194 protein-coding genes, 6 tRNA genes, 1 other RNA gene and 5 pseudogenes (1 of these 206 running past the window's edge) are annotated in these 221,089 nt (G+C 35.0%); 103 read left to right on the top strand and 103 right to left on the bottom strand.

Annotated elements, in window-relative coordinates:
* Nucleotides 1-633: 633 nt before the first annotated feature.
* The 3 genes and pseudogenes from H3T54_RS09610 to H3T54_RS09600 all read left to right on the top strand — a co-directional run bounded on the left by H3T54_RS09610 (nucleotide 634) and on the right by H3T54_RS09600 (nucleotide 4,238).
* Nucleotides 634-1,211 (top strand): annotated as a pseudogene (locus tag H3T54_RS09610) (RNA 2'-phosphotransferase).
* Nucleotides 1,212-1,624: 413 nt separating this feature from the next.
* Complete coding sequence (locus tag H3T54_RS09605) at nucleotides 1,625-2,797, top strand: M20 aminoacylase family protein (RefSeq protein ID WP_198222276.1); 1,173 nt, start codon at nucleotides 1,625-1,627, stop codon at nucleotides 2,795-2,797.
* A gap of 16 nt (nucleotides 2,798-2,813) precedes the next feature.
* On the top strand, nucleotides 2,814-4,238 hold the full coding sequence (locus H3T54_RS09600) for an MFS transporter (RefSeq protein WP_232351551.1): 1,425 nt from the start codon (nucleotides 2,814-2,816) through the stop codon (nucleotides 4,236-4,238).
* Nucleotides 4,239-4,432: 194 nt separating this feature from the next.
* Here the strand turns inward: H3T54_RS09600 and mnmE are convergent, their stop codons facing one another.
* The 3 genes from mnmE to H3T54_RS09585 form a co-directional block, all read right to left on the bottom strand.
* Nucleotides 4,433-5,794 carry a tRNA uridine-5-carboxymethylaminomethyl(34) synthesis GTPase MnmE gene (gene mnmE / locus H3T54_RS09595; RefSeq protein WP_198222274.1) on the bottom strand — a complete coding sequence of 454 codons (1,362 nt, stop codon included), beginning with the start codon at nucleotides 5,792-5,794 and terminating at the stop codon, nucleotides 4,433-4,435.
* Between the two features lie 94 nt (nucleotides 5,795-5,888).
* Nucleotides 5,889-6,488: a YdcF family protein gene (locus H3T54_RS09590; RefSeq protein WP_198222272.1), complete on the bottom strand. Its 600-nt coding sequence runs from the start codon at nucleotides 6,486-6,488 to the stop codon at nucleotides 5,889-5,891.
* Between the two features lie 19 nt (nucleotides 6,489-6,507).
* Nucleotides 6,508-7,071 (bottom strand): DNA-3-methyladenine glycosylase I, encoded by a 564-nt coding sequence (locus H3T54_RS09585; RefSeq protein ID WP_086358677.1) that lies wholly within the window; start codon nucleotides 7,069-7,071, stop codon nucleotides 6,508-6,510.
* Between the two features lie 246 nt (nucleotides 7,072-7,317).
* On the opposite strand from H3T54_RS09585, the gene H3T54_RS09580 reads away from it, so the two are divergent.
* Entirely contained in the window at nucleotides 7,318-8,667 is a 1,350-nt protein-coding gene (locus tag H3T54_RS09580; RefSeq protein WP_110448402.1) for an MFS transporter, read from the top strand.
* A 65-nt stretch (nucleotides 8,668-8,732) separates the two neighbouring features.
* On the opposite strand, the gene gorA is transcribed toward H3T54_RS09580, so the two are convergent.
* The 12 genes and pseudogenes from gorA to ribE form a co-directional block, all read right to left on the bottom strand.
* On the bottom strand, nucleotides 8,733-10,085 hold the full coding sequence (gorA, locus tag H3T54_RS09575; protein WP_086362870.1) for a glutathione-disulfide reductase: 1,353 nt from the start codon (nucleotides 10,083-10,085) through the stop codon (nucleotides 8,733-8,735).
* A 161-nt stretch (nucleotides 10,086-10,246) separates the two neighbouring features.
* Nucleotides 10,247-10,726 carry a hypothetical protein gene (locus H3T54_RS09570; protein ID WP_198222271.1) on the bottom strand — a complete coding sequence of 160 codons (480 nt, stop codon included), beginning with the start codon at nucleotides 10,724-10,726 and terminating at the stop codon, nucleotides 10,247-10,249.
* Nucleotides 10,727-10,885: 159 nt separating this feature from the next.
* Nucleotides 10,886-12,313, bottom strand: coding sequence for a bifunctional D-glycero-beta-D-manno-heptose-7-phosphate kinase/D-glycero-beta-D-manno-heptose 1-phosphate adenylyltransferase HldE (hldE, locus tag H3T54_RS09565; protein WP_198201211.1), 1,428 nt, complete (start codon nucleotides 12,311-12,313; stop codon nucleotides 10,886-10,888).
* 53 nt (nucleotides 12,314-12,366) lie between these two features.
* Nucleotides 12,367-13,122, bottom strand: coding sequence for a twin-arginine translocase subunit TatC (gene tatC, locus H3T54_RS09560; protein WP_198222269.1), 756 nt, complete (start codon nucleotides 13,120-13,122; stop codon nucleotides 12,367-12,369).
* 14 nt (nucleotides 13,123-13,136) lie between these two features.
* Nucleotides 13,137-13,460, bottom strand: a pseudogene (gene tatB / locus H3T54_RS09555) (Sec-independent protein translocase protein TatB); the annotation flags it as partial.
* A 3-nt stretch (nucleotides 13,461-13,463) separates the two neighbouring features.
* The gene (gene tatA / locus H3T54_RS09550) at nucleotides 13,464-13,676 is read right to left on the bottom strand and encodes a twin-arginine translocase TatA/TatE family subunit (protein WP_198222267.1); all 213 of its coding nucleotides are present in this window, start codon (nucleotides 13,674-13,676) and stop codon (nucleotides 13,464-13,466) included.
* Between the two features lie 73 nt (nucleotides 13,677-13,749).
* Nucleotides 13,750-15,291, bottom strand: coding sequence for a ubiquinone biosynthesis regulatory protein kinase UbiB (gene ubiB / locus H3T54_RS09545; RefSeq protein ID WP_198222265.1), 1,542 nt, complete (start codon nucleotides 15,289-15,291; stop codon nucleotides 13,750-13,752).
* A gap of 14 nt (nucleotides 15,292-15,305) precedes the next feature.
* Nucleotides 15,306-16,082: a bifunctional demethylmenaquinone methyltransferase/2-methoxy-6-polyprenyl-1,4-benzoquinol methylase UbiE gene (ubiE, locus tag H3T54_RS09540; RefSeq protein WP_034901293.1), complete on the bottom strand. Its 777-nt coding sequence runs from the start codon at nucleotides 16,080-16,082 to the stop codon at nucleotides 15,306-15,308.
* A 62-nt stretch (nucleotides 16,083-16,144) separates the two neighbouring features.
* The gene (gene nadR / locus H3T54_RS09535; protein WP_198222263.1) at nucleotides 16,145-17,080 is read right to left on the bottom strand and encodes a multifunctional transcriptional regulator/nicotinamide-nucleotide adenylyltransferase/ribosylnicotinamide kinase NadR; all 936 of its coding nucleotides are present in this window, start codon (nucleotides 17,078-17,080) and stop codon (nucleotides 16,145-16,147) included.
* A gap of 145 nt (nucleotides 17,081-17,225) precedes the next feature.
* Nucleotides 17,226-18,269 carry a TrmH family RNA methyltransferase gene (locus tag H3T54_RS09530; protein WP_198222261.1) on the bottom strand — a complete coding sequence of 348 codons (1,044 nt, stop codon included), beginning with the start codon at nucleotides 18,267-18,269 and terminating at the stop codon, nucleotides 17,226-17,228.
* Between the two features lie 21 nt (nucleotides 18,270-18,290).
* On the bottom strand, nucleotides 18,291-18,710 hold the full coding sequence (gene nusB, locus H3T54_RS09525; RefSeq protein WP_065613984.1) for a transcription antitermination factor NusB: 420 nt from the start codon (nucleotides 18,708-18,710) through the stop codon (nucleotides 18,291-18,293).
* A 4-nt stretch (nucleotides 18,711-18,714) separates the two neighbouring features.
* Nucleotides 18,715-19,185: a 6,7-dimethyl-8-ribityllumazine synthase gene (gene ribE / locus H3T54_RS09520; RefSeq protein WP_198222259.1), complete on the bottom strand. Its 471-nt coding sequence runs from the start codon at nucleotides 19,183-19,185 to the stop codon at nucleotides 18,715-18,717.
* Nucleotides 19,186-19,543: 358 nt separating this feature from the next.
* Here ribE and lpcA point away from each other — a divergent pair, with 358 nt between their 5' ends.
* Together lpcA and H3T54_RS09510 are read left to right on the top strand one after the other, a co-directional pair.
* Complete coding sequence (gene lpcA / locus H3T54_RS09515; RefSeq protein WP_198222257.1) at nucleotides 19,544-20,119, top strand: D-sedoheptulose 7-phosphate isomerase; 576 nt, start codon at nucleotides 19,544-19,546, stop codon at nucleotides 20,117-20,119.
* Nucleotide 20,120: 1 nt separating this feature from the next.
* Entirely contained in the window at nucleotides 20,121-20,900 is a 780-nt protein-coding gene (locus H3T54_RS09510; RefSeq protein ID WP_198222256.1) for a class II glutamine amidotransferase, read from the top strand.
* On the opposite strand, the gene mdtH is transcribed toward H3T54_RS09510, so the two are convergent.
* The 6 genes from mdtH to pncB form a co-directional block, all read right to left on the bottom strand.
* Nucleotides 20,878-22,089, bottom strand: coding sequence for a multidrug efflux MFS transporter MdtH (gene mdtH, locus H3T54_RS09505; protein ID WP_198201222.1), 1,212 nt, complete (start codon nucleotides 22,087-22,089; stop codon nucleotides 20,878-20,880). The genes H3T54_RS09510 and mdtH overlap by 23 nt on opposite strands.
* Nucleotides 22,090-22,548, bottom strand: coding sequence for a methylglyoxal synthase (locus H3T54_RS09500; RefSeq protein WP_086358663.1), 459 nt, complete (start codon nucleotides 22,546-22,548; stop codon nucleotides 22,090-22,092).
* 140 nt (nucleotides 22,549-22,688) lie between these two features.
* Nucleotides 22,689-23,834: a porin gene (locus H3T54_RS09495; RefSeq protein WP_198222253.1), complete on the bottom strand. Its 1,146-nt coding sequence runs from the start codon at nucleotides 23,832-23,834 to the stop codon at nucleotides 22,689-22,691.
* Between the two features lie 311 nt (nucleotides 23,835-24,145).
* Nucleotides 24,146-25,345: a porin gene (locus tag H3T54_RS09490; protein WP_198222251.1), complete on the bottom strand. Its 1,200-nt coding sequence runs from the start codon at nucleotides 25,343-25,345 to the stop codon at nucleotides 24,146-24,148.
* Between the two features lie 303 nt (nucleotides 25,346-25,648).
* On the bottom strand, nucleotides 25,649-27,052 hold the full coding sequence (gene asnS / locus H3T54_RS09485) for an asparagine--tRNA ligase (RefSeq protein WP_086358660.1): 1,404 nt from the start codon (nucleotides 27,050-27,052) through the stop codon (nucleotides 25,649-25,651).
* A gap of 167 nt (nucleotides 27,053-27,219) precedes the next feature.
* Nucleotides 27,220-28,413, bottom strand: a complete 1,194-nt coding sequence (pncB, locus tag H3T54_RS09480) for a nicotinate phosphoribosyltransferase (protein WP_198222249.1) — start codon at nucleotides 28,411-28,413, stop codon at nucleotides 27,220-27,222.
* A gap of 273 nt (nucleotides 28,414-28,686) precedes the next feature.
* On the opposite strand from pncB, the gene pepN reads away from it, so the two are divergent.
* Complete coding sequence (pepN, locus tag H3T54_RS09475; RefSeq protein WP_198222247.1) at nucleotides 28,687-31,320, top strand: aminopeptidase N; 2,634 nt, start codon at nucleotides 28,687-28,689, stop codon at nucleotides 31,318-31,320.
* 151 nt (nucleotides 31,321-31,471) lie between these two features.
* A complete protein-coding gene (locus H3T54_RS09470; protein ID WP_081298763.1) occupies nucleotides 31,472-31,804 on the top strand; it encodes a rhodanese-like domain-containing protein in 333 nt (110 codons plus the stop codon).
* Nucleotides 31,805-31,832: 28 nt separating this feature from the next.
* On the opposite strand, the gene H3T54_RS09465 is transcribed toward H3T54_RS09470, so the two are convergent.
* Nucleotides 31,833-32,681: a MetQ/NlpA family ABC transporter substrate-binding protein gene (locus H3T54_RS09465; RefSeq protein ID WP_110448418.1), complete on the bottom strand. Its 849-nt coding sequence runs from the start codon at nucleotides 32,679-32,681 to the stop codon at nucleotides 31,833-31,835.
* 183 nt (nucleotides 32,682-32,864) lie between these two features.
* On the opposite strand from H3T54_RS09465, the gene H3T54_RS09460 reads away from it, so the two are divergent.
* From H3T54_RS09460 to citG, 16 genes are all read left to right on the top strand, one after another.
* Nucleotides 32,865-34,001, top strand: coding sequence for an amidohydrolase (locus H3T54_RS09460; protein ID WP_198222245.1), 1,137 nt, complete (start codon nucleotides 32,865-32,867; stop codon nucleotides 33,999-34,001).
* 13 nt (nucleotides 34,002-34,014) lie between these two features.
* Entirely contained in the window at nucleotides 34,015-35,058 is a 1,044-nt protein-coding gene (locus H3T54_RS09455) for a methionine ABC transporter ATP-binding protein (protein ID WP_198222243.1), read from the top strand.
* Between the two features lie 98 nt (nucleotides 35,059-35,156).
* The gene (locus H3T54_RS09450) at nucleotides 35,157-35,756 is read left to right on the top strand and encodes a methionine ABC transporter permease (RefSeq protein ID WP_363317459.1); all 600 of its coding nucleotides are present in this window, start codon (nucleotides 35,157-35,159) and stop codon (nucleotides 35,754-35,756) included.
* Nucleotides 35,757-36,013: 257 nt separating this feature from the next.
* Nucleotides 36,014-36,829 carry a phospholipid ABC transporter ATP-binding protein MlaF gene (mlaF, locus tag H3T54_RS09445; protein ID WP_086362849.1) on the top strand — a complete coding sequence of 272 codons (816 nt, stop codon included), beginning with the start codon at nucleotides 36,014-36,016 and terminating at the stop codon, nucleotides 36,827-36,829.
* Complete coding sequence (mlaE, locus tag H3T54_RS09440; RefSeq protein ID WP_086362848.1) at nucleotides 36,829-37,608, top strand: lipid asymmetry maintenance ABC transporter permease subunit MlaE; 780 nt, start codon at nucleotides 36,829-36,831, stop codon at nucleotides 37,606-37,608. The genes mlaF and mlaE overlap by 1 nt, the downstream gene beginning before the upstream one ends.
* Nucleotides 37,609-37,619: 11 nt before the next feature.
* Nucleotides 37,620-38,204, top strand: a complete 585-nt coding sequence (gene mlaD, locus H3T54_RS09435; RefSeq protein WP_198222241.1) for an outer membrane lipid asymmetry maintenance protein MlaD — start codon at nucleotides 37,620-37,622, stop codon at nucleotides 38,202-38,204.
* 2 nt (nucleotides 38,205-38,206) lie between these two features.
* On the top strand, nucleotides 38,207-38,851 hold the full coding sequence (gene mlaC / locus H3T54_RS09430) for a phospholipid-binding protein MlaC (RefSeq protein WP_110448422.1): 645 nt from the start codon (nucleotides 38,207-38,209) through the stop codon (nucleotides 38,849-38,851).
* A 6-nt stretch (nucleotides 38,852-38,857) separates the two neighbouring features.
* Nucleotides 38,858-39,130: an STAS domain-containing protein gene (locus H3T54_RS09425; protein WP_198222239.1), complete on the top strand. Its 273-nt coding sequence runs from the start codon at nucleotides 38,858-38,860 to the stop codon at nucleotides 39,128-39,130.
* A gap of 84 nt (nucleotides 39,131-39,214) precedes the next feature.
* The gene (locus H3T54_RS09420) at nucleotides 39,215-39,472 is read left to right on the top strand and encodes a BolA family protein (RefSeq protein ID WP_065613967.1); all 258 of its coding nucleotides are present in this window, start codon (nucleotides 39,215-39,217) and stop codon (nucleotides 39,470-39,472) included.
* A gap of 95 nt (nucleotides 39,473-39,567) precedes the next feature.
* The gene (gene prlC, locus H3T54_RS09415) at nucleotides 39,568-41,595 is read left to right on the top strand and encodes an oligopeptidase A (RefSeq protein WP_198222237.1); all 2,028 of its coding nucleotides are present in this window, start codon (nucleotides 39,568-39,570) and stop codon (nucleotides 41,593-41,595) included.
* The gene (locus H3T54_RS09410; protein ID WP_198222235.1) at nucleotides 41,582-42,319 is read left to right on the top strand and encodes a class I SAM-dependent methyltransferase; all 738 of its coding nucleotides are present in this window, start codon (nucleotides 41,582-41,584) and stop codon (nucleotides 42,317-42,319) included. Before prlC ends, H3T54_RS09410 begins: the two co-directional genes overlap by 14 nt.
* 15 nt (nucleotides 42,320-42,334) lie before the next feature.
* Nucleotides 42,335-43,024: a 16S rRNA pseudouridine(516) synthase RsuA gene (rsuA, locus tag H3T54_RS09405; protein ID WP_198222233.1), complete on the top strand. Its 690-nt coding sequence runs from the start codon at nucleotides 42,335-42,337 to the stop codon at nucleotides 43,022-43,024.
* 66 nt (nucleotides 43,025-43,090) lie between these two features.
* Entirely contained in the window at nucleotides 43,091-44,338 is a 1,248-nt protein-coding gene (locus tag H3T54_RS09400; RefSeq protein WP_198222231.1) for a Bcr/CflA family multidrug efflux MFS transporter, read from the top strand.
* Entirely contained in the window at nucleotides 44,335-44,865 is a 531-nt protein-coding gene (locus H3T54_RS09395; RefSeq protein ID WP_198222229.1) for a gamma carbonic anhydrase family protein, read from the top strand. The genes H3T54_RS09400 and H3T54_RS09395 overlap by 4 nt, the downstream gene beginning before the upstream one ends.
* 91 nt (nucleotides 44,866-44,956) lie before the next feature.
* Nucleotides 44,957-47,935, top strand: a complete 2,979-nt coding sequence (locus H3T54_RS12110) for a DNA translocase FtsK 4TM domain-containing protein (RefSeq protein WP_370527374.1) — start codon at nucleotides 44,957-44,959, stop codon at nucleotides 47,933-47,935.
* A 26-nt stretch (nucleotides 47,936-47,961) separates the two neighbouring features.
* On the top strand, nucleotides 47,962-48,861 hold the full coding sequence (gene citG, locus H3T54_RS09385) for a triphosphoribosyl-dephospho-CoA synthase CitG (protein WP_198222226.1): 900 nt from the start codon (nucleotides 47,962-47,964) through the stop codon (nucleotides 48,859-48,861).
* A gap of 38 nt (nucleotides 48,862-48,899) precedes the next feature.
* Here citG and H3T54_RS11995 read toward each other — a convergent pair whose 3' ends face one another.
* A complete protein-coding gene (locus H3T54_RS11995; RefSeq protein WP_255518885.1) occupies nucleotides 48,900-49,034 on the bottom strand; it encodes a hypothetical protein in 135 nt (44 codons plus the stop codon).
* Nucleotides 49,035-49,693: 659 nt separating this feature from the next.
* On the opposite strand from H3T54_RS11995, the gene H3T54_RS09380 reads away from it, so the two are divergent.
* Both H3T54_RS09380 and H3T54_RS09375 read left to right on the top strand, forming a co-directional pair.
* Nucleotides 49,694-51,553, top strand: a complete 1,860-nt coding sequence (locus H3T54_RS09380) for a beta-glucoside-specific PTS transporter subunit IIABC (RefSeq protein WP_198222224.1) — start codon at nucleotides 49,694-49,696, stop codon at nucleotides 51,551-51,553.
* Between the two features lie 10 nt (nucleotides 51,554-51,563).
* The gene (locus H3T54_RS09375) at nucleotides 51,564-52,964 is read left to right on the top strand and encodes a glycoside hydrolase family 1 protein (protein WP_198222223.1); all 1,401 of its coding nucleotides are present in this window, start codon (nucleotides 51,564-51,566) and stop codon (nucleotides 52,962-52,964) included.
* A gap of 59 nt (nucleotides 52,965-53,023) precedes the next feature.
* On the opposite strand, the gene H3T54_RS09370 is transcribed toward H3T54_RS09375, so the two are convergent.
* The gene (locus H3T54_RS09370; RefSeq protein ID WP_198222222.1) at nucleotides 53,024-54,163 is read right to left on the bottom strand and encodes an AAA family ATPase; all 1,140 of its coding nucleotides are present in this window, start codon (nucleotides 54,161-54,163) and stop codon (nucleotides 53,024-53,026) included.
* Nucleotides 54,160-55,023, bottom strand: coding sequence for an RNA ligase family protein (locus tag H3T54_RS09365; protein ID WP_173795297.1), 864 nt, complete (start codon nucleotides 55,021-55,023; stop codon nucleotides 54,160-54,162). Before H3T54_RS09365 ends, H3T54_RS09370 begins: the two co-directional genes overlap by 4 nt.
* 329 nt (nucleotides 55,024-55,352) lie before the next feature.
* On the opposite strand from H3T54_RS09365, the gene H3T54_RS09360 reads away from it, so the two are divergent.
* Nucleotides 55,353-55,574 carry a hypothetical protein gene (locus H3T54_RS09360; RefSeq protein WP_198222291.1) on the top strand — a complete coding sequence of 74 codons (222 nt, stop codon included), beginning with the start codon at nucleotides 55,353-55,355 and terminating at the stop codon, nucleotides 55,572-55,574.
* Nucleotides 55,526-55,792, top strand: a complete 267-nt coding sequence (locus H3T54_RS12105) for a GyrI-like domain-containing protein (RefSeq protein WP_198222220.1) — start codon at nucleotides 55,526-55,528, stop codon at nucleotides 55,790-55,792. The genes H3T54_RS09360 and H3T54_RS12105 overlap by 49 nt, the downstream gene beginning before the upstream one ends.
* A 6-nt stretch (nucleotides 55,793-55,798) precedes the next feature.
* Here the strand turns inward: H3T54_RS12105 and H3T54_RS09350 are convergent, their stop codons facing one another.
* The 7 genes from H3T54_RS09350 to H3T54_RS09320 all read right to left on the bottom strand — a co-directional run bounded on the left by H3T54_RS09350 (nucleotide 55,799) and on the right by H3T54_RS09320 (nucleotide 62,076).
* The gene (locus H3T54_RS09350) at nucleotides 55,799-56,620 is read right to left on the bottom strand and encodes a transporter substrate-binding domain-containing protein (protein ID WP_198201257.1); all 822 of its coding nucleotides are present in this window, start codon (nucleotides 56,618-56,620) and stop codon (nucleotides 55,799-55,801) included.
* 62 nt (nucleotides 56,621-56,682) lie between these two features.
* Complete coding sequence (locus H3T54_RS09345; protein WP_065613954.1) at nucleotides 56,683-57,108, bottom strand: GNAT family N-acetyltransferase; 426 nt, start codon at nucleotides 57,106-57,108, stop codon at nucleotides 56,683-56,685.
* Nucleotides 57,109-57,126: 18 nt separating this feature from the next.
* Nucleotides 57,127-57,885, bottom strand: a complete 759-nt coding sequence (locus tag H3T54_RS09340) for an amino acid ABC transporter ATP-binding protein (RefSeq protein ID WP_198201259.1) — start codon at nucleotides 57,883-57,885, stop codon at nucleotides 57,127-57,129.
* On the bottom strand, nucleotides 57,882-58,622 hold the full coding sequence (locus H3T54_RS09335) for an amino acid ABC transporter permease (RefSeq protein WP_065613951.1): 741 nt from the start codon (nucleotides 58,620-58,622) through the stop codon (nucleotides 57,882-57,884). Before H3T54_RS09335 ends, H3T54_RS09340 begins: the two co-directional genes overlap by 4 nt.
* A gap of 26 nt (nucleotides 58,623-58,648) precedes the next feature.
* Nucleotides 58,649-59,605 (bottom strand): glutathione S-transferase family protein, encoded by a 957-nt coding sequence (locus H3T54_RS09330; protein WP_198222219.1) that lies wholly within the window; start codon nucleotides 59,603-59,605, stop codon nucleotides 58,649-58,651.
* Between the two features lie 159 nt (nucleotides 59,606-59,764).
* Nucleotides 59,765-60,466 carry a response regulator gene (locus H3T54_RS09325; RefSeq protein WP_173795327.1) on the bottom strand — a complete coding sequence of 234 codons (702 nt, stop codon included), beginning with the start codon at nucleotides 60,464-60,466 and terminating at the stop codon, nucleotides 59,765-59,767.
* 20 nt (nucleotides 60,467-60,486) lie between these two features.
* Nucleotides 60,487-62,076, bottom strand: a complete 1,590-nt coding sequence (locus H3T54_RS09320) for a sensor histidine kinase (RefSeq protein ID WP_198222218.1) — start codon at nucleotides 62,074-62,076, stop codon at nucleotides 60,487-60,489.
* Nucleotides 62,077-62,357: 281 nt separating this feature from the next.
* Here H3T54_RS09320 and H3T54_RS09315 point away from each other — a divergent pair.
* The 7 genes and pseudogenes from H3T54_RS09315 to citX all read left to right on the top strand — a co-directional run.
* A pseudogene (locus H3T54_RS09315) lies at nucleotides 62,358-63,647 on the top strand (2-hydroxycarboxylate transporter family protein); the annotation flags it as partial.
* Nucleotides 63,648-63,730: 83 nt separating this feature from the next.
* On the top strand, nucleotides 63,731-64,576 hold the full coding sequence (locus tag H3T54_RS09310) for a fumarylacetoacetate hydrolase family protein (protein WP_198222217.1): 846 nt from the start codon (nucleotides 63,731-63,733) through the stop codon (nucleotides 64,574-64,576).
* A gap of 4 nt (nucleotides 64,577-64,580) precedes the next feature.
* Nucleotides 64,581-65,615 carry a [citrate (pro-3S)-lyase] ligase gene (citC, locus tag H3T54_RS09305; protein WP_198222216.1) on the top strand — a complete coding sequence of 345 codons (1,035 nt, stop codon included), beginning with the start codon at nucleotides 64,581-64,583 and terminating at the stop codon, nucleotides 65,613-65,615.
* A 21-nt stretch (nucleotides 65,616-65,636) separates the two neighbouring features.
* Nucleotides 65,637-65,927 carry a citrate lyase acyl carrier protein gene (gene citD, locus H3T54_RS09300; RefSeq protein ID WP_034902004.1) on the top strand — a complete coding sequence of 97 codons (291 nt, stop codon included), beginning with the start codon at nucleotides 65,637-65,639 and terminating at the stop codon, nucleotides 65,925-65,927.
* Nucleotides 65,924-66,811 (top strand): citrate (pro-3S)-lyase subunit beta, encoded by an 888-nt coding sequence (gene citE, locus H3T54_RS09295; RefSeq protein ID WP_065577565.1) that lies wholly within the window; start codon nucleotides 65,924-65,926, stop codon nucleotides 66,809-66,811. Before citD ends, citE begins: the two co-directional genes overlap by 4 nt.
* Nucleotides 66,812-66,823: 12 nt before the next feature.
* Nucleotides 66,824-68,353, top strand: coding sequence for a citrate lyase subunit alpha (gene citF / locus H3T54_RS09290; RefSeq protein WP_081298768.1), 1,530 nt, complete (start codon nucleotides 66,824-66,826; stop codon nucleotides 68,351-68,353).
* 40 nt (nucleotides 68,354-68,393) lie between these two features.
* Nucleotides 68,394-68,963 (top strand): citrate lyase holo-[acyl-carrier protein] synthase, encoded by a 570-nt coding sequence (citX, locus tag H3T54_RS09285; protein WP_110448441.1) that lies wholly within the window; start codon nucleotides 68,394-68,396, stop codon nucleotides 68,961-68,963.
* A gap of 82 nt (nucleotides 68,964-69,045) precedes the next feature.
* Here the strand turns inward: citX and metB are convergent, their stop codons facing one another.
* Entirely contained in the window at nucleotides 69,046-70,212 is a 1,167-nt protein-coding gene (gene metB, locus H3T54_RS09280) for a cystathionine gamma-synthase (RefSeq protein WP_198222215.1), read from the bottom strand.
* Nucleotides 70,213-70,392: 180 nt separating this feature from the next.
* On the opposite strand from metB, the gene metJ reads away from it, so the two are divergent.
* Nucleotides 70,393-70,710, top strand: coding sequence for a met regulon transcriptional regulator MetJ (metJ, locus tag H3T54_RS09275; protein ID WP_110448443.1), 318 nt, complete (start codon nucleotides 70,393-70,395; stop codon nucleotides 70,708-70,710).
* Nucleotides 70,711-70,773: 63 nt separating this feature from the next.
* Here the strand turns inward: metJ and rpmE are convergent, their stop codons facing one another.
* The 8 genes from rpmE to H3T54_RS09235 all read right to left on the bottom strand — a co-directional run bounded on the left by rpmE (nucleotide 70,774) and on the right by H3T54_RS09235 (nucleotide 79,127).
* A complete protein-coding gene (rpmE, locus tag H3T54_RS09270; protein ID WP_110448444.1) occupies nucleotides 70,774-70,989 on the bottom strand; it encodes a 50S ribosomal protein L31 in 216 nt (71 codons plus the stop codon).
* Nucleotides 70,990-71,130: 141 nt separating this feature from the next.
* Nucleotides 71,131-72,183 (bottom strand): outer membrane-stress sensor serine endopeptidase DegS, encoded by a 1,053-nt coding sequence (gene degS, locus H3T54_RS09265; RefSeq protein ID WP_110448445.1) that lies wholly within the window; start codon nucleotides 72,181-72,183, stop codon nucleotides 71,131-71,133.
* 109 nt (nucleotides 72,184-72,292) lie between these two features.
* Nucleotides 72,293-73,672: a Do family serine endopeptidase gene (locus H3T54_RS09260; protein ID WP_198201272.1), complete on the bottom strand. Its 1,380-nt coding sequence runs from the start codon at nucleotides 73,670-73,672 to the stop codon at nucleotides 72,293-72,295.
* 84 nt (nucleotides 73,673-73,756) lie between these two features.
* Nucleotides 73,757-74,161, bottom strand: coding sequence for a YhcB family protein (locus H3T54_RS09255; protein WP_198222213.1), 405 nt, complete (start codon nucleotides 74,159-74,161; stop codon nucleotides 73,757-73,759).
* Nucleotides 74,162-74,211: 50 nt separating this feature from the next.
* Entirely contained in the window at nucleotides 74,212-74,673 is a 462-nt protein-coding gene (locus H3T54_RS09250; protein ID WP_198222211.1) for a DUF721 domain-containing protein, read from the bottom strand.
* Between the two features lie 261 nt (nucleotides 74,674-74,934).
* Nucleotides 74,935-76,194 carry an MFS transporter gene (locus tag H3T54_RS09245; RefSeq protein ID WP_198222209.1) on the bottom strand — a complete coding sequence of 420 codons (1,260 nt, stop codon included), beginning with the start codon at nucleotides 76,192-76,194 and terminating at the stop codon, nucleotides 74,935-74,937.
* A gap of 41 nt (nucleotides 76,195-76,235) precedes the next feature.
* Nucleotides 76,236-77,642 (bottom strand): glucuronate isomerase, encoded by a 1,407-nt coding sequence (gene uxaC / locus H3T54_RS09240; protein WP_198222207.1) that lies wholly within the window; start codon nucleotides 77,640-77,642, stop codon nucleotides 76,236-76,238.
* Nucleotides 77,643-77,657: 15 nt separating this feature from the next.
* Nucleotides 77,658-79,127, bottom strand: a complete 1,470-nt coding sequence (locus tag H3T54_RS09235; protein WP_198222205.1) for a mannitol dehydrogenase family protein — start codon at nucleotides 79,125-79,127, stop codon at nucleotides 77,658-77,660.
* Between the two features lie 282 nt (nucleotides 79,128-79,409).
* Here H3T54_RS09235 and H3T54_RS09230 point away from each other — a divergent pair, with 282 nt between their 5' ends.
* From H3T54_RS09230 to H3T54_RS09220, 3 genes are all read left to right on the top strand, one after another.
* Complete coding sequence (locus H3T54_RS09230; RefSeq protein WP_110448452.1) at nucleotides 79,410-80,171, top strand: GntR family transcriptional regulator; 762 nt, start codon at nucleotides 79,410-79,412, stop codon at nucleotides 80,169-80,171.
* Between the two features lie 75 nt (nucleotides 80,172-80,246).
* A complete protein-coding gene (uxuA, locus tag H3T54_RS09225) occupies nucleotides 80,247-81,428 on the top strand; it encodes a mannonate dehydratase (protein WP_198222203.1) in 1,182 nt (393 codons plus the stop codon).
* A 598-nt stretch (nucleotides 81,429-82,026) separates the two neighbouring features.
* Entirely contained in the window at nucleotides 82,027-82,491 is a 465-nt protein-coding gene (locus H3T54_RS09220) for a DUF3597 domain-containing protein (RefSeq protein ID WP_086364764.1), read from the top strand.
* A gap of 89 nt (nucleotides 82,492-82,580) precedes the next feature.
* Here H3T54_RS09220 and pth read toward each other — a convergent pair whose 3' ends face one another.
* Both pth and H3T54_RS09210 read right to left on the bottom strand, forming a co-directional pair.
* Entirely contained in the window at nucleotides 82,581-83,165 is a 585-nt protein-coding gene (gene pth, locus H3T54_RS09215) for an aminoacyl-tRNA hydrolase (RefSeq protein WP_198222201.1), read from the bottom strand.
* Between the two features lie 77 nt (nucleotides 83,166-83,242).
* A complete protein-coding gene (locus tag H3T54_RS09210) occupies nucleotides 83,243-84,190 on the bottom strand; it encodes a ribose-phosphate pyrophosphokinase (RefSeq protein WP_086319756.1) in 948 nt (315 codons plus the stop codon).
* A 260-nt stretch (nucleotides 84,191-84,450) separates the two neighbouring features.
* On the opposite strand from H3T54_RS09210, the gene trmB reads away from it, so the two are divergent.
* The 8 genes from trmB to relA all read left to right on the top strand — a co-directional run bounded on the left by trmB (nucleotide 84,451) and on the right by relA (nucleotide 94,150).
* The gene (gene trmB / locus H3T54_RS09205) at nucleotides 84,451-85,155 is read left to right on the top strand and encodes a tRNA (guanosine(46)-N7)-methyltransferase TrmB (RefSeq protein WP_110448455.1); all 705 of its coding nucleotides are present in this window, start codon (nucleotides 84,451-84,453) and stop codon (nucleotides 85,153-85,155) included.
* A 15-nt stretch (nucleotides 85,156-85,170) separates the two neighbouring features.
* Entirely contained in the window at nucleotides 85,171-85,896 is a 726-nt protein-coding gene (gene nfsA, locus H3T54_RS09200) for an oxygen-insensitive NADPH nitroreductase (RefSeq protein WP_198222199.1), read from the top strand.
* Nucleotides 85,893-87,056 (top strand): bifunctional glucose-1-phosphatase/inositol phosphatase, encoded by a 1,164-nt coding sequence (agp, locus tag H3T54_RS09195; protein WP_110448457.1) that lies wholly within the window; start codon nucleotides 85,893-85,895, stop codon nucleotides 87,054-87,056. The genes nfsA and agp overlap by 4 nt, the downstream gene beginning before the upstream one ends.
* A 679-nt stretch (nucleotides 87,057-87,735) precedes the next feature.
* Nucleotides 87,736-88,752 (top strand): UDP-glucose 4-epimerase GalE, encoded by a 1,017-nt coding sequence (galE, locus tag H3T54_RS09190; RefSeq protein WP_198201297.1) that lies wholly within the window; start codon nucleotides 87,736-87,738, stop codon nucleotides 88,750-88,752.
* A 45-nt stretch (nucleotides 88,753-88,797) separates the two neighbouring features.
* Complete coding sequence (galT, locus tag H3T54_RS09185) at nucleotides 88,798-89,847, top strand: galactose-1-phosphate uridylyltransferase (protein ID WP_198222197.1); 1,050 nt, start codon at nucleotides 88,798-88,800, stop codon at nucleotides 89,845-89,847.
* A gap of 203 nt (nucleotides 89,848-90,050) precedes the next feature.
* Nucleotides 90,051-90,539 carry a pantetheine-phosphate adenylyltransferase gene (gene coaD / locus H3T54_RS09180; protein ID WP_065651485.1) on the top strand — a complete coding sequence of 163 codons (489 nt, stop codon included), beginning with the start codon at nucleotides 90,051-90,053 and terminating at the stop codon, nucleotides 90,537-90,539.
* Between the two features lie 15 nt (nucleotides 90,540-90,554).
* Entirely contained in the window at nucleotides 90,555-91,886 is a 1,332-nt protein-coding gene (gene rlmD / locus H3T54_RS09175) for a 23S rRNA (uracil(1939)-C(5))-methyltransferase RlmD (protein WP_198222195.1), read from the top strand.
* 5 nt (nucleotides 91,887-91,891) lie between these two features.
* Nucleotides 91,892-94,150, top strand: coding sequence for a GTP diphosphokinase (relA, locus tag H3T54_RS09170; protein ID WP_110448463.1), 2,259 nt, complete (start codon nucleotides 91,892-91,894; stop codon nucleotides 94,148-94,150).
* A 45-nt stretch (nucleotides 94,151-94,195) separates the two neighbouring features.
* Here relA and folA read toward each other — a convergent pair whose 3' ends face one another.
* Both folA and H3T54_RS09160 read right to left on the bottom strand, forming a co-directional pair.
* Complete coding sequence (gene folA / locus H3T54_RS09165; protein ID WP_110448464.1) at nucleotides 94,196-94,696, bottom strand: type 3 dihydrofolate reductase; 501 nt, start codon at nucleotides 94,694-94,696, stop codon at nucleotides 94,196-94,198.
* A 10-nt stretch (nucleotides 94,697-94,706) separates the two neighbouring features.
* The gene (locus H3T54_RS09160) at nucleotides 94,707-95,771 is read right to left on the bottom strand and encodes an MJ1255/VC2487 family glycosyltransferase (protein WP_198222193.1); all 1,065 of its coding nucleotides are present in this window, start codon (nucleotides 95,769-95,771) and stop codon (nucleotides 94,707-94,709) included.
* A 254-nt stretch (nucleotides 95,772-96,025) separates the two neighbouring features.
* Here H3T54_RS09160 and H3T54_RS09155 point away from each other — a divergent pair, with 254 nt between their 5' ends.
* The 6 genes from H3T54_RS09155 (at nucleotide 96,026) to H3T54_RS09130 (ending at nucleotide 102,340) form a co-directional block, all read left to right on the top strand.
* Nucleotides 96,026-96,394: a hypothetical protein gene (locus H3T54_RS09155; protein WP_110448466.1), complete on the top strand. Its 369-nt coding sequence runs from the start codon at nucleotides 96,026-96,028 to the stop codon at nucleotides 96,392-96,394.
* Between the two features lie 130 nt (nucleotides 96,395-96,524).
* Nucleotides 96,525-98,069 carry a multicopper oxidase family protein gene (locus H3T54_RS09150; protein ID WP_198222191.1) on the top strand — a complete coding sequence of 515 codons (1,545 nt, stop codon included), beginning with the start codon at nucleotides 96,525-96,527 and terminating at the stop codon, nucleotides 98,067-98,069.
* A 135-nt stretch (nucleotides 98,070-98,204) separates the two neighbouring features.
* Nucleotides 98,205-98,549, top strand: a complete 345-nt coding sequence (locus tag H3T54_RS09145) for a hypothetical protein (protein WP_110448468.1) — start codon at nucleotides 98,205-98,207, stop codon at nucleotides 98,547-98,549.
* Between the two features lie 88 nt (nucleotides 98,550-98,637).
* Entirely contained in the window at nucleotides 98,638-101,367 is a 2,730-nt protein-coding gene (gene secA, locus H3T54_RS09140) for a preprotein translocase subunit SecA (RefSeq protein ID WP_110448469.1), read from the top strand.
* 117 nt (nucleotides 101,368-101,484) lie between these two features.
* Complete coding sequence (gene mutT / locus H3T54_RS09135) at nucleotides 101,485-101,889, top strand: 8-oxo-dGTP diphosphatase MutT (RefSeq protein ID WP_065613906.1); 405 nt, start codon at nucleotides 101,485-101,487, stop codon at nucleotides 101,887-101,889.
* 235 nt (nucleotides 101,890-102,124) lie between these two features.
* Nucleotides 102,125-102,340 (top strand): DUF4177 domain-containing protein, encoded by a 216-nt coding sequence (locus tag H3T54_RS09130; RefSeq protein ID WP_110448470.1) that lies wholly within the window; start codon nucleotides 102,125-102,127, stop codon nucleotides 102,338-102,340.
* A 96-nt stretch (nucleotides 102,341-102,436) separates the two neighbouring features.
* On the opposite strand, the gene H3T54_RS09125 is transcribed toward H3T54_RS09130, so the two are convergent.
* From H3T54_RS09125 to H3T54_RS09105, 5 genes are read right to left on the bottom strand one after another with little or no spacing between them, the layout of a single operon-like run.
* The gene (locus H3T54_RS09125) at nucleotides 102,437-102,826 is read right to left on the bottom strand and encodes a multidrug efflux SMR transporter (RefSeq protein ID WP_110448471.1); all 390 of its coding nucleotides are present in this window, start codon (nucleotides 102,824-102,826) and stop codon (nucleotides 102,437-102,439) included.
* Nucleotides 102,826-103,179, bottom strand: a complete 354-nt coding sequence (locus H3T54_RS09120) for an EamA family transporter (protein ID WP_065577586.1) — start codon at nucleotides 103,177-103,179, stop codon at nucleotides 102,826-102,828. The genes H3T54_RS09125 and H3T54_RS09120 overlap by 1 nt, the downstream gene beginning before the upstream one ends.
* Nucleotides 103,167-103,601 carry a zinc uptake transcriptional repressor Zur gene (zur, locus tag H3T54_RS09115; RefSeq protein ID WP_198222189.1) on the bottom strand — a complete coding sequence of 145 codons (435 nt, stop codon included), beginning with the start codon at nucleotides 103,599-103,601 and terminating at the stop codon, nucleotides 103,167-103,169. Before zur ends, H3T54_RS09120 begins: the two co-directional genes overlap by 13 nt.
* 23 nt (nucleotides 103,602-103,624) lie before the next feature.
* Complete coding sequence (locus tag H3T54_RS09110) at nucleotides 103,625-103,900, bottom strand: RnfH family protein (protein WP_110448474.1); 276 nt, start codon at nucleotides 103,898-103,900, stop codon at nucleotides 103,625-103,627.
* A 1-nt stretch (nucleotide 103,901) separates the two neighbouring features.
* Nucleotides 103,902-104,363, bottom strand: a complete 462-nt coding sequence (locus H3T54_RS09105) for a type II toxin-antitoxin system RatA family toxin (RefSeq protein WP_198222187.1) — start codon at nucleotides 104,361-104,363, stop codon at nucleotides 103,902-103,904.
* A gap of 33 nt (nucleotides 104,364-104,396) precedes the next feature.
* Here H3T54_RS09105 and smpB point away from each other — a divergent pair, with 33 nt between their 5' ends.
* A complete protein-coding gene (gene smpB / locus H3T54_RS09100) occupies nucleotides 104,397-104,879 on the top strand; it encodes an SsrA-binding protein SmpB (protein WP_065577589.1) in 483 nt (160 codons plus the stop codon).
* 29 nt (nucleotides 104,880-104,908) lie between these two features.
* Here the strand turns inward: smpB and H3T54_RS09095 are convergent, their stop codons facing one another.
* The 8 genes from H3T54_RS09095 to uxaC (H3T54_RS09060) all read right to left on the bottom strand — a co-directional run bounded on the left by H3T54_RS09095 (nucleotide 104,909) and on the right by uxaC (H3T54_RS09060) (nucleotide 116,142).
* Complete coding sequence (locus tag H3T54_RS09095) at nucleotides 104,909-105,907, bottom strand: substrate-binding domain-containing protein (RefSeq protein WP_198222185.1); 999 nt, start codon at nucleotides 105,905-105,907, stop codon at nucleotides 104,909-104,911.
* A gap of 18 nt (nucleotides 105,908-105,925) precedes the next feature.
* Nucleotides 105,926-107,044 carry a glycoside hydrolase family 172 protein gene (locus tag H3T54_RS09090; RefSeq protein ID WP_198201333.1) on the bottom strand — a complete coding sequence of 373 codons (1,119 nt, stop codon included), beginning with the start codon at nucleotides 107,042-107,044 and terminating at the stop codon, nucleotides 105,926-105,928.
* Between the two features lie 56 nt (nucleotides 107,045-107,100).
* Nucleotides 107,101-108,354 carry an oligosaccharide MFS transporter gene (locus H3T54_RS09085; protein ID WP_198201334.1) on the bottom strand — a complete coding sequence of 418 codons (1,254 nt, stop codon included), beginning with the start codon at nucleotides 108,352-108,354 and terminating at the stop codon, nucleotides 107,101-107,103.
* A 317-nt stretch (nucleotides 108,355-108,671) separates the two neighbouring features.
* Nucleotides 108,672-109,994: a glycoside hydrolase family 28 protein gene (locus H3T54_RS09080; RefSeq protein WP_198222183.1), complete on the bottom strand. Its 1,323-nt coding sequence runs from the start codon at nucleotides 109,992-109,994 to the stop codon at nucleotides 108,672-108,674.
* Nucleotides 109,995-110,101: 107 nt separating this feature from the next.
* On the bottom strand, nucleotides 110,102-111,616 hold the full coding sequence (locus H3T54_RS09075) for an MFS transporter (protein ID WP_198222181.1): 1,515 nt from the start codon (nucleotides 111,614-111,616) through the stop codon (nucleotides 110,102-110,104).
* An 89-nt stretch (nucleotides 111,617-111,705) separates the two neighbouring features.
* A complete protein-coding gene (locus H3T54_RS09070) occupies nucleotides 111,706-113,205 on the bottom strand; it encodes a UxaA family hydrolase (protein ID WP_232351553.1) in 1,500 nt (499 codons plus the stop codon).
* 13 nt (nucleotides 113,206-113,218) lie between these two features.
* A complete protein-coding gene (locus tag H3T54_RS09065) occupies nucleotides 113,219-114,682 on the bottom strand; it encodes a tagaturonate reductase (protein ID WP_198222179.1) in 1,464 nt (487 codons plus the stop codon).
* Between the two features lie 47 nt (nucleotides 114,683-114,729).
* Nucleotides 114,730-116,142, bottom strand: a complete 1,413-nt coding sequence (uxaC, locus tag H3T54_RS09060; protein WP_198222177.1) for a glucuronate isomerase — start codon at nucleotides 116,140-116,142, stop codon at nucleotides 114,730-114,732.
* A 262-nt stretch (nucleotides 116,143-116,404) separates the two neighbouring features.
* Between uxaC (H3T54_RS09060) and exuR the strand changes: the two genes are divergently transcribed.
* Nucleotides 116,405-117,181, top strand: a complete 777-nt coding sequence (gene exuR, locus H3T54_RS09055; RefSeq protein WP_198201338.1) for a transcriptional regulator ExuR — start codon at nucleotides 116,405-116,407, stop codon at nucleotides 117,179-117,181.
* Between the two features lie 127 nt (nucleotides 117,182-117,308).
* On the opposite strand, the gene lolA is transcribed toward exuR, so the two are convergent.
* On the bottom strand, nucleotides 117,309-117,902 hold the full coding sequence (lolA, locus tag H3T54_RS09050; protein ID WP_110448482.1) for an outer membrane lipoprotein chaperone LolA: 594 nt from the start codon (nucleotides 117,900-117,902) through the stop codon (nucleotides 117,309-117,311).
* A 185-nt stretch (nucleotides 117,903-118,087) separates the two neighbouring features.
* On the opposite strand from lolA, the gene H3T54_RS09045 reads away from it, so the two are divergent.
* The 5 genes from H3T54_RS09045 to nrdB all read left to right on the top strand — a co-directional run bounded on the left by H3T54_RS09045 (nucleotide 118,088) and on the right by nrdB (nucleotide 126,984).
* On the top strand, nucleotides 118,088-119,422 hold the full coding sequence (locus tag H3T54_RS09045; RefSeq protein WP_198222175.1) for a replication-associated recombination protein A: 1,335 nt from the start codon (nucleotides 118,088-118,090) through the stop codon (nucleotides 119,420-119,422).
* A gap of 316 nt (nucleotides 119,423-119,738) precedes the next feature.
* On the top strand, nucleotides 119,739-121,127 hold the full coding sequence (locus tag H3T54_RS09040) for a hypothetical protein (RefSeq protein WP_198222173.1): 1,389 nt from the start codon (nucleotides 119,739-119,741) through the stop codon (nucleotides 121,125-121,127).
* A gap of 646 nt (nucleotides 121,128-121,773) precedes the next feature.
* Complete coding sequence (locus H3T54_RS09035; protein WP_198222171.1) at nucleotides 121,774-123,153, top strand: hypothetical protein; 1,380 nt, start codon at nucleotides 121,774-121,776, stop codon at nucleotides 123,151-123,153.
* Nucleotides 123,154-123,441: 288 nt separating this feature from the next.
* Complete coding sequence (gene nrdA, locus H3T54_RS09030; protein WP_086362928.1) at nucleotides 123,442-125,727, top strand: class 1a ribonucleoside-diphosphate reductase subunit alpha; 2,286 nt, start codon at nucleotides 123,442-123,444, stop codon at nucleotides 125,725-125,727.
* A 126-nt stretch (nucleotides 125,728-125,853) separates the two neighbouring features.
* Nucleotides 125,854-126,984, top strand: coding sequence for a class Ia ribonucleoside-diphosphate reductase subunit beta (gene nrdB, locus H3T54_RS09025; RefSeq protein ID WP_065577674.1), 1,131 nt, complete (start codon nucleotides 125,854-125,856; stop codon nucleotides 126,982-126,984).
* 390 nt (nucleotides 126,985-127,374) lie between these two features.
* Here the strand turns inward: nrdB and H3T54_RS09020 are convergent, their stop codons facing one another.
* Nucleotides 127,375-128,241, bottom strand: a complete 867-nt coding sequence (locus H3T54_RS09020) for an aspartyl protease family protein (RefSeq protein WP_198222169.1) — start codon at nucleotides 128,239-128,241, stop codon at nucleotides 127,375-127,377.
* A gap of 127 nt (nucleotides 128,242-128,368) precedes the next feature.
* Here H3T54_RS09020 and H3T54_RS09015 point away from each other — a divergent pair, with 127 nt between their 5' ends.
* The 3 genes from H3T54_RS09015 (at nucleotide 128,369) to H3T54_RS09005 (ending at nucleotide 132,381) form a co-directional block, all read left to right on the top strand.
* Nucleotides 128,369-128,533 carry a hypothetical protein gene (locus tag H3T54_RS09015; protein ID WP_198222167.1) on the top strand — a complete coding sequence of 55 codons (165 nt, stop codon included), beginning with the start codon at nucleotides 128,369-128,371 and terminating at the stop codon, nucleotides 128,531-128,533.
* A 242-nt stretch (nucleotides 128,534-128,775) separates the two neighbouring features.
* The gene (glnD, locus tag H3T54_RS09010; protein WP_198222165.1) at nucleotides 128,776-131,430 is read left to right on the top strand and encodes a bifunctional uridylyltransferase/uridylyl-removing protein GlnD; all 2,655 of its coding nucleotides are present in this window, start codon (nucleotides 128,776-128,778) and stop codon (nucleotides 131,428-131,430) included.
* 27 nt (nucleotides 131,431-131,457) lie between these two features.
* A complete protein-coding gene (locus tag H3T54_RS09005) occupies nucleotides 131,458-132,381 on the top strand; it encodes an AEC family transporter (protein ID WP_086362308.1) in 924 nt (307 codons plus the stop codon).
* Between the two features lie 79 nt (nucleotides 132,382-132,460).
* Here the strand turns inward: H3T54_RS09005 and H3T54_RS09000 are convergent, their stop codons facing one another.
* Entirely contained in the window at nucleotides 132,461-133,129 is a 669-nt protein-coding gene (locus tag H3T54_RS09000) for an HD domain-containing protein (RefSeq protein WP_198222163.1), read from the bottom strand.
* A 342-nt stretch (nucleotides 133,130-133,471) separates the two neighbouring features.
* Here H3T54_RS09000 and mprF point away from each other — a divergent pair, with 342 nt between their 5' ends.
* Both mprF and H3T54_RS08990 read left to right on the top strand, forming a co-directional pair.
* The gene (gene mprF / locus H3T54_RS08995; protein WP_198222161.1) at nucleotides 133,472-136,075 is read left to right on the top strand and encodes a bifunctional lysylphosphatidylglycerol flippase/synthetase MprF; all 2,604 of its coding nucleotides are present in this window, start codon (nucleotides 133,472-133,474) and stop codon (nucleotides 136,073-136,075) included.
* A gap of 4 nt (nucleotides 136,076-136,079) precedes the next feature.
* Entirely contained in the window at nucleotides 136,080-137,360 is a 1,281-nt protein-coding gene (locus H3T54_RS08990) for a virulence factor family protein (protein WP_198222159.1), read from the top strand.
* A 58-nt stretch (nucleotides 137,361-137,418) separates the two neighbouring features.
* On the opposite strand, the gene H3T54_RS08985 is transcribed toward H3T54_RS08990, so the two are convergent.
* Nucleotides 137,419-138,315, bottom strand: coding sequence for a DMT family transporter (locus H3T54_RS08985; protein ID WP_198222157.1), 897 nt, complete (start codon nucleotides 138,313-138,315; stop codon nucleotides 137,419-137,421).
* 569 nt (nucleotides 138,316-138,884) lie between these two features.
* Here H3T54_RS08985 and H3T54_RS08980 point away from each other — a divergent pair.
* The 4 genes from H3T54_RS08980 (at nucleotide 138,885) to H3T54_RS08965 (ending at nucleotide 142,527) form a co-directional block, all read left to right on the top strand.
* Nucleotides 138,885-139,865, top strand: coding sequence for a D-glycerate dehydrogenase (locus H3T54_RS08980; protein WP_198222155.1), 981 nt, complete (start codon nucleotides 138,885-138,887; stop codon nucleotides 139,863-139,865).
* Nucleotides 139,866-139,929: 64 nt separating this feature from the next.
* Nucleotides 139,930-140,294, top strand: a transfer-messenger RNA (tmRNA) gene (ssrA, locus tag H3T54_RS08975).
* Nucleotides 140,295-140,718: 424 nt separating this feature from the next.
* Nucleotides 140,719-141,189, top strand: a complete 471-nt coding sequence (locus tag H3T54_RS08970; RefSeq protein ID WP_198222153.1) for a pyridoxamine 5'-phosphate oxidase family protein — start codon at nucleotides 140,719-140,721, stop codon at nucleotides 141,187-141,189.
* A 393-nt stretch (nucleotides 141,190-141,582) separates the two neighbouring features.
* Nucleotides 141,583-142,527 carry a COG2958 family protein gene (locus H3T54_RS08965; RefSeq protein WP_110448494.1) on the top strand — a complete coding sequence of 315 codons (945 nt, stop codon included), beginning with the start codon at nucleotides 141,583-141,585 and terminating at the stop codon, nucleotides 142,525-142,527.
* A gap of 140 nt (nucleotides 142,528-142,667) precedes the next feature.
* Here the strand turns inward: H3T54_RS08965 and H3T54_RS08960 are convergent, their stop codons facing one another.
* Together H3T54_RS08960 and H3T54_RS08955 are read right to left on the bottom strand one after the other, a co-directional pair.
* The gene (locus H3T54_RS08960; RefSeq protein ID WP_198222151.1) at nucleotides 142,668-143,405 is read right to left on the bottom strand and encodes a carbonic anhydrase; all 738 of its coding nucleotides are present in this window, start codon (nucleotides 143,403-143,405) and stop codon (nucleotides 142,668-142,670) included.
* A gap of 228 nt (nucleotides 143,406-143,633) precedes the next feature.
* A tRNA-Asn gene (locus H3T54_RS08955) sits at nucleotides 143,634-143,709 on the bottom strand.
* Between the two features lie 148 nt (nucleotides 143,710-143,857).
* On the opposite strand from H3T54_RS08955, the gene H3T54_RS08950 reads away from it, so the two are divergent.
* Entirely contained in the window at nucleotides 143,858-144,430 is a 573-nt protein-coding gene (locus H3T54_RS08950; protein WP_198222149.1) for a TIGR00730 family Rossman fold protein, read from the top strand.
* Nucleotides 144,431-144,488: 58 nt separating this feature from the next.
* On the opposite strand, the gene fruA is transcribed toward H3T54_RS08950, so the two are convergent.
* The 12 genes from fruA to H3T54_RS08890 all read right to left on the bottom strand — a co-directional run bounded on the left by fruA (nucleotide 144,489) and on the right by H3T54_RS08890 (nucleotide 158,213).
* Nucleotides 144,489-146,189, bottom strand: a complete 1,701-nt coding sequence (gene fruA / locus H3T54_RS08945; RefSeq protein WP_198222147.1) for a PTS fructose transporter subunit IIBC — start codon at nucleotides 146,187-146,189, stop codon at nucleotides 144,489-144,491.
* An 8-nt stretch (nucleotides 146,190-146,197) separates the two neighbouring features.
* Nucleotides 146,198-147,133 (bottom strand): 1-phosphofructokinase, encoded by a 936-nt coding sequence (fruK, locus tag H3T54_RS08940; RefSeq protein ID WP_198222145.1) that lies wholly within the window; start codon nucleotides 147,131-147,133, stop codon nucleotides 146,198-146,200.
* A gap of 2 nt (nucleotides 147,134-147,135) precedes the next feature.
* The gene (gene fruB, locus H3T54_RS08935; protein ID WP_198222143.1) at nucleotides 147,136-148,338 is read right to left on the bottom strand and encodes a fused PTS fructose transporter subunit IIA/HPr protein; all 1,203 of its coding nucleotides are present in this window, start codon (nucleotides 148,336-148,338) and stop codon (nucleotides 147,136-147,138) included.
* Nucleotides 148,339-148,539: 201 nt separating this feature from the next.
* Complete coding sequence (cra, locus tag H3T54_RS08930) at nucleotides 148,540-149,568, bottom strand: catabolite repressor/activator (protein WP_198222141.1); 1,029 nt, start codon at nucleotides 149,566-149,568, stop codon at nucleotides 148,540-148,542.
* A gap of 160 nt (nucleotides 149,569-149,728) precedes the next feature.
* Nucleotides 149,729-150,484 carry an ABC transporter ATP-binding protein gene (locus H3T54_RS08925; RefSeq protein WP_110448501.1) on the bottom strand — a complete coding sequence of 252 codons (756 nt, stop codon included), beginning with the start codon at nucleotides 150,482-150,484 and terminating at the stop codon, nucleotides 149,729-149,731.
* Nucleotides 150,481-151,452: an iron chelate uptake ABC transporter family permease subunit gene (locus tag H3T54_RS08920; protein WP_110448502.1), complete on the bottom strand. Its 972-nt coding sequence runs from the start codon at nucleotides 151,450-151,452 to the stop codon at nucleotides 150,481-150,483. Before H3T54_RS08920 ends, H3T54_RS08925 begins: the two co-directional genes overlap by 4 nt.
* The gene (locus tag H3T54_RS08915; protein WP_110448503.1) at nucleotides 151,442-152,401 is read right to left on the bottom strand and encodes an ABC transporter permease; all 960 of its coding nucleotides are present in this window, start codon (nucleotides 152,399-152,401) and stop codon (nucleotides 151,442-151,444) included. Before H3T54_RS08915 ends, H3T54_RS08920 begins: the two co-directional genes overlap by 11 nt.
* Before the next feature lie 9 nt (nucleotides 152,402-152,410).
* Nucleotides 152,411-153,367, bottom strand: coding sequence for a siderophore ABC transporter substrate-binding protein (locus tag H3T54_RS08910; protein WP_110448504.1), 957 nt, complete (start codon nucleotides 153,365-153,367; stop codon nucleotides 152,411-152,413).
* Between the two features lie 207 nt (nucleotides 153,368-153,574).
* Nucleotides 153,575-155,020 (bottom strand): nitrogen regulation protein NR(I), encoded by a 1,446-nt coding sequence (gene glnG, locus H3T54_RS08905; RefSeq protein ID WP_110448505.1) that lies wholly within the window; start codon nucleotides 155,018-155,020, stop codon nucleotides 153,575-153,577.
* Between the two features lie 5 nt (nucleotides 155,021-155,025).
* The gene (gene glnL, locus H3T54_RS08900) at nucleotides 155,026-156,075 is read right to left on the bottom strand and encodes a nitrogen regulation protein NR(II) (RefSeq protein ID WP_110448506.1); all 1,050 of its coding nucleotides are present in this window, start codon (nucleotides 156,073-156,075) and stop codon (nucleotides 155,026-155,028) included.
* Between the two features lie 74 nt (nucleotides 156,076-156,149).
* Nucleotides 156,150-157,559 (bottom strand): glutamate--ammonia ligase, encoded by a 1,410-nt coding sequence (gene glnA / locus H3T54_RS08895; protein ID WP_198222139.1) that lies wholly within the window; start codon nucleotides 157,557-157,559, stop codon nucleotides 156,150-156,152.
* 465 nt (nucleotides 157,560-158,024) lie between these two features.
* Nucleotides 158,025-158,213 carry a hypothetical protein gene (locus H3T54_RS08890; protein ID WP_146208347.1) on the bottom strand — a complete coding sequence of 63 codons (189 nt, stop codon included), beginning with the start codon at nucleotides 158,211-158,213 and terminating at the stop codon, nucleotides 158,025-158,027.
* Between the two features lie 246 nt (nucleotides 158,214-158,459).
* Here H3T54_RS08890 and H3T54_RS08885 point away from each other — a divergent pair, with 246 nt between their 5' ends.
* Genes H3T54_RS08885 through gpsA form a run of 3 tightly spaced genes read left to right on the top strand, consistent with a single transcriptional unit; the run spans nucleotide 158,460 to nucleotide 160,464 of the window.
* A complete protein-coding gene (locus tag H3T54_RS08885; protein WP_110448508.1) occupies nucleotides 158,460-158,900 on the top strand; it encodes a rhodanese-like domain-containing protein in 441 nt (146 codons plus the stop codon).
* Nucleotides 158,901-158,925: 25 nt separating this feature from the next.
* Complete coding sequence (gene secB / locus H3T54_RS08880; protein WP_110448509.1) at nucleotides 158,926-159,408, top strand: protein-export chaperone SecB; 483 nt, start codon at nucleotides 158,926-158,928, stop codon at nucleotides 159,406-159,408.
* 42 nt (nucleotides 159,409-159,450) lie between these two features.
* Nucleotides 159,451-160,464, top strand: a complete 1,014-nt coding sequence (gene gpsA / locus H3T54_RS08875; RefSeq protein WP_198222137.1) for an NAD(P)H-dependent glycerol-3-phosphate dehydrogenase — start codon at nucleotides 159,451-159,453, stop codon at nucleotides 160,462-160,464.
* Between the two features lie 250 nt (nucleotides 160,465-160,714).
* Here gpsA and H3T54_RS08870 read toward each other — a convergent pair whose 3' ends face one another.
* Nucleotides 160,715-161,689: a hypothetical protein gene (locus H3T54_RS08870; RefSeq protein ID WP_198222135.1), complete on the bottom strand. Its 975-nt coding sequence runs from the start codon at nucleotides 161,687-161,689 to the stop codon at nucleotides 160,715-160,717.
* A gap of 200 nt (nucleotides 161,690-161,889) precedes the next feature.
* Here H3T54_RS08870 and aas point away from each other — a divergent pair, with 200 nt between their 5' ends.
* The 13 genes and pseudogenes from aas to H3T54_RS08810 all read left to right on the top strand — a co-directional run bounded on the left by aas (nucleotide 161,890) and on the right by H3T54_RS08810 (nucleotide 172,577).
* Nucleotides 161,890-164,037, top strand: a complete 2,148-nt coding sequence (aas, locus tag H3T54_RS08865) for a bifunctional acyl-ACP--phospholipid O-acyltransferase/long-chain-fatty-acid--ACP ligase (protein ID WP_198201394.1) — start codon at nucleotides 161,890-161,892, stop codon at nucleotides 164,035-164,037.
* 15 nt (nucleotides 164,038-164,052) lie between these two features.
* On the top strand, nucleotides 164,053-165,240 hold the full coding sequence (gene lplT / locus H3T54_RS08860) for a lysophospholipid transporter LplT (protein ID WP_198201395.1): 1,188 nt from the start codon (nucleotides 164,053-164,055) through the stop codon (nucleotides 165,238-165,240).
* Nucleotides 165,227-166,138, top strand: a complete 912-nt coding sequence (murQ, locus tag H3T54_RS08855) for an N-acetylmuramic acid 6-phosphate etherase (protein WP_232351554.1) — start codon at nucleotides 165,227-165,229, stop codon at nucleotides 166,136-166,138. The genes lplT and murQ overlap by 14 nt, the downstream gene beginning before the upstream one ends.
* A gap of 211 nt (nucleotides 166,139-166,349) precedes the next feature.
* Nucleotides 166,350-166,716, top strand: a pseudogene (locus H3T54_RS12100) (PTS sugar transporter subunit IIA); the annotation flags it as partial.
* Between the two features lie 65 nt (nucleotides 166,717-166,781).
* Nucleotides 166,782-167,321, top strand: a pseudogene (locus H3T54_RS12095) (PTS system mannose/fructose/N-acetylgalactosamine-transporter subunit IIB); the annotation flags it as partial.
* Between the two features lie 21 nt (nucleotides 167,322-167,342).
* Nucleotides 167,343-168,143, top strand: coding sequence for a PTS mannose/fructose/sorbose transporter subunit IIC (locus H3T54_RS08845; protein WP_110448515.1), 801 nt, complete (start codon nucleotides 167,343-167,345; stop codon nucleotides 168,141-168,143).
* 16 nt (nucleotides 168,144-168,159) lie between these two features.
* Nucleotides 168,160-169,071, top strand: a complete 912-nt coding sequence (locus H3T54_RS08840) for a PTS system mannose/fructose/sorbose family transporter subunit IID (RefSeq protein ID WP_110448516.1) — start codon at nucleotides 168,160-168,162, stop codon at nucleotides 169,069-169,071.
* A gap of 150 nt (nucleotides 169,072-169,221) precedes the next feature.
* A complete protein-coding gene (locus H3T54_RS08835; protein ID WP_110448517.1) occupies nucleotides 169,222-169,590 on the top strand; it encodes a DUF956 family protein in 369 nt (122 codons plus the stop codon).
* Between the two features lie 274 nt (nucleotides 169,591-169,864).
* Complete coding sequence (gene rpsP / locus H3T54_RS08830) at nucleotides 169,865-170,113, top strand: 30S ribosomal protein S16 (RefSeq protein WP_034900786.1); 249 nt, start codon at nucleotides 169,865-169,867, stop codon at nucleotides 170,111-170,113.
* A 19-nt stretch (nucleotides 170,114-170,132) separates the two neighbouring features.
* Nucleotides 170,133-170,663, top strand: a complete 531-nt coding sequence (gene rimM, locus H3T54_RS08825) for a ribosome maturation factor RimM (RefSeq protein WP_086320463.1) — start codon at nucleotides 170,133-170,135, stop codon at nucleotides 170,661-170,663.
* A 16-nt stretch (nucleotides 170,664-170,679) separates the two neighbouring features.
* Nucleotides 170,680-171,432 carry a tRNA (guanosine(37)-N1)-methyltransferase TrmD gene (gene trmD, locus H3T54_RS08820; protein ID WP_110448518.1) on the top strand — a complete coding sequence of 251 codons (753 nt, stop codon included), beginning with the start codon at nucleotides 170,680-170,682 and terminating at the stop codon, nucleotides 171,430-171,432.
* Between the two features lie 31 nt (nucleotides 171,433-171,463).
* Nucleotides 171,464-171,814 carry a 50S ribosomal protein L19 gene (rplS, locus tag H3T54_RS08815; protein WP_025314641.1) on the top strand — a complete coding sequence of 117 codons (351 nt, stop codon included), beginning with the start codon at nucleotides 171,464-171,466 and terminating at the stop codon, nucleotides 171,812-171,814.
* Nucleotides 171,815-171,971: 157 nt separating this feature from the next.
* Entirely contained in the window at nucleotides 171,972-172,577 is a 606-nt protein-coding gene (locus H3T54_RS08810; protein ID WP_065613828.1) for a MarC family protein, read from the top strand.
* Between the two features lie 116 nt (nucleotides 172,578-172,693).
* On the opposite strand, the gene H3T54_RS08805 is transcribed toward H3T54_RS08810, so the two are convergent.
* From H3T54_RS08805 to lysA, 4 genes are read right to left on the bottom strand one after another with little or no spacing between them, the layout of a single operon-like run.
* On the bottom strand, nucleotides 172,694-174,097 hold the full coding sequence (locus tag H3T54_RS08805; RefSeq protein ID WP_198222131.1) for an amino acid permease: 1,404 nt from the start codon (nucleotides 174,095-174,097) through the stop codon (nucleotides 172,694-172,696).
* Nucleotides 174,098-174,151: 54 nt separating this feature from the next.
* A complete protein-coding gene (locus tag H3T54_RS08800; protein ID WP_198222129.1) occupies nucleotides 174,152-175,258 on the bottom strand; it encodes an alanine/ornithine racemase family PLP-dependent enzyme in 1,107 nt (368 codons plus the stop codon).
* Between the two features lie 18 nt (nucleotides 175,259-175,276).
* The gene (locus tag H3T54_RS08795) at nucleotides 175,277-176,689 is read right to left on the bottom strand and encodes an APC family permease (RefSeq protein ID WP_086362971.1); all 1,413 of its coding nucleotides are present in this window, start codon (nucleotides 176,687-176,689) and stop codon (nucleotides 175,277-175,279) included.
* A 55-nt stretch (nucleotides 176,690-176,744) separates the two neighbouring features.
* Entirely contained in the window at nucleotides 176,745-178,142 is a 1,398-nt protein-coding gene (gene lysA, locus H3T54_RS08790) for a diaminopimelate decarboxylase (protein WP_086362972.1), read from the bottom strand.
* Between the two features lie 254 nt (nucleotides 178,143-178,396).
* Between lysA and H3T54_RS08785 the strand changes: the two genes are divergently transcribed.
* Nucleotides 178,397-179,833 (top strand): sigma 54-interacting transcriptional regulator, encoded by a 1,437-nt coding sequence (locus H3T54_RS08785; RefSeq protein ID WP_181414698.1) that lies wholly within the window; start codon nucleotides 178,397-178,399, stop codon nucleotides 179,831-179,833.
* On the opposite strand, the gene H3T54_RS08780 is transcribed toward H3T54_RS08785, so the two are convergent.
* The gene (locus H3T54_RS08780; RefSeq protein WP_198222127.1) at nucleotides 179,834-181,021 is read right to left on the bottom strand and encodes an NAD(P)/FAD-dependent oxidoreductase; all 1,188 of its coding nucleotides are present in this window, start codon (nucleotides 181,019-181,021) and stop codon (nucleotides 179,834-179,836) included.
* A gap of 395 nt (nucleotides 181,022-181,416) precedes the next feature.
* Between H3T54_RS08780 and gltB the strand changes: the two genes are divergently transcribed.
* Nucleotides 181,417-185,874 (top strand): glutamate synthase large subunit, encoded by a 4,458-nt coding sequence (gene gltB / locus H3T54_RS08775; RefSeq protein WP_198222125.1) that lies wholly within the window; start codon nucleotides 181,417-181,419, stop codon nucleotides 185,872-185,874.
* A gap of 14 nt (nucleotides 185,875-185,888) precedes the next feature.
* Complete coding sequence (locus H3T54_RS08770) at nucleotides 185,889-187,301, top strand: FAD-dependent oxidoreductase (RefSeq protein ID WP_198222123.1); 1,413 nt, start codon at nucleotides 185,889-185,891, stop codon at nucleotides 187,299-187,301.
* Between the two features lie 113 nt (nucleotides 187,302-187,414).
* Here the strand turns inward: H3T54_RS08770 and H3T54_RS08765 are convergent, their stop codons facing one another.
* The 4 genes from H3T54_RS08765 to mazG all read right to left on the bottom strand — a co-directional run bounded on the left by H3T54_RS08765 (nucleotide 187,415) and on the right by mazG (nucleotide 189,979).
* A complete protein-coding gene (locus H3T54_RS08765; protein ID WP_086359110.1) occupies nucleotides 187,415-187,945 on the bottom strand; it encodes a hypothetical protein in 531 nt (176 codons plus the stop codon).
* 21 nt (nucleotides 187,946-187,966) lie between these two features.
* The gene (locus H3T54_RS08760; RefSeq protein ID WP_198222121.1) at nucleotides 187,967-188,659 is read right to left on the bottom strand and encodes a glutathione S-transferase family protein; all 693 of its coding nucleotides are present in this window, start codon (nucleotides 188,657-188,659) and stop codon (nucleotides 187,967-187,969) included.
* A gap of 89 nt (nucleotides 188,660-188,748) precedes the next feature.
* Nucleotides 188,749-189,189, bottom strand: a complete 441-nt coding sequence (locus H3T54_RS08755; protein WP_086359108.1) for a hypothetical protein — start codon at nucleotides 189,187-189,189, stop codon at nucleotides 188,749-188,751.
* Nucleotides 189,182-189,979 carry a nucleoside triphosphate pyrophosphohydrolase gene (mazG, locus tag H3T54_RS08750; RefSeq protein WP_198201402.1) on the bottom strand — a complete coding sequence of 266 codons (798 nt, stop codon included), beginning with the start codon at nucleotides 189,977-189,979 and terminating at the stop codon, nucleotides 189,182-189,184. The genes H3T54_RS08755 and mazG overlap by 8 nt, the downstream gene beginning before the upstream one ends.
* 236 nt (nucleotides 189,980-190,215) lie before the next feature.
* Between mazG and H3T54_RS08745 the strand changes: the two genes are divergently transcribed.
* Nucleotides 190,216-192,219 carry an OPT family oligopeptide transporter gene (locus H3T54_RS08745; protein WP_198222119.1) on the top strand — a complete coding sequence of 668 codons (2,004 nt, stop codon included), beginning with the start codon at nucleotides 190,216-190,218 and terminating at the stop codon, nucleotides 192,217-192,219.
* Nucleotides 192,220-192,267: 48 nt separating this feature from the next.
* Here H3T54_RS08745 and H3T54_RS08740 read toward each other — a convergent pair whose 3' ends face one another.
* Nucleotides 192,268-192,468 (bottom strand): hypothetical protein, encoded by a 201-nt coding sequence (locus H3T54_RS08740; protein ID WP_198222117.1) that lies wholly within the window; start codon nucleotides 192,466-192,468, stop codon nucleotides 192,268-192,270.
* A 225-nt stretch (nucleotides 192,469-192,693) separates the two neighbouring features.
* Here H3T54_RS08740 and H3T54_RS08735 point away from each other — a divergent pair, with 225 nt between their 5' ends.
* Nucleotides 192,694-194,616: an ABC transporter ATP-binding protein gene (locus H3T54_RS08735; RefSeq protein WP_198222115.1), complete on the top strand. Its 1,923-nt coding sequence runs from the start codon at nucleotides 192,694-192,696 to the stop codon at nucleotides 194,614-194,616.
* 97 nt (nucleotides 194,617-194,713) lie between these two features.
* On the opposite strand, the gene nusG is transcribed toward H3T54_RS08735, so the two are convergent.
* The 11 genes from nusG to H3T54_RS08680 form a co-directional block, all read right to left on the bottom strand.
* A complete protein-coding gene (gene nusG / locus H3T54_RS08730) occupies nucleotides 194,714-195,259 on the bottom strand; it encodes a transcription termination/antitermination protein NusG (RefSeq protein ID WP_110448530.1) in 546 nt (181 codons plus the stop codon).
* Between the two features lies 1 nt (nucleotide 195,260).
* Nucleotides 195,261-195,662, bottom strand: coding sequence for a preprotein translocase subunit SecE (gene secE / locus H3T54_RS08725; RefSeq protein ID WP_110448531.1), 402 nt, complete (start codon nucleotides 195,660-195,662; stop codon nucleotides 195,261-195,263).
* Nucleotides 195,663-195,796: 134 nt separating this feature from the next.
* Nucleotides 195,797-196,981: an elongation factor Tu gene (tuf, locus tag H3T54_RS08720; RefSeq protein ID WP_034900851.1), complete on the bottom strand. Its 1,185-nt coding sequence runs from the start codon at nucleotides 196,979-196,981 to the stop codon at nucleotides 195,797-195,799.
* A gap of 183 nt (nucleotides 196,982-197,164) precedes the next feature.
* A tRNA-Thr gene (locus tag H3T54_RS08715) sits at nucleotides 197,165-197,240 on the bottom strand.
* Nucleotides 197,241-197,243: 3 nt separating this feature from the next.
* Nucleotides 197,244-197,318, bottom strand: a tRNA-Gly gene (locus H3T54_RS08710).
* 55 nt (nucleotides 197,319-197,373) lie between these two features.
* Nucleotides 197,374-197,458: transfer RNA gene (locus H3T54_RS08705), tRNA-Tyr, on the bottom strand.
* A 32-nt stretch (nucleotides 197,459-197,490) separates the two neighbouring features.
* Nucleotides 197,491-197,566, bottom strand: a tRNA-Thr gene (locus H3T54_RS08700).
* A gap of 580 nt (nucleotides 197,567-198,146) precedes the next feature.
* A complete protein-coding gene (gene adhE, locus H3T54_RS08695; protein ID WP_110448712.1) occupies nucleotides 198,147-200,849 on the bottom strand; it encodes a bifunctional acetaldehyde-CoA/alcohol dehydrogenase in 2,703 nt (900 codons plus the stop codon).
* Between the two features lie 295 nt (nucleotides 200,850-201,144).
* A complete protein-coding gene (gene tcdA, locus H3T54_RS08690; RefSeq protein WP_232351555.1) occupies nucleotides 201,145-201,939 on the bottom strand; it encodes a tRNA cyclic N6-threonylcarbamoyladenosine(37) synthase TcdA in 795 nt (264 codons plus the stop codon).
* A gap of 301 nt (nucleotides 201,940-202,240) precedes the next feature.
* The gene (locus H3T54_RS08685; RefSeq protein WP_065578304.1) at nucleotides 202,241-203,596 is read right to left on the bottom strand and encodes a PFL family protein; all 1,356 of its coding nucleotides are present in this window, start codon (nucleotides 203,594-203,596) and stop codon (nucleotides 202,241-202,243) included.
* Nucleotides 203,597-203,631: 35 nt separating this feature from the next.
* On the bottom strand, nucleotides 203,632-203,901 hold the full coding sequence (locus H3T54_RS08680) for an ACT domain-containing protein (protein ID WP_110448709.1): 270 nt from the start codon (nucleotides 203,899-203,901) through the stop codon (nucleotides 203,632-203,634).
* Nucleotides 203,902-204,044: 143 nt separating this feature from the next.
* On the opposite strand from H3T54_RS08680, the gene H3T54_RS08675 reads away from it, so the two are divergent.
* A complete protein-coding gene (locus H3T54_RS08675; RefSeq protein WP_110448708.1) occupies nucleotides 204,045-205,262 on the top strand; it encodes a pyridoxal phosphate-dependent aminotransferase in 1,218 nt (405 codons plus the stop codon).
* A gap of 208 nt (nucleotides 205,263-205,470) precedes the next feature.
* On the opposite strand, the gene H3T54_RS08670 is transcribed toward H3T54_RS08675, so the two are convergent.
* Nucleotides 205,471-206,229, bottom strand: coding sequence for a M48 family metallopeptidase (locus H3T54_RS08670; protein WP_198201408.1), 759 nt, complete (start codon nucleotides 206,227-206,229; stop codon nucleotides 205,471-205,473).
* A 156-nt stretch (nucleotides 206,230-206,385) separates the two neighbouring features.
* On the opposite strand from H3T54_RS08670, the gene queA reads away from it, so the two are divergent.
* Entirely contained in the window at nucleotides 206,386-207,417 is a 1,032-nt protein-coding gene (queA, locus tag H3T54_RS08665) for a tRNA preQ1(34) S-adenosylmethionine ribosyltransferase-isomerase QueA (protein ID WP_198222111.1), read from the top strand.
* 45 nt (nucleotides 207,418-207,462) lie between these two features.
* Here queA and H3T54_RS08660 read toward each other — a convergent pair whose 3' ends face one another.
* Nucleotides 207,463-208,143 (bottom strand): M48 family metalloprotease, encoded by a 681-nt coding sequence (locus H3T54_RS08660; protein ID WP_198222109.1) that lies wholly within the window; start codon nucleotides 208,141-208,143, stop codon nucleotides 207,463-207,465.
* Between the two features lie 139 nt (nucleotides 208,144-208,282).
* Between H3T54_RS08660 and tgt the strand changes: the two genes are divergently transcribed.
* Both tgt and H3T54_RS08650 read left to right on the top strand, forming a co-directional pair.
* Nucleotides 208,283-209,434 carry a tRNA guanosine(34) transglycosylase Tgt gene (gene tgt, locus H3T54_RS08655; RefSeq protein ID WP_198201411.1) on the top strand — a complete coding sequence of 384 codons (1,152 nt, stop codon included), beginning with the start codon at nucleotides 208,283-208,285 and terminating at the stop codon, nucleotides 209,432-209,434.
* Nucleotides 209,435-209,494: 60 nt separating this feature from the next.
* A tRNA-Pro gene (locus H3T54_RS08650) sits at nucleotides 209,495-209,571 on the top strand.
* A gap of 227 nt (nucleotides 209,572-209,798) precedes the next feature.
* Here the strand turns inward: H3T54_RS08650 and H3T54_RS08645 are convergent.
* Nucleotides 209,799-210,830 carry a LacI family DNA-binding transcriptional regulator gene (locus tag H3T54_RS08645; RefSeq protein ID WP_198222107.1) on the bottom strand — a complete coding sequence of 344 codons (1,032 nt, stop codon included), beginning with the start codon at nucleotides 210,828-210,830 and terminating at the stop codon, nucleotides 209,799-209,801.
* A 316-nt stretch (nucleotides 210,831-211,146) separates the two neighbouring features.
* On the opposite strand from H3T54_RS08645, the gene H3T54_RS08640 reads away from it, so the two are divergent.
* From H3T54_RS08640 to rimL, 4 genes are all read left to right on the top strand, one after another.
* On the top strand, nucleotides 211,147-211,590 hold the full coding sequence (locus tag H3T54_RS08640) for a PTS sugar transporter subunit IIA (protein WP_110448702.1): 444 nt from the start codon (nucleotides 211,147-211,149) through the stop codon (nucleotides 211,588-211,590).
* Between the two features lie 31 nt (nucleotides 211,591-211,621).
* Nucleotides 211,622-211,894: a PTS sugar transporter subunit IIB gene (locus tag H3T54_RS08635; RefSeq protein ID WP_034900870.1), complete on the top strand. Its 273-nt coding sequence runs from the start codon at nucleotides 211,622-211,624 to the stop codon at nucleotides 211,892-211,894.
* Nucleotides 211,895-211,909: 15 nt separating this feature from the next.
* Nucleotides 211,910-213,274, top strand: coding sequence for a PTS ascorbate transporter subunit IIC (locus H3T54_RS08630; RefSeq protein WP_198222106.1), 1,365 nt, complete (start codon nucleotides 211,910-211,912; stop codon nucleotides 213,272-213,274).
* Nucleotides 213,275-213,459: 185 nt separating this feature from the next.
* Nucleotides 213,460-214,005: a 50S ribosomal protein L7/L12-serine acetyltransferase gene (gene rimL, locus H3T54_RS08625; RefSeq protein WP_198222103.1), complete on the top strand. Its 546-nt coding sequence runs from the start codon at nucleotides 213,460-213,462 to the stop codon at nucleotides 214,003-214,005.
* Nucleotides 214,006-214,081: 76 nt separating this feature from the next.
* Here the strand turns inward: rimL and H3T54_RS08620 are convergent, their stop codons facing one another.
* Nucleotides 214,082-215,530: an APC family permease gene (locus H3T54_RS08620; RefSeq protein ID WP_110448699.1), complete on the bottom strand. Its 1,449-nt coding sequence runs from the start codon at nucleotides 215,528-215,530 to the stop codon at nucleotides 214,082-214,084.
* Nucleotides 215,531-215,703: 173 nt separating this feature from the next.
* Nucleotides 215,704-216,735: an alcohol dehydrogenase AdhP gene (adhP, locus tag H3T54_RS08615; RefSeq protein WP_198201427.1), complete on the bottom strand. Its 1,032-nt coding sequence runs from the start codon at nucleotides 216,733-216,735 to the stop codon at nucleotides 215,704-215,706.
* 347 nt (nucleotides 216,736-217,082) lie between these two features.
* Here adhP and H3T54_RS08610 point away from each other — a divergent pair, with 347 nt between their 5' ends.
* The 4 genes in view from H3T54_RS08610 to H3T54_RS08595 are tightly spaced (at most 14 nt apart) and all read left to right on the top strand, a layout consistent with a single transcriptional unit that may run on beyond the window.
* A complete protein-coding gene (locus tag H3T54_RS08610; RefSeq protein ID WP_198222101.1) occupies nucleotides 217,083-218,678 on the top strand; it encodes an ABC transporter substrate-binding protein in 1,596 nt (531 codons plus the stop codon).
* A gap of 14 nt (nucleotides 218,679-218,692) precedes the next feature.
* Complete coding sequence (locus H3T54_RS08605; protein ID WP_198222099.1) at nucleotides 218,693-219,670, top strand: ABC transporter permease; 978 nt, start codon at nucleotides 218,693-218,695, stop codon at nucleotides 219,668-219,670.
* Between the two features lie 2 nt (nucleotides 219,671-219,672).
* Complete coding sequence (locus H3T54_RS08600; RefSeq protein ID WP_086363462.1) at nucleotides 219,673-220,503, top strand: ABC transporter permease; 831 nt, start codon at nucleotides 219,673-219,675, stop codon at nucleotides 220,501-220,503.
* Nucleotides 220,500-221,089 carry the start of an ABC transporter ATP-binding protein gene (locus tag H3T54_RS08595; protein WP_198222097.1) on the top strand. 1,051 nt of this gene lie beyond the right edge of the window, so the window shows 590 of its 1,641 coding nt (coding positions 1-590); the start codon lies at nucleotides 220,500-220,502; its stop codon lies off the right edge, out of view. Before H3T54_RS08600 ends, H3T54_RS08595 begins: the two co-directional genes overlap by 4 nt.

Below are 221,089 nucleotides of genomic sequence, written 5' to 3'. Positions count from 1 at the left end.
AATATCTTTTAATGATATATTCAATATCATTCGTATTGTTTATTTCAATTACTTATTCGATTAACCGCTCCTTTTTTTATAAACATCAGTAATAAATGTTTTGGGGATTTTGTTTAAATTTTTTAAATACATTTATTCTATTAATCAATTGATTACTCTGATTTTATGTTTATATTTAGTACAGCGTGGTTAGATGAGTGACAACAAAATGACGAAGATATATTGATGATAAAGCTAGGATCTTTATCATTTAAAATGATCCTTTTTGCCTTTTGGAATTAAATAATAGTAATTATTATTTAATAAACCATTACGCTTAACTTCAATTTTATGAAAATAAGTTTACATTCTATTAAATATACTATGCCAATTTAACCATTGAAGAAATATCCGGAATTTTTTATAAGTAAGAATACTTAAAAAACTATCTTGTCAAAATTATCTGCAATGTATTATGTAGCATTATTAAACTAATCAAAAGCAACAAAACTGAAATTAGATTCATATTCAATTATGGAATCTACAGAGACCATTTCTTTATTATTATTTAACATTTTTTATAAATATACCTTGTATTCCTTTTAATAAAAGATAGCATCTAACTTATGATTTGATAGTAAAAATATTTAGCACATGAGCAAGAAGTCAAATATTAAGCGCACGACTAGAGATTTAGAGAACATTAGTAAGTTTTTAAGCTATGTTTTAAGGCATAAACCAGAATCTATAGGTATCACATTAGATAGTAATGGTTGGGTTGGGTTGGAATAGATGTTTTAATTCGGCAAGCGAATAAACATCGTCAACAACTGTCGCAAGATTTAATTAGCCAAGTCGTTATAACTAGTGATAAAAAACGCTTTACTCTGTCCGAAGATGGCTTGAAAATACGAGCAGCTCAAGGACATTCGACTAATCAAGTAAATATAGTACATGTAGAAAAAATCCCACCTGAATATTTATATCATGGTACAGCAACCCGTTTTCTAGATTCAATCATTCAACAAGGTTTGATTGCGGGCGAACGTCATTATGTTCATCTTTCAAATGATAAAAAAACAGCTATAGCCGTTGGTAAACGTCATGGAAAACCAGTTGTATTAAGAGTTAGTGCTTTAATTATGTATCAACAAGGTATTAAGTTTTATTTAGCCGATAATGGCGTTTGGTTAACGAAGAATGTACCAAGCCAATTTTTAGAAGTTATTTAAATTAAATCTGCATCATTGAAAAAATAATTTCTAGTCAATGTGCAAAAAGAATTGATTAGGGTATTACTGACATTCAGATTAATTAACTAAATTAATGAAAACATCGCTGTTAGTTAAAACTACTTTTAAAAATAGATAATAATATGATTAGTTTAAAGTATTTTTTGCTCATTCTTTCGATCAAATCATATCTCAATGCTAGTTCGACATAACAATTTTCAAATATTCCTTTATAGAAATCATCGACATTCATAAGAATAGCAGTTATTGTATATTTATTCATCTAAACTGTTTTACTGATTAAGTTGTTTGCAGGTTTTACATTTAATCATAGTTTTAATCATAGTTTAGATGTGTAGTTCCCTTCTTTTTATTTTTTTCATAACGATATTCAGGTTAATTAGGAGCCTAAAATGCAGCATATTATGGAAACGATTAGAAAAACAGAGCAAGAGTTTATTGATATTCGCCATCAAATTCACCAACATCCTGAATTAGGTTTTGAAGAACATAAAACCAGCGATTTAGTGGCAAGTAAATTGGCTGAATGGGGCTATGAAGTACATCGTGGTTTAGCAAAAACCGGTGTGGTTGGTGTTTTAAAAAATGGCTCTAGTGATAAAAAAATTGGTATTAGAGCCGACATGGATGCACTACCTATTATTGAAGCATCAGGAAAACCGTGGAGCAGTCAAACTCATGGTAAATTCCATGGTTGTGGCCATGATGGTCATACCACTATTTTGCTTTGTGCAGCCAAATATCTTGCCGAAACCCGTCACTTTGATGGCACTTTGCATGTTATTTTTCAACCAGCTGAAGAGTTGTTATATGGTGGAAAAGTAATGGTTGATGACGGTTTATTTAAACAATTTCCTTGCGATGTTATTTTCGGTATCCACAACATGCCAGGTTTTAAAGAAGGTCATTTTTATTTCAAAGCCGGCGCACTTATGGCTTCATCCGATACGATCCATATTCATATTAAAGGTAAAGGTGCCCATGGTGCAATGCCAGAAAGAGGGATTGATGCAACGCTTGTCGCTTGTTATATCGGCACAGCCTTACAAAGCATTGTTTCTCGTAATGTGTCACCATTTGAGCAAGCCGTTATCACGATTGGTTGTATTCAATCAGGTGAAGCGCCGAATGTTGTTAATAGCGATGCACTAATGAAGTTAACGGTTAGAGCACTGGATAACGATACTCGTGCTTTATTACTTAAACGGATTAGCGAAGTTGCAACTGCGCAAGCAGAAAGTTTTGGCGCCTCAGTACAAATTGAGCATGTGAATGGTAGTCCGGTATTAAATAATGGTGCAGATGCAACCAAATTTGCATTAGAAGTCGCACAAAAATTAGTCGGTGAAGATCGCGTGCATGATAATTGTCATCCTTTTATGGGCAGTGAAGATTTTGCTTTTATGTTAGAAAGTAATCCTAATGGCTGCTATATGATTATAGGTAATGGCGATGAACCCGGTTTTTGTAGTGTGCATAATCCTGGTTATGATTTTAATGATAAATGTATTGTTACCGCTGCATCATATTGGGTGGCATTAACTGAAAGCTATTTAAACATATAAGGATTAATGTGCAGCTATGTCAAAAATAAATATGTCAAATTCAAAAAATTCTCCAGCAAAGCAGTTTAAAGGTTATCACCGATTAACTTTAGGTATTGTATTAGGGGTGATTACTTTTTGGCTTTTTGCTCAGTCTATCGTCAATGTTGGGCCGGCTGTTCAACATAGTATCGGTATTACTCCTGCATCGTTCAATTTAGCCGTCAGTTTAACCGCGCTGTTTTCAGGTTGTTTTATTGTCGTTGCTGGCGGACTCGCTGATCGCTTTGGCCGAGTTCGTTTTACCTATTTAGGTTTTATTTTAAGTATTATTGGTTGTCTTTGTTTGATCTTAGCCCGAGGTGAAGTACTTTTTACCATTGGTCGGATTATTCAAGGCTTATCTGCTGCTTGTATTATGCCATCGACGTTGGCATTAGTGAAAACCTATTATGAAGGTAAAGATCGTCAACGAGCATTGAGTTTTTGGTCAATTGGCTCTTGGGGTGGTTCAGGAACTTGTGTACTTGCCGGTGGAGCAATAGCCACTTATTTGGGGTGGCAATGGATTTTTATTATCTCAATCATCTGTGCTGTGTTAGGTATGCTGTTATTGAAAGGGACACCAGAAACTAAAATTGACGATCCATCAAGTTTGCCCAAATTTGATTATGTTGGGCTATTCGTTTTTGTGATCACTTTAGTTACGTTAAACCTTGTCATCACCAAAGGATCTACTTTTGGTTGGACTAGTGTAATGACATTATCACTCGCTACGATATGTTTGTTTTTTCTGATTTTATTTTTTGTTATAGAAAATCGTAAAGCTAATGGCGCATTTATAGATTTTTCACTGTTTAAGAACGTCCCTTATCGTGGAGCTACCTTATCTAACTTTCTACTTAATTCTGTTGCTGGTACATTAATTGTAGCCAGTACTTATACCCAACAAGGAAGAGGCTTTACCCCTTTCGAAAATGGATTATTGACCATAGGTTATTTAGTTTCGGTTTTATGTATGATTCGAGTTGGTGAAAAGATCTTACAAAAAGTCGGGGCGAAAAAACCAATGTTACTCGGGCCGTTAATTACCGGTTCGGGTATTGCTTTGATGACGCTGACTTTCTTACCCGATATGTTTTATATTATTTCGGTGTTCGCTGGCTATATTTTATTGGGTCTTGGCTTAGGCTTTTATGCTACACCATCAATTGATACCGCAATAACTAGTGCTCCAGAAGATAAAGTTGGTGTTGCATCAGGAATATATAAAATGGCAAGTTCATTAGGTGGTGCATTTGGTGTCGCTATTTCAGCCTCAACCTATGCTGCAGTTATTGCCAGCGGTCAAAGTATCGCCACAGCAGCAGCAATTGGATTGTGGATTAATGTTGGCTTTTGTCTGTTATGTTTTATTTCGATTTTAATTTTAGTACCCAATAATGCCGGCAAAAATAAATAAGTCAGCATAACTTTTTTATCATTTTGAATTTTAACAGGGATAAATTTTTTCGCATCTATCCCTGTTTTTTAATTAAAACTTTTATAAAACAATTTTTACAAACACTGAAAAATAAACCCATATAACTTAAAAAATTATATAGGTTTTGAAATTGAAAGATCTGTTTAAAATATTTAGTTATCTGTAGATAAAACTTATTTGCCAATACAGAATGAACTGAATATTCGTCCTAATAAATCATCAGACGTAAATTCACCAGTAATTTCACTTAGCGCTTCTTGAGCCAATCTAAGTTCTTCCGCCAATAGTTCGCCAGCATGGAATGTGGTAAGTTGATATTGACCATTATTTAAATGCTCTGCTGCTTTCTCAAGTGCTTGTAGATGTCGACGTCGAGCCAGAAAACCACCTTCGGTGCTACTAGTAAAGCCCATAACCTGTTTGAGATGATCACGTAATAATGTAATACCTTCACCAGTTCTTGCTGATAATTGAATAAGACAATAGCCATTTTGTTCGCTATAACCTAATGGTTCACCAGTTAAATCAGCTTTGTTGCGAATAACTGTGACAGGCATGTTTTTCGGTAAACGTTCAATAAATTCTGGCCAGAGTTTTTCAGGATTTGTCTCATTAGTTGTTGTACTGTCGACCATAAATAAAACGCGATCGGCTTGATCAATTTCTTGCCATGCTCGCTCAATACCAATACGTTCAACTTCATCACTAGCTTCGCGTAAGCCGGCAGTATCGATTATATGTAAAGGCATTCCATCAATATGGATATGTTCACGTAAAACATCGCGCGTTGTTCCAGCTATATCCGTTACGATAGCGGCATCTCGTCCTGCTAATGCATTAAGTAAACTTGATTTACCAGCATTAGGTCTACCCGCTATGACGACTTTCATGCCTTCACGCAATAATGAACCTTGTTTAGCTTCTTGACGGACTTCATTTAATCGTTGTATGACTTGCTCAAGTTCTGCCGCTATTTTCCCATCAGATAAAAAGTCTATCTCTTCCTCTGGAAAATCAATAGCAGCTTCAGTAAAAATACGTAGGTGAATTAATGATTCAACCAGTGTATTAATTTTTTTAGAAAATACCCCTTGTAAAGATGATAAGGCTGATTTTGCTGCTTGCTCTGAGCTGGCATCTATTAAGTCTGCGATAGCTTCGGCTTGTGCTAAATCCAATTTATCATTTAAGAAAGCTCGCTCTGAAAATTCACCCGGCCTTGCAATCCGCACACCAGGAATATCTAAAATACGTTTTAATAGTAAATCTAAAATAACTGGACCACCATGCCCTTGTAGTTCAAGCACATCTTCACCAGTAAATGAGTGTGGATTGGGAAAAAATAAAGCAATCCCTTCATCTAAGGTTGTACCATCCGATGCTAAAAAAGGTAAATAATGAGCATAACGCGGCTTAGGTAAAATACCTAAAACGGCTTTAGCAATATCTTGCGCTTTAGGGCCCGAAACACGCAATATTCCGACACCACCACGACCGGGAGGTGTCGCTTGTGCAACAATTGTATCTGTATTCATATTTATCAATTTTAATTTAAATAGCAATGGTTAATCATACCACGACAACCATTAAAAATCTGTAAAGTGAAATAGTCTGAAGCAATAAGACCAATTAATTATCAAGTTTAGTTTCAACATAATCTAAGGGATGATCAAATAACCATGAGTTAAGTAAAGCTAATGGTTCTCTTATCATGGCAATATATTTATCAAAATTACTATAACTTAATGGTGCTGACAAACCTGAAATATCACCAATATTGGATCGTTTAGCTAACATGATTGAACGTAAAATATGGAAATCATTAGTTACCACAACGGTCTTTCCTAATGGCAAAACTTGATTAGCATACACAAATTGTTGTGCTGTTCGCCTTGATCTATCTTCTAAATAGACCCTTGAAGGTTCAATACCTTTTTGGATTAAATAATCAGCCATCACGCTCGCTTCAGTCGCCGATTCATCACTACCCTGCCCCCCACATACAATCACTTTTGTATTGGGATTAGCTTGTAAATAATTGATCGCAGTATTCAAGCGAATTTGTAACGTTAAAGGAGCTTGTGCTGGAGTGCCCACGACTTGTGAACCTAATACCACCAGAGTATCAGCATTCGCTGCTGGTTTTTGGTAAGCAAAAATAAAAATAATAATATTACAAAGAATAAAATAAAATAGTATTAATATCAGTAACCATCTAATTAATTTCATGATTATCATCTAATACCTCTCATTTTTTAAAACAAGTTTCAAAATGGTCATCAACTAATCCCATCGATTGCATAAATGCATAACAGATCGTTGATCCAACAAAAGAAAATCCTCTCTTTTTTAATGCTTTTGACATTCTATCTGATATTTCGGTGCTAACTGGAACTTCACTTATGTCATTAAAGTGGTTAATTATAGGTTTACCATTAACAAAGGACCAAATAAATTGAGAAAAATCCTCATTATTGTTCTGCATTGCTAAGTAAGCATGAGCATTTTTTACAATGCTGTTAAGTTTTAGACGATTACGAATTAAGCCTTCATTTTCAAGTAATGATTCTATATCAGTCGCCGTTAATTGGATAATTTTTTGTGGTTCAAAATTGAAAAAGCATCGACGATATTCATCTCGTTTTTTTAGAACAGTAATCCACGATAACCCTGCTTGTTGACCTTCAAGACAGATTTTTTCAAATAGTTTTAAACTATCATATTGTGGATGCCCCCATTCATTATCGTGGTAATCAATATATAACGGGTCATTGCTAACCCAACTACAACGTTTTGGTTGGTTATTTTTCATAGTTATTCTAACTTAATATTTTGAGATTATTATACTTGATAAATAAATTGAGTGTTTATTTAAATCATCCATAAATTTAGATTATAAATCTAACCAGCAGATAATTACTGTTGATTAAATTTTTTTATGATTAAAAAAATATCTATTTTTTATGGCAGAATGACCATTCACTATTAAGATTTAGTCAATATATAATTATTTTTTTAATTGACTATATCAGTTTAACTATAACAATAAGGTTTTTTCATGAGTCAGTCCGAGATTAATGCTGAATGGCAACCAGTGGCACGTCCATTGAACAGCAAAGATTTAAAAACATTGATATTATCCTCTTTAGGAGGAACATTAGAATTTTATGATTTTGTTATCTATGCACTCTACATTGATACCATTGTCAAACCGTTATTTTTACCCCATACATTATCGCCGTTAACGTTAGATTTATTTGCTTGGGGAATTTTTGCAGCCGGCTACTTGGTTCGCCCTGTTGGTGGCATTATTATGGCGCACTTTGGTGATAAAGTTGGTCGTAAAAGAATGTTTACCTTAAGTGTGGCGATGATGGCTTTACCTACTTTTATCATTGGTATTTTGCCTACTTATGAAACAATTGGTATTGTAGCACCATTATTATTGTTATTGATGCGGATGCTACAAGGCGCGGCTATCGGTGGTGAAATGCCTGGCGCATGGGTATTTATCGCAGAACATACCCCAAAACAACGTTATGGTTTAGGTGTCGGTACTTTAACCTCAGGCATTACTGGTGGTATCTTACTTGGCTTTTTCGTCACAATTATTATTGATCTCTATTTTACTAACCAAAATATTTTGGATTATGCATGGCGTATTCCTTTTATTATTGGCGGTATTTTTGGGGTTATTTCAGTATATTTACGCAAATTTTTATCTGAAACGCCAATTTTTAAAGAGTTAGCTGCACGTAAAGCTTTAGAAAAAAGTATACCTGTGGTTACCGTATTAAAAAAACACAAAACGGCATGTTTGATTGTCGCATTATTAACTTGGTCTTTATCCACCGCTATTATGGTCGGTATTTTAATTACTCCTGGACGCATTGTTGGTGGTATGTACCATTTTGCAAATCTTGATTGGCGTATCGGTGGTTGTATTGCTGCTTTAACCTTATCTATTGGTTGTGTTATTGCTGGTTGGTTAGATGATAAATTAGGTACAGCAAAAACCGTTATCATCACATGGGGTGGTTTAGCAGTAGTCAGTATCTATTTTTATAGTTCTTTAACTGCAGATATATCATTAACTAAACTTTATTCTATTTGGGCTGTATTTGGTTTGTTTATTGGCTCGATAGCCATGACACCAATTATCGGCACTAGAACGTTTCCACCAGCAATTCGTTATTCTGGATTATCGTTCTCTTATAATTTGGCCTACGCACTATTTAGTGCAATTACCCCAACGTTAACTATTTATTTGTTAAGCCCAGATCACTTATTAGGCGAATTTAGTTATCTTGGCGCAGGTATTTATATTTCAGCTGTCGCTTTACTAGCTGTTGTAGTTGGCTTTACTTCATTAGCCCAAAATGGCTGGCAAAATAAATCAGATCATTAAAGACTATTAATAAAAAACAGGGCAATCGCCCTGTTTTCGGTAAAAAGTAAGATAAATGATAAATATTAACGCATTGTAACAAATTCTTCCGCTGCTGTTGGATGAATAGCAATAGTATTATCAAAGTCTTTTTTGGTTGCTCCCATTTTCAATGCTACAGCAAACCCTTGTAATATTTCGTCCATACCATAACCAATGCCATGAATACCAACAATTTTTTCTTGCTCACCAACACAGACTAATTTCATTCGGCAAGGTTGTCGATGCGATGTGACCGCGGTATACATAGCAGTAAAAGTAGATTTATAAACTTTGACGTTTTCTGGGCCATATTGCAATATAGCTTGCGGTTCACTTAAACCAACCGTACCAATCGGTGGGTGAGTAAACACCACTGTTGGAATATTAGAATAATCTAGATGCTCATTTGGTTTATTGTTAAATAGTCGTTCCGATAATCGACGACCGGCAGCCACCGCTACAGGGGTTAATGCTGCGGCGCCTGTATCATCCCCTACCGAATAAATGCCTGCAACACTAGTATTTTGAAACTCATCCACAATAATAAATCCATTGTTATCAACTTTAATACCTGCAGCAGATAAATTCATTTCTTTTGTTGCTGGTTCACGACCGATTGCCCATATTAAGCAATCAACAGTATAACTCTCACCATTTTCTAATGTTAACGTCAATGATTCATCATCATTTTTAGTAACAGAAGAAGGGATTGCAAAAGTGTGCAAATGCTGACCTTCATTAGTTATTACTTCCATTAATGTTTCCACAATAAGTGGATCGAAAGCACGTAAAGGTGTACCTTGGCGAACAAATTGATGTGTTTCTGCGCCAAGTGAATGTAACACGCTGGCTATTTCACAAGCTATATAACCAGCTCCAACTACTGCTACTCGTTTAGGAAGTGCTTTTAACTCAAAAAATCCATCAGAAGTGATACCATATTGCGCTCCAGGTATATTTGGAATCGTTGGCTTTCCACCTACAGCAATAAGTATATGATCGGCACTATAATGTTCGCCATTAACTTCAATCGTTTTTGCATCAACAAATTTGCCATAACCATGGATCACATCGACATTATTATTGTTTAAAACACGATCATAAGATTGATGGACACGCTCAATATAAGCAGTTCGACTTGCAATAAGTTTGTCCCAATCAAAATGGTTAATAGTGGTATCAAAACCATAATCAGGGCCATAATGGTTAATTGCTTCAGCAATTTGTGCACCATACCACATAATTTTTTTCGGTACACAGCCAACATTTACGCAAGTTCCACCAAGTAACTTAGCTTCAATAATTGCACATTTTTTACCATATGATGCAGCACGATTAATAGAGGCGATACCACCACTACCACCACCGATAGCAATATAGTCATAATGTTTAGTCATAAAAAATCCTTTAAATAAATTAGCAAATAATGATTAATAGCTTTGCACAAAGCGGACAATAAAAAAAGTATTAAATATGAAATTTAATGATAGTTATTAACTATTGATTGGTCTTATTCATTAATATAATCATATTAATGATTTTTTTAATAGTTTCTGACTTACTCAAAACATCTATTTAAAGCCTGAGAATTAACCGGTTTAGAATTCAATTTTTCGCTAATCTCAAGATAACATTTATTATTTTCAAGTTTGTAAAGAATACTATATATTTTCCCCAATTCTGGAGTGAACTGCTGATATTTTGTTGTACAGACGAATTTATCATCTCTTGATTTGCCAATAACAGTAACGATTTGATTACTAGGAGTTTTCACTTCTACCGAAGGAACATATTTAGGATAAATATTAAATGGTACAATTTTATGGCGAAAAACATAGCCAAGACTCTGATAATTAGAACATGTGTTACTTTTACCATCATAAATATTTAATGAAAAATAGGTTGGGTAATCAGTTTCTGTAGTGAAAACAAGTTGAGGATCATTGATATTTGCTTCATAACGATATTTGTGTTGCGGTACTCGGTGACAAGCGTCAATCAGAAAGCCCATTAACAATAAAGTCACTTTTGTTTTCATTATCCTATTCCTTATTAATTATTTAAGATTTTATTTTTCAAAACTCAAATAACTATTTATTTGAGTGAATTAAATATCAAATAATGAAAAATTTGAACACCAATTATTGTATATTTGAGTAATTGGCTACCCAATTAAATAGCCAATTACCGAAATACATTATTCTTGTTGTTTAATCCTATCAATGATATTCGTGGTTGAACAACCATCTTCAAAATTCAGTACTTTAACCTCACCACCAGCTTCAATAACCTCTTTGCCACCAGCGATATCTTCTGGTTTATAATCGCCACCTTTAACTAGTACATCTGGTAATATGCTAGCAATTAATCGTTGCGGTGTCTCTTCCTCAAAAGGAACAACCCAATCAACAGAATCAAGCGCACCTAAAACAATCATTCTTTGCATTAATGGATTGATTGGACGTGATGGTCCTTTAAGCTGTTTTACCGAAGCATCGCTATTTACCGCCACAATCAAACGATCGCCAAGTTTACGAGCATTGGCAAGATAAGAGACATGCCCAGCATGTAAAATATCAAAACAACCATTAGTCATGACAATTTTTTCACCACGAAGACGCGCTTTGCGAATTTCTTCTTTTAGTGTGTCTTCTGTCATCACACCGAAACCATCATCAGCACGAGCACGGATAGCGTTACTTAATTCAACTTGAGATACCGTAGATGTCCCTAACTTGCCAACCACAACACCTGCCGCTGCATTAGCTAAAAAACAGCTTTCTTCAAGAGATTGTCCTGCGGCTAATGAAGCCGCTAAAGTCGCTATTACTGTATCACCAGCACCAGTAACATCAAATACCTCTTTGGCTTGCGTAGGTAGATGATAAACAGGTTTATCTAACTGTATTAACGTCATCCCTTTTTCACTACGAGTGACAAGCAGTGCTTTGAAATCGTATTGTTTAATCAGTTGATAGCCCTTTTCGATAATTTCTTGCTCTGTTTTGCAAACACCAACAACTGCTTCAAATTCAGACATATTTGGCGTTAATAATGTTACCCCACGGTAACGCTCAAAATCAGTACCTTTCGGATCAACCAATATTGGGACATTTGCTTTTTGAGCTTGTTTAACCATTGCTTGTACAGCAGTTAAAGCACCTTTGGCATAGTCAGATAGTACTAATACTTTAGAGGTTGAAAGTGCACTTTCAATACGTTCTAAAATAGGTGTATGATCAACATTATTAAAACCTTCTTCAAAATCAATTCTAATGAGTTGTTGATTTCTAGATAAAACTCTTAATTTGGTAATTGTTGGATGAGTTGAGACTGATACAAAATCACAATGGACATTACGTTTAGTCAGTTGTTCATCAAGTACTTTGGCTGGTTCATCAATACCGGTAAAACCAATTAATCTTGCGCCCCCCCCTAAAGAGGTTATATTCATAGCGACATTGGCTGCACCACCAGCGCGTTCTTCTAGAGCATCAACTTTAACAATTGGCACTGGTGCTTCTGGTGATATACGGTTAGTACCACCATACCAATAGCGATCTAACATAATATCGCCAACTACCAGAACTTTTGCTTGATTAAACTCAGGAAGTGAAGTTTTCATTATGGTTATATATCCTTTACTTGTTATTCAGTAAATCACTTATCGATTTATTATTAATCCCCAACAGATTCATCGTCTGGTTGAATTTTTTTTCTGGGTTGATAAAAACGGGCAAAAAATGTCCCTATTTCAAATAATAAACAGATAGGTACAGCTAATAAAATTTGAGAAAATACATCCGGTGGGGTTACAAACATCGCTACAGCAAACACACCGACAATAATATAAGGTCTTTTTTTACGTAAGTTTTTAGGAGTAGTAACGCCAGTCCAACAAAGCAAAATAATCGCCACAGGCACTTCGAATGCAAAACCAAATACAATAAATAGTGTCATGACAAAATCAAGATATTTTGTAATATCAGTACTTATCGCAACATCAACTGGTGCTGTATGAATAAAGAAATAAAATGCCAAAGGAAACACGGCAAAATATGCAAACGCAATACCGATATAAAAAAGTACCGTACTAGAAATAATTAATGGCATAATCAGCCGTTTTTCATGTTGATATAGAGCCGGAGCAATAAATCCCCAAACTTGATATAAAAGATAAGGAATAGAAATAAATATTGCAACAACGGCCGTCAGTTTAATTGGTGTAAAAAAAGGGGCGGCAATATCGGTGGCAATCATACTGCTACCTTTAGGTAATTGACTGATAAGCGGATTAGCAACAATATGATAGATATCATTTGAGAAATAAAGCAAACATGCTAATACAAGTAATATACAAATGATACAGCGTAAAAGTCTTGTTCTAAGTTCGACCAGATGTCCAATAAGTGGTTGGGTTGCGTCGTCTGTCATAATTTATCTTTATCTGAATGAATTGTTGTATCAATTTGACTAACTGAATTAATCTCATTTTGCAGTGATTCGGTTACCCGTTTTAATTCATCAATTGATGCTTGCAGTTCTGGGGTAAGAGAATTCAAACCACTTTGTTCGGCTTTTTTTAAGCTATCTTGTAATTCTTGCAGTTTGAGTTCTTTATTCAATTCTAACTGGACAGTTGCTGACATACGACGGAGTACTTTAATCCATCCGGCAACAGTTTTAATCGCAATAGGCAAACGTTCCGGTCCTAATACAACCAGTCCAATAATTAATACTAATAGTAGCTGACCAAAGCTAATATCGAACACGGGTTACTCTTTATCGGCGTGGTTATTAGCTGATGAGTCAAGATGTTCAACTTTTTGTGAATCATCAGCCTCTTTTTTGTCATCATCGTCATTCATGGCTTTTTTAAAACCTTTAATTGAAGCCCCAAGATCAGAGCCCAATGAACGCAATTTTTTAGTTCCGAATAATAGTACGATAACAGCAACAAATATCAGTAGTTTGGGCAAACTAGGCATATGATAACTATCTCCAATAGCGTTAGGTAGTTAAATTATACACTTAAATGATGATATTCCCAAAAATAACTATTTAATGTACAACCAGCGTTACAATTGATAAAACACAAACTAGACTAAGAATGGCCAACGACCAACGATAGCGTTTTTGGCTTCGTTGTAATTCTTGATTAATCTGTTTTAATTGGTTATGCATCTGTTTAGTCATACGAGCCTGGTCACCTAATCTTACTGGCAGGTCAACTAGGATGTTCTTCCACTCTGGTAACGAGGTCCATACTTGCTGGAATAACGTTTTAGCGCTGTACTTATCTTCATACCATTTTTCAAGAAATGGCTTAGCCGTTTGCCATAAGTCGAGTTCTGGATATAGCTGACGTCCTAATCCTTCTATATAAAATAAGGTTTTTTCAAGTAATGTTAATTGCGGCTGAATATCCATTTCAAATTGACGGGCAACTTGAAATAAAGCTAATAAAATTTGAGAAAATGAAATTTCACCTAATGGTTTGGCAAATGCAGGTTCACACACACTACGCATAGCCATTTCTAATGCCGTTGCATCCGTTGTTTCTGGCACCCAACCAGAAGCAATATAAATTTGTGCAATTCGTCGATAATCTTGATTGAAAAAGGCGAGAAAATTTTCAGCTAAATAACGCTGATCATCTTCAGTTAGTACACCAACAATTGCACAGTCTATGCCAATATAACGGGGATTTTGCGGTTCAGAAATATCAACAAAGATATTACCTGGATGCATATCAGCATGGAAAAAATTATCTCGAAACACCTGTGTAAAGAAAGCTTGAACACCACGTTCGGCGAGCAATTTCATATTGACACTATTTCGTTTAAGTTCATCAATATTAGCTATTGGTGTACCATAAATTCGTTCTTCTACTAAAATATTTGTTCGACAAAGATCTTGATAAACATAAGGAATATACAAAATCTCACTATTTATGAAATTATCCCGTAAACGAGCAGTATTATAAGCTTCTTTTTGTAGATCAAGCTCTTTCAAAAGTGTATTTTCATAATCACTAACAATTTCAACCGCACGTAACTTTTCACCAAATTTAATCCGTTTAGTAAATTGATTAGCAGCCCAATACATCAAGCGAATATCGGATTTAATTATAGGTAAAATATTCGGGCGTAAGACTTTAATCACAACTTGGGCGTGGCTGCTTTTTAAAGTTGCAGTATGCACCTGAGCAATAGAAGCAGAAGCTAATGGTTTTTCCTCAAAATCGGTAAAATAATCATCTATAGAACAACCAAGAGCTGATTCAATAATTTGTCTGGCAATTTGTCCATCAAAAGAAGCTACTTGATCTTGCAGTTTGGCTAATGCATCAGCGAGATGTTTCGGTAATACATCTCGCCTTGTTGAAACCATTTGTCCAAACTTTATCCAAACCGGACCTAACTCTTGTAAGGCTAGACGCAATCTTTCACCAATATCTTGTTGTTTTGCTTTAGATCTAACCCAAAATAGACTAATCAACAACAATTTAAACCATGTTGAGGTTCGATGTTTTGGTAATAGTTCATCTAATCGATAAGCTCGAAATACCGTTAATATTTTATAAATTCGAAGAAATGTCATTCTTTTTTATCACATTAAAATTTAAAACCAGTATGTAAAGCCACAATGCCACCTGTCATATTGTGATATTTCACATCGACAAATCCAGCATCCTCCATCATTTTTTTCAATGTTTTTTGATCTGGGTGCATTCTGATAGATTCAGCTAAATATCGGTAACTATCAGCATCATTAGCGACAATTTTGCCCATCAACGGTAACATAGTAAATGAGTATAAGTCATAAGCTTTATTTAAAATCTGGTATTGCGGTTTAGAAAACTCAAGTATTAATAAACGACCACCAGGTTTTAACACTCTCCACATAGATTGCAATGCTTTTTGCTTATCAGTGACATTGCGTAAACCAAATGAGATAGTAATACAATCGAAATAGTTATCAGCAAATGGCAGTTCTTCTGCATTAGCTTGTACATATTCAATATTATTAAATAGACCTTTGTCTCGAAGCTTATCTCTACCAACTTTTAGCATAGATTCATTGATATCAGCTAATACAACTAAACCATCATCACCGACAATTTGCGAGAATTTAGCCGTCAAATCGCCAGTACCGCCGGCAAGATCCAAAACTTTTTGACCCTTACGAACACTACTATACTCAATAGTGATTTTTTTCCAGATACGATGAATACCAAATGACATAAGGTCATTCATAACATCATATTTATCAGCAACAGAATGAAAAACTTCTGCTACCCGTTTTACTTTATCTTGCTTTAAAACTTGAGTGTAACCAAAATCAATTTTATCTTGATTTTCATCATTTTGCTGTGAAGATGATTGAGACATAAAAATTTACCTATCATAAATAGTTAGCTTATTTTAGCATAAGCTAACCTAAATGTGATGGACTAAATTAATAACGATTCAACCATTTGAGAAACAATTTCGAAATGTTGTAATGGTGTGGAGTTTGCTGGCAAGTCTTTTTCGTGAATGACCAAATCAAACTGATAACTATTTTTTAAACCATTTAATACTTCATTAGATTTAGTAAAAATTTGATTATAGTAATTAGCCAATGTATCAAAATCAATCGATGTAAAGATTAATTTATTAGCATCTTCAACAGCTTTGGACATACGTTCTACTTGCAACATGGCTATCCTAAGATAATCATTTTCACTCAAATAACGTTTATTTTCTGTTGTTGATATTTCTCGTTTAATGTAGTTAATATAACCATTTGAAACATATTGTGTGTTATAAATATTAGCTAATTGTACCGGCAATTCATTAAATTTATCATGTCCTATAATCGCTACTTTTTTAACAAAAAAAGGTTTCGCTGCCTTAGCAATATAAGACCAGTTTTGATAAGGTTTTTCTCGAATTTGTGTCGCACTTATATTAACAAAATCACGATCAGCATCAACAATAACCACAGGGCAACCAAAATAGCGTTCATGCTGTTTTACATCTTGTGATTCGCTAGTAAATACCACAGTAGGTTCGATTTTATGTTCCAATAAAATACGTTTTATACTATCACTCCAATCTTGCCAACCATTGGGATAATAGTTAATACCAGCTTCATCAGAGATATGGATGTGAATATTATGTCTATCTTTAAAGGTTTCTTTTAACCATGAGAAGCGATCACTTACTTGAGGCTGTCTAGGCAGGCGACTTTTTTCAAACAGTCGTTTATCACGTATTGATTCACAACCCAACATGACATGCAGTTCATCAACTTGGGTCAATGCTTTTTCAATAAGATAAATATGACCACTATGTAAGGGATAGAACTTACCAAAAATTAAACCAACTCGATGTTTAGATGACATAATCATTACCAATCAATTTCAAAACTGGATACTAATGTACAGAAAAAACAACCATTTTCTAACCAATTGATGCTATTTAATATAATAAAATTACAAAAGTGTTAACTTCATCAATTAAATTCATCAATTGTTAGAATCATACCAATTAAGATTGATATTTTATAGCTGATAACACAATCCCTGTTGCTACAGAAATATTTAAAGCCGACATATTATCATTGCCTTGCAAATGGACAATGTTATCAGCACAGTTAATTAATTTGTTATTAATTTGTTGAAATATAACTAAGGCAATTTTCTTGGTAAATTTGAGTTGTGATAACTCAGTCGATGAAATCGATTTTAATTGACATGGTAATAGCGCAATAACTTGATAACCATGTTGTTTTAACAGATCAATAGATGCTATAAAATCATCACTTTTAATAGATTCAATTGCTTCAATGCCACCTTCAGCAACACGCATTGCGGCGCCACTATCGAGTAAGTTTGTTTGCCGTAAAATTACGCCATTAACGCCAAAAAAAGCTGCACTACGCATTAACCCACCTAAGTTATGCGGATTATTCACATCATCAACAGCAATAATGCAATCCTGAACCTGATCATCATATTCATCTAAATAATCAAGCAAAGTGAGTGGAATGCGTTTTTTAACAATTAAACAAACACCACCATGATGTGGAGTTTGTGTGATTTTAGTAATTTGCTCTGTTGAAACAACATCATAACCAAGACGTTGTTTGACTAACCAATTAATTAATTCTTTAAATTGATAAGTCATTTCTTGGGTAATAAATAATTTAACAATAGCCAAACGTCGGTGCTTAAATACCGCTTTACAACTGTTTTCGCTGTAAACTAATGTCTCTTCCTTTTTTTGACGATAGCCATCATAACCGAATGTAGGTACTTGTTCATTATCTCGAACTTTTTTTTGCCATGGGGAATCATGCTCATCAGCTAAATCAAACTGTGCTTTAGCTGATTTTACCGTTTTATTAAATTTTTTTGGTTTAAAGGTTTCGATCCGGTCATGTTTTGCTTTTGAATTAGACTGAAAACCATCATTATTACGTTTATTTTTATAATCACCACCACGTTCTTTGGCTGAACGGTTTTTCACTCTTGCTTCGCTATTTTTAGCATAAAAAATAGTGGGCTTACTTTTTTCACTAGTATCGTTCATATTATTCCCAATTAAAGACAGTTATCGTGTACGAATGGTTGGTGCAACTTTATCTAATACACCATTAACAAATTTATGGCTATCTTCTGCGCCAAAGGTTTTAGTAAGATCGATAGCTTCATTGATAACAACTTTATAAGGGACATCATGTCGTTTCATTAATTCATATAGAGCAATTCTTAATACAGCTAATTCAACTTGACCTAGTTCATCAACAGTTCTTTCTGTTAAATAAGGAGTCATTTTCTCATCTAATTCTGCAGTATTTTTAGCAACACCATGCAGTAATTCTCTAAAATATTTGGTGTCGACACCTTTCATATCTTGTTCAGCCATGAAGCTGCTCTCAACATCAGCAAGATCATTTCTAGAAATTTGCCAAGAGTAAATAGCTTGAACTGCACACTCTCTTGCTCGACGACGAGGATTAACTAACGCCACTAAATTACTCCTTAATTGTTTTAATCACATTTAACATTTCAAGTGCGGTTAGTGCCGCTTCAGCACCTTTATTGCCCGCTTTAGTTCCAGCTCGCTCAATGGCCTGTTCGATACTTTCAGTAGTTAAAATACCAAAACCAACTGGTATCGAAAAGTCTAAACTCGCAGTTAATAGTCCTGAACTTGATTCACCAGCGACAAAATCAAAATGAGCGGTACTACCACGGATAACCGTGCCCAATGCAACAATTGCATCATATTTTTTTGACTGTGCAGCAACTTTAGCTGCTAAAGGAATTTCATAAGCGCCCGGTACCCAAATAACGGTAATATTGTTATCGTCTACTTCACCGATACGAGTGAGTGCATCTACGGCACCATTAACTAAACTTTCATTAATAAATTGGTTAAAACGCGCCACGATAATCGCTACTTTGGCTTCAGGTGCAGCAACTTTACCTTTAATTGTTTGCATATTCATTCCTTACCGATTGATTCTAGATGCAATTTTATAATCTCTTTCAGAGATTAAATTATCAGGCAATTATACCACAAATTAAAGGCTTATCCTATTAGCAAAAGAGGATTTAATCTTTTTAATACTAGCTTTAATTAAAATAGTTATTAACTTGTTATTGTATGAAAATAGTTAATTTATCAAAGGTTATTTTTGCATTTATCCATAATTATTTTTTAGATAACTATCCTATTATTTGTTTGTAGAAAATTGAAATATTTTACATATTATAAAAAATTTATTGTTATTGCTTGCAAGCTGTTATTAACGAATTACAATGGTTATGGAAAAGCTTTTTATTAAAGAGGTATTATTAATGTACATTAACACCATTCGTGATGAATTAAATCAGGCAATTGACGTATTGGGCAATTTCGTTGCAAACGATGAAAATTTAAAAAAAATCCAGCAAGCAGCCGTTTTAATTGCAGACTCATTTAAACAAGGTGGAAAAGTACTTTCATGCGGTAATGGTGGATCGCATTGTGATGCGATGCATTTTGCTGAAGAATTAACCGGACGTTTCCGAGATAATCGTCCTTCATATCCAGCCATTGCCATATCTGATGTTAGTCACATCTCGTGCGTGGGCAATGATTATGGTTTCGATTACATATTTTCTCGTTACGTTGAAGGCGTTGGACAAAAAGGTGATGTTTTATTAGGCATTTCAACTTCAGGGAATTCAGCTAATGTACTTAAAGCAATTGAAGCAGCTAAACAAAAAGGTATGAAAATTATCACACTGACAGGTAAAGATGGTGGGAAAATGAATGGATTAGCTGATGTTGATATTCGTGTACCACATTTTGGCTATGCAGATCGTGTACAAGAAATCCATATCAAAGTAATTCATATTTTAATTCTACTTATTGAAAAAGAGATGGCTTAATATGTGCGAATTATTGGGTATGAGTGCCAATGTACCGACCGATATTTGTTTTAGTTTTACCAGCTTAATCAAACGTGGGGGCGATAAAGGTCCTCATAAAGATGGCTGGGGCATAACCTTCTATGAAGGTAAAGGATGTCGAACGTTTAAAGATCCGCAACCATGTAGTTTTTCACCCATTGCTAAATTGGTTCAACAATACCCAATAAAATCAACTGCTGTTATTGCTCATATTCGCCAAGCTAATCGCGGTGGTGTTGCACTTGAAAACACTCATCCTTTTACTCGAGAACTATGGGGTAAAAATTGGACTTTTGCACACAATGGACAATTAACTGATTATGAAAAATTAGATACAGGAATATTTCAACCGGTTGGATTAACTGATAGTGAATATGCGTTTTGCTATTTAATAAATGAATTACATAAAAAATACCCACAGCAACCAACCAATAATATTGAACTTTTTGAATATATTAGAGAGTGTGCTATTAAATTAACCCAATTAGGTATTTTTAATATGCTACTGTCAGATGGTGAATATGTCTTTGCTTACTGTTCAACCAATCTACACTGGATCACCCGAAAAGCACCATTTGGAAAGGCCAAGTTAATTGACGAAGATGTTGAGATAGATTTTCAAAAACATACGACACAAAATGATGTTGTAACAATAATTTCAACCATGCCGTTAACTTCGAACGAAATATGGACTAAATTAGCTAGTGGTGAAGCAATTTTATTTAAAAATGGCGAAATTAGCCAATCTTTCTCATCTTGACTTTAGTCATAGGTGGCTCGTTTTTGAATAAATATTCTAAATATCCTAAAGTTAATAGACCGACTAAAGTTAAGATTACCCATGGTAAATGCGGTAAACCGATTTGGATGGCCACATCATAAAGCCAGCCAGCACCGGTATAACCAATAAAACCACCCAATGCCAATCCCAACCGACTAAACCCCATATAGCTACCTTTAGCTTTAGGGTTTGTTAAAACAGTTGCTAATGTTTCTCTAGCTGGTTCAGCAATAATAGCCCCAAAATAAAACAACGCTATAAGAGAAAGTAAAATCGATAATTGTGATGTAAAGCCAATAATAATAAAAGCAAAAGACATCAACAATAATCCAAATTTAAGGCGTTGATCTAATCTAAAATATTTTTCACTTATTCGAGCAAGAGGATAAAGCAAACATAGCGATATTGTTGCTTGGATAGCATACATCCATTTTACATAGCTTGGACTACCTGACACATTGGTAATGGTTAAAGGTAACATCAACATGATTTGCACCCACAGCACATAATAACCGGTTAAAGTAAGTACATAATGAGTAAATTTTCTATCTTTAAGAACCATTTTCATGCCGTTAATAATCGGAGCTTTACCAATTGCGATATGATAGGCCGGTAAGTACATCAGATTAAAAATACCACATAAGAAAAAGATAAAAGCACCACACCAACACACTAATTGAAAATCGTAATCGATTAGAATGCCACCGATAAGAGCGCCAATAACTGCGCCTGCATTATCTTGTATCATTAGTAGCGAAATAAACTTGCCTCGTTCATGAGGACGAGTAAATTTGATAGTTAATCCCATTCTAGGGGGATCAAATAACAAACCGCCCAATGCCGAAAGTAAACAAGATATTAATAATAACCAATGTTCTGTTGCTAGTGCCATTGAGATAAATCCAATTGATCGCAAAAACATACCAGTTATTATCATTGGTTTAGCACCAAAGCGATCTGCGATTGCCCCACCAATCAAACCAAATCCTTGCTGAACAAATTGACGAAAACCTAAAGCAAAACCAACAAATAACGCACTCCACCCAACTTGACTAACAAAGTGGGTAGAGACCAATGGAAATACTACATAAAATCCCAACACAATAAACAAATTATCTAACAATAATATGTATCGACCTGTTTTGCGAACTTGTGAAGGAATTGGCATTTATTTTACTCTTTCGTTTAAATAACCTTGATAATCAGGAATTTCAATTTCCACTTCTTGAGTAAATATTGAGGATTGTATTAAAGCGTTAGCGGTAGCTTGATTAGTGGCTACTGGAATATTCCAAACTGTTGATAAGCGTAATAGAGCTTTTACATCTGGATCATGTGGTACAGCATTAAGTGGATCCCAGAAAAAGATCAGAATATCAATTTTACCTTCAGCAATTAAAGCTCCGATTTGTTGATCCCCACCCATTGGACCACTGAGCATAGGCGTTATAGTTAATCCCGTTTCTTTCTTAATTAATGTTCCGGTTGTTCCTGTACCACACAGGTTGTGATGCGAAAGTTCTTGTCGATTTTTTTTGCACCAATTTAATAATGCTTCTTTTAAGTGATCATGTGCCACTAAAGCAATATTTTTTTTTGCAGGTAATTTTCGAGTAATGTACTGCATCAATATAGTCCTAATTGATTATTATTTCATTATTTTTATCAGACTATTTATTAAAGCGCAAGCGGTATTTATTGAAAAATAGATAACAAAAAAGGCACCTAAGTGCCTTTTATTTAATCTAAATATAAAGATAAAGATAATTAGAATTGATAAATTAATCCTAATGCTACAGTATCTTTAGCTGTTGCTTTAATTTGTGATTTAGTGAATGTACCATCTTCGTATAAAGCTCGACGTGCACCAATATCATCTTTATCTAACAAGTTAATTTTATAATCAACAATTGCTGATAAATTTTTATTAAAGTCATAGGTTAAACCAACATCGACATATTTAGCTAAATCATTACCTTTAAGACCCGCATCACCACTTCTTGAGAAGTTTGATGCATCTTGTACTTTATGTTGAATATAAGCAACAGAAGGAGTTAAACGCCCCACTTCAAAGTCAATACCGTATTGAGCAACTAATTCAAAACCTTTAGTTTTCAAATCAGAGGTATTATCTGTAGTTGATGCTTTTTCCCAACCGTATTTTTGTTTACCTTGAATATAAAGCGCAGCTAAATATAGATTATCATTATCATATTTAACACCAGCTGACCATGCTTTAGCATCTTTATGACCACCTGTTTGTGCATAGCCGGCACCAATTGATAAACCTGTATCAAGCACGTCCCAATCAATTACTGAACCCCAAGCTTCAGCACTATCATGGCCAGTACGGTCGTGATTATTTAGGTATTGAGTTGAACTATTATCACCATTATCGGCATATTGCACAGCAAAACGTAACCCGTTAACTAAACCAAAGAAATCTGAGTTACGATAAGTAGCCACTGCTTTGGTTCTTGCTGTTAATGCATAGATATCATTATTTGATGCATCACCACCAAACTCAGGTAAAACGTCAGTATATGAAGTTAAAGTTTTTAATATACCATCGTTACGACCATAATCAAATGAACCAAAATCGCCAAAGTTTAGACCTGCATAAGCATAACGAGTTTCGTTATCAGCATCAGAGCCTGTTTTAGCTTCATATTCCCAGCGACCATAACCACTCAAGCCATCAGTGATTTGTGTTTGTCCTGACATCCCTAAACGAGCAGTGGTTTTGTCACCTTCGCCAGTTTGATTATCACGATCAGTAATATAGTTCAAGGCATAAACTCGACCATAAAAGTCAACTTTATTACCATCTTTGTTCCACACTTCAATTGAAGCGCTTGCTGTACCTACAACTAATAGAGCAGGAATAGCGATTGCTAATAGATTACGTTTCATTTAGTTACCCTCTTAGGTATTTTATTATTAAAGATACAAAATATTTTGTTCTTGATTTAATAAATAGCTGCTGTTAATTAGCAACTAAGTTATTACTGGGATATCTATTATTATTGTTAAATACTAGATTTTTATTGTAAACATTATGGATTAATAACATTTGTAAGATATTATTCTGCGAATTAAGACTATTTTATGACTTAAAATAATATTTTTTTAAGCATAAAATGTTTTTTTAGATAACATGATGTTCAAGAGATGAAAAAAAAGGCACCTAAGTGCCTTTTATTGATATTTAAGATATCAAGCGATTAGAATTGGTAAATTAAACCAACACCTAACACATCTTTAGTACCTGGTTTGAATGGGTGACGCCCATTGCTTTCATGAGATGTATTTAACTCAGCACCGATATCTTGTTTCTTAAGAAGATTGAATTTATATTCAACGATAGCACTGAAGTTTTTATTAAGATCATATGTCGCACCAAGTGAAACATATTTAGCTAAATTACGACCTTCTTTATGTTCATCATCATACCAGTAGTCATCAGAGCTGATGTTACTGAATTTATGTTGAACATAAGCTAAAGATGGTGTTAAACGACCAACAGGTAAATCAATACCATATTGAGCAACTAACTCAACACCTTTGATTTTAGGATTATCATAACGCTCACCATCAACACCTTTTTCATTCCAAGTATTGAATTTAGTTTGGAAATAAGTAGCAGCTAAATATAGATTATAGTTATCATATTTGATACCAGTAGTCCATGTTTTAGCTTTTTTAACTTCGCCGCCTTCAACATATTTAGATTTACCAGCTGTTTGTGCATAACCTGCACCAACAGTTAAGCCAGTATCAAAAATATTCCATTGAACATTAGCACCATATGCTTCACGGCTATCACCTTTGTATCCAGATAAGTCACCATCTTCATCGAATAATGGGCTTGAACGTTTACCATCAACAGTGTATGAATTATCACCGTTATCAGCATATTGTAATGCAAAGCTTAAATCATCAGTTAAACCGAAGAAGTTGTTGTTACGGTAAGTAGCAACAGCTTTAGTACGAGCTGAAAGCACGTTCCAAGTATTGTTTGCTGCTTCACCACCAAATTCTGGTAATACGTCAGTATAAGCAGTAATAGCTTTTAACACACCGTCGTTACGACCATAGTCGAATGAACCAGCATCACCAAAGTTTAAACCAGCAAATGCATAACGAACTTCGTTATTTGAGTTTTTACCAGCTTTCGCTTCATATTCCCAACGACCATAACCAGTAATACCGTCAGTAATTTGAGTTTGACCAGACATACCTAAACGAGCTGAAGTATCGTCACCTTCACCATCTTGTCCACGATCAGTGATATGGTTAGCTGCTTTTACTCGGCCATAAAAATCAACTTTATTACCGTCTTTGTTCCATACTTCGATAGAAGCATTTGCACCAGCTGCTACTAAAAGAGCAGGGATAGCGATTGCTAATAGATTACGTTTCATTTCTTACCCTCATGGTTATTTCTATAAAAAGACACGCCTTTTGGTTGTGTCAATTTTTACAATGATTATTCATCCAAAAATAATGTTTATAACTAACGTTTTTAACTATTATTTTCATCTTACTTTTTACAGTACTGTAAATTATGTATAAAAATTTATTAAAATCAAGTGAACTTTTCGTTAAACGTGATGTCTAAGCTTAAAATAACGTCCGTTTGATTGTTTTTTAATCATTTGTAAAGTTTTGTTAATATTGAATTTGCTATCAACTGACTAAAAGTCAGTTGATAATATGCACAAATTTTAGAAATTTGCGTTACGTGGAGTTCTAGGGAAAGGAATCACATCACGAACATTCTGAACGCCAGTGACGTAAACAATTAGACGTTCAAAACCTAATCCAAAACCTGAGTGAGGTACAGTACCATAACGACGTAAATCACGGTACCACCAATAATCCTCTTTTTTAAGGCCTAATTCATCCATACGTTTATCTAACATATCCAAACGTTCTTCACGTTGTGAACCACCTATGATTTCACCAATACCTGGGGCTAATACATCCATTGCCGCAACAGTTTTACCATCATCATTCATACGCATATAAAACGCTTTTATATCTTTAGGATAATTTTTAACAACAACTGGCGCTTTAAAATGTTGTTCAGCTAAATAACGTTCATGTTCAGATGCCAAATCAATACCCCAACTTACTGGATTTTCAAATTTAGCATCACAGTTTTGTAAGATAGTAATAGCATCAGTGTAGTCCACTTGGGCAAAATCAGCATTAATAAAGCTTTCAAGACGATTAATGGCATCTTTATCAATGTGCTGTGCGAAAAACTGCATATCATCAGCTCGTTTTTCAAGTACTGTTTTAAAGACATATTTCAACATATCTTCAGCAAGTTTGGCATTATCATTAAGATCAGCAAACGCCACTTCTGGCTCCATCATCCAAAATTCAGCTAAATGGCGTGTAGTATTTGAGTTTTCAGCTCTAAAAGTGGGACCAAAGGTATAGACTTTTGAAAGTGCACATGCATAAGTTTCTGCATTAAGTTGCCCAGAAACAGTTAAAAAAGCTTCTTTACCAAAAAAGTCTTTATCAAAATCAACCTTACCATTATCTGTTTTAGGTAGATTTAACATATCCAGTGTTGAAACCCGGAACATTTCACCAGCACCTTCAGTATCAGAGGCAGTAATAATTGGTGTTGAAAGCCAGAAAAAACCTCGTTCATCAAAAAACTGGTGAATAGCTTGTGCTAAAGTGTGTCGTACACGAGTAATCGCACCAACAATATTGGTTCTTGCGCGTAAATGAGCAACTTCGCGAAGATATTCTATTGAGTGACGTTTAGCGGCCATTGGATAAGTTTCAGGATCATCAACAAAACCATAAACTTCAACTTGCGTTGCTTGTAATTCATATTTTTGCCCTTGACCTGGAGATTCAACAACTTTACCCGTCACTTTTACTGAACAGCCCGCAGTTAAACGCAAAATATCTTGTTCATAATTTGGTAAGTCTTTTTCAATTACCGCTTGAATTGGATCAAAACAAGAACCATCATACACAGCCAAAAATGAGATACCGGCTTTAGAATCACGGCGAGTTCTTACCCAACCTTGAACTGAAATGGTGCTACCAACAGCAATTTTACCTTGTAGCACGTCAACAATAGGAGCAACAGAATTCATTTTAATTATCCATCTCTATTTATTATTTATATAGTAAGTAATCTTAAAAGTAATATATAAGCTGAGTTTTAATATTCATTTAAGTATTATCAAAAATTGATAGTACAGATTATTTATAAGACTATATCACTTTGTTTAATTATTAATATTAATCATCAATATGATTATTAATGATTGACTTTAAATGTTCTTTTTAATTCGTCAATAAAAGCCAAATCTTGTGAAATTGTTTTACCAGGACTATCAGATAATTTAGCTACAGCTTGATTATTGCATTCCGTTAGTTTTAATACAATGTTTAAAGATTTGGTATTTACTTCTGAAGACGGAATATCACAAGCAAGAAAACCACCGATACCAAAGGATAATTTCACTCGATGATTAAAGTGCCGATAAATTTTCAGCGCTTTATCAAAGTTTAGACTATCAGAGAACACAAGTAATTTTGTTTCAGGATCAATTCCTAATTGCTGATAATGGCTAATCGCTTTTTCACCCCATTCAATCGGATCGCCCGAATCATGGCGTAGTCCTTGATAATGAGATGCAAAATAGTAGTCAAAATCACGTAAAAAAGCATCCATAGTAATACAATCTGTCAACGCAACACCCAGATCATCAGGATATTCATCTAACCAAACTTGCAAGGCCGTTTTTTGGCAATCATACAAATTAGGGCTTAATCGTTGATGGGCTTGGAACCATTCATGGGCTTGCGTGCCAACTGGAGTTAACCCTAGACGATATGCCAATAAATAATTACTAGTACTATGAAAATTGCGGAAATGGTTTTGCAAATAACTTACAACAGCCTCTTGGACAGCAAAAGAGTAACGTCTTCGTGTACCAAAATCCAGCAAATTAAAACCAGACATATCAAGATCATTAGTTTGCTCATCAAATCTGGCTAATTTATCTTTAAGTCTTGCTAATGCTTGTTCAACACCAATATTTGGCGAACGATCTTTATGAACAATTTCGCTAATAACCGCTAGCAATGGCACTTCCCACAAAATAACATCAACCCATTTGCCTTCAATTTGAATCACCAGCAAACCATCTTCGTTTTTAATCGTTAATAACTGACTATTAAAACGCCATTTTTTTAGCCAGTTTAAATAATCAGATTTAAAAAAGGTAATACCAGATAAATAGGCGAACTCATCATCGGTAAGTGTTAAAGACTCCATTAATTTAACTTGATGAGAAATTTGATCGGCATATTGACCAAGTAGATCATCACTACGACAGCGAAACTGAGCAACGACAGTCGCGTCAGGATAATGATGAAAAACGGCCTGCTGCATATGCAACTTATAAGCATCAGTATCTAATATTGATGTAATTATTGCGGGTAACATGTCTATCTATTATCAGTTCTTTAAAGAAAATTCTGATGATTATAGCAGAATAATAATTAAGATATAAATTAATTATCTAATAAGATTATTTTTAATAGGCTATAATAGTTCATATAGACATTTTGGTAAAATTAATCGAAATTCATTCCAAAATGATAAATAAATATAATTCATTCTATTTTAGAAAAATAATCATAGATACTGATGGGTATTAACCCCGTTTTGATTAATTAGAATACATAATTAGCACACCACTTACAAAGGTATATAAACATGAGTACAACGACAACTGATATACAACCGACTGCTAAATATCGTCATGACTATAAAACTCCAGACTTTACTATTACTGACATCGATCTTGATTTCGATTTAGCGGCAGAAACAACGACAGTTATCGCCCGTAGTCATATCATCAAAAAAAATTCTCAAGTTAACGATTTAGTATTAGATGGCGAAGAACTTAAATTAGTTTCAGTAAATATTGATGAACAACCATGGTCTGATTATCAAATCACAAAAACGGGATTAACGATTAATAATGTTCCTTCTGAATTTACCTTAACTATTGTTAATCAAATTAAGCCTATCGATAATACAGCACTTGAAGGATTATATGTTTCTGGTGATGCACTATGCACGCAATGTGAAGCTGAAGGTTTCCGCCACATCACTTACTACCTCGATAGACCAGATGTTCTAGCACGATTTTCAACTAGAATTACCGCTAACAAACAACAATATCCTTACTTATTATCTAATGGTAATCGCATTGCACAAGGGGAACTTTCCGACGGTAGACACTGGGTGCAATGGCAAGATCCATTTCCTAAACCAGCTTATTTATTCGCATTAGTAGCTGGTGATTTTGATATTTTAAAAGATCGCTTTATCACTCGTTCTAATCGAAAAATTGATCTGGAAATTTATGTCGATAAAGGTAATTTAGATCGCTCACAATGGGCAATGACCAGTTTAAAAAATGCCATGCGCTGGGATGAAAGCCGTTTTGATTTAGAATATGATTTAGATATCTTTATGATTGTAGCCGTTGATTTTTTCAACATGGGAGCAATGGAAAATAAAGGCCTTAACATTTTCAATTCTAAATATGTCCTTGCTAAACCACAAACTGCCACTGATGATGATTATATCGGTATTGAATCAGTAATTGGTCACGAATATTTTCATAATTGGACCGGTAACCGAGTCACTTGTCGTGATTGGTTCCAACTTAGCCTAAAAGAAGGATTAACAGTATTTAGAGATCAAGAATTCACTTCTGATCAAGGACTCAGATCGGTCAAACGGATTGCTGATGTCAAACTGTTACGCACAGTACAATTTGCTGAAGATGCAAGCCCAATGTCTCATCCGATTCGTCCTGAACAAGTAATTGAAATGAATAATTTCTACACAGTTACCGTATACGAAAAAGGTGCAGAAGTGATTCGTATGATGCATACATTATTAGGTGAAGCTAACTTTCAGGCTGGTATGAAACTTTATTTTGAACGCCATGATGGTAGTGCAGCAACTTGTGATGATTTTGTTGCAGCTATGCAAGATGCATCGGGAATTGATTTAACTCAGTTTAAATTATGGTATAGTCAGTCAGGCACACCAGTGTTAACAGTAACGGACAGCTATAATCCACAAAATCAACAATATACATTAACAGTTGAGCAACATACGCCAGCAACGCAAGATCAAAGTCAAAAACAGGCACTACATATTCCATTAGATATCGAACTTTATCAGCAAAATGGTGATGTAATTGCATTGCAATATCAAAATAAACCTATTCATCACGTACTAAATGTAACCCAATCCAGACAAGAATTTGTTTTTGATCATGTTTCAGAAAAACCAATTGTTTCACTATTAAGAGATTTTTCAGCTCCAGTAAAACTCAATTACAATTATCAAGATCACGATCTTATATTCTTAATGCAACATGCCAGCAATGCTTTTAGTCGTTACGATGTAGCGCAAATGTTATTAGCAAAATATGTGCGTATGAATGTAAATAATTATCATCAGAATTTATCAATGACAATTCCTGAGCCAGTATTAGATGCTTTTAGAGGAATATTACTATCAGATACCGCTGAACCAGCACTTATCGCACAAATACTGACTTTACCTTCGGAAAATGAATTGGCAAATCTATTTGATATCGTTGATCCGATGGCTATTTATCAAGTTCGCCAATTCTTATTAAATGTCTTTGCTAATGAACTCTATGATGAACTAACTGCGGTTTATCATCATAATCAAACAGCACAATATCAGATTGAACATGCTGACATTGGTAAACGCATGTTGAAAAACTGCTGTTTATCATTATTAGCTTATGCTGACGATAAATCGCTAGCGAATACTTTAGTTGAACAACAATATCAACAAGCCAATAATATGACAGATTCATTAGCGGCGCTTACCACAGCAGTAAAAGCGCAATTAACATGTCGACATACATTACTCTCCGATTTCGATGATAAATGGTATCAAGATGGTTTAGTAATGGATAAGTGGTTGGCTTTAAATGCGACAAGTCCAGAGCAAAATGTATTATCAACAGTGAAAAAATTGCTTAATCATCGCTCTTTTTCACTCAATAATCCAAATCGAATAAGAAGTCTAATTGGTGCTTTTGTTAACAATAACCCTGTTGCTTTTCATGCTGAAGATGGCAGTGGCTACCATTTCTTAGTTGAAATATTAATGGAACTAAACCAGAAAAACCCACAAGTGGCATCAAGACTTATTGATCCACTTATTCGATTAAAACGTTATGACGAAAATCGTCAGAAAAAAATGACAGCTGCTTTAGAAAGCTTATTAAAACTAGATAACTTATCTAAAGATCTGTATGAAAAAATCACTAAAGCGTTAGCTGCATAATAAATTAACAGCATTATAAGGAGCAAAATCCCACCTTGTTATTGATCAATAAGATTTAGTTAAGGTGGGATTTTTAATTAAACAACAGCAAATTTGCTACCAAAAACCCCGTTCCTCAAAATTTTTGCCGAAATTAAAATGAGTTTGAAAAATGACAATGATAAAAGAAATTAGCCCATTACAACTAAAACAAAAAATTGAGAGTAAAGCACCACTCTATTTACTTGATGTCCGAGAAGCTAATGAAGTCGCCATTTGTATGCTTGACGGCGCCAATCATATTCCAATGAATTTAATACCACTTTATTTAGATAAAATTCCTGACGAAGTAGATATTGTGATTTATTGCCATCATGGCGTAAGAAGCCTCAATGTAGCTAACTATTTGGTCGAAAATGGTTTTGATAGTGATTTTCTATATAATTTAACTGGTGGCATTGACGCATGGGCACAACTCATTGATACCAGTATGCCTAAATATTAAATAGCCCGTATTTAAACGGGCAAACTTATTATTCTTGTGGCATGACCCAATAACCATTTTGGTTGTGTTCTTTCATATATTCTTTAAATTGCTGCGACTGATAAATACGTTTTATATCTTTTGCCCACTGGCTATTTTCATTACCACCATTAACCACCACCATAATTTCTAAATCAGGGATAATTGTTTCTGATAACAGCGCTTTTTTCGAATCTATATTGGCAGAATAAACAATACTTCCAGGAATAACGGCAAAGTCTAACTCATTTAAGACTCTAGGAATATTGGCAGAATCCATTTCAATAATATCTACACCAGCAATATTTTCGGCAATATCATTTTTGCTAACAATAATTGGATTAGTATTTGGTTTTAACTTAATCCAACCGGCTTTTTCCAATAAATTATATGAGCGAGCCGCATTTGAGGCATCTTGAGGAATACCAATTTTAGCACCAGAAAAGACATTTTTGATTGAAGTATATTTATTCGAAAATATTGCTGCAGGTACTGAAGGTACATGCACTACCGGTTTTAAATTAGCTTTACGTTGACTATTAAAGACATCCATATAAGCAGTATGTTGAGCAACAGTTAAATCAATACTTCCTTCGCTTAATGCTACATCAGATTCTAATAAATGCGGAAAATTAACTAATTTAACTTTATAACCTTCAGCTTCAAGTATTGGTTTAACAGCATCTTTGAACAGATCATTATATGGCCCTGGTGATACGCCCATACTGATTTCTTTTTTAGTTTGATTATCAACCTTAGATGATGAGTTATCACATGCGCTAATTAAAAAAATAGAACTAAATAATGCCAATAGTGCAACATTGTTAACAAATTTTTGTTTGATAAAACTTATTTTCATTTGAACTATCCTCAGTGAAATGTAAATTTAACAAACACTCTAACATACAAATAACAATTCATTTATTCCATGTACTTCTATCTTATAACTTTTTGGAATAAGTTATAAAAAACGATTATTAGAGCAAAAAAGTCAGCTGTGCTACCGTAAAAGTATCAAAAATTGATATCTATTGGATATGCCATGACTGACACGATTGCCCCTATTGTTGAGCAACTTTTTCTTGATTTACATAAAAATCCAGAACTTTCCAATCAAGAATTTGAAACAACAAAAAAGTTAAGAACTTGCCTAGAACAAGCTAACATTCGTATTTTAGAACTGGGGGCAAAAACTGGTGTTATCGCCGAAATTGGCTCAGGAAGCCCAGTTGTTGCCTTACGAGCAGATATTGACGCCCTACCCATAGATGAACAATCTGACTGTCAATACCGTTCAACCAAACAAGGCATTATGCATGCTTGTGGTCATGACTTGCATACATCTGTGTTAATGGGAGCTGCTTATTTATTAAAAGCTAATGAACAGCAACTAAAAGGAACAGTTCGGTTTCTTTTTCAGCCAGCCGAAGAAAATTTTAGTGGCGCGTTACATTTTATCGAAATTGGTGCACTCAATGGGGTTGATGCTATTTTTGGTATGCATAATAATCCTAACTTAACCATTAACCAAATGGCTTCACGAGCAGGCCCATTTTCGGCTAATGTAGATCGTATTGAAATTACGGTAAAGGGAATTGGAGCACACGCTGCAAGACCTGAATCAGGTATTGATCCAATTGTCATTGGTGCACAGATTGTTAATGCGATACAAACAATTTCCAGTCGTACAATAAGTGGACTCGACCCAGTAGTGGTTAGCATTACCAAATTCTTAGGTGGAAACACTTGGAATGTGATCCCTGAAATAGTTGAAATGGAAGGTACCGTAAGGACACTTACCCCCGATATAAGGCTAAAGGTCAAGCAACAACTAACCAACATTGTCGAAAATATTGCCTTTAGTATGGGTGCTGAAGCCGAGTTAAGATGGTTTGATGGACCACCATCAATCATAAACGTGGCTAAATGGGTCGATTTTTGCCAAAACATTGCAAAACAGGAAGGTTATGAGGTTGTTGACTTTCAACCACAACTCGGCGGTGAAGATTTTGCTCACTACTTACATCATGTTCCCGGTGCATTTATCAATCTTGGCTCGCAAAGCCCCTATGCACTACACCATCCTAAATTTTTAGTTAATCGCAATATGATAATGCCAGTAGCTAATTATCTCGCAAATCTTGCGCAACTCGGATTGATTGAATTAGCCAAACATTGATAGGTATAACATAATGATAAAATTTGAAAATGTATCGAAACAATATGAACGCAATGGAATTACGACTCAAGCATTACAAAACATCAATTTAACCATCCAAAAAGGCGATATTTACGGCATTATTGGCTATAGTGGTGCAGGAAAAAGTACACTTGTACGTCTTATAAATTTTCTGGAAAAACCGACACAAGGCAATGTTATTATTCAAAACCAATTATTAAATCAATTATCAAATCCACAACTACGGCAAGTACGCCGTAAAATTGGCATGATTTTTCAGCATTTCAATCTACTTGAATCGAAAACTGTATATGAAAACATTGCTATTCCTTTAGTATTAATCAAAAAAGACAAACAAGCGATTAAACAAAAAGTCTATGAACTGCTTGAGTTTGTTGGCTTAAGTGATAAAGCTCATAGCTACCCTAAAGAGCTATCAGGAGGCCAAAAACAACGTATTGGCATCGCTAGGGCTTTGGCCAATGATCCCGATATTTTACTTTGTGATGAAGCTACATCAGCACTCGATCCGCAAACCACGCAATCAATTTTGGAATTAATCAAAAAAATTAATGATCAATATAAAATTACAGTGGTGTTAATTACCCATGAAATGCATGTTATAGAACAGGTTTGTCATAAAGTCGCGGTGATGGAAAAAGGTAAAATTATTGAACATGGCAACGTACTTGATGTGTTTGGTCATCCCAAACATAAAACCACACAAAATTTTGTTAGCTCAGTAATTAATGATCAAATCCCAGCGGGAGTGGTTGAAAATCTCTTAGAGATAGAAGGAGATAAAAACAATATAAAATTGTTTAAGCTTGAATTTCTGGGTCGTTCAGCCTCTGAACCTGTTATGAATTCGTTAATATTACAACAAAAAGTTGTCGTCAATATTTTGTTTGCTCATATGTCAGAAATTGAAAAAACTGTATTGGGCAGCATGTTTGTTCAACTAAAAGGTAGTGATAGTAATATCGAACAATCGGTACATTTTCTTCGTGAGCATGGGGTAAACGTTACAGAAATCCAACATTGGGAGAACAACTAATGGAAATAGTAAATGATATTATAAATTATTTAAGCACAACTTTTGCAACCAACGTAACTAGTGCACAATTTGCTCAGGCATCTTATGAAACTTTGTATATGGTAGTTTTTGCTTTAACATTAGGATCATTAATTGGCGTTCCATTAGGTATTTGTTTAGTCACTACTCGACCGTCTGGATTGCTTGAAAATAAAAAGATTTATCAGATAATTAATCCAATTATCAATCTCGTTCGCTCATTACCTTTTATTATCTTACTAGTAGCAATTCTACCATTAACCAAATTAATAGTTGGTAGTTCAATAGGCACAACAGCAGCAATTGTGCCATTAACCTTCTATGTAGCACCATATATTTCTCGATTAGTCGAAAACTCATTACTCGATGTAAATAGTGGTATTATTGAAGCTGCTGAATCGATGGGCGCAACGCCAATACAAATTATTTGGCATTTTATGCTTCCAGAAGCTTTTAGCTCTTTAATTTTAACCCTAACTACTGCGACAATTGGTTTAATTGGTGCAACTGCGATGGCAGGAGCCATCGGTGCTGGTGGTATTGGTGATCTAGCCGTTTCATACGGTTATCAACGTTTTGATACAACGGTCACCTACATTTGTGTCGTGATTTTAGTTATAGCAATTCAGTTTGTACAAAGCACTGGTAATTATTTAGCTCGTAAAGCTCGACATGAGTAACAGCAATAACCTATATTAAATTAATATATAGTGGTACTCGATTAACAGTACCACTATGAAATTTCAATAAAGCTCCAATTACGTAAACTAACATTAAGTTTTTAAGATAAAGTATTAGCATAAAAAGATGAACAATAAAATTCCTTATGTTTTATACTTATTATTGCTAAAATTACCAATTCATTTAACGCATTTGTTTATTTACAATAATCAAGTAGAATACTCAAAATTCAATTATAGTAGTGTAGGAACTCATTGTGACTGACACATTACAGCAAAATTTGGTCGAAATTCACGATATGTCTTTTTATCGTGGTACTCGGCCTATTTACAAAAATATGAACCTAACGGTACCCAAAGGCAAAGTCACCGCTATCATGGGGCCATCAGGCATAGGTAAAACTACGCTATTAAGACTTATTGGTGGGCAATTAAAACCACAAGCTGGTCAAATTTTATTTGATGGTGAAGATGTGCCTAGTATGACACGCTCACGGCTATATGAAGTCCGTAAACGCATGAGCATGCTATTTCAATCAGGTGCATTATTCACTGACTTATCGGTATTTGATAATGTTGCTTATCCATTACGTGAGCATCTAAATTTACCTGAGCCAGTTTTACATAATTTAGTCTTGATGAAACTACAATCAGTAGGCCTTCGTGGCGCTGCCAATATGATGCCTTCCGAATTATCTGGAGGTATGGCTCGGCGTGCCGCGTTAGCCAGAGCTATCGCTCTCGATCCGGATCTCATTATGTTTGATGAACCATTCGCTGGACAGGATCCGATATCAATGGGAGTGATCGTTAAGCTTATTGCTGAACTCAATCAATCGCTTGGCTTAACCTGTATTGTAGTTAGCCATGATGTTAATGAAGTGTTAAGTATTGCTGACTATGCATACATTGTTGCTGAACAACATATTATTGCTGGTGGAACATCTCAAGAATTGCGTAATAATGATGATCTACGCGTTAAGCAATTCCTTGAAGGTTTAGCCGATGGTCCAGTACCCTTTCATTATCCGGCTGTTGATTACAAATTAGACCTAAGTAGAGGTGCAAACTAATGTTGAACTTAATTGCAAAACTTGGTCAATCAATAATTAATATTATTGCTATGTTAGGCCGCTCAGGAGTTATGCTATTTGGTGCACTTATCGGTAAACCTCAATTTAGCAAACAATTTCCATTACTTGTTAAACAATTTTATTTTGTCGGTGTACAATCGCTTTCCATTATTATCGTATCTGGTCTTTTTATAGGTATGGTATTGGCGTTACAAGGTTATTTTATTTTAACTACCTTTGGTGCCGAAGCAAGTTTAGGGATGCTAGTTGCCCTTGCTTTATTACGAGAGCTTGGTCCTGTGGTTGCGGGATTACTTTTTGCCGGCCGAGCTGGTTCAGCCCTAACTGCCGAAATAGGATTAATGAAGGCCACTGAACAATTGTCAAGTATGGAGATGATGGCGATCGATCCATTAAGAAGAATTATTGCACCACGGTTTTGGGCGGGATTTTTCTGTATGCCATTTTTAACCGCAATTTTTGTCGCTGTTGGTATTTTAGGCGGAGTATTAGTCGGTGTTGATTGGAAAGGTATTGATGCTGGATTTTTTTGGTCTTCTATTCAAAGTAATGTCGATTGGTGGCACGATTTAGGCAATTGTTTTATAAAAAGCTTTGCTTTTGCAATCGCTAGTACATGGATTGCATTATTTAATGGTTATGATTGCGTACCAACATCAGAAGGAATCAGTCGGGCAACAACCAACACTGTTGTCTATTCATCATTAGTTATTTTGGGGTTAGATTTTATTTTAACCGCATTAATGTTTAGTAATTGAGGTCATTAAACATGAGTCGTAAAGTTGAAATTACAGTAGGATTATTTATGGTACTGGTGATCTGCTCAGTACTCTTTTTATGCTTTAGAGTTACTGACCCAACATCTTTTGCTAGTCATAATTCTTACCGTGTTTATGCTGTATTTGATAATATTGGTGGATTAAAGGTAAGATCACCAATTAAAATTGGTGGGGTAGTAATTGGTCGTGTCAGTAATATTAGTTTAAAATCAGATAATGGTGATGTTTATAAACCTTATGTTACTATGGATCTAGATGCCCAATACGATAAAATTCCGAGTTCTAGTTCACTTTCTATCAAAACTTCAGGCCTATTAGGTGAACAATTCATTGATATTAATTTTGGGTTAGATCAAAACATTGAACAGGAATTAGATGCTTTAGATGCAGATGATGCCTCTGCACCAACCAATAATAATGTCAACAAGAAGCCTGTTTATCTTATAGACGGTTATGTGATTAACAATACTAAACCAGCAATGGTTATTGAAGATTTAATTGGACAGTTTTTATATAGTGCTGGTGGATCGTCAGATAAAGACAAAAAACAAAATACTAACGAAAGTAAGGAGTAATTATGTTAACCAGATTGAAACAAAGTTTATTTTTAATACTTGCATTAATGATAAGTACAGCAGCGTTTGCAGAAAATGACCCATATAAAGATATGCAAGTTGCAGCAGACAAAATTTTTAGCACTATGAAAGCGCAATCAGCGACGCTTAAATCAAATCCAAATAAACTTAAAGATATTGTCAGAGCTGACTTACTACCTTATGTACAAGTTAAATATGCTGGTGCACTCATTTTAGGTAATGCGTATAAAACGGCAACTGACACACAACGTACGGCTTATTTCAAAGCTTTCGAAAACTATCTAGTTCAAGCCTTTGCCCAGGCACTTTCAATGTATAACGGTCAATCTTATCAAGTTGAAACCTCAAAAGATTTAACCGGTAAATCGTTAATTTCTATCCGCGTATTACTAAATCAACCAGATAAAAATCAACAACCGTTACGAATTGATTTCCAATGGCGAAAAAATACCGTAACTGGTGAATGGAAAGCTTATGATTTAATAGCTGAAGGCGTAAGTATGATTACAACCAAACAAAATGAATGGTCAACAATTTTACGCCAAGATGGAATTGATGCATTAACTAAACAGTTAAATGATCTATCTAATCGCAATATTGATCCAAACGCTAAACAAAAAGGTTAGTTCATCATGTCGCGAATCCAAGCAGAAAAACAACAAAATATACTTAATTTAATCGGTGAGCTTGATGCTCACTCATTAAATGATTTATGGTCAACACAAAATACACTTTTAAATGGTGTAACGGATATTAATGTAACTCAAGTTACCCGCGTTGACTCTTCTGGGCTCGCGACACTGGTCTATTTTTGTAACCAATATAATATCAAATTAACCGGGATCAGCCCCCAGTTACAAACATTAATTGAACTTTATGATTTGCAAACGGTTATTAATCAGTAACTGTTTATGCAAATTCATAATAAAAACCCCCCTTTCCTCAAAATTTTTTTAATAAACAAAATATAGATAATAAGAGTTTAAATAATGGATAAGCAAGAAATTATAGCTAAATTAAAAAGTTCACTCGACCTCGATGATGTTCATGTAATGACAGATGATGGCAGCCACTTTCAAGTTATTGCAGTTAGTGAAATCTTTGCCGAATTAAGTCGAGTAAAAAAACAACAAGCTATATATGCACCTTTAGCCGAATTTATTAATGATAATCGGATCCATGCATTATCAATCAAAACATATACACCGACTGAATGGCAACGTGAGCGTAAATTAATGGGTTTATAATTAAACCCAATCAGCATTTTGACTTGAATTAAGGTTTTTAGCCACAACATAATGTTTTATTAAGAACCATAATCATTCGCATAAGGTATCGCAGTATGACTAACCCACTATTAAGCAATTCATCATTACCCCAATTTTCAAAAATTAAACCTGAGCATGTTCTGCCTGCTATTCAAGAGACATTAAACAACTGTCGTAAAACAATCGAATCAGTATTGGAACAAAATAGTGAATACACTTGGGATAACCTAATACAACCCATTGATGAAATGGATGAAAAATTTAGCCGAGCGTGGTCACCAGTTAGTCATCTTAATTCAGTGAAAAATAGTCCTGAATTACGTGAAGCTTATGAAGCTTGTTTACCATTACTCTCGGAATACAGCACTTGGGTTGGACAACATAAACAATTATATCAAGCTTACAAACAACTTAAAGATAGCAAGCATTATGAAAATTTAAGTAAGGCACAGAAAAAAGTAATCGACAATGCCTTACGTGATTTTGAATTATCTGGAATCGGTTTATCAGATGATAAACAAAAACGTTATGGTGAAATTGTTGCTAAACTTTCAGAATTATCATCGCAATATAGTAACAATGTATTAGATGCAACAATGGGATGGTCCAAACTAATTATTAATGTTGATGACTTGTCTGGATTACCTGAAAGTGCCTTAGCAGCAGCAAAAGAACAGGCAAAAGCTAAAAATCAAAAAGGTTGGTTACTGACTTTAGATATGCCAAGTTATTTACCGATTATGACTTACTGTGATAATCGAGACTTACGCTTTGAACTTTATCAAGCATATAATACTCGCGCATCCGATCAAGGGCCTAATGCAGGTAAATGGGATAATACCGATATTATTAAACAAATTTTATCACTCCGTGATGAACTCGCTAAATTACTCGGTTTTGAAACTTATGCTGACAAATCATTAGCAACCAAAATGGCTGAAACAACCTCGCAAGTTACTGCCTTTTTAACTGATTTAGCTAGCAAGGCCAAACCGCAAGGTGAAAAAGAGTTAGCCGATTTAAAAAGATATGCTTATGAGTTCTTTGGAGCTAGTGATATTAAACCTTGGGATATCGCTTATTACAGCGAAAAACAAAAACAACATCTATATACTATCAATGATGAAGAGCTTCGTCCCTATTTCCCTGAACAACGTGTCGTTAGTGGATTATTTGAAGTCGTGCGTCGTATTTTCGGTATTACCGCTAAACAACGCAATGACGTAGAAGTTTGGGCGCCAGAGGTAAAATTTTATGATCTTTATGCTGCCAATGGAGAATTAAAAGGTAGTTTTTATCTCGACTTATATGCTCGTGAGCATAAACGTGGTGGAGCTTGGATGGATGATTGTATTGGCCAAATGCGTTTTGCCGATGGTCACTTGCAAAAACCTGTAGCTTATTTAACCTGTAACTTTAATCGCCCAATTGGTGACAAACCAGCATTATTCACCCACAATGAAGTCACCACGTTGTTCCATGAATTTGGTCATGGATTACATCATATGTTGACTGAAATTGAGGTGTCATCGGTAGCAGGTATTAATGGAGTTCCATGGGATGCCGTTGAATTACCAAGTCAATTTTTAGAGAATTGGTGCTGGCAACCTGAGGCTTTAGAATTTATCTCCGGTCATTATCAAACTGGAGAACCTTTACCTAAAGAGATGTTAGATAAAATGCTAGATGCCAAAAACTTCCAAGCAGCATTATTTATTTTACGTCAATTAGAATTTGGTTTATTTGATTTTAAATTACATAGTAACAAAACACCGGATATTTTAGAGACATTAAAACAGGTCAGACAACAAGTTGCAGTGGTACCTACTGTTGATTGGGGACGCTTCCCACATGCGTTTAGCCATATTTTTGCCGGTGGTTATGCCGCAGGTTATTATAGTTATCTTTGGGCGGAAGTTTTATCAGCAGATGCATTTTCTCGTTTTGAAGAAGAAGGGATTTTTAATGAATCAACCGGTAATGCATTTCTTGATCATATTTTGTCTCAGGGTGGCAGTGATGAACCTATGACATTGTTTAAAAATTTCCGTGGTCGTGAGCCACAACTTGAGGCATTACTTCGTCACTATGGAATCCACTAATGTCAATACTGCTCAGCTGAAACAATTAGCTGAGCAGTGGTTATCTGATCATATCGAACTTCCATTTGTTTTAGTTAGTCAAGCTCATCAACTTGAGTTACAAAAAACCGATGAGCCAAAATTAGGTGCAGTCGCAGTTAATTTTGTGTCAGGCACAATGGCACATCGTCGTCAATTTGGTGGTGGTCGTGGTGAAGCAATCGCTAAAGCCGTTGGCGTAAAAGGTAATTACTTACCAACCGTTATAGATGCCACTGCAGGATTAGGACGAGATGCCTTCGTATTAGCTTCTATTGGCTGTCAGGTTACAATGTTTGAGCGTCATCCGGTAGTCGCAGCGTTACTCGCTGATGGACTTGATCGTGCTTATCAAGATCCGACTATTGGTCAACTATTACAAAAACAGTTATGTTTAATTTATAATTCAAGTTTACATGGACTCAGCTTATATCACAATCAACCTGATGTTGTGTATCTTGATCCGATGTTTCCACATCGACAAAAAAGTGCATTAGTCAAAAAAGAGATGCGTATTTTTCAACAATTAGTCGGTAGTGATCTTGATGCCGAAAGTTTGCTCGAACCGGCAAGGCGATTAGCCAAAAAACGAGTTGTTGTCAAACGGCCTGATTATGCACCATTTTTAGCCAATCAAAAACCAACGGCTGAAATTAAAACTAAAAATCATCGTTTTGATATTTATACACCATTAGATTGTATATAGGAACAGTATTTAAATATGCGACTGGATAAATTTCTTGCTCACCATTTAGGTGTGAGTCGAACAATAGTCAGTAAAGAACTTAAAGCCCAAAAAGTTACCGTTAATGGTAATATTGTCAAATCAGGTGCTTATCATATCTCACCAGATCAAATTGTAGAATATGATGGTTTCGAAATCGTACCTATTACCGAAAATCGCTACTTTATGCTCAATAAACCACAAGGTTATGTCTGCTCTACTGATGATCCAGATCATCCAACTATCCTCTATTTTATTGATGAACCTATGGCAGAAAAACTGCATTCAGCAGGCAGACTGGATCTTGATACCACTGGTTTGGTTTTATTAACCGATGATGGTAAGTGGTCACATCGTATAACATCACCTAAACATCATTGTGAAAAAGTTTATCAAGTGACGGTTGAACAACCACTTACCGCTAATCTTATTGATATCTTTAAACAAGGCATTCAGTTAAAAAGTGAAAAAACTCTGACCGAACCAGCTAAATTGATTATCATTGACGATTATCATGCAGAACTCACTATAAGCGAAGGGCGATATCACCAAGTAAAACGAATGTTCGCAGCGGTAAATAACCATGTCACCCAATTACATCGCAAACAGATCGGCAATATTGTTCTTGATATACCTGAAGGTGAATATCGGCCACTTACTCAGGACGAGATCAATTCGTTTAATTAGTATTTTTGATTAGATTGAATAAATAATGATTTTTTTGCTAAATTTTAGCTCCAAAGGAATGACGACGTGCAAACACAAGATCCGCAAATAGAAATCAAAGTTTCTAAACAAGCACTCATTTTTATTCTTGGTTTAATATCAATGTTGATGCCATTATCCATTGATATGTATTTACCAAGTATGCCAACTATTGCCGAAAAATTTAATGTTGCTGACTCCACTGTACAATTAACGATAAGTTGTTATTTATTAGGATTTTCACTAGGCCAACTTTTATTTGGGCCCCTAACCGATAGCTATGGACGACGAAAAGTTTTAACTTTTGGGCTAATTATCTTCATCATTGCTGCATTATGTTGTGGTCTAGCTGCTAATATAAATCAATTAATTACTGCCCGCTTTTTTCATGGCATAGCGGCATCAGCAACTACAATTGTCATTAATGCATTAATGAAAGATATTTATCGTGATCGTGATGAGTTTTCAAAAATGATGTCTTTTGTCATGCTCATCTCCAATATTGCCCCACTACTTGCACCAATTATTGGCGGTTTTATTCTATTTTGGTTTGACTGGCAAGCAAACTTTTATGTTCTTAGTTTAATGGCTATCATCTGCCTAGGCTTGGTAACAATCAATATCCCAGAAACCTTAGCCAAATCGAAACGTGATAAATTTAGCATAATTAGAATTTTAAGCAATTTCATTGCGTTATTTAGACATAGGCAAGTATTTACTTATATGATGATTGGCGCATTTTCTGGAGCAGGACTATTCTCATTTCTCAGTCTGGGGCCATTTGTTTATATTAATTTACATGGTGTTGCTTCAATCAATTTTGGTTATTACTTTGCTATAAATATTTTAGTTATGATATTTATGAACACCCTAAATAGCCGCCTGGTACGACGAGTTGGCTCGATAAAAATGATACAATTAGGATTATTAATTCAGTTTGTAATGACAATTGGTATGGCAATTACCAGTATATTTTACTTAGGATTTTTCTTTTTAGTCATATTTATTGCTGGTTATATCGGTTGTATTTCAACCATAGGAGGGAATTGCATGGCGGTAATTCTTGATTGTTATTCTCATATCGCCGGAACCGCATCCTCACTTGCAGGCACAATTCGCTTTGCTGTTGCCGGCGCTATTGGTGTTTTACTTTCTACACTCGTTTCAACACAGACTACAACCTCAGTTACGAATAATTTAACTGAATGGTTAATGGTTGGTTCAATGGTGATCTGTAACTTCTTAGCCGTCGGTTTATTTTTGAGTGTTAGAAATATAACAAGGAAAAAAACATGATTTATCAATTAGACAACTTAAAACCACAAATTAATCCAACTTGCTTTATTGCCAAATCTGCCGATATTATTGGTGATGTGGTTTTAGATGAAAATGTATCTATTTGGTTTAATGCAGTTTTACGTGGTGATATCGCCAAGATACATATTGGTAAAAACAGTAATGTTCAAGATAACACTACTATTCATATTGAAACTGATGTCCCATGTATTATTGGTGAAAACGTGACAATTGGCCATAACGTCATTTTACATAGCTGCACGGTAGAAGATAATGTTTTAATTGGTATGGGTAGCACAATTTTAAATAATGCTAAAATTGCCAAAAATTGCTTAGTAGGCGCTAACTCGCTGGTCACTCACAGCTTACCATATGAAGAAGGTTGCCTAATTATGGGATCTCCAGCTAAAATTATTCGTAAATTGACTGAGAAAGAAATTCTAGCCAACATTACAAATGCTCAACACTATGTATTAAATGCGCAAAGATTTAATCAAACCTTGATCGAATTGAATTCATATCAATAAATTATTTTTTATCTCTCATTCACGCTATAAGTGGGTTTAATTTATGATAAAATAGCTAAAATTTTAATTAAAATAGCTTTTAGGTACGTGTTTGAAAAAATTTAAAATTACTAGAAGACAGATTGTTATTCAATTAATTCTATTAACATTAATAGGATTGTCTGTTTGTTTATTTTTATCACTTTTTACTTACAACCCATCGGATCCGGGGTGGTCACGTACGGCTTGGCATAATCCTATTAGCAATTTTGGTGGTTATATTGGTGCATATGCTGCTGATATCGTATTTCAATTTTTTGGACTGATTGCTTTTAGTTTACCTATTATTATCATTTTCTTTTGTTTACAGTTAATGGGCTATTTTTATCGTCATAGTAATGAGCCAATTAACTATTTCAGTGTTTCATTTCGAATTATTGGTATATTAGCTTTTGTACTTAGTTGTTGTGGTTTTTTTACCTTAAATATTCGTGACCCAGAACAATTCCAAGCCGGTGGTTATCTAGGCTCAATAGTTATTGAAAGTTTGTTACCCGTTATGAGCAGCTTAGTAACCTCTTTAGCTTTACTAGCAACAACCTTAGCTTGTGTTACATTATTGACTGGCTTTTCTTGGCTTTATCTATTTGAAAAAATCGGGGCGTTAGTTATGTTAATACTATCGCCAATAAAATGGTTATTTACGCCAGATAAAGTGACACAATCAGTTGAGCAAAATCAAAATGATGAAGCATCTATAGAAGAAAAAGAACCACAGATTGATTTACATCTTAATATGGATGGTAGTAGCCAAGATAGTCTTGAACTAACCAACTTGGCTACGAATACTGCAGAAATAGCCGCTAAAATAGATACAGAAAAAGCCGAATCAACAATAGATCCAGATCCGATTTCATTACAAAATGATGAAAAATTCATAAAAACGGCAGCTCAATTATTACAAACGATCGAAGCTAACAATGCTACTACAGACGAAACTCATGATGTAACTGAAAAGGTAGCCAAAAAAGACCTTGATCCTGATGCAATATTAGCGCGAATGGAAACCATTTTAAAAAATATGAATGAAGGTGGTACAACTAATTCTACTAATTTGGCGGAATCTAATGAGCAAAAGGATAGTCAAGATATCATTCAACCATTCGAAGAAGATAAATACACGATTGCCGATGCGCCAAGTAAACCGTTATTTACTATGGAACATCATGAACCTGAAATAAATATAAATCATCCTACTTTTAATAACGAGAGTGTGATAGAACCAACTGTAATACAACCAGTTGAGGATGAAATATCACTAAGCATTATTACCCCAGAATATAATCATTATCAAACCAATGATATTCCAGACAACTTTGAGATACCTGAAGATGTTGATATCTCACTTCTTAAACAAGAAAATCCTACTATAGACGATATTTATTTAAATGATGTTGCTATCGAAGAAACGACACAACCACTAATCTCTTTAACTCAAACGGCACCGATTATCGATGAAAATAGCGAAGAAGATAATGAAGATGAGGGAGAAAGCTTAATTCATCCGTTATTACAACGTAATGATAAACCTTTACCCAAGCCAACTACCCCATTACCGTCGTTAAGTTTATTAACGCCACCACCAACGACACGAATTGAAGTTGATCATGTTGCCTTAAATGCAATGTCACAGCAAATTGAAAAAAGTTTATCTGATTATCGAGTAAAAGCACGCGTTGTTGATTATTTACCAGGACCAGTGATTACGAGGTTTGAAATTGAACTAGCTCCGGGTATCAAAGCTGCCAGAATATCAACACTGGATCGAGATTTAGCTCGTTCCTTATCTATGCCATCAGTGAGGGTTGTAGAAGTAATACCTGGTAAACCTTATGTCGGTATTGAATTACCTAATCAAAATCGACAAACCGTTTATTTCAGAGAAGTATTAGATAGTCCACAATTCAAAAACGCTCAATCTCCACTTACTGTCGTTTTAGGAAAAGACATTGCTGGACAATCGGTAGTTGCTGATTTAGCAAAAATGCCTCACTTATTAGTCGCAGGGACAACAGGTTCAGGAAAATCGGTTGGTGTTAATGCCATGATATTAAGCATTTTATACAAATCACAACCGGAAGATGTTAGGTTCATCATGATTGATCCTAAAATGTTAGAGCTCTCTATCTATGAAGGAATACCACACCTATTAACTCAAGTCGTCACCGATATGAAAGATGCGGCAAATGCTCTTAACTGGTGTGTGAATGAAATGGAAAAACGCTATCGATTAATGTCAGCGTTAGGGGTGCGTAACATTGCTGGTTTTAATGAGAAAATCAAGCTCGCTGAAGAGATGGGGCGACCAATTCCTGATCCACTTTGGAAACCAACCGATAGTATGGATCTAGAAATGCCGACGCTTGAAAAACTTCCATATATTGTGGTTATGGTTGATGAATTTGCCGATTTAATTATGGCTGTTGGTAAAAAAGTTGAAGAGTTAATTGCTCGACTAGCACAAAAAGCCCGAGCTGCAGGTATTCATTTGGTACTAGCAACTCAAAGACCTTCTGTTGATGTTATTACCGGTTTAATTAAAGCTAACATACCAACCCGTATTGCATTTACAGTTTCAAGTAAAATTGACTCACGAACCATTTTAGATCAAATGGGTGCGGAATCTCTGCTTGGTATGGGGGATATGCTCTATTTAGCACCTAATAGCTCTATTCCTGTTCGTGTTCATGGCGCTTTTGTCCGTGATGAAGAAGTTCATGCCGTCGTACAAGATTGGAAAGCCCGTGGTAAACCTAAATATATTGAAAATGTAACAGTCTCAACTGATGATAGTGAAAGTGGTAGCTTTGATACTATTGATGAAGAACTCGATCCACTATTTGATCAAGTGGTTTCTTTCGTCATTGAAACACGTAGAGCATCAATATCCAGTGTCCAACGTAAATTTAGAATTGGTTATAACCGAGCCGCACGAATTGTGGAACAAATGGAAATGGAAGGCATTATAAGTGCACCTGCCCATAATGGTAATCGAGAAGTACTTGCTCAAGCATCTCATAATGATTATTAAGCTTAATTGTAAAGGCAGCCTATTCCATGAGTAATTATTTATCGCAAGTAATTAGCTTAGAATCGAAATTAATAAGTGAAAATTTTCTGAGCTCACCGACAATATTAGCGGTACAAGCATTAATTAGAGAGATCTGCTTATCACCCAAACCTGGATTGGTAGATATGAACAATAATGGCGCACATCACGATATGAGTTTTCAAACATTCATAACAAGTATTAATGCCATTTCAAATTGGTTTGAACGTTTTTATAATTATGGAAAACATAATGCCAACGTTGCAGCACCTGATTTTTTAGCAAATATTCGACCAATTGGCCTTGAATGTGAAACAGCAATGTTTAGTGCAACTAAACAGATTAATACGCATAAAGGTGGAATATTTGCCTTTGGTCTATTACTAAGTGCCATAGGTAAATTAGAGCAACTTAAATTACAGACAACTATTCCGATGATCTGTAATGAGGTAGCTAACATTTGCCACGGTATGGTTAATAACGAATTATCACAAAATAACCGCAGCCACTCAGTAGGAGAACGGCTTTTTAAACAACATAATCTTACTGGTGCAAGAGGCGAGGCTGAATCAGGATATACAACCGCACGTGAGATATCATTACCAATTTATCAAAAAATGTTGAATAGTGGCTATGATGAAGAATCAGCCCTATTACAAGCAATGCTATACTTATTAGCTTACAATCAAGACACAAACCTAGTTTCTAGAGGAGGACTAGCCGGATTAGAATTCGTGCAAAATGAAGCAAGATATTTAATCCAGCAAGGTGGCGTTTTGCATCCAAATGGACTAGAAATGATTGCTAAGTTAGATGACGAACTGATAAAACGCCACCTAAGTCCTGGTGGCTCAGCGGATCTTATCGCAGTTACATGGTTTTTATCTCATTATGCAGCTCAAAATTAACTCATTTAACTTATAAATGTTCTAATAAAAATTGATGGTTAAGCGGTAACCAATAAATTATTGATAAAAGCACCGTAACGATTGTCACGCCAGCTAAAGTAAAATAAACGGCCGTTATTAAGCATCATTTCAGGTTCATTCACTAACCCAAAATTAATAATGTAGTCATTCATTGTGTAAATATCCTAAGATAATCTAAATTAAAGCACTTCATACTTCAGTCTATCTCACACTTTATTTAATTACTAACTACGACGACAACATTTTAATAACAGAAAAAATAAAAAATTAAATAATTATAACTAGAGTACTCATTATTGGATCGATAAAAGTATTGTAGTTGATAGCTATATTTCTGATCGAATTAAGCTAGGAAACAAAAGGTGATAATTAAAAACCAGCCAACATAATCTTAATAATGATTAAAAAAAGTAAGCGCTAACCAATATATAAGTAATAATTATCAATAAATTTATTACTATAAAATAAAGTATTTAATAAAGAATAATAGATATATTGCGCAGACACAGAAAAAGAAAAAAGTTATTAAAATTTCCCTTAGCTTATTTGATTTGTGCACTTTTTTATACCAACAATTATCCTATTTACCAACATTTCTCATTAAATTATTTGGCAATAGTTAAGACAAACTTGTCTAAACTTATAAACTATGCTAGCTTGCAACACTCAATAAAATTGACAAAAATTAAGTTTAATTGAAAAAAATTAATATTATCAATTAGTTTTATTTTTAATTGATATTAAGGTGATAATTTTTAGTGTGTTTAGTTTTTTTCAACGTATAACCATTCTTTAAGTAATGGAGAAAATAATGGACTATCCCAAAATAGCCCAACAAATTTTACAATTGGTGGGCGGTAAAGAAAATATTATTAATTTTACCCACTGCTTTACTCGATTACGCTTCCAATTACACGATAACCAAACCGCTAATCGTGAAAAATTATTACAAACAGAAGGTGTAATTTCTGTTGTTGAAGGAAGTGGACAATACCAAGTGGTTTTAGGTAATAAAGTCACTAAAGTTTATGAACAATTAGTCTCATTAGTCGGTGATGTAATACGAAATAATCAAACGGAACCTAAATTATCTTTAGCTGTAAAAATACTTAATGCTTTTGCCGCTATTTTCACACCAATTATTCCGGCTATCGCAGCATCAGGAATGCTAAAAGGAATTCTAGCTATTGCCGTTATGATTGGTAACTATTACTATCAGACTGATATTAAAAGCTATAACACCTACACTATTTTACATTCGGCATCAGATGCAGTTTTCTATTTTATGCCAATTATATTAGGTTACACTGCGGCTAAAGTCTTCAAAGCTCATGAATTTATTTCTATGATTATTGGTGCGACTTTATGTTATCCATCAATCGTCAATTTAATGGCCAGTAAAACTGAAGTCACGCTGTTTGCAATCGAACTCACCAAAGCTAGTTACACATCAAGTGTTATACCTATTATATTAGCGGTGTTCATTTTAAGTTATGTACAAAGATTTCTAGATTATATTATTCCAGAAGTGTTAAAAATCATCATGGTGCCTACATTTTCATTGCTCGTCATGATTCCAGCTACATTACTTATTTTCGGCCCAATTGGTATCTATATCGGCGAATTTATAAACTGGGTCTATTACTACATTATGGGAGTTAGTCCTATCTTATTAGGTGCATTTATTGGTGGTGTATGGTGTATTTTAGTTATTTTTGGTGCCCACCGCGCTATCGTACCAATCGGCATTAATGATGTAGCCCAAACAGGACATCAAAGTTTACTTGCTTTTGCTGGTGCAGCTAATTTTTCACAAGCCGGCGCTGCTTTAGGTGTATTTTTTAAAACTAAAAATAAGAATCTAAAAACAGTTGCTGCTTCAGCGACAATAACCGCCTTATTCGGTATTTCCGAACCGGCTATTTATGGAGCAAATCTTAGATTGAAAAGACCAATGGTTTGTGCAGTTATATGTGGTGCACTCGCTGGTGGTTTAATGGGCTGGGGAGGTTCTTATGGAACCGCTTTTGCCAATCAAGGCGTACTGACAATCCCGGTTTATGCTGAAGCCGGAACCAAAGCTTTCTTATGTTACTTAATTGGTATAGGTTTCGCTTTTTTTGGCTCATGCATTATGACGATGCTTGTTGGCTTTAACGATATCGCAAATGAAGAAGAGTCAAAAACAATTCAAACCTCATCTAGCCAACCATTAACAAATGATGCAACCATTCTGTCGCCAGTTGTCGGCGAGGTTATTGCGTTAAATAAAGTTAAAGATGAAGTATTTGCTTCAGGATCGATGGGCAAAGGAATAGCAATTTACCCTAAAGCTGGTGAAATAATTGCCCCAGCAGATTGTACCATTACCGTACTCTACCCGACTTTACATGCAATTGGCCTAAAATTAGATAACGGTATTGAGTTACTGATTCATATTGGTATTGATACAGTTAACTTACAAGGTAAATATTTCCAGTCTTATGTAGAAACTGGTCAACATATTACTAAAGGAAACAAAATTGTTTCCTTTAATATCGAAAAAATCGAACAGCAATTTGATTTAACAACTTCGATTATTGTGGTTAATTCAGATCAATATAAACATATAGATTATTGTCAACTAACTCATGTTAGTAATAAAGACGATTTATTATTCATTCAAGTTTAGAGGTTTAGTTATGAAAGCTTTTGCTAAGGATTTTTGGTGGGGAGCATCATCTTCTGCATTTCAAATTGAAGGTGGGTGGGATGCGGATGGGAAAGGAATGACCGTTGCCGATTACAATTCATTTCAACGCTCTGCAATACAAGCCGATAGTAAAGTAGCCAGTGATTTCTATCATCATGTTGAAAGTGACATTGCTTTATTTAAAGAGTTAGGACTAAAAACTTATCGTTTTTCTATATCATGGGCGCGTATTATTCCCGATGGTGATGGTGAAATAAATCAAGCAGGCATTAATTTCTACAACAAAGTCATCAATGAATTAATCAAGAACGATATCATTCCGTTTATTACTCTTTATCATTTTGATTTACCATTCGCCTTAGTTGATAAATATAATGGTTGGCAAGATCGTCGTTGTGTTGATGCATTTAGACGTTATGCGCAAATATGTTATCAAGCATTCGGCGATCGAGTAAAACATTGGCAGATTAATAACGAACAAAATCTGATGATCCGTGTTAACGAAAGAATGAACATGTATAAAGTTGCGGCTCATGAGGTTGAAAAAGTGAGAGCTCAAATGGATTATCATATGTTTGTTGCTCATGCGATGGCAACCAATGACTGTCATGAACTAATTTCTGGTAGTAAAGTGGGACCGGCGGTATCATCAACCATGACCTACCCTGCAAGTAACAAACCCATGGATGTTTGGGCCGCCAAAATGAATGACAATTTCAAAACCAACTATGCACTTGAAATGTACTGCTTTGGTGACTATCCAGGGTATTATAAAAATTACTTAAATCGTTGTGGTATCTATCCTATTACTCAACCAGAAGATGCGCAAATTTTAAAACAAGCTAAGCCAGATTTTATTGCCGTAAATTATTATCGGACGTTAGTGGCTAGTTACCTACCAGAAGATGATAGCCATCCGTTTGGTAGCAAAGAAAAAGATATCGATTTTGATCTTTATGGTTATTTCAAGATCGAGAAAAATCCAAATTTGGTCGCCTCAACTTATGGTGCACAAATTGACCCTATGGGTCTAAGACTGGTATTAAATGAATATTATCGCCAATATCGTTTACCACTGATCATTACAGAAAATGGCTTAGGTACACCAGATATTTTAACTGCTGACAATAAAGTACATGATGATTATCGCATTGATTATATAAAATCGCATATCTTAGCTTGTCATGATGCGATTGAAGATGGTGTTGAGTTATTTGGATATTGTCCATGGTCAGTTATCGATTTACTAAGTTCACATCAAGGTTTCAAAAAACGTTATGGCTTTGTCTATGTCGATCGAGATGATCATGATTTAAAAACGCTTAATCGAATTAAAAAAGATAGTTTTTATTGGTATCAGCAAGTCATCAAAGATAACGGTATTAAATAATAATGCAAAACTAAACATGATGGGCGCTGAAAGGCCCATCATAATTTATTTAAATACTGCTAATTAACTAGATAAGTTACCTTATGTGCCTCTGTCGGTAATGGTACTTGCCATTTAGAAAGCATTTGAGTAATTTTCTTGTTTGGCAAGCTAGTATCTCGACTTGAATTACGTTGATATAATGTTTTTTCTGACTGCTCAAGATAAACAATTTCAACTTCGGCATGATAAGCATAAAGTAAATCCAATGCTTTTTCTCGCATATCTCGTGATAAGTGAGTAGCATTCCAAATAAATGACTGATTCTCTCTTAAGTATTGTTTTACCTTTGCTAATACAAATTGAATCACTAAACCTTCATTTTGACCATGCTTCAATTTAAGTTGATTACGAGCATCATCATATGATGCAACCGGTAAATTTGGATAGTATTTACTTATCCAGCTATTTTTACCTGATGCAGGCAACCCCGATAGTAAGATGACTTTAGGTCCTTTTTGAGGATATAACGCATAATCAGGTAACACATTGCTACCTCGAAAATATTGTATTCGCGTATAATCATCAATAAATTGCCGTGGTTGATATAAACACTGTTCTTCTAAAGCTAATTGTTTGAAGAGTTCAACTTCATCAACCATTCGAGCTTTATCAGCACTAATACGACCCAGTATATCTGCTTTAGCTTGCATACATAACATCCAAACAGGAAGTTGCCATGAAAGCCGATGAATTAACCATTGCGGTGATTTATAGTTATTATCATCACTTAAAGCATAAAATGGTATTTGATGCACTCGGATAATTCGACAAATTTTTTCCCGTAATTCAAAAGGAACGCCATTTCGCCATAATAATATTCGACTACTTATCTCGCCTTTTTGCGAATGTCGTGGTTGTGAAATTCGACCACTTATTTCATCAATAATTGTCGTTTCTGGTTTGGCAATATCATGTAATAAAGCAGTCATAAACAGTACAAACTTATCTTCATCAGAAGATGCTGCAAAATCATCTTGAGCAATTAAAGCCCTTAATACCATTTGAGTATGAATCCAAACATTTCCTTCACCATGATAAATCGGATCTTGTGGTGTAATAGTCAATTTATTCAACTCAGGAATACAGTCTAACCACTGGTCAAAGTTATCTTGGCTGATACTGTAGGCGATCTCTTGTTGTAACTGTGAATAACTCATAAATCACCTCCAAATACTAAGCCACTATTCCAATTTATTGTTAGTTGTGGCGAATAAAGCTCAACATTGTTAGCTAATTGATTAGGAATAAATGGTTGTTGTAAATGATGTTGCCCAGCATCTAATATAGCTTGCACAAAATCCTGCCTAACCCACTTCAAACGACCAGTTGTAGTATTTGCTGATTCGATTTTTAAATATAATCCTTCCATCAAATCAGAGTTATCACACTGTTGCCAAGCTTTGATTAAATCAAGCTTTTCTTGTGTGACAATTTTTTCAAAACAACTTCGCCAGTCAATTGTTTTAGCTAAAGAATTTTTCACGAGTGCTAATAAATCACTTAATTTTTCTGGTGCAATTCCCATAAACAATACAGGAACAGATAAAATAGGACCATCGGCCAATAATTCATGACGCTTTCGAGTCGATAAGAAACAATTATTATGCCTATCCCAAACATCAAATTCACAAAAATAATGTGGTAATGCATCATAAAAAATAGCGTGTTTTTTATGTAGCCACTCACCATACATAATATAGCGATCTTCTAAACGTTCAATTAACCAGCCTTCATGGACCGTTGCCCAATGTTTAAATAGATTAAATTGACGTTCGCGACTCCCTCCTATTAAGTAATGGCCACGTGATTGTAGTAATAGTTCACCACTTTCTGAAAAACTGATTGCACAGTTGGCCCCATCAAGTTTTTCTTCAACCACAATATATTGCCCTGCTAACTGATCGTAAGGTAGCTGTCCATGCTCACTATCGCCAAATTGTAAACGTGAACTTTGCAAATGTGGAGTTCGTGGGTATTTAATTAATTCTAAATTTTGAATATAAGTTTCCATTGTCATTTTGTTTTCTCCAAAAAATTAGGGAAAACCGACAAGGCGAAGATCTATAGATTGAACTGCAACGTAGACGCTTTAGAAAAAGCTAAAAGACAATAAAATAGAAGATACCATGTCGGCATTAAGATAAAGTGTTAAATACAGGCATTTTGCCACCTCACAAAAAATATAAATATTAGATTAAAAAAACGGCGCCATTATCTTTTTCAGCAGATCTATTGTCAAGTGAAATTGGATTTTTTTATATATTTAATCAGTGTTAAGATTCGACAAGATCATTATCATTGATAAATTTTGAGGTTTATATGGATGTCTAAATCGTATTATTCCCGATGACACAGTTAGCCGTTATTGAGCATTATGGCACGCCTGAGTTAAAACATGAATCAGTGAACAAACTCATAAAATGGCGACAAGAAAATCAGCTTTTAGATAATAAATATAGAAACTACGGCATTCATTATACCAATCCAAATCAACGCTGCCGGAACTACATCATGTCGATTTGGGTATCGCTATTGATGAACCTATTACTACTAACATTTATGGAGTAATAAATAAAACGATTCCCCAACTCCGCTGTGCAAAAACCAGAGATATTGGTTCGAGATATCATAATCAAGCTATTATTTATTTACTCAAACAATGGTTACCAAATAGCGGAGAAAAACTGGGAGATTTCCCCCCAATTTTTCATTATGTCAATGTTGGTCCGACCATTAAACTAGAACAGATGATAACGGATGTTTATTTACCGCTGTTAGACCATTGATATTCATTATTTAGGTGAATAATCAGCAGCAAAATAACGCTGACTAATTTGTGCTAGTTCACCACTACTAATAATTTTTTTGATACCTTCATTGATATCTTTGGTTAATTGTTCCCCTCTACTACTTTTACTAATTAAAAGATAACTAAATGGTGATGCAATACGATCTTCATCTTCCTTACTCAATTCAATTATTTTTAAATTGAGATGATGTTCACTAATATATTGCGATAACATTACTTTATCAATTAACTGAAAATCATATTGACCGTTTTCAACATGTTGCAAAACAGGTAATAGATCAGCTTCACTATAAACAATTTTGACAGGATTATTAGGGTTTTGCTGATTATAGGTTTCTAAAGCTGTAGCATAGTTTAGTCCCGGTGATACTTCTGTCGATTTTCCATTAAGATCACTAAAACGATTGATATTATTATTATTTTTAGCCACAGCGATAACATATTGATTTTTAAAGATTGGATCGGAATAAAAATACTTTTCCTTACGTTTTTCATTCATTGCATAATTATTAGCACCAACTTGATACCTTTGAGAATCAAGTCCTGCAAGTACCGATGGAAATTCTGTAATTTCAAAATTAATTTCATATTGTGGTTGTTTGGCAAATATGGCTTTAACCACATCGATATCATAGCCAGTCAGCTCTCCTTTATCATTGACTGTCGTAAAAGGACTTGGTGCGCCTGATGTTGCAATAACGATTTTTTCTACTTTAGTACTTTGGGTGTTTTTATTTTGATTATCACATCCAATCAGTGATAAAACAGCCAAGATCAAAAAGCTATACCATTTTTTTAGATTCATAACGCCGATCCTCTGTAGTTAAAATTAGTTAATATTATTAAAATGCTAGTCAATTAGGCTATCTAAATGAATCCCATTTCTTTCATTTGCTGCCGATGATCTGTTTGATATATGGCCATACCAGTTTTCATTAAATCAAAACCTAAGTTCTTATAAAATTCAACCGTTTGAGGATGTGTATAAAGAATAATATTACAATCCTTTACTTGTTCAATAAGCTTATCGACAATTAGCCTACCATATTGCTGACCATGTAAGTGTTTAGCCAAAGCAATGTTATAAATCGCTGCCTGACAAATTCCATCTGATAGTGCTCTACCCACCCCCACCACATGATTATTCTCCAATAAAAAAACTACCGCATAGCTTCTTTTAAAGACTTGTTCTTGAGTTATCGCATCGAACGAACTTAGGCCATAAAATGCCAGTAAATCAGCAACTTCTTGCCAATTAATATCATCACAGTGTTGTTGAATAATAATCCCCATTAGTACCTCATTTACTGATTAAATCTCATAATCCATTTGCATTGCTGAATAATATCTAGATAAAAAATCTTTTGTTCTTTGATGAACAGGATTTAAAAAAACTTGTTTAGGCGATCCATCTTCAATAATTTGCCCTTTATCTAAGAACAAAACTCGGCTGGCTATATCATGCACAAAACTCATTTCATGAGAAACTAATATCATCGTAATACCCGATTTTGCCGCCATTTTTATCGTTGCCAATACTTCGCCGACTAACTCAGGATCTAATGCAGAGGTAGGTTCATCAAGTAATAAAACCTTAGGATTCATGGCTAACGCTCTCGCAATAGCAACCCTTTGTTGTTGACCACCTGATAGTTGTTTTGGATAGTGGTTTACTCTATCAGCAAGACCAACTTCAACGAGTTTGTCGTAAGCAATTTTTTCAGCTTTCTCTCGAGAGTATTTTTTTACAATCAGTAACCCTTCCATAACATTTTCTAAAGCATTCTTTTGTGGAAAAAGATTAAACTGTTGAAAAACCATCGCTGTTTGTTGACGAAATTTAACAATTTGATCTCGTTTAGATTTACTGACATCAAACGACATGTTATCAATAGTGATATTACCAGCTTGAGGTTTTTCCAATAAATTTAAACAACGTAAAAGGGTCGATTTTCCTGCTCCCGATGCGCCAATAATTGCAACGATTTCATGTGGTTTAATAGCAAAATTAATTTGATTTAAAATGCAATTACCATGAAAAGATAAAGTGAGATTATTAACATGAATCATAGCCATTTCCCTCTTCGGTAACTTGGAGTATTTTTATCTTCACTAATCGTTAATCGGTTCTCTAAATATTTGACTAATAATTCAATTAATATGGTTAATGCCCAATAAATTAGAGCCAGTGAAATATAAACTTCAAAATAACGATAGCTATGACCAGCTAAAGTTTTACCTCTACCAGTCATTTCAGTTACCGAACAAACAAATGCCAGTGAAGTTCCTTTTAGTAATCCGATTAAAGTATTACCTAAGTTAGGCAGTGCAACTATAAATGCTTCAGGAATAACAATACGACGTAAAACTTGACTATATGTCATACCTAACGATTGTGCAGCTTCGATTTGCCCCTTATTTACAGATTGTAATGCGGCACGAATTGTTTCAGAGTTATAAGCTGCTTCATTAAAAGAAAAGGCTATCAATACAAACAATATTGCCGGAAGCCCATTAATATTAAAATCTGTATCAAAAAAGTAATTAACATAACGTAATAAAATTGGTAGGCCATAAAAACTTAAATAAAGTTGTACCAATAATGGGGTTCCTCTTATAAATGAAACAAATACCGCTGCTATTTGCGTTAATACCGGTATTTTATTCATTTTAATTATTGCAATAACTAGACCTAATATTACGCCAAGTAACATCGAAAAGATGGTGATAAAGAGTGTTACTGGCAAATAAGCCAGTAACGTCGGTATTTGGGTGAAAATCAATCCAAAATCAATAATATTTGGCATCTGCATTATCCCAATATTAAAATTAATTAACTAAATTGTTTATCTCTATTATGTGGTGTTTTCCAATTACTAACATCAGGCCCTAACGGCAAAATATCATAAGGATTATGGGCGTTATTACTCAAAAAATAACCTTTTTTAATCGCCTCAAAATCAGTCGTATTGCCAAAAGCGGGAATTTGATAGAGATCTCGGGCATAACCCCATAAATTAGGATAATCGATAATTCGATTTCGATTAGTGTTGAATGCAGCGTAATAGGCAACATCAAACCTAGCCAAAGTGACATATAAACGGATATCTGAATCAGTGATGTTATCACCAAAAAGATAACGAGATTTGCTTAATCGTTGTTCTAATTTATCTAACTGGTTAAAAACGAGATGGTAAGCATGCTCATAAGCTGGTTGTGATCGAGCAAAGCCTGCTTTATAAACGCCATTGTTAACTTCATGAAATATCACATCATTCAATTTATCAATTTCAGTACGCAAATGTTCTGGATAGAGATCTGGTGCACCAGCTTTATGAAACGGCTTAAAAACAGTTTCCCAATAGTTAGTTAATCTAAAATAATCGTTGTTAACAACTTTGCCAGTTTTTACGTCTACTACGGTAGGAACTGTTGCTCGCCCATTATATTCTGGATCGGTTTTAGCATAAAGTTCCGGTAAATAACGAATCCCTAACACCGGATCAACGCCATTGGGATCAAGTGAAAACTCCCAACCATGTGGTGTTCTTATAGGAGAAACCTTACCTACACTAATAACATCCTCTAAACCCAATAACTTGATGGCTATCATTTGGCGATGAGCCCAAGGGCAAATTGCAGCCCAAATCAGTCGATAACGACCTGCTTCAACAGGTAACAAGCCAGGTTCATTACCAAAGGGAGTGTCAAATCGGTTAGTTTGACGGACAAAAGCACCATCTTTACTGATTTCATTATTTTCAGTCGTTACTACTTTTCCTATAGACATACGCTTACTCCTATTCTTTGATACTGCAATTTAAATCATCCAACAATTGGATTAATTCAATCTAGCATCAAATATTTAGGCAATAAAATAATCAATAAGCATATTTATATAATCATAAATTATATAACGTAGGATTAATAACCAACTTTGCGAAAAAAATTACTTTCCTAATCTTTTATAAAGCCTTTCAGGACGACCTATTTTGCCATGGTTAAGCTCAACCGTTAATAATTTAGTTTGCACACAATATTCTAAATATCGTCTAGCGGTGGTTTTACTAATATTGGCTTTTTCGACAATTTGATCTACTGTTTGCGGTTCATTTGTTTGCATAAATAGATCTTTAACTTTTTGTAAGGTAATTTCTTCAATACCTTTGGAGTGGCGATTAATATCAACAAAGTCTTTAGTTTGTAGATTAAAAAGTTCATCAATACGTCTTTGATTCACATGTTTTTGCAAACTTTGACGATATAAAAACAGTTCAAAACGTTCAAGTGAATGTTTTAAGCGCTGATAAGATACCGGTTTGATTAAATAATCAAAAGCGCCAAAACGTATCGCTTTACTACAGGTATCCATATCACTCGCAGCAGTAATAAAAATAACATAACAATCTAAATTATTATTAATAATATATTCAAATAATTCAATTCCTTTTCCATCAGGTAGGTAATTATCTAATAAAATTAATGTTGGTTTTAATTTTTCAACCATCACTTTCGCTTCTTCCAAAGTTGCAGCGATTCCAATAACTTCTACTTTGGTGTCTCGTTGAATAAATTCGGCATTTAATTCAGCTAAAATGGGCTCATCTTCAACAATAAGAACTTTAATTGTATCTTCTTTTATTTCATACATACTTTATTCACCTCTGTTAACTACTTTGGTATAAAAACAGAAAAAATCGTTCCATAAGGTTCATTATCTTCAAATGTGATATATCCGTTAGCTTTTTTCACATATGTAGAAACTAAATGTAAACCTATACCATGTTCGTTCGAATTTTGTGAGGTTACCCCCGGTTGGAAAATTGAATTGCGGATTTTATCGTCTATACCACAACCCTGATCACTGACTTCTAAAACAATTTCATCGGTTCTATCACTTAAAAATAGATGGATAGATTTATCACCTTGATTATTTTTTAAACACGCATTAAAGGCATTGTCCAATAAATTACCTAATATCGACATAAATTCGGCTTCAGTTATCTTGGAAGGCAATGCTTCTAAATAGCAGGCGGGATCAAAAAACAATTTTAAGCCAATTTCATGCGACTTAGAATATTTACCAATTAATAAACCACAAATAGCCGGAACCTGAAAATGGCTGGTAATGAAATCTAGATTTTGTTGATTATCAGCAGAATGTAGCGCAATAAATGATTCCGCTTCTTCATATCGTTTCATATAAATTAAACCTGATAACGTTGCCATCCAGTTAAGGTGTTCATGTCTTAAGGCGCGCAAATTATCCACATACTGCGTAACTTGAGTTAATTGCATACTTAATAAATTAATATCATCATAATTTCGGAAGGTGATCACCCATCCTTGAATTTCATCATCAACAATTACGCGAATACGATTAGCAATAACGATAATATTATTGAAATAGCAAATATGGTCATGAACATCTTTAGTCTGATTGGTACTACCATAAAGAAAATCCGTTGATTTAATAAAATTAGATAAATCATGATTAAGCAGACTATTATCATCGATATCAATATTTAACATACGCCTTGCTGATTGGTTGATATTGATAATCTTATAATCAAGATCAATGGCAATAATACCTTCAAATATTGATTCCATTATTGATTTCTGACTCTTTACCAATAGTGCAATTGCTTGAGGTTCTAAATTAAACATCTGTTTTTTGATAGCTCTAGCAAAGCATAAAGAAAATATAAACAGAGCAAAGAATAAAAATGAACAAAAAATAATGAATGGAATAAATTGTTTTATATGTGACGCATAAATATCATCTACCATATAACCAACCGAAACAATACCAATTACTTTTCCATTGCTAATAATCGGCGCTTTACCTCTTAGGGCTAAACCTAAAGATCCTTGACTTATTGTGGTGCTACTAATACCACTTAACACCTCCTGATTGTCATCACCAACCATGGGTAAATATATTGAATTATTAGCCGTATGAAATAACCGATAAGCTTTAGCATCACCTATAACAATATAACTCGCATCACTTTGTTCAAAAATATCTGAAACAAGTTTAGCGATTTGTTCAGTATCTTTATCTTCTACATATTTTATTAAGCTAGGAATCACAGCTAACTCTTTCGCCTGAATTTGAGCTTTTTCGCCTAAACTACGATATAAGGCATTTTCTGTCACATTCCATATGTAGCTTTGCAGCAATGCTAAAACCACCAATGAAAAGAGTAAAAGAGATAAAAATAATTTTGTCGTAAATGACAGATGTATTCGTTTTCGCATTTTTATACTTAATAAATAATTGCTGTATCTGCTGAGGAGTGTAACACAGCATAAAAAAACTTAGAGCCTTTAAAACCATAAAAACCACACTTAATTTATGATTTATATCACAAAATTGATATTAATATTTTGTCACTATATGCGCCATTAAAACAAAGCAAATTTATTTTGGAGATAAAAAAAATATGGTGGATTTCAATTCAGTTGAAAAAACGCACAACAACAATGAAAAACATGAGATAAAACACGAAGATCAAACGAAAAAGTTTTGGCCATACGGATGGTGGAAACTTATGGATGATTATAAAATCGGTGTAATTCCTTTACCATTATTTATTATCGCGGGTATTCTTATCTTTGCTGAAGTATTAGTAACAGGTAAATTACCAAGTGAAATAGTTGTTATGGTAGTCACTTGTGCTTTCTTTGGTTTTCTTTGTGGTGAAATAGGTAAACGTTTACCAATTGTTGGAAAAATGGGGGCAGCAGCAATTTGTGCAACCTTTATTCCATCAGCTCTAGTCTATTATGGCATTCTGCCTACTCCGGTGGTACAAGCAACAACCAAATTCTATAAAGATACTCACATTTTATATCTTTATATCTGCTGTATCATCGTTGGTAGTATTATGAACATGGATAAGAAAACGCTTATTCAAGGTTTCTTAAAAATCTTCGGACCAATGGTATGTGGTGAAATTGTTGGTATGCTAGTTGGTGTTGGTGTGGGTTATTTATTAGGCTTATCACCATTTGAAACATTCTTCTTCTTAGTATTACCGATCATGGCTGGTGGTGTTGGTGAAGGCGCAATTCCATTATCAATCGGATACGCATCTATTTTAGGTATGGAACAAGGTGAAGCACTAGGTCGAGTATTACCAATTGTTATGTTAGGTGGTTTAACCGGTATTATTTGTGGTGGTATCCTTAACCGTATTGGTAAAGCTTATCCTCATTTAACTGGTAATGGTCGCTTGTTACCAGCATCAGAAGATGACCAAATTATCAACAAAACGGCTAAAACAGAGTCGGTTATTGATGTGACAACTTTTGCATCTGGTGTATTATTAGCCGCTATCCTTTATATGGTCGGTATGATTGGCCACAAAGTAACCGGTATTCCAGCACCTGTAGGGATGCTATTTGCCGCAGTATTTGTTAAACTAGTATCAGGTGTTTCACCAAAAGTACTAAGTGGTTCGCAAGTAGTTTACAAGTTCTTCCAAACATCTGTAACCTATCCTATTTTATTCGCTGTGGGCGTGGCAATCACACCGTGGGATAAAATCGTTGCAGCTTTCACCGTAATCAACCTAATAGTTATTGTTTGTACAGTAGTGAGTTTAGTCACAACTGGTTTCTTTGTTGCTAAAAAACTAGGTATGTATCCAGTTGATGCGGCAGTTATCTCTTGCTGTCAAAGTGGTCAAGGTGGAACTGGTGACGTTGCAATCCTGACTGCAGCAGAACGTATGGAGTTGATGCCATTTGCCCAAATTGCTACTCGTATTGGTGGTGCAATTAACGTATCAGTATCCTTACTCATTCTAGGCAATTTCTTAGTATAGTTTTTTCAAGAGCAACCTTAGTTATTACTAGGGTTGTTCTATTTTCTTATGTAGTTTCAATAAACAGCTTTTAAGGAGTATTCATGAAGCTTGTCAGTTACCTTGTTTCTGGTCGACCAAGTTTTGGTTTATATACTGATCATGGCATCGTAGATTTAGGCCAAAAACTAGGCGATAAATATCAAGATCTAAAATCCCTTCTTTCTGATAAAGATGGATTAGTTAACGCAAAAAACTTTTTAGACGCACCTAGTGATATCGATGAACAAGCAATAACTTATTTACCGGTAATTCCAAATCCAAATAAAATTTTGTGTGTAGGAATGAATTATGCGGAAAAACGAGCAGAATTTAATGAAACTAGTTCTGCCCCAACTTTATTTGTTCGTTTTCCTGATTCTCAAACAGGACATAAGACAAATATCATTAAACCAACTATCAGCGATGAACTGGATTATGAAGGCGAATTAGCAATTGTTATTGGTAAAGAGGCTTTCCGCATAAAATCAGAAGAAGCCTTATCTTATGTCGCAGGCTATAGCTGTTATATGGATGGTTCGATTCGTGACTGGCAATATACTTGGTACACAGCTGGTAAAAATTGGCCAAATACAGGGGCTTTTGGGCCATGTTTAACAACTACAGATGAAATACCCGATCCTAAAGCGCTATCAATAGCAACTTATCTGAATGGAAAAGAGATGCAACATGATAGTATCAAGAATTTAGTACATACTGTACCTGATTTAATCTCGTATATTAGTACATTTACTAAATTATCACCGGGTGACGTTATTCTTACTGGCTCACCAGGCGGTGTTGGAAAAAAACGAAATCCACCAATATTTATGCACGATGGTGATACCATTGAAGTTGAAATTACCAATATTGGTCGTCTAACTAACTTTATCGTTGAAGAAAAAAGGTAGTTATATGTACGATTTAGTTGATTACAGTGTTGTTGATATATCTAAATCTGAACAAGATTATCAAGCAATTAAGCAATTACTATTGCAATCTGACCTCGATTTAGATCCACAAGTCACAACTTTCATTGTTGCAAAACTGAATAATAATTGTATAGCTTGTGCCGGTCTTGATCACAATATTATCAAGTGTGTAGCCATTGATCCTGATTATCGCGGCAACCAACTAAATCTAACTTTAATCGACTATACGATGAAATATGCCAATGACAACGGCTATTTTCATCTATTTTTATATACTAAACCTGAAAATACCGCTTTTTTCAAAGCATGCGGTTTTTATCCTATTGTTGAAATTTCTGATTTAGTCGTATTGATGGAAAACACACCGGTTGGGATTAAACAATATTGTAAACAATTATCGCAATACCAAAAAGCTGGTAACAAAATTGGCAGTATTGTGATGAATGCCAATCCTTTTACAAAAGGTCACCAATATCTTATCGAATTTGCAGCCAATCAATGTGATTGGGTACATGTATTTGTGGTTAATGAAGATGTATCACTGTTTCCGTTTCAGGTACGTTTACAGTTAGTAAAAGATGGCACAAAAGATATTAAAAATGTTACGGTTCATGCCAGTTCGTCATACATTATTTCTAAAGCAACCTTCCCTACTTATTTTTTAAAAGATAAAAGCAAAATTGACTATGCTTATATGGGAATCGATCTGTTAATCTTCCGGAACTATATTGCTCCAGCATTAAATATCACTCACCGTTTTGTTGGTACTGAGCCACATAGTGAAGTAACTAATGCTTATAACAAAGCGATGAAATATTGGTTAGAAGATGACAAAGTTAGTTCGTCATCCAAGATTACTGTCATTGAGGTTGCTCGAAAACTCGAAGAATCAAACATTATATCAGCATCATTAGTGCGAAATTCACTGGCATTAAAAAATTATGAGCAGGTTAAGAAATTAGTTCCTTCAACAACTTGGAATTATATTTCAGCTAATTTGGATAAATTAAATATTTAATTCTTTTCAAAAGGTAAAAACATGAAAATACAAAAAGAAGCCATGGCAGGAACTCTCGAATCCAGCGATTTGTTAGTTAAAGTCATGCCAAATACTGGCATCGAAATTGTTATTAATAGTGATGTAAATAAACAATTTGGCGATCAAATTCGCGCTGTGGTTAATAACACATTAAATGAACTTAACTTAACTGATGGTTTAATCATTATTGACGATAAAGGTGCTTTAGATTGTGCAATAAAAGCACGGGTACAATGTGCTGTGTTACGCGGTGCAGAAGAAACTGAATTAGATTGGAGTAAATTACTATGAAAAAATTACGTCGCAGTATGCTGTTTCTTCCAGGTGCAAATGCAGCAATGTTATCTACATCTTTTGTCTATAAACCAGACTCAATTATGTTTGATCTTGAAGATGCTGTGTCTATCAAAGAAAAAGATTCAGCACGTCTACTCGTCGCGCAAACATTAAAATTACCTGTTTATAAAGAACATGGCATTGAAACTGTAGTTAGAATTAATGCATTAAATACACCATTTGGTCTTAAAGACTTAGAAGCCGTTGTGCGAGCTGGTGTTGATGTTGTTCGCTTACCAATGACCAATAGTGCTGAAGATATTCATGAACTTGAAGCGCATGTTGAACGAATTGAAAAAGAGTGTGGCCGAGAAGTGGGTAGCACTAAATTAATGGCTGCTATTGAATCAGCTCAAGCAGTAGTTAATGCAGTATCCATTGCCAAATCATCGCCACGTTTAATTGGTATCGCTCTTGCAGCATTTGATTATCTAGTAGATATGCAAACAGAACGCGGGGATGGTACTGAACTATTTTATGCACGCTGTGCTGTTTTACATGCTGCTCGTGTAGCCGGTATTGATGCTTTTGATGTTGTTTATTCAAATGTTAATGATGATGAAGGCTTTTTAAAAGAAGTCAGCCTAATTAAAAAATTAGGATACAACGGTAAATCATTGATTAATCCACGACAAATTGAGCTATTACATAATGCTTATGCACCTACTGCTAGTGAAGTAGAAAATGCTAAAAAAGTCGTTGAAGCCGCTGAAGAAGGTGAAAGAAAAGGGCTTGGAGTTGTTTCTTTAAATGGCAAAATGATTGATGCACCAATTATTGCTCGTGCGCAAAAAATCATTGAACTAGCTAAATACTCCGGTGTACGTAAAGAAATTTGATAGGATTGAAACATGACAACTTCTATAAACCAAAAAATTGCTGATTTATTAAAACAGCATCCTGATCTTAAAAATATCACACCATTTATTGATGCTAATGCAACCACACCTTATCTAAAAGATGAGTCTAAATATACCCGTAAATTGTGTGAGTCAATTGAGCAAGCAATAGAAAAGTGTGAACTTCGTGATGGAATGACTATCTCTTTTCACCACGCATTTCGTGAAGGCGATAAAGTTATCAACAAAGTTGTTGAAACCATTAGTAAATTAGGTATTAAGAACCTTACATTAGCTTCAAGCTCATTATTAAGCTGTAACGCAGCATTGATTCCTCACATTGAGTCTGGTGTAATTACTAAAATCTATACCTCAGGATTACGAGGAAAATTAGCTGATGCGATTTCACACGGCCTGATGGAAAATCCGGTACATATCCATTCTCACGGTGGTCGAGTCAAATTAATCCAAAGCGGAGAAATTAATATTGATATCGCATTCTTAGCTGTATCAACTGCTGACGAACAAGGTAATGCTAATGGCGTATCAGGTAAATCACAATGTGGCGCCCTTGGTTATGCTATGGTTGATGCTCAATTTGCTAAGAAAGTGGTTTTACTTACTGAAGATATTGTTGGTTATCCTAACCATCCAGCAAGTATCCGCCAAGATCAAGTTGACTATATTGTTAAAGTTGACGAAGTTGGTGATCCAACTAAAATTAGCGTTGGTGCAGCACGTATTACCAGTAACCCTAGAGAATTAATGATTGCACGCTATGCCGCTGATGTTATCGAAAATTCAGGTTATTTTAAAGATGGATTCTCAATTCAGACTGGTTCTGGCGCATCATCAACTGCAGCGACACGCTTTCTAGAAAATCGGATGCGAGCGAAAAATATCACAGCATCATTTGCTCTAGGTGGTATCACAGCCAGTATCGTCGATCTTCATGAAAAAGGCTTAGTAAAACGTTTACTTGATACACAAAGTTTTGATGGAGCTGCAGGACAATCTTTAGGTAAGAATAAAGATCATATTGAAGTTTCAACCAACGTTTACGCTAATCCAGCCTCAAAAGGAGCAAGTGTTGATGAATTAGATATTGTCATTCTTAGCGCACTCGAAGTAGATTTAGATTTCAACGTTAATGTACTAACAGGATCTGATGGTGTTATGCGTGGTGCATCCGGTGGTCACTGTGATACAGCCGCTGGAGCAAATCTAACTATTATCGTTGCGCCACTAATTCGTAGCCGAATTCCAACGGTAATAAGAAAAGTAACGACAATTGTCACACCAGGAGAAAGTGTAGATGTGTTAGTCACTGACCATGGTATAGCGGTAAATCCTGCTCGTCCTGAAATCGCAGAACGATTAAAAGCGGCTAATTTACCCGTAATGACTATTGAAGAACTTTATCAACGTGCTATTGCATTAACAGGTGAACCAAAACCAATTGAATTTAACGATAAAATTGTTGGGATTGTTCACTTCCGTGATGGCTCAATTATTGATGTTGTTCGTCAAGTCAAAGACTAATTAACTTTGTAATAGTAATAGCATAACAAAATTCTTAGTTATGCTATTACTCAACATCATTATGAATAATCCAACATTAAGATTCGACGATGGTATTAACATAACGCTTGAGCAAATGTTAATAGCCAAAGAAAACCGTGTAAACAATCAGCAACAAGTTTTTGAGCAATACCCTTATCCGCTAATATCATTAAGTTTAGTAATACCTGGACCAATCAAGAAAAGTAGTGGCACTGTATTCTTATTTAATGAAGCTGTACAAGCTATCCATCAGATGTTAAACCAACATAATATTTCTATTATCCATGAAAAATTTTATGAAAGCATAACTGGTGATGAAGCATTATTATCAATTGATTATAACGTTGATATACTTAAACAACTGTGTATAAAAATTGAGGAGAGGCATTTTTTAGGACGATTATGGGATATTGATGTCATTGACCCTATTACACAAAAAAGTATTTCTCGGTCTAAATTCGAGCATCATTCTCGACAATGTTTAGTTTGCCATGATAATGCTAAAATTTGCGGTCGTAGTAAAAGGCATTCCATTAAAGAAATCCTCAGTGCCATTGCCAATAAAGTCAATGATTATCGAAATAATTAAACGAGCTTAAATATATAGCTATCTATATTAATAGAGTCGAAAAATAAACTATTTTCCAACTCTATTGATAAATTGATGACGGTTAAATATTTGCTAACGCTTGCTCTAAATCACCAATCAGATCATCGATATCCTCGAGACCCACAGAAATACGTAATAATTGATCGGATATACCCGCTGTTTTACGTGCTTCAGCACTAATTCCTGAATGGGTCATTGTAGCTGGATGACATATTAAACTTTCTACGCCACCAAGTGATTGCGCTAAGGTAAAAATATTCAGCGCATCTAGGAATTTAGGCATATCATCGGCAGCACAAGCTAATTCAAAACTCAACAGTGAACCAAAGCCTTTTTGTTGTTTTTTGGCAATGTCATGACCTAAATTTGTTGGTAACGAAGGATGAAAAACTTTAGCAATTTTAGGATGATTAACTAAAAAATCGACGACTTTTTCTGCATTTTCTTGTTGTAATCTAACTCTTGCAGTAAGAGTTCTTAAACCACGCAATAATAAATAACTATCAAATGATGAAGTTGATGTTCCGATATTATTTGCCCACCACAATACATCTGTAGCTAATTGTTGATCTTTAAATACTAATATTCCGGCTAATAGATCTGAGTGGCCATTTAAAAATTTAGTACAAGAGTGACTAACAATATCAGCCCCTAATTCCAGTGGTTTTTGTAAAATTGGCGTCATAAAGGTATTATCAACCAGAACTAACGCACCAATCTCATGCGCCTGACGTGCAATATCAGCAATATCAACGACTCTTAATAATGGATTACTTGGCGATTCAATCAATACTAATTTAGGTTTTAAATTCAGCACTTCTTTTAAAGCGATAGGATCGGATTGGTCTACAAATTTGGTTTTAAAATAACCTTTTTGACTCAAGCTGTTAAATAATCGATAACTACCGCCATAACAATCATGAGGAGCAACAACGGTATCATCTGGACTTAGTAACGCAACACTAATCAAATGAATAGCTGACATACCACAATTGGTTAAAATGGCATCTGCACCACCTTCTAATTTCGCTACCGTTTCCTCAACTAATCGTCTACTTGGATTAGATTTGCGACCATAATCAAATTTCCTTGGTGTTGCAAATGATTGATAGCGATAACACGTTGAAGGCGTAATAACAGGAACTACGCTACCAAATTGGTCATCTGTATTTAATCCACCACGAACAGCAATAGTATCTTGGCTAAGATTTTTAGATTTATGAGCCATAATAACCTTCCTACAAACCATTTTATTTATTTTTAGATTTTAGTTGTATAAGAATAACACAATAAAAAAAGACGTCAACATGTCTAGACGTCTAACTATCTTGGTGTATAGATTGCAGCTAAGCAAAAAAAACGCTAAAATTATCCACATTATTTGTGATGTAATTGATTTGGTGAATAAATGATGGAATGGAACGGCGATTATATTAGCCCTTATGCTGAGCATGGTAAAAAAAGCGAACAAGTAAAAAAAATTACAGTCTCAATTCCGTTAAAAGTATTAAAAATATTAACTGATGAGCGAACTAGACGACAAGTCAATAATTTACGTCATGCAACGAATAGTGAACTTTTATGTGAAGCTTTTCTACACGCTTATACTGGTCAACCATTGCCTTGTGATGAAGATTTACAGAAAGATCATGAAGATGGCATTCCGTTACAAGCGCAGAAAATGATGCGAGCTTTAGGTATAGATCCTGATTTAATTGATGAATGATTGAATCATAGATACAAAAAAGGCGCCTAAAGCGCCTTTTTTACAACGTAAAAATTAGTAAAACTATTTTTTACCACCAACCATTGCAAAACGTTGTTTAAATTTATCAACACGTCCGCCAGTTGCTACATCACGTTGTTTACCTGTATAGAACGGGTGACATTCACCACATACGTCAAGATGAATATCATGACCAACAGTTGAATGAGTTTCAATTTTGTTACCACAAGAACAAGTTGCTGTAATTGCAGTGTATTCTGGATGGATACCTTCTTTCATAATAAACCTCTAAAGTTTGTTCGTATCGCTATATAAATGGCTTAATCGCAAAATCTATACACCATACGAGTGTTAAATAACATGATAAGGGTGCGAATTATACGTCCTATATCAAAGATAATCAAGTAATAAAAGGCCAATCTAAACCGGCAATTGACCAATAGTGATTTGCAACTGAATCTTTTCACCATTGCGTAAGACAATTATGGGGACGATTGTTCCCGGTTTCAACTCAGCAATTTGATCCATGGTTTCAACAATCGATTTTACTGGCTTATTATCAACCATTATTAAAATATCATTAGCTTGTACACCAGCCTGCAAAGAAGGCCCTTCAGCATTAGTGACTAAAATACCTAACACTTTCGGCAGATCACTTGTATTTTGTGTTGGTGCAAATTCTAAACCATCAATGCCAATATAGCCTCGAATCACTTTGCCATCTTGAATTAATTTATTCATTATTTTAACAGCTAATGCAGTTGGAATGGCAAAACCAATACCTTCCGGCACATCATTACCTAGATTTTTGGCAAATGTCAGAGTGTTAATACCCATCAATTCACCTTTAGTGTTAACTAAAGCACCTCCAGAATTACCATGATTGATGGAAGCATCAGTTTGGATAAAATTTTGTCGACGATATGGACTGAGTCCATCACGACCAGTAGCACTAATGATACCTTGAGTAATAGTTTGCCCTATGTTATAAGGGTTGCCAATGGCTAAGACGACATCACCAATTTTCGGATCGCGGGAAGAATTAATCGGTATTCTTGGAAGATTAGATGCTTCGATTTTTAATACAGCAATATCGACTAATTTATCGGAACCAACAGGTAATGCAGCAAAAATCCGCCCATCTTGCAAAGCAACAATAATTTGTTCTGCTCCATCAACAACATGATAATTGGTAACGATATAACCAAGCTCACTCATAATAACACCAGAACCCAACGGTGTTATTGGACTATCTTGTGATTGTTTAGGTACAGAATTAATTGAGCGACTATAAATATTTACCACGGCTGGTGCGGCTATCTTTACTGCATTTGAATAACTCATAGGTTCATCATTAAAAATAGATCTTGAAAAATCAGATTGCGTTCCATTTCTTAAAGAAGGAAAAATAATGAGTAACACTATCGCTAAAACAGCACCAATTAATATTGGCCATAGAATTTTTTTAAGCATAATGGTCACTAGTAGGATGAGAATGATTAATAGGATTCTATCATATATAACGAAGGGTTAAAAAGGCGTTTTCGTCGATGCTAAGCACCGACGATATCTAGCTAAATAATTAACGTAAAATGAGATAAAGACGACTATCGCCTCTAACAATATTTAAAGCAATAGCAGAAGGATTGCTATCAATAATTGTACGTAAATCAGAAATACTATTCACTCTAGCTTTATTTACACCAGTGATTAAATCACCTTCTTGTAAACTTAATCGAGATGCAGGTGAATTTTTAGCAATACTTTCAATCAGCACACCTTTTTGGCCTTTTACCTCACCATTAGCTAAAGTTGCACCATCTAGAGCTGGATGAAGAGATTTTGCTTGAGTAGTTGATTCATCACTGTTTTTTAATTTCACCTCAACAGAAATTTCTTTTCCATCTCGAATAATACCCAACTTAACAGTACGGCCAGCGCCCGTTGTGGCAATTTTAGCGCGTAACTCAGCAAAGCTCTCAACGGGTTTGCCATCCATTGAGATGATTATATCACCTGATTTTATACCAGCTTCTTGGGCTGCTGAATCAGCAATAACTTCACTAACAAAGGCACCTTTCTGCACTTCAAGATCAAAAGCTTTCGCGATATCGGAAGTTAATTCGTTACCTTTGATACCTAAAACCCCTCGTTTGACTTCACCATATTCAATAAGTTGAGAAGTTAAACTTTTAACCATATTGCTCGGTATCGCAAAACCAATACCTACATTACCACCACTTGGCGCAATAATAGCAGTGTTAATGCCAACGAGTTCACCATTCAAATTAACTAAAGCGCCACCAGAATTACCTTGGTTAATGGAAGCATCAGTTTGGATAAAGTTCTCAAATCCATTCATGTTTAGCCCACTACGAGCTAGTGCTGAAATAATACCTGATGTTACTGTTTGACCAATTCCAAATGGATTACCAATCGCAACAACATAATCACCTACTCTAGTTTTATCTGAATCAGCAATTTTAATTGCAGTTAATCTGCTAGCATCATCAACTTTTAACAATGCAATATCACTTTGTGGATCCCTACCGATTAATTTAGCTTGATATTCATGACCGTCATTTAACGAAACAGTAATTTTATCTGCATTATCAATAACATGATTATTAGTAACAATATACCCTTTTTCGGCATCAATAATTACACCAGAGCCTAATCCCGAAAATGATCTAGACTGACTATCAGGATAACCAAAAAAGCGTCTAAACTCTTCTGGCATATTACTTTGCATTTTTGCTGTGCCTTCAACTTTTATACTTACAACCGAAGGTAATACTGTTTCTAACATTGGTGCCAATGTAGGCTGTTGCGGTTGTGAATTATTATCTGTAGGAATAAATGGAAAAGCAGCATAAGCATTCGGTAATGTAGCTAAACTTAAACCTAAACTTAAGGCAATAATACTTAATAAATTTTTTGGTTTACATAAAGAATGACTCATTATAAAACTCTCTTATTTAACGGATTTAATATTTACAATATAAATCTGATTAATATTATCTTATCAAAAAGTATTTAAAATTAATCATGGTTTAATATCTTCACTTTTGAATAATCCAGATGGGTTATCTGAATAATCTTTGGGCTGTTTTTCAAGCGTTAATTCTTGTTTAACGCTGATGTCATTATTTGACTCTAAATCAATAATAGGCATATTCTCGTTATTTACAAATTGACCTGAACTTTCAGCAATGTGTTGATATAATCGACGAAATTCTTTAGCCATATTATCTAAAATCTCAGCACTATGTGAAAAATGCTTAACCATCATTTGTTTCTGTGAAGCTAACTCTTCTTGAGCTTGCTCTAATTCGCGTTGAGCTTTGATATATTTACGCCCTTTTGGCGAAATAAAATTCATGAAAATCATGCCTAAAATAAATCCAATTACTAGGCCAATGACGATATAAGTCATCATGTTATTATCCATATTTCACTCCTTATAGCTTTTAATTATATAACTTAAACATATTATTTGGTTTATTTTGCATGGTTCGCAAGTTTAATCAATTGTTTTTTCAATTTATCTGGTGCTTGTTCTGCCACTGCATTTAAATATATTGCTGTTTGCTTACTAATCACATTACTAATTTTAACATTCTTGGCTGACAAAATTACTGATTGCGAATAATTAGTTGCTATAGTCGGATTAATTTTATATTGAATAGAAGATAAAGATGGTAAAATTTTTTGGCGTATCCCTGATAATAAGTTACCTTGTTCGTACTTCAGTCTTGTTAACCAACTGGCCGAACTCACTTCAAGAATGAGCACACCTTGACGATAATTAGCAACCCGATATTGCTGATTTAATGGCGTTGGAAGTAATTCATCAATAACTTTGGTCAATTGACTTAAAGCGACAGCTCTTTCCTTTATCTTTGATAATAATACCCCTTGTGACAACAAAGAGGTCAACACTTTTGGTTCATTATCACGCATGATTCAGGCTATCCTTACTTCTTGCTAAAATTAATAGCAACTAACTCAACCATAAACATTCTTATGCCGAATAATTTACCTTATCTAATTAAAAATGTCCTGTAAAAAAATAATATTTACAGTTTATTTGTATTATCACAAAACATTAGAAAGACTAAACCAAATAATTGAACTCGCTCGAATAATAAATAGGTAGAATCAAAAATTTTGATTCTACCTATTCTAGTTTTACTGATTATTGATTAATTATCTAATTAATACTTAATTATAAACTTTATTTTCTCGAATAAATGTCCAAAGCACAATTGCTCCAATTACATCAAAGAAAGCTAACGCAATAAAGAATGGACCAAAACCAATTATGCCTACAAATGCACCGATGAAAAGGTTAAATATTAACTGTCCTGTCCAAGCACAAGCGCCAGCCATTCCAACTGCTGTAGCAACTTGATTTTTCTTAAATAAATCACCACCTAAAGTTGATGCAACAGTAGATAATAATTGATGAGAGAAACCACCAAGACTAATTAAGAATACAGCTAAGTATGGATTTTCAACAATACTAACAAAACCGATTGTCATCATTAATACTGCACCGATCGTAAAGGTAATCAATCTCGAATTGATTAATGATATTCCACGGTCATTAAAGAACTTCGCTACAAAACCACTAGCTAAACAGCCGAGATCAGCCATCAAAAATGGTAACCAAACAAACATGGCAATTTCTTTTAAACTAAAATGCAATGTTTCAACAAAGAAGATTGGTACCCAAAAATTGATTGTTCCCCACGCTGGATCAGCAAGAAAACGAGCAATACCAATACCCCAAAAATTACGCTGAGTAAGGATTGTTTTAAGGGATGCTTTTTCCTGTTTGTTATCGCTGTCTAAATATTTCTCTTGTCCAGCTTCAATATACTCTCTTTCTTCTGCAGATAGTCTTTTTGAATCTTTAGGATCACGATAAAAAATAAACCATGCTAGAGCAGCAATTAATGCTAATGATCCTGAAACAACAAAAGCAAATTCCCAACCTTGGAATAAAATACACCAAGCAATCAATGGTGGAGCAAGCATCGCACCAAATGAGGTCCCCATATTAAACACACCTGACGCGATTCCTCTTTCTTTTGCTGGAAACCATATAGATGCGGTTTTTATTCCTGCAGGAATAGCTGATGCTTCACTAAAGCCCATTACTCCGCGCATGAAAGCTAAACCTTGCCATGTACCAGTTAATGCATGGCCCATAGTTGCTAGTCCCCAAATTACTGCGCAGATAGCAAATCCAAGTCTTAGACCAATTGTATCAATAAAAAAGCCCATAATAGGTTGACCAATAGTATAGGCCAACTGGAATGCACTCACTATCCAAGAATATTGCTCTTTAGTAATACCTGTGGTTTCTAAAATTGTCGGTGCAGCAACACCTAATGCTGTTCGATCTAGATAATTGATAATAGTAATAGCACAAACAAGTAAAATCATGCACCATCTAAATTTTGGTATTTTTCTCATTTTATTTCCTTCATCCTATTTAATGTTAATTTGAATTATTGCTATTTAGAAAAATAATGACTTGTATTGTTAAAACATATATTTCTAATCATATTGCCAACTAAATCAAAATCAGCAGGAATTTCGCCATTTTCCATCCAATGTCCCACCATATTGCAAAGAATTCGCCTAAAATACTCATGTCTGGTAAAGGATAAGAAACTACGAGAATCAGTTAACATACCAACAAATTGACTTAATAATCCCATTTGAGAAAGTTGCATAATTTGGCGTTCCATGCCATCTTTCTGGTCATTGAACCACCAACCAGATCCAAATTGAATTTTTCCTGCAATGCCTGAACCTTGAAAGTTACCAGCCATAGTAGCTAACACTTCATTGTCACGAGGGTTTAGGCAATATAAAATAGTTTTCGGTAATTCGTCAGTTAAGTCTAAAATACCTAATAATGAAGAGAGTGGTTCGGCAATTGGTCTATCGCCAATCGAATCAAATCCAGCATCAGGGCCAAGTAATTTAAACATTCTTTGATTATTATTACGTAGCGCACCTAAGTGTAATTGCATTACCCAATTGCGTTTATGATATTGCTTACCTAACCAAACCAATACCGCGGTACTAAATTGAGCAATTTCTAATTCAGAAAGGGATTGATTAGCAAGGCGTTTTGTTATTATTTGATCAAGCTGTTTTCCGGTAGGAATGTCGGCATAACGTAAAATTTCTATACCGTGATCTGATGCTTCACAGCCATGCTGTTCAAAATGATCTAGGCGTTTGGTTAATGCACAAAGTAGTTTGTCAAAATTATCAATTTCAATATCCGTAACTTTGCCTAATTCAGTAATGTACTCAACAAAACCAGCCAATTCTATTTTGAAGACTTTATCTGGCCTCCAGCTAGGCCTTACTTTAGTCTGAAATGAGGTATCTAATGCAATTTGTTTATGATATTCAAGTGAATCGATGGGATCATCAGTTGTACCAACGGCTTTAACATTCATTTGAGTTAAAATCCCGCGAGTAGAAAACTCAGCTGTTGCTAATTTAGCATTAGCTTCAGCCCATATTTGATCAGCTGTTTTTTCATTAAGAATAATATTTTTTATACAAAATGGTCTCTTTAACTCTAAATGGGTCCAATGATAAATAGGGTTTCCTAGTGTTAAAGGAACAACTTTTGCCCATGTAAGATATTTTTCATAATCAGATGCGGTACCAGTTATAAATTTTTCATCGACACCAGCAGTTCGCAATACTCGCCATTTATAATGGTCACCAGCTAACCAAATTTCAGTTAAATTACCGAAATTTTTATTCTCAGCGATATCTTTTGGTGGTAAATGACAATGATAATCATATATAGGTTGATCTTTAGCATAATCAAAATAAAGCTTTTGTGCTGCATCAGTTTGTAACAAAAAGTTATCATCTAAAAATTTTTTCATACTCTAAAGCCCAATTTAAAAAAATAAATCCTGAATAGTTTGTTTTGCACCATTCTCCATTAAACAAAGATAATGTTGAGTTACTTTATCTTTAAATAATGAATTATTTGGTAGATCAGATCCAAAAACAGCGTCTAAAGTTAATAAAGCATTGACTCGCCCAATACCATCATCACTGGCGGTTACTAGTTTTTTTAACTCATCCACCATTGGGTCACGAAGATCGATTATTTGTTTATGATCATCAATACCACCAACATAACGCATCCAGCCAGCCACACCTAAAGCAAGTAAAGAAAAATCAGAATTATGTTTGATATGCCAACGAATTGAATCAAGTAAACGTTGTGGTAGTTTTTGCGTTCCATCCATGGCTATTTGCCATGTTCGATGTTTTAGTGATGGATTACTAAATCTTTCAATCAATTTTTCAGCATATTGCTGTAAATTAACCTGTGGTGGAACATTTAAAGTTGGAGCTTGTTGTTGTAGCATTAATGATAAAGTTGCCTGTTTATAAGCCTCATCATTCATACAATCATTAATATTCTCATAACCAGCTAAATAACCTAAATATGCTAAGAATGAATGGCTACCATTTAACATTCGAAGTTTCATTGCTTCATATGGGACAACATTATCAACAAATTCAGCGCCAACTTCATTCCAATTAGGTCGAGTAGTAACAAAATTATCTTCAATAACCCATTGAATAAATGGTTCACAAGCTATACCACAAGGATCAAACATACCGCCTAGTACATCTTGAATTTCTGTTAATGTTTCGGCTGTCGCAGCTGGTACAATACGATCAACCATGGTACAAGGGAAAGTGGTGTTGGTTTCAATCCATTGGGCTAACTCTGGATCACGTGCATTTGCTAAGTCTAGAATCGCTTTTTTTAATACCAAACCATTTTCAGGCATATTATCACATGATAAAGCAGTAAATGATTTTAAACCTCGTTGCATCCGTCTATATAAGGCCTCAACAATCACGCCAGGAGCTGACATAGGTTTAGTTGGCGAACTCAGATCAGATTTAATTAATTGATTATTTAAATCCAAGCCAGCACCACCTGGTAACATACAATAACCTTTTTCGGTTACCGTCAATGAAACAATCTCGATTACCGGATCAGCCATTTTTTCTAAAATAGCTTCAATACCATCTATTGGCGCTAATAATGATTCTTTCACACTGCCAATAATATAGGCTTGTTTAGACGTTGCACCTTTTTCTAAAACCGTATAGAGATGATCTTGTTTTCGAATATCATTAATAAGCTCTTCACCGCCAACAATATTCACCTCACAAATGGCCCAATCACTGTTACCTTTATTTAACAGACGATCAGTAAATAATGCCTGATGAGCTCGATGAAAAGCCCCAAAACCTATATGTACAATCCGCGCTACCATTTTTTCTCGATCATATAAAGGTTTGTGTTCGATTGATTGGGGAGTATTTGATAAATTTAACATGTAACACACCATTATTAACTAGTTGACAGTATTTATTGGTTAGACATATTTTCATTTGTTGATAAAATTTTCACCTTTATTTTTTTATTTTTGTGACGAACATCACATTTTTTGGTTTATATTATGAGTTATTTTGCAAAAAAACACTATAATACCGAAAAATATTGGTAAACCAATATAAAAACTGAAACGACTTTCTGTTATTATAGGCTTAGAGGAGTTGTAATAATTAGCGTATAATTATCTACATTAAACTTTAAAGTATTCTAAGGACTATAGATTATGCCAAGGGTCAATCGACTTTATCAAGAAATTGGTAATGAGTTGAAATCATTATTAAAAAGTGGAACTTTTAAAATTGGTGATCGGCTCCCACCAGAAAGAGACATTGCTGAAACTTTTAATGTCAGTAGAACAGTAGTTCGTGAAGCGTTGATTATGCTAGAGCTTGAAAATTTAGTTGCAGTAAAAAAAGGCTCCGGTGTTTATGTAATTGGTTTACCTGATGAAGTCTTATCTGAAAAAGATAGAAAAATTGAAGAAGAAGATTTAGGTCCATTTGAATTATTACAAGCTAGACAATTAATTGAAAGCAATATTGCCGCTTTTGCAGCTTCACAGATTGTCAAAGCAGATATTGTTGAATTAAGAGCAATATTGGAACAAGAACGGAAAATATTAGAACAAGAAGTTCTTGATGACTATAGTGCTGATGAAATGTTTCATATTGCTATAGCACGAGCTACCAAAAATTCTGTACTTGAACGTTTATTGACAGATCTATGGGCTAAACGATCTACAAGTAAAATGTGGGACCAGCTACAAAGTAGAATTACCGATCATAGTTACCGTAAAAAGTGGCTATATGATCATGAAAAAATTCTACAAGCTTTACAGTTAAAAGATGCTATGGCTGCACGCCATGCTATGTGGCAACACTTAGAAAATGTTAAACAAACATTAATGACTGTTTCTGACAGTGAAGATCCAAATTTTGATGGTTATTTATTTGACTCTATTCCGGTCACTATTGTTAACCAATAGCTGAAAATATGCATTGTTAATGGATCTTCATTTAAGAATGACTTATTAAATAAAGAATCATTGAGGAGATTTTAGATGGAACAAACAATGCGTTGGTTTGGACCTAGCGACCCAGTATCATTGGATGATATTAGACAATCCGGAGCAACCGGAATTGTTACAGCATTGCACCATATACCTAATGGTGAAGTATGGACTATTGATGAAATTCAAAAGCGAAAAAAAATAATCGAAGATAAAGGCCTCACTTGGTCAGTTGTCGAAAGTATTCCAGTTCATGAAGAGATAAAAACCCATTCAGGTAACGTTGAACAACATATTGCTAATTATCAACAATCTATTCGTAATTTAGCCGCTTGTGGTATTGATACTGTTTGTTACAATTTTATGCCGGTATTAGACTGGACTCGCACCGATCTTGGTTATCAATTACCAGATGGTTCAAGAGCTCTTCGCTTTGATCAAATTGCCTTTGCAGCATTTGATATCCATATTTTACAACGACCTAATGCCGAAAAAGATTATAGTCAAGAAGATATCCTTTCAGCAAAAACTTACTTTGAACAAATGACACAAGCCGATAAAGATAAACTGGTCGCAAACATTATTGCTGGTTTACCTGGCGCTGAAGAAGGTTATTCACTTGATCAGTTTCGAGCTCATCTTGCAACTTATGATGGTATTGATAAAGCTAAATTACGCGAAAACTATGCTTATTTCTTAAAAGCTATTGTACCTGTTGCAGAAGAAGTTGGCGTTGTATTAACTGTTCATCCAGATGATCCTCCTAGACCGATTTTAGGTCTACCTCGCATTGTTTCAACGATTGAAGATATGCAATGGATAAAAGAGACTGTTGATAGTATCCATAATGGTTTTTGCTTTTGTACTGGCTCTTATGGTGTTCGTAGTGATAATGATTTAGTTACTATGGCTGAAAAATTTGCCGATCGAGTTTATTTTATTCATCTACGTGCAACAGTACGTGAAGATAATCCATTATCTTTCCACGAAGGCGATCACCTAGCTGGAGACGTTGATATGTATGGCGTAATAAAAGTACTTATTGCGGAAGAAGAACGTCGCAAAAAGGCTGGCATAAACCGTTTAATACCCGTTCGTCCTGATCATGGTCACCAGATGCTTGATGATCTTAAAAAGAAAACTAATCCAGGTTATTCGGCAATAGGACGCTTAAGAGGTTTAGCTGAAATCCGGGGGGTTGAATACGCAATTAAACGTGCATTTTTCGAATAAAAAATAATTTTTCTGTATTGAAAGCCCTGATTATGGGCTTTTTTTATTTTCCATAATTTACATATAAAAATAGCGTGATATACACGCTATTTTCCTTATATAGTTAGGATGTTTTTACTATAAATAATTATTTTTCAGAATTATCATTGATATCTACTAATTGAAACATTTTTAATCAAATTAAAGAATTAAATTTGCAAGCCAATTTCTTAGTCTATAGCTGTTTTCTATTGTTTAAAGTGAATTAATAAAATCCATATTACAATTGGTAAACCAAATATGCTAGTATTTTTAACCAATATATTAAAAATATTTAAAAAATCGCGATACATATCACACATATTTATATAATTGGTATAATAAATTTATAGAGCCAAAAGATAAACCTGTTTAAATTAATAGTTAAATAGCCTAAACAAGAATACCTAATAAAAGCAGTCAATATTTTTGCGTTTATAAGCAATATTACAAAAAATGCTATTAAAGGATTGTGGTTTTGACATAATTTATACTTAACCGCTATACTTAAAGGGATATTTTCTACATCTATATCGTTAAGCAGTTTTTTAATAAGCAGTTTAAACATAAGGGGTGTAATATGGGTATCTTAAATAATATTTTTTCAAAAATATTTCCAAGCGCACAAGCCGCTGTAGGTCATGCTAAAGATGCAGTGAAAGAGCAAGTTGATAAAATCACTGACACAGTAAAAGACAAAACTTCAGATAATACTTCAAGTAATAACACAAATAATAGTAATTCCGATCAAAATCAACAAAACACATCGGACAACAAAGCGCCGATATCTGAGATCGATGTCATGTCAATTTTGGATAATTTGGCTAAAAAATTTCCAGAAAAACTTAATTGGAAAACATCTATTGTTGATTTATTGAAATTATTAGGTATCGATAGTAGTTTAGATGCACGTAAAAAACTCGCCACCGAACTTAATTATACCGGCAGTACTGACGATACCGCATCGATGAATACATGGTTAATAAAAGAAGTAATGAAGAAAATAGCTGAAAAAGGTGGTAATGTTTCTCATTTATTTTCTTAATCAGAATTGATACGTGATTTGTTATCCACCTGTTTATCAGGTGGATTTTTTTATAGTCAATTAATTAAAACACGCTATTGTTAACAACTTTAAGCTTTAAATGCATGCAAACGATTCATCGCACTTTCAATTCCATCAATTAATAAAATATTAGTACAATAGACTGATTCATCAATAGCTTTATCAATTAATTCTTGCTCTGGTTTAGAGGGTTTATTTAAGACATAACCAACTACTTTATTTTTATCGCCTGGATGGCCAATGCCAATTCTTAATCGATAGAAATTCAGATTATTGCCAAGTTTACTGGCAATGTCTTTTAAGCCATTATGGCCACCATGACTACCGCCAAATTTTAATTTGGCAATCCCTGGATTAAGATCTAACTCATCATGAGCAATTAATATCTCATCAGGCTTAATTTGATAAAAAGAAGCCATTGCTTGCACTGCTTTACCACTTAAATTCATAAAGGTAGTTGGTACTAACAAACGAACATCATGCCCATTGATGTTAATTCGAGAACTATATCCAAAAAATTTAGGATCATTTTTTAATGGTTGATTATAACGTTCAGCAAGTAAATCAACATACCAAGCTCCCGCATTATGGCGAGTTGCGGCATATTCATTACCCGGATTGGCTAACCCTACAATTAGTTTGATTGTTGACATAATAGTTTAATCGTTAATTATCCTGTTATTACAAAAAAGCCCCTAATAGGGGCATTTATCTAATTCAGAAGAAAAGATTATTGATGGAACATTGCTGAAATCGATTCTTCGTTACTAATACGTCGAATTGCTTCAGCAAGCATACCTGATAATGTAAGTTGACGCACATTTTTCAATGCTTTAACTTCCGCTGTTAATGGAATTGTGTCACAAACTACAATTTCATCAATAGCAGAGTCTTTAATGTTACTTACAGCTTTTCCTGAGAAAATTGGGTGAGTTGCATAAGCAAAGACACGTTTTGCGCCACGAGCTTTTAATGCATCAGCCGCTTTACAAAGTGTTCCTGCCGTATCGATCATGTCATCAACTAAAATACAATCTCTATCAGCAACATCACCGATAATATTCATCACTTCTGCTTCGTTAGCTCGTTGACGACGTTTATCGATAATAGCCATATCAGTGTCATTTAAAAGTTTAGCAATAGCACGAGCACGAACCACACCACCAATATCTGGAGATACCACGATTGGGCGTTCAAAATCACGTTGCAACATATCTTCTAAAATAACAGGGCTACCAAACACATTATCAACGGGTACATCAAAGAAACCTTGAATCTGTTCAGCATGAAGATCAACGGTTAAAACCCTATCAACACCTACAGTCGATAAAAAGTCAGCAACAACTTTGGCTGTAATAGGCACACGGGCTGAACGTACGCGACGATCTTGTCTTGCATAACCAAAATAAGGAATAACAGCAGTAATACGACCAGCAGATGCTCGACGCATCGCATCAATCATCACTAATAATTCCATTAAATTGTCATTGGTAGGCGCACAAGTTGATTGGATAATAAAAACATCTTCACCACGGACATTTTCATTAATTTGGACATTTACTTCACCGTCACTAAAACGGCTAACAATAATATCACCAAGAGAAGTATAAAGACGATTAGCTATACGTTTTGCTAGTTCGGGTGTGGCGTTACCAGCAAAAAGCTTCATATCAGGCACGAGAAATCCTCAAGCATGTAATCATGATTACATAAAACGTAATCGGTTAAATCGGGATCACAATTATATAATCATTTACAGATTATGCTCAACCACATTATAAAAATTTATTAAAAATATTTTACATTCATCACATTAATATATAAAAAACTAAGTTAATAAGATGTTTTTTTGAAGTAAATAAAAAATCAGGTAAACTACTATATAGCTAAGATGCTCAATTATCCTAATAACCTATTTAACCTAACAGCAGATACGCAATGAGTGAACAATTAGACACAAATAACCAAGTAATAGAATCTAAACGAACAATACGAAGTTTTGTATTAAGACAAGGCCGTTTAACTAAAGGACAACAACAGGCTTTAACGCATTTATGGCCTATCTATGGTGTTGAGTACAATGCTATCTCACCAATTGTTTTTGAAGATAATAAACCAGTGGTGTTTGAAATCGGTTTTGGTATGGGCGCTTCATTAATTGAAATGGCAAAAAATGCCCCATCCAAGAACTTTTTAGGTATTGAAGTCCATAAACCGGGCGTTGGAGCTTGTTTAATGGCAATTGAGGAAAATCAATTATCTAATTTAAAAGTTATGTGCCATGATGCCGTTGAAGTGTTAGAAAACATGATACCTGATAACTCATTAGATAAGGTGCAAATTTTCTTCCCCGATCCATGGCATAAAGCAAGACACAATAAACGTCGAATCATTCAACCTAATTTTGTTGCTTTAATTCATAGAAAATTAAAGACTGATGGTATTTTACATTTAGCTACCGATTGGCAACACTATGCAGAGCATATGCTTGAAGTATTAAATCAAGCGGAGGGATTTAAAAATTTATCTGCCACTAATGACTATATTCCAAGACCTGAAGATCGCCCTATTACCAAATTCGAAAAACGCGGTCAAAATCTGGGGCATGGTGTTTGGGATTTGCAATTTATAAAAAAACAGTGATATTAAGGAGCCGTTATGACAAATAAGACAATTGATTTAATTTGCCAGCGTCGTTCAATTCGATCTTATAAATCAACACCATTAACAAGTGAACAGATTAATGAAATTATTCAAGCAGCACAATCGGCTCCAAGTTCAAACTTTTTACAATGCGCAACCATCATTAGAATCACTGATAGTGAGAAAAGATCAGAATTAGCTCATTATTCAGGCGATCAGAGTTATATAGTTCAAGCGCCAGAGTTTTGGGTGTTTTGTGCCGATTTTAACCGTCATTTTCAAATTGATGCTACCATTCCACTTGAAAAAGCCGAGCAACTTCTAGTGGGTTGTATTGATACCACACTTATGGCTCAAAATGCGGTGATTGCAGCGCAGTCATTAGGTTTAGGTACGGTATACATCGGCGGTTTACGCAATAATATTGCTAAAGTGACCGAATTACTTGCGCTACCTAAATATGTTCTTCCTTTATTTGGACTTTGTATTGGTTATCCTGACCAAAATCCTGATATTAAACCACGATTACCAAAACAATTAGTTTTTTTTGAAAATCATTATCAATCGATTAATCATCAATTATTAGCACAATATGATAGCCAAATGCGTGACTATTATGGTCACAGAGATATTAATCAAAAAACAAATGGTTGGAGTGATAAAATTGCCGAAACAATTAACAAAGGGCAACGAGATTTCGTTTTAAATTATTTGCATAAACAAGGATGGATAACTAAATGAAAAAAGATCAATACCAATTAGATAAAGTTGTAATACTAAGTCGTCATGGAATACGCACTCCATTAGCAAACACCATAGAGTTTTTAGAAAAAGCTAGCCCATTGAAATGGCCAAGTTGGGATCATGCTTATGGTTATTTAACTACCAGAGGAGGGGTTTTAGAATCTTATTTTGGACATTATCTATCGCAATGGCTTGAACAACAAAACATTCGCCTTACACCGGAAAATCCTGATATATATGTTTATGCTAATAGTCTTCAAAGAACAGTTGCCACCGCTCAATTCTTAGTTACAGGGGCTTTTGCGGGTTATGATATCCCGGTTAACCACAAATATACCATTGAAAAAATGGACCCTATATTTGATCCAAGTGTACAAGATGATTCACCAGAATCTAAACAAGCATTATTAAAAGATATTGATGATGCAGATAAAGCTGAATCAATTTTCAAAAATTTAGCGCCAGCTTATGCGATGCTATCGGATATTTTGGACTATAAAAATTCACAATTATATGCTGAATATCAATGTGATTTTGCTGATATTCCTTATGATCTTCATTTTGTAAAAGATGAAGAGCCAGAATTATTAGGGCCTCTAGCAATTGGCATTTGTGCTGTTGATGCTTTCTTATTACAGTATTATTCAGCTTTTCCTAAAGAACAAATTGCATGGGGAAAAATAACCAGCCAAGAACAATGGCAACAACTTATACAAATTCGTAACCACTATATTAATTTAGTTTTTCATTCCAGATCTATAGCTAGAAAAAATAGTGCATTATTAATTAATATGATAGATGATCTGTTACACCAAAAGAATAACAAGATAAATTTACTCGTTGGCCATGATAGTACCATTGCTGCACTACTTGGTGCCTTGGATTTCGCCGAATACCAACTTCCTAATCAATGTGAAAATACACCAATTGGTGGTATGGTTATATTACAACGTTATCGTAATAAAGCATCGGGGGAATACTTGTTTAAAGCTGAATACGTTTATCAAAGTTTTGAACAACTTTACACCGCGCAACCACTTGATATCAATCATCCACCACAACATTACCAACTTCAGCTAAAAAATGCCGTAGCAAATAGTGACGGTTTTTATCAGTGGCAAGACTTTGAAACTCGCCTAAAAGAATTTAAAAAATAAATAAATTAGATTGTCTATAAATGTTTAAAGTTTAAACGATTAGACAATCTAAATATCTCCTCTATATTACTAATACATTTTAATTAATTTCATAAAGTAAATTTGGATATCATTCACTTTTATTTGATTATTTCATCTATTTTATCTATCAGCTTGTTATTAAAACTAAATATCACTCTTAATATTGCTATTAGTTTTTTCTTCAGTTAGTTTTATGTTAATTGATAGCAAATATGCTTATCACTTGCTAAAGCTATTAGCTTCATCAAAATAACATGCCTCCTTTGTCAAGTTCGCCATAGAAGCCATTATAGTAAAAAATACCTATGGTGAAAAAATTATGATTATTTATTATTACGTTTCTGGACATCAAAATACATAATTACTCATTTATCTTTTCTCTTTCCACTTATCAATAACTGTATATTTGATAAAATTTTTATTGCAAAACAAATGACTATGATGTTTAATTCGACTAATTTTAGTATTTTGTTAATATTGGTCTAGAAGGAGCTTATTTAGTACTAGGCTAAATCAAATTCAGTTTTGCATTGAAATCATCCTTAATAATATGGTTAAGGTCATTAAGTGCTTTTTAAACTGAATATAATATAATTTAATAAATTCGATAATTAATCTAAATTCAATAAACGTAATTAGCATAAATTAAGGTATCAAGATGAAAATATTAGTCACTGGTGGTTGTGGATACATTGGTAGTCATACTTGTGTCCAATTAATTCTTTCTGGTTATACTCCGATTGTGATTGATAATTTATTCAATAGTAAAGCTTCGGTTTTAGAAAGAATACGCACCATTACTGGACAATCAGTTGAGTTTTATCATGGTGATATTTGTGATGCTGAGTTACTAACAAAGATTTTTAATGAACATGACATTAAAGCTGTTATTCATTTTGCTGGCTTAAAAGCCGTAGGCGAATCCGTATATAAACCACTTGAATACTATGAAAATAATGTCTATGGCACTATTGTTTTAATGAAAGCGATGCGTGAAGCTGGAGTTAAACAATTAGTGTTTAGCTCATCAGCTACCGTTTATGGTGAATTAGCTCCCGTCCCTTATGTCGAAACATTACCACAAGGATTACCGACTAGCCCATATGGTAAAAGTAAGCTGATGGTCGAACAATGTATAATGGATTTAGCGGTTGCTGAACCTGATTGGTCTCTTACCTTATTGCGTTATTTTAATCCTGTTGGTGCTCACCCTAGTGGTTTAATGGGGGAAGATCCACTCGGTATCCCTAATAATTTAATGCCATATATTACCCAAGTTGCGATTGGAAAACGAGACTCTTTATCTGTTTTTGGTAATGATTATCCAACAGCTGATGGAACCTGTGTTCGTGACTTTATTCATGTCGTCGATTTGGCTGATGGTCATATTGCAGCACTCAAAGCCGATCAAAATAAAGCTGGAGTACATATCTATAATTTAGGTTCAGGAATTGGTTTTAGTGTCCTACAAGTAATAAAAGCCTTTGAAAAAGCTTCAGGAAAACCACTTAATTGGCATTTTGCACCAAGACGTGCTGGTGATTTAGCTGCGTTTTGGGCAGATACAAAGAAAGCAGAACAACAATTGGGCTGGAAAACTAAATTAACCCTTGATGATATGGTCAAAGATTCATGGAATTGGCAATCTAGCAATCCTCAAGGCTATCCTGATTAATTAATGTTTGGCAAATAATAGGAAAATAACCAATAAGAGACATAAATGGATATTTTTAACCCAGTAGACCATCCACATCGTCGATATAACCCATTAACCGAGCAATGGGTATTAGTTTCGCCGCATAGGGCAAAACGCCCTTGGCAAGGTCAACAAGAGACAATAAATGAGGAACAAAAACCTTATTATGATGCAGATTGTTTTTTATGTCCGGGAAATAAACGTGTAACCGGTGATATCAATCCTAATTATACGGGAACATTTGTCTTTACTAATGATTTTGCCGCGTTAATGCAAGATATACCTGACTCACCTATTAGTCATGACCCGTTATTCCAAATGCAAAGTGCCAAAGGTACAAGCCGAGTAATCTGTTTTTCTCCCGACCATAGTAAAACGTTACCCGAACTAAATTTATCTGCCATTGAAGAAGTGATAAAAACTTGGATCACCTTACAACAAGAATTAGGAAAAAATTATCCATGGGTACAAATTTTTGAAAATAAAGGGGCGGCTATGGGCTGTTCCAATCCGCATCCTCACGGGCAAATTTGGGCAAATAGTTTTATCCCGAATGAGATTGCTCGAGAAGATTTTAATATGTGTAACTATTTTCAAAAGTATGGGCGAAATTTGTTAGTTGATTATGTACAAAAAGAGTTAATCAATCAACAGCGTATTATTGTTGAAACTGAACATTGGTTAGCTGTAGTTCCATTTTGGGCTGTCTGGCCGTTTGAAACACTATTGTTACCGAAAAAACATATTCCTAGATTGACTGATTTAACTCAATCAGAACAAAAAGATTTAGCTATAGCCTTAAAAAAATTAACTTGTCGCTACGATAATTTGTTTAATTGCTCTTTTCCTTATTCTATGGGGTGGCATAGTGCACCATTTATTAATGGTAATGCAGATTATTGGCAAGTACATGCTCATTTTTATCCTCCATTATTACGTTCAGCCAGTATTAAAAAATTTATGGTCGGTTATGAAATGCTTGCAGAAGCGCAACGAGATCTAACGCCAGAACAAGCTGCAGAAAGATTGCGCGACCTTAGTGATGTACACTATAAAGATAAACCTAACGAATAACGAATAACGAATATTTTATAGTTAAAAATTGGACATAAAACAGCTAACATTTACGTTATCCTCAATATTTTTTATCACTACAAAAAATTTGAGGAAAGGGATTTTTTTAGGATAAAAAATCGAAGATTTTACATAGTTAACCTAACAATCTAGGTTAAAATTAGGTATGATATTCCCCTATTCACTAATGGATATTAAGATAAATGAAAAGCAAAGCGCTCACAGCGATTTTCCCAGGAACATTTGATCCAATCACCAATGGTCATATCGACCTAATTACCCGCGCATCGCAATTGTTTCCCCGTTTAATTATAGCTATAGCGCAAAATCCAAATAAAAAAACGCTGTTTACTTTAGAAGAACGAGTAAACTTAGCCTCAACATCGGTTGAACACTTATTGAATGTGGAAGTGATTGGCTTTGATAATCTTATGGCTGACTTCGCCCAAAAACATGCGGCGACAGTGATAGTCAGAGGAGTGAGAACAACTCACGATTTTGAATACGAAAGACAATTAGCTGAAATGAACCGAGCATTAAACCCTGATTTAGATACTATCTTTTTAATGCCATCGATTGCGATGGGATTTATTTCATCAACCATTGTTAAAGATGTTGCTTTGCATGGTGGAGACATCTCTAATTTAGTACCTTTACATGTCAAAACAGAGTTACTAAAACGGTTAACATAACTTCAATTTATTAATATGGTTAATTTTTACACCCCTACAAAAAAGAAGCTTACTGCACAAAAATTGACAGTTACTATCACTAATTTAGATGCCTTTGGTCAAGGCGTGGCAAATCATAAAGGTAAAACAATTTTTGTAAAATCAGCTTTACCTAATGAAACAGTTGATATCCAATTAACTGATGATAAAAAAAATTATGCTAAAGCAAAAGTTATAAAATACCACAATCATAGCCAACAGCGGGTCACACCAAAATGTAAATACTATACAAAATGTGGCGGCTGTGAATTACAACATATTTCATCAAATTTACAGCAACAAGCTAAATATGAAGCCTTGATCAAACTTTTACAGAAAGAAGCTGGGGCGGAGTTGAACTATAAAGACAACTCACCTAATATCATTGCCGACCAACCATATCATTATCGTAGGAGAGCTAGATTAGCAATCAATTTAGTTAAAGGTGAATTATTAATCGGCTTTAGGCAGGCAGAATCAAACCAAATTATAAATATAGAACACTGTCCAGTATTAGTTGAACAATTAGATAAATTATTAATGCCATTACAATCTTGTTTAAGACAAATTAAACAAAAAAAATCGCTTGGCCATATTGAATTGATTGCGGTTGATAGTGGCATTATCCTTGTGTTAAGACACACCATGCCACTCACAGAGCAAGATAGCATTTTATTAAAACAATTCGCTGAAACTCACAATATTTCACTCTATTTTCATGGTCATGACCTGATTCATATTAGTGGCAGCACTGAACATTATTATCTGATTAATCATCTAAAATTAACTTTCAGTCCACTCGATTTTATACAAGTTAATAGTCAAATTAATCAAAAGATGATTGATAAAGCCTTAGAATGGTTAGATATAACTTCAGATGATAAAATACTCGACCTATTTTGTGGTATGGGTAATTTCTCATTACCTATGGCAATAAAAAGCCAATCAGTTACAGGTATTGAAGGTGTTGAGGCTCTGGTTGAAAAAGCCAAGATCAATGCTAAACTAAATAAAGCTAAAATTGGTGCTAAAACTCAGTTTTTCACCTGTAATTTAGAAGATAAACAGCAATTTTCAATATGGAATCAGTCAAAATTTGACAAAGTATTATTAGATCCAGCTAGAGCCGGTGCTTATAATGCTACAGCAGAAATTGTTAAGATATCACCGACAAAAATAGTTTATATTTCATGCAATCCTGCTACATTGGCTAGGGACTGCAAGCTATTTATTGAGGAAGGATACAACATTGTAAAAGTAGCTATTTTGGATATGTTTCCACAAACTAAGCACATTGAATCAATGTTGATGTTAACTAAATCAGGATAATAATTATGGTATCAATTAGAGGCGCCCATCAACAAAATGACGAACATTACACGCTCGCACAATTTGATGTTGAACGATGGGCAAAACAAGAACTGTTATTAACCAATATTGAATCTTATCAAAAATTTAAAGATATTTGGGATTTTTGTTTTGAGCATAGTGCTGGTGAACCAGAGCAAATCTATTGCTTCGAAAATGCCATTGAAATGGTTGAAATTTTATCAACCTTAAATATGGATATTAATAGTTTAGCAACCGCTCTTTTACTACCTTTCTTTGATACTAAAATTATCTGCCGTGAAGATCTACCAGAAAATTTTGACCGAGAAATAATTCATATTCTTTCTAGTGTTGTCAAAATGAAGGACATTAGGCAACTACGTGCTATCCGTAATGGTCATGCAACAAACGAACAAATTGATAGTATTCGTCGTATGTTACTTGCGATGGTTAATGATTTCCGTAGTGTAGTCATTAAACTAGCTGAGCGTATTACTTATTTACGAAATTTGATGCATGCGCCAAAAGAAGATCAAGTGCTAGCTGCTAAGGAGTGCTTTAATATTTATGCCCCCTTAGCTAATCGACTCGGTATTGGTCAATTAAAATGGGAGCTTGAAGATTTTTGTTTCCGTTATTTACATCCTGACCAATATCGTTTTATTGCCCATAAATTACATGAGAAACGTCTAGATCGCGAATCATATATCAATCAATTTGTTAAAAATTTACAGGATATGATGAATAAAGATCATATTCGTGCCGAAGTTTACGGTCGCCCTAAACATATCTATAGCATATGGCGAAAAATGGAACGTAAACATCTACAATTTGAAGATTTATATGATATTCGAGCGGTACGCATCATCTGTGATCGAATCGAAGACTGCTATAATGCCTTAGGTATCGTACATAGCCATTATAAACATATTGCAAAAGAATTTGATGACTATGTCGCCAATCCAAAACCCAATGGATATCAATCAATTCATACTGTGGTTTATGGCCCAAATAATAAAACTATTGAAATTCAAATACGTACCGAACAAATGCACAATGATGCTGAATTAGGTGTAGCAGCACATTGGAAATACAAAGAAGGCAGTACAGATAAAATGACTGCCTACGATCAGCGCATTTCTTGGCTACGTAAATTATTAACTTGGCAACAAGAGATGTCAGAAAGTGGTGAAATTCAGGAAACTGTCCGTAGTCAAATTTTTGATGATCGCGTTTATGTATTTACACCAAAAGGGGATGTTGTTGACTTGCCTGCCGGTTCAACCCCATTAGATTTTGCTTATCATATTCATAGTGATGTTGGTCACCGTTGTATCGGTGCTAAAGTTGCGGGGCGCATAGTACCGTTTACCTATATATTAAAAACGGGTGATCAAGTTGAAATTATTACCCAAAAACAACCTAATCCAAGTCGCGATTGGCTAAATCCAAATACTGGATTTGTAAATAGCAGCCGAGCACGAGCAAAAATACAAGCTTGGTTTAAAAAACAAGATCGAGATAAAAATATAGCTGCTGGTCAACAAATTTTAGACAATGAATTAGAACCGTTAAATATTAGTCTAAAAAGTGTCGAAAAGATTCTGATTAGTAAATATAACGCTCATTCGTTTGACGAAGTATTAGCTGGGATAGGTAGTGGGGATGTTAGAATTAACCAACTAGTTAATTTTATTAATGCCCAATTTAATAAACCAACTGCTGAAGAGGAAGATGAAGCTGTTCTTAAACAGATCACCCAAAAATCAACCTCTCAAGCCAAAAATACCAATAAAACATCATCGATAAAAGGTGGTGAAATTATTATTGAAGGAGTAGATAATTTACTCTATACCATTGCTAATTGTTGTCGCCCTATCCCCGGTGATCCAATTGTCGGTTTTGTTACCCAAGGACGTGGTATTTCAATCCATCGCTCAGACTGTGAACAGCTGCAAGAGCTAAAAAATCACGCACCAGAACGAATCACCAGTGCAGTGTGGAGTGGTAATCATAACGCAAGTTATACCATGGTCATTCGCATCATAGCTAGTGATAGAAGTGGATTATTGCGTGACATAACAACAATTTTAGCTAATGAGAAAGTAAACGTCTTAGGAGTTTCGAGTCGCATAGATATGAAACAACAAATTGCAACGATTGATATGGATATGCAAATTTTTGATCAGGACTCTCTTGAACGAGTTATGAATAAAATAAAACAACTTTCTGACGTGCTGGAAGCAAAACGCTTACAAGGATAATAATTCGGTTGCCACTAGTATGTGAGTGGCAACCTTATCTATTGATTAACTTCGCTGTAAAATCTCAAATTGGTAATCATAACAATTTTTATCATCCGCTTTATGATTTTCTAAATAAATTTGTTGCCATGATGTTTGCAAATAATCAGGAAAATAAGTATCGCCAGTCAATTTGGCATCAATATGAGTTAAATAAAGTCGATTAACTAAAGGTAATACCTGTTGATAAATATTACCACCGCCTATAATAAAGGCTTCTTCTACTTGTTGCTGATTAATAATTGATATTGCCTCATCAATCGATTTAACCCAACTAACATTAGGATTAATTGACGTATTACTTTCAGCCTGTCGACTGATGACAATATTGTGGCGATTAGGCAATGGTCTACCAATAGATTCAAACGTTTTACGCCCCATAATCACAGGTTTATTTAATGTATTTTTTTTAAACCACGCTAAATCTGCAGGCATGTGCCATGGCATTTGATTGTTCATACCAATTACACGATTATCCGCCATTGCAACAATTATACTTAATATCATTGTAGTTCCTTTATACATAACCTAAAGATTTGATGCGCTCACTTACATTACTCGGAAATTTAGTCTGCGACCACAGTCTTTGGCTTAAAGAAAGTAATGTCTCTTTTTGACCTGAAACTATCCAATTCGCTAATTCAGTCGCCACATCAGGATAAATAGTAGGTTTAGGTGACGGTAGACCTAACCAATATTTCAACTTCATACTATTTAAATGTTCCATAACGGTTGCCATATCCAAAGACTGCAAACATTGGGCATTGTAAACTTGTTCAAATTGACCCGCGACTGGTTTAGTTAAAATCTTTTTACCCAAAGATAACGCTTCTGAAATTAAAGCAAATCCGGTATTTGAAATAATACCAGAACAACTTAGTAGAGCTTGAGTAAAATTATCTCGACTTAGCGGTTGTAATAAAATATTACCGCGTGCAGAAGATTGTTTTATTTCAGGGTGAAAACAACTAAATTGATATTGCGGAAATTGGCTTAATAATTCGGTAATTTCAGTTAAATCTTCAAAAGGCAAATAAACGATAATTTTACCATCTTCAGTTGGTGGTGTAGCAAATGAATCAATCATTGGCGGAATCAGTTTATGACCAAAATGGAACCAATGTAAACCAATAGGTTGTGTAACTGGAGCATAGTATTTCATAATCACATTTGCTATCGTGCCATATTCTTTAGGCTTGAGATATTGGCAAACAGACTGATTACTGATACCTAAACATTCGCGATTCTGATGATGTGCAGCCCAAGCACTAACTGGTTCAAAATCACTAATAATACAGTCATATGCAGATAAATCTAAATCGCGAACATCTTTAATTAATCTAAAAGCCCGAATTCTTTGGATGGTTTTACGAAAATTGATTTTGCCATTAAGCGTAGCAAATGAAAGGCCACCAAACGTTCGGTAGTTGCCAAAAGCTTGCATGTCAAAATAATCTATAGGATCACGACCACTTAAAATATAGTCAACATCCGCTCCAACCTTTTTTAAAGATTTGGCTAATGTTCGACAACGACTGATATGGCCATTTCCTGTTCCTTGTACTCCAAAAAGAATTTTCATATCGTTATTATTCATAATGTTTTTTATGTGAATATGATACCAGAACCAATTATATTTGGCTTATATATTTTTATGATTATCTTGTACTAGGTAACCATTAATAGACCAATTAATTTTGATGTTACAGATTGAAAAATTAGTGATTATTAGCAATTGAAATTGAATAAAACTTCCATCTGTTAAAGTGGTATAAATTTAATGTTTTCTCTAGTAAAATAACTACAAGGTTTGTTAGATTAATTGCGTGATAAACAATGTCATTAGCCATAAACAAAAAGCGAGTGAATATTTTAATTATATCAACAATCTTTTTGTTTTTTTCTTCTATTTGGCATGTTCCACTCATTATTTCCAAACCTTGTACTGTTCATCATTCACCTAGCTTACAATCTTTAAGGGTGAACGCAAATCATCACTCTCCAGTAATTGATTTGTCGACTTCTAAATCAACAAAACCTTTTATTAGTGAATCAGTTAATCATTGTTTTGCTTGTGGCATGGCTATTGCTAATTATAGCGTTAATATTGATTATCCGATTTACCGTGAACAATATCTACCAACAAATTTTATTCCTGAATATAAAGAATTTATTCCTGAGTTAAAACCACCAAAAATTAGCTAATTTACGCTCTGTTAAATATTAGTAATAAATACTGGAAATCAATAACACATTAGCTTGCTAAACGACTAGATGAGTTTGGAAAGCAAACTGCTGGTTATTATTTAACTAAATAAATGATTATAGGAATACTATGAAACGCCGAAATTTTATAATGAATATTACTGCTGCCGTTGGTGGTTTAATTGCAACAAAAGCCATTGCCAAATTAGATCATTCATCAATGTCTGACATGGTTTGTGATGTTAAATCTGATAATTGTGATAAGGGGGACAACATGCACGATCATATGAATATGAATATGAACAACAAACAACCACAAAAACTATTATCTACTTCAGCATTACCAAAAGGTCATGATTTACCCAAATTCCAACTGTTAAAAAATAGTAGTCATCAATCAGGTATATTTGAAGCTACTATTGAAGCCAAACCAGTAAAAATTGCATTAACGCCTGATATCACTACCGAATTTTGGGCTTACAATAATTCAATACCTGGGCCGCTTATTGAAGTTTATGAAGGTGATAAAGTCAAATTGACAGTAAAAAATAGACTGTCACAATCAACAACGGTGCACTGGCATGGTTTACTTGTGCCATCAAATCAAGATGGCAATCCACAAGATGAAATACCGGCTGGCAGTGAACGTATTTACGAATTTACCATCCCTGAAGGGAGTGCTGGTACCTATTGGTATCATCCTCATGGTCACAACACCGTTGCCGAACAAATAGCGAGAGGATTAGCGGGGGTATTTATTGTTCGTAGCAAAAAAGACCCTTTAGAATCTTTACCAGAACTAAATTGGTTTTTCTCAGATCTAAAACTGACAGACAAAGGAGAAATTGCCGATAACTCAATGACTGATTGGATGAATGGTCGAGAAGGACAATTTGTATTAATTAATGGTGGTTATCGTCCAAAAATGAAAGTTAATACTGCAACACGTGTTCGAGTTTGGAATGCCTGTTCTGGACGTTATCTTAACCTTTCAATTCCAGGTTGTGATGTCTTTTTAGTGGGTAGTGATGGTGGATTGATGCCTGAACCAATTTCCCTTGAAAAGCCACTATTATTATCACCTGCCGAACGCGCAGAATTGGTAATTTTACCCAAACAAACCGGTACGGTTTACTTACAATCAATTGGTTATGATCGCGGTAAGATGGGAAATGTACCACCAGAACAAGATATAATACTTGCTGAATTAGAGCTACAACAAGCGAATTCAATTGTTTTACCTTCGCCATTACGAACTCTACCTAAAATTGGTGAAGCAAAAGCGCATAAAACGCTTGAATATACAGAGGTCATGGACAAGAACGAGCCAAGAGGTGGCATGCTGTTTTTAATTAATGGTAAACGGCATGATATGAAACGAATTGATCTAGAAAGCAAAATCCATGATGTTGAAGAGTGGACAATATTTAATAATTCACATATGGATCATAATTTCCATATTCATGGTACACAATTCACGATTGTATCGCATGAATTTGATGGTAAAAAATATCCACCAGAATATGTGGCATTAAAAGATACCATCAATTTACGTCCTCACGAAAAAATCACCATAAAAATTCAACAAAATATGCCAGGATTGCGCATGTATCATTGCCATATCGTTGAACATGAAACACTCGGTATGATGGGACAATTAATGGTTAAGGATTAGATAACTATATACCCACTATAAAAAATGGTGGGTATTTTTAATTACTATTATCATAAAAATTCGAATATTCAGACAGTTTATTAATCAATAATAATAGTTTTTCATTTTGGCAAAAAATGCTAAGATACTGCGGTTATGACTACGATTAATTACTGGCAACATATAAGTAAACGCCTTATTATTAAAACTGCATTATCGCACTTATTATTAGGTGTAATTGCTACTGGGTTCGGTTTTTACCAACAAAATGCGTTACCAGTTCAATCATTTACAAGTCAAGTTGGTATTATTGCGATTACTGAAATAGTTCAAGATCAGCAAATTCCAACTAAAAAAACCTCGCAAATCTTATCTTTGTCACCAAAGCAGCATTACGATAAGCAAATTATCGCGCGAAATTATGACGAAGTTAATCCAAATACTGTTATTCGATTATCTCCCTATAATGGAATAAGAGCCGGTCCAAACGCTACCGCCTAATAGATTTTACATAATCAAATTAATTAATTTATTTAATAAGGTTTAATCCTTATATCTCCCATTATAAAAAAACAATAAGAGAAAAGTTATGTTATTAAAATTATTAACTAAAGTATTCGGTAGCCGTAATGAACGCGTATTAAAATCTATGCGTAAGCGTGTTGAAACGATCAATGCACTTGAGCCAGCAATGGAAGCATTAAGCGATGAAGAACTTAAGGCAAAAACTAACGAATTTAAACAAAAAATTGCCGACGGTACAAAATTAGACGATATATTAGAAGAAGCTTTTGCCGTAGTCCGTGAAGCAAGTAAGCGTGTATTTGGTATGCGTCATTTTGATGTGCAATTAATTGGTGGTATGGTTCTAAATGAACGTTGCATAGCTGAAATGCGTACCGGTGAAGGTAAAACATTAACCGCAACGTTGCCTGCTTATTTAAATGCGTTAACCGGTAAAGGGGTACATGTTGTCACCGTTAATGATTATTTAGCGCAACGTGATGCTGAAAATAATCGTCCTTTATTTGAATTTTTAGGCTTAACAGTGGGCATTAACTTACCTAATATGCCACCGCATTTAAAACGTGATGCTTACAATGCTGATATCACTTATGGTACTAACAACGAATATGGGTTTGACTATTTGCGTGACAATATGGTCTTTAGTAAAGAGGCCCGAGTGCAACGCCCACTTCATTATGCTTTAGTGGATGAGGTCGATTCAATTTTAATTGATGAAGCAAGAACACCACTAATTATTTCTGGTCAAGCAGAAGACAGCTCAGATAGATATGTTAGTATCGATAAAATCATTCCACACTTAACCCGTCAGGAAAAAGAAGATTCGGATCAGTTCCAAGGTGATGGTGACTTTTCGATTGATGAAAAATCACGTCAAGTTAACTTAACCGAACGAGGTTTAATTAAGGTTGAAGAACTACTAATAAAACAAGGCATTATGAAAGGTGATGAATCCCTTTATGCACCTAGTAATATTGTACTAATGCACCATGTTAATGCTGCACTTCGTGCTCATCACTTATTCCATCGTGACGTTGATTATATTGTTAGAGACAATGAAATCGTTATTGTTGATGAACATACAGGCCGTACGATGGATGGTCGTCGTTGGTCTGACGGTTTACACCAAGCGGTGGAAGCTAAAGAACATGTTAAAATTCAAAATGAGAATCAAACATTAGCCTCTATTACTTTCCAAAACTATTTCCGTCTCTATGAAAAATTAGCCGGTATGACAGGTACTGCTGATACCGAAGCTTTCGAATTTAACCAAATTTATGGTTTGGATACCATTGTTATTCCAACCAACCGACCGATGGTAAGAAAAGATCAGCCTGATCTTGTCTATATGACTGAAAAAGAAAAAATTGATGCTATCGTGGCTGATGTACAAGCTTGTGTTAAACGAGGACAACCGGTATTAGTCGGTACTGCATCTATCGAGAAATCAGAGCTTGTCTCACATGCCTTTAAAAAAGCAGGTATCAAACATAATGTTCTTAACGCCAAATTCCATGCGCAAGAAGCCGAAATTATCGCTGATGCGGGTAGTAAAGGAGCCGTGACAATCGCAACTAATATGGCTGGTCGTGGTACAGATATTATGCTTGGTGGTAACTGGCAAAGTGAAGTTGCAAAATTAGAAAATCCAACTGAAGCAGATATCGAAAAAGCGAAACAAGCATGGCAAGCTAAACATGAAGAAGTGATTGCACTTGGTGGATTATATATTCTTGGTACTGAACGTCATGAATCACGTCGAATTGATAATCAATTACGTGGTCGTGCTGGTCGTCAGGGGGATCCTGGTGCTTCTCGCTTTTATCTATCATTAGAAGATCCATTAATGCGTATTTTCGCATCAGATCGTGTCGGTAATATGATGCGTAAATTTGGTATGAAAGAAGGTGAAGCAATTGAACACCCATGGATTACTAAAGCTATCGCTAATGCTCAGAAAAAAGTTGAAAGTCGCAATTTTGATATTCGTAAACAATTACTCGAATATGATGATGTCGCCAATGATCAACGTAAAGCTATTTATAGCCAACGTAATGATTTATTAGATAACGTAGATATCAAAGAGACAATTGATTCAATACGTGGGGATGTATTTACAACGGTTATTGATCAATATATTCCACCACAATCGATTGAAGAAATGTGGGATGTTGCTGGATTAGAAGCCGCCTTAAAAAATGATTTTGATTTAGATTTACCTATCGCTAAATGGCTTGATGAAGAGCAAAATCTTCATGAAGAAAATTTACGTGAACGTATCTTACAACTTGCTCAAGATAAATATCTTGAAAAAGAAAATGCAGCTGGTGCTGATGCCTTTAGACAATTCGAAAAAAGCGTTATGTTACAAACGCTTGATACATTATGGAAAGAGCATTTAGCCGCCATGGATTATTTACGTCAAGGCATTCATTTACGAGGATATGCACAAAAAGATCCTAAACAAGAATACAAACGTGAATCATTCAATATGTTTGCCAATATGTTAGAATCATTAAAATATGATGTAATTGGTATTTTAAGCCGCGTGCAAATTCGTTCACAAGAAGAAGTTGATGAAGCTGAACGCCAACGTCAAGCTGAAATCGAAAGATTAATGGCAAAACAACAAGCTAACCACGAGTCAATGACGACTATTGATGGTGAAAATGATGGGCAATCATCAAATTCACCACAACCGATTGTCCGCACGCAAGCAAAAGTAGGACGTAATGATCCTTGTCCATGTGGATCTGGCAAAAAATATAAACATTGTCATGGAGCTGTTAATTAAGCCAAAAATTTAGTATGATTAAACAATATTGATGTTTAAATCAACGAATTTTGTTACTTAAAAATCAAAAGGGAAAGCATAGGCTTTCCCTAACTTTAATCATAAACAGACAGGATCATGAAAAAACATACTGAAATTGCTGTAGGTATAATTCGTTCACAAGATTGTCAAATTTTTATCACCCAACGCGGTGAAGATTCTCATCTTGCTGGTTTTTGGGAGTTCCCTGGTGGGAAAATCGAAACTGGTGAAACACCTTATCAAACATTAGAACGCGAAATAGCCGAAGAAGTCGATATTCACATTCATCAGGCTCAATTTTTAAAAACCTTTGAACACAGTTATGAAGATCGCGATATCACCATTCATGCCTACTTAGTAGAAGAATGGGATGGCGTACCTTTTGCGAAAGAAGGACAACCAAGCCGTTGGATTGATCAAGAAGATCTGAATGCAGATGAATTTCCTGATGCTAATAGACTAATTATTGAAATGCTTAAAAATTTAGATAAGCAAATTTAATTTATCACTAATATTAGTTAAGAATTTGGCTTATCAGCTATTCTTAACTAAAGCTTTTCTAAAAATTTTGTTGTGATGTTATCTACTATCCCTCACCCATGCTGTTTAAAATTTAACCTCTCGCTTTATTGCCACTAGAATAAAATCGCCAATATGCGTATTATTAACACGATTTTCTCTTAATTTTGACAATTATTAGAGATTATCGTGTTTATTTTAAGAAGGTATAGAAACAATGAAAGAATATAAAGTAGTAATTTATCAAGAAGGCGCTTTGTCTTCAATGCTCTTAGGCGCAGCTAATTCAAATCCTGAAAAATTTGGTGCTTTTTTAAATGATAATGCACAACAAGGTTGGCGCGTTATAACAATGCAAAAAGATATGCGCCGTTTATTTTTATTCTGGCGACGAGAAGCTTACTTAGTTGTAATGGAACGAGATCGTAGCTAATTAAAATAGAATAAAATCTTTTCTATTTTACTATTAGGAATCAATGTAAATTAATTATATTGGTTCCTATTAAAAAGGTGATTATCTCAATACTGTTTATTTTACTGATTTACGATGTAACCTCTGCTCAGCCAAGGCGAGAAAAACAATCCCAACAATAATAGACAATGCCCCTAGTAGGCGCGTAAGTGTAATTTGCTCATTAAATGCAACAACAGACACTAACATCACAGTAACAAGTTGCAAATGCGATGCAGCAAAAGCTGGGCCAACTGGCGCTTTTTTTAATAATACCATCCAAGTGATAAATGCTCCAGCATATCCAACCATAACTAAATATGCCCACCCATGACTAAAAATCCTTAACAACCAACTTATATTTGCTTCAAATGGCAAGGCCGAAATAGCCGTGAGTTTAAAAAAAGTTTGCCCAAAAGTATCAAAAAAGAGTAACAAGACAAAACCGATGATATAAAACTTTTTCATTAAGTTAATCCTACTAATATCACGCCGGTAGTTATAAAAAATATCCCTAGTAATCGAAAGGGGGTTAGATGTTCTTTAAATAAGATGCGCCCAGCAAGCATCACGGTGATCATATTAAAAGAGCCTAATAAGATCCCTTGTGATAGTGGAACTTCACTTAAAAATGCTAACCAAAACACAAAACCAATGAAATAAGAACCGAATCCTAACCACAGCCATATATTACCAAATAATTTCTGCCAATAACGGCCGTCTTTATCATTAGAGGTCACTGCGGCATATTTAAAAGCAATTTGCCCTACTGTGTCACAAACAATATTAACTAACCATAATAAAATAATTAAGGTTGACATATATGACAAATTCCATGAATTTCAAGCACACTATGTTTGATTAAAAATTCACTTTGTGTTGCTAATAACTTCAGTTGACTTTCAATATTTTCAGAGTGCTTTTCAATAATCTGATGACAATTATCACAAATAAATAAAATTGATATATGTTGCGGTTCATGAAAATGCGGACAAATAATATAACAGTTGGTTGACTCCACCTTATGAATAAAACCTTGCTCAAGTAAAAATTCCAGAGCACGATAAATCGTTGGTGGTTTAGCTTGTGGTTCACTGACTTTTAAAAGATCTAAAAGATCATATGCGCTCATTGCTCTATTGGCTTTAAGCATAATATTTAAAACGGTTTTACGCTGATTGGTCAGCTTAATACCACGTTTTTTGCATAAAGTTTCAACTTTTTCAATCAGCAAGTTATGCATTCAGTTCCCTTCAATCTATCTATTTATTTCTTTTTCAATGCCGCTTTCTTTCGTCGTATCTCTTTCGGATCATTGATTAAAGCTCGATATATTTCAATACGATCACCATCTTTTACTTGTTCATTAAGCTCACAACGTTTGCCATAAATACCAACAAAATGACCATCTAATTGAATATTGCATAATGATAAGATATTGGATTTTGCAATTGCTTGCAAGACATTCGTTTGTTCATCAACCGCACAATCAATAATAGTCGGCTGATTAGGTAGCGCATATACAACTTGAATATTTATCATCTTAATATATCTGCCTTGCTCTTTGCGAAAATGCTCTAACCATATTGGTCATCACTTCTTTAAAAATAGGAGAAAAAACAGCGCCCATTAATTTATTATTAAATTCAAAATCTAAACTAAAACTAATTTTACTGTTTTGGTTATCCAGTTGAGTAAATTGCCATCGTCCTTTTAGATGTTTAAATGGACCATCTAACAATGCCATATCAATTGAATTAGGTTCATTAATCTTATTTATGGTAGTAAATGATTTTTTAAAGCCTAATTTCTCAACTTCAATAAAAGCAGTTAAAATGTTATCTTGCTTGCTAATAATCCCAGTTGCGATACAATCAGGGACAAATTCGGGGTATCTCGCTATATCGTTAACCAATGCAAACATTTGCTCGGTTGAATAAGGCTCGATCACCTCATGAAAAACATGTGCCATAATAATAAAATTAAAAGTTAAAATTAGTGGCATATAGTATCATGTAACTCTATAATAACGCACATTATGACTAAGAAAAAATCACATAAGCCGGGTTCGGCGACTATTGCATTAAATAAACGTGCACGCCATGAGTACTTTATTGAAGAGGAAATTGAAGCAGGGTTATCCCTACAAGGTTGGGAAGTAAAATCTCTGCGAGCAGGTAAAGCGAATATTAGTGACAGTTATGTGTTACTAAAAAATGGTGAAGCATGGCTATTTGGTGCAACAATAACCCCATTAAACGTTGCGTCGACACATGTCGTATGCGAGCCTATGCGTACTCGAAAATTATTGCTTAATGAACGGGAATTGAACTCGTTATTTGGCCAAATTAACCGCCAAGGTTATACCGTTGTGGCATTATCCTTGTATTGGAAAAATGCTTGGGCTAAAGTCAAAATTGGTGTCGCAAAAGGTAAAAAAGAGTACGACAAACGCACCGATATAAAAGAAAGACAGTGGCAAGTTGACAAAGCTCGCATAATGAAAAATGCTAACCGCTAATCTTACTTACAACAGTAGCAAATCTTAAATTAACGATGGCGTATAATTTTTGGCTGAATAAAAAATGCCTGATGTTTTAATTCTTTAAAACTTAATAAATCATCAATGACATTCACACAAGTCAGCGCCATCTTCTCAAAATCCTGCTCGATTGCATCTATTGGATAGTAACAATAATCAAGATAACTATTGTAATCATAAGAACATAAATAGATCTGCTTTGGATCAATTTTAGCTTCGACCAAATAACTCAGTACCTCTTGCAGTAAGTTACCAGATGGCGTAAAAATAGCTTTTGGTACCCTACCCAATTTTTGATGAACATTTTTCAACAATTGGTAACCTTTATTTGGACAATAATCATCACTCACCAGCCAATCACTATCAACTTTTAATCCAACACTTTCTAAACCTTGCTTAAATCCCTTAAGTCTAGCTTGAATTGACGTTAACTGAATATCACAGCCAATAAAATAAAATTCATCTAACTTTTCGGCATAAGGTTTGATTAAATCAGCGACAGATTGCAATGCTTCACTAGTAATAAAAGGTAATGTCGTATCTTTTAGATAACGGTCAAAAAGCAATACGGGTGTATTTTGATTAATATCGACATAAAATTGGTCACTATCTAATGACGTTACCACTATCATTGCATCAACTTTACGTTCAACTAAATTTTGCGCAACTTTAAGTTCAACTTCTTTATTATAATGACTACAAGTGATCAATAATTGAATATTCTTTTGCCGAAAGCAACCTTCTAAATGATGTAAAAACATTGAAAAAAATGAATTTGACATATCCGGAACAATAACACCAATAGTATTGGTACTGTTAGCTTTAACTAAATATTGATGAATATGCGATTGATCCCGGTATTTTTCCGCAATAGATAAAACTCTTTGTCGAGTTTGCGGAGAAATGCGATATTTTTTATCTCGTTTATTAAATATATGACTGACGGTCGTTGCCGACACGCCAGCCAAACGAGCAATATCATTAATTTTCAGTTTATTACTCGCCATATACTAATCACCTTAATATTAACGTGGGGTGCGTTGTTGTTTATTTGGGAATACTGGGTTGTTATTCACCGATGGACTTTGATACCAATAAGCAACACTGGCGATATCATCACAACGTTCATACAATCTTATATCATCATTACCTATTTGTTGAAACGCCAGTTTGATATTTTTGTGAAATGCAATTGGATCTGGAAGATGCCAACGGTATAAACCATGCATTGGTAAACCATCGTCACCAAAGCCATGTACAGGATTGGAATCACCTGTTTGGAAAAAGTCACGCGTCGCATCACGGTTTGTTTGATAAGGGTAACCCATAAACATCGTTTGGAAACATTTTGCTTTTGGACGTCCTTGGCTGTCTCGATTATGAAATGCCCATGCACCACCAAAGTAATCTTCTGAACCGGTTGAATGTTGGGTTGGATATTCACTGTCATCATCAAGATAGAATTTAAATTCACCTTCACCCCACCAATAACGCTCTAATGCGGTCAGTGCTAAGTAGGTACCGACATAATAACCGTAACCTTGAACATTATCTAATATAACATAATCTTGTGCATAATTAGTTACACGTTGACGACGCCATTGTGCATGGAAATAAAGTGGATTTTCAAACGGTTTTGGCATTAACGCATAGTTAATGGTAAAGAAGAAATGCTGTAAATCAGCTTCATGTTCATTATGAATTTCAATTCGCGCTTTTTTATTAAATGGCATTCTAAAGTAACTATTAAAACCACCGGTTGGATTAACCACAATTGGCATTGAATTTATATCACATCTAGCACCAAAACCATTACAGAAAAAGTCACCAATTGGACTTTCTACTGAAGGAACTGTTTCATCATCCCAATAAATACGGATAACCACATCACGCAATACAAAACTACCTCGATGCGTTCTATCGGTTAAAGTAAACCACATATGACGAATCTCAGCAGGACCAGTAATTTCAGCAATAGTTACTCTTTCACCCGCTGCAATTGAAATACAGCCTTGTCCTTTTCGACCTGGCCCTAAAGCACTAGCTTTCATACACGATTTACCCTTTTCACCAGTCATATTTTCTGGAGAAATTGTTCTGGTTTGTTCAAAGTTAAACTGTGTTACTGAATTAAATATATTCATTTTGTATCCTCAATATTTTTTATCAAATACTATTTATTAAATTACTAAAACCTGTTTTATGATTTAATGTTGTCTTCAAGCTTAGGACTATCTGACTTTTTATCACGGCTTAAGAAGAACACTGCAAAAATCATAAAGGCTAAAACCACCAAACCTAAGTTATTAAAGGTGGTTGCTGAACCATGAGTATCATAGAAATTACCAACGAAGGTAGAGAACAAAATCACGCCGACAGAACCAGCAACTTGATAACCTATTAAAAATACGGTAGCAGAGAGACGAGCGTTAAAATTATTATCAATATATTTAAACACTGACACTAAAATGGTTGAGATTTCTAAGCAGTGCATCAATTTTATTACTGAAATAATAGCAATACTTTCGACATGCCCAGTTAAGAAGATTCGCGTAGCGGAAATAAAAGCAGCAAAGATTAACGCATTTTTTGCCCCTACTTTATTAACCACAAATGGCACACAAAACATAACCGCAGCTTCTAAAAAGACCTGAAATGAATTTAAAATACCGTATAAGCGATAACCATCATTCACATCTTCAAATTGCTGAGTAAAATAGACTGGGAATAACTGTTGATCGTAAATGTTGTACAAGCTATAAGTTCCGAGAACATAAACAACAAATATCCAAAACTTTTTCAATGCAAATACTGAAACAATTTCGTTAAAACTTAACTTTTCTTTCTTTTGAAATACTAGCGAAGATGATTTGCTTAAATCAGGTTTGAAATTAAGATTGAGTATCATAAAACAGATACCTACAACTGAGGCGGCCCAAAAATTAAGATGAGGATTAATACTAATTAAAATACCAGCGACAAACGTACCAGCTGCATAAGCAATACATCCCCATGTACGACATTGACCAAATTCAAAATCAAATGCTCGGCTTATTTTTTCACAGTATGAGTCGATTAACCCCATACCAGCAATCCAACCAAAGCCAAGAAAGAAACTACCAAAAATAACACCAGCATAAAAATTATGTCGCAATAGTGGTTCATAAACATAAATTAGCGCAGGTGCAGCACAAGTTATAATGATACTTTGAAACCAAATAAGGTGTTTCTTAAGCACAAGTTTGTCTTGATAAACACCATAAATGATCATGATGATCAATGAAATAAAATAGTTAAATGAATAGATGATACCGGTTTGCTTTGCAGTTAAACCAATCTCTTTACTAAGCCATATTGCATAAAAAGAAAAAACAAAACTACCAGCTGCGTAATACATAATGCTATAAAACGAAGCAAACCAATAAGTTGGTTTTTTATAAAATGCACTTGTCATAATTTATCCTATAAAGAGTTAAGCACTAATTTGAGTATGAATAGCTAAAAATTTAGCTTTAACGGCTTTATTGGATAAATGTGATCAACTTCAAAGTAATTTTATTTTTAGTAAACGGTTTAATTGGCAATAAGTAGAAATAACATTAATAAACAGTATGTTATTTAAATTACTGAGAGGTGAATAAAAATTACAATTTAATTAAAAGAGTCAAACATCTCGATTTAAGACTTAAAAAAATAGCTAAAAATGCAATTAGCCAATAAATAAAAAAATAACCGCTAATAATAAACTAGCGGTTATTTCAAATATCATGGTTAAGCATTTAAGCTAATTAATTTACCATCTTGCTTAACAAAAGATTGATTAACATGAACATCTTGACTATTTTTAATACATAGTGGCTCACTGACGATATTATCGATAATAACATTATTAAATAACACGCTCTGGGCGTTCTCAATAAAGAATCCTTTGCCCGCTTCTGGTTTTACATCTTTAAACATATCGACTTCACCAGCTTGTGCATTTAATTGCATTGAAACCCGAATATTATCAAAAGAGATATTAGAAATTGGCGATTCAGGGATGCCATATAAAAAACCGGCGTAGGCACGAACATTTTTAGCAATAATGTTTGAGAAACTAATATTGTGACATGCCGGCGTTGATACATCGACAGGTAGAGCTTGTTTATTCCAGACAATTGGGTCATTCCCTTTAGGGCCACAATAATAGTAATAGTTCATCACAAACGCAGAGAGAACTTCGTCCATGACGATATTACTAAATGTGATGTCAGAAATAGTTCCACCTCGACCTCGTCGAGTTTTAAACCTTACTCCACGATCTGTTTTTTGGAATACACAATTGGTAATCGTAACATTACGAATACAACCACTCATTTCACTGCCAAGAACCACCGCACCATGACCATGAATCATATTACAATTAGTAATTAAAATATTTTCACATGGACTTTTTTCTGCTGTTTCTTCGGTACCAGCCTTTATCGCAATACAATCATCGCCAACATCAATATAACAATTAGAAATTCTCACATTACGACAAGATTCAGGATTAATTCCATCGGTATTAGGTGAATCAGCAGGGTTAAGAATCGAAATATTATCGACAACAACATTATTCGATTCCATCGGATGAACGGTCCAACTAGGTGATTGAGTCAGAAATACTTTCTCAATAGTCACTCGTTCACAAAAATCAAAACCAATTAAATAAGGTCGTGGATATTTGAGATTGCTTCGTTCATGACGGAATGTATGCCACCATTTTTGTCCATTACCATCGATCTTACCATTTCCGGTGATAACCACATTTTTGATATTGTGTCCGTAAATACAAGGCATATACACATCTTGCTTAACCCCTTCCCAACGAGAATTAACCACCGGATAATCTTTTTCATCATCAGAAAATAATAAAGTTGCCCCTTGTTCAACAACTAAGGTTAAGTTGCTACAAAGTCTGATTGCACCAGTAAAATAGATACCAACTGGAATAACTAATGTTCCACCGCCTAATTGGTCAATATGTTGAATTGCTTTTTCAAACGCTAAGGTATTTATTGATTTTCCATCACCAATAGCACCAAAATCTGTTATAGAGAGAATCGTCATAAGTTTGTCCTAGATATTTTGGCAAATATACCCCATTTAATGTGGCTTAAATATTTGCTTTGTTACTTTAAACTTTAGGATCAGCACAGCTGATCCTGATTAAGAATTTATTCCGTTTTAGTCGTTTTTTGTTTGAAACCAATATTATTATTACCAAAACATTTTTCATAATTGATGCCAGATAATTCCTCAACCACTTTGCGAGTTTCAGGGCTAACATCTTCCATTTTGCCTCCTTGTCGGATACGGGCAACTTCATTAATAATGATAGAATGAGTAGCATGATCAAGTTTCATTCGCCATGCAAAGAATGCACCAATTAAAGCCATGCCAATAACACCATACAAAATAATGCCATTAATTGCATCAATCGCACTTTGTGGCTGAATATGAGATTTCGATTCAAACCCATATGCACTTAATATCATGCCAAGAACAAACACAATTGAAGCTCTAACTAATTTACCCGCCATGGTCATCGCTCCAGCATAAACCCCTTCTCGACGTCTATTGGTTACAACCTCATCTACATCCGCCAAAAATACATATACACTCCAAGGAATATAGTAAACACCGCCGGTTCCTAAACCAAACCAAATGGTAATACCCACTACAAGCCAAGTAATATGTGGTAGATTAAAGTAATAGATACCGACATAACCTATCATTGATGAGACAACAATTAATAGAGCGATAATAAAAGGTTTTTTAAAGCCTTTTTTGGCACAATACATCATAAAAAAGGCAGTGGAAACTAACTGGCAAATACTACTTAATGAATTCATTGAAGCAACAAATGAACGTGGTTCACCGAGACTAAAAACAATGAAATAGGTAAATACCGCTGTAAATAACCATTCAGCACCAAAACCAAATAAATACATGCCTAAATGCGTTCTAAATGTTTTAATACGGAAGGTGGATAGAATATCAATAAACAGCTTTTTGATAGCCTCAAAAAAACTATGAACTGACTCATCTTTTACTTCATCTTTAGGTTTTTCCCAGCTATTACAATACAGCAAAATTAACGCTAACATCATAATAGTTGCATAGGTGATTCCGGTTAATAAAAATGGGGTTGCCGATTCTTTACTATAAAAATAAAAAAATACACCGGGAATTGCCGCCCCCAAGAAGTTCGCTACTTTACCAAACATCGCTTTCGAACCAGTTAAATAAGTGCGCTCCGAAAAGTTAGAGGTCATTTCTACCGGTAATGTATTAAATGGAATCATAATACTGGTATAAATAATCTCAAATAAAATATATGTTATGAGGTAATAGCAAAATCCCATACCATCGATCCATAGCATAGGATAAATAACCATTAGAGGGATGCCAATTAAAATAAAGAATCGACGTCGTCCAAATCGTTGACCTATTTTAGTTTGATAAAAATTATCAGTAATAAAGCCCATCAATGGATTGAGTATGACATCAAGATAAGTGGCAATTGAAAAGATTAGTGCAGCTTGTACCACACTTAATCCACAAAAAGTGGTATAAAAATAGAGTAACCAAGCACCGCTAATCGCTAATGCTCCACTGCCTATTAAATTACCACTACCATATGAGAATCTTACTAACCATGTAATTTTATTCTCTTTTTTTTTGTTCATAAAAGATACCTATATTATTTTAAAAAAAGGGTCCCCGCATTAAGTCCCGAAGGACTTAATGTCATAGGTATTAACTATTGAATTTATGCCTAGAGAGTTACGCCGCTTTTTAAGATGGCTAAATTCCTGAAATTATTGATTTCGTTTCGAGTTTTTTCGCCACTAGCGATCAGAGCAATATGCTCAATAAACTCTAGCAACAAAGATTGCATGGACACACCTTGTATAAGCTTACCGGCATTAAAATCGATCCAATTGTCTTTCTTGTCGGCCAATTGCGTATTAGTTGCAATTTTCACTGTTGGCACAATTCCACCATAAGGCGTACCTCTTCCCGTAGTGAAAAGAACCATGTGACATCCAGCAGCCGATAAAGCCCCAGTAGCTACAGCGTCATTACCTGGTGCACTTAGTAAATTCAGTCCATGTTTAGTTAACATTTGACCATATTTAAGGACATCTATAACTTCACTGCCGCCCGCTTTTTGGGTACATCCCAGAGACTTTTCTTCTAAGGTTGTAATCCCACCAGCCTTGTTACCAGGCGAAGGATTTTCATAGATAGGTTGATTATTTGAAATAAAATACTGTTTAAAGTCATTTATCATATCGACGGTTTTATCGAAAGTAGATTCATCAACACAATGTGACATCAAGATATTTTCAGCACCAAACATTTCTGGCACTTCCGTTAGTACACTAGTACCACCATGAGCAACAATATAGTCAGAAAAAAGACCGAGCATTGGATTGGCTGTAATGCCAGAAAAACCATCTGAACCACCGCACTCCAAACCAAATTTCAATTCACTTAAGCGCCCTATTTGGCGTTTATCTTGTTTCATAATCGCATAAAGATCTCTTAAGTGAACCAATGCAGCTTCCACTTCATCGGTTTCTTGCTGAGCAATTAAAAATCTAACTCGAGATTGATCATACTCACCTAAATCTGCCTTAAACTCAGAAACTTGGTTATTTTCACAACCAAGCCCTATTACCAATACAGCGCCCGCATTAGGATGTTTAACTAAATTTTGTAATATAGTTTTAGTATTTTGATGATCTTGTCCTAATTGAGAGCAACCATAAGGATGTTCAAGTACTGTAATACCGTCGATATCTAATTGATTATTTAACTCATCACAAAATTGTTTAACAATTTGTTCGGCGATACCATTAATACAAGTGACAGTTGGAATAATCCAAAGTTCATTACGGATACCTACTTCACCATTGTTACGTCGATAGATCTGTACTTCTTTATCAGCTATCTCATGTAACAGATCGTTTTTAGATAAACGAGGTTGATATTGATAATCATTAATATCACTTAAATTGGTTTTCAAATTATGTGAATGAATATGCTCACCAGCCTTAATAAAGCGAGTAGCGTGACCAATTGGTAAGCCATATTTAATAATATTTTCATTTTGCTCAATATCGTTAAGGGCAAATTTATGCCCTTGTTTAACTGGTTCTTTTAGGTCAATGACCAAACCATCTACGACAATATTTTCTTCATGTGCTTCTAAATCAGATAATGCTACCCCAACATTATCTTTATTATTAATTTTTATAAATTTAATCATTGAATCACTCATACTATTTGCTGCCAGCAATACATTTTTCAATTGCTTGACGCATACCATCGTCAATTATGATCGTTAAATACTGTGTTAATGTTTGTGCTAATTGTGGGATACTTAGTAGATCGTGCTGCCAATGGGCTATATCACCTAATACAACATGAACTAAATCTTCTAATGAACTTTTACCCTCAGCAATCGATGTCCAACTACTATTAAAGCGTTGTAACCAAATTGCATCATCTTGTAATGGGTAACTTTGCTCATTACGCACTCCACGATAAAAAGCAATTAATGCCGCAAAAGAGAATACTAAATGTTTAGGTAATACCCCGTTCGATTTTTGATAATTGATTAATTGAGGAAGAATACGGGTTTTAAACTTTGTCATACTATTTAAGGCAATCGACATCAGTTGATGTTCAATAAATGGATTTTTAAAACGGCTAATCACTGAGTCAGCAAAATCAACCAACTCTTGATGAGGTAGATCCAAAACAGGGATAATTTCATCGAAGATAGTCTCTTTTATATAAGATAAGATCTGTGCATCATTCATTGATTCACCAACAGTATCAATACCAGCTAAATAAGCAACTGGCACCAGAGCGGTATGTGCTCCATTTAAAATCGCCACTTTACGCTCTTTATATGGTTTAATATCATCAACAATTTTGATATTCATATCGCATTTATCAAGGCATAGCTTTTCTGCTAACCATTGTGGTCCTTGAATAACAAACAGATAAAAATATTCAGCTGAATCAATAAAGTTATCTTTATAACCTAATTCTGTTTCAAGTTCGGCAATTTGTGCTTTCGGGTAACCAGGAACAATTCTATCGACTAGAGTTGAACAAAATAAATTATCATTCTCCAGCCAATCAACAAATTTGTCAGACAAGTTCCATTGATTAGCATACTTAAGTACTAATTCTTTGAGTGCATCACCGTTATAATCAATTAATTCACAAGGAATAATAATTAAACCACTCTCTTTACTACCAGCAAAATGAACAAATCTTTCATATAAAAAAGCGGTTAATTTAGCTGGATAGCTAGTTGCAGGTTTATCGGTTAATTTGTCACTTTCAACATAACTAATTCCTGCTTCAGTCGTATTTGAAAAGATAAATTGAATATTTGGATCTTTTGCTAACTCAAGATACTCATCATATTGAGTATATACATTGATTTCATTATTCACTGAACGAATCAGTCTAAACTCTTTTACGGCTTCATTTTGTTCATTTAACCCACGAACTAATGTGGTATATAAACCATCTTGAATACTCAATGATGGTGGGAAATCGGTATTTAATGGACGCACCACAACCACACCGGCATCAAGATCAGTCTTCTCGTTAAGAATATCTAATTGCCAATCTAAAAATGCACGTAAAAAATTACCTTCACCAAACTGAACAACACGCGTTGTATATTTTGCTCCCGGAAAATCATTTCTATTTAATGTTTTCATTACTCTAACTCTTATTTAATTACTCTAATTACAACGACTTAATAATCTTAACTTAATTCAATGCCAAAATAGTTTTTAGCATTATCAAAACTAATATTTTTAACCATTTGTCCCAATAATTGGATATCACGAGGTGCTTCACCATCTTCAACCCAACGCCCAATCATGCGACATAAAATACGTCTAAAATATTCATGACGAGTATAAGATAAAAAGCTACGGCTATCAGTTAACATGCCAACAAAACGACTTAATAAGCCAAGTTGGGCAAGCTGTGTCATTTGACGAATCATGCCGTCTTTTTGATCGTTAAACCACCAACCTGAACCAAATTGCATTTTTCCTTGAATACCTGCACCTTGGAAGTTACCAATCATTGTGCCTAGAATTTCATTATCAGAAGGATTTAAACAGTATAAAATCGTTTTAGGTAGCGCATCTTGTTTAGCTTGTGCATCTAATAAACGAGATAGAGGCTGGGCAATCGGTGAATCATTAATAGAATCGAATCCAACATCAGGCCCCATTAAATTAAACATTCTGGAATTATTATTACGTAATGCGCCAATATGGTATTGTTGGACCCATTGACGTTTGTTGTATTCAACACCTAAAAAGATAAGTACCGCAGTTTTAAATTGAGCAATTTCTTTAGCGGTCAAGGCTTGACCAGATAATCGTTTACTGAAAATAGTATCTAATTCTTTTTCTGTTGCTTCTTCATAAACCACTGTATCTAATGCATGATCGGAAATCTTACAGCCATGAGCAGCAAAATGGTCCATACGTTTTGATAAAGCTTGACAAAGAGTTTGAAAATTAGAAATTTCAAGATCGGCAACCATAGCTAGCTTTTGCATATAATCAGCAAAAAATTCAGAATCAATATTGAATGCTTTATCTGGTCGCCAGCTTGGTAAAACTTTAACGTCAAATGAACTGTCTTGAGCAATAATTTTATGATGAGTTAAATCATCGATTGGATCATCTGTCGTTCCTACCATTTTAACTTTCATTTTTTTCATAATACTGCGAGCTGAAAATTCCGGTGTGGCTAACATCTCATTACAACTATTCCAAATTTTCTCGGCAGTTGATGGTGATAATAAAATATTATCAATTCCGAAAGGACGACGAAGTTCTAAATGAGTCCAATGATATAAAGGGTTACCAATAGTATGAGGTACAGTTTCAGCCCAAGCTTGGAATTTTTCAAAATCATTAACATCAGTACCAGTACAAAATTTTTCAGCAACACCATTGGTACGCATTGCCCGCCATTTATAATGATCCCCTTTTAGCCATATGTCATACAAATTTTTAAATTGATAATCGTTGGCAATTTGTTCTGGCGGTAAATGGCAGTGATAATCAAAAATTGGCTGTTCAGCAGCATAGTCATGATAAAGTTGACGAGAAAATTCAGTATCAAGCAAAAAGTTTTCAGTTAAAAAACTCATTTTATTCTCCAAAAAGCAGTGATTAACTAGTAGGTTTAGATGTCAATATTTTGTCTTATATTAACATATAAGACAACTTAAAAAGTTGACATACATCACAGAATTGGTTCATACCCATAATATATAAAGGGATATTTTTCATTAAAAGTTAGCTGACAAGTATGTTTATTTGAAAAAATTACAGCAATATTATTTAACTTAAAGCAATTAGATGTTATTTTAAAAGTCTGAGAAAACTTAAAGGATTTATGCCAACTTCACCATGACCCAAGAACAGAACGAATATCAACGACTTTATCAAGTTATCGCAACTGAACTTAAAAATCGAATTATTAATGGTATTTATCCAGTTGGCAGTAAATTACCTTCCGAAAGATTAATTTGTGAAGAGTTAAAAGTTAGCCGATCAGTAGTCAGAGAAGCCATTATCATGCTTGAAGTTGAAGGTTATGTTGATGCACGTAAAGGGTCTGGCATCCATGTAATTGCTAATAGTTTGCAAAATAATATTATTACTACCTCACAAGGTTTAAATTTTTCGACTACAGGCCCTTTTGAGTTACTACAAGCTCGGCAACTTATTGAAAGTAATATCGCTGAATTTGCCGCCACTCAAATTACTAAAGATGATATTGTTAAACTTTTAGAAATTCAGCATAACGCCAAAAAAGAAGATCATTATCGAGATTCTGATTGGGATTTAAAATTCCATACTCAAATTGCAATGATTACCCGCAATACTGCTTTGATCACCATTGTTCAAGAAGCGTGGCAGCAACGGACATTAAATCCTTTATGGAAAAAACTTCATGAACATGTACAACAACAAGATATTGAAAGTTGGTGGGATGAACATGATAAAATTTTAGAAGCGTTAATTAATCGAGATCCTAAAGCGGCTAAATTAGCCATGTGGCAACATTTAGAAAATACAAAAAAAATGTTATTTGATGCAGCTAGCGAAGATTTCGAAACCAAACGCGATCACTACCTCTTTTCTGATAACCCAGTTATCAGTATTAATGAAATGGAGCATTGAGAGAGAGTAAATAGCCAATTTAACAGCAAAACTCAAAAATAGCTTAAAAGCAAATTAAAACACTTTGCATTAGTAGGCAAAGTGTATCAATTCGTGAATCGAAAAAAATTAGATATTGCTAAAATAATTAGCGTTGATCGTCAATTGTCACCCCAGCAGGTGGTGTAAACTTGAACTTATCCATCGCAACTTTGCCTAAAGTTTGACGAGATAAATCATAAAAGCTGCGCTGACCATCTTCTTCAATAATCGTAAAATTCGAAATCATGCCGGTTGGTAAAACCGAAATAACAAAATCTTGATTAGAGCCATCAGTCGGTTTTAAGGTAAAAGAATCTTGTTTACGTGTAACATTATAGGCATTCCAAATTGGATTATGGCTATCAGTAATTAGCAACATTAAACGATTATCTACCGCTTTTTTCAAACTCATTACACTCACTTGTTCAACGGCTGGAGTGTAGACCCACATATTAGTGCCATCAGAAATAATCGAAGTTTCATCAGGTTCTGTCATTGTCCAATTAAAATAATAGGGTCTTGTCACCCATAAATCACCTTTTCCTTGTTGAACTGGTTGCTTATCAGCTGTTTTGACATCTTGTGAAAATCGTGCATAAAATCCATCAATTTTAGCTAATCGTTCTTGTAACACCTCTTTATCGCCTGCCCATGCAGAAAGACTTGTAAGTAACCCAATTAACATTAAAAACTTCTTCATTACCAATCCTTATGTATTTTGTATAATAAAATATATTCAATAATCATTTATTTTAATAACTAATTTAGTTCAAAATATTACCGTTTTTCTGTTTGCTGTGGAAGATATTTTCTTTTCTTTTTCACTATTATTAATGAAGCGGTATATAATAACCATATTTTGTAATTACAGGTATATAGTACACCATGCCTAGTCTCTCTTTTGAATTTGGTTCAGATGAATTTAAACCTTTAGCTGCAAGGATGCGTCCACGCAATTTATCGGAATACATTGGTCAAAGCCAGCTACTGGGTAAAGATAAACCGCTACCCAAGGCTATTGAGGCGGGTCATCTGCACTCAATGATTCTGTGGGGACCGCCTGGTACAGGTAAAACCACTTTAGCAGAAATTATTGCCCATCATGCCAACGCTAAAGTTGAACGTATTTCAGCGGTTACTTCTGGCATAAAAGATATTCGAGAAGCAATAGAACGGGCCAAAATTAACCAGCAATCTGGTGTTAGAACCATCTTATTTGTTGATGAAGTCCATCGTTTTAATAAAAGTCAACAAGATGCATTTCTTCCTTATGTCGAAAATGGTACGGTAACCTTTATCGGCGCGACGACTGAAAACCCATCATTCGAATTAAATTCGGCACTCTTATCTCGTGCAAGAGTATATCTACTTAAATCATTGACTAATAATGATATTGAGCAAATTTTACAACAAGCAATGGATGATACTGATCGGGGTTATGGTAACTTACAAATTACCCTTCCTGAGCAAACTAAACAACAAATTGCTGAGTTTGTTGGCGGTGATGCAAGGCGAGCACTAAATACACTTGAATTATTGGTTGATATGTCCGATGGCCAAGCCCTTACACCAGAATTACTAAAAGAAGTCATTGGCGAGCGTAGTGCAAGATTTGATAATCAAGGCGATCGTTTTTATGATCTGATCTCGGCCGTGCATAAATCAATTAGAGGATCTGCAGCTGATGCAGCGCTTTATTGGTATGCCAGAATCATTTCGGCTGGTGGTGATCCACTCTATGTTGCCCGTCGATTATTAGCAATAGCTTCAGAAGATGTTGGTAATGCCGATCCAAGAGCAATGCAAGTAGCACTAGCTGCTTGGGACTGTTTTACCCGAGTGGGGCCAGCTGAAGGCGAACGCGCTATCGCCCAAGCAATCGTTTATCTTGCTTGTGCACCAAAAAGTAATGCTGTTTATCTTGCATTTAACCAAGCAATGAAAGATGCAGCATCTCAGCCAGATTATGATGTACCAGAACATCTACGCAACGCACCAACCCAATTAATGAAGAATTTAGGTTATGGAGCTCAATATCGTTATGCCCATGAAGAACCTAATGCCTTTGCTGCTGGTGAAAACTATTTTCCTCCAGAAATGGCGACAACTAAATACTATTATCCCAGCCAACGAGGAGCTGAAAAAAGTTACGCTGAAAAATTAGCGTGGTTAGAAGATCAAAATAAAGCGAGTAGCATTCAACGCTATAAATCGAAATAAAATTAACATGTAATTTAATATCTTTTACCAAATAAAATTGCATTGATTATTCGTCAAAACCTAAGTTACTAATAATCTAAGCGTACTTATCCGCTAAAAAACAATAATTAAAGCTGAATTGATATAAATAAAAAAACATTATTTAACAAAATGTTAATGAAATAAAATTAATATTAATTTTAAAAATTAACAATCATTTATAATAAATCATTCGCTATAAACTATCATATATACTATAATCAAGAGCGAAATCATATATACAAAAAAAGCCTTTCTAAGAAATAATTAAAGAAAAATGAAATATAGGAAATATACCGTGAGTTACTTAACGAGCAGTAGATATTTAGCACTATGGTTTTATTTAGTATTGTTATTCCAATCAATCCAGTCCTCAGAAGCTAGCCTTTCGCAAACGACGGTTAAAACGATAGTAGGATCACCACCACATTTATCACTACCGTTAGAAATGAATATGGACGATTTAGACTTATTTGGTTTAAAAGTCTACAATCAAAATTATTATGGTGAGGAGGTCGATCATTTACCACTCACGAGTAACTATCCTTTCAAAGATAAAGTTGCAATTGCCCCAATGAAACACCCGAATGAAAATGAGTTCCATGATGCTGATGGTGATGAATTAATTGGATTTGAAGCAAACGGCAATATTGAAATGGAATGGTTTTATACCAATTCAAAAAATAAATTAGTTTCGTTTGTTCCAAAAGATAATGACACATTTTGTTCTTTAGCCAAAAAAAATATAAATGCTCCGTTCAAAGTAAAATTGACAGCTGATTCTTTATTATTAGTAACCACGCATGGGCATCCTGACTACTTTGTCTATCCTAATGACGATGTAACAACACCGCCGTCAAAAACTTATACCATCATGGATGATGTTGGAATTTGTTATGCTAAACCAGAAATAAAACCAAAAGAATCCAAAGGTTATGGACTATCGCAATGGGATCGAGATAATGGCTTTTTACCACAATCGAGAAATGATCCTAGCAAAAACTTTCCTACAACCGGTTTTTATGGTGCGCGATTTCAGTTAATTTTGACTAATGCACAATTGGCTAAAGATTATGAGTGGTCAGTTAAACAAGGTGGTGAATTGGTACAAGTTAACAAAGACGACAAAACTCAAGATGTTACAGTATCATTTGATATGCCAGACGCTAAAGATCCAGCAAAAGCTTGGCAATATATAATGGGATCTGATGATGGATATACGGTTATTGTAGAAGGAAAAAATCCCCAAAAAAATACCACTATTCAATATTCATTTACCCTCGTTAGATGGTTTACTGGTTGGGATGAAAACAAAATTGGTGAACCCGGAGCCTCTGTTACAACGGGCCCCAAAGTGGATGAAAGCTGTAACGCCTTAGCTGGCGGTGGAAAGTATCGCATAAGTTATACTAACGAAGTGGTTAATTCCAGCTTACAGGCGGCTAAAGCTAAATATACTCGAGAGATAGGCACGCTTTTCAGTGAGTGGGGAGATCCTAGTCAAAAAGCATATCCAAACTCTTGGGCGGCTAATGATAAACAAGATGTTAGATACAAAAGAATTTGGTTATATGATCCGGACCAAAAAAAATACTGTGATTTACATACTTATCAAGCCGTTTATCACTGTGTTGCTGAAAGTGGTTTAAAAAATGGCTTATGCACAGCTGTAGCTGAAAATAACTAGCAATTTTTATGGACAGTGAAACATTAAAGGATAGTTAATTCAGATAGCTAACTTAACTTTCCTGTCCTTAAATCAACAAGTATAAAATGCTAATCGATTGGAGTATCACAATTATCAATAGCGTTTGCGAAGTGAATCACAACATACACATGGTTTATTTATATCATTCACTATTGATTAAAGTAGTTTCACTTACTCTCAGGTTAAGTTGTAGCTACAAATAGCTGTATCATTTTTTCATTCGCAATTTTTGATACGATTGATTAATAACTATTAACCAACTATCCAGTAATAGTTTTTTATGATTTTGGATAATTAGTACTAACAAATAACTTATTAGTTTGCAATCTATTGGTGAAAATAACCTCAATAAGATGAAGGTTATTTATTATCATTAAATTGTATAAATTATCATATATTGAAAGACAAAATCTGAAATATTGTTATTTATCAAATATATTTTAAAAACATGAATATTTATTTATAAGTAAAATAATGATTAGTTGTCTTTGAGATCGACTAAAGAGATTGTTTGCTTTATAATCAGCGCCACAAAAAAACAAAAACAAATAAAAATATCATTTTATCAAAGACTTATAAATTACTAAATTAGAATGATAAAGCATGAATAAAAAGGAATTTAACAGTGAACCAAATTATAGGAAAGTCTGTAAAGATAATATCGTCAATGCTACTTTTATTACTAGTATCTTTCTTTAGCTATGGTTCGCTCGATTCAAAAACTGTTGAAGCTATACATGGTAATAAACCATTGTTATCAGCAAAATTAGAAAATAATATGAAAGACTTTGATCTTTTTGGCCTAAATACCGATGGTAATAACTATTACGGTGATGAAGTCAAAAAAATGCCATATTCAACAAGTTATCCATTTAAAAATAACATCAAAGTCGCTCCTATAAAACTTCCTGATAATAGCCAATTTGTTGATGAGGATGGCGATCAACTATCTGCAATCAATACCAGTAGTGCAATTACCATGAAATGGTATTATACCAATGCTAAAAATCAACTTATTGAATTTGAACCAGAAGATAGTGATACATTTTGCTCATTATCAGAAAAAGGGTGGTATGCGCCTTATAAGATCAAACTAGAAGCAGATGGTTTACTATTATATACTCAATATGGACTTCCCAATTCAAATCAATACCCTAATGAAAACATTATTGATAGCCCATCGAAAATGTATACCTTATTGGAAGATAATGGATTTTGTTATGCACGACCTTCGTTACAACCAAATGAAGCCCAAAGTGGCAAAAAAAATCAATGGAATAAAAATTATGGTTTCTTAATTCAATCAAATACAGAATCAAGCAATTTTCCAACTACTGCTTTTTATGGTGCGCAATTTGACCTAACGCTTGCTCAAAAAGGCATGGCCGACCAATATGATTGGCAACTGTTAAAAGGGAAAGAACTTGTCAGTGAACCAATAATCAGTGCGAGCAACGACTTTGTCACACTAAGATTTGGTACTGATAATGCAAAAAATACCTTGATAGCTTGGAATTACATCATGGGTAACAATACCGGTTATGAAGTCATTTTAGAAGGCACGCATAAAACTAATGGTTACAAAATCCGTTATGGATTCACTATAACACAATGGTATTCTGGATGGGATCTAGCTACCATAGGAACGGGTGTTAGTTCAATAGGAAAAGCATTACAAATTGCCGAAGCATGTGAGCAGTTACCAGGTAATTATCGTATTGCTAATGCAGATGAACTGAGTAACGCAGATTTCAATGCAGGAAAAGAAGCAATATTTACTCGTGAAATAGGTTCATTAATGAGTGAATGGGGTTATCCAACACAAGAATCCTACCCAGACTCATGGGCTCCTGCATTAAAAGAAAATAATAAACGAAAAAGAATTTGGGTCTATGATCCGACAATGAACAAATATTGTGACTTACATCCATATGATGGTAAATATCACTGCAAAAAAGAGAGCCAAGATAAAAATGGCTTATGTATAGCGGTCGATACTAATTAAATTTGTCATTTTATATTTAGAGTTCTATCTATTCATAGGTAGAGCTTATCATTGGCAATTTTTATTTTTCTTTGATAGTACCTATCATTATCGTTTTTACTATTAAAAACCAATTCAAAAAATATTATCCGTAATCATTGATTTTCGTTAATAAATTACCGATCACTGTTTATTAAGCATACTACATATAGTAATAAAATGATTAATAGGTACTATATATTGTATATTTTGACAATTATCAATTATCATACGCTCCATTAAAACATAAAAATGGATGATAAATGAATAATGAACAAATCAATGCTAGTAACTAAACGTGATGGAAAAAAAGAACCTATCGATCTTGATAAAATCCACAAAGTAATCACTTGGGCAGCGGAAGGATTAGATAATGTATCTGTTTCTCAAGTTGAATTACGTTCACATATTCAATTTTATGATGGTATTCGTACTTCGGACATTCATGAAACTATTATCCGTGCAGCAGCTGATCTTATCTCTCAAGATGCGCCTGATTATCAATATTTAGCAGCCCGTTTAGCTATCTTTCATTTACGTAAAAAAGCCTACAATCAATTTACACCTCCGTCACTTTATGAACATGTAAAAAAACTTGTTGCCAGCGAACGCTATGACAAACACCTTCTTGAAGATTATACTCAAGAAGAATTTGAACAAATGGATAAAATGATCGACCACTGGCGCGATATGAATTTTTCCTATGCAGCCGTCAAACAACTTGAAGGTAAATATTTGGTTCAAAATCGCGTAACCGGTGAAATTTATGAAAGTGCTCAATTCTTATATATCTTAGTTGCCGCGTGTTTATTTGCTAACTATCCAAAAGAGAGTCGTTTAGATTATATCAAACGTTTCTATGATGCCGTTTCGACATTTAAAATTTCATTGCCGACACCAATAATGGCTGGGGTTCGTACACCAACTCGCCAGTTTAGCTCGTGTGTATTAATTGAATGTGATGACAGCTTAGATTCTATCAATGCCACAGCTGGTGCGATTGTAAAATATGTTTCACAACGAGCTGGAATTGGCGTTAATGCGGGTCGTATACGAGCATTAGGTAGCTCAATTCGTGGTGGTGAAGCCTTCCATACTGGTTGTATCCCATTTTATAAATATTTCCAAACTGCAGTTAAATCATGTTCACAAGGTGGTGTTCGTGGTGGCGCAGCTACAGTATTTTATCCACTCTGGCATTTAGAAGTTGAAAGTTTATTAGTACTACGTAATAACCGTGGTGTTGAAGAAAACCGAGTACGACATTTAGATTATGGTGTACAAATCAATAAATTAATGTACCAACGTCTAATTAAAAATGAAAACATCTCTTTATTCAGTCCATCTGATGTGCCGGGTCTTTACGATGCTTTCTTTGCCGACCAAAACAAATTTGAAGCACTTTATCATCAATATGAACAAGATGTTAATATTCGTAAACGCGTAGTTAAAGCTGTTGAATTGTTTTCATTATTAATGCAAGAACGAGCATCAACTGGCCGAATTTATATTCAAAATGTTGATCATTGTAATACTCATAGTCCATTTAATGCTCAACTAGCGCCAGTACATCAATCCAATTTATGTATGGAAATTGCCCTACCAACTAAACCACTTAATAATGTTAATGATGATAAAGGTGAAATTGCACTTTGTACGTTATCTGCTTTTAATTTAGGTAAAATTGAATCTCTTGACGATTTTGAAGAGCTAGCTGATTTAACCGTTCGTGCCTTAGACGCTTTGCTTGATTATCAAGATTATCCGGTTCCGGCAGCTAAAACGTCATCAATAAACCGCCGCACATTAGGTATTGGTGTAATTAATTATGCCTATTATTTAGCTAAACATGGAGTTAAATATTCTGATGGTAGTGCCAATAACTTAACCCATCGCACATTTGAAGCAATGCAATATTATTTATTAAAAGCATCAAATAATTTAGCTAAAGAAAAAGGTGCCTGCCCACTATTTAGTGAAACAACCTATGCTCAAGGTATCTTACCTATCGATACTTATAAACAAGATATCGATACACTTACTAAAGAACCATTACATTATGATTGGGAATCTTTACGTCAATCAATCAAAACTTATGGTTTACGTAATTCTACTTTATCAGCATTGATGCCATCTGAAACTTCCTCACAAATATCAAATGCCACTAATGGTATTGAGCCACCACGAGGATATGTCAGCATAAAGGCGTCAAAAGATGGTATTTTAAAACAAGTGGTACCTGAATATAAAAAATTAAAAGATTTATATGAGTTACTTTGGCAAATCCCAAATAATACAGGTTATTTGCATCTAGTCGGTATTATGCAGAAGTTTATTGATCAATCAATTTCAGCCAATACTAATTATGATCCAACTAAATTCCCTAATGATAAAGTACCAATGAAACAGCTATTAGCTGATTTATTAACAGCTTATAAATATGGTGTAAAAACCCTTTATTATCATAATACTCGAGATGGTGCTGAAGATATTCAAGGTGATATTGAAGTCCCATCAAGTGATGATGGTTGTGAAGGCGGAGCATGCAAAATTTAATTGTTCTGCTTAGCCCTAAAAATAAAAGTAGCGGATAACAACTGAGTTATCCCTACTATTCCGACTTTTTACTTATCTGCACAGTAAAAAGCTTAACAAATTTCTGTTAGGAGTTCGATTATGAGCATGAATTACAGCACCTTCTCACACGTCCATAATGATCAACTTAAAGAGCCAATGTTTCTTGGTCAACCGGTAAATGTTGCTCGTTACGATCAACAAAAATATGAAATGTTTGAAAAGTTAATTGAAAAACAACTTTCTTTCTTTTGGCGTCCTGAAGAGGTCGACGTATCGCAAGATCGTATTGACTATGCAGCGCTCCCAGAACATGAAAAACATATATTTATTAGTAATTTAAAATATCAAACTCTGCTCGATTCCATTCAAGGTCGAAGTCCAAATGTGGCCTTATTACCATTAATTTCTATTCCTGAACTTGAAACATGGGTAGAAACTTGGTCATTTTCAGAAACGATTCATTCACGCTCATACACCCACATTATTCGTAATATCGTTAATGATCCTTCGGTTGTATTTGACGATATTGTGACTAATAAAGAAATTCAAAAACGGGCTGGTGATATTGCTGGTTACTACGATGAATTAATTAGTTATGCTAGTTATTATAATTTGTTGGGTGAAGGTAAACACACTGTCAATAATCGAACTATCACTATTGATCTACGAGAGTTAAAAAGACGACTTTACTTATGCCTAATGAGCGTTAATGCGCTTGAAGCGATTCGTTTTTATGTGAGTTTTGCTTGCTCATTTGCCTTTGCAGAACGTGAATTAATGGAAGGTAATGCCAAAATAATCAAACTGATTGCTCGTGATGAAGCATTACATCTAACCGGCACACAGTTCATGATTAATACCCTAAGAAGCGGTGAAGATGATCCAGAAATGGCCGAAATCGCTAAAGAGTGTGAACAAGATTGTTACGACCTCTTCTTACAAGCTGCTAATCAAGAAAAAGAATGGGCTGAATATCTATTTGAAGGTGGTTCAATGATTGGTTTAAACAAAGATATTCTATGCCAATACGTTGAGTATATTACCAATATTCGTATGCAAGCAGTCGGCCTCAAATTACCATTTGAAGTAAAATCGAATCCAATTCCATGGATCAATAACTGGCTTGTTTCTGATAACGTACAGGTTGCGCCACAAGAAGCAGAAATGAGCTCATATTTAGTTGGACAAATCGATTCAGAAATTAGTGAAGATGATTTAAGTGATTTTACCTTGTAATTATTAATCGCAAAAACCCCTTTCCTCAAATTTTTTATTAAAGGAACCTTGTCGGTTCCTTTGATATTATTAATCCATTATGCATAGCAATTATTGCTTCTGCATTAAACTATCAAGCATAATTTAACAAGATTTAAAGCCAATGACGTCAATTCTTCTGCCATGATTTTAAGCCACTTTGATAGTAAACACGCGCGTCAAAGCATGTCGTCAATGTATCATTTGGTAGCCAAACTATTACAACACTTGTTACTCAAGATGATATTATTGCTTGAACTGAACATGTGATTTAATTGAAAAATAACTCATAAAACCTCCTAAAGCAAAGACCTACTAATGTAGGTCTTTTTTGTAATGATTTTATTAGTTCTACTAAGTAATAAGTTAAAATCATTTTTTCGCAACCGGTTGGATCCACATTTGCTTATTTTTAAAATCAATTTTAACTCTGTTTTTACTTAAAAAGTCAGCGCCTAATAATCCGTCAGATTGAAATTCATTAGGAAATGAATCAATTATTATTGGCAGAACGCTATCATTCGCGACATTATTTACATCAAGTGATATAGATTTAAAATTATCTTCAGGATCGCTTATTTTAATTGATTCCGATGACAGGGATTGTTCTTTGATGAGTGATACTGTCGCCCCTGTATCTAAAACCATTTTATAATTCTTTATACCATCGGACAGATTAACAACCAAACCTTCACCATTTAAATCGAAGGGGATAGCAACCCAGTTTGGATTTAAGTCGGTTGAAGTATCATCGGATATTGTTAAATTACTTTCAGGATAATTGATAGTTAATACATAATTATCAAACAATTTAAGGCCAATAACAGCTTTAAATGCATTGCTATCCTCACTATTATCATTATCCATCGGATCACTCGAAATAAATAATCCCCAATCCTTATATTCAACCACTTGCACCTTGTTAAAGGTAAAAGAATTTAATTCTAACTTGTTGACAATAAATGATTTAAGTTCTGTGACACCCCCAGAAAGATCAATCGATCTGATTTTTTCAGAGTTTTCCGTTTTATTAGGAATCTTATTAATTAAATCCATGGGTAGATGTAAAGCTATTTTCGAACCCGTATCCAATGTCATGGCAATTTTTTCACCTTGAAAATCCATCATGATTAAAGGTAAATTATATTTGTCATCAAAATTTAGATCCCAAGTGACTTCAGCACTTTGTGCAAAGTGACTGATAAACAACATAATTAAAAATAGTATTTTTTTATTCACTTAACTTACCTCATTGTATTCCCATTCCTAATGTCTCTTTTCAATTGGAAATTACTAAAAATGTTTATCATTTATCCTTTGTTTTTTTAGCCATTTTAATCGTTTATAATTGATATACAACAATATAATGTCTATATCGTGTTTTTTTCGTACTACTGATTATGGAATGTTCTTTACTGCCCGATCACCCAATACTTGGATGTTATTATTGCCAGAACTGAAAATGTTATTTAAACGCCAAATAATCGACCTTTATCTACTAACTAAACCACTCAGTAAGTTAATTGAATAAAAAATCAAACTTAACCGATTTAATACTCTTATTTACCCGCAATAAATCATATTTGATGGTATAGACTCCTCAATTATTTTTACAAAAAATATTCACTCATCAATTTTAAAATTACTAATGGATTGAATAAAACGTTATTGCTTAATGTTATTGTATAAAAACTGTTGTCATTCCAACTTGACACTGCTTTAAAATCGGTGGACGATATAACAATTCCATTTTGCTAATTTGATATGATGACTATGACTGATGCGCATTTGTTTTATTCTATCTCTCCGCTGGATTTTAGTGATGAGCAAATAACTGTCCCCTATCTAAAACAGCAACTAAATGCGTTTCAACAATGGTCAGTGACTCAGTTTAAAAATAACGCCGATATTGATGACTTAGTTCATCTGCGCAGTCAGTTTATTGATCAGCTACTTCAACGATTATGGCATTATTATCAAATTCCCGAACAAGTTTCATCGCTGTTTAAACAAAATCGCATTGCTCTGATTGCAGTTGGTGGTTATGGTCGAACCGAACTTCATCCATTATCCGATATTGATATTTTGATACTAAGTGATAACTCACTAACCAAAGAACTGGAAAAACAAATTGGTGATTTAGTCCGTCTACTTTGGGATCTGCATTTTGATATTGGCCACAGCGTTAGAACGTTAAAAACCTGCTTGCAAGAAGCTAAAAATGATATCACTATCATGACAAACTTAATTGAATCAAGATTAATTGCCGGAAGTGAGTCATTACTTAATAAGCTCCGTAGTGAAATTTTTAGCGATAAAATCTGGCCTTCTCCAGCTTTTTATCAAGCCAAAATGCACGAACAACAAGAAAGACACCAACAATATCACAGCACTACCTATAATTTAGAGCCTGATCTAAAAAATAGTCCGGGTGGTTTACGTGATATGCAAATCATCCAATGGGTTGCAATTCGACATTTTGGCGAAGAGTTTTTGCAAAAAATTGCCCAGTTTGACTATTTAACGCCAGAAGAAGTGGCCGAATTTAAGACTTGCCGCAAATTTTTATGGCGCATGCGCTTTGCGCTTCACTGCGTGATCAACCGCTATGACAATCGTTTGTTATTCGATCGTCAACTAAGTATCGCTAAAATGTTAGGCTATAGTGGTGAAGGCAATACACCGGTTGAAAATATGATGCATGATTATTATCGTGTTGCACATAATATTACCGAACTCAACCAAATGCTTTTACAACTATTTGATGAGTCATTATTAAAACGTTATTCATCACAAAAGACCTATGATATTGATCAACATTTTCAAGTCAGAGGCAACCTAATTGATGTTAAACATAACAGCGTGTTTACTGATAATCCGCTGATGATCCTTAATCTGTTTTATACAATTTTGCTTAACCCGCAAGTTACAGGATTATGTTCAAATACGATTAGGCAACTTCGTTCTGCAAGGCGAAAACTCAATTATTTACTTAGTGAAACGCCAGAAGCAAGAACATTGTTTATGAAAATCATCAAACATCCAGATGCAATTAAAAAAGCCATTTTGCCAATGCATCAATATGGTATTTTGGCGGTGTATATACCTGGTTGGCAACAAATCTCAGGCATGATGCAATTTGATCTGTTTCATGCTTATACGGTCGACGAACATACTATCCGCTTATTGCTAGAACTCGATCGTTTAAAAACCGAAGTGGGTAAAGAAAAACATCCTAATAGTTCAACAGTATTTGCCAAACTATCTAAACCTGAATTACTGGTAATAACGGGATTATTCCATGATATTGGCAAAGGTCGACATGGTGATCACTCGGAAATAGGCGCTAAATTAGTCGAATCTTTTTGTCAATTACATGAACTCGATGCGAAAGATACCGATTTGATTGTTTGGTTAGTTCGTTATCATTTATTGATGTCGGTAACTGCGCAAAGTCGAGATCTCCAAGATCCCGATGTTATTCGCGAATTTATTCAATTAGTAAAAAGCAAACGCCGTTTACATTATTTACTCTGTTTAACGGTTGCCGATGTTTGTGCCACTAATGAAACCTTATGGAATAGTTGGAAGCAGAGCTTAATGCGTGAGCTCTACTTAACCGCTAAACGATCATTTGATTCGGGCATTCATCAAATACCAGAACAACGAAGTGTTGCTCGTCAACATAAACAACAAGCACTAACTGAATTGCTGGCACAAAATTACGACGAGCAAATGATAAAAAACCTTTGGCAAGATTATCGTGTCGATTACTTTTTGCGCTATAGCGCTGAACAGATCGTTTGGCACGCTCAACTATTATTAAATCATGATTTGAATCAAACATTAGTTTCGATTAATCCCAATCCATATCATGGTGGCAGCGAAATCATCATCTACTCATCTGATAGACCTTTTTTATTTGCCGCAGCATGTAATGCGTTAAGTATGTTAAATTTGAGTATTCATGATGCATTGATTATTACTAATAAAAATGGATTTGCATTAGATACCTTTATTGTGCTTGAACCTAATGGGCAAATTGTGCCAGAAAATCGACATCAAGATATTATCCAAGCGCTACATAAAGTACTACATCAATCAGTCTACAAAGGCGTGACAATAAAACCGGCTAAACAGCGACTACGTTCGTTTTCTGTACCAACACAAGTCAACTTTATTTCGTCATTTAACGAAAACCAAACTTATATGGAACTCATTGCGCTTGATAAACCGGGTTTACTTGCTTGTGTTGGTGAAGTGTTTGCAAAATTAGACTTATCGCTAAGCAGTGCTAAAATAGCCACAATTGGCGAACATATTGAAGATCTGTTTATTCTAACCGATAAACACAATAAAGCCCTTGATGATAACACCTGTCAAAAACTAACCGAATCGATAGTTGAAACTATTGATTCAATAAATTAATTAACCAAAAAGTTTAAAGTTAAAATTATGCAATTTTTCCTTATTTTGTTTCCTATTTTTTGTATTTTTATTGTTGGATTTATTGGTCAAAAGATTCTTAATTTTGATGTTGCTAATCTCTCAAAAATGTCGCTATATGTGTTATCACCCTTTTTGGCATTTAAAACATTTTATACACATACCTTAACCAGCGATTATTTAATCTATATTGCTTATCTCATTGGACTCTGTTTTTCCTTGGTTCTTATTGTCAGCATCTGGTCAATGATAATGAAGTATTCGGTCAAACAACGCTGTGCAATGATTTTGAGTTCGTGTTTTATGAACAATGGTAATTATGGTACACCAGTACTACTGGTTTTTTTTGGCACGATCGGTTTTGATCTAGGTGTCATAATGATGGTGTTACAACAATTTGTTATGAGCACTGTTGGCATCTATTATGCAGCCAAGGGCAGCACACATAGTGATATTGTCAGTCAAAAGGATGTCATTAACAAAGTAATTAGGATGCCGGTTGCTTATGGTGCCTTTGCGGGTATTCTTTTTCAACTGTGTCAAATACCATTATCAAAATCGATTATGACTTCGATTAGTATGATCGGTGATTCTTCCATTGTGATAATTATGATTATTTTGGGCATGCAATTGGCCAAAATCAAAATTAAACAACTTGATTATCCAAAACTTTCTTTTGCTTTAGTAACGAGGATGGTGATATCACCGCTGGTCGCTTTTGCGATGGTCTATTTTATGCCTATTACCCCAATGGCAAAACAAATCCTTATTGTTCTAGCGGCAATGCCAAGTGCTGCCAATACCACATTAATGTCAGTTCAATTTGATACTAACCCAGCACTGGTATCAAGTGCTACTTTAGTCAGTACTTTATTGAGTTTAATTACATTACCAATCGTACTCTCTTTAGTTGGTGCACCAATTCCTTTTTAAATAGAAGCGATGCCTTAAAGAGTTTGAAAATCAGCTAGCTAAATCCTGATTAATCGTCAGGATTTAGTTTTGATAAAATTTAATCGTTACTCAGCCACTCTTGCTCAAATTGATTAACAAATTCAACTAAAATTTTATAGCGTCGCTCGGCGATCTGTTTAGCTATGTCAGTATTCATCATATCTTTGAGTAAAAATAACTTTTCATAAAAGTGATTGATTACTGTATTGGGCTGTTTGTAATTGTCTTCATTAAGTTTCGTTCGTGGTGGAATGTTTGGATCGTGCATAATATTATGTTTATTACCACCATAATAAAAAGTACGGCCAATACCTATTGCGCCAATAGCATCAAGACGGTCAGCATCTTGAACTATTTGTCCTTCCAACGATAACTCGGTTTTTTGCGAAAGATTTTTCCGATAAGACATATTTTCGATAATAGCAAAAATAGCGTTAATCTCGTTAGTGGTTATCTTTAATAATTGCAGATAATCACGCAATTCAATTATTGCTTTATCAACATCCTCAACCACTTTCTCATCAATGACATCATGCAAGTAAGCACTCATCAATACAATAAATGCATCTGCTTGTGGCTGATCATTAAGGATTTTTTCGGCTAATTTTACAACTCGTTCAATATGCGCCATATCATGACCCGAAAAATCATGCGAAAGCTTTTGTTGAACAAATAGTTTAATCGAATTAAGAATTAGTTGTTGTTGGGCAGTTATTCGGTTGGTCATTTTATTAGCTTAATTAAAAATAGTAATGATAGATTATATTTGATCGAGATATTATGTATATTACCGCAGTTAAAATCTAATCGCTATTGATGGTTTTAGTTAATACTTTATCAATCAGTCATTTATTCTTGCATAAAACCAAAAAAATCAATTTAAAATGAGTTAAAAATTATATTTAATATCATTATTGATGATTATTTAGACTGATTTACCAAAAAATTCCTTGCATTTAATGTTTTTTTTATATTTTTTTTAATTTCTTTCGATTGTTTTCACTAATTACGAAAGGTAGAATGCTCCAATCACAATTTATTATCAATGCAAATAACTGGAGTTGATTAAGTGAAAATATCAGCACGCAAAGTTTTGCCTTGGCAACTTATAGAATGTTTCACTCGATATCGTCAATTTATCGCTCTACTATTTGGACTCACTATTTTTTGTATCGCACTGGTTGTGTGTTGGCATTTATTACAATCAATTAACCTTATCGATTTACAATCAGCTCTGCATAAACTGCCTTACCATGCAATTTTACTGGCATGTTTATCGGCGATAGCGAGTTATATTATGTTGATGGGTTATGAATGGTCAGCTGCACGATATGCAGGCGTTGATTTAAAGCCATCGACAATAGCTACTGGTGCAATTTGTGCCTCCGCCATTGGTAATGCAGTCGGGGTATCCGCCCTATCCGGCGGTGCAATTCGTTGTCGGCTCTATTTTAAATATGGATTAACCACCATAGATGTTGCTCGCATGTCGATTTTTGTTAGCCTTTCGTTAGGCCTTACATTACCCTTAATTGCCACAATTGCTGCATTAATACATATACAAAATACCATGCTAGCGCTACATATCTCGGTAATCACTATTGAATTAATCGCTAGTGCAGTATTGATCATTTATGCTGGTGTATTGTTATTTTTACATGCGCACCGATTAGCAGAAAAACCCAATAAAGATACTTGGCTATATCAAATTTTCCATTGGCAGATCCGTTTACCTAACTGGCAATTAGCCGGTGGACAATTTTTAATTACCTTAATCGATGCCATTTTAGCCGGTGCTATTCTCTATTTTTTACTCCCGAATCAACCAAACTTTATTACCTTTATTATGATTTATATCTTGGCATTAGTTGCTGGGGTACTTAGTCATGTTCCTGGTGGAGTTGGCATATTTGAAGCTGTTATATTAGCGGCATTTTCATCAGAAATTGATACTGCATCATTAACGGTTGCTTTGGTCATTTACCGTCTAATTTATATCATATTACCATTGATTCCTGCAGGAATTTTACTGCTAATTAACGAAGGAAAACACTTGTTAACCGCGCCTCAAGTTAAGGAAACCGATACCGGTATTGCGGCAACGATTATGGCCACCACGGTAATTTTTGCCGGAGCAGTAATGATGTTTTCAAGTGTTACACCTGGCTTTAATCATGATTTTGTCAGCACTTTTTTTCCGAAAAAAATTGTCAATTTTGCTCATTTAACCGCAAGTTTAATCGGAGTTTTATGCCTACTAATGGCGGTAGGATTACGTCGCAGACTTTATTCGGCATGGGGAGTATCGGTTATATTGTTGATATTAGGCAGTATCTGCTCATTGCTAAGAGGTTTACACTGGATCGAAGCAGTGACATTATTAATAATAGCCATACTATTAATCAATTTTAGGCATGCTTTTTATCGTAAAAGCCGATTAAGTATTTTACCTTTTTCATTAAAATTCTTTGCTATCAGTTTTGGTTTAATTGCCTTATTTGTTTGGCTAATCTTATTTATTTATCAAGATATTCCTTATAGCCATGATTTATGGTGGCAATTTGAGTTAGATAGCCGAGTTCCCCGAGCATTACGTGCAGCATTAGGTAGTTTTATCTTATTGAGTGGCGTAATGTTATTTTGGTCATTTAAACCGACATTACCTATCTTAACGATTCCGACTGAAGAGGAGTTAAGTGAAGCCTATCAAATCATGCTCAACTCAAAACAACCTGAAGGCGGATTAGCGATGAGTGGTGATAAGTCATTGCTCTTCAATCAATCACATACTGCGTTCATTATGTATGCAAGGCGAGGAAGAAGCATGGTTGCGCTATATGATCCTATTGGCAATGATAGCGCTGCTCGGGCTGATTTAATCTGGGCATTTAGAGATCTTTGTGATCAACACCATTTACGTCCGGTTTTCTACCAAGTTAAAGCAAACAATTTACCATTTTATATGGATATTGGTCTTCGAATTGTCAAACTTGGTGAAGAAGCCTTAGTTAATTTAAAAGAGTTTAATTTAACCTCTAAGGGATATAAAGATCTTCGATATACTTGGAACCGTGGGCAACGCGATGGGCTTAGTTTAAGATTTTATCCACCGGGTACTGCACCAATTGATGAATTGAAAGCCGTCTCCGATTCATGGTTAAAAAATAAACATACCAAAGAGAAAAAATTCTCATTAGGGGCTTTTTCTAAATCCTATTTAGATAATTTCACGGTTGCCGCAATTGAATATCAAGGGCAAATTATTGCTTTTGTGAATTTATTAGAAACCAAACAAAACTATAGTGCTAGTATTGATCTAATGCGAGTTTCACAAGATATTCCAAAATCGACCATGGAGTTTTTAATGGTTGGTTTAATTTTACATTATCAAGAAAAAGGTTATCACTATTTTAGTTTGGGAATGGTACCACTTGCCGGCATGCAAAGAAGACGTGGTGCACCAATGATCCAACGCTTAGGTGCATTAGTCTTTCGCCGAGGTGGCCGATTTTATAACTTCCAAGGCCTACGTCGGTTTAAAGAAAAATTTGCAACGCATTGGCAACCCCGTTATATGGCGGTTCCTGCCGGACTCGACCCCTTAGTTGCTTTAATTGATACTACCATGTTAATTTCAGGTGGCAAAACAACATTAACTAACCAGAAGAACTAATCAAATGAAAAAAATCATACTTTATGTTTTATTATTCATTATTTTAGTATTCATTACATTTTGTATTGCTAAAGGTTGGTACAGTTATAAAAACCAACGAACTGCTTCGGTTAATACTTTTACAATTAATCAAAACTTTACTATCTTATCTGCTAGCCCTAGACAGTCAGCAGAAGCTTCAGCAATAATTGTTGCGACACAAGATAATCACTTTACCGCTAATCAATTATTAACCTTATCTGAATCAATGGGTGCTAAATTGGTGCAATTTGAATTACAACCACAAGGAAGTTGTGCCGAACAACAAACACGCTTTGAACAAGCGAAGAAGATCTTAAATGAGGATAAATTTACTGTTGCCGGCATGCAAGAAGGTGCAGCTTTCGCTTATCGTTGGTTAAGCAAACAACAAGATGATGATGCTAAAGCTTTATCCATTGAGTTTACTTTAGATCATAAAGATTGCGACGCACCTTTACCTGCACAGGCCAGCCATGGAACATGGCAGGTTATTTGGAACAATCCACCTGATGAACAAGTGGCTATTTTTCCTCGCCAACAAAAACAGATTAAAGTAACCACGTCAATTGGTGAGTATCAAGCGTCACCAAGCGAACTGTTAAGTTTACATTTATCCTCGATTTTATTTGGTAAACATGAACCATTACCTGTCATTGAATTACCAGCTAAAGCTAATCCACAACATCCGAATAGTGCTACCTTTTATTATTCAGGTGATGGTGGTTGGCGAGATTTAGATAAAGTTTCAGCAGAATATATGGCTTCACATGGTTATTCGGTGGTTGGGGTCGATGCGTTAAAACTTTTTTGGCAACATCGCTCGGTTGAACGTAGTGCTAAAGATCTGACCTATTTAATGCAAGAATACCGTGATAAATGGGGTGTGAATAAATTTGTACTAGCGGGTTATTCTTTTGGTGGTGACATTTTACCAGCACTATATAATCGCTTATCCAAAGCAGATCAACAAAGCGTTCAAGCATTGATCATGATTGCTTTTTCTAAAGATGCTAATTTTGAAATAGAAGTCAGTGGTTGGCTGGGGCAATCTGGCGATGAAATGAAAACAGCACCTGAGGTTGCGCAGATTCCGGAAAAGAAATTATTCTGTATCTATGGCGCAGAAGAGAAAGATGATAGCGGTTGCCTACAACCGGAGATGAAAGGCGAAGCATTTCAACTACCGGGTGGCCATCATTTTGATGAAAATTATCAGCACTTAGGGCAAATTATTATGCAAGCTATCGACAAACGTATGCAATAAATGTTGCGATTTAAGTATTATTTTTAAATAAAAGCATTAATAAAAAATTATAAAAATATTAATGCTTTTTAAGTTTGATTTTACCTTCTGATAAGAATACGCCACCAAGTGTAAATAAGGTACCTATTGCCGCAATCCATGTAAAAGGTTCATCTAAAATTAATACTGCATTAATAATTGTCAAAATTGGTACTAAATAGATATAGATGCTAATTTTGACCGCACCCACTAATTTTACCGCATAGTTCCAAGAGGCAAAGCAGATAGCTGAAGCACCGACGCCTAAAAATAAGATATTCATTAAGTTTATTGGTTGCTCAAATCGAGAAAAATTCCATTCAAAATTAAACAAATACAGTGCGGGTAACATAAACATTAGACCGTAAAAAAAGAATCTTCGCGTCAATAAAATAATATTGTAACCATAGCTACTACTTTTTTTAGTTAAAATTGAATAACACGCCCAAAATAGGCAAGCAAACACCGCCAGTAAATCACCAAGCGGATTAACCGATAATACAAACTGACCATTGAAGCTAATTAAGGCTATACCTATCATGCCGAATAGACAGCCGATATAAAATACTTTCGCTGGTTTTTCAGCCTTAAGGAAGAAAATGGCCAATATAGCAGTAAAGACTGGAGCTAGTGTGGTGATCACACCAACATTTGATGCGGTAGTATAGGTTAAAGCAATATTTTCACAAAGAAAATAACAAGTGACACCACAAAATCCAGCGCCAAGGAACATCAACTCTTGTTTAATCCCTTTCCAAGTGAAAAAGCGAGGTGCTAACAACCAAAGCGTGATATAGCCTAAGGTAAATCGGAAAAAGAGAATTTCAATCGGTTTAAAATCTGTCAGTAAAACTTTGGTGGCAATATAAGTGATTCCCCAAATAAACACTGTCATCAGTGCGATTAGGTGGCCTTTTGTCCTTGATGAAAATAACATAGAAATTCTCTCTGCTCACTTATTAGTATTTAAGTACCATCCATTACCTTATTATTTAGTTACCAGACTAAATATACCAAATAAATTGAGAATAGATAAAAGGCTTGATAATAATAAAAATAACACTATTTATTAGAATAATGAAAATCGCTAGATATTAACTTGCTGTTAATAATTGTTCAATATATTTTCATATATCGATTATTTATGTAAATTATATGATTCTATAGCAGGACTAGTTAGCACTAATAAAAATTGTAGGCAAAAAAAATCCACTCAAAAATGAGTGGAGGGCAAAAAAATGAATTAACGTAATCTGAATATATAGACAGACTAAATCACAAAAAGTTCCAACTAATTTCAAAAAAATTTAATATTTTTCTAAAAAACATTCTATTATATTGATTTATATAAATAATTATTTTAAAAAATATTTAAAAAAATATAAATATTTCTCATTTTTCAGCACATAAAAACTAATTTGCTTAAAACTTAATTTCATTGCAAATTTAAATAATCTAACGCTATACTGCGGTAAAAATAGTCTATATAGCTATATAGGAGTATTTATGAAAAAGAATGTTGTTTTATTTAGTAAAATTCCAGCTGATCAGCAAGAAAGACTAGCGCAAGCTTTCAATCTAACACTATTTCAAGGTGATCCCAAAACCGATATTAGTGAATTTATCCAAATATTAGCCAATGCTGAGGGTATGATTGGATCTAATATTCCAACTCGGATTGATGATAGTTTTTTGCAACAAACCCCTAAATTAAAAGCGGCGGCGACAATTTCAGTCGGTTTTGATAATTATGATTTGCTTGCTTTGAAAAAACATGGCGTCCGATTAATGAATACTCCGAAAGTTCTCACTGAAAGTACCGCTGATCTCATTTTTACCCTACTCATGGCTACCGCTCGCCGAACCGTTGAATTATCTAATCTTATTCATAATGGTGGTTGGAATAAAAGCATCACACCTGAATACTTTGGTACAGATATTTATGGTAAAACCATTGGTATTTTAGGCATGGGCCGTATTGGTCAAGCCATAGCTAAACGAGCACATTGTGGTTTTGATATGAACATCCTATATTATAATCGTTCAGCCAATGCCCATGTTGAACAAGCCTATCATGCTAAACGTCTTGAACTAGATGATGTCCTTAAACAAGCTGACTTTGTTGTTATCATTTTACCGCTAACCGATCAAACAAAACGACTTATTACTAAACAAAAATTAGCGTTAATGAAATCATCAGCTATCCTTATCAATGGCGCTCGAGGTGCAATAATTGATGAACAAGCGCTCTATGAAGCATTAAAAAATAAAACCATTAAGGCTGCTGGCTTAGACGTTTTTGAAGTTGAACCATTAGCCAAAGATTCGCCATTATTAAAACTTGATAATGTTTTATTATCACCACACGTAGGTTCAGCAACCACTGAAACTCGATATGCCATGGCCAAATGTGCTGTTGATAATATTATTGCCGCATTAAAACCAGAACAACCAACTGAAAATTGGGTAAATCCTGAAGTCGGATAACTTGTATTACTGCTTGAATTCACCTATAATGCCCCAATATTTTCCAAAAATACCAACCACAATTGGGGCTGATTCTGGATTCGACGGGATTTGCGAAACCCAAGGTGCATGCCGAGGTGCGGTAGGCCTCGTAAATAAACCGCAAAAAAATAGTCGCAAACGACGAAAACTACGCACTAGCAGCTTAATAACCTGTATAGAGCCTTCTCTCCCTAGCCTCCGCTCGTAGGACGGGGATCAAGAGGAGTCAAACCTAAACGAGATCGTGTGGAAGCCTTGCTTGGGGCGGAAGCATTAAATTTAATCAAGCTAGTTTATCAGTGGCGTGTTTGTCCGCAGCGGGTAAGCGAAATTCAAAGACAAACTACGCATGTAGTACCAAGGATGTAGAGATTTCGGACGCGGGTTCAACTCCCGCCAGCTCCACCAACAAAAACCATATAAAATCAAATAATTAAAAATTAACGCGCTGTTTCTATATATAAATCGACTACACACGAACTATATTAACGCCCAGAAATGCACATAATTTATGCATGCCGTTATTTTCATTCGAACTAACCCACTGAATTTCATGCCAATAATTTACTATTTAATGACTTCCTTTTAAATCCTTTAAAACATATCAAACCAAAAGATAACATTAACCTGTATTTGGAAATATATATCCCAAAGTGCAAAATAAATTGCGCCTATAGTAATATTACTTACCATCTAATCTAAGTTTTAAGGCTGTTGCAAATTTTGCAGAAATTCCAATTTAGGTTTAATATCAGTTTGGTATTAATAATAAAAACATATCAATCTATTATTACTTAAATCTAAGTTATCTATAATATAAAAAAGGATATTTATGAGACGCAAAGATAGAGAAATAACTAATCTTGATGAAGTGATCGATATTTTAGAGCATACTGATGTTATTCGTTTAGCCATGAATAATGGTGATTTTCCGTATATTGTTCCTGTCAATTTTGGTTATGAATTAACATCTAACAATCAACTTATTTTTTATATTCATGGCGCAAAAGTTGGTACTAAAGTTGAACTACTCAGACAAAATCCTTTACTTAGCTTTGAGCTAGATACAGGGCACCAGTTAATTACTAATGAAAAAGCCTGCAAATATTCCTTTGATTATGCCAGTGTTATTGGCAATGGATGTGCAACCTTTATTGAAGAACCCACCGCAAAAATAGCGACGTTACAAGTAATGATGAATAAATTTGCTCCTAATAAAACATTCTCTTTTACCGAAAGTGATGTTAGACCAATTAGCGTCATAAAAATTGAAGTACAAGCTTATACAGCTAAAAAACATTAAATTATAAAAGTTAATCAATGCTGGTAAAAAAACTCTAAAATAAGTGAGTATCAAAAATACCCAATTTTAAGGGTCACTTTTCGTTTTAGGTATACGATTTAGTTTATTGAAATAAAAAAACCTTTATTGACAAGCATTTTCATGAAAAGGTTAAGATTCCGCCAGTATACAAATTCACTACTCAGTAACACTCTTTTAATACGCTAAAACACATAAAAAAACAGTACATTATCCATTAATATCTATTTTTTTATTCATTTTTATATATAACTATCAATAATGATTATACGATTTCTTATAACTATTAAAGTTAACATTGAATTGACAGCACTAGCTAATTAAATTATATATTACGTGTATATTAATCATTATTACAAAGAGTTATTAAACATTATGTCATTAAATCTCAGGAAGACAATATTTAATCTACTTAAACAGCAACCGCAAAAACAGTTTACCGCTAGACAATTGGCTCAGTTGATATTTATACATAATCCGCAAGCCTGTGCTGAAAAAAAACAAGCTAGTGAGCGTTTAATGACTGATGATGATGTTATTGCCCAAATTGCAGCTGAAATTGGTGCCCAGCGACCACTTTTACAAAAAAAACATCCAGAAATAAAAACCACAGAGGGTCGTCCTAAAAAGTATTACTTTTCGCAAAAATCTGATGAAGCAGAAGTACTAGACGCCGAGTATTTATCTACAAAGAAACTGCCCACACAAGCCCAAACAGAGAAGAATGGTCATAGTGAACACTCTCTCTATCCATTATTAAGTAAATATCTTTATGATGAACTTAATGTGTACTCTAAACGTATTGATGAAAAAACATCATCAAATAGAATGGGTAAAAATGGCAATATATGGCTACATCCTGATATTGTTGGCTTAGAAGATCTCAGCTCCGATTGGGATAGCTTAGTCAAAGATTGCGTTAAACTCTATGCCGATCAACAAAGTAAACTATGGTCATTTGAAGTTAAAATATTACTTAATATGTCAAATGTTAGAGAATCATTTTTTCAAGCTGTATCTAATTCTTCATGGGCTAATTTTGGTTATTTGGTGGCTTCACAAATTACTGGTAGTGATACATTAAAAGAACTCAGAGTATTGTGCGCAGCACACGGTATTGGCGTTATTAAATTAGATGTAGATAATCCATCAGAAAGTCAAATTCTAATTCCTGCTCAAGAAAAAACTATTATTGATTGGGACTCTTGCAGTCGTCTTGCTAGAGAAAATAAAGATTTTAATAATTATATTAAGTTAGTTAAGCAGTTTTATCAAACTGGTGAAATAAAAGTTTTTGATTGGGATTATACTAATACTTAAATAAAAAAATCACTAAAAAGAGACACTAAAAAGTTATCCTCATTGTGATTAGCTATCGTTAATTGATATTTTTTTAATCAATATAACAATCGAAATTGGCTTTATAATAAATATTAATAAAGCCAATCAAAACTCATTTATTAATCAACAATAACTCTTCCGTTTAATGGCTGTACTGGGCGGTTGTTGTTGTGATGCATAATTGAGTGGAATTTTTCAATTTGTTGTTCTGAGGCTGTCACAGGTTGTTCTAACACAATCCATCTTACACCTTCAGTACACGGTGGTGTTGTTAATGATCCACTAAAGCGATAATAATCGAGTGTTTTAGGAAATAATGTATTGATATCAACAGTTTTGTCTAAAATTGCTTTGTTATCCACTTCTTCAGGCATTTGCTGCCAAGCTTTTGCAATTTCAGAATTCGCTTCACCATTATTAAACATTAATGCAACGACAGTAAGCGCACCAGCTTTATTTTTGTAAACAAAGTGGGCTTCCATTGGATAACTTTTATCTTTAATAGTATTTTCACTTGGACTATGAAAATGGAATTGTTGTAACGTAAAGGTTTGCTCATCTAATATTAACTGATTATCCCCAGTAACATTAACCTGAATAGTGTGTCCGTTATTAATAATTTCCTGTTTACTAGGTTTAAATGAGAACTTTAAGTTTTCATGCTCTGTTTTTAATACATGATCAATATTGATCGGTGACTGATTTTTACCATTCTCACAGGTAGAATACTCTGGTGATAATTTACCCCAGTTTTCTGGTTTTTCTTGACCTTCATATCCCCAATGAGATGAATGTCCTGAAGCGGCACAAGATAAGCTAGTTGCCATTAATACTGCAATTACTACGTTATGTTTCATGTTGATTTCACACTTTGGTATTAATTGGAGGGAGGCTGAATTATACCCTGCAAGAATAAGGCTTTCCAGCTAAAACACGCCTTATAAAAAATAATTATATATCGCTGTTCAAACATGGTTAAACGGCGAATTAATAATGTTTATGCAGATAAAAGTGATCTTGAAGTATCTATTGAATGGTAGATATAAAAAAACCTGCTATATAAGCAGGTTCTTAAAAACTGAAATTGGCTCCTCCAACAGGACTTGAACCTGTGACATACGGATTAACAGTCCGCCGTTCTACCGACTGAACTATGGAGGAACACTTAACGGACAAGATATTAACCATCTATGACGATTCTGTCAATCTCTAAAACACTAATTAGGTTTAACTGCTCAGCTTGTAAGCAAATCGAGGGAAAACTATGCTAAAATAGCGAGAAATTAGCATAACCAATAGAGTAAAATTGATGAAAAAAAATATTTGTGTGTTTTGTGGCGCAAGTGAAGGTAATCGTCCAGAATATCGTATGGCAGCAGAGCAATTAGGTATGACCATTGCCAAACATAATAGACGATTAATCTATGGTGGAGGCAATAAAGGACTAATGGGTGTTATTGCTAATGCCGTTCTCGCTTATGGTGGTGAAGTTATTGGCATTATTCCTGAGCGGTTAGTTAAAGCTGAAACTGCACACCATGGTATTACGCGTTTGGAAGTTGTTGAAAATATGCATCAACGCAAAGCAAGATTAACTGAGCTAGCTGATGGTTTTATTGCTATGCCTGGAGGCACAGGAACATTAGAAGAGCTGTTTGAGGTATGGACTGGCATGCAAATTGGTTATCATGAAAAACCAGTTGCCTTATTAAATAGCCAATTTTGGCAACCTATGCTCAATTTTTTAGAACACGCAGTACAAGAAGGCTTTATACGAGACAGTTTTTATCGGACATTGATCGTAGCAGATGTTGCTGATGAAATGTTAGAAAAGATGGATAATTTTATCCCAAAAGATTTACAGCGTTGGGTAAAAAAATAGATTAAGACAAGAATAAAAAAACGCCATCATCTGATGGCGTTTTTAGTTGCATAATGTATTATGCGCTAACTAATTCAGAAGTCTGTGCTTCAGGTTTTTTAATCAATGCGTAAGCAACACCAGCAATAACCGAACCAACAACAATTGATAGTAAATAACCACCAACTGGTTTAACTACGCCAGGGATTGCTAAAGCAAATAGACCGCCATGTGGTGTCATAAGCTCAGAACCAAATGCTAATGATAAACCACCCGTGATTGCCCCACCAATAATACAGCAAGGAATAACACGTAATGGATCACGAGCAGCGAAAGGAATTGCCCCTTCAGAAATGAAACATAAGCCTAATACTAATGAAGCTTTGCCACTTTCTTGTTCTGCTTTAGCAAATTTTTTGCGAGCGATTAAAGTTGCTAATCCCATTGCTAAAGGTGGAACCATACCACCAGCCATAACCGCTGCCATTGGTGCATATACTTGAGCCGAAATTAAGCCTGTACCAAATGCATAAGCAACTTTGTTGATTGGTCCGCCCATATCAGTACACATCATACCACCTAAAAGTGCACCTAACAGAACAGCGTTTGCTGTTCCCATCGATTTCAACCATTCAGTTAAAGCTTCCATTAGCCATGCTATCGGCGTACCAACAATAAACTGCATAACTAAGCCAGTCGCTAATGTAGCAAGTAATGGCACAATAAGAATTGGTTTTAATGCTTCAAGTGTTTTTGGTAATGGTAAATATTTAGTGATTAACATTGCTAAGTAACCGGCAAAGTAACCAATAATAATACCACCTAAGAAACCTGCACCAGTTGAAACGGCAAGTAAACCACCAACAAGCCCTGGAGCTAAACCTGGTCTATCGGCAATTGAGTAAGAAATATAACCAGCAAGTAAAGGTACCATGAGCGAGAATGCAAGCCCACCTATTTGTGCTAAATGAGATTCACCTACCAGTTTTTGTACGCCATCAACCATTTCAAATGAACCAAAAGCAAACGATAAAGCAATGATTAATCCACCTGCAACCACCATTGGTAACATGTAAGATACACCAGTTAATAGATGCTTATAGACACCTTTCTTTTCGTTACTTGATTTTGTTGTTGAAGCAGAACTAGTTGGTTGATAGATTGTAGCTTCGTTAAAAGCTCTGTCTAATTCTTGTGCAGTTTTTTTAAGGGCTGGACCGGTTTTAGTTCGGTACATTTTTTTACCTGCAAACTTACTTAAATCAACATCAATATCACATGCTACAATCACTACATCAGCTGCAGCGATTTCTTCTGGTGTTAATTCATTACCAACACCAACCGAACCACGAGTTTCAACTTTACACCACCAGCCACGTTTTTTCGCTTCTTCTTCAATCGCTTCAGCAGCCATAAATGTATGAGCAACACCAGTTGGACAAGCGGTTACCGCAACAATACGTTTTTGTCCGTTATTTGCTGCTGATACAGATGCAGAACTAGCAGATTGTTCATAAACAGTTGCTTTAAGTTTTGCATTATTTAAGATTTTTTTAGGATCAGCAAAAATTTCATTGAGATCACTTACCACATAAACTCTTTTGCCAATCACTGATTTATCGCTGATATTTCCATCACCAACCGAAATAATCGTATCGGCTGATGTCGCATTATCAACAACTTTGAAATTTAATGAATTAGCGGCTAACGCTAATTCCGCTTTAGCTAAACGGCCATTAACTGGGCCTGAATTACTTCCTTCAACAATATATATATTCATGTATACTCCTATCCCGCAATTATTTCAATTTTTTCCGACATGTTGGTAACCGCTTGACGGTCTGATACCCCAACACCGGCTTGTTCAACTGATAAAGCGGCAACACTTGATGCAAATACTAAGGTGTCTTTAATTGATTGGTTAGTTAATAAACCATACATTAAACCACCGACCATTGAATCACCAGCACCAACCGTGCTAACCACCTTACATTTAGGCGGTTTGGCTAACCATGCTTCATGTTTAGTAACCCATAAAGCACCTTTACTTCCTAGTGAAATTACTACGTTTTCTACGCCACCATCGATAAGCTCCATAGCAGCAGTTTTGATTTCTGATAATGTAGTTAGTTTTCTACCAACCCACATTTCGAGTTCTTTATCATTCGGTTTAATTAACCATGGATTAGCTTTAAGCCCAGCATCTAAAGCATCACGACTACTGTCAAACACAACTTTAGGACAAATTGCTTTTACTTGCTTCATCCACTCAGTGAATTTTTCAAGAAATACACCTGCAGGTAAACTGCCACTAATGGCAACCATATCAATCTCTTTCAACCATTCCAACGAAGAAGTGACAAATGTTTGCCAATCTTGCTCGCTAATAGTAAAACCAGAAAAATTAAGATCAGTAACTTCACTGTTTTCTTCGGTTAATTTAACATTAATACGAGTACGGCCTTCGACGGTTTGGAATTTATCAGTAACATTTAATGATTCAAATAGTAAATTAAAACCATCACGATTCTCTTTACCTAAAAAACCACCAACGGTTAATTTAATACCTAAGTCAGATAAAACTTTAGCAACATTGATACCTTTGCCTGCTGGCAGTAAAGCATTAGTTTGCACTAAATTAACATCACCTAACTCAACCTTAGGACAAAAACCTAAGAGATCATAAGCAGGATTTAAAGTAATAGTAGCAACACGATAAGTCATGATTAAACACCCTCACCTAAGCCACTTTCAATAGCTTTACCTATTGCATCTAATACTTGCTCTGCATCATCACCTACAGCAGTAAAGCGTAATCGACTACCTTTTTTAGCACCTAATGCCACAATTTTCATTAAACTGGTAGCACTTACAGGTTCATTTTTACCATCGATATTGGCAACGGTAACTTTGCTATTAAATTCTTTTACTAATTTAACTAGCACCGATGAAGGGCGAGTATGCAATCCATTTTCATTAGGAATGACAAATTCTCTGCTTAGCTCACCATTAGATCCAACACTTTCTGACGAAGCACTTGATGTTGTAGATTGAGTTTCTGCTCGTTGAGATAAAACTGACTGCGAACCTGATAATAAAATATTGCTGAAATCATCGCTATTTGCAGCGATTAGTAAGTTTAATTTTTGATTGTAAGCTAAGGTAGCAATGTTATTTACAATAGCTGTAACATTATCATCAACCGCTGAAATAGTGATTAGAAGTTTAACTGGCTTACCGTCTTGATTTAGCTCACTTACTGTACGACTAATCGCAATTGCATTTTTTAAATTACCTTCACGGCTGTCATTTAACCATACGCCGTCACCCAAATAATTCGGTGTATTATCAAGGACGTTAGTAATAAAGCTAGCATTAACAGCATTTTGTTGTTTTAATCGTGATGCATTTAAAGCTTGTAAAGTAGCCAAACTGTCAGCTTGAATATTTAATAATAATGTAGATTCATTAATAACAAATTGACTATCTTCTAAACTCTCTTTACCAGTTAAAATAGCGAGAGCTTCATCGGCTGATTGAATATTCTTGATTCTTTCTTCAACACCATCAGCACCAAGTACGTGAGTTAATTGACGAAGTAATTCTAAGTGTTCATCAGAACTTGCCGCAATACCGATGGCAAGATAGGCTTTTTCACCATCATCTCCCCATTCTACACCTTCAGGGAAACAGAAAACTTGAACACCCGTTTTTTTAACTAAGTGACGAGTTTTAGGCGTACCATGAGGTATAGCAATACCAATACCTAAATAAGTTGCCGCCTGACCTTCACGCTCAAGCATACCATCAACATATCCTTCACCGACAAAGCCGGCACTAGTTAATGCAGCTGCAATTTTCTTAATTGCTTCCGTTTTATTGGTTGCTTGTTCATTTAAATGAATATCTTCTTTAACTAAATGAAACATAAAATAAATACCTCTGGGTTATAATGTTGGGTCAACTAAAAACAACTCAGCAATCCCACAATAGTTCGTTATTGAATCATATTGAATCGTTTCAGCAATAATGAATATAAACTGGCTAATTATCAAATAAATTATATCTATTAATTCCTAAAGTGTGATCTAGATCGTTTTTTTGAGGAAAATAATTGTCGATATGACGACTTAAATTGACTTTTTAGCAATACTTTTTCGACTCAGGCTACCTCGATAAATTAAGCGTCGAGGAATAACTGTAGTTCCTGGCTGATAGTTTTTATTATGTAAACTATCAAATAATAGTTTAATGGTTACTTCTGATATCGCTTTATGATCTTGTGATAACGCAATCATTTTGCAAGGTAAAAAATTAAGTAACTCATTATCACCAAAAGTGGCTATAGTTAGATTTTCTGGCAGATGATCAAACTTTTTCAAAATTGCATCAATTGTGCCTTGTAACAAAGAAAAAGAAGTAGAAAAAATACCATCTGGTAAATCATTATATTCTAACCATTGACTAAAGGTAGCCTCAGCGTCGCGACGACTATAATTATTTGCACATAAAAAATCAACTTTATTGCTACTATTTAATGCAATTTCCTTAAAGCCTTCCATACGTTGCTGGCTAACGGATAGATTGGGTAAGGCACCAATATAAACTACTGTGCCATTGACTAACTGACCAAATGCTTCAGCTAGCATTTTTGAATCTTCTTTATCCGCACCAACAACATTCCTAAACTCTGATACAGATAATGTTCTATCTAATGCGAACAGAGGGATATCACTATTTCGCCAACCATCATAAAATGCATAATCTGATTCAGCAACAAATGACGAAGAGATCACCAACGCATCCACTCGTCGCTGTTTTAAATGCCGAACACACTCTTTTTCAATTTTCGGATCATCTTCAGAACAAGAGAGGAGTAATTGATAACCTTCTTTTTTTACTAATTGCTCTAAATAACTAGCAATTCGGGTATAACTGATATTTTCGAAATCAGGAATAATGATACCAATAGTGCGAGTTTTACCCGCTCTTAATCCGGCAGCTACAGCGTTGGGTTGATAATTGTATTCATTTACCACCGCCATCACTTTTGCAATGGTTTTATCACTAACCCGATATTGTTTGGCTTTACCATTAACCACATAACTCGCTGTGGTTCTCGATACGCCAGCTAACAGTGCAATCTGCTCTAATTTCATGACTAAATCTCAAAAAAAACTACTTATTATTTAACAAGAACATAAATTAAATGTAAACAAAAGTTATACTCTTTATAAATAAGTTATAATAATTAAACGCTAGAAATAAAAAAAGAATTTAGCTATTCTCTAAATCCTTGTTGTTAAATAAAATTAGACACTAATAATAAATAGCAATATTTTGATTATGAATATTTTCTATTTTGACTGGTGTATCAAAAATTTCCTCTAATATCGTTGAATCCATAATTTGTTTAGGGCTGCCTTGATAAACCAATTGGCCATCTTTCATCGCTAAAATATAATCGGAATAGACTGAAGCAAAGTTAATGTCATGAATAACAATCACAATGGTTTTCCCCAGTTCATCAGCAGCTCGCCTTAGCTGTTTCATCATAGCAACCGCATGTTTCATATCAAGGTTATTTAATGGTTCATCCAGTAATACATATTCAGTATCCTGGCAAAGTACCATTGCCACATAAGCACGCTGCCGTTGCCCGCCTGACAGTTCATCTAAAAATCTATCTTTATATTCAGTTAGATTTAAAAATTCTAGGGCACGATTAATATGGACTAAATCATCTTTATTTAATCGGCCTTTTGAATAAGGATAACGGCCAAATCCAACCAATTCAAACACAGTCAATCGACTAGTAAAACGGTTCTCTTGTCTTAACACAGATAAATAGGTGGCAAGTTTATCACTAGGCGTATTAACCACATCCATATTCTGAATTTTTACTTGTCCCTCATCGGCAAGTAATAGACGGCTAATAATTGATAATAAGGTTGATTTGCCTGCACCATTTGGACCAATGATCGCCGTAATACCACCTTGAGGTATGGTTGCTTTCACATTTTTTAATACAGGTATGGTTTGATACTTTTTACTAATATTATCAATTTCTATCACATCGGAACCTTTTTCAATAATAAGAAGATAAACAATGAACCACCAATAAACTCAATGACTATCGATAATGCGCCCACCATATTTAGGACCCGTTCTAAAAACATCTGTCCACCAACAAGAAAAATCACGCCTAATAAAAACGCTGTCGGTAATAAAAAACGATGCTGGCTAGAGCCACTAATACTATAAGCTAAATTAGCAATAAGTAGACCTAGGAATGTGAAAGGCCCAACTAATGCGGTTGATATTGAAACTAATACCGAAACGAGTAATAGAATGATAGTGACACTTTTCTGATAATCGACCCCAAGATTAATGGCATTATCCCGTCCTAAAGCTAATACATCAAATCGAAAGCGCATTCGCCATAAAAACAGGCCAATAATTGAGGCAATGACTAATGAAAATACGATTAAGACAGGTTCTGCTCGGGTAAATGTTGCAAAAATACGGCTTTGCAAAACAGCGAATTCCGTTGGCGTCATTAATCGTTGTAATAAATTGGAGAAACTACGAAATAGTGTTCCTAAAATAATGCCAATTAATAAAACCAAATGAAGGTTTTGTTTAAGTTTGGTAAATAATCCTCGATACAGAAATAGAGAAAATAAAATTAATAATGATGATTCGAAGATAAATTTACCCACAATACCAATATAAGGAATACCTTGCGCATCAATAAAAAATATTACAACTGTTTGAATCAATACAAACAAAGATTCAAATCCCATTATCGAAGGGGTTAAAATTCGATTATTAGTAACAGTCTGAAAAAGCAAAGTCGACGTTGCAGCTGAAAAAGCGACTAAAATCATCGTTAAAACAATCCAAGCACGATGAGTCAATATATAACTAATATTGCCTTTTAAATTGAATGTCATGAAAAAAATGACACAAAATAGCGCAATACCTAGTAATATCAGTACAGTATTTCGACTTGAAATAAAGCGTTTTTGATTAACCAGCATGACGTTTTTTACTCAACAATACTAAAAATATGACAGCTCCGACTACACCAAGGATTACACTAACTGGAATTTCGAAGGGGTAGCGAATAACTCGTCCAATAATATCACAGAGTAAAACCAAACCACTGCCTAGTAGACAGATCCACGGAATAGTTTTACGAACATTATCGCCAAACAATAAACTCACAATATTAGGAACAATTAAGCCCAAAAATGGCAGTACACCTACCACCACAACGACAATCCCACCAATAAGTGCAATGACAATCAGGCCTGTTAACATTACTCTATTATAATTAAGTCCGACATTGACGGAAAAGTCCCGCCCTAATCCAGCGACAGTAAAACGATCGGCGCTCCAACAGGCAAGTAAGGTAATACCACCAACTAACCACAATAGTTCATAGCGACCTTGCAAAATGCCAGAAAAATCACCTGATTCCCAACCACCTAGTGATTGTAATAAATCAAAATACATGGCAAAAAAAGTACAAATTGCACTGATTACTGCACCAAGCATAATCCCAATAAGTGGTACCATTAAGGCAGATTTAAAGATGATTTTACGTGAGATAAACATAAACAACATCGTGCCAGCCATTGCAAATAAACTTGCCACTACCATTTTTGTCATTACAGTTGCGCCAGGAGCAAATACCATCATGACTAATAGCCCAAGACTCGCAGACTGGGTTGTCCCCACTAACGAAGGTTCAACAAACCGATTTTGCGTAAGTAATTGCATAATTAAGCCTGCAACACTCATAGCACTACCAGCTAATATTAATGCAACTGTTCTAGGAACACGGCTAACAAAAAAGATTTGTCGCATATTACTATCTGACCAAAGATCGGCCAACGTCACATGCCCAGCACCAATAAACAGACTTAATGCAGCCATTGCTATTAAAAGAGCAATGCCTGCAATAAAATAAACCGTTTTTGTCATAACTTATGATTAGTTGGCTGATGTTTTTTGTAAAACATCACTTATTTGGTCGATTAATTGACTATAAGTTTGAATACCGCCAGAGATATACATTGAAGTTGAATCTAAATAAACAATATGATTTTGTTGCCATGCATCAGTTTTTTGAATTAATTCGTTATTTAGAACTTGTTGTGCTGATTGAGCTTCTTTATTACCAATTGCATTGTCTCTATCTAATACAAATAACCATTGTGGATTAACACTTAATACAAATTCAGAAGTTACTGCATTACCATGACGGCCAGCTTCTTGGAAGGTTGTTGCAGGTTTGAAACCTAATACATCAAAGATAAAGCCAAAACGTGATTTAGGGCCATAAGCAGACATTTTACCACCATTAACCATAATCACTAAGGCAGTTCCTGCTGTATCTGTTTTAGGTTTTAGTGTTTCAATTTTTTGGTTAAAATCAGCAATTAATTTTTTAGCTTCTGCTTGTTTACCAAAAATATCGCCTAACTGTTCAGTACGCTCGGTTAAGCTAGCTACAAAATTATTAGGATCAATATCAAGCGAAATAGTTGGTGCTATATCACTTAATTTTTTATAAACATCATTGGCACGGCCACCTGCGATAATCACATCAGGTTGTAATGAACTTAACACTTCATAATTTGGTTCAAATAAAGTACCAACATTGGTATAAGCTTTATCAGCATACTTTGATAAGAATTCAGGGAAATGTACATCTGATTGTGGAACACCAGTTACAGGAATATTTAATGCATCAATAATATCCAGTGTCGCTGTGTTATAAACTACCACTTTTTTCGGGTTTTCAGGAACATCTGTTTTACCTTGAGCATGTTCAACAGCTATAGTTTTATTAGCTACTGGTGCTTGTTGTTTTTTATCGTCACAGCCAGCTAATACAAATAAAGCGGCTAGTAATACTAAAAATTTAACTTTGATAGATGAATACATTGTAACTCCTAGTTATTAGCTTAGTCCAAAAGCGAATGGATGATAAATAGAATAATTATCATTTACATTCGATTGTAACTAAAAATAAATAAGTGTTCAATGAACTTTAAGCAAACAGTAAAATAATAATAAATAAATGGGTAAAAACATTAGATGATAACATTAACATTATGACTTATTGCCGAAAAAATCGGCATGCTATCATAATTAATTATCATCTGATAATTCTTTGAGTTTTCTCGTTAAAGTATTTCGTCCCCAGCCAAGCAGATTAGCCGCATCTTGCTTATGTCCGCGAGTAAAATTAAGCGCACACCTCAATAAAATTCTTTCGACATCAATCACTGTTTGCGTCAAAATTCCGGTTTGACCAGCTAATAAGGCTTGTTTAGCCCACTGTTCTAACAGTTTTTTCCAATCGGTTTCTGGTAATATCTGATTGGTTACATTGGTAGTAACCTCATAATTAGCTGAGGCATCAGAAGCAGATAATTGTAATAGTTCTGGTGGTAAATCTTGTACATAAACTTCATTATTGGACGACATTACTGTTACCCAACGACAAACATTTTCTAGTTGCCTTACATTACCCGGCCAATTGAACAGACATAAAAGATTGAGAGCATCAAGGCTTAGCACTTTACTTTCAACACCTAATTCTTTGGCAGTGGTCCGTAAAAAATGTTCAGCTAATTTAGGTATATCTTGCGCTCTATCACGTAATGGTGGTAATAAAATTCGAATCACATTTAGCCGATGAAACAAATCTTCTCTAAATTTACCTTCCTTTACTCTAGCTTGTAAATCTTGATGCGTAGCGGCAATAATACGTACATCAACTTTTACAGGTGAATAACCACCTATCCGATAAAATTGACCATCAGCAAGAACTCTTAATAATCGAGTTTGCACATCCAATGGCATATCACCAATTTCATCTAAAAATAGCGTTCCACCGTTAGCTTGTTCGAATCGACCATGCCTTATTTGAGCAGCGCCAGTAAATGCCCCTTTTTCATGCCCAAATAGTTCCGATTCAATCAGATCTTTAGGAATAGCAGCCATATTTAGTGCAATAAATGGTGACTGTGAGCGAGGGCTATGAGTATGCAACGCTTTAGCTACTAACTCTTTACCCGTTCCTGATTCACCATTAATAAGTACGCTGATAGATGATTTAGAGAGTCGTCCAATAATACGAAACACTTCTTGCATGGCGGGTGCTTCACCAATAATACCGGTAGAAGCTTTGCTAGTAGAGGAATTATTAGGTTTATTACTTTGACTTTGTAAAATAGCCCGCTCAACCAATTGAATTACTTCATCGACATCGAAAGGTTTAGGAATATAATCATAAGCTCCCTTTTGATAAGCATTCACTGCAGCATCAAGGTCTGAATGAGCAGTCATAATAATCACCGGTAAATTAGGCATTTGCTCTTTAATATAATTAAGCAAAGATAACCCATCAATACCCGGCATTTTAATATCGGATAATAATACTGCTGGCTTCTGTGGATGATTAACTAAAGCATCAATCACTTCTTGACCGCTCGAAAAACTGATGCAGTTAAAATGAGCATTAGTAAGCGCTTTCTCTAAAACCCATCTAATCGAACTATCATCATCAACAATCCAAACATTCATCGTCATTAACCTCATTGTTTGATTGGTAAATAGATAGAAAACTCAGTATGACCAGGCCAACTATTAAATTCAATCTTTCCATTATGCTGGTCAATAATATTATGGGCAATCGACAAGCCAATGCCGGTACCTCCTTCATAACCACTAACCATTGGGTAAAATAATGTATCTTGAATATGCACGGGCACTCCAGGGCCATTATCTTCAATATCGATACGCGCACAAAGTCGGTAACGTTGACCATGCAAGGTAACTTGAAATGCTGTTCGAGTCCTGATCTTAATACAACCAGATTTCGTACCAATTGCCTGTAAAGCATTACGAACAATATTTAAAACCACTTGTTCAATCTGTTCTGAATCGTGAGTGAATTCAGGCAAACTAGGATCATAATCACGGATAATCTCAACATTTAGCTGTTTTTCTAAACATAAAAGCGCATAGATCCGTTCGATAGCTTGATGTATATTCTGTTGTTTCTGTTGTAACCGCTGTTGAGGACCTAATAATCTATCAACTAAATTTCTTAACCTATCAGCCTGCTCAATGATAATTTTTGTATAATCTTGCAACTCATTGTTAGGTAGCTCTCGTGACAATAATTGCGCCGCCCCTCTTAATCCACCTAGCGGATTTTTAATTTCATGAGCAAGTCCGCGCACTAATTCACGTGCAGCGTTTTGTTGAGCTTGTTGTAGTTGTTCTTGGCTCAACTTTTTATGACTATTTAATGGTGCCATTTCGATTAGTACATGACCATTAGCCAGCAATTGTGCGGTTAACGATAAAATATGTAATTCATTGTTTATGACTAAATTAACTTCGCTATCGGTAAATCCTTGATTCTGATCTAATGCATTTTGCATCAACTCAAGGTCGAGGGAAAAATAACCTAATAAGTCAGGAAAATAACTATCTAATATTTTTTTCGAACTTTGAGCAAGTAACTGCTGTGCCGCGGTATTGGCATAAAGAATATTGAGTTTTTTATCGAGTAATAAAATATTGGTAATCATTGAGTCGAGAACAAGATTTGCATCAGATTCATTATCAAATGTCATCGTTGGCTCTCCGTTCTCATTACATACCACCGCCCTTTAGCGGTGGTTAAAGCTTTAAATAATACAATAATGACTTATAGACTGTAGTAGAGTTCAAATTCAACCGGATGTGGTGTCATACGAACACGATCAACATCTTGACGTTTTAAGTCAATATAAGCATCAATAGTGTCATTAGTAAATACATTACCACGAGTTAAGAATTCACGATCCGCATCTAACGCGTCAAGAGCTTCTTCAAGTGAACCAGCAACTTGTGGAATTAATTTAGACTCTTCTGTTGGTAAGTCATATAAGTTTTTATCCATCGCATCACCCGGATGAATCTTATTGATAATACCATCTAAACCTGCCATTAATTGTGCTGCAAATGATAAGTATGGGTTACCTGCTGGATCAGGGAAGCGAACTTCAATACGACGCGCTTTAGGGCTAGTAACCACTGGAATACGAATTGATGCAGAACGATTACGCGCAGAATATGCAAGCATAACTGGTGCTTCATAACCTGGTACTAAACGTTTATAAGAGTTAGTCGCTGGGTTAGCAAAAGCATTAATCGCTTTAGCATGTTTGATAATACCACCAATATAGAATAACGCCATTTCAGAAAGGCCAGCATATTTATCACCAGCAAAAAGGTTTACGCCATCTTTAGCAAGAGATTGGTGACAATGCATACCTGAACCGTTATCGCCAAACATAGGTTTTGGCATAAATGTTGCGGTTTTACCATAAGCATGAGCAACATTTTGTACAACATATTTATAAATTTGAACTTCATCAGCTTTTTTAGTTAATGTATTGAAACGACAAGCAATCTCATTTTGGCCTGCAGTTGCAACTTCATGGTGATGAGCTTCAACAACTAAACCTAGTTGTTCCATGATTAAACACATTTCAGAACGAATATCTTGTGACGAGTCAACCGGAGGAAGTGGGAAATAACCACCTTTAACGCCAGGACGATGCCCCTTATTACCTTCTTCGTATTTAGTACCAGAGTTCCAAGCGGCCTCGATATCATCAATATGAACAAAGCTACCAGACATTGGCGATCCAAAACGAACATCATCAAATAAGAAAAACTCAGGTTCTGGTCCAAAAATAACGGTATCTGCAATACCTGATGATTTTAAAAACTCTTCAGCACGTTTAGCAATTGAACGAGGATCACGGTCATAACCTTGTAAAGTCGCTGGTTCTAAAACGTCACAACGAATATTTAATGTTACGTCTTCAAAAAACGGATCAATTACTGCGCTTGATGCATCTGGCATTAAAACCATATCTGATTCGTTAATGCCTTTCCAACCAGCAATGGAAGAGCCATCAAACATTTTACCATCTTCAAAAAAATCAGCGTCGATTTGACTTACAGGAATTGTAACGTGTTGTTCTTTACCTTTAGTATCAGTAAAACGTAAATCAACAAACTTAACATCGTTTTCTTTTATTAGCGTTAAAACTTTTTGTGTAGACATGTAGCTTCTCCATTGAGGACATATAATAATTGTTCAGTTTAAAGGCATTTTGCCTATTTATTAGATTGTATGCAAATATGATGCCAGTTTTTCATTAACCATTTTAGACGGTTTTTAATGATTAAATAATAGCAGAAAAAGCATGAACGCACCATAATAATGCATAAAGCACCAAAATAATGCACCAAAATGTCACATAAAGCCATTTATGTCACTGTTTTGCTCCATGACAAAGTGGTTGATTGGCTACACTGCATAAATAAGTTATATATTGAATCTTCGAAAACCGATTATGATTAAATAAAAAATCATTTCATCCCCATCACGTTTAAATGTTTCATTTAAAAAAAACGAAGTTTCATACAATAAGTTATCTTTTTAATTAGCGATCAAAACTGGATTTTGTTGATGCCAATAACAGCATAAATGTTTCAGTTCACCCATCCTCATAGTTTTAATCAAATATTAATGGGCTTGCTTAGCATATTTACCGTCAACTTTATAAACTACAGTTATCCGCCATGTTTGACCTTCATCTTGTATTTGACAATCATAATATTGAAAATAATCAGGTGCATTAGCATCAATTTCCAGAAAAAAATTTCGACAGGTTAAATTTGGGTCAAATAGTAATGGCTCATCGGTTATTTGCATGTTTTGATCTAAGTTTACGGTTTTATTTGTAGCACAATTATTTTATTCGGCTAAAACAGACGAGATTATAGTAACTAAAAGCAAAACCACTAAGATAAATCATCTAAATAACATTAATTCTCACCTTAGAATTCTTTAGTTCTTATTAGCTTAAAATAAGATTTCTCCCTTTAGATCTGTATTTCAGTAGACAATATCGTTATAATCTTATCTTATTTTTAATAAAAATTAGGTAATCATAAAAGTATGGACTTTGTTACGCTCGAAATTATACCTTTTGTCAAAAATCATCTTTTACTTTCATTAGGTTGGGTTGTGTTATTTGTTGCAATCATTGTATTAACCGTAAAAAGTAAATTGTCAAAAGTAAAAATAATTAATAACGCGCAAGCAATTAATATGATCAATAAACAAAATGCAGTTATTGTTGATATTCGTTCAGCAGATAGCTTCAAAAAAGGGCATATCACTGAATCACACAACATCTTACCTGTTGATATAAAGAATGCTAGTGCTAAAACAATAGAAAAATTTAAAGAAAATATCATTATTGTGATTGATGAAAATGGCTTAACATCAGCAGGCATTGGTGAAGTATTAGTCAAACAAGGTTTTTTACATGTATTTACATTAAAAGATGGTATTGCTGGTTGGAACGGCGAAAACTTACCATTAGTTAGAAAATAATATAATTTTAAAATAAGGTTTTATCATGACAGAACAAAACAATACACAACAACCAGAAACACAATTTGCAATTCAACGTATTTACACTAAAGATGTTTCTTTTGAAACCAATAATGTCCCTGAAATTTTCACTAAGCAGTGGCAACCAGAAATGAATTTAGAGCTAAATTCAGCATCACAAGCATTAAGTGATGAAGTGCATGAAGTTTCTTTACGTGTTACCGTAACGGTAAAACAACAAGAAGAAGTTGTGTATATTTGTGAAGTTACCCAATCAGGAATTTTCTCTCTTATTGGTTTTGATGATGCACAAATTCAACATTGTGTTGGTGCTTATTGTCCAAACATTTTATTCCCTTATGCGCGTGAGGTTATTTCAAGCCTAGTGAATAAAGGGACATTCCCACAACTTAATTTAGAGCCAGTAAATTTTGAAGCATTGTTCATTAACTATTTACAACAACAAGAACAACAAGCGCAAAATAGTGTAACTGAAACCTTACAATAATCGTAATTGTTAAGTTAATTAATAAAGTCTATTGGATTATATATGAGTAAAGATGCTGCAGTGACTGTAATTGGCGCAGGTTCTTATGGAACCTCACTAGCAATATTACTAGCACGTAATGGCCATGAAACCTTATTGTGGGGACATAACCCAGATAAGATGGCTATTTTGCAGAATGATAGACAAAATAGACAGTTTTTGCCTGATATCCCTTTCCCAGAGCAACTGCAAATTGAAGCTAATTTAGCCACTGCTGTTGCTGCTGCACCTATTTTACTTATTGTTGTACCTAGCCATGCGTTTGGTAGTATTCTTAAACAAATAAAACCATTGTTAAGAAAGGATAGTAAAATTGTTTGGGCAACGAAAGGCCTTGAAGTTGATACTGGACGATTATTACAAGATGTTGCACGCGAAGTTTTAGATGACAAAATTCCATTAGCGGTTATTTCTGGTCCTACATTTGCTAAAGAAGTGGCATCTGGTTTACCCACTGCAGTTACTGTTGCGTCAACTGATGAACAATTTTTAACAGAACTACAAAATTTATTCCACTGTAGTAAATCGTTTCGAGTCTATAGCAGTAAAGACTTTATCGGTGTTCAACTTGGCGGAGCAGTCAAAAATGTGATCGCCATTGGTGCTGGATTGTCGGATGGGCTTGGTTTTGGTGCTAATGCCAGAACAGCATTAATCACTCGTGGATTGGCTGAAATGATGCGATTAGGCGAAGCACTTGGTGCCGATCCCGCCACTTTTATGGGGATGGCAGGATTAGGTGATTTGGTACTGACATGTACCGATAATCAATCTCGAAATCGCCGTTTTGGTATTTTACTGGGTCAAAACAAATCAATTCAAGAAGCACAAGAGATCATTGCTCAAGTGGTTGAAGGCTGTAGAAATACTAAAGAAGTTTGGTCATTAGCACAAAAATATCACGTCGATATGCCTATTACTGAACAAATCTATAAAGTACTTTACGAACATAAAGATCCAAAACAGGCTGCCATGTCATTATTAGGTCGTTCACAAAAAGAAGAGCTGAAAAGCTAAGTTTCGATCTTAGAGCCGCTTTTACCTCGCATTATTTTATTGATAATGGCTAATCTATTGTTGATTTTAATAAGTAATACCATTAACGACAATTTTAAGCGCTAAAAACACTTTCCTATAATTTTTTATTTTATAGAACTAACTTATTGTTAATACTAATAATAAGCACTATTAATGCCAATTTTAGACATTAAAAGACCCCTTTCCTCAAATTTTTGGTTAAGGGGTGATTTGGGGTTAAAAAGAATTATTAGATAGTCGTTCCAATACCCTTTTGTTTAGCTTTCTGATAAATATCATAACCGACATAGACATCTAAAACTGCCGTTCCCACAGTTTTAAATAACGTGATTTGCTGATCGTTTTGACGACATTTTTGCGGATCGATAACTAAATCTCCCAATTCATAAAAATCTTGTTTTGTGACTAAATTTTGATTAATTGGGTCGATAATATCACCAGCTTCAGCAAATACACCATCTTTAGTATCAAGTACACGAAGATCTGCTTTTGCCACTATATTACTTGGGATTTCGTGCATCTCTGGTGTGTAAGCACCTACACCATTGATATGAGTTCCGGGTTTAACTAACTCACCATTGAAAGTCACTTCTTTTGATGTAGTCACTGACGTAATGATATCAGCATGGCGAATATCTTCATCCAAATCTTGTGTAAAATAGAGGTTAGCCGAAAAATGGCCAAATCGTTTTTTCATCTCTTCAGTAAATTGCTTGCCTTTATTAGCATCAAGCCCATAAATAGCCACATCCGTTAATTGCCGTACCGTTAACATAGCTTCTAATTGTGCAGCAGCTTGCCCACCAGTACCAATTAATACTGCTCGTTTAGCATCCTTTTTTGCTAATAAATCGGTAGCAGCACCTTGTACCGCACCGGTTCGCAATTGCGTAACAAACGTGCCATCTAATATCGCACAAACTTCGCCAGTTTGAGGATCGATCATAAACACTTGCGCCGGAACCGATGGTTTACCCAATTTAGGATTATCAGGAAAAACCGAAACAATTTTTAAACCAACAACATCATTTTCTTTAATATGGGCTGGCATAACTAGGCATTGTCCTTTATGCATATCAAAGTTGATACGTAAAGGCACTTCACTATTACCCTGAGTATAAATTTTTAATGCTTGTTTATCTGCTTCTACGGCATCTTTCATGGTATAAAATTGTTGGATATCTTGAGCTGTTAAAATTAACATTTTCATTCCTTACTGTTATTTAACTTTTATTTTACTTTTTTACTATTTATTGTCTATTAATTAATATTTTCAACAAGAATAATTCACATAACAATTTGTTTAATATCAATTAAATTCAATTGAAATTTAGCTTCTTGTATATTGCAATAATTTTCACTATTATGACAGAGTGCAATTTTGCACGGAAATTGAGAAATCAGATGTTATTTAAAATATTAAAATTTTTTTTAAAGATTTTATTCCATGTCAAGATTCAAGGTAATCTTGATAACCTAAAACAAGACAGACTTCTTATCACTCCTAATCATGTTTCCTTTCTAGATGGCGTTTTAATCGGCGTATTTTTACCAGTAAAACCAGTATTTGCTATCTACGCAGGATATATTAATCACTGGCTAGTTCGTTTAGCCAAACGCTATGTCGATTTTGTGCCAATGGATCCATTAAGTCCTATGGCAATAAAAAAATTGGTCCGTGAAATTGAAAAAGGCCGACCAATTGTTATTTTTCCGGAAGGTCGAATTACCATAACCGGATCATTAATGAAGATTTATGATGGTGCGGCATTTGTTGCGGCACGTTCTCAAGCGACCATTGTACCTGTTTGGATAGAAGGTGCCGAATTTACCTTAACCAGTCGCTTAAAAGGCTTATTTAAACGTCGTCTATTTCCAAAAATTACTATTCATGTATTGGAACCAAAATCAATCCCAATGCCTGACGCAGCAAAAGCAAGTGATCGAAGATATATTGCTGGTGAAAAATTACATCAAATTATGATGAATGCCAGAATGGCAAGTCGCCCTAAATTAACCCTTTTTGAGGCTCTACTTGAAGCTCAAGTTCGTTATGGCGTAAAATCAAGAATGGTTCAAGACCCTACCACTCATGAAGCCTCCTATCGAAACTTACTTAAGCAGATTATCGGTGTAAGTTGTATTATTTCTAAAATTACCAAACCGAAAGAACGAGTTGGCCTATTACTACCCAATGCAACAATTACTGTTGCCACTATTTTTGGTTTATCAGTTAAAAATCGTATTCCAGCAATGCTCAACTACACGGCTGGTACTAAAGGATTAACCTGTGCAATTACTGCTGCTGAAATAAAAACCATTATTACTTCACGCAAATTTATTAAAAAAGGGAAGCTTGATTACCTTTTAGAAGAAATTAACGATGTAAATTGGTATTTCCTTGAAGATTTGCGCAGCAGTTTGAACTTTTTTGATAAACTATACGTTGCCGTACATCAATACATTCCTCGATTAGTTAAACGACGACAATCAAGTCAAGACGAGGCTTTAGTTCTATTTACTTCAGGCTCAGAAGGTAATCCGAAAGGAGTCGTCCATAGCCATGGCAGTTTATTGGCGAATGTCGAACAAATTCGTACTGTTATCGATCCAACGCCTGCTGACCGTTTTATGTCGGCGTTACCTCTTTTCCACGCCTTTGGCATTACCGCAGGCTTATTTTTACCGTTGTTCTCTGGCAGTCGTACGTTTTTATATCCAAATCCGTTACATTATCGTATGGTACCGGAAATCATTTATGACCAAAACTGTACAGTGTTATTTGGAACACCAACATTTTTAGCCAACTACGCCCGATATGCACATCCATACGATTTTATGCGTTTACGCTACGTAGTTGCTGGTGCTGAAAAACTTTCTGATGCGGTGCGTGAACAATGGAAAGATAAATACGGTATTCGAATCTTAGAAGGTTATGGTGTAACCGAATGTGCACCCGTTGTTGCTCTTAATGTGCCGATGGCATTTAAAGCTGGTACTGTTGGTCGTTTATTACCGGGAATGGAATCAAGATTAATACCCGTTCCAGGCATTAGCAATGGCGGAGAGCTACAACTTAAAGGACCTAACGTAATGAAGGGTTACTTACGTGTTGAGAAACCGGGGATACTTGAAGAGCCAGTTGCTATTGATGAAAACGGTAATGTGGATAAAGGTTGGTATGATACCGGTGATATCGTTGCGATTGATAAAGATGAGTTTTTAACTATCAAAGGACGATTAAAACGCTTCGCAAAAATTGCTGGCGAAATGGTCTCACTTGAAAATGTTGAAGCTTTAGCTAAAAAGGTCGATGTTGATGCCATGCATGGTGCAACAGTAAAAGCCGATGCAGCCAAAGGAGAAGCTATTGTGCTATTTACTACCTCGACTAAATTAACTAGGGAACAGCTGAATCAGGCTGCGCAGGATTTAGGTATCCCTGCATTAGCGATCCCTCGAGATATTCGTGTTGTTAAAGAGTTACCATTATTGGGTACAGGTAAAATCGATTTTATTACCTTACGCAAAATGGCCGATGAGAATCAATAACAGCAAGGATTCGATATGTCTAAACAACCATTGTTATCAGTTGGCATGGCAGCGACCATGCTAGCTCAGTTTTTTTCAGCCTTTGCTGACAATGCAATTTTTTTTGCTATTCTTGCTTTTATTAAGCAGCTCCATTATCCAGAATGGAGCCAATCAGCATTGCAAATCGGTTTTGTAATTCCTTTTATCCTTCTTTCTCCTTTTGTTGGTCAATTTGCTGACAGTATGTCGAAAGGCAAAGCGATGATGATTGCAAATGGGGTTAAATTATTAGGTGCAGCGATTATCTGCTTAAATATCAATCCATTTTTAGGCTATTTTTTAGTCGGTGTTGGCGCAGCCGGTTACTCACCAGCAAAATATGGTATTTTAGGAGAACTCACTTCCGGCGATAATTTAGTTAAAGCGAATGGCTTAATAGAAGCGTCAACCATTGCAGCTATTTTGCTTGGTTCACTTGCCGGTGGCCATATTGCTGATTTAGATATTACTTTAGCGTTGCTTACTTGTGTTGTTATGTATGGACTAGCGGTAATAGCAAATATTTTTATTCCCAAATTACCTGCTGCTCGACAAGATATTGAGTGGAAGTTGATAAGTATGATAAAAGATTTCGCTAAAACCATCAAAATCATCTTCAATAATAAACAAGCCCTTTATACTTTACTTGGTACCAGTCTATTTTGGGGGGCAGGCATTACTCTGCGTTTCTTATTAATCAGCTGGGTACCAATTGTTTTAGGTATTACCGACAATTCAACTCCAACGAATCTAAATGCTGTTGTAGCAATAGGTATTGTTATTGGTGCGGCATTGGCTAGTGCTTTGGTTTCAATTTCGAATACATTACGTTGTATTCCAGCTGGGATATTAATGGGATTTGCCGTCATCGCATTCACGTTACAAAGTAATATGATTAGCTCTTATATATTATTAGTTGTGATTGGTGCATTAGGCGGTTATTTTTTAGTGCCATTAAATGCACTAATTCAAAAAATTGGTAAAGAGCTTGTCGGTGCCGGAAGTGTTATTTCAATACAGAACTTAAGCGAGTATAGCGCAATGATGATTATGTTAAGTGCTTATACCTTAGCTGTCGCTTGTGGATTATCAGTCATTACAATTGGCGTCGGTTTTGGTATGCTATTTGTTATTCTTATTGCTTTTGTATGGTTAGGGTTAAAATCACATGCCAAACATTAATTTATCGGCTATGGTCACCGAAAATCGCAACAATGCGAGCGAAAATATTGACTGCGCATCCACAATTGAAATTCTGCAAATTATCAATAATGAAGATAAACAAGTGGCACTCGCAGTCGAAAAACAACTTACCTACATCGCTAATGCCGTGGATGCAATCAGCAATGCATTCCTAAATCATGGCCGTTTAATCTACCTTGGAGCTGGGACCTCGGGGAGATTAGGTATTTTAGATGCTAGCGAATGCCCACCCACTTATGGAACCCCTCCAGAACAAGTCATTGGTCTAATTGCTGGCGGTAAACCTGCCATATTTAAAGCTGTCGAAAATGCAGAAGATTCACCCGAATTGGCAATTAATGATTTAAAACATATTAATTTTAGTGCTAAAGATATTTTAGTTGGTATCGCTGCTAGTGGGCGCACACCTTATGTTATTGGCGGCATGCAATATGCAAAATCACTTGGCGCTACAGTGGTAAGTTTATGTTGCAACCCTAATGCACCAATGATTAATTTGGCTAATATTGCTATTACTCCTATTGTCGGAGCCGAAGTCATTACCGGTTCATCAAGAATGAAAGCCGGCACTGCACAAAAGATGATCCTCAATATGTTAACAACAGCCAGTATGATTAAAATCGGTAAAGTGTATGGTAATTTAATGGTTGATGTTGAAGCCACTAATGCTAAGCTTGTTGAACGGCAAATATCAATTGTTATGCAAGCCACCGATTGCAACCGAGATACAGCTATAACAACGTTAAATCAATGTAATCAACATTGTAAAACAGCTATTTTAATGATTCTTGCCGGACTAACCGCTCAGCAAGCAAAAACAAAACTCGAACAAAATAATGGCTTCATTCGTAAAGCATTAGTACAAAATAATACCTAATTTATTCTCTTATTACGCTGTAGCCTTAGAAAGCATGACATAATTTTAATATGTTAGTTAAATGAAGATTATTTGATCAGTTGACAATTATTGTTATTAATCTTTGATACAGATCAAGGTAATAGCTTATGTTGTTAACTAAAATAAAATTACTTTGCTTTATTTTATTAACTTTATATTAGCAATAATATAAAAAACTAGGAGGTACGTTATGGTTGGAATTATCCTAGCAACTCATGGTGAGTTTGCTGAAGGTATTTTACAATCAGGGACGATGATATTTGGCGAGCAAGAAAACGTTAAAGCCGTTACCTTGCACCCAAGTGATAGTCCAGAAAGTTTAAAAGAACGGATGCTAGCAGCAATAGCTACTTTCGATAACCAAAATGAAGTACTGTTTTTAGTTGATTTATGGGGTGGAACACCATTTAATCAAGCCAATACACTCTGTGGCGAACACCCAAATTGGGCTATCGTTGCTGGCTTGAATCTTCCTATGCTGATCGAAGCCTATTCATCACGTTTATCCATGGATAGTGCCAAACAAGTGGCTACAGCAATTATAGAGTCAGCTCAGGAAGGAATTCGAACAACTGTTGAAATTGCGGCTAAACCACAAGTAAACAACCAACAATCAAATACTATCCCAGAAGGTACCGTGTTAGGTGATGGTAAGTTGAAAATAGTATTAGCTCGTGTTGATTCGCGCTTATTACATGGTCAGGTGGCGACGTCTTGGACTAAAGCCACAAATCCTAATCGTATTATCGTGGTTTCCGATTCAGTAGCCAAAGATGAATTACGGAAAAAACTAATTGAAGAGGCGGCTCCTCCTGGAGTTAAAGCCAATGTCGTGCCAATTAAAAAGATTATTCAAGTTGCCCATGATCCGCGTTTTGGCAATACCAAAGCCTTATTACTGTTCGAAAACCCTGAAGATGTACTGCGTGCTTTAGACGGTGGTGTCGATATTGAAACATTAAATGTGGGTTCAATGGCACATTCAGTTGGCAAAGTAATGGTCAATAAAGTGTTATCAATGAGCGCTGAAGATGTTGATGCATTCGAAAAATTGAAAGCGAAAAATGTGAAATTTGACGTTCGCAAAGTGCCTAATGATTCAAACGATAATATGGATGAATTATTAAAAAAAGCGAAACAAGAATTAGCTGAACAAAAATAGTTTAATTAAGGGGTTATTATTATGACTTTATCAATTGTTGCTATCATTCTAGTGATAGTTATTGCTTTTTTAGCTGGGATGGAAGGTATTTTGGATCAATTCCAATTCCACCAACCATTGGTTGCTTGTTCCTTAATTGGTCTGGTAACAGGTAATCTAGAAGCTGGTGTCGTACTAGGTGGATCATTACAGATGATTGCATTAGGTTGGGCAAATATTGGTGCCGCTGTAGCACCTGATGCAGCTCTTGCTGCTGTAGCTTCATCAATTATCTTAGTGCTTGGTGGTCAAGGTGTTGCAGGTGTATCAACTGCGATTGCCGTTGCCATTCCGCTTGCTGTTGCCGGCCTATTTTTAACTATGATTGTGCGAACGATTGCCGTACCTTTAGTACACTTAATGGATGCCGCAGCTGAAGAAGGTAATATTCGCAAAATAGAATGGCTACAAATGTTAGGTGTTTGTTTACAAGGTCTACGTATTGCTATTCCAGCTGCTGCACTATTATTTATTCCTGCTGAAGCCGTCAAAGAAGCATTAAACGCAATGCCTGAATGGTTAACAACTGGTATGGCTATTGGTGGTGGAATGGTTGTTGCCGTTGGTTATGCCATGGTAATCAATATGATGGCAAACCGCGAAGTTTGGCCATTTTTCATTATCGGTTTTGTGGTTGCAGCAATATCACAATTAACTTTGATTGCACTCGGTGCCTTAGGTATCGCTTTAGCACTGATTTATATAAACCTTTCTGAACGTGGTAATTCATCAAGCGGTGGAAGTAAAGGCGATCCACTTGATGATATTTTGAATGATTACTAGGAACTTGGAGAAGAACATGACAGATCGAATTCAATTAAGCAAAAAAGACCGTTTAGCGGTAGCTTGGCGTTCAACTTTCCTCCAAGGTTCTTGGAATTATGAACGTATGCAAAATGGTGGTTGGGCCTATTCAATGATTCCCGCTATCAAAAAATTATATACTACAAAAGAAGACCGTTCAGCGGCTTTGAAACGCCATTTAGAATTTTTTAATACTCACCCTTATTTAGCATCACCAGTACTAGGTGTAACTCTAGCCTTAGAAGAAGAACGAGCTAATGGTGCACCGGTTGATGATGTTGCAATTCAAGGGGTAAAAGTGGGAATGATGGGACCTTTAGCCGGTGTAGGTGATCCTGTGTTCTGGTTTACTGTTCGTCCGATGCTCGGCGCACTTGGTGCATCACTTGCCCTAAGCGGTAACATTTTAGGACCAATTTTATTCTTCTTATTTTGGAATATTATTCGTGGGAGCTTTATGTGGTTTACCCAAGAATTCGGGTATCGTACTGGCTCAAAAATTACCGACAATTTAGGTGGTGGTTTGCTACAAAAAATCACCAAAGGTGCATCTATCTTGGGGATGTTTGTACTAGCAGCATTAGTGCAAAGATGGGTTTCAATAAAATTCCAACCAATTGTATCAACGGTTAAATTAGATAATGGTGCATTTATCGATTGGAATTCCCTTCCTGCTGGTGCCGAAGGTATTCACCAAGCATTGATTCAAATGCAAAGTGGATTGGCGCTTAACCAAGAAAAAGTCACCACCTTACAAAATAACTTAGATCAGTTAATACCTGGACTGGTGCCATTATTATTAACTTTCTTATGTATGTGGTTACTTCGTAAAAAAGTATCGCCAATTTTAATTATTCTTGGACTATTTTTAGTCGGTATTTTGGGTCACGTTGTCGGTCTTTTATAAAAATAATCGTTTTGACTAAAAAAATTGAGGAGAGTACTTTTTAAAGCAAAAATTGTCGCTTTCCTCAAACATTAATCACCCTTTTTTCAAAATAATCAAAAAAGGGTGTAATGAGTAACTCAAATTTGCATAAGGGATACAAACAACTAAATGGTTCAGTCATTAAATAGCAAAATAGATTTAACAGTAAAAGCGACAGCTTTTTCAGGACTTTCAGAATACGGTCATATTATGATTGGCGATAAAGCGTTCGAATTTTATCATCAGCGAGATCCTCGCAAATATATTCAAATACCTTGGGAAGAAGTCGATTATGTCATCGCATCGGTATTTTTTAAAGGAAGATGGATATCACGTTACTCTATACAAACCAAAAAAGATGGTACATTTGCATTTGCATCTAAAGATCCCAAACAAGTATTAAGAGCTATCCGAGTATATGTTGATAGTCAGAGAATGGTTAAATCATTAGGTTTTTTTGATGTTTTAATTCGCGCATTTAGGCGTAAAAAGCCTTAATTATTGGGCACACAGCTATTTAAAAGGCTAACTATCGCAATATTATAATTCAGCTAATTAGCCAACATAACTTAAGCTTATTATCTATAATATAAATTGGTTAAAAGATTAATTTATATTCATTCATAACAAAACTTGCCAATAACCAAATCCACCACGCTTTTTCACACTCAATCAATCATTGCACTTTTTGCTAGAAAGAGTATAATTCTGGGGCTTTGATTTTGTCCATGTTGGGCAAAAGAAAGATTATTTTTTAATTTAAGAGGATGTTATGGTAACTATTCGTTTAGCTCGTGGTGGCTCTAAAAAGCGCCCTTTTTATCAAGTAGTTGTCACTGATAGCCGTAACCCACGTGATGGTCGTTTTATTGAACGCGTTGGCTTTTTTAATCCAATTGCACAAGGTAAAGCAGAAGAATTACGTTTAGATCTTGATCGCGTAAATCATTGGGTTGGTTTAGGTGCAACTGTTTCTGATCGTGTTAATGCATTGATCAAACAAGCACAAAAAGCTGCTTAATTAAGTAATAGTAACTGTGATGATGAATACTGAGAATCTAATTGTTGTGGGTAAACTTGGTTCAAGCTACGGCATTCGTGGATGGCTCAGGATTTTTTCGTTTACAGAATTTCCAGATAGTATTTTTGATTACAAACCTTGGTATATCCAGCGTGCTGGTAAATGGCAAGAAGTAGTCGTTGAGAGCTTTAAACCTCATAATCAGGACATGATTGTTAAACTCAAAGGCGTTGATGATCGCGACCAAGCTAATGCGTTGACGAATGCTGAAGTATTTGTTGATGCTGAGAAATTGCCTGAACTAAATCAAGGTGATTTTTATTGGAAAGATTTGATTGGCTGTCGAGTAAAAACAGTTAATGGTTATGACTTAGGTCAGGTAACTGATTTAATGGAAACCGGTTCTAATGATGTATTGGTTGTTAAAGCAAATCTAAAAGATGCATTTGGAGCAACAGAACGTTTAATCCCTTTTGTTGAAGAACAATTTATTAAACAAGTTGATTTAACAACAAAAATGATTGTGGTCGATTGGGATCCTGCATTTTAATTGGTAAGGTAAGAATATGTGGATTGGCGTAATTAGCCTTTTTCCCGAAATGTTCCAAGCTATTACCTGTTATGGCGTAACTGGTCGAGCCGTTAAAAATGGGCTGTTAACAGTAGATTATTGGAACCCGCGCGATTTTGCGCATGATAAGCATAAGACTGTCGATGATAGGCCTTATGGTGGTGGTCCAGGCATGTTAATGATGGTACAACCACTTAGAGATGCGATTCATGCAGCCAAAGCTGTAGCAGGTGAAGATACTAAAGTAATCTATCTTTCTCCACAAGGGCGCAAATTAAACCAACAGGGAGTTTGCGAGTTGTCACAATATCAAAAATTGATTTTGATTTGTGGACGATACGAAGGTATAGATGAACGCGTTATCCAAACCGAAATTGATGAAGAATGGTCAATTGGGGATTACGTGTTAAGTGGCGGTGAATTACCGGCGATGACAATGATTGATGCATTAGCAAGGTTTATCCCTGGCGTGTTAAATCATGAATCATCAGCAGAAGAAGACTCTTTTGCTAACGGTTTACTTGATTGCCCACACTATACTCGTCCAGAGGTGTTAGATGGAATGGCGGTGCCCGATGTATTAATGTCTGGTCACCATGAAGCGATTCGTCGTTGGCGATTAAAACAATCACTAGGACGAACTTGGTTGAGAAGAGAAGATCTTCTTGAAAATCTAGCTCTGACTGATGAAGAGCAACGTTTACTCACTGAATTCCAACAGGAATATAATGATAAACCGAGCCAATAATATTTCAGTATAACTAGTAAGAGACAAAATTATGAAAAATGCAATTATTCAGCAATTAGAACAAGAACAAATGAAAAAAGACATCCCGTCTTTTCGCCCGGGTGATACGGTAGAAGTTAAAGTATGGGTTGTTGAAGGTAACAAAAAACGTCTTCAAGCATATGAAGGTGTAGTTGTAGCAATTCGTAATCGTGGTTTACATTCTGCATTTACAGTACGTAAAATTTCGAATGGCGAAGGTGTTGAACGAGTATTCCAAACTCACTCACCAATTGTTGATTCAATTACTGTGAAACGTCGTGGTCAAGTACGTCAAGCTAAACTTTACTACTTACGCGAACTTCGTGGTAAAGCAGCTCGTATCAAAGAGCGCCTTAACTAATTCCAATTGGTTCATATTTAATAAACTAATTAAAATATATCCAATTAAAATGGTCACCTTTATGGTGACCGTTTTTATGTGTATAGTAAATGTTCATTCCCGCCAACAATCGTTGACACAATTCAAGTAATATCTAAATGATATAAAAGGTAACATAATGGATAACTATCTTGTTGAGATTCTTGCCACCACAACCAAGTTATTCGCATTGATGACGCCACCAGCAGTGTTAAGTGCATTTTTAAGTGGCACCAAACAATATGATGAAGCACAACGTCGCAAAATAGCATTAAAAACATCTTGTGCAGTATTTATTATTGGTATTGTGCTATTCTTTTTTGGTAATGCCATGTTTAGTGTGTTCGGTTTTACACTTGATGCGTTTAGAATTGGCTCGGGAGCATTATTATTTATTACCGCTGTTGCTTTAATGAATGATTCACCGGAAAAAAATAAAATTCATAGTGACGATGATGATATTAGTGTCGTACCACTAGCAATACCATTATGTATGGGGCCGGCATCAATCGGTACAATTATTGTAATGGGCACAAGTTCAGTTGGTATTATGCAAAATTTGATTGGTGCAATTTCTCTACTAATTGCCTCTAGTGGTATTTATGCCATGCTATTATGCGCTAAAAGCATTGCTAAAGTATTAAAAAATACAGGTATTGCTATTCTATCAAAACTAACGGGGTTATTAATATCGGCTATTGCAGCGCAAGTGGTATTTACAGGTGTCTCCGCATTCTTAAAATAATTTGGCTAACAATAGGTTAGAAATAGAATTTGTGTATTGTCAGCAAATATTAATATTTGATTGTATGTAATCACCGATAATTAATCATTAGGTGATTACATATATAATGAATATGATTAATCTATTTGGTTATCCAACTTAACTTTTCGTTTTTTAAAAAAGTAGTACGTACTCAAGATAACAAAAATTAAGATTACCTCAGATAATAAAATAAAATGTCCTGATTCACCAAACCAGACCCCAACAATAATAACAATGTTAACGGTAATAGATATTATCGCTAACCAAGGAAATAGTGGGGATTTAAATTTAATCATATCTTTACTATATTTACCTTCATTTACTCCTTTCCGAAATTGATACTGACACCAAGCAATAATAATCCAAGCAAAACAACCAACTTGCCCAGTACTTGCTACTAAATAGAGGTATAATTTTTCAGCTGCGATATACTTAGAAAATAGCGAAACTAAAGCAATAATAGCAATAAACAATATTCCTTTGGTTGGCACGCCACGTTTATTCACTTCTGAGAAATATTTTGGTGCTAAATTATCCTGAGCCATCGACCATAACATTCTAGAACTAGCATAAACTGCCGAATTAGCAGCCGAAATCGCAGCACAAAATATAACGAACAGCATTGCATACGATGCAAAGGTTATCCCCGCTTTATTGAATACCCAAACAAATGGGCTAATTTCATCATGTGTTGTACCATAGGGATATACCAGTGCTAACACGGCTATTGCTAACACATAAAACAAAATTATCCGAAACGCCACACCGGTGATAATTTTAGGCAAAACAGTTTGGGGTGATTGCGCTTCACCTGCGGCACTACCAATTAATTCAACCCCCTGAAATGAATAAGTCACAATAGTCATACAAACAAAGATTGATAAAAATCCATTAGGAAACCAGCCCTGCTCTGTCTTAAAAGTTGGTAACACATGTGTTTGATTATATTGTTGATAAAGTAGATATATACCAACTGCTATAAACGTAATAATGGCTAATACCTTGATTGTTGAAAACCAATATTCACTTTCACCAAAAGCTCGAACAGAGGTTAAATGAACACAAGTGATAACGGTTAGAATAATTAGACTAAGAATGTAGATAGGAATAGAGGAAAAAACTTGATGAGCAATCATAGACGCCGCTGTTAAGTCAGCAGCCATAGATAGTACCCAGCTTAACCAATATAACCAGCCAATAGTATAACTCCAAATAGGATGTGGAATAAACATTAATGCATAATGCTGGAAAGACCCTGCATGAGGGAATGCGCAAGAAAGTTCACCTAAGCAAAGCATGGTAGACAGCATAATACTGCCGGCAAGTAGATAAGCGATAATGGTCCCTAAAGGCCCAACAGTGCTAAGTGGCGCTGCAATACCAATAAATAATCCTGTACCAATTGAACCACCTAATGAAATCATCAATAAATGACGATTCTTTAAGTTTTTCTTTAAAGTACTGGGATAAGGACTTTCTTGAGGTTCTGATGTTGCCATGTAAACCGCCTAGTAATCAATAATAGCTGCTGGTTGCCCAGCAGCAGTTATATATTAATAAACAAATCGTTTTTCTACGCCGTTGGTTTGGCAAGCCATAAGCAGAGCTGTGTAATCAAGCTCAAAAACGATCATATCGCCAACTCGCAATGTTTCAGAAACATCTTCAATATCAACGATAGTATGATCACTCGTTTGACCTAATACCGTAATGTTATCATTTACCGGTACACAGTTTTCCGCCGGCACATCTTGACGACCAAAAGCAAGCAAAGCTCGTTTACGAGTACCGTGATCAACAAAAGTTTTGCTGTTCAAAAAGGCATCAACACCTAATTCACCAACAGGCACGGTAGGTTTACTATTAAGTTCGATAACTTGTGCATATAATTTATACATGTCACTACAAGCTTTCTCGACCGGTTTGTTTGAGTGATGAAACTCATCAAGATATTTCATATCGACATACTCAATACCAAACTCATGTAAACCACCAATACGGATGTGATTAAGTCCTTCTGGCCAGATCCCTTTATCAAGCAGATGGTAACTAGTACAGTTACCAGCAGATAGATATTTGCTCTTGATATTACAAGCTTCTTCAACTTTGCGTGCTATGTGTAAAAAATCTACGCCATTTTTCACTGTCGGTAGCACAGTTCCATAGCAGTTAAAGTTAGTACCAAGCCCATAAAGCTCAACACCGGGTAAAGAAAGGATCAGTTTGACCGTTTCAATAATATCGTCTACATGTTCAAACCAAATCCCTTCGCGTAAATCCCCCATATCCACCATTAATAAAACTTGATGGACTTTTTGCTGTTTTACCGCTTCATCAGAAAGTGCTTGAATAACTTGTTTTTCACTATTTAAACTGATATCAGCATACTTAACAACTTCACTGATTTCACTTAAACAAGGGCTGCGTAATAGGCAAGTTTTACAATTTAATGCATCTTTAAGTTTCTTCAAATTGTAGGTTCTTGATTCAGCAATAACATCAATACCACCATCAAGCACTGCTTTGGCAGTTTCAACGCAACCATCAAAAACTTTATTTACAGCCATAACTTCAATACCGTGTTTAGCTAATAGCTCTTTTTCAACACGAGCATTGTCTTTTAATTTACCTAAATCAATTTCTAATATAGGTTTGTACATAAATTACTCCTCTATATCTTATTGTTGTTGCAAGCGATTACGTTTTTGTGCGCGATGGTATATCCATTCAGCTAACACAATTGCAAGCACTGCGCCACCAACAATTTTAGCGATATACTCAACATATCCACCCATATCAATTTGTGCAGGTGGAATAAAGACTAAGATCACCGCAAATAATGTAGATAAGAATCCTAAACCTGGTAAAACAATTGGTAATACTTTACCTGGGATCTTAAAGCTACGCGGTACATCTGGTTGAGTAATACGTAAACGATAATAGGCAATAAACATTACTAAGTAAGGAATAAAATAACAAATGGTTGTTAATGCGGTTAACATCCAATATGCAGCAGCAATACTTGGCGATACAAATGTTGAGAAGCAAAGTACCGTTACAATTATCGCTTGGATAACTAAAGCAAATGCTGGTGTTTGATATACTGGATGTAAACGACCAATACGTTCACCAAGTAAGTTATCTTCTTTTGATGCTTCTTGTAACATATAGATAGGACCAACTAACCATGAGTTAATTTGACCTAATGCACCAAAGAATAAACAGATTGCCATTACAGGTAATAACCAAGGCATATTTAATTCTTCAGCGGCAGCTTCCATCGCTTGCATTACACCGGCAACAATATCAGTATCAGCAGCAGGTAATAAAGTATTAATTGCCCAAGTTCCGATCATATAGATACCTACAATAACAATTGCAGATACTGCCATTGCTTTAGGGAAGTCTCGTTGTGGATCACGAGTACGGCCTGCAATCATTGGTGCAACTTCAAGTCCAGCAAAAGCGAACATCATGCTTGATAAAAATACAATAGTATCCCAACTACTTAAATCCGGAATCCAATCACTAACATGGCTATAATCAGTTGCCATTGGATGACCAGTCATTAACCATACAATAGCTAATAACACGATAATACCAGCAGGAATAAATACCCCTAACCATGCACTAACACTGTTAATGATTTTAGTCCATTTCATCCCTTTGATATTCATTAATGTTAAGATCCAGAATACCACCATAGAGCCAACACCAATAAACACCTGATTTTGTGCTAGTTCAGGACTAAACATGTAACCAATTGCAGTAAAACCAAATTGCAACATGAGTGGGAAGAAAAGCACGCATGAGAATAGGAAACAAACGACTACTATCCAGCCAATTCGTTTACCAAACGCTTCTTTTACCCAGACAAATATCCCACCATCTTTAGGCCAACCAGTAGAAAGTTCACCACAAACCATAGCTAATGGGAAAAACAGACAAAATGCAGCAAGTAGCCAAAGCACCATTGCTGACGCTCCATAAGGAGCAACATTAGGAATTTGACGTAAACTTAGAATCGCAATGACATTCATAAACACAATGTCTTTAATGCCAAGTAAACTTGAATCTTTAGAATCACTCATAAAATAACCTCACATTATTATATCTGGAGCACTGAGTGCCCCAGATAGCTCATGATTAATACACGTCGTATCCAACCATATCCTCGTAAGTATCTTCACGGCGAATCAATCGGTCTTTGCCTTCTTTATCAATCATAACAACAGCCGTACGTGGGCGATTGTTATAAACCGTTTGGCTTTCGATGGTATAAGCACCAGCGTCAAGGAAAGCAATGATATCGCCAATCTCAGTGTCTTTAGGTAATAAGAATTCTTCACCTTTAACACCTACATGGAAATAGTCACCACCATCACATAATGGACCAGCTAATTTAATGTATTCATCATGTTGTTCAGTAATTTTTGATGCATCATATACATAGAAGAACCAATCAAAATGTTGACTATCAGATAACACGCTATAACCTGCGTCAACAAATTTCCATTCAACATGTTCTTCGATGTTACCATCTAAATCGTAGTTAGTTTTACGTTTTTCACAAGCAACTTCAGTTAAAAGTACACCTGCTGAACCGGTAACTTTACGGCCTGGTTCGATGCAGATTTCAACGTCTTTACGCCATTTATGAACTTCACTAATTACCGCATCAGCGAAATCTTGTGCTGTAATACCTGCATACATGTTGTCTTGTAATGGGTTACCATTTTCATCATCATATTTATAAGGAACAGGAATACCACCACCAACGTTGATTAAATCAAATTTAATGCCTAAAACTTCTTCTAAACGGCGTGATTCATCAACTAATACTTTAGTCGCTTTAGCAAATGGTTCAGCTTCTGGCACTTGGTCACCCACGTGCATATGTAAACCACGTAAATGCACATAAGGCATTTCAAGAATACGACGACAAGTTTCTTCAGCTTGTTCTAAATCAATACCTGATTTAGCATGATAAGCAGTAACTAATTCTGCATGAGTAGCCGATGGAACATTTGGCTCAACACGCACACAAACATTAGCCATTTTTTTCAAACGACGAGAAATTTCATCGATGATATCTAATTCATATAAGCTATCAACGTTGATGATATAAAGATCATTTTGAATAGCAAATTCTAAATCTACCGGTTTTTTAACTACACCATTGAAAACAATTTGGCTACCAGGGAAACCAATTTCTAAACATTTACGCACTTCAAACATTGAGTTCGCTTCAGCATAGATACCCGCATCTTTAATCGCTTTAAGTACCCCCATTACTGAACATGTTTTTGACGCATAGAAAATTTTTGTGTTTGGATGAGCTTTAAACGAATCTTTGATTTCCTGAATATTACGATCGATTTCTTTTTCAGAAAATACATAGAAAGGTGTTGGATATTTCTTTGCTAATTCTTCCAAATTCACACCATCAAAACAAAGTTTGCCGTTTTGCGCACTAAAACGACGATCTTTTGTTATTAGATCGGTACGTAATTTGTTATAATTTGACATAATTGTGTCGGACATATGACCTCCAGTTAATTAGTACATAAAAAAGGTAAGTAAAAAGATTACTCACTTACAATGCAATCAACGTGCCAACTTATAAAAACACAAATAATCAAGACCTTAACGAAATAATTACAAATAAAATACTAGTCATTTAGTAAGAAATATGGTTTTCTGACGAAAATTTGTCACTATTTTTATTAATACTTGAAAGATATTTAAATCAACGCTAGCTATACTTAGCAATAATCCAATTTTAAAAAGGTTTTAGAATCATGATAATTGATCCTGAATTATTACAAGCATTGGAAATATTTAAACATTTTTTTGATTTAATACATCAGCCAATGGCTATTATTGATAAAGAAGGTAAATATATTTACTACAATCAGGAAAGCGCAGAACTTGATGGCTATACAATGGAGCAAGCCATCGGTAAACCAATGCTTAAAGTTTACCCTAATTTGAAAAAAGAAGATAGTACTATGCTACAAGCTTTACAAGGTAAAGAATATCAAGATACCTATCAAACTTACTATAATCATGTGGGTAAATTAGTTGATTATCAACACACAACTGTACCGCTTTATAATCATAATAAAGAAATTATCGGCGCAGTTGAAATAGGTCGAAATATATCCAATGTTCGGCAGTTGCAAGATCAGGTTTTTCGCCTTAATAGAAAGTTATATCACAATAAAGAACAACCGCTACCGGAAATTGTTTTTGCGTCGAAAAAAATGCAAGAGGTTATCGATCAAACTAATATTTTAGGTAGTAATGATGTTCCGGTATTAATTGTTGGTGAAACTGGTACAGGGAAAGAGCTATTTGCTCGCTTAATTCATCAAACCAGTCAACGCCGAGATAAAGCATTCATTTCACTAAACTGTAGCGCTTTACCAACCACATTGATTGAAAGTACTTTATTTGGGACGGTTAAAGGAGCCTTTACCGGTGCTGAAAATCGTCAAGGTTATCTCGAACTGGCCAATGGCGGAACCTTATTTCTTGATGAACTCAACGCTATGCCTCTTGAAATGCAAAGCAAACTATTACGCTTTTTGCAAGAAAAAACCTATTGGTCTTTAGGTGGAAATAAAGAGAAATATGCTGATGTACGAATTGTAGCGGCGATGAATGAGTCTCCAGCGGAATTGTTAAAAAGCGGTAAAATGCGCAGTGACTTATTTTATCGATTAAATGTTGGTTTAATCAAACTTCCAGCCTTACGGGAAAGACAAGAAGATATCCCTGTATTGGCACGATATTTTATCGATAAACATAAAACTGATGTCAATATAGTGATCACCGGTATCAGTGAACATGCGTTGCAGCAATTAATGTCAGCACCGTGGCCAGGCAATGTACGAATGCTGGAAAATGCGATTGTCCGTAGTATGGTATTACAAAATGAACCTGGTGAATTACAAAAAATTATTCTCGATGAAGAACTATTTGATATTCATAGTCCTTATCCACAAGATCAACTTGAAAATAAGATAGAAAAACCAAGTATTAACGAGTTAACGGGTAATCATAATCTAATCGAACAAGTTGAACATTATGAAAAGCAACTTATCATTGATGCATTAAATCAAGCCAATGGTAAAATTATTACTGCAGCAAAATTACTCAATATCTCACGAACGACATTACAATATAAAGTGAAAAAATATCATATCCAAATGGGTGTTATTGATAATTGATTATACTTGACTCAAGGCTTGGGCGCAGGCAAATGCACTGCTCCAAGCCCATTGGAAATTATAACCACCAAGCCAACCAGCTACATCAACAACCTCACCAATAAAATAAAGATTAGGCTGTTTTTGTGCTACCATGGTTTTTGAAGATAACGCATCGCAACTCACTCCGCCTAAAGTTACTTCTGCGGTACGATAACCTTCCGTTCCATTTGGTATTACATTCCATGTTGTTAATGTCTGATACAGCGCTTGTTGCTGAGTAGGTGTTAACTGTTTAACAGTTAAATCAACAATCAAATTTAGTTGTATTAATGCTTCAATTAACCGCTTAGGTAATATTTGTGCTAAACAATTTTTGAGACTTTGATTACGATTATTATCTAACAGAGGTTTAAAATCATCCTCAAAGTTAAAGTCAGGCAATAAATTGATCGTGATGGCTTCTCCTGCTTGCCAATAACTGGATATTTGTAAAATAGCTGGTCCAGATAATCCTCGATGGGTAAATAATAGATTCTCTTTAAAACTAATGCGTTCATTCGATACTTCAACTGATAACGCAATTCCTGCTAACGTCGATAATACAGCTAACAAAGGTTTATGTAAGGTAAACGGCACTAGCCCTGCTTTTACAGGCACCACTGGGATAGAAAATTTTTCAGCAATTTTATAACCAATAGCGGTCATACCAAGTGCAGGCATCGATTGTCCACCCGTTGCCACAATTAATTTATCAGTATAAACACAACCCTGTGAAGTAGATAACTTAAATCCTTGTTGCTCTTCATTAACATCTTCAAGTTGTGTTTTTAACATAAATTTAACTTGTCCTTTTTGGCACTCTTTGACCAACATATCGACAATATCTTGCGCTGAATTATCACAAAATAGCTGACCATGATCTTTTTCATGATAGGCAATACCATATTGATTAACCAATTGGATAAAATCCCATTGGCTAAACCGTTTTAGAGCAGATTTACAAAAGTGACGATTTTCAGAAATATAATGATTTGCTTCGACATTAAGATTGGTAAAATTACATTTACCACCACCAGACATTAAGATTTTACGACCTAATTTTTTACCGTTATCAATGACAGTAACATCATGACCTTGTTGTCCCAACAGACCAGCACAAAAAAGCCCTGCAGCGCCAGCACCTATAATTGTTATTTTAGTTTGCATATTTCATCTATAAGCAATAATCGATAATCTATTATAACAGCATAAATCTGGTGATTATAACTCCCTGATTTTGGAAAAAATCAGCAAATATAGTCAATTTTTATAGCTAAAAAACCCCTTTCCTCAAACTTTTTTTAATCAGATATTAATTCTTATTATGAAAAAATTTTTAAATTAAATAGCTTTAATCTTAGAAAAAATTTAAAACCAATAAAAACAATTAGTTAACACAAGATATAAGCTTCATTAATATATATGGGTTAAGTGATTAAAATATTGACTTATAAATAATATTTATTTGACCTAAAACCTATTTTTAATTACCTTCACACCTAATATGGGATTAATGCCTATACCTTCACAAAAAATAATAACGATGAATTTGAGGCAATGATATGTTATATAACCAGCATCATGAAAAAGATAACTGCGGATTTGGTTTAATTGCTCACATTGAAGGGCAACCAAGTCACAAAGTGGTGCGTACCGCAATTCACGGACTTGCTCGTATGCAACACCGTGGTGCCATATTATCGGATGGTAAAACCGGTGATGGCTGTGGTCTTTTAATGCAAAAACCAGACCGATTTTTCCGATTAGTCGCCGAGGACGCAGGTTGGCGCTTAGCCGCTAATTATGCCGTTGGCATGCTATTTTTAAGTCAAGATGAAACAGAAGCTCAAGCTAGCCGTAAAATTGTCGAAGAAGAGCTAGCAGAAGAAACCTTATATGTTTTAGGTTGGCGTGAAGTACCAATTGATAAAAGTGTGCTTGGTGAAATCGCACTCTCATCACTACCAAGAATTGAACAAGTATTTGTCAATGCCCCTGCTGGCTGGACCAAGATTGATTTAGAACGTCGCTTATATATGGTTCGCCGTCGTATTGAAAAACGAGTGCAAGATGATACGTTTTATGTCTGTAGTTTTTCAAATCAGGTTAATATCTATAAAGGCTTATGTATGCCGAAAGATTTACCTCGATTCTATTTAGATTTGGCTGATATTCGTATGGAAACAGCAATCTGTTTATTCCATCAACGTTTCTCAACCAATACTGTACCGCGTTGGCCACTTGCGCAACCATTTAGACATTTAGCTCATAATGGTGAGATCAATACTATTGAAGGTAATCGACAATGGGCAAAAGCGCGATCTTACAAATTTAAAACACCCTTGATTCCAGATCTACAAGATGCGGCACCGTTTGTTAATGTCACCGGTTCTGATTCAAGCTCGCTAGATAATATGCTGGAACTATTTTTAGTTGGTGGTATGGATATTGTCCGTGCGATGCGTTTACTCGTGCCACCAGCATGGCAAAACAATCCAGATATGAATGAGGATTTACGAGCTTTCTTTGATTTTAACTCCATGCATATGGAACCATGGGACGGTCCTGCTGGTATCGTTATGTCAGATGGTCGTTATGCTGCGTGTAACTTAGACCGTAATGGTTTACGTCCTGCTCGTTATGTTATTACTACAGATAAACTCATCACTTGTGCTTCAGAAATCGGTATTTGGGACTATCAACCCGATGAAGTCGTCACCAAAGGGCGAGTGGGTCCGGGTGAATTACTGGTAATTGATACTGAAGAAGGTCGCATTTTACAATCTTCAGAAACCGATAATGATCTCCAAAAACGTCATCCATATAAAGAATGGATGGCTAAAAATGTGAAACGTCTGATCCCATTTGAAGATCTTCCTGATGATGATATCGGTTCTCGTGATTATGATGATACATTACTAGCAACTTACCAAAAACAATTTGGTTATAGTGCCGAAGAGCTCGACCAATGTATTCGAGTTTTAGGTGAAAACGGTCAAGAAGCAACTGGCTCAATGGGCGATGATACACCATTTGCCGTGTTATCAAGTCGTCCACGCTTAATTTATGATTACTTCCGACAAAAATTTGCTCAGGTAACCAATCCACCGATAGATCCATTACGCGAAGCACATGTCATGTCACTATCGACTAGTATCGGTCGTGAAATGAATGTATTTGCCGAAGCAGAAGGCCAGGCACATCGGGTTGCATTTAAATATCCAGTATTGGTTCATTCTGATTTTAAACAATTAACTACTTTAGAATCACGTTATTACAAATCAGAAACGCTTGATATCACATATGAAATTGACGGTAGTTTATGTGACGCAATTGAACAGTTATGTGGTGATGCTGAAGCAAAGGTCCGTGCAGGAACAGTATTACTAATTTTATCAGATAGAAATATTGCCCCTGACCGTTTACCGATCCCTGCGCCAATGGCGGTCGGTGCCGTACAACAACGTTTAGTTGAAAAGAACTTGCGCTGTGATGCCAATATCATTGTTGAAACAGCAAGTTGTCGAGATCCGCATCAATTCGCCGTTTTACTAGGCTTTGGTGCAACAGCAATCTATCCATATTTAGCCTATGAAACCCTAGCTCAAATGGTAGATAATGGCACTGTGAATAAGTCTTATCGAGAAGCAATTCTTAATTATCGCAATGGTATTAATAAAGGCTTATACAAAATCATGTCCAAAATGGGTATTTCAACTGTTGCTTCTTACCGCTGTTCTAAACTATTTGAGGCCGTAGGTCTAAATGAAGAAGTGGTTGAACTCTGCTTCCAAGGGGTAACTAGCCGTATTAGTGGTGCCAATTTTGATGATTTTGCTCAAGATCAGTTCAATCTGTCTAAGAAAGCATGGCTACGATGTAAACCATTAGAACAAGGTGGCTTGTTGAAATTTGTGCATGGCGGTGAATACCATGCTTATAATCCTGATGTAGTACAATCACTACAAAAAGCGGTAAATAATGGTAATTATGAAGATTATAAGCGCTATGTAGATATCGTAAATAATCGACCAGCTGCAACCTTGCGAGATCTGTTAAAACTCAATCCACCTGAAAACGCAGCTATCGCACTTGATCAGGTGGAACCAGAAGAGTCATTATTTAAACGATTTGACTCGGCAGCTATGTCAATTGGTGCATTAAGTCCAGAAGCGCATGAATCATTAGCCGAAGCCATGAACACCTTAGGTGGCTTTTCTAACTCAGGTGAAGGCGGAGAAGATCCAGCTCGTTATAACACAATCAAAGTATCACGTATTAAACAAGTTGCCTCTGGCCGATTTGGTGTAACACCAGGTTATTTAATGAGTGCTGATGTTATTCAAATTAAAGTCGCTCAAGGTGCAAAACCGGGCGAAGGTGGTCAATTACCTGGCGATAAAGTCACCCCTTATATTGCAAAATTACGTTTTTCTGTACCGGGTGTAACATTAATTTCACCGCCACCACATCATGATATCTATTCAATTGAAGACTTGGCGCAATTGATTTTTGACTTAAAACAGATTAATCCAACCGCAATGATTTCGGTTAAGTTGGTTTCTGAACCAGGAGTAGGTACTATCGCAACCGGTGTTGCCAAAGCCTATGCTGATTTAATCACTATTTCAGGTTACGATGGCGGTACTGGAGCCAGTCCGTTAACTTCGGTTAAATATGCAGGATCACCATGGGAACTAGGTTTAGTTGAGACCCAACAATCATTAGTTGCTAATGGTTTACGTCACAAAATACGCTTACAAGTTGACGGTGGCCTAAAAACTGGCGCAGATATTGTTAAAGCGGCAATTTTAGGTGCTGAAAGCTTTGGTTTTGGTACTGGACCAATGGTTGCATTGGGTTGTAAATACCTCCGTATTTGTCATCTTAATAACTGTGCAACCGGTGTTGCAACTCAAGATGAGAAGTTACGTAGTGATCATTATCATGGTCTACCAGAAAAAGCGATGAACTATTTCCGTTTTATTGCGCGTAATACTCGTGAAGTTATGGCCGAACTAGGCGTTAGTCGAATCGTTGATTTAATCGGTCGTACAGATTTACTTCTTGAACTTGATGGCATTACTGCAAAACAACAGAAATTGGATCTATCAAGCTTGCTTGAAACGGCAACCCCAATAGAAGGTAAACCGGTTCACTGTATTGAAGACAATAAACCATTTGATAAAGGTGTACTGAATAAAGAGATTATAACCCAAGCACAACAAGCAGTAGATAATCGTCAAAGTAAAAGTTTCTACTTTGACATTCAAAATACTGATCGTTCTGTTGGTACAACTTTATCTGGTTATATTGCTAAAAAATATGGCGATCAAGGCCTAGTCACATCCCCTATTTCCTTGAATTTCAACGGTACTGCTGGACAAAGCTTTGGTGTATGGAATGCCGGCGGTGTTGATTTAACGCTGACTGGCGATGCCAACGACTATGTCGGTAAAGGCATGGCTGGCGGTCGTATTGTCATCCGTCCACCACAAGGTTCGGCATTTTTAAGCCATGAAGCGACCATTGCAGGTAATACCTGTTTATATGGTGCCACTGGTGGTAAATTATTTGCTGCTGGCCGAGCAGGTGAACGTTTTGCAGTACGTAACTCAGGCGCTATAAGTGTGGTTGAAGGCATTGGTGATAATGGCTGTGAATATATGACTGGCGGTATTGTCTGTGTTTTAGGTAAAACAGGCGTTAACTTTGGTGCAGGTATGACCGGTGGTTTTGCTTACATTTTAGATACTGATGGCGATTTACATAAGCGAATCAATAAAGAGTTGGTCGAAATGTTAGATGTTGCTGACTATTCAATTCATGAAGAACACTTACGTGGTTTAATTATGGAGCACGCACAACTAACCCATTCAACTTGGGCTGAAGAAATATTAGCTAATTGGGAAGATTTTGCTAAACAATTTGTATTAGTTAAACCAAAATCTAGCGATGTTAAAGCATTATTAGGTCACCGTAGTCGCTCAACAGCTGAACTACGTGTTCAGGCACAGTAAGGAGAAAACACGATATGAGTCAAAATGTTTATCAGTTTATCGATTTACAACGTGTCGATCCGCCTAAAAAATCGCTAAACATTCGTAAAATTGAATTTGTAGAAATTTATGAAGGCTTTTCAGCTTCGCAATCTCAAGCACAGGCAGATCGTTGCCTTGCTTGTGGTAACCCTTATTGTGAATGGCGCTGCCCAGTCCATAATTACATTCCAAATTGGTTAAAATTGGTCAATGAAGGGAAAATTTTAGAAGCAGTTGAATTATCTCACCAAACTAATAGTTTACCTGAGGTATGTGGTCGAGTTTGTCCACAAGATCGTCTGTGTGAAGGATCTTGTACTTTAAATGCTGAATTTGGTGCAGTAACTATCGGTAATATTGAACGTTATATTACTGATGAAGCATTCAAAATGGGCTGGAAACCAAACTTATCTAATGTTGAAAAAACTGGCTTAAGAGTCGCAATAATCGGCGCTGGTCCAGCAGGTCTTGCTTGTGCTGATGTATTAGTCCGTAATGGTATAACACCAGTCGTTTTCGATCGCCATCCAGAAATTGGTGGTTTATTAACTTTCGGTATCCCTGCCTTCAAATTAGACAAAGAAGTCTTAATTAATCGTAGACGCATCTTTACCGAAATGGGGGTTGAATTCCGTTTAAATACTGAAGTCGGCAAAACCGTTCAATTAGCTGATCTTATCAATGAATTTGATGCTATCTTTGTCGGAGCGGGTACTTATCAATCAATGCGTGCAGGGCTTGAAAATGAAGATGCTAATGGCGTTTATGATGCATTACCATTCTTAATTGCCAATACTAAGCATATTATGCAACATCAACAAACCGAAGATACTCCATATATAGACATGAAAAATAAACGTGTCGTTGTCTTAGGTGGTGGTGATACCGCGATGGATTGTGTTCGAACTTCTATCCGTCAAGGTGCAACTGAAGTAACTTGCGCCTATCGTCGTGACGAAGCTAACATGCCGGGCTCTAAACGTGAAGTCAAAAATGCCAAAGAAGAAGGCGTACAATTCCAGTTTAATGTGCAACCTCTTAGTATTGAGGTCAATAATAGCGGGCAAGTTACTGGGGTAAAAATGGTCAGAACCGAGCTTGGTGAACCAGATGCAAAAGGCCGTCGTTCGCCAGTGATTGTCGAAGGTTCAGAATTTGTGCTTCCGGCTGATGCGGTAGTTATGGCATTTGGTTTTAAACCACATGCTATGCCATGGTTAGCTGAGCATGGTGTTGATTTTGATGATAGAGGTAGAATAATCGCACCAGAAATCAAAGGATACCAAACTACCAATGCCAAAATCTTTGCTGGCGGTGATGCGGTACGCGGTTCTGATTTAGTCGTTACGGCAATTAGTGAAGGGCGTAAAGCTGCTGAAGGAATCTTGGATTACTTAGAAGTGTAATCACTAATCATTGTTTAAAAAATCAAACCCGCTTCAATACAAGCGGGTTTTTTAATGGCAAAGAAATTTATTTCAGTGATAGTTCAGTTTCGACAATAAAATAGATATCACTGTTAAGACAGCTCTGCATCCACTATCACTTGTTCATTGCCAGTTTCGTCAATTAATATAATTGATAACCAGTCAATGCCGTCACAAAGTAGTTGTTGCCAAGCTATTTTTCGCCCATCAAGCAATATTACATTACCTTGTTCATCAAACTCATAAAGTTCTTTTTCTGAATCATAGTCAATACTATAACCAATTGTTAATTTTATTTTTGACGATGGAACATTAAATTTTTCAAGTAATCTATTCGCTTTTTCTTCATCAGAATGACTATCACAAAACATTGCGTTATAACCATGTTCAGTTTCATCAAATAGTAATATTTCTTCTTTACTGTTAGTAGATTTTGCAACAATTTTAATATTTGCGAAAGACGGTTCTACCCCTGTAATATAACCATTTTCTAATTCACCATAATAATAGATGTCAAACCATTGCTCTTTAGTTGATGACTGAAGAGAAAAAGATGTTACCCCATTGGACTCATCTTCGATAATGTCCATAGCATATTGAGTTAGATGGGATGGTATTTTCATATTATTTCCAGCAATGCTTAATTATCTGTGTATACGATAAGGTTCATCCATGGCTACAAAAGATTGTTCTTGCAATGCATCTGCTATCCAATCTTTCACACCTTTAGTGTTACAAATAGTATCAATATAATCGCTGAGAACTGAACTTGTTGCTATATGATAATTTTTTAGTCTTAGACATAAAGGGACATAAAATCCATCGGCTATACTAAAATTACCAAACAAATAGTCACCATCTGAATTTTTTGAAGTTAATAACGAAGATAATAACTCATCTAAAAACATGATTTCATTTTTTACATCTTGATGATCTCGTAAAATTATTTGTCCTATTTCCGGTAATTCTGCTTCAATATTCATTGGCAAATAATGTCGAATAGCTTGAAATCCAGAATGCATCTTTGCCACTAAACTTCGTGCAATTGCCCTCTTTTTGCTATCAGTCGGCCATAATGCTAAATCATTGTGCTTTTCAGCCAAATATTCACAAATAGCTAAAGAATCACTTATTACTAGATCATCATCAATCAGAATTGGTACCGTGCCATATTTTGAAACTGAGAATATCGTTCTTTTGAATAAAGAATCATCATCAAAACTATCAAATTTAATTAGCTTTTCGTTAAAAGGAATATCAAAATATTTCAATACAACCCAAGGTCGCATAGACCATGTTGAGTAGTTTTTATTACCAATATAAAGTGTATAGTTCATACTTAGAATTCCTTTTAACAAAATTTATTAAAGTCGGAAAACTTATCTGTTTAGCAACTTTTTTTAATTATATTTATTGCAAATATGATTTATAGATAAACTAAATTGGTACCTTTTTCTGGTTGGAAAACTGCTTTGCCAAATTCATCTAGAAAATAAGCGATATGATCAGTTTTATCGCCTAATAAACGCCCTTTTACTTTATTCCATGTTAATAATGCTATGGTCGAATCAGGTTCACAGCAAATTAACATTGGTTGTTCTAATTCTTGATTCCAATAAAACTGACCACCGTATAATTTATGTGCAGTTAATAATAAATAACAGCCATATTCTTGTGAAATCATATTGAGTTGTTCTTCAGGAAGACCAAAGCTTTTATCTGCCATTTCACCAATAATCATTTCAACAACAGAAATACTCTTTTCCGAGTAATCTAATTGATTAATACTCCACGTTGGGCTATGTAAAATAGCATTTTGAGACCAAGCCTCTATTTCTTGATATAATTCATTTTTTTGTTCAGTCATTTTTATTTACTTCGCTAGTTGATTTTTCTGTTTGCTTGACAATTTGCCATGCATCTTCCATTTCTTCAAGTGTTGCATCAACTAAATTGCGATTTTTTTGCTTTAGTAGCAATTCAACTTGTTTAAATCGCCTAATAAACTTGTTATTAGCATTTTGTAAGCATAACTCTGATTTAACTTTTAAATGTCTTGCCAAATTGACGGTAGCAAACAACAGGTCGCCCATTTCTTCTGCAACTTTTGATTGCTCAATAGTTGATTGTGCTAATTCTTGTTCAACTTCATTAAGTTCTTCTTTAACTTTAGCTATAACTGGTTGTAGTTCAGTCCAATCAAATCCGACTGATGCACAACGTTTTTGGATTTTTTCAGCCTTCATTAATGCCGGAATAGCATTGGGAATATCATCTAATAGCGAATATTGCGCACGCTTATCACGTTCTTGTTGTTTAAGCTGTTCCCAATTTGGTTTACTCATATTATTTGAAAAAATATGCGGATGACGGCTTATCAATTTATCAGCCACTGATTGACAAATATCATCAAAATTAAACAAACCTTGTTCGTTGGCTAAATCCGCATAAAACACAATCTGAAACAGTAGGTCACCCAGTTCACTTTTAAGTTCAACCATATCTTGTCTATCAATTGCATCTAAGACTTCATAGGTCTCTTCTAAAGTATAGGATTTTAACGAGTCAAAAGTTTGTTTGCTGTCCCATTCACAGCCATCAATAGGGTTGCGCAACTTTTTAGTAATATCCTGCAATCGTTTTAATTCGCTTAACATTTTTCTCACAATTGATTAATGATTAAGAATATAACCAGCATAGCATAATTATTCAGTTACTAATCTTTAATATGGATATTTTGCTTAAATTTTAATGTTTAAAATAAAAGTAGCTTGCAGTGAATAAACCGATAAAAAGAAGCTAAATCTGAGCTTAATCGTAGATTTTATAGCAGATAAAGCATAATTAAGTATATAATAACAGGCTATCAATTTAACTTTAATATATAGGTAGTATGAATAATTTACGAGAACTTACACTACGCGGTACCATTCTTGGTGCTTTAATTACTATCGTCTTTACAGCCTCCAATGTCTATTTAGGCTTGAAAGTCGGATTAACTTTTTCATCAGCCATCCCTGCAGCCGTCATTTCCATGGCTATTTTACGATTATTTTCAGGATCGACAATTTTAGAAAATAATATGGTGCAAACTCAAGCTTCCGCTGCTGGAACTTTATCATCTGTTATTTTCGTTATGCCAGGTTTATTAATGATGGGATATTGGAGTAATTTTCCTTTCTGGTTAACCTTTGCGGTTTGCGCTGCTGGTGGCATGTTAGGGGTATTATTTTCTATTCCATTACGTCATGTTATGGTAGTAAAAAGTGATTTACCTTATCCAGAAGGTGTCGCTGCGGCTGAAATATTAAAAGCTGGTTCGAAAACTGACGATAAAGAAGCAAATGATGGATTAAAGGATATCGTATTTGGCGGTATTATCGCCTCTATAGTGAGCTTATTTACTAATGGATTTCGTTTATTGTCTGATAGCACTGCTTATTGGTTTACAGGTGGTAAATCGATATTTCAGATCCCAATGGGATTTTCATTAGCATTACTCAGCGCTGGCTACCTAATTGGTATTATTTCAGGAATTGCGGTATTAATCGGAACCATTATAGCTTGGGGATTTGGTATTCCAATCCTAAGTGCCCTAACAGATTATGATACCTCGCAACCTTTATCTAAAATCGCAATGGGAATGTGGGCCACAGATATTCGTTTTATCGGTGCAGGTACCATAGCAATTGCCGCAGTCTGGACATTACTGACTTTAATCAAACCGGTTATTGAGGGTTTAAAAACATCGTTAAAAACACTTCGCTCTGATATTTCTGTAAATGATATTGAGCGAACAGATAGAGACTTGTCACCAAAAACAATTTTTATCATTATGGCTGGCATGCTAATTATCTTAGTTGCAACCTTTCACTCTTTTATTTCTGATAGTGGTTTATCAACTGGTATTGCTTGGTTACTAGTAATTTGTGCTGTTTTATTTGCATTTATTATGGGATTTTTAGTTGCAGCTGCCTGTGGTTATATGGCTGGTTTAGTTGGTTCTTCAGCCAGTCCTATATCAGGTATTGCCATTGTTGCCGCTATAGCTATTTCACTAATATTACTTGGCTTAAGTGAAACACACGGTATGTTATCCTCTGTCGAAGGAACTGACTTTATCACTGCATTAGCCCTATTTACAACTAGTGTTGTGCTATCAATTGCATGTATTTCAAATGATAATTTACAAGATTTGAAAACAGGTTATTTAGTTCATGCCACGCCATGGCGACAACAAGTAGCCCTTTTAATTGGTTGTGTTGTCGGTGCTATTGTCATTGCCCCTATTCTTGAAATACTCTATAACGCTTATGGTTTTACTGGTGCGGTTCCTCGTACAAATATGGATCCTACCCAAGTATTAGCCGCGCCTCAAGCAACTTTGATGACGACCATTGCTAAAGGAATTTTTTCTCATAATCTAGATTGGACAATGATCTTGATAGGTTTAGCTGTAGGCGCAACAGTTATCATCATTGACCTAATTTTAGCCAAAAAGAAAACTAAATTCCGTCTACCTGCTTTAGCTATCGGATTAGGTATTTACTTACCACCAAGTATTACATTGGCTATATTTACTGGTTCATTATTATCATGGATAGTAAAACGTCAGGCATATGCAAAAGCACAAAAACTAAATTTAGATCCAGAAAGTGAGTTCAAAAAAGTAGACCGTAAAGCGTCTTTAATTGCATCAGGCTTAATCGTCGGTGAAAGCTTAGTTGGTGTTATACTTGCCATTGTGATTGTTATTAGCATCACTAATGGTGGTGGAGATGCACCTCTGGCAATATTCCCTGACTTAGGCGATATGTCTCAATATTTAGGATTATTTGTTTTCATTACGATCTGTTGTCTTATTATTCGCAGATCTTTGTCAGCACTTAAACGATAATATTATTATGATGCCCTTTACCAGGAAACTGATAAAGGGTATTTATGACTATTTAAGGTTACTGCCTAAATTAAGTGTTAAGGCAATATTCATCGAGGTTTGATAGCGGTTTGCTTTTGCCGTTACTGATTCTAGTACTTCCGCCAAAGTCGCAACTTTACTTAAAATACTGAACATGGCATTAATACCATAAGGATAAATGGTTTCAGCTTTATTGCCCAAACGGCCAACAATAACATTTACCGTCATAAATTACAAAACTTACAATAGTTTTGATTCAGCCTCACAATCTAACGTATTCAATCTCTCAGGCTTTCTTAACAATATCATCAAATTGACAGTTTATTAACAATAACCTTTCAAAGTTAGGCAATAAGAATTCATTACCATGTTAAATTTCCTATTATGATTTTGCATACGCTCTATTTTTTGTTAGCATAACACATTTTATATTGAATCATAGGTGACTTCGTCATGATAGTGTTTGATTCTATCCAAATTCGTAGAGGCATTAATCTACTTTTAGATAATGCATCTGCAACAATAAATCCTAAGCAGAAAGTTGGATTAGTCGGTAAAAATGGCTGTGGTAAATCCACACTTTTTTCATTAATTAAAGGTGAAATTCAAACTGATGCCGGTAGTGTTTTTATTCCTGCCCAATGGCAATTAGCATGGGTAAATCAAGAAACACCAGCATTAGATACAGCCGCTATCGAATATGTTATTGATGGTGATCGTGAGTTTCGAAAATTGGAACAAGATTTAGAGATTGCTTACGAAAAAAATAATGGTGAGCAAATTGCGCTTATTCATGAAAAACTTGATAACATTGACGCTTGGACTATCCGCTCTCGAGCGGCAACATTATTGCATGGTTTAGGTTTTTCCAATGAACAATTAATCTTACCGGTTAAATCCTACTCTGGTGGTTGGCGTATGCGACTTAATCTAGCACAAGCGTTAATGTGCCGTTCCGATTTACTTCTTCTTGATGAACCAACCAACCATCTTGATTTAGATGCTGTGATGTGGTTAGAAAAATGGTTAAGTAATTATCAAGGTACACTTATTTTAATTTCACATGACCGTGATTTCTTAGATCCATTGGTTAATAAAATTATTCACATTGAACAAAAGAAACTATTTGAGTATACCGGTAATTATTCATCATTCGAGACACAACGCTCAGCAAAACTGGCTCAGCAACAATCAATGTATGAAAGCCAGCAACTTAAAGTTGCACATTTACAAAGCTATATTGATCGTTTTAGGGCTAAAGCAACCAAAGCTAAACAAGCTCAAAGCCGAATAAAAATGTTAGAAAGGATGGAATTAATTGCACCAGCACATGTCGATAATCCATTTCACTTTAAATTTAGACAACCTGAATTCTTACCAAGTCCTTTATTAACGATGGAAAATATCGTTGCCGGCTATGGTGACAAAATTGTATTAGAACAGATTAAACTTAATTTAGTTCCAGGTTCTCGCATAGGTTTATTAGGTCGTAATGGTGCTGGTAAATCAACACTCATCAAGTTATTGGCTGGTGAATTACCGCCAATGCAAGGTCAGGTTAGCTTGGCTAAAGGGGTACAGCTTGGCTATTTTGCTCAACATCAATTAGAATATTTACGGGCAGATGAATCAGCTTTATGGCATTTAAAACAACTTGCGGAGCCGAAAAATACCGAACAAGAATTACGTAATTATTTGGGAGGTTTTGATTTTCATGGTGATAAAGTTAGTGAACCAGTAAAAACATTCTCTGGTGGTGAAAAGGCTCGATTAGTTTTAGCGTTAATTGTTTGGCAAAAACCAAATTTACTGTTGCTCGATGAACCAACAAACCACTTAGATTTAGATATGCGACAAGCATTAACTGAAGCATTAATCGATTTTGAGGGGGCGTTAGTTGTGGTCTCGCATGATAGGCATTTATTGCGTTCTACTACTGATGAGTTTTACTTAGTTCATGATCATAAAGTCGAACCTTTTAATGGTGATCTTGATGATTATCATAAATGGCTTACGGAAGAACAGAAAGCAGAAAACCAACCGGAAGAAACAAATAAACCAATAAAAAAGGAAAGTTTACCTAAAGTTTCAGCGCAAGAACGTAAAGAGCAGAAACGCAAAGATGCTGAGGCTCGTGCACAATTACAGCCACTTAAAAAGCAGTTACAAAAAGAAGAGAAAATTATTGCTCGATTAAATGATCAATTAAAAATTATTGAAGAGCAATTAGCGGATCCCGATCTTTACGGTTCAGATAAAAAAACAGAACTGACGCAATTGCTGCTCAATCAAAGTAATTTAAAAATAGAATTAGATAAAGCAGAGTCAAGTTGGTTTGATTTACAACAACAGTTAGAAGAATTTGAAGCTGAGTAATCATAACTCCAATAAAATTTATTTGTTTAAAACAAAAAACACAGAGCTTATGCTCTGTGTTTTTCTATAAATATCGTGCAGTAAAACAGTTAAGTTTTTAGCTTTTTTCTACTTGGCTAAAATCAAGTTCAACTGGAGTAGAACGACCAAAAATAGAAACCGACACTTTTAAGCGACTTTTTTCGTAATCTACTTCTTCAACTACACCATTAAAGTCAGCAAATGGACCTTCGTTAACACGAACAAGTTCACCTGGTTCAAATAATGTTTTAGGACGCGGTTTATCACCAACTTGCTGTAGACGATTCATAATTGCATCAACTTCACGTTGGCTAATTGGCGCTGGTCTATCTGATGTCCCACCAATGAATCCCATTGTTCTTGGTACACTTTTAACTAAATGCCAAGTTGCATCGTTCATCATCATTTCAACTAAAACATAACCTGGGAAAAATTTACGTTCGCTTTTACGGCGCTGTCCACCTTTCATTTCAACAACTTCTTCGGTTGGTACTAAAACTTCCCCAAAAGAATCTTCCATATTATGTAATTTAATATATTCACGTAATGATTGTGCAACACGTGCTTCATAGCCAGAATAAGCTTGGATCACATACCAGCGTTTTTGTTGTGTTTCACTCATATTAACGCCCTATTGAAGTTAAATAAAAGATGATTGAACGGAACAAAGAATCCATTCCCCAAAGCGCAGTACCAACAATAACGGTAATAACAGCGATTAATAAAGTTGTTTGTACAGCTTCTTTACGAGTAGGCCATACAACCTTTCTGAGTTCTTTTCGTGATTCTTGCAGAAAAGCTATAAACGATTTCCCTTTAGCGGTTGTAAATGCAATAAATAAGGTTAAAAGCGAAACCACAACAACTGCAATAATTCGAACGATCGCATTTGGTTGATATATATCATTAGGTAAAGAGAAATAAGAATTTCCCCAAACAATTAACGCAATTAATACTAGAACCAAAACCCATTTAAATTTGTCTAGAACAGTACTTGTATCTTGACTCTCGTTACTTACTAGCATATAAAACCTATGATTATGTTATTTATAATATTATCCATTTTCCAAAATGCTCTTTCTCTAAAAACATTTTGCTAAACAGACTAGGTAAGAAAGGGTATCAAAAGATACCCTTTCTATGATCGCGATTGCTGAAATTATTTAATAACCTTAGCAACAACACCAGCACCAACAGTACGACCACCTTCACGAATAGCGAAACGTAAGCCGTCTGCCATTGCGATTGGGTGAATTAATGATACTGTCATTTTGATGTTATCACCTGGCATTACCATTTCTACGCCTTCTGGTAATTCAATAGTACCTGTTACGTCTGTTGTACGGAAGTAGAACTGTGGACGGTAACCTTTGAAGAATGGAGTATGACGACCACCTTCATCTTTACTTAGAATATACACTTCTGATTCGAAATCTGTATGTGGAGTGATTGAACCTGGTTTTGCTAATACTTGACCACGTTCGATTTCTTCACGTTTTGTACCACGTAATAATACACCTACGTTCTCACCAGCACGACCTTCGTCTAGTAATTTACGGAACATTTCAACACCAGTACAAGTTGTTTTAGTAGTCGGTTTGATACCAACGATTTCAACTTCTTCACCAACTTTGATTACACCGCGCTCTACACGACCTGTTACTACTGTACCACGGCCTGAGATTGAAAATACGTCTTCGATTGGTAATAAGAATGGTTTATCAATGTCACGCTCTGGTTCTGGAATGTAGCTGTCTAATGCTTCTGCTAATTCTACAATTTTATCTTCCCATGCCGCATCGCCTTCTAACGCTTTAAGCGCTGAACCACGAATTACTGGTGTATCGTCACCTGGGAAATCGTATTGAGATAAAAGTTCACGTACTTCCATTTCAACTAATTCTAATAATTCTTCATCATCAACCATATCACATTTGTTTAAGAATACGATGATGTAAGGTACACCTACTTGACGACCTAAAAGAATGTGCTCACGAGTTTGTGGCATTGGACCATCAGTTGCTGCTACTACTAAGATAGCACCGTCCATTTGTGCCGCACCAGTGATCATGTTTTTAACATAGTCAGCATGGCCTGGGCAGTCTACGTGTGCATAGTGACGAGTTGGTGTATCGTATTCAACGTGTGAAGTATTGATGGTGATACCACGTGCTTTTTCTTCTGGTGCGTTATCGATTTGATCGAATGCACGAGCTTGACCACCGTATTTTTTAGATAATACTGATGTGATCGCTGCAGTTAAAGTTGTTTTACCATGGTCAACGTGGCCGATTGTACCAACGTTAACGTGGGGTTTTGTGCGTTCAAATTTTTCTTTAGACATTTATCGTCCCTCAATGTAATACAAATCGGTGGTGATTCACCACATTAACCAAGTATCATATTTAATTTTAACATAATACTAACTTAAAATTAGCTCTGAATGATACCAGATAAAGCCGTCAAGTGACAAGCTCTAAAGCAGTTAAATCTAATTTTTTTAGAAGGTTTAGGAAATTAACAAGAATGGTGCTGATAGGCAGATTTGAACTGCCGACCTCACCCTTACCAAGGGTGCGCTCTACCAACTGAGCTATATCAGCAATTGGAGCGGGCAGCGGGAATCGAACCCGCATCATCAGCTTGGAAGGCTGAGGTAATAGCCATTATACGATGCCCGCATGTTCAAACTCGGCTACCTAAATGCTTCAATTAGCAATTGCTAATGTTAGATAATGGTGGTGGGGGAAGGATTCGAACCTTCGAAGTGTGACACGGCAGATTTACAGTCTGCTCCCTTTGGCCGCTCGGGAACCCCACCCCGAATCATTATAAACTGTTTACTTAGGAAAATGGTGCCGGCTGCCGGAATCGAACTGGCGACCTACTGATTACAAGTCAGTTGCTCTACCTACTGAGCTAAGCCGGCCTAAGTGCTGCGCATTATGTACTAGAACATTTAAGCTTGCAAGCAAAAAAAACATTTTTTTTATTGTTTGATTAAAAAAAAATCAAAAAAACCAAAAAAGATTGATATGTAAGCTATTTCGGGATTTTTTTTAATCAAAAATAACATGTTAAATTATTTCTTTTTTTACGCATTTTTCGTAGTTTTAGTAGCTGAACCCGCTTTAAAAGCGATATGAGTAGCAATATTTCTATGAATATCACCCTAATATTGAGGTAATACCATAGCGAATTTCGAGTAAAATTTGTTCATATAATAAAATTAAAGAATAAAAAACTAAGATATAAACTATCACAGGCTTTTGCTAATCAAGAATAATCTTTCAAATTATTTCTTTTTAGACTTTTTTTCTCAATTATGATTGAAGACATCTTTAGCTATGATGTAAATAGATGCATTTTCGCTAATATCACTCTTATCTTGATACATATGACTATAGTAAATTTAAAGTAGAATTTATTTGTTTCGCAAAATTAAAAAATAAAAAAGCCCGAGATATAAACTATCTCAGGCTTTTGCTAATCAAGAATAATCTTTTAAATTATTTCTTTTTAGGTGCTTTTTTCTTAGTTGTAGTTGCAGCTACACCTTTAGCTGCAGTGTTAACAGCTACATCTTCACTAATGTCACCTTTATCTTGATACGCACGACCATAGTAAGTATCAAGTAGAATTTGTTTTAATTCTGCAATTAAAGGATAACGAGGGTTAGCACCAGTACATTGGTCATCAAATGCATCAACTGCAAGTTGATCAACTTGAGCTAAGAAAGTTTTCTCATCTACACCAAACTCTTTGATAGAGAAAGGAATATCTAGATCTTTTCTTAATTGATCTAACCAGCCAATTAATTTCTCAACTTTCTTCTCGTCTTTATCTGTTGCTACAGTTAAGCCAAGATGTTCAGCAATCTCTGCATAACGTCGTACAGCTTGAGGATAACCATATTGGCTAAATGTACCTTGTTTAGTCGGTTTATCCGTTGCATTAAAGCGAACAACATTACTAATTAGCATCGCATTCGCCACACCATGAGGAATGTGGAATGCCGCACCAATTTTATGGGCAATTGAGTGGCAAACACCTAAGAATGATTGAGCAAACGCAACACCAGCTAAAGTTGCAGCATTATGCACTTTTTCACGAGCGATAGGATTTTTTGCTCCTTCTTTGTAGCTTGTTGGCAAGTAAGCTTTTAATAAGCTTAATGCTTGTAACGCTTGACCATCAGAAAACTCGCTTGCCATAATTGACACATAAGCTTCTAAAGCATGAGTTACCGCATCATAACCACCAGCCGCACAAAGTGATTTTGGCATATTCATAACTAAGTTAGCATCGACAATTGCCATGTTTGGTGTAATTGCGTAATCAGCTAATGGGTATTTTTGACCAGTTGCATCATCAGTAACTACCGCAAACGGTGTCACTTCAGAACCAGTACCTGATGTAGTTGTCACGCAAATTAGTTTTGCTTTTTTACCCATGTTAGGGAAATGACAAGTACGTTTACGAATATCCATGAAACGCAATGCTAATTCGTCAAATTTTGTTTCTGGATGTTCATAAAGAACCCACATAATTTTCGCCGCATCCATTGGTGAACCACCACCTAAAGCTATAACAGTATCCGGTTGGAATGCTGTCATTGAATCAGTACCTTTACGGACGACACTTAATGTTGGGTCAGCTTCAACATCAAAGAAGGTTTCACAAATCACACCTTGTGCTTCAAGTTGATCAGTAATTTGTTTTGAGTAACCATTATTAAATAAGAATTTATCGGTTACTAAAAATACTCGTTTGGCACCTTGCTCAATCACTTCATTTAAAGCAACTGGAAGCGAGCCACGTTTAAAATAGATAGAACTTGGTAATTTGTGCCATAACATGTTTTCTGCTCTCTTAGCGATTGTTTTCTTGTTGATTAAGTGTTTCGGACCGACATTTTCTGAGACCGAGTTACCACCCCAAGAACCACATCCTAATGTTAAAGATGGAGCTAAATCAAAGTTATACAAATCACCGATACCACCGTGAGCAGCTGGTTGGTTGATTAAAATACGACATGTTTTCATTTTACTGCCAAAATAAGCAACACGATCACGATTACTATCTTGATCAGTATAAAGTACTGAAGTATGTCCCATACCACCCATTTCAACAAGTTTTTCAGCTTTATCTACCGCTTCATTAAAATCTTTAGCTTTAAACATAGCTAATGTTGGTGAAAGTTTTTCGTGAGCAAATGGTTCAGATAAATCTACTTTACTTACTTCACCAACAAGTACTTTAGAACCTGCAGGAACTTTAATACCAGCCATTTCTGCAATCTTAGTTGCTGGTTGGCCTACGATATTAGCATTTAAAGCGCCTTTATCATTTAAGATGATACCTTGAACAGCTTTTGTTTCTTTAGCATTTAAAACATAAGCGCCATATTGAGTCAATAAATCACGTACTTCATCATAAACTGAATCAACGACAACAATAGCTTGCTCAGAAGCACAGATCATACCATTATCAAAAGTTTTAGACATAAGTACTGATGCAACAGCACGTTTTAAATCAGCAGTTTCATCGATAATTACAGGGGTATTACCTGCACCAACACCTAATGCTGGTTTACCAGAACTATAAGCGGCTTTAACCATACCTGGTCCACCAGTTGCTAAGATTGCAGCAACATCATCATGATGCATTAAAGCGTTTGATAATTCGATAGATGGTTCATCAATCCAACCAATAATATCTTTTGGAGCACCAGCTTTAATTGCCGCATCTAACACAATACGGGCAGCTTCAATAGTTGATTTTTTAGCACGTGGATGTGGGGAAAAGACAATAGCATTACGAGTTTTTAAACTGATTAATGATTTAAAAATTGCGGTTGAAGTCGGGTTTGTAGTCGGCACGATTCCACAAATAATCCCTAATGGCTCCGCTATTGTAATGGTACCATAAGACTCATTTTCAGCAACAACACCACAAGTTTTGTCATTGCGATATTTATTAAGAATATACTCTGCAGCAAATAAGTTTTTAATAACTTTATCTTCTACAATCCCCATTCCTGATTCAGCAACAGCTTGCTGTGCAAGAGGGATTCGAGCTGCGGCTGCGGCTGTTGCTGCTGCCACGAAGATTTTATCAACTTGCTCTTGAGTATAAGTAGAATAAGTTTCCTGAGCTTTTTTAACTCGAGTCATTAACTCATTTAACTCATTCATATTGGTTACTGCCATAGATTTCTCCTTGAAAATTAAAAAATAAACTTGGATCGTTTGGCGTCTTCCTTGAACATATTTAAAGCATATTTATAATAGCAAAACGAAATTGTCGGATATCGTAAATCAGTTTTTTACTTTACACAATAAGATATTTACAAAAAATGAATGTTATTTAAAAGAGCAAATAATTTTATTGTTTTTTGCTGACTAAAATTTAAAATTTTATTACTTTATTATCAGAGCATTTCAAAAAATGAACAATTTACGATAAGGTAAAAAATATATTGTTAACGTAAATAAATGATAAAAATTATACAATGCTCAACTTATTTAATACATAACTAACCGCCACAAAACCAAATGTTGCCGTAACAGTAGTGATTGCCCCAAAACCTGATTCACAATCCATTTTTTTTGCACCTTGCGCTTGGCTTTTCATTAAGCAAGTTTGGCCATTAGATGCAGGATAAGTCAATTGTTCAGTTGAAAACACACATGGAATAGCAAATTTACCTTTACTATCTTTATTAAGTTTATAATCATTTTTTAATCGCTCGCGCAATTTAGCCGCTAAAGGATCTTGAATTGTTTTCGCTAAGTCAGCGATTTTAATTTGCGTAGGATCTTTTTGTCCCCCCGCTCCCCCTATTGTAATGACCTTTAATTTTTGTCGCTTACAATAAGCCAAAACAGCAGCTTTATCTTTGACGCTGTCAATTGCGTCAATAATATAGTCATAACGAGGATGTTGTTTAGAACCCAAATAATCATTAACGTTATCGGCATTAATAAAATCATCTATATCATTAACAACACATTCAGGATTGATCTGTAAAATTCTATCTGCCATAACCGAAGTTTTTGCTTTACCTATATTAGGTTTTAAAGCGTGAATTTGACGATTAGTATTGGTAATACAGACATCATCCATATCTATCAAAGTAATTTGTCCAACGCCACTTCGAGCAAGCGATTCAGCGACCCAAGACCCCACACCACCAATACCAATGACACAGACATGAGCTTGAGAGAAACGTTGTAATGCCTGTTCACCATAAAGTCTAGCGATACCACTAAAGCGTTGAAAATAAAGTTCTGTTTTCATCATTATTTATTGATAGTGTTTATGTTTAAACACTATATACTCCTCAAACCTTTTTAGATGAGAATATTTATTCTCTTTTATTGATAACTTATTCATTAATATTATTCCTATTATACCTTTTCAAGAGTGAAACATTAAATTTGTTTAGAATTATTGATACTGATTAGCAAATAATATTGCATATATGGTTAATTTAGAATAAGCACACTAAATAATGAATCTATATCATCGATATGGTTTATGATGAGAAATAATTTGCGACTCTGCCATAAAGAAGTATTATCAACAGAGTCACAATAAATTAATTTTTAAAGGAGTGAATTGGAGCAGGAATACGCCCACCACGACTAATAAAATCGCATGAACTAAATTTATTTACTGGCATTACAGGAGCATGGCCAAGTAAACCACCAAATTCAATATTATCGCCTACTTTCAAACCTACAGCTGGGATAATTCTGACCGCCGTAGTTTTATGATTAATTACTCCAATTGCTGCTTCATCAGCAATAATTGCTGAAATAGTTTCAGCTGGCGTATCGCCAGGAATAGCAATCATATCAAGCCCTACAGAGCAAACACAGGTCATGGCTTCTAATTTTTCAAGATTTAGAGCCCCATTGTTTACTGCATCAATCATACCCGCATCTTCTGATACAGGAATAAATGCACCACTTAATCCACCTACATGGCCACAAGCCATTACGCCACCTTTTTTCACGGCATCATTAAGCATCGCTAGTGCAGCGGTAGTTCCATGTGTTCCAACAACTTCTAGTCCCATTTCTTCTAAAATATGTGCTACTGAGTCACCGATAGCTGGAGTTGGAGCCAAAGATAAATCAACAATCCCAAATTTAACGCCTAAACGTTCTGACGCTTCTTTACCTACCAGTTGACCCATACGAGTTATTTTAAAGGCTGTTTTTTTAATTGTTTCAGCAACAACATCAAAAGGCTGACCTTTAACTTTTTCCAATGCTCGCTTAACTACACCCGGCCCACTCACACCGACATTAATCACACAGTCAGCTTCACCAACACCATGAAAAGCACCAGCCATAAATGGATTATCTTCAACTGCATTAGCAAATACCACTAATTTTGCACAAGCCATACTACTATTGTCGGCGGTTAATGCGGCCGCTTCTTTAATAATTTGTCCCATTTGCTTTACTGCATCCATATTAATACCAGTTTGAGTAGAGCCGACATTAACTGAAGAACAAACTCGTTCGGTTTGTGCTAATGCTTGTGGAATTGATTTAATAAGAATTTCATCGCCTTTATGGTAACCTTTTTGCACTAATGCAGAAAATCCGCCTATAAAATTAACACCAACCGCTTTGGCTGCTTCATCGAGTGTTTTAGCAAAGGCAACATAGTCTTTATCGTCACTTGCGCCTGCAATCAATGATATAGGAGTAACTGAAATACGTTTATTAATAATAGGGATACCAAATTCAGAAGTAATTTGATCACCAACTTTAACTAAATCTTTCGCTAATCGCGTAATTTTATCGTAGATTTTTTGACGCGCTTTTGCACCATCACTATCAATACAATCAAGAAGAGATATACCCATGGTTATTGTGCGGATATCAAGTTTTTCTTCCTCTATCATTTTAATTGTTTCGAGGATCTGTTTTGTTTCCATTAGTTCTATCCTTTCGTAAAAATATGAAATTGAGCTTATAAACGATGCATTGCATCAAAAATTTCTTCTCGTTGTATATTCACTTTAACTTTTAACTGCTCACCAGTATGCACCAAAGTATTTTTGACCTCATCAAAAGTGACGTTAATGTTAGATAAATCTAATAACATAATCATGGTAAAATACTCATCCATAATAGTTTGGCTAACATCTAATATATTAATATTTAATTCATATAACTTTTGGCTTATCCCTGCAATAATTCCTGTTTGGTCCTTACCAATTACCGTTAAAATTGTTTTCATCACACTCTCCGCACAAATTTTATACACTTAAAAAATATTTATTGGGTTGTTTATAATAACACCTTCAAAAATTATCTAAATAGGAGTAGATTGTTTTTTTACGCAAAATAAAAAGCAATAAGATAAAATGAAAGGGCATTATTATGATAAATTTTCAAAAATCCAATAAATTGGACCATGTTTGTTATGACATTCGTGGGCCAATTCTTGAGCATGCCAAAAGGCTGGAAGAAGAGGGTCAAACTATTCTTAAACTCAATATTGGAAATCCAGCCCCTTTCGGTTTTAACGCACCTGATGAATTATTAGTTGATGTCATTCGTAATCTACCTACATCACAAGGGTATTGTGACTCAAAAGGTCTTTATTCTGCTCGTAAAGCGATTATGCAGCACTATCAATCCAGAGGAATTACTAATTTAGATGTAGAAGATATCTATATTGGTAATGGTGTTTCAGAGTTAATCGTTCAATCCATGCAAGCATTACTTAATAGTGGTGATGAAATATTAGTACCAATGCCTGATTATCCACTTTGGACAGCTGCTGTTAGTTTATCTGGTGGCAATGCAGTTCACTATGTTTGTGATGAAGAAGCTAATTGGTCACCTGATTTACAAGATATCAAACAAAAAATTACCCCTAAAACCAAAGGGATTGTGATTATTAATCCAAATAATCCGACTGGAGCGGTTTATAGTAAAGAAGTTTTACTCGAAATAGCCGAAATCGCACGTCAAAATAATTTAATTATTTTTGCTGACGAAATTTACGATAAAATTTTATATGATGACGCTGTACATCATTCGATTGCGGCTTTAGCTCCAGATCTATTTGTTATTACCATGAGCGGTTTATCAAAAACTTATCGAGTTGCTGGTTTTAGACAAGGTTGGATGGCACTATGTGGACCAAAACATCATGTTAAAGGTTATATTGAAGGTCTAAATATGTTAGCTTCAATGCGTTTATGTGCCAATGTACCACTGCAACACGCAATTCAAGGCGCATTGGGTGGTTATCAAAGTATTAACGAATTTATTGTGCCTGGCGGTCGACTCTATGATCAATGTATGTTGGCATGGCGTTTATTAAATGATATTCCTGGCGTTTCTTGTACTAAACCACAAGGTGCTTTATATCTATTTCCAAAACTGGATCAGAAAAAATTTAATATTCATAACGATCAAAAATTAGTTTTAGACTTTTTGTTACAAGAAAAAGTACTGTTAGTACAAGGAAGTGGATTTAATTGGCATAAACCAGATCATGTTAGGATTGTTGCTTTACCTCATACAGGTGAACTACAAGATGCTATAGCTCGATTTGCACACTTTTTATCTAACTATAAACAAGTATAATTTAATTTCTATATATCCCTCTAATTATAATAGAGGGATATTCAAACATTAAAATAATCTATTTTAATATTTCAATAAATTATTTAAATTAATTTGCTTAATCTCTACTTAAACTCATTAATTATGATTATCAATTAATAATTGATTAACAGTAACTAATAAAAAAGCGCCAAAAAGGCGCTTTTTTCTAATAAATTATTTAAATGAATTATCTTTTTAATTCAGCTAATTTATTACGAATATTTTCAGCACGTTTTGCTGAAGATGGATGGCTACTTAAAATTGATGCATCACCACCACCTAATTTATCAAATGCAGTTGCAAGACCTGCTGGATTGATTTTTTTCTTAACTAAATAATCAAAAGAGAAATTATCAGCATCTTGTTCTTGTGATTGAGAGAATTGAGCATTGATAACAGCTTCAGCTAAAGCACCTAAAGAAGATTTAGATAATGAAGCAACTGTTTTGTTACCTGATGCTGCCGCTGCATCACGAGCGATTTCTGTTGCATAAGCAACTTGGATTGCTTTTTTGCTATGACCTAAAGCAACGTGACCTAATTCGTGACCTAAAACGCCTTGAATTTCGTTATCAGTCATCATATCCATTAAACCACTGTAAACACGAACACAGCCATTAGCCATTGCCCAAGCGTTAACATCTTTAGTGATATACACTTTATAGTTAACTGGAGTTCCATTGATATTATTACCAAGAGCTTTAGCAATTTTATTTAAACGTTTAGTATATGCACTTTTAGCTGGAGCAATTTTTGACTGAGCATCCATTTGAGCACAAGATTTTTGGCTTAATGCTTTCACATCATTATCACTGAGTGTTGCTGCTTCTAAACCTTTCATACCAAGACTAGTTAAATCACTAGCACTCATATTTTTACAGCCGGCTAAAGACATAGCTGCAACTAAAGGTAGTGCAACAAGCAATGTTTTTTGATGTTTTTTCATATCATTTTCCTTATATTAACAGACTTTTCTTTCTTCTAACATTCATGTTAGATGTGTGGAATTTTAACGCAACTTTAATAATAATCAACAAATAATTACTTGCTTCGTAATAATTAGCCATTTAGACTAGTGCCTCTTTTTTTGAGGAACATAATTATGCAACTGTCTGATTTCAATTTTACTCTTCCCAAAGAACTGATTGCAAAATACCCTTCAGAAACAAGAAGTTCTTGTCGATTATTAGCTCTTGATGGCCATTCAGGTAAAATTGAAGATAAAGTATTTACGGATATTGTTGATTGTATTAATGCTGGTGATTTACTCATTTTCAATAATACTAAAGTAATTCCTGCTCGGTTATATGGAAAAAAAGCATCAGGTGGAAAAATTGAGGTATTGATTGAACGATTGTTAGAGGGAAATCGAGCACTTGCACATATTAAAGCCTCAAAATCACCTAAAATAGGAGCAGAACTCATTTTAGGTGAAAATGATAATATCCAAGTTACCATGGTTGCACGTCATGATGCATTATTTGAGCTACAATTTCCTGACGATGTACTTAGCATTTTAAATGAAATCGGTCATATTCCATTACCACCTTATATAGATCGCCCTGATGATGCTCAAGATCGTGAAGTATACCAAACCGTTTATAGCAAAGTTCCTGGCGCTGTCGCAGCCCCAACAGCTGGTCTTCATTTTGATAAACCTTTATTAGACAAACTTAAACAAAAAGGTGTTGAGATGGAATTTGTTACCTTACATGTTGGCGCTGGTACATTTCAGCCTGTAAGAGTTGAAAATATTGAAACTCATATTATGCATGCCGAATATGCAGAAGTTCCTGAATCAGTCGTAAAAGCAGTTTTAGACTGTAAAGCTCGCGGAAATAAAGTTATTGCCGTAGGAACAACATCAGTCAGAGCACTAGAAAGTGCAGCACAACTAACTGGAACTATTGCACCTTTTTTTGCCGATACCCGAATATTTATTTACCCTGGCTATCAATTTAAAGTCATTGATTCTCTGATCACTAACTTTCATTTACCTGAATCAACTTTAATTATGCTGGTTTCAGCATTTGCTGGCTATGAGAACACTATGAATGCTTATCAGTATGCCGTAAAAGAAAAATATCAATTCTTTAGCTATGGTGATGCAATGCTAATTACTAATAACAAATGATTTATAGCTAGAGTAAATTATTTATATTCAATAAATTAAAAATAGTTAGTGACGATTCAATCTATCAACAATATGGGATATTCGTTTTATTCTTGATGGATGCGAGGTTGGTTGATTTTTAGAATGAATTGGCATTTTTGTTAACATATTGAGCAAACCAATTGGATCTATATTTTCTCCTACTAATAAGTCAAAAGCATAACTATCCGCTTCAACCTCATATTGATGTGAGGTTTCTTCTTTTACAAGAATCACAAGCTCATGGGCTTTATCTGTAATTTCAATATAAGGAGCTTGTCGAAACAAATTTATTCCATGTTTTAGGGCTATATGGGCCTGTTCATGCGCCAGTACTGCTTGTAACTCATTATCTTCAAGTAATTTCATTAAACCACTATTAACTCGAATACAACCATTAGCAGTTGACCAAGCATTCGGTTCAGTATCAATATAAACCTTATAATTTAACTCAATATTATTTATTTTTTGCGGTAAACTTTGGGCTATTTTAGATAATCGACGATTGAGATGATGATAATTAGGAGGAATTATCGCTCTATTGTCATTTTCAATACAAGCTTGTTGACTAATTGCCAATATATCATGTTCCGATAAGGTTTTAATTCTTTCAGATGAGACTATAGTGGGTGTTATTCCAGTTTGGTTCTGACATCCAACCAACATTAGTATTACAACACATGAGATAAATAAAATAATAGATTTCAATGGTTCGAAAATCCTTACAAATATTGTCTATTTAAGCCTAGCACGATAAACTAAGCAACACTACTTAATGATACAAGTATGTATTATAGCAATAATTGGCGCCAAACTGTTTATTTGGTCGCAAGAGGTTAATATAAAAATGAAATTTGAGTTAGACAATACTGACGGCTTAGCTCGTCGTGGCCGTATGAAGTTTGATCGTCGTGGAGTGGAATATGCCGTTGAGACTCCTGCTTTTATGCCGGTTGGTACCTATGGCACAGTAAAAGGTATGACACCGGAAGAAGTAAAAGCAACAGGAGCACAAATCTTATTAGGTAATACTTTCCATCTATGGTTAAGACCTGGACAGGAAATTATACGCAAACACGGAGATCTTCATGATTTCATGCAGTGGTCAGGACCAATCTTAACCGATTCAGGTGGATTTCAAGTTTTTAGTCTTGGTGATATTCGTAAAATAAAAGAAGAAGGTGTTTATTTTCGTAATCCAATTAATGGGGATTCTATTTTTTTATCGCCTGAAATCTCAATGGAAATCCAATATGATCTTGGTTCGGATATTGTAATGATTTTTGATGAATGTGCTCCCTTTCCTGCTGAATGGGACTATGTCAAAAAATCAATGGAGATGTCCTTACGTTGGGCAAAACGTAGCCGACAACGTTTTGATGAACTAAATAACAAAAATGCATTATTTGGTATTGTACAAGGTGGTATACATCAAGAATTACGTGATATTTCAATTAAAGGATTAACCGAAATTGGTTTTGATGGTTACGCTGTTGGTGGACTTGCTGTTGGTGAACCAAAAGAAGATATGCACCGCATACTTGAAGGAACCTGCCCACAATTACCTGCCGATAAACCACGTTATTTAATGGGAGTAGGAAAACCAGAAGATTTAGTTGAAGGCGTGCGTCGCGGTATCGATATGTTCGACTGCGTTATGCCAACTCGAAACGCCCGTAATGGTCATTTATTTGTTACCAATGGGGTTATAAAAATTCGTAATGCAAAATATAAAGACGATACGACACCATTAGACCCGCATTGTGATTGTTATACCTGTAAAAACTACACGAAATCTTATCTTCATCATTTAGATAAATGCGGTGAAATATTGGGTGCTCGCTTAAATACTATTCACAATTTACGTTATTACCAACGTTTAATGGCTGAAATACGCGAAGCAGTAGCAAATAAACGATATGAAGCGTTTGTTACTGAATTTTATCAACGAATTGGTAAAACACCTGCACCCTTAGGTAACCAAACCAAACAAAGTTGATAAATTTTATATATCAACTATTGACACATTATAGTTAGCGCAGTATTATGCGCTTCCTAACGGCGAGTAGCGCAGCTTGGTAGCGCAACTGGTTTGGGACCAGTGGGTCGGAGGTTCGAATCCTCTCTCGCCGACCAATTTAATAAAAAAGCCTGCTCATTTGAGTAGGCTTTTTTATTATTACTACTATGCATTTGATTCGAACCGATAAGAGATTTGATCTGAGTAGCACGAGACAGCGTAGCTTTAGCAACGACCCGTAGGGCGAGTCAATCCTCGCTCTCGTCGTTCTTTTTTATTCTCGTAGCTATTAGATTAATTCAAACTTAAAGTATTTCTTGAAACAATTAACTTTCTGGTTAAATTACAAACTATCTCTTAAGCAAATTGTTGGTGTTAGAGTTGCGATTTCAAAATTTGAATGACCACTTTTATCTGTTAATTCATTCAATAATAAATTACCAATATACTCACCTTTTTTCTTTGAAGGTAGAGAAACTGTTGTGAGCGTTGGAATACTTACCTGACTAAATTCACTATTACCAAATCCACAAACAGCTAATTGATAAGGAACTCGAATATGCCGTCTTTGACATTCATAAAGCACACCACATGCCAGCTCATCAGTAGTACAAACTAACGCATCTAATTCAGGCCAATTCAATAAAATATCTGGCAGTAATTCACTACCAGTACTAAAATTAGCTGGTTTAGCAGGATTAATTATTCTATGGGTTGGCAAGTGATTGTTTAACATAGCTTTATGCCAACCATGTAACCGCTGTTGAAAAACATGGCATTGGTGGTTAGCACAAAGTAAACCAATATTGCGATAGCCTTTTTTTATTACCTGTTCCGTCAACATACTCATTGCCAAACTATCATCTACTTCTATATGTATATTAGCCAATTCATCATACTGCTTACCAATATTGAAAGTAGGAATTGTTTTATTTTTTAATATTTTTTCAATAAAATCATCATGTTCAATATAAAAAAGTAATATCGCTTCAAGATTATTACTATAGAGAGTATCTAATAGTTGTGATTCTCGTTTATAAAAATAATAAGATTCAAATATAACTGTGGTATAACCTTCTTTAAGTAAATATGCTTGCAGTGAATTAAGGGCTATGCGGGTTGAATCTTCATAAATTTTTGTAGTAATAACAGCAATAACTTTATTGGCAGAAGCGGATGCTAGCAAGCTAGCTGCAATATTAGGTTTATAGCCTAATGTCTCAACAGCTAGTTGGATTTTTTGGCGCAGTTTATCCGATACCTTATCTGGCGTTCGCAATGCTCGTGAAACAGTCATCGTACCAACACCAGCATATTTAGCGACATCAAATAAAGTAGTTTGACCTGTACTTCTGCGTTTTTTGGTATCTTGCATATTCGATCTCAACTAGAGCTAACCAGTAGTTAAATGTATACTCCAAATCCTAAAAACATTAACAATTACAATATGTTAATTAATTAATTTAAATGTTTAATCAAAATAATGAGATTATTATAATATTATGCTATGACCATTTTTTTTCAAATATATATTAAAAATGCTATCTAAATCACAAAATAGAAAAATTATTCACGAAAAAATGATAGCGCTATCACATTTTTGTTCTTTTTAAATTATTATTGTTAGCCAATGTGTTAATTTTCTATTATCGTAATATTAACAAATAATAAATCAGTTTTTCGGAGGTAAAATGTTAAATCAATGGCTAACGGGTCAAACTGTAAAGATTGTTGATTCGGTGAAAGATTGGAAAGAAGCAATTAAGCTTTGTGCTGCTCCATTATTAGAGAACAAATCAATAACACCAAACTATATTGATGCTATCTTTCAATTGCATGAATCTATTGGTCCTTACTATGTATTAGCACCGGGAATTGCAATGCCTCATGCCAGACCCGAACAAGGGGTAAATAATTTAGGTTTATCAATGCTATTAGTTAAAAATGGCGTTAATTTTAATTCAGAAGAAAATGACCCTGTTTATTTAATTACTTTGCTGGCCGCTAGTGATAGCACTAGTCACATCGAAATGTTAACTCAGTTAGCATCATTATTCGCTGAATCAGATGATGTTAATTCAATTTTTAATGCTAAAAATAGCGATGAAATTTTAACAATAATTGATCGTTATTAAATTCAAATCAATTAATAGAAGGATAAATAATATGAAAATTATGGCAGTTTGTGGTTCTGGGCTTGGTAGTAGCTTCATGGTTGAAATGAATATCAAAAAAGTACTCAAAAAATTAAACATTGATGCAGAAGTAACACATGCAGATCTCGCCTCCGCCACACCAGAACAAGCGGATCTTTTTGTGATGACTAAAGATCTAGCTGCAAGCTCTGGCATTCCACAAGATAAATTAGTGGTTTTAAATAATATTATTGATATCAACGATTTAGAACAGAAACTCGTTGAGCACTTTAATAAAGCCTAATTATGAGGTATTGCTATGATTCAAGAAGTAATTAAATTCGTTGTTGATATTTTAAAAGTACCAGCAATACTCGTTGGTCTAATTGCCATGGTTGGGCTATTAGCACAACGAAAATCATTTGCAGATACAGTTAAAGGAACGGTTAAAACAATTTTAGGATTTTTAGTATTAGGTGGTGGTGCAACAGTTTTAATCAGCGCAATTACGCCATTAGGATTAATGTTTGAAGAAGCGTTTAAACTTCAAGGTATCATCCCTAATAATGAAGCTATCGTTTCAATGGCATTAAATGAATATGGTACAGCAACAGCATTAATTATGGCATTCGGCATGGTAGCCAATATTATGGTTGCGAGGTTCACATGTTTAAAATATATTTTTCTAACTGGCCATCATACTTTTTATATGGCATGTATGATCAGTATTATTTTGACCGTTGCTGGATTTGAAGGTTGGCAATTAGTATTTACTGGTTCATTGGTTCTCGGCTTGATCATGGCATTCTTCCCAGCTTTAGCCCAACCACAAATGCGAAAAATAACTGGCAATGATGATGTTGCATTCGGTCATTTCGGTACCTTAGGTTATGTATTAGCGGGTTGGCTTGGTTCAGCTTTTGGTAAAGGATCTCGTTCAACTGAAGAAATGAATTTACCGAAAAACTTAAGTTTTTTACGTGATAGTTCAATCTCTATTTCATTAACGATGATGATTATCTATTTAATTTTAGCGATATTTGCTGGCCCTGATTATATTCAAGAAAACTTAAGTAAGGGAGATAATTATTTAGTTTATGCCATTATTGAAGCCATCACATTTGCAGCAGGTGTATTCATTATCCTTCAAGGGGTTAGACTGATTTTAGCCGAAATTGTTCCTGCATTTACTGGCTTCTCAGAAAAATTAGTGCCAAATGCAAAACCAGCTTTAGACTGTCCGGTTGTTTTCCCTTATGCACCAAATGCAGTATTAATTGGCTTTTTATTTAGTTTTCTTGGTGGATTAGTTGGATTATTTGTATTAGGACAACTAAATGCTGTGCTTATTTTACCTGGTGTTGTCCCTCATTTCTTCTGTGGTGCAACTGCAGGGGTGTTTGGTAATGCTATGGGTGGCCGTCGAGGAGCAATGCTTGGTGCATTTGCCAATGGCTTATTAGTTACATTCTTACCAGTACTTTTATTACCAGTTTTAGGGTCACTTGGCTTTTCTAACACAACTTTCTCTGATGTAGACTTCTGTGGTGTAGGAATTATTCTGGGCAATATGGCAAATTGGTTCAATAAAGATGTTATTATGGGAATCTTTGTCGCTATTTTTGCTTTGTTAGTTGTACATAATACATTAACAAAACCTAAAAAAAGTAACAATGAAAAATAGATTTTTATCTTTTCATTAAGTAATAATATGATGCCAGACTTGCTAGTCTGGCAATTTTATACCACTTCATCGTACTACAACTTATCCTATCAACTTTCGACAACATAGTTTATTTAATATACACGACAACATAATTTGTTTAAAATGTTTAAATAACTTCGTTCGGTATTTTAAAAAAGTTAATAATGACCAATAATCAAAAAGATATGATTGATGTTGATAAACATCTTTGTTTAGCACCAGCAAATAATCAATATGCATCAGATATTTATAACATTATCACTAACAATAGAGAGTACTTTAGTCAATTTATGGCATGGCCTAAATTTGTGAAAAACCAAACGGATACAGCGCTGTTTTTAGATTCTTGTTGGTTAAAACATCAACAGAATGAAAGCAAAACCTATGTCATTTTATTAAAAGGTCAAGCTATTGGATTACTATCATTTAATCAGATTGATAAAAATAATAAAACAGCTTATATCGGTTATTGGCTAGATAGCTCAAAACAGGGCCATGGAATTATGACCGTCGCAATCAATGCATTAATAAAGCATTACACTATGCAAAAAATAATTAGACGATTTGTCATTAAATGCGCAGTTAATAACGAGAAAAGTAATGCTATAGCCAAACGTTGTGGTTTTAGTTACGAAGGCACCCTAAAACAAGCTGAATATATTAATGGAACTTTTCACGATCAAAATATTTATGGTTTGATTGCTTATTAGGTTTAATTATTTGCTTATAAAAAAACCGACATCTGTCGGTTTTAATTAACAATTGTTGAATAAATATGCTTAACGATTATTTGATTACAAAATAACCGTAAGCGATTAAACCTAAAACAATAATAATTGAAGATATTGCAATCATATACTTGGTTTTAAATTGGTATTTCTTTACTTCACCAAGTGAAAGTTCAATATGTTTATTTTTATTATCAAAATAGTAATAAAGAGGCAAACCAATTAAAGTTAACACAATTGAAGCAATCCCATTTACTGTTTGGTGAATTAACATACCATATATAACATAGCCAGCGCCTAAAATAGCGATAAGAGGAATAACTGGGTAACCAATGACTTTATAAGGTCTTGGGATATCAGCAAATTTTTTCCTGGCGATAATTACCCCAATAAATGTCAATAGATAAAAAACCCAAATAGAGAACATTGAGATTTCAGATAAACGATCAGCATCAAGCAGGGTTGAATAAAGGAATGAAAAAACAACCAATATAATAATTGCATTCACTGGTGAACGGCTATCGTCATCAATGGTACTTAAAAATTTTGCTCCAATGATGGTTCCTCGCTCTCCCATACTAAAAATAGTTCGAGATAAAGTCATGATATAACCATTAATACCACCAAGAATTGAAACCATTATACCAACAGCAACTAAATTACCGCCTAAATGTCCAAACATACGTTGTGAAGCAACTGCTGAAGCGTCATGACCAAGCGTAACCATTTCTTGTACCGGAAATATCTTAAATAACGCAATATTGATACAAGCATAAACAATCACTAAAAATATTATGCCGAGAATAATTGCTTTAGGTAATACTTTTGATGGATTACGAATTTCACCAGCAACAGATGCAACCTGTGCCCATCCATCATAAGCAAATAATGTTGCCAATATTGCCACTGCAAATGGTGCGTAAGTTTCAATACCTTGTCCACTAGCACTAAATAATGCAACTTGACCATTACCTTTCCATAATCCAAATATGGCTAACAACAAAATTGGAACAAGCTTACAAAAGGTAGCAATCGTTTGTAGATAGCCAGCCTGTTTTACACCAATTGAATTAATGCATGCAATAAGCCCCAAAACACCAGCGCTTACCGCCATACGATAGGCATCATTGATCCCAAATAATAAACAAAATACAGAACTAAAATAACCAACCAAAGCCCCAACTAAGGATGGAGCAAAAAGTACAGTGATCATCCAACCATATAAATGAGAAACTTTAGCACCATAAATTTTTTCTAAATAAACCAGCATGCCCCCAGTTTTCGGGAACATAACCCCTAGTTCACATAACGTTAAACCACCACAAATTGAAAAAACTCCACCAATAATCCACGCTAATAAAGCAAAATTATAATCGCCAGCGACTTCTAATACAGCAGGTGGTTTCATAAATGCACCAGCGCCTAAAACCATTCCAACAACGAGTGATAATGCAGAAACTAAACCAAGATCTTTCCGCAAATTATTCTCTAAATTGTGTTCAGACATAAATAACCTCTTAAACTGATCAATAAAGCAAAATTTGCCTATAATAGGACTTTATTTATAAAAAACAAGCAAGATTAATTTTAATAGAAAAAAAGCTTTCCAGATCAGAAGTTACTGTCAATAAAAAAGTCAGCATAAAGCTGACTTTCAATAAGTTAATGATGCAATAATTACTATTTTTTCTTCATTTTCATATCAATAACCATACGACCACGAATTTTACCTGCTTTCATTTCGTCAATCATATCATTAATATCTTCAAGAGGACGTTTTTCTACAATTGGTACAACTTTACCTTCAGCACTAAAACGAAATGCTTCCGCTAAATCTTCACGAGTACCAACTAATGAGCCGAGCACTTGAATACCATCTAGAACTGTCTTAGGAATACTTAAATCCATTGTTTCAGAAGGTAGACCCAATGCAACAACTCGTCCTAATGGACGTACAGAACCAATAGCCTGATTAAATGCTGTTTTAGTAACTGAAGTGACCACCGCACCATGCACACCACCATCGGTATGTTCTTTTATGTAAGCACCAACATCAGCCACTTTTTTAGGATTAACCACTAAATCAGCGCCAAGTTTCTTACACAACTCTAGCTGACTATCACTGTTACTAATCGCTACAACTTTATTGTTGAAAACATTTTTACCATATTCGATAGCCAAAGTACCAAGCCCACCAATACCAAATACAGCCAACCATTGACCCGGTTTAGTATCGGCTACTTTTATGCCTTTATAAGTAGTCACCCCAGCACAAGTCACACTAGTTGCTTGGGCTGGATCAAGTCCATCGGGGACTTTTACCGCATAATCAGCTTTGACAATACATTGTTCAGCCATACCACCATCGACACTATAACCTGAGTTTAAAGCACTTCGGCAAAATGTTTCGTTACCCGATATACAATATTCACAGGTACCACAACCTGCATGGAACCATGCAATACTAACACGATCTCCAACCTTCAAACTTTTTACATCAGGTGCAATTTTAGTCACAATACCCACACCTTCATGGCCAATTACTCGACCAGGTTTTTTACCGAAATCGCCAGCAGCAACATGAAGATCAGTATGACAAAGCCCACAATACTCAACCTCAACTAAAGCTTCTCCTGCCTCTAATGGGCGAACCGGAATGTCTTTAATTTCTACTTGACCATCGCATTCTTGTTTAATAACTGCAGCTTTCATTTATTTCTCCTAGAATAATTACAATTTTAAAAAATCATTGATTACATTTTAAACCATTTATTTAGAAAAAATATGCGCTATTTCACATTTATAACTAAAAATAAAAATTAATTTTTCATGTCTATATAAATAGGGACTAAATCTCAATAATCAAATCAGATACCGGCATTCAATAGTAAAAAAATCAAATATATTAAACAGATAATCTAAATATATAACTAAAAGTAATATAAATATTCGATATCGGCATTTCTCATCTTTCCTGAAAATTTTTATAGTGGAATTCTAGAAATTTTTCATACTTTGAAATATTCAAAATATGGTAGCAACTATTGTAAGGAGCACACATGGATTTATTTAATATTAAAAAAACTTTTTTTATAGGTTTATTCTCAATTTTGTTACCATTTTATTCACTGGCTGATGAAAAAACACCACAATATGGTGGAACACTAGTTGTTCATTACTCAGGTGAACAAAGGATTCTCAATCCAGCTCTACGCGCTTCAACTGGTGTATATGAAGTATCAGGAAAAGTAGTTGAATCACTGGTAGATCTTGATCAAAATGGGCAAATTATTCCCGTCCTTGCTACATCATGGACATCATCGCCGGATGGAAAAACAATAACATTTAAATTACGTGAAGGCGTTAAATGGCACGACGGCAAATCATTTACATCACAGGATGTAAAATATAATGCGCTGGAATTTTGGAAGAAAAGATTAAATTTTTCAACTGCATTGCAACTTAATTTAACTTCTGTCGATACCCCTGATGACTATACTGTAGTCTTCAATTATTCTCGTCCAATGCCGTTAGATTTACTATTAAGAGCACTCGTCGATCTTGGCTATGTGGTACCCAAACATTTATATGAAGGAACTGACGTCCTAAATAATCCTTATAATACGGCACCAATTGGGACAGGACCTTTTAAATTTGTTGAATATCAGCGAGGCCAACATATTATTGTTGAACGTAATACGGACTACTGGCGAAAAGGTTATCCTTATTTAGACAAGATAATTTGGCGTATTATTGATGATAATTCTTCAGCATCTGCTGCATTAGAAAGTGGACAAATTGATTTAAGTACCTACTCAAAACTAAGTCTTGCCGATATTAATCGATTCAAGCAAAACGAAAAATTTGCAGTACTAACTAAGGGCTCACAAGCTAATATTTTTAATAACACTTTGGAATTTAACTTCCGTAATCCTATCATTGCTAACTTAAATGTTCGCAAAGCAATTGTCCAATCGCTTGATATCTCTTTTTTTACTGAAGATTTCTTATATGGTTTTGGAAAACCAGCAACAGGAATTATTCCTTCATCAAATACCTTTTATCCCATAAACAGTAAAATCGTTTACCCTTTTGATAGAGAGAAAGCCGAACAATTATTAGATGAAGCCGGCTATAAACGAAAATCTGATGGTAATCGTTTTACTTTAAAATTAGTACATATCAATAATGGTGAAGATGTCCCACTTTTTGCAACTTTCATTCAACAATCTTTAGCTGAAATTGGCATTAACGTGGTTATCGTCAATCTCGATACCGCAGGTGCTTTAAATGCTGTTTATAAACTCCACGATTTTGATATTGCAACGGGTTGGCATCAATATAGAGGTGATCCTGCAGTATCAACAACAGTTTGGCTGCGTTCAGGTAGCCCTGATGGTGCACCTTGGACCAATCAATATGGTTGGAAATCTGATACCGTCGACCAATTAATTGATAATGCTGCAACTGAAATAGATCCAACCAAACGTAAAGCGCTTTATACTCAGTTGGTCGATATCATAAATGCTGAACTGCCTCTGTGGTTTGCTACTGAACGAGAATTCATCTCGGTTGTGAATACTAAAGTACACAATCATCACAATACCGCACGTTGGCCATCAAGTAGCTGGTTTGATGTATGGATAGAACATTAAATTGAGGTGAAATGATGACGCATATACTTACTCTTGCACTTAGACGACTGATAACCACTATACCAGCATTGGTTATCATTCTAATCACACTATTTTTGTTATTGCAATTAGCACCTGGTGATACAGTCGATGCATTGTTAGCCCAAATTGGTGGCGCCGAATCGAGTGTAATTGACGAAATGCGTCATTATTATGAACTAGATCAATCCACAAGCTCTCGATTGCTAAACTATTTATGGCGATTAGTTCATTTAGATTTAGGTCAATCTGCAATCTATAACAAGCCGGTAAGCCATATGATTTTAGAACGCTTACCTGCTACATTATTATTAATGATCAGCGCAATGTCATTAGCGTTTACCTGTGGCACAATTCTTGGCATTTTATCTGCCCAAAAAGTCAATCGTTGGCCTGATACTTTGATTTCTATATTAGGACTGATTTTTTATTCCACTCCATCCTTTTGGTTAGCATTAATGGGAATAGTTTTCTTTTCAATTTATTTAAATTGGTTACCTCCTAGTGGATTTGGCAGTATAGAGCAATCCTTAACTGGATTTTCAGCAATACTTGATATTGCATGGTATTTAATTCTACCAACAATAACTTTAGCTTTAGTTTATCTAGCAATCTATTTGCGCATCATGCGTGCATCCCTACTTGAGGTATCTACTCTAGATTTTGTTAAAACGGCTAAAGCCAAAGGATTAAGCAGTCGCAAAATATTAGTCAATCACGTTTTACGTAATGCAATGTTACCAATGATAACCTTAATCGGCTTACAAGCTGGAACCATGTTAGGTGGTTCAGTTGTCATTGAGACAATTTTTGCCATCCCAGGATTAGGCCGCCTAGCCTATGATTCTGTTGTACAACGAGATCTAAATACGTTACTCGGCGTAGTATTTATTTCTGCAATATTAGTTATTTTTATTAATTTTATTGTCGATATGCTTTATGCCAAACTTGATCCACGAATTACAGGACATTAATAATGGCGATATTAAAAGATTATTTCCGCAGTCCAATCGCTAGAATTGGCACAATTTTACTGGTATTAATTATTATCATTGCCTTAACTGCTGATTGGATTTTCCCAGGTAACCCACTTCGTTTAGCTGGCCGTCCTTTACAATGGCCATTTTCCAATCCTAAATTTATCCTAGGAACCGATCAAGCAGGACGCAATATTGCCGCACAACTTTTTCATGGTGCTAAGGTATCGCTTATTATTGGGCTTATCTCTACATTGATAGCAATGGTTATCGGGGTGATCATTGGCGCCATCGCTGGGTTCTATGGCCGATGGGTTGATGACATACTTATGCGCCTGACAGAAGCATTCCAAATTTTACCAAATTTTTTACTTTTGTTAGTTGCAGTGGCGGTATTTGGTTCAACCATAAATATTGTAGTGATTGCAATTGGCGTGGTTTCTTGGCCACCTGTTGCAAGACTAACTCGAGCCGAATTTTTATCATTACGCAATCGTGAATTTGTCCAAGCAGGCAAAACTATTGGTATGAGTTCAACTAGACTTATGTTTAAAGAAATCTTACCTAATGCATTACCACCGGTAATTATGTATGCCAGTGTTATTTTATCTACTTCGATATTAATGGAAAGTGCACTTGCCTTTTTAAATCTTTCTGATCCGAATATTTCCTCATGGGGAAATCTAGTTGGGAATGGGCGTCTGGTATTACGTCAACAATGGTATGTTTCAGCTATTCCGGGAATAGCAATATTATTAACTGTTTTATCGACGTCATTAGTAGGACAAGGAATAAATGATGCACTCAACCCGAGGTTAAAAAAGAGATGAATCAAAAAAAACTATCTATTAAAAATTTAACCATAACTTTACCTCAAGGTTCGGATCGAAAATATGCTGTTAATGATGTATCACTAGATCTTTATGCTAATGAAATACTATGTATCGTCGGTGAAAGTGGGTCGGGTAAATCTTTATTATCTAATGCAATCATGGGACTATTACCTGAAGGGGTTACGGCTTCTCAAGGTGAAATCGATTTCGATGGCAATAATTTACTCACCTATAATGACGAACAAATGCGTAAAATCCGTGGTGCGCATATCGGCATGGTATTTCAAGATCCCATGACAGCATTAAATCCATTAAAAACCATCGCTAACCAAATTAGTGAAATGTTTACCATACATACTAATTTAAGTAAAAAAGATATTAATCAGAAAGTTATATCCTTGTTAACAGATGTGCAAATGCCAAATTCTATATCGGTTGCTAATGCTTATCCTCACCAGCTTTCTGGAGGACAACGTCAACGAGCTATGATTGCCATGGCCTTAGCATTAGAACCGGCTATTTTAATTGCCGATGAACCAACAACTGCTTTAGATGTTACAACTCAAGCTTGCATTTTAAAACT

It is taken from the genome of Gilliamella sp. B14384G10 (genome assembly GCF_016101685.1).
GTDB lineage: Bacteria > Pseudomonadota > Gammaproteobacteria > Enterobacterales > Orbaceae > Gilliamella > Gilliamella apis_A.
This window is presented reverse-complemented; position numbering and strand designations above follow the sequence as displayed.

What these genes read in the sequence shown, in the direction of transcription:
- H3T54_RS08635 (WP_034900870.1), top strand. Translation starts at nt 211,622, where the DNA reads ATGAAAATTATGGCAGTTTGTGGTTCTGGGCTTGGTAGTAGCTTCATG.
- relA (WP_110448463.1), top strand. Translation starts at nt 91,892, where the DNA reads ATGGTATCAATTAGAGGCGCCCATCAACAAAATGACGAACATTACACG.
- tgt (WP_198201411.1), top strand. Translation starts at nt 208,283, where the DNA reads ATGAAATTTGAGTTAGACAATACTGACGGCTTAGCTCGTCGTGGCCGT.
- queA (WP_198222111.1), top strand. Translation starts at nt 206,386, where the DNA reads ATGCAACTGTCTGATTTCAATTTTACTCTTCCCAAAGAACTGATTGCA.
- H3T54_RS09125 (WP_110448471.1), bottom strand. Translation starts at nt 102,826, where the DNA reads ATGAAAAAGTTTTATATCATCGGTTTTGTCTTGTTACTCTTTTTTGAT.
- H3T54_RS09105 (WP_198222187.1), bottom strand. Translation starts at nt 104,363, where the DNA reads ATGCCACTAATTTTAACTTTTAATTTTATTATTATGGCACATGTTTTT.
- H3T54_RS08915 (WP_110448503.1), bottom strand. Translation starts at nt 152,401, where the DNA reads ATGACAAAAACGGTTTATTTTATTGCAGGCATTGCTCTTTTAATAGCA.
- adhE (WP_110448712.1), bottom strand. Translation starts at nt 200,849, where the DNA reads ATGGCAGTAACCAATATGAATGAGTTAAATGAGTTAATGACTCGAGTT.
- H3T54_RS08805 (WP_198222131.1), bottom strand. Translation starts at nt 174,097, where the DNA reads ATGGCAACATCAGAACCTCAAGAAAGTCCTTATCCCAGTACTTTAAAG.
- glnA (WP_198222139.1), bottom strand. Translation starts at nt 157,559, where the DNA reads ATGTCTACACAAAAAGTTTTAACGCTAATAAAAGAAAACGATGTTAAG.
- H3T54_RS08630 (WP_198222106.1), top strand. Translation starts at nt 211,910, where the DNA reads ATGATTCAAGAAGTAATTAAATTCGTTGTTGATATTTTAAAAGTACCA.
- H3T54_RS08890 (WP_146208347.1), bottom strand. Translation starts at nt 158,213, where the DNA reads ATGCAAATAACCGATGAGCCATTACTATTTGACCCAAATTTAACCTGT.
- H3T54_RS08745 (WP_198222119.1), top strand. Translation starts at nt 190,216, where the DNA reads ATGAATAATTTACGAGAACTTACACTACGCGGTACCATTCTTGGTGCT.
- tcdA (WP_232351555.1), bottom strand. Translation starts at nt 201,939, where the DNA reads ATGAAAACAGAACTTTATTTTCAACGCTTTAGTGGTATCGCTAGACTT.
- H3T54_RS08780 (WP_198222127.1), bottom strand. Translation starts at nt 181,021, where the DNA reads ATGCAAACTAAAATAACAATTATAGGTGCTGGCGCTGCAGGGCTTTTT.
- uxuA (WP_198222203.1), top strand. Translation starts at nt 80,247, where the DNA reads ATGGAACAAACAATGCGTTGGTTTGGACCTAGCGACCCAGTATCATTG.
- zur (WP_198222189.1), bottom strand. Translation starts at nt 103,601, where the DNA reads ATGCATAACTTGCTGATTGAAAAAGTTGAAACTTTATGCAAAAAACGT.
- murQ (WP_232351554.1), top strand. Translation starts at nt 165,227, where the DNA reads ATGCCAAACATTAATTTATCGGCTATGGTCACCGAAAATCGCAACAAT.
- H3T54_RS08990 (WP_198222159.1), top strand. Translation starts at nt 136,080, where the DNA reads ATGAAAAAAATCATACTTTATGTTTTATTATTCATTATTTTAGTATTC.
- nrdB (WP_065577674.1), top strand. Translation starts at nt 125,854, where the DNA reads ATGAATTACAGCACCTTCTCACACGTCCATAATGATCAACTTAAAGAG.
- H3T54_RS09335 (WP_065613951.1), bottom strand. Translation starts at nt 58,622, where the DNA reads ATGCCAAATATTATTGATTTTGGATTGATTTTCACCCAAATACCGACG.
- galT (WP_198222197.1), top strand. Translation starts at nt 88,798, where the DNA reads ATGGATATTTTTAACCCAGTAGACCATCCACATCGTCGATATAACCCA.
- rpmE (WP_110448444.1), bottom strand. Translation starts at nt 70,989, where the DNA reads ATGAAAGAAGGTATCCATCCAGAATACACTGCAATTACAGCAACTTGT.
- H3T54_RS09570 (WP_198222271.1), bottom strand. Translation starts at nt 10,726, where the DNA reads ATGAAAACAAAAGTGACTTTATTGTTAATGGGCTTTCTGATTGACGCT.
- H3T54_RS09360 (WP_198222291.1), top strand. Translation starts at nt 55,353, where the DNA reads ATGACACAGTTAGCCGTTATTGAGCATTATGGCACGCCTGAGTTAAAA.
- lolA (WP_110448482.1), bottom strand. Translation starts at nt 117,902, where the DNA reads ATGAAGAAGTTTTTAATGTTAATTGGGTTACTTACAAGTCTTTCTGCA.
- nusG (WP_110448530.1), bottom strand. Translation starts at nt 195,259, where the DNA reads ATGAGTGAAACACAACAAAAACGCTGGTATGTGATCCAAGCTTATTCT.
- mlaE (WP_086362848.1), top strand. Translation starts at nt 36,829, where the DNA reads ATGTTGAACTTAATTGCAAAACTTGGTCAATCAATAATTAATATTATT.
- H3T54_RS09110 (WP_110448474.1), bottom strand. Translation starts at nt 103,900, where the DNA reads ATGATAAATATTCAAGTTGTATATGCGCTACCTAATCAGCCGACTATT.
- H3T54_RS08800 (WP_198222129.1), bottom strand. Translation starts at nt 175,258, where the DNA reads ATGTACAAACCTATATTAGAAATTGATTTAGGTAAATTAAAAGACAAT.
- H3T54_RS09490 (WP_198222251.1), bottom strand. Translation starts at nt 25,345, where the DNA reads ATGAAACGTAATCTATTAGCAATCGCTATCCCTGCTCTTTTAGTAGCA.
- H3T54_RS09590 (WP_198222272.1), bottom strand. Translation starts at nt 6,488, where the DNA reads ATGAAATTAATTAGATGGTTACTGATATTAATACTATTTTATTTTATT.
- rplS (WP_025314641.1), top strand. Translation starts at nt 171,464, where the DNA reads ATGAAAAATGCAATTATTCAGCAATTAGAACAAGAACAAATGAAAAAA.
- uxaC (WP_198222207.1), bottom strand. Translation starts at nt 77,642, where the DNA reads ATGAAAAAATTTTTAGATGATAACTTTTTGTTACAAACTGATGCAGCA.
- H3T54_RS09460 (WP_198222245.1), top strand. Translation starts at nt 32,865, where the DNA reads ATGACTGACACGATTGCCCCTATTGTTGAGCAACTTTTTCTTGATTTA.
- H3T54_RS09470 (WP_081298763.1), top strand. Translation starts at nt 31,472, where the DNA reads ATGACAATGATAAAAGAAATTAGCCCATTACAACTAAAACAAAAAATT.
- ubiE (WP_034901293.1), bottom strand. Translation starts at nt 16,082, where the DNA reads ATGTCTCAATCATCTTCACAGCAAAATGATGAAAATCAAGATAAAATT.
- nfsA (WP_198222199.1), top strand. Translation starts at nt 85,171, where the DNA reads ATGACAAATAAGACAATTGATTTAATTTGCCAGCGTCGTTCAATTCGA.
- pepN (WP_198222247.1), top strand. Translation starts at nt 28,687, where the DNA reads ATGAGTACAACGACAACTGATATACAACCGACTGCTAAATATCGTCAT.
- adhP (WP_198201427.1), bottom strand. Translation starts at nt 216,735, where the DNA reads ATGAAAGCTGCAGTTATTAAACAAGAATGCGATGGTCAAGTAGAAATT.
- H3T54_RS08675 (WP_110448708.1), top strand. Translation starts at nt 204,045, where the DNA reads ATGATAAATTTTCAAAAATCCAATAAATTGGACCATGTTTGTTATGAC.
- lysA (WP_086362972.1), bottom strand. Translation starts at nt 178,142, where the DNA reads ATGTCCGACACAATTATGTCAAATTATAACAAATTACGTACCGATCTA.
- H3T54_RS09395 (WP_198222229.1), top strand. Translation starts at nt 44,335, where the DNA reads ATGATTTATCAATTAGACAACTTAAAACCACAAATTAATCCAACTTGC.
- H3T54_RS09000 (WP_198222163.1), bottom strand. Translation starts at nt 133,129, where the DNA reads ATGACCAACCGAATAACTGCCCAACAACAACTAATTCTTAATTCGATT.
- H3T54_RS09510 (WP_198222256.1), top strand. Translation starts at nt 20,121, where the DNA reads ATGTGCGAATTATTGGGTATGAGTGCCAATGTACCGACCGATATTTGT.
- H3T54_RS09015 (WP_198222167.1), top strand. Translation starts at nt 128,369, where the DNA reads ATGTCTATATCGTGTTTTTTTCGTACTACTGATTATGGAATGTTCTTT.
- H3T54_RS08610 (WP_198222101.1), top strand. Translation starts at nt 217,083, where the DNA reads ATGGATTTATTTAATATTAAAAAAACTTTTTTTATAGGTTTATTCTCA.
- H3T54_RS09495 (WP_198222253.1), bottom strand. Translation starts at nt 23,834, where the DNA reads ATGAAACGTAATCTATTAGCAATCGCTATTCCTGCTCTATTAGTTGTA.
- H3T54_RS08920 (WP_110448502.1), bottom strand. Translation starts at nt 151,452, where the DNA reads ATGCTGGTTAATCAAAAACGCTTTATTTCAAGTCGAAATACTGTACTG.
- H3T54_RS08840 (WP_110448516.1), top strand. Translation starts at nt 168,160, where the DNA reads ATGACAGATCGAATTCAATTAAGCAAAAAAGACCGTTTAGCGGTAGCT.
- lplT (WP_198201395.1), top strand. Translation starts at nt 164,053, where the DNA reads ATGTCTAAACAACCATTGTTATCAGTTGGCATGGCAGCGACCATGCTA.
- H3T54_RS09070 (WP_232351553.1), bottom strand. Translation starts at nt 113,205, where the DNA reads ATGATTAAATTTATAAAAATTAATAATAAAGATAATGTTGGGGTAGCA.
- H3T54_RS08735 (WP_198222115.1), top strand. Translation starts at nt 192,694, where the DNA reads ATGATAGTGTTTGATTCTATCCAAATTCGTAGAGGCATTAATCTACTT.
- tatC (WP_198222269.1), bottom strand. Translation starts at nt 13,122, where the DNA reads ATGACAGACGACGCAACCCAACCACTTATTGGACATCTGGTCGAACTT.
- nrdA (WP_086362928.1), top strand. Translation starts at nt 123,442, where the DNA reads ATGAACAAATCAATGCTAGTAACTAAACGTGATGGAAAAAAAGAACCT.
- H3T54_RS08740 (WP_198222117.1), bottom strand. Translation starts at nt 192,468, where the DNA reads ATGACGGTAAATGTTATTGTTGGCCGTTTGGGCAATAAAGCTGAAACC.
- citC (WP_198222216.1), top strand. Translation starts at nt 64,581, where the DNA reads ATGTACGATTTAGTTGATTACAGTGTTGTTGATATATCTAAATCTGAA.
- H3T54_RS08645 (WP_198222107.1), bottom strand. Translation starts at nt 210,830, where the DNA reads ATGCAAGATACCAAAAAACGCAGAAGTACAGGTCAAACTACTTTATTT.
- mdtH (WP_198201222.1), bottom strand. Translation starts at nt 22,089, where the DNA reads ATGCCAATTCCTTCACAAGTTCGCAAAACAGGTCGATACATATTATTG.
- H3T54_RS09220 (WP_086364764.1), top strand. Translation starts at nt 82,027, where the DNA reads ATGGGTATCTTAAATAATATTTTTTCAAAAATATTTCCAAGCGCACAA.
- metB (WP_198222215.1), bottom strand. Translation starts at nt 70,212, where the DNA reads ATGGCTCATAAATCTAAAAATCTTAGCCAAGATACTATTGCTGTTCGT.
- H3T54_RS09325 (WP_173795327.1), bottom strand. Translation starts at nt 60,466, where the DNA reads ATGTATGAAATAAAAGAAGATACAATTAAAGTTCTTATTGTTGAAGAT.
- H3T54_RS09580 (WP_110448402.1), top strand. Translation starts at nt 7,318, where the DNA reads ATGAGTCAGTCCGAGATTAATGCTGAATGGCAACCAGTGGCACGTCCA.
- H3T54_RS08605 (WP_198222099.1), top strand. Translation starts at nt 218,693, where the DNA reads ATGACGCATATACTTACTCTTGCACTTAGACGACTGATAACCACTATA.
- pth (WP_198222201.1), bottom strand. Translation starts at nt 83,165, where the DNA reads ATGTCAACAATCAAACTAATTGTAGGGTTAGCCAATCCGGGTAATGAA.
- H3T54_RS09155 (WP_110448466.1), top strand. Translation starts at nt 96,026, where the DNA reads ATGTCATTAGCCATAAACAAAAAGCGAGTGAATATTTTAATTATATCA.
- secE (WP_110448531.1), bottom strand. Translation starts at nt 195,662, where the DNA reads ATGCTAGTAAGTAACGAGAGTCAAGATACAAGTACTGTTCTAGACAAA.
- citD (WP_034902004.1), top strand. Translation starts at nt 65,637, where the DNA reads ATGAAAATACAAAAAGAAGCCATGGCAGGAACTCTCGAATCCAGCGAT.
- gltB (WP_198222125.1), top strand. Translation starts at nt 181,417, where the DNA reads ATGTTATATAACCAGCATCATGAAAAAGATAACTGCGGATTTGGTTTA.
- mnmE (WP_198222274.1), bottom strand. Translation starts at nt 5,794, where the DNA reads ATGAATACAGATACAATTGTTGCACAAGCGACACCTCCCGGTCGTGGT.
- lpcA (WP_198222257.1), top strand. Translation starts at nt 19,544, where the DNA reads ATGTACATTAACACCATTCGTGATGAATTAAATCAGGCAATTGACGTA.
- H3T54_RS09085 (WP_198201334.1), bottom strand. Translation starts at nt 108,354, where the DNA reads ATGACAAGTGCATTTTATAAAAAACCAACTTATTGGTTTGCTTCGTTT.
- H3T54_RS08970 (WP_198222153.1), top strand. Translation starts at nt 140,719, where the DNA reads ATGAGACGCAAAGATAGAGAAATAACTAATCTTGATGAAGTGATCGAT.
- gorA (WP_086362870.1), bottom strand. Translation starts at nt 10,085, where the DNA reads ATGACTAAACATTATGACTATATTGCTATCGGTGGTGGTAGTGGTGGT.
- H3T54_RS09425 (WP_198222239.1), top strand. Translation starts at nt 38,858, where the DNA reads ATGTCGCGAATCCAAGCAGAAAAACAACAAAATATACTTAATTTAATC.
- H3T54_RS09005 (WP_086362308.1), top strand. Translation starts at nt 131,458, where the DNA reads ATGCAATTTTTCCTTATTTTGTTTCCTATTTTTTGTATTTTTATTGTT.
- ribE (WP_198222259.1), bottom strand. Translation starts at nt 19,185, where the DNA reads ATGCAAACAATTAAAGGTAAAGTTGCTGCACCTGAAGCCAAAGTAGCG.
- H3T54_RS08965 (WP_110448494.1), top strand. Translation starts at nt 141,583, where the DNA reads ATGTCATTAAATCTCAGGAAGACAATATTTAATCTACTTAAACAGCAA.
- H3T54_RS08950 (WP_198222149.1), top strand. Translation starts at nt 143,858, where the DNA reads ATGAAAAAAAATATTTGTGTGTTTTGTGGCGCAAGTGAAGGTAATCGT.
- H3T54_RS08985 (WP_198222157.1), bottom strand. Translation starts at nt 138,315, where the DNA reads ATGTTATTTTCATCAAGGACAAAAGGCCACCTAATCGCACTGATGACA.
- trmD (WP_110448518.1), top strand. Translation starts at nt 170,680, where the DNA reads ATGTGGATTGGCGTAATTAGCCTTTTTCCCGAAATGTTCCAAGCTATT.
- H3T54_RS08960 (WP_198222151.1), bottom strand. Translation starts at nt 143,405, where the DNA reads ATGAAACATAACGTAGTAATTGCAGTATTAATGGCAACTAGCTTATCT.
- ubiB (WP_198222265.1), bottom strand. Translation starts at nt 15,291, where the DNA reads ATGACATTTCTTCGAATTTATAAAATATTAACGGTATTTCGAGCTTAT.
- H3T54_RS08795 (WP_086362971.1), bottom strand. Translation starts at nt 176,689, where the DNA reads ATGAGTGATTCTAAAGATTCAAGTTTACTTGGCATTAAAGACATTGTG.
- H3T54_RS09365 (WP_173795297.1), bottom strand. Translation starts at nt 55,023, where the DNA reads ATGACAATGGAAACTTATATTCAAAATTTAGAATTAATTAAATACCCA.
- galE (WP_198201297.1), top strand. Translation starts at nt 87,736, where the DNA reads ATGAAAATATTAGTCACTGGTGGTTGTGGATACATTGGTAGTCATACT.
- H3T54_RS09375 (WP_198222223.1), top strand. Translation starts at nt 51,564, where the DNA reads ATGAAAGCTTTTGCTAAGGATTTTTGGTGGGGAGCATCATCTTCTGCA.
- citF (WP_081298768.1), top strand. Translation starts at nt 66,824, where the DNA reads ATGACAACTTCTATAAACCAAAAAATTGCTGATTTATTAAAACAGCAT.
- glnD (WP_198222165.1), top strand. Translation starts at nt 128,776, where the DNA reads ATGACTGATGCGCATTTGTTTTATTCTATCTCTCCGCTGGATTTTAGT.
- H3T54_RS09420 (WP_065613967.1), top strand. Translation starts at nt 39,215, where the DNA reads ATGGATAAGCAAGAAATTATAGCTAAATTAAAAAGTTCACTCGACCTC.
- prlC (WP_198222237.1), top strand. Translation starts at nt 39,568, where the DNA reads ATGACTAACCCACTATTAAGCAATTCATCATTACCCCAATTTTCAAAA.
- tatA (WP_198222267.1), bottom strand. Translation starts at nt 13,676, where the DNA reads ATGCCTAGTTTGCCCAAACTACTGATATTTGTTGCTGTTATCGTACTA.
- H3T54_RS09120 (WP_065577586.1), bottom strand. Translation starts at nt 103,179, where the DNA reads ATGTCAACCTTAATTATTTTATTATGGTTAGTTAATATTGTTTGTGAC.
- H3T54_RS09235 (WP_198222205.1), bottom strand. Translation starts at nt 79,127, where the DNA reads ATGTTAAATTTATCAAATACTCCCCAATCAATCGAACACAAACCTTTA.
- H3T54_RS09605 (WP_198222276.1), top strand. Translation starts at nt 1,625, where the DNA reads ATGCAGCATATTATGGAAACGATTAGAAAAACAGAGCAAGAGTTTATT.
- H3T54_RS08810 (WP_065613828.1), top strand. Translation starts at nt 171,972, where the DNA reads ATGGATAACTATCTTGTTGAGATTCTTGCCACCACAACCAAGTTATTC.
- H3T54_RS08910 (WP_110448504.1), bottom strand. Translation starts at nt 153,367, where the DNA reads ATGTATTCATCTATCAAAGTTAAATTTTTAGTATTACTAGCCGCTTTA.
- citE (WP_065577565.1), top strand. Translation starts at nt 65,924, where the DNA reads ATGAAAAAATTACGTCGCAGTATGCTGTTTCTTCCAGGTGCAAATGCA.
- H3T54_RS09260 (WP_198201272.1), bottom strand. Translation starts at nt 73,672, where the DNA reads ATGAGTCATTCTTTATGTAAACCAAAAAATTTATTAAGTATTATTGCC.
- asnS (WP_086358660.1), bottom strand. Translation starts at nt 27,052, where the DNA reads ATGAATTCTGTTGCTCCTATTGTTGACGTGCTACAAGGTAAAATTGCT.
- H3T54_RS09600 (WP_232351551.1), top strand. Translation starts at nt 2,814, where the DNA reads ATGTCAAAAATAAATATGTCAAATTCAAAAAATTCTCCAGCAAAGCAG.
- glnL (WP_110448506.1), bottom strand. Translation starts at nt 156,075, where the DNA reads ATGACATTTGATAATGAATCTGATGCAAATCTTGTTCTCGACTCAATG.
- H3T54_RS09530 (WP_198222261.1), bottom strand. Translation starts at nt 18,269, where the DNA reads ATGAACGATACTAGTGAAAAAAGTAAGCCCACTATTTTTTATGCTAAA.
- mutT (WP_065613906.1), top strand. Translation starts at nt 101,485, where the DNA reads ATGAAAAAACATACTGAAATTGCTGTAGGTATAATTCGTTCACAAGAT.
- mlaD (WP_198222241.1), top strand. Translation starts at nt 37,620, where the DNA reads ATGAGTCGTAAAGTTGAAATTACAGTAGGATTATTTATGGTACTGGTG.
- H3T54_RS09585 (WP_086358677.1), bottom strand. Translation starts at nt 7,071, where the DNA reads ATGAAAAATAACCAACCAAAACGTTGTAGTTGGGTTAGCAATGACCCG.
- H3T54_RS09450 (WP_363317459.1), top strand. Translation starts at nt 35,157, where the DNA reads ATGGTAGTTTTTGCTTTAACATTAGGATCATTAATTGGCGTTCCATTA.
- rimM (WP_086320463.1), top strand. Translation starts at nt 170,133, where the DNA reads ATGATGAATACTGAGAATCTAATTGTTGTGGGTAAACTTGGTTCAAGC.
- H3T54_RS09045 (WP_198222175.1), top strand. Translation starts at nt 118,088, where the DNA reads ATGCCTAGTCTCTCTTTTGAATTTGGTTCAGATGAATTTAAACCTTTA.
- H3T54_RS09090 (WP_198201333.1), bottom strand. Translation starts at nt 107,044, where the DNA reads ATGAATATATTTAATTCAGTAACACAGTTTAACTTTGAACAAACCAGA.
- H3T54_RS09130 (WP_110448470.1), top strand. Translation starts at nt 102,125, where the DNA reads ATGAAAGAATATAAAGTAGTAATTTATCAAGAAGGCGCTTTGTCTTCA.
- smpB (WP_065577589.1), top strand. Translation starts at nt 104,397, where the DNA reads ATGACTAAGAAAAAATCACATAAGCCGGGTTCGGCGACTATTGCATTA.
- citG (WP_198222226.1), top strand. Translation starts at nt 47,962, where the DNA reads ATGAGTAATTATTTATCGCAAGTAATTAGCTTAGAATCGAAATTAATA.
- H3T54_RS08765 (WP_086359110.1), bottom strand. Translation starts at nt 187,945, where the DNA reads ATGAAAATACCATCCCATCTAACTCAATATGCTATGGACATTATCGAA.
- folA (WP_110448464.1), bottom strand. Translation starts at nt 94,696, where the DNA reads ATGATATTAAGTATAATTGTTGCAATGGCGGATAATCGTGTAATTGGT.
- pncB (WP_198222249.1), bottom strand. Translation starts at nt 28,413, where the DNA reads ATGTTACCCGCAATAATTACATCAATATTAGATACTGATGCTTATAAG.
- H3T54_RS09500 (WP_086358663.1), bottom strand. Translation starts at nt 22,548, where the DNA reads ATGCAGTACATTACTCGAAAATTACCTGCAAAAAAAAATATTGCTTTA.
- H3T54_RS08980 (WP_198222155.1), top strand. Translation starts at nt 138,885, where the DNA reads ATGAAAAAGAATGTTGTTTTATTTAGTAAAATTCCAGCTGATCAGCAA.
- H3T54_RS09455 (WP_198222243.1), top strand. Translation starts at nt 34,015, where the DNA reads ATGATAAAATTTGAAAATGTATCGAAACAATATGAACGCAATGGAATT.
- agp (WP_110448457.1), top strand. Translation starts at nt 85,893, where the DNA reads ATGAAAAAAGATCAATACCAATTAGATAAAGTTGTAATACTAAGTCGT.
- H3T54_RS09250 (WP_198222211.1), bottom strand. Translation starts at nt 74,673, where the DNA reads ATGCGTGATAATGAACCAAAAGTGTTGACCTCTTTGTTGTCACAAGGG.
- cra (WP_198222141.1), bottom strand. Translation starts at nt 149,568, where the DNA reads ATGAAATTAGAGCAGATTGCACTGTTAGCTGGCGTATCGAGAACCACA.
- H3T54_RS08755 (WP_086359108.1), bottom strand. Translation starts at nt 189,189, where the DNA reads ATGACTGAACAAAAAAATGAATTATATCAAGAAATAGAGGCTTGGTCT.
- H3T54_RS11995 (WP_255518885.1), bottom strand. Translation starts at nt 49,034, where the DNA reads ATGAATGACTACATTATTAATTTTGGGTTAGTGAATGAACCTGAAATG.
- H3T54_RS09350 (WP_198201257.1), bottom strand. Translation starts at nt 56,620, where the DNA reads ATGAATCTAAAAAAATGGTATAGCTTTTTGATCTTGGCTGTTTTATCA.
- mlaC (WP_110448422.1), top strand. Translation starts at nt 38,207, where the DNA reads ATGTTAACCAGATTGAAACAAAGTTTATTTTTAATACTTGCATTAATG.
- H3T54_RS09095 (WP_198222185.1), bottom strand. Translation starts at nt 105,907, where the DNA reads ATGGCGAGTAATAAACTGAAAATTAATGATATTGCTCGTTTGGCTGGC.
- H3T54_RS08670 (WP_198201408.1), bottom strand. Translation starts at nt 206,229, where the DNA reads ATGAAAAAACATCAAAAAACATTGCTTGTTGCACTACCTTTAGTTGCA.
- rimL (WP_198222103.1), top strand. Translation starts at nt 213,460, where the DNA reads ATGACCAATAATCAAAAAGATATGATTGATGTTGATAAACATCTTTGT.
- H3T54_RS08770 (WP_198222123.1), top strand. Translation starts at nt 185,889, where the DNA reads ATGAGTCAAAATGTTTATCAGTTTATCGATTTACAACGTGTCGATCCG.
- metJ (WP_110448443.1), top strand. Translation starts at nt 70,393, where the DNA reads ATGATGGAATGGAACGGCGATTATATTAGCCCTTATGCTGAGCATGGT.
- H3T54_RS08685 (WP_065578304.1), bottom strand. Translation starts at nt 203,596, where the DNA reads ATGGAAACAAAACAGATCCTCGAAACAATTAAAATGATAGAGGAAGAA.
- H3T54_RS09065 (WP_198222179.1), bottom strand. Translation starts at nt 114,682, where the DNA reads ATGAAAACATTAAATAGAAATGATTTTCCGGGAGCAAAATATACAACG.
- aas (WP_198201394.1), top strand. Translation starts at nt 161,890, where the DNA reads ATGTTATTTAAAATATTAAAATTTTTTTTAAAGATTTTATTCCATGTC.
- H3T54_RS09380 (WP_198222224.1), top strand. Translation starts at nt 49,694, where the DNA reads ATGGACTATCCCAAAATAGCCCAACAAATTTTACAATTGGTGGGCGGT.
- citX (WP_110448441.1), top strand. Translation starts at nt 68,394, where the DNA reads ATGCTATTACTCAACATCATTATGAATAATCCAACATTAAGATTCGAC.
- secA (WP_110448469.1), top strand. Translation starts at nt 98,638, where the DNA reads ATGTTATTAAAATTATTAACTAAAGTATTCGGTAGCCGTAATGAACGC.
- H3T54_RS09150 (WP_198222191.1), top strand. Translation starts at nt 96,525, where the DNA reads ATGAAACGCCGAAATTTTATAATGAATATTACTGCTGCCGTTGGTGGT.
- nadR (WP_198222263.1), bottom strand. Translation starts at nt 17,080, where the DNA reads ATGTCATCTAAACATCGAGTTGGTTTAATTTTTGGTAAGTTCTATCCC.
- H3T54_RS08870 (WP_198222135.1), bottom strand. Translation starts at nt 161,689, where the DNA reads ATGTTAATTTTAACAGCTCAAGATATCCAACAATTTTATACCATGAAA.
- H3T54_RS08620 (WP_110448699.1), bottom strand. Translation starts at nt 215,530, where the DNA reads ATGTCTGAACACAATTTAGAGAATAATTTGCGGAAAGATCTTGGTTTA.
- H3T54_RS08760 (WP_198222121.1), bottom strand. Translation starts at nt 188,659, where the DNA reads ATGAACTATACACTTTATATTGGTAATAAAAACTACTCAACATGGTCT.
- H3T54_RS08845 (WP_110448515.1), top strand. Translation starts at nt 167,343, where the DNA reads ATGACTTTATCAATTGTTGCTATCATTCTAGTGATAGTTATTGCTTTT.
- fruA (WP_198222147.1), bottom strand. Translation starts at nt 146,189, where the DNA reads ATGAATATATATATTGTTGAAGGAAGTAATTCAGGCCCAGTTAATGGC.
- uxaC (WP_198222177.1), bottom strand. Translation starts at nt 116,142, where the DNA reads ATGAGTTTTTTAACTGAAAACTTTTTGCTTGATACTGAATTTTCTCGT.
- rsuA (WP_198222233.1), top strand. Translation starts at nt 42,335, where the DNA reads ATGCGACTGGATAAATTTCTTGCTCACCATTTAGGTGTGAGTCGAACA.
- H3T54_RS09160 (WP_198222193.1), bottom strand. Translation starts at nt 95,771, where the DNA reads ATGAAAATTCTTTTTGGAGTACAAGGAACAGGAAATGGCCATATCAGT.
- H3T54_RS09340 (WP_198201259.1), bottom strand. Translation starts at nt 57,885, where the DNA reads ATGATTCATGTTAATAATCTCACTTTATCTTTTCATGGTAATTGCATT.
- H3T54_RS09410 (WP_198222235.1), top strand. Translation starts at nt 41,582, where the DNA reads ATGGAATCCACTAATGTCAATACTGCTCAGCTGAAACAATTAGCTGAG.
- H3T54_RS08835 (WP_110448517.1), top strand. Translation starts at nt 169,222, where the DNA reads ATGGTTCAGTCATTAAATAGCAAAATAGATTTAACAGTAAAAGCGACA.
- H3T54_RS09330 (WP_198222219.1), bottom strand. Translation starts at nt 59,605, where the DNA reads ATGTCTATAGGAAAAGTAGTAACGACTGAAAATAATGAAATCAGTAAA.
- H3T54_RS08600 (WP_086363462.1), top strand. Translation starts at nt 219,673, where the DNA reads ATGGCGATATTAAAAGATTATTTCCGCAGTCCAATCGCTAGAATTGGC.
- H3T54_RS09230 (WP_110448452.1), top strand. Translation starts at nt 79,410, where the DNA reads ATGCCAAGGGTCAATCGACTTTATCAAGAAATTGGTAATGAGTTGAAA.
- degS (WP_110448445.1), bottom strand. Translation starts at nt 72,183, where the DNA reads ATGCTTAAAAAAATTCTATGGCCAATATTAATTGGTGCTGTTTTAGCG.
- secB (WP_110448509.1), top strand. Translation starts at nt 158,926, where the DNA reads ATGACAGAACAAAACAATACACAACAACCAGAAACACAATTTGCAATT.
- H3T54_RS09080 (WP_198222183.1), bottom strand. Translation starts at nt 109,994, where the DNA reads ATGACGATTCTCTCTATAACAGATTTTGGTGCTATTGGTGATGGAAAA.
- exuR (WP_198201338.1), top strand. Translation starts at nt 116,405, where the DNA reads ATGACCCAAGAACAGAACGAATATCAACGACTTTATCAAGTTATCGCA.
- H3T54_RS09320 (WP_198222218.1), bottom strand. Translation starts at nt 62,076, where the DNA reads ATGCGAAAACGAATACATCTGTCATTTACGACAAAATTATTTTTATCT.
- H3T54_RS09465 (WP_110448418.1), bottom strand. Translation starts at nt 32,681, where the DNA reads ATGAAAATAAGTTTTATCAAACAAAAATTTGTTAACAATGTTGCACTA.
- trmB (WP_110448455.1), top strand. Translation starts at nt 84,451, where the DNA reads ATGAGTGAACAATTAGACACAAATAACCAAGTAATAGAATCTAAACGA.
- hldE (WP_198201211.1), bottom strand. Translation starts at nt 12,313, where the DNA reads ATGAAAACTTCACTTCCTGAGTTTAATCAAGCAAAAGTTCTGGTAGTT.
- gpsA (WP_198222137.1), top strand. Translation starts at nt 159,451, where the DNA reads ATGAGTAAAGATGCTGCAGTGACTGTAATTGGCGCAGGTTCTTATGGA.
- coaD (WP_065651485.1), top strand. Translation starts at nt 90,051, where the DNA reads ATGAAAAGCAAAGCGCTCACAGCGATTTTCCCAGGAACATTTGATCCA.
- H3T54_RS09345 (WP_065613954.1), bottom strand. Translation starts at nt 57,108, where the DNA reads ATGGGGATTATTATTCAACAACACTGTGATGATATTAATTGGCAAGAA.
- H3T54_RS09370 (WP_198222222.1), bottom strand. Translation starts at nt 54,163, where the DNA reads ATGAGTTATTCACAGTTACAACAAGAGATCGCCTACAGTATCAGCCAA.
- rpsP (WP_034900786.1), top strand. Translation starts at nt 169,865, where the DNA reads ATGGTAACTATTCGTTTAGCTCGTGGTGGCTCTAAAAAGCGCCCTTTT.
- H3T54_RS09310 (WP_198222217.1), top strand. Translation starts at nt 63,731, where the DNA reads ATGAAGCTTGTCAGTTACCTTGTTTCTGGTCGACCAAGTTTTGGTTTA.
- fruB (WP_198222143.1), bottom strand. Translation starts at nt 148,338, where the DNA reads ATGTTTCATTTAGTTAAAGAAGATATTCATTTAAATGAACAAGCAACC.
- fruK (WP_198222145.1), bottom strand. Translation starts at nt 147,133, where the DNA reads ATGACTTATCGTGTTGCTACTATTACTTTAAATCCTGCTTATGATCTC.
- glnG (WP_110448505.1), bottom strand. Translation starts at nt 155,020, where the DNA reads ATGACGATGAATGTTTGGATTGTTGATGATGATAGTTCGATTAGATGG.
- H3T54_RS09145 (WP_110448468.1), top strand. Translation starts at nt 98,205, where the DNA reads ATGACTACGATTAATTACTGGCAACATATAAGTAAACGCCTTATTATT.
- H3T54_RS09245 (WP_198222209.1), bottom strand. Translation starts at nt 76,194, where the DNA reads ATGAGAAAAATACCAAAATTTAGATGGTGCATGATTTTACTTGTTTGT.
- H3T54_RS08885 (WP_110448508.1), top strand. Translation starts at nt 158,460, where the DNA reads ATGGACTTTGTTACGCTCGAAATTATACCTTTTGTCAAAAATCATCTT.
- mazG (WP_198201402.1), bottom strand. Translation starts at nt 189,979, where the DNA reads ATGTTAAGCGAATTAAAACGATTGCAGGATATTACTAAAAAGTTGCGC.
- H3T54_RS09075 (WP_198222181.1), bottom strand. Translation starts at nt 111,616, where the DNA reads ATGAACAAAAAAAAAGAGAATAAAATTACATGGTTAGTAAGATTCTCA.
- H3T54_RS08640 (WP_110448702.1), top strand. Translation starts at nt 211,147, where the DNA reads ATGTTAAATCAATGGCTAACGGGTCAAACTGTAAAGATTGTTGATTCG.
- H3T54_RS09255 (WP_198222213.1), bottom strand. Translation starts at nt 74,161, where the DNA reads ATGGATAATAACATGATGACTTATATCGTCATTGGCCTAGTAATTGGA.
- rlmD (WP_198222195.1), top strand. Translation starts at nt 90,555, where the DNA reads ATGGTTAATTTTTACACCCCTACAAAAAAGAAGCTTACTGCACAAAAA.
- H3T54_RS08680 (WP_110448709.1), bottom strand. Translation starts at nt 203,901, where the DNA reads ATGAAAACAATTTTAACGGTAATTGGTAAGGACCAAACAGGAATTATT.
- tuf (WP_034900851.1), bottom strand. Translation starts at nt 196,981, where the DNA reads ATGTCTAAAGAAAAATTTGAACGCACAAAACCCCACGTTAACGTTGGT.